The organism is Sphingomonas sp. GCM10030256 (assembly GCF_042666415.1).
GTDB lineage: Bacteria > Pseudomonadota > Alphaproteobacteria > Sphingomonadales > Sphingomonadaceae > Sphingomicrobium.
The window spans coordinates 166,656-392,080 of the sequence record NZ_JBHTDI010000002.1; the positions used below are offsets into that span (position 1 = coordinate 166,656).

Sequence of the window (225,425 nt, forward strand, 5' to 3'; positions counted from 1 at the left end):
GGGATGAGCATCGTCAACGGTCGTGGCCGGGGCGACCTCGTCACGCGCATCCTGGTCGAGACGCCGATCAAGCTGTCCAAGCAGCAGAAGGAGCTTCTCGCTCAGTTCCGCGAGACAGAGACCGGCGACGAATGCCCGGCGTCGAAGAGCTTCTTCAAGCGAATCAAGGAAATGTTGGGGTAACGTCACCCCAAACTTGACCCGGGGTCTGCTTGCCTCAGCTACTCCGAAGAAGAAGTCGGATCCCGGCTCAAGGCCGGGATGACAAAGTCGAGCCAAACACCCGATCGAAGATCGTATCCACCTGCTTCAGGTGGTAGCCGAGGTCGAAGCTTTGCTCGAGCTTGTCGGCCGGGATCGCGGCCGTGACCTCCGGGTCAGCCTTCAGCAGGTCCAGCAGCGACAGCTGGCCGTCCGACTCCCACACTTTCATCGCATTGCGCTGGACGAGGGCATAGGCGTCCTCGCGGCTGAGCCCGGCCTGGGTGAGGGCCAGCAGCACGCGCTGCGAATGGACCAGGCCGCCCATCCGGTCGAGGTTCTTCTGCATCCGCTCCGGGTAGACCAGCAGTTTGTCAATCACCCCGGTCAGCCGCGCCAGCGCGAAATCGAGCGTGATCGTCGCATCGGGACCGATGAAGCGTTCGACCGACGAATGGCTGATGTCCCGTTCGTGCCACAAAGCGACATTCTCCATCGCCGGGACAACGGCGCTGCGGACCATGCGGGCGAGGCCGGTGAGATTCTCGGTCAGCACCGGATTGCGCTTGTGCGGCATCGCCGAACTGCCTTTCTGGCCCGGCGAGAAATATTCCTCCGCTTCCAGCACCTCGGTACGCTGGAGGTGGCGAACCTCGACCGCCAGCCGCTCGATGGAGGAGGCGATGACGCCCAGCACAGCGAAGAACATGGCATGGCGGTCGCGGGGGATCACCTGCGTGGACGCGGGTTCCGGCGTCAGGCCCAGCCGCTCGGCGACATGCTCCTCCACCCGCGGGTCGATGTTGGCGAAGGTGCCGACGGCACCGGAAATGGCGCAGGTGGCGATTTCCGCCCGCGCATGCTCGAGGCGAGTCTTGCAGCGGGCAAATTCGGCGTACGCCTGGGCGAGCTTGAGGCCAAAGGTCACCGGCTCCGCGTGGATGCCGTGGCTGCGGCCGATGGTCGGGGTCAGCTTGTGCTCGAACGCGCGGCGCTTCAGCACGGCGAGCAGCTGGTCGAGATCGTCGAGCAGGATGTCTGCGGCCTGGCTAAGCTGTACCGAAAGCGCGGTGTCGAGCACGTCTGAGCTGGTCATGCCCTGATGAAGATAGCGCTTTTCCGGACCCATGCGCTCGCCGACCCAGGTGAGGAAGGCGATCACGTCATGCTTGGTCACAGCCTCAATCGCATCGATCGCCGGCACGTCCACCGGGTCGATCACGCCGCGCTGGTGCGCATCGACGATCTTCGCCGCATCGTCGGCCGGGATCATCCCGATCTCGCCCATCGCCTCGGCGGCATAGACTTCGATATCGAACCAGATGCGAAAGCGGTTCTCCGGCTCCCAGATGGCAGCCATGGCGGGACGAGAATAGCGGGGAATCATGGGCGCGCGGCTAGCAGGAGCGCGCGGAGGCTGCAACGAAGGGAGGCATATATCCGCACTGGTGGGCGCGGACTTTTGCGGAACCGCCGCTAAGTTGCTCCGATCAGCGGATCAAGCCCAGCGCCAGCCAAACAATCGCTACATTGATGGCTAGACCGACGGTCGCGAAGCAAAGCTGCCACCTCACTCTTGTGGCAAAAGGCAGCCTACCGTCATCGTCGGACTCGCCAAGCGGACGGGAGTTGATGGTCACCAACGTGAGAAGCTCCAGGTCGGTATGAGATTCCCAAGAGGCTCGTACTGCTGTGCTTGGCGGTGGAATGGTGCGGACGAGACCCATCACTGCTCTCCCATTTCTGGAAGAAGTTCTATACTCTAGTTTTACACTAGACAATGCGGCCACTCAGCGATTGTCGCGTGCTGGACACGGTTTGGCGCTTCGCAAAGCATCATGGCCGTAAAGAACATACGGTCACCTCAACTTCCTAGATCAACCCCTGCGCTCGCATGCTGGTCCGCCCGCTCGCGCCGACGACCACATGGTCGTGAACCTTGACCTTCATGTGCCGGCCGGCGTCGATCAGGTCGCGGGTCAGGCGGAGGTCGGCCTGGCTTGGGGAAGGGTCGCCGCTCGGGTGATTGTGGACGATGATGATCGCCGTGGCCGCAAGGGTGATGGCGCGGCTGATCACCTCCCGGACGTGCACCGCCGCCTCATCGACCGATCCGCGCCACATCGCCTCGTTGGCGATCAGGACATTGCGGGCATTGAGGAACAGCACCCGTACTTCCTCGACCGGCTGATTAGCCATGGTGGCGGTGAGGTAGTCGCGGAGCGAATCCCAGCTCGACAGGATCGGCCGCTCCTCAATCCGTGTCTCGAGCAGTCGTTCTGCGGTGGCGCGTGCGATCGCCAAGGCGCCGATCACCCCGTCGGTCAGACCTTCCCGGCGAAGCACCTCGGGCGGCTTCTGTAGCAAGGGTCCGATCCCCCCGGCTTCGGAAATCAGCCGCTTTGCCAAGGGCTTGGTGTCGCGGCGCGGGATTGCGAGAGTCAGCAGATATTCAACCAGTTCATGGTCGAGGAGGGCATTTCCGCCTCCGTCCAGCAGCCGTTGTCGCAGCCGCGCGCGGTGGCCGCCGGCATCGTTCGAGTTGTCGCCCATGGGCAACAGGCTAGGAACAAGCAGCGGATCGTGCAACGCGGTTCGTGCCGTGTGCGGAACGGCTGGAGAAAAGCGAGGTTTAGTTTCGCAGTGATGGCAGTGTGGCGTCGATGAACGGGGACTCGGGCGAGACCGCGACCGAGGGGCAGCTTGGCGTATCGCGCCGGCGCCGCTGGCCTCGTCTGTTCGGCTGGGCCCTGCTCGCGCTGCTCGGCCTGCTCGCCGCGGCACTGCTGCTGGTGTGGACCCAGCGCCGCCCGATCGCCGGTGACATCCTGGCCCGCGAGCTGGAAAAGCGTGGGGTGCAGGCGACGTACCGGCTAGACCGGATCGGCCTTCGCACCCAGCAGGTCAGCAACCTGGTCATCGGCGATCCGCAGAGTCCCGACCTGACCGCCCGGGTCGCCCAGGTGCAGATGCGGATCAAGTGGAACGGGTCGGTCGAGATCTTCCGGATCGTCGCCCGGGGCGTTAGGCTGAACGGCCGTTTCCAGAAGGGGCGGATCAGCTGGGGGCAGCTTGACCGACTGCTGCCGCCGCCGACCGGCAAGCCATTCACCCTGCCCGACGTGTCCGTCGACGTGGCGGACACCTCCATCTCTCTGGCGACGCCATTCGGCCCACTCGGAGTGGCGCTGGAGGGGAGCGGCAACCTGACCGGCGGCTTCCGCGGACGGCTCGCCGCGACGAGCCCGCGGCTCGCGCCGGGCCGCTGCGAGCTGGTCGACATGCGCGCGGCGGTCGGAATCGCCATCGCCGCGCGGAGGCCGCGGATCTCGGGCCCGTTGAGCGCGGACCGGTTCAGCTGCCCGTCCAGCCGTCTCGCTATCGCCGAACCGCGGTTCGACCTGGATGCGCGATTCAGCGAGGCGTTCGAGAGGTTCACCGGCCGTGGTCGGATGAGCGCAGGCTCGCTGGTGGCGGGGGTGAATGCGCTCACCGGGCTGAACGCCAACCTGACCTTTGGCGGACGGCCGACCTCGATCCTCGGGACCATCGACCTGTCGGCGCGAGACGCTCGGCTGGCGCAGATCACCGCCAACCGGACCCGGCTGGAGGGCAGCTATTCGCTCGACGCCGCCAAGGCGAACGTCGCGCTGGTCGCGGATTATGCCGCCAACCGCGTCAACATCGATCCGAGCATGACCGGGAATCTCACCGGCGCCTTGGCGGGCTTGGACGGCACGCCGCTGGAGCCGCTGGGCAAGGCGATGGAGCAGGCATTGCGCGGCGCGACCCAAAACGTCGATGTGGCCGGCGGGCTGCGGCTGGTGAACTTCCCCGGCGGCGGCGCGGTGCGGATCGAGCGCGCCAATGTCCGTAGTCCCTCTGGTGCCCGGGTGCAGATCGCGGGCGGGGACGGCGTCACTTACTACTGGCCCGGATCGCGGATCCGCATCGACACGCAAATCGCTGCGCAGGGCGGGGGGCTGCCGACCACCCGGATGGCGCTGAGCCAGCCGCGCAGCGGTGCACCGATGAGCGGGACGGTCCTGATCGCGCCCTATGCGGCCGGCGGGGCGCGGCTCGCGATGGCTCCGATCCGCTTTGCCGCCCAGCGCGACGGTTCAACGGCGATCAGCACGGTGGCGCTGCTCGATGGACCCTTGTCCAACGGCCGCATCGCGGGCCTGCGCGTGCCGCTGAATGGCCGCATCGGACCAGGGCAGTCGCTGGAGTTCGGCCGCGGCTGCCTCAACACGAGCTTCCAGTCGCTGCAGGTGGGCGCGTTGAACCTTGGCCGGACATCGTTGCCGGTGTGCGCAACCGGCCGGGCGATCGTGTTCCGCCAGCCGGGCGGAGGAGTTGCGTTCGGCGCAGGCACGCGCAACCTCGCCCTCGCGGGCCGGTTGGGCTCGTCGCCGTTCGACCTGCGCTCGGCGAGCGCCACTCTGACCGGCTCGCGCAATTTCCTGCTGAATGGGGTGAGGGCACGGCTGGGGCGGGCCGAGGCGCCGATCCTGCTCAATGCAGAGCGGCTGAACGGGACCTTCGAAGGCAGCGGCATCCGCGGCGCCTTTACCGGCGCCGATGGCGTGATTGGGCGGGTGCCCCTGTTGCTGAGCGAGGCCAACGGTGAATGGCTGTTCTATCGCGGCCGGCTGTCGGTCGAAAGCGACCTTACCGTCATCGACCGCAACCCCAACCCGCGCTTCTATCCGCTGCGCAGCGACGACATCCGCTTCACTCTGGCGGACAACCGAATCGCGGCGAACGGCAGCCTGCTCCATCCGCGCAGCGGCACGCGGGTTGCCGATGTCCGGATCGAGCACCGGCTCGGCACAGGTGTTGGCAGCGCGCTGCTCGATGTTCCCGGCATCCGCTTTGGCCCGGGCCTGCAGCCGGAGGAGCTGACCCGCCTGACGGAAGGAGTAGTCGCGCTGGTGAATGGGACGGTGTTCGGCCAGGGCCGCATCGCCTGGAATGGAACGGGCGGCGTAACCTCGACCGGCGAGTTCAGCACCGAAAACCTCGACCTCGCGGCCGCGTTCGGCCCGGTCACCGGGATCAAGGGCACCATCCGCTTCTCCGACCTGCTGGGTCTTGCGACCGCCCCGGGGCAGACCCTTCAGATCGCCTCGATCAACCCGGGTATCCTCGTCGAAGATGGGGTGATCACCTATCAGCTTCTGCCCGGACAGCTGGTCCGGGTGCAGGGCGGCCGCTGGCCGTTCATGGGCGGCGAGCTGATCCTGCGAGAGACGGTGCTAAACCTGGGCAAGCCATCGGCCAAGCGGCTGACGTTCGAGGTCGTGGGCTTCGATGCCGACCTGTTCGTCAAGAGCTTCAATTTCCCGGACATCCGCTTCACCGGCAAGTTCGACGGCGTTTTGCCGATGATCTTCGACGAGAGCGGCGGCCGGATCGTCGGCGGGCGGTTGGTGTCGCGCCAGCCGGGCGGAATGCTGAGCTATACCGGGGTGGTGAACCGGGCGAACCTGGGTTTCGCCGCCAATTTCGCCTTCGATGCGCTGCGGGAGCTTCGCTACCGGTCGATGATCATCCGGCTGGACGGCGACCTGGCGGGCGAGTTCGCGACCCGGCTGACCATCGACCAGGTTGCGCTGGGCGAGACCGGCAGTGCGCGCTTCCTGCGCTCGTTCACCCGCAAGCTGCCGCTCAAGTTCAACGTCACCATAAAGGGGCCCTTCCGTGCGCTGATCGCCACTGCCAAGGGCTTCCGTGATCCGACGGACCTGATCAGCCAGGCGATGGACGTGCCGCTGCGCGGTATTCCCGGCCTGGTGACGGAAACCCGGCGCATGAACGAGGCTTCCACCCAGACCCAGACCCCCGTCACGGTCGAGGAACAGATCGAGCCCGCTCCCCCTCCCGCTTCCCGCCCAAACGAAAGGTGATTGGATGAACGCGCGACACCTCGCGAGACTTGCCGTTGCGGCGGCGCTGACGCCGGCGCTGGCCGGGTGCATTTCGGTCAAGACGCCGGAAAAGCCGATCGAGATCAATCTGAACGTGACCATCCGACAGGAGGTGCTGGTGCGCCTGCAGCGCGATGTCGAGCAGTTGATCAACCAGAATCCGGACGCGTTCCCGACCACCACGCCGTCCGGGCAGACGCCATCAAATCAGACACCGGGCAATCGCAGATGAGGCACGTCCTGATGGTTGCGGCGGCAGTGGCTGCCGTCTTCGCCTGCTCGGCTGCGGCGCAGACATCCGCCGCCGTGGCTCGGGCGCAGGGCATGGTGGGAGAGCGGTTCGACGGTTATCTCGGCTATGCGAGAGTTCCATCCAGCAACCACGTCCGCTCGCAGACCGAAGCGATCAACATCCGCCGGCGCAAGCTCTACACCGACCTTGCCGCCAGCCGGGGGGTCAGTCCCCAGGAAGTCGGTGTCACCGCCGGCTGCACGCTGCTTGGGCGAGTCGCGGTGGGCGAAGCCTACATGCTGAGCGACGGCCTGTGGCGCCGGCGCGGGGCGGGGCAACGGGCGCCCGTGCCCGACTATTGCACCGGGGACTGAGCCTCGAACGAGGGGCGGTATTCAGGCTTGAGGCGGTAGATCATGGCGGCAGTGAGCGGCAGGGAGATCACATATTCTCCTTCCGCGTAGGGTCCGGCGACATAAGCATCCGCCGTCATCCGGGCATGATCGAAACGGCCGTTGCGATCCTTGTCCACCAAGGTCACGGTGAGTTCGTGAAGGGCGGGGCAGTCGCCGAACGGATCAGACCGCCGGACCATTTCACCCCGGCGCTTGCGCCGTTCGCGGTCCAGCAGCACGCAAAAGGGCCGGGTCAGCGCGGCGTTCCACCATCCGGCACGAAACAGAATGGCGTCCAGCCCGATCGGAGTGCCTAGGCGGCGATCCCACAACAGTGCCGTCGTTCCGCTGTTCGGGTGAGCGCCCCCGGTGTGGATCGACGTCTCGCCCTCCAGCGACAGCAGGCGAGGACTTTGGCCGGCCGTAGTCCAATTGCGGAAGAAGAAGTCGCCGCCGGGAGTTGCCGTGCCCATTTTCTGGCGGATGCCGCGATTTGCCGTTGCGGTCTGCAATGCCTGCGCCTTTTCCTTTGCGGCGTCGGCGCGAAAGCGGCGGTCGAGCCCTGGAACGGCGGCGGCTTCAGTTGACCAGCGGTAGCGAAAGTCGAGCAAATCGTCCTTGCTGGCGATGGTCACCGGAGCGGCGGCGAGGAGGATGGCGACAAGCATGGCCCAGCTTACCTTAAGGTCGGCCTGGCGCGCCAGCAGCACGGTTGACGGCTTGGCCGACGGTTCCTAAAGGGGCGGCGCCTTGGCGGGCTTTTCACGCCGCCATGTTCCTTGCCTTTCGCGGATGCGCGCCCATTCCCGGGCGTCGCCGCGCACATGAAGGAGTTCAAAGGGTCATGGTGGAAGAGGAGCCCGGGCAGGATCCGAAGCTTCCCCCCGATGCACGGCTCGACCGCTTGGAACAGCGGTTGGAACGCGCAAAGGCGGAGGAGGCGGTCAGGACCGGTCAGGCGCCGGCGGCCGATGCCAGTGAGCAACTCGGCAACCGCGTCCTGTCCTACCTGGTCGGCGGCCTGCTTGGCGGTGCCTTGATCGGCTGGCTGCTCGACGGCCTGTTCGACACGGGGCATCTGCTCCTGATCGTTGGCCTGGTGCTGGGCACCGTCGGCGGCTTCTGGAGCATCATCAAATTGTCGATGGCGAAGACGAAGAGGGACGCCTAAGTGGCCGCAGAATCGGGCAAGATCGATCCGATGCACCAGTTCCAGGTCGAACCTTTGTTCGGCCATGACTGGCAGATCGCGGGCAATTCGATCGCCTTTACCAACAGCTCGCTATGGATGCTGTTCACCCTTCTGGCGGTGTGGCTGTTCATGCTCGGCGGCATGAAGCGGCAGCTCGTGCCCGGCCGCTGGCAGATGGCGGTCGAGGGCGTCACCAGTTTCATCACCAACATGATGGACACCAACGTCGGCAAGCAGGGCCGCAAGTTCGTGCCCTACGTCTTCTCGCTGTTCATGTTCATCCTGTTCGCCAACATCCTCGGATTGCTGCCGCTTGGTGTGATCCCGGGGGTGCATCCGTTCACGGTCACCAGCCACCTGACGATCACTGCGGTGCTGGCGATCGTCTCCTTCTCGATCGTCCTGATCGTCGGCTTCGCCAAGCATGGCTTCCATTTCTTCAGCCTGTTCGTGCCGCACGGCGCGCCCTGGTGGATGCTGCCGATCCTGATCCCGGTCGAGTTCGTCTCCTTCATGGTGCGCCCGTTCAGCCTCGCGCTGCGACTGTTCGTGGCGATGACGGCGGGGCACATCTTGCTCAAGGTGCTGGCTGGGTTCGTCATCAACGGCGCCAATGCTCAGGCGCTGTGGGTCGCGCCGGTGGTGAGCCTTCCGTCCTTCATCCTGATGATCGGGATCAGCGCGCTCGAGCTGCTGGTGGCCGCCATCCAGGCCTATGTCTTCGCGCTGCTGACGTCCTTGTACCTCAACGACGCGATCAATCTTCACTAACCAACAACGAGATATAAGAGGGAGTTTTCACATGGACGCAGAAGCCGCAAAGCTGCTCGGAGCCGGTCTGGCCGCCATCGGTGTCGGCATGGCCGCACTGGGCGTTGGTAACGTGTTCGGTTCGTTCCTGGAGAGCGCGCTGCGCAACCCGGCCGCCGCCGACAGCCAGCAGGGCCGCCTGTTCATCGGCTTCGCCGCCGCCGAGCTTCTCGGCCTGCTGGCGTTCGTCGTGGCGATGATCCTGCTGTTCGTCGCGTAACACGTTTAACGAACACCGACTGCCCTGAGCCTGTCGAAGGGCTGTCCTTTTTCTCCAGAAGGACAGGGCTTCGACAAGCTCAGCCCATACGGGTTTAGGGATAAGCAATGCCTCAAATCGCGCAAATCGGCGAAATTTATGCATCCCAGCTGTTCTGGCTGGTGGTGACCTTTGGTGCGATCTTCCTGATCGTGGGTTTGGGCATGGTGCCCAAGATCCAGGGTACGGTGGACGCCCGTGATTCCCGGATTGCAGCCGACCTGGCGGAGGCGGCAAGTGCCCGCGACGCTGCGGACCGGCTGCAAGACGAGTATCGCTCGGCGATGGACAGGAGCCGTGCCGAAGCGGCGGCGCTTGCCTCCGATGCCAAGGCCGGCGCGGCCAAGGCGACTGAAGCGCGGGTCGCCGAGGCGGATCGCTTTGCAGCGGGCAAACTCGAGCTGGCGATGAACCGCATTGCGGACGCGCGTTCGTCGGCTCTGGCAGAGATCGAAACGGTTGCCGCCGAGGCTGCGCAAGCGATGGTGGAGCGAGTGTCGGGCGTCTCGGTCGATCCGGCCGCCGCTCGTGCCGCCGTGCAGCAGGAGCTGAACCGTGGCTGAGCCGATTCACGAAAAGACCAACACCGAAGTCCAGGCCGGGGTCGAGCATCACGTCGATCCCCAGGCCTTGGGATTCGATGCGACCATGCTGGTCGGCCTGTCCATGCTCATCGTGGTCCTGGCGATGATCTGGAAGAAGGTCCCGGCGGCGATCGGCAGGTCGCTCGACGGCAAGATCGCCGCAATTCGGGCGCAGCTCGATGAAGCGTCGGCCCTTCGCCAGGAAGCGGAGACGCTCAAGGCCGAATATCAGGCCAAGGCGGCCGCCGCTGAGGCGGAAGCGGCAGCCATGGTCGAGCGCGCCCGCCACGAGGCGGAGGGCATTCGCACCAAGGCGGAAGCCGATGCAGAGGCGCTGGTCGAGCGGCGCACCCGCATGGCGGAGGACAAGATCGCGGCCGAGGAGCGCGCCGCGGTTCAGCAGCTTCGCGCCACCGCCGCCGAAGCAGCTGCGTGCGCCGCCGCCCGGATCATCGCCGAGCGGCACGACGTGGCTGCCGACAAGGCGCTGATCGACCAAGCGATCGGCGGGCTTGGCCGAACCCACTGACCATCGGAACGGCGGGCTGACCGGCTCGCGGTTTTCATGCCCATCATTGCTGGCGTTCGCGGCCCGCCCGCACTAACTGGCTAGGCAATGTCCAAGCCACTTCCCGCACCGTTCGACAAGCAGAAGGTCGTCGCCGAGAACCGGCGCGCCCGCTACGATTATTTTGTCGAGGAGCGGCTGGAGGCCGGGATCGAGCTGCGCGGCACGGAGGTGAAGGCGCTTCGCGGCGGCGAGGGCTCGATCGCCGAAAGCTATGCTACCGTCGACGGGGAAGAGGTGTTCCTCGTCAACTCGTCCATTCCCCAATATGGCGCAGGCAGCTGGATGAACCATGAGCCGCGCCGCCGCCGCAAGCTCTTGCTCAAGGGGCGGGAGATCGCCAAGCTGCAGGGGGCGGTGACGCGCCAGGGACTGACCCTCGTTCCGCTGTCGATCTACTTCAACAGCAATGGTCGCGCGAAGGTCGAACTGGCGGTCGCGCGGGGCAAGAAGATGCACGACAAGCGCGAGACGACCAAGGAGCGCGATTGGAAGCGCGAGCAGGGACGGCTGCTCCGCAAGCATGGCTGATCGCGCATCGTTCCTGTCCCGCCTTGCAGCACGGCATACTCCGACCCGCGAGGAGGTGCTGGAAAGCCGCTGGCTGAAGCCTTTCGGGCACCGCATCCGTCACTCCGAGCTGTGGCGCTTTACACGCCGCTCGGTCCCGCGCGGCGTGTTTGCGGGCCTATTCATCGGCATCTTCCTGATGGTGCCGGGGCTGCAGATCGTCGGCGCGGCGCTGTTGTCGGTGCCATTGCGCGGCAATATCCCGATCGCCGCGGCAATGACCTTCCTCAGCAATCCGCTGACCACGCCTTTCTTCCTCGCGGTGTCCATCCCAGTGGGCAACCTGCTGGGCTTTCACGCCGATCTCGAGACGTTCAACGCCCTGTTCGCCCGCGGTGCCTCGATCGGGCGCTGGGCACAGTGGCTGGTCTCCGACGCGGCGCCGGCGATGATGTCCGGGCTGTTCATCATCGCGCTGGGCTGTGCGTTGGTCGGCTATGGCGTGTCGATTGTCGTTTGGCGCTGGTGGGTCAATCGCAAATGGCGCAGCCGTACGCATTCCAATGCCCTTCACGAATGATCTCAACTGGAGCAGTGTAACCTCATGAAGCGTATCCTGATTCTCCTCGCCACGACGACCGCAATTGCCGGCTGCGCGACCACGGCCCCGGTCGATACGACCGCCGTGGCTGCCGCCGAGCCTGCCCCGGTCGTGGCGGAGGCGCCCGCGGCCGCGAAGCCGCAGATCGGCACGTTCGGCTTCGACAAGGCGGGAATGGATATGTCGGTGGCGCCGGGCGACAATTTCTACCAGTTTGCCAACGGCACCTGGGCGCGGACGACCCAGATCCCAGCAGATAAATCGAACTACGGCATGTTCACCGTGCTCGACGACCTGTCGCGCCAGCGGACCCGCACCCTGATCGACGAGCAGGCCAAGGATCCGAACAGCCGGATCGGCGCCGCCTACGCGAGTTTCATGGATGAGGCCGCGCTGGAGGCGAAGGGCCTCGCGGCGTTCGACCCCTGGCTGAATCAGGTTCGCGGGCTGAACAGCCGCTCCAGCCTCCCGGAACTCTACGCCGAAGCGATGAAGCTCGGTATTGGCACGCCGTTCGGCGGGTACGTGGGCCAGGACGACAAGTCGCCCGACCAGTATATCCTGCAATTCTTCCAGTCGGGCCTCGGCATGCCTGACCGCGACTATTACCTGTCCAAGGATGCAAAGCTTGCCGACACCAAGGCCAAGTATCTCGCCCACCTGACCAACGTCCTGACCCTTGCCGGGGAGAAGAATGCGGCCGGGCGCGCCGCCGCGATTCTCGCTTTTGAGGACAGGATCGCTGCCGTCAGCTGGACCAAGGTCGAAAGCCGCGACGCAACCAAGACCTACAATAAGTATACGCTCGACCAGTTGGCGAAGAACTCCCCCGGCTTCGACTTTCGCGGCATGATCGCCGCCACCGGGGCGCAGAACGTCAGCAACCTGCTGGTCGCCCAGCCGAGCGCGATCACCAAGATCGCCGCGCTGGTCGGCAAGGCCCCGCTTGGGGTGCTGCGCGACCAGCTGCTGGTCCGCTCGCTCGATACCTACGCGCCCTACCTTCCCGCCGCCTTCGACAAGGAGCAGTTCGCTTTCTACGGCACGACCCTGTCCGGCACGCCGCAGCAGGAGGAGCGTTGGAAGCGCGCCGTGAACTTCACGGTCGGCGTGCTTCAGGACGACGTGTCGAAGCTCTATGTCGACCGCTATTTCCCGCCAGAAACCAAAGCCGCGGCCGACGCGCTGGTGAAGAACGTGGTTGACGCCATGGGCCGCAAGATCGACGGGCTCGCCTGGATGGCGCCGGAGACCAAGGCCCGCGCCCGCGCCAAGCTCGCCAACTTCACGACCAAGATCGGCTATCCAGATCGCTGGCGCGACATGTCGGCGCTGGAAGTCCGCCGCGACGACCTCATCGGCAATGCGATGCGCTCCAACCGCTTCGACTATGCCTACAATGTCGGTAAGCTCGGCCAACCGATCTATCGCTGGGAGTGGGGCATGACCCCGATGACGATCAATGCCTATGCCAACTTCGGCATGCAGGAGATCGTTTTCCCCGCCGCGATCCTGCAACCGCCGTTCTTCGACCCGAACGCCGATCCAGCGCTGAACTATGGTGGCATCGGTGCGGTGATCGGGCATGAGATCAGCCACCACTTCGACGACCAGGGCTCGAAATATGACGAGAACGGGCGTCTGCAGGATTGGTGGACCCCGGCGGACAAGGCTGCGTTCGAGGCCGCGACCAAGCAGCTGGTCGCTCAATATGACGCGTACGAGATCTTCCCCGGCGCCAGGATCAAGGGCGATTTCACGTTGGGCGAGAACATCGGCGACCTAGCCGGCCTGGCGATCGCGTATGACGCGTACAAGCAGTCGCTGAACGGCCAGGCCGCGCCGGAGCTGGACGGCACCACCGGCGACCAGCGCTTCTACCTCGGCTGGGCACAGGTGTGGCGGCGTAACTACCGCGAGGCCAATCTGCGCCAACGGCTGCTGACCGATCCGCACTCGCCGTCCGAGCAGCGGGTGTGGGTCGTGCGCAATCTCGATCCCTGGTACCAGGCGTACAACGTTCAGCCCGGCCAGAAGCTGTACCTGCCCCCGGCGCAGCGCGTGCGGGTCTGGTAAGCCGCTGGCCGATGCTCCACGCCAGGCTCGCCGCGATCGAAGCGGAGCCGCTTCCCCGCGGCGAGTCCTGGCTCGTTCCGGTGCTGGTCGCCGCCGGGCTCGGGAGCCTGGCGGTCCTGGCGCTGGTCGCCGGGCAGCCGCTTGCGGCGGCTTTGCTCGGCGCGGCGGCTCCGCTCGGGGCGCTGGTCGCGTGGGCGTTGTTTCGCCGTTCGCCAGCCCAGGCCGCTATGGCCGTGCCGGTTCAATCGGACTACTCGCTGGTGTCTTCGAGCCTGGCGCTGTGCCCCGACCCCGCCGCGCTGACTGCGAGCGATGGGCAGCTGATCGCTGCCAACACAGCATACCGCGAGCGCTTCCCGGGATCACCCGTGCCGCTGGCGGTCGGCGCCGATGACGACGCCGCTTTGTCGCTGGGCGCCGCCCAGGCGCTGGCGTGGCGTGACGGCACGAGCAGCGCGGATGGAATCGCGACCGCACAGGGACCGGCCAAGGTGGAGGTAGAGCGGGTCGGCGCCCGTGGCGACCAACTGTTGTGGCGCTTCCATCGCCCCGCCCGAGACATGATCGCGACCGTCACCGGCCGCATTCTCGGCGCGGAGGGCGAGGTGTTCGCCGCCAGCGGGATCCTGGCGGCTGTGACCGGCGAAGATGGCGTGCTGTGCGCCGTAAATGCACCGCTGGCCGATCGGGCGGGGATTGCTCGGGACGGCGGCGGGCTGCGCCTGTCGGACGTGGTGAGCGGCACTGACGACGGTCGTCTGCGGCTGAACGGCGAAGGGGAGGGGGCACGGCCGCTGCGGATGCTGCACGTGCCGGTCGACGCGGAGCGCGAAGGCAGCGGCGGGCTGACCCTGCTGTTTGACACGACCGAGAGCGCCAACCTCAATGCGTCCAGCAACCTCCAGGCGCTGCTCGACATGCTTCCTGTCGGGCTGGCACTGGTTGACCGCGACGGCCGTTTCCTGACAACCAACACGGCCTTTCGCGTGGCCGGCGGGATCGCCGAAGGAAGCCGACCGTCCTACCCCGGAGACCTGGTCGTCAAGGAGGACAAGGGCCCGGTAGCGGATGCGGTGCGGCGCAACGCTCGTGGGCCGGCGATGTCCGGCGATCTGGCCGTGCGCCTTGTTCACCGGCCAAGTGAGCCCGTCGCCCTGACCATCGCCGGGCTCCGCGAATTGGGCGATGCCGCGGTGCTGTTGCTGCTCAAGGACAATAGCGAAGAGGCCAAGCTCAAGCGGCAGATCGCACAGGCGACCAAGATGCAGGCGGTCGGTCAGCTAGCCGGCGGCGTGGCGCACGATTTCAACAACATCCTGACCGCGATCATCGGTCATTGCGACCTTATGCTGATGCGGCACACGCCTGGCGACAGCGACTATGACGACATTCAGCAGATCAAGTCCAACTCGAACCGCGCCGCGGGGCTGACGCGGCAGCTGCTCGCATTCTCCCGCCAGCAGACGCTTAGGCCGCAGGTGCTCCAGCTGCCGGACGTGGTGTCCGAAGTCTCGCACCTGCTGAAACGATTGCTGGGCGAGACGGTGCACCTCAACGTCAAGCATGGTCGGGATCTGGGCACGGTGCGCGCCGATCCCGGGCAGCTGGAACAGGTGATCGTCAACCTGGCGGTCAACGCGCGTGACGCAATGGCGTCCGAGGGCGGTGGCACGCTCACCATCCAGACCTATGCCGTCCGCGCCGACCAGGTGGCGGAGCTCGGCTCCGAGATCCTGCCGATCGCCGATTATGCCGCCTTGTCGATCAGCGACACCGGAATCGGCATCCCTGCGAACGTGCTGGGCAAGGTGTTCGAGCCATTCTTCACCACCAAGGAAGTGGGCAAGGGGACGGGCCTCGGTCTCTCGACGGTGTACGGCATCGTCAAGCAATCGGGCGGCTTCATCTTCGCGGACAGCAAGGTGGGCAAAGGGACGACCTTCGTCATCTACCTGCCGGTGCACCGCGACCTTTCACCCAAGAGCAAGGCGCCGGCTGCGGCTCCTCCCAAGGCCGAGGAATTGTGGGGTAGCGGGACTGTTCTGCTGGTGGAGGATGAGCCGATGGTCCGCACGGTGGCGGAGCGGGCTCTCACTCGGCAGGGCTATACCGTCCTGGTTGCGAACAATGGGGAGGAGGCGCTGGAGATCATCCACCGCGGAGAGCCGATCGACCTTCTGATCAGCGACGTGGTGATGCCGGTGATGGATGGTCCGACCATGGTCCGCGAAGCTCGCAAGAGCCGGCCCGAACTTCCGATCCTCTTCATGTCCGGCTATGCCGAAGAGCAACTCCGCAAGTCGATCGACATCGACCACGTGGCTTTCCTGCCGAAGCCGTTTTCTGTCCAGGAGCTTGCTGAAGCGGCTCGTAAGGTTTTGGCAGCGAAATAAAAAATTGTTGCGCGCCCCGGAACGATCCGTATTCAGGCGCGGTGAACCAGGGGCATACCATCCTCGTCGTCGAAGACGAACCGCTGATCGCCATGATGCTCGAGGACTTCCTCGAGACGCTCGGCCACACCATCAGCGCCAGTTGCGACAATGTCGCCGAAGCGCTCGGCAAGGCGGAGGAAGGTGGCTTCGACCTCGCCATCCTCGACGTGAACCTCAAGGGCGAAGCGGTCTGGCCGGTTGCCGAGCGGTTGCGTGACAAGGGGGTGCCGTTCGTGATCGCCTCGGGCGGCCATGTCGAGCCGCCGCCGGCACAGTTCGCGGACGTTCCGCTGCTGGAAAAGCCATATACGATCGACCGGATCCCGCCGGCGCTGGAGCAGGCGGTCGGTTGACATCCCGGCGGCTGGGCCGAAAAGGCGTGCCGCTTCCGAAATAGTGGTTTGTTTGTGCCCAGGGCTCGCTTATGCAGCGGGCGCTCGGACCACATCTGCCGGACGGCGAGCTCGTTCTGTTCTGCTCTTGTTCCTCAAGAACAAATCAGATACAACACCTCACGAAGGCGGCGTCGCCGCCCGACGAACGAGGAGAGTTGAAAGTCATGGCAGCGCAGCTGAAGGTCGTCGGATTGGGCGGGGAAGCAGGAAATATGGACAGGCAGAAGGCGCTGGAGGCTGCGTTGGCGCAGATCGACCGGGCGTTCGGCAAGGGCTCGGCGATGAAGCTGGGCAGCCGCGAGAAGATCGAGATCGAGGCCATCTCGACCGGCAGCCTGGGGCTGGACATCGCGCTTGGCATTGGTGGGCTGCCACGGGGCCGGGTAATCGAGATTTACGGCCCGGAAAGCTCGGGCAAGACGACGCTTGCGCTGCATGCGATTGCCGAAGCGCAGAAGACGGGCGGGACCGCTGCGTTTGTGGACGCCGAGCATGCCCTCGACCCGATTTATGCCAAGAAGCTTGGCGTCAACATCGACGAACTGATCGTCTCGCAGCCGGACACCGGCGAGCAGGCGCTGGAGATCGTCGACACCCTGGTGCGCTCCAATGCGATCGACGTGCTGGTAGTCGACTCGGTGGCGGCGCTGGTCCCGCGAGCCGAGATCGAGGGTGAGATGGGCGATAGTCACGTCGGCCTTCAGGCGCGGCTGATGAGTCAGGCGCTGCGCAAGCTGACCGGTTCGATCAGCCGCTCGCGCTGCACGGTGATCTTCATCAACCAGGTCCGGATGAAGATCGGCGTCATGTACGGCAATCCGGAAACGACGACCGGCGGCAATGCGCTGAAGTTCTACGCGTCGGTTCGCCTCGACATCCGCCGCACCGGGCAGATCAAGGATCGCGACGATATCGTCGGCAACACCACGCGGGTGAAGGTCGTCAAGAACAAGGTCGCCCCGCCGTTCAAACAGGTCGAATTCGACATCATGTACGGCGAAGGCGTGTCCAAGATCGGCGAGATCCTCGACCTTGGCGTCAAAGCGGGCCTGGTCGAGAAGTCCGGTGCCTGGTTCTCCTATGACTCGGTCCGCATCGGGCAGGGCCGTGAGAACGCCAAGACCTTCCTCAAGGAGCATCCGGAGATGGCGGACAAACTGGAAAGCGCGATCCGTGGCCGCACGGAGGAAGTCGCCGAAGCGTTGATGGTCGGGCCGGGCGACGACGCCTGACCTGCGGCCGCTAAGACATGAGGGTTCGCCGAGAAAAGGCGGCCCTCGTGGGCGGCCTGGCGCAAGTCGGGGTATGCGGCGGTCGTCGCGTGAGCCCAGTTTGCACGTATAAGGGGTCTACCCTCGATCTCTGACCTAGACTGATCCGCCAGTCCACGGCCAACCGGCTACTCTGCGGCCGCGAGAGATTCCGCCTCGGCTTCGCGTTGCGGCGATTCGCGTCGCTCGAAGAGCCGGCGGGGCTCGGTAAGGACGACCAGTGCGGCCCCGGCAAACCCGGCAAGCGCAAGCCCCCACAGGAAGGGGATCTGCGTCCCGTCAAAGCTCTGGCCGATGGCAAAGCCGATGATCGCGGCACCGATGCTGCCGATGAAGCCCTGGATCGAGGAGGCAATGCCCGCAATCGGCGCCATCTTCTCCAGCGCCAGCGTGTTGAGATTGGACGAGGTGAAGGCGAAGCTGGCCATCACCAGTCCCTGAATGATCGCAAATTCGACCAGCGTTTCGCTGAACAGGTCGGCAACCAGCGCGTGCCCGAAGGTGAGCGCCACGAACGCCACGACCCCCAGGTGCCCGACGCGGCGCAGGCCGTAGCGGCCGACCAGTCGGCTGTTGATCCAGCTCGCCAGCGCCATCGGCGCAGCCACTGCGGCGAACACCAGTCCGATGGCCCCCGGCTGGCGAAAGGCGTCGAACACGATCTGCTGGATGGAAGCGATGTAGGCGACCAGGCCCGCGAAGATCGCCGTCTGTGCAAGCGTGTAGCCGATCGACTGACGCTCTGTCATGACCATCCGCGACGCTTCCACCATCGGCTGGACTTCGAGCGGCCGGCGATACTCCGGATGCAACGTTTCCGGCAGGCGCAGCCATGACCAGGCGAGCATAAGAGCCCCGTAGCCCGCCAGAACCAGGAAGATGAGGCGCCACGGCCCCGCGAGCAGGATCAGCTGGCCAATGCTCGGCGCAAGCACCGGGACCAGCATGAAGACCATGAACACCAGGCTCATCACCCGCGCCATCGCCTCGCCTTCGAACAGGTCACGGACCATGGCGACCACGAGCACCCGGGTGACCGCGGCGCAGGCCCCTTGCAGCGCTCGCGCAGCGATCAGCATCTCGAAACTTGGCGCCCAGGCGCACAGAACGGCCAGAACGGTGTAGGCGGCGATCCCGATTGCGAGGATCGGCTTGCGCCCGAAGCGGTCGGCCAGCGGCCCCCACAACAACACCCCGAAACCGAAGCCGAATGTATAGGCCACGACAATCAGCTGTCGGCGGTTCTCGTCAGCGACCTCCAGGGCCCGGCCGATCGCCGGAAGCGCCGGGATCATCGCGTCAATGGCGAAGGCGTTCAGCGCCATCAGCCCCGCGAGCAGGGCGATGGTCTCGCGCGCTCCGGGGCGCGGCCCGGACCCGGGGACACTGGCGGCATCGATCTTCATGGAAGACAGGGTGAGCGCAGGAGGCCGGACAAGGTTCCCGCCGGTCTTGTTCCGAATACGAAAGCGCTGGTAATCCGTTCACCTGCGAGCAATGGTCGTCTCCTGCTCGCGTACCGGAATTTTCCTTAAGTTGCTGAAAGCACGATGACGATCATTGTCCACCATCTGGAAAACAGCCGCTCCCAACGGATCCTGTGGCTGCTGGAGGAACTGGACCTGCCGTATCGCGTGAAGCGCTATGCCCGCGATCCAAAGACGATGCTTGCCCCGCCCGAGCTGCGCCGGGTTCATCCGCTGGGCAAGTCGCCGGTGATCGAAGATGCCGGCCTGGTGGTGAGCGAGAGCGGGGCGATCGTCGAATATCTGGTGGAGAAAGCGGGCGGGCGGCTCGGAGCGCCTTCGGACAAGTGCAATCGCCTGCGCTACCGACAGTTCCTCCACTATGCCGAGGGATCGCTGATGCCGCCGCTGCTCGCCCTGCTGGTGGTTGGACGCCTTGGTATTCTCGGGCGGCCCGCGCGCAAACCGCTGCTTCAGATGTTCGGCCGCCACCTCGACTATCTCGACACGGAACTGAGCGGGCGGCCATGGTTCGCAGGGGAGGAGTTCACCGCCGCGGACGTGATGATGAGCTTTCCGCTTGAGGCTGCAAAGGCGCGGGCAGGGCTCGGCCCCAACCGGCGTCACCTGTGGGCGTGGCTGGAGCGGATCCATGAGCGTCCCGCTTATGGTCGGGCGCTGCATGCCGGTGGGAATTACGTTTATGCCTGAGCTCGACCGGCGGACACTCATCGGATCGGGGCTCGCCGCAGCCCTCCCGCTTCCGCTCGCAATGCCCGCCTTTGCCACGAACATGGCGATGCCGCCCGCGATCGGCCGGGCGGAGCGGGAAAGCCGCCTCCGCCGTGCCCAGCAGCGGATGCAGGCGGTTGGGATCGGCAGCATCCTGGTCGAACCCGGGGCGAGCCTGGATTATCTCACCGGAGTGCAGTGGCGCAGGAGCGAGCGGGTCACCGCCGCGGTGATCCCGGCGCGTGGCGCGCCGATCATCGTCACGCCTTTCTTCGAACGCCCGTCCGTCGCCGAGACGCTCGGCGTCGATGCCGAGATCCGGGTGTGGCAGGAGCATGAGGACCCTGCGGCGCTCGTGGCGGGCTTCCTTCGCGAACGGCGGCTTGCGGGCGAGCCGGTCGGTATGGAGGAAAGCGTACGCTGGTTCGTCAGCGATGGCCTTCGGCACCATCTGCCGCGCACCCGGCTGACCAGCGCGGACCCGGTGATCCGAGCCTTGCGGATGATCAAGTCGCCGGCCGAGCTCGCGCTGATGAACTATGCCGCCCACATCACCCAGCGGGCGCTTCGGTTGACCCATGGCAAGGTCAACGAGGGGATGAGCGCAGGCGAGATCGGGCGGCTGTTCCGCGAAGCGGTTGCGAAGGCCGGGGGCGAGGATGCCTGGGCGCTGGTCCTGATCGACGAGGCGTCCGCGCTGCCCCACGGGACCGGCAAGCCGCAGCAGGTGAAGCGTGGCAGCGTGGTCCTGATGGACTGCGGCTGCGGAGTGCACGGCTACCAGGCGGATATCAGCCGCACCTTCGTGTTCGACGCGGACCCCACGCGAGAGCAGCGTAAGGTGTGGGAACAGGTCCGCCGCGGGCAGGACATCGTCATGACCACCGCCCGGGTCGGCGTCCCGGCAGGCGCCGTCGATGATGCCGTGCGCCGGGCTTACGAGAGTTGGGGCTACGGACCGGACTATCGCTTGCCCGGTCTGTCGCATCGGACTGGACACGGGATCGGAATGGAGGGGCATGAGCCGGTGAACCTGGTGCGCGGCGAGACTACCCGACTGGCCCCCGGCATGTGCTTTTCCAACGAACCGGGGATTTACCGGCCGGGCGAGTTCGGGGTTCGGCTGGAGGATTGCTTCCACATGACAGCCGCGGGGCCGAAGTGGTTCACGACGCCGCCGCCTTCGATCGACCGACCGTTCGGTTAGAGCCTCTCGACCGCCAGGATCGGGCGCCACTCGGCCAGGCCATGGCGCTTCGCCCAATCGTGCGGGAACGGCTCGCCAGCATGGACGCCACCACTGACGAACACGGCGTCGATACCGAAGCGGCCGGCGCCGAGCATGTCGGTGGAGAGCCCGTCGCCCACTGCCAGTACCTCGTTCTTAGGCGGTGAGCCGGCCATCCAGAGCGCATGCTCGTACGTCGCTTCGTGCGGCTTGCCGTACCAGCATACGCGGCCGCCCATCTCCTCGTACGCGTCGGCCAGCGCTCCGGCGCAGACCATTCGCTCGGCGCCGTGGACCACCACCCGATCGGGATTGAGGCAGTGCAGCAGCACCTCGTCCGAGCGCCACTCGGCTAGCCGCTCGTCATAGTCGGCGACCGTTTCCCCCGGCGCCAGGCCGGCGCAGGCGAGTTCGTCGAAGCCGCGGTCGATAAAGCAAAGGCCGCGACTGCCCAGGTCGGCTCGGTCCGGCTCGGTCCCGCAAAAGCCGACCGTTCGCCCGCTAAGAGCGGTAATGCCCACTTCTCCGGCGCTGACAACGCCGGCGTAGAGGCTACTGGCAAGGCCGAGGCGGTCGAGCTGCTCCTCGATCGTCGCAGAGCTGCGCGGCGCGTTGGTGACGAACAGCACGGTTCGGCCTTCGTTCGCCCAGCGGCGCAGCCGGTTTTCGGCTCCCGGCAGTAGCCGGTAGCCATCGTGCACGCAGCCCCACAGGTCGCAGAGAATCAGGCGGTAGCGCTCGGGGAGCGCGTCGAGTTCGCTCACACCGGCTGGGGAGGGGCGGCCGGCCGGATGTCCTCGGGCTCACCCGTATGCGGCTCCCCGCGTGAAACGATGGTCGCCAGCGTCAGGTCTCCGGTCACGTTCAATGTTGTCCGGCACATGTCGAGGAAGCGGTCGACCCCGAGCACCAGCCCAATGCCCTCCGGCGGGACCCCGATCATGCCCAGGATGAGGGCAACCACCGGCAGTGATCCTGCGGGCACGCCGGCCGTTCCGATGCCGCCGAGGATGCAGATCATCAGGACCACGGCTTGCTGCCACAGGGTCAACTCGACGCCGAAGATCTGGGCCAGGAACAGGACGGTGACGCCTTCGAAGATGGCGGTTCCGTTCTGGTTGGCAGTGGCGCCAATAGTAAGCACGAAGCGGGCGACGCGCGGCGGCAGGTTCAGCTTGTCCTCGGCCACTCGCAGTGCTGTGGGCAGGGTAGCGTTGGAAGAGGCGGTGGAAAACGCCATCACCATCGCCTCCTGGCTCTGGCGGAAGAACCAGGCCGGGGACACGCCGCCGAACAGCTTGAGCAGCATTGGATAGACCACGAACATGTGCGTGCCGAGCGCCAGCAGGACCACCCCGACGTACATGGCCAGGCGGATCAGCAGGTCCCAGCCGAACACCGCGGCCAGGTTGAACATGAAGCATGCGACGGCGATTGGCGCGGCGCGAATGATGAGGCTGATCAGCCGCATCGTAACATGGAACACGCCTTCCACCAGGCGCTGGACCTGCTCGGCCGGGCCGCTGCGGGTGATCAGCAGGCCGATGCCGAAGACCAGTGCGAAGAACATCACCGCCAGGATGTCGTTCTCGCTCATCGCGGTGATAACATTGGACGGAATGATCGCCAGCACCGCGTCCACGCCGGATGGCCGGTCGGCCTGGGTCGACAGGATCGCGCCCGCCCGTTCCCGCGCGCCAGCCATCTGCTCCGCGACGAGAGACTGGTCGAACCCGACGCCGGGCTGCAGCAGGTTTGCGTAGGTCAGCGCGATCACCACGCCCAATGCGGACACCAGCACAGTGAAGAACAGAGTGCGCAGCCCCACCCGCTTGAGCGCGGTGATGTCGCCCATTTCCGCGATGCCGACCACCAGCGCCGAAAACAGCAGAGGGATGACCAGCATGAACAGCAGGCGAAGGAAGATCTGGCCGATCGGACCGGTGATGTAGGTGGTGACGAACTCGACCCACGGCGCGTCGCCGCCGCCCAGGAAGTGCGCGAGGAGGCCGGCGCCAAGGCCGACGACGAAGCCGATCAGCATCTGCCATTGGAGGCCGAGGCCCTTGGCTTGCGTTTCTTCCATCACTCGCGGCTCCCCCGTTTACGCCGGCTTGGCGTCGCGGCGGAGGCACGCGTTGTCAAGGCGAACTAGGCATGCTCCGGCTCGCGCTGCTTGATCACCTTGTCGGCGAGGGGGCCGTTTAGCTCGGCGAGATGATCGAACTCCGCCTCGTAGGTGGCGAGCCCCTGGCTGAGGGAGCGCAGCTCCGCCTCGAGTCCGGCCAGCTCGGCTTCGGGGATCAACACGTCGATGCGATCCCACCCGGGCCAGTCGTCGCGCGGGCCCATGCCGAGCATCTGCCCGCGGCGCGTCGCCACCGCCGAGCTGACCCGGCTGGTGGATGCGTTGGGGGTGACCACCGTCACCCGGTGGACCGGTTCCAGCAAGTGAGGGTGCGCCTGCGCCAGGGCGTCCTGCATCGCGATCCGCCCGGCAGTCCGAAAGGCGAGTTCGGATGAGTCCACGGTATGATAGCTGCCGTCGGTCAGGACCACGCTGACGTCCACCACGGGGAAGCCGAGCGGGCCTTTGACCAAGGCGTCGCGGATGCCCTGTTCGACCGCGGGAATATATTGACGTGGGATCGCGCCGCCGCTGATCTTCTCCGCAAAGCCGAAGCCCGCTCCTCGCTCGACCGGGCGCACGTCAATCACCACGTCGCCGAATTGCCCATGGCCGCCGGACTGCTTCTTGTGCCGGCCCCGCTGGCTGACCGGGCGGCGGATCGACTCGCGGTAGCCGATGGTCGGCTGGCGGTGCTTCACCTCCACCCCGTAGCGCCGCTTCAGCCGATCGATGATGGTGCGGAGCTGTTCCTCGTTGACCCCCTTCAGCCGCATTTCGTGGCTCGCCTCGTCCTGTTCCAGCCGCAGGGTTGGGTCCTCTTCGAGCAGGCGGGAGAGGGCGCCCGACAGCTTCACGTCATCCTTGCGGTCCGCAGGTTCGATCGCCAGTGCGCAGTTCAGGGCGGGGAGCGGCACGTCGGGCGGCAGTGGGAGGGTTCCAGTGCCGAGCCATTGCCCGGCCCGCACACCCTCGATCTTGGCAAGCGCCAGTATGTCACCGTTCCGGGCTTCGGACAGCTTGGCCATCTTCTCGCCTTGGACCGCGAACAACGATCCCAGGCGAATGTTGCGGCCCTCCGGATCGCGGACCTCCCGCCCTTCGGCCATGACGCCTCCGAACAGGCGGGCGAAGCTGATCCGTCCCACCGCCCCGGCATTGCTGACCTTGAACGCATAAAGCGCCGGGTCGCTGGCGCCCAGGCGTGCAGCCGTGCTGTCCGGACCAGGCGCTTCGTGGCGCAAGGCCTTCAGCAAGCGGCGTACGCCAAAGCTGTTGGCGGCCGACCCGAACAGCACCGGTACGCCCAGGTTCTCGCTCGTCTCGCGCGCCAAGTCCCTGAACACCAGCGTTGCTTCCGGAGTCTCGTCCATCAGCAACTGTTCCAGCAAGGCGTCGTCATGGTCGGCGAGCTGCTCGAGCAGGTGGGTGCGGGCTTCGGCTTCGCGATCGGCGACCTCGGCCGGAATCTCGATCAGCTCCGACGCCTTGCCCGGAACGTAATGGAAGGCCCGCTCCAGCGCGACATCGACGAAGCCGGTGACTTTTTCGCTCTCGCGAATGGGGATCTGGCGGGCGATCAGCGGCGACACGCTCATCGGCTGCAGCGCCTGCAGCAGCTCACGAATCGAGCCGCGCGCCTGGTCGATCCGGTTGACGAAGATGAGGTGCGGCACCCCGAGTTCATCGAGCATCCGCAATGCCGGAGCAGCGAGTGCCGCGCGCGCGGGGTCGGGATCGACCACGACGATCGCCAGGTCGGCGACCGCCACCGCACGCGCGCCGTCGGCCGCGAAGCCGATCGACCCGGGACAATCGATCAGCGCGAAATGCTCACCGAGATAATCGAAGTGCATGAGGTTGAGCTCGGTCGAACCGCCCCTTGCCCGAGCCTCGGGACTGAAATCCCCAACGCTGCTGCCGTTCGAGGTGGAGCCCTGCCGGTCAACGGCGCCGCTGGCGAACAGCATGGCTTCGGCAAGACTGGTCTTTCCCGCGCCGGCCGGTCCGACCAGCGCGATGGCTCGGGTGCCGTTGACAGCCTCATGCATGCGACCTCTCCTCTCGTCCGGGTCCCGGGCGCGAAGGTCGCCTCACGAAGCGCCTTGATGCGCCTTTGGTGGAAGCCGGGCAGGGTCCGCCTGTTTGCCTGTCTTGGCAAGAGCGGAACGGCTTCGCGCCAGCACGGTTGGACGACGCGAAGGAGTTCAAGCGTCCATGGTCACCGCTGCCCCCACCACCGACCACGGCCAGCAGGCCGACACGCCCGCCCAGGTTCCCGCCGCCGGCTGGAAGGAGATCGCGCTTCGGACCTGGAAAGAATCGTCGAAGGACAATGTTGGTATCGTCGCTGCTGGCGTAGCGTTCTATGGTTTCCTCGCGCTGGTGCCGCTCCTCGGGGCCATCGTCCTCACCTACGGCCTGTTCGCCAGTCCTGAGACGGTGGTCCGCCACGCTCAGTCACTCACCGCCATGCTGCCTGTCGACGCGGCCAAGCTGATCGGCGAGCAGCTGATGAACGTGACCCAGACCAGCGGTGGCAAGAAGGGGCTCGGGTTGCTGCTGGCGCTGGCGGTGGCCCTGTGGGGCGCGAAGAACGCCGCCGGATCGGTCATCACCGCGCTCAACATCGCCTATGAGGAGGAGGAGAAGCGCGGCTTCATCAAGGCGACGCTGCTGGCGCTGGCGATCACGGTTGCGGCGGTGGTGCTCGCGATCCTCGCGGGTGGCGCCACCGCCGTGCTGAGCGCGCTCCACCATCTGCTGCCCAACACGGGACCAGTCGGCCTGTTCATCTGGAAGCTGCTGACCTACGCTCTGCTTGCGGCAGCAGCGGCGGCCGCTGCTGCGACCCTCTATCGCTACGGACCTTCTCGCGACAAAGCCAAGTGGACGTGGCTGACCCCGGGCTCGATCTTCTTCGCGGTGACCTGGCTGCTGCTCACACTGGGCTTCGGCTATTACGTCTCCAACTTCGGAAATTACGGCGCGACCTACGGGTCGCTGAGTGCGGTCGTGGTGCTTCTCACCTGGCTGTACCTGTCCAGCTACGTCCTGCTGTTTGGGGCCGAATTCAATTCGGAGATTGAGCACCAGACGCTCAAGGACACGACCAGCGGTCCCAACAAGCCGCTCGGCGCGCGTGGAGCCTGGTCCGCCGACCACGTCGCGGCGGGCAGCGAGGACAGCCACGACAAGCCGCCGCAGCCGGGCGCGACGCCGGAGGAGAATGCGGGCGCGGCCGGCGGCTCCGCCTCAGTGCAAGCTGTGGCCCCAGCCACGCACCTGCGAGGTGAAGGAGAGGAGAAGGAGAACGAGCACCCCTATCTCACGTCGAGGGTGACCAGCCGCGCCGGGCGCCTCGCAGGCTCCGCCAAGATCGGCATGCTCGGATCGGCACTGGCGACGCTCGGCCTCGGCTTCCTGCGCAAGCGCGGCAAGGAGAAGACCGGGGCGGCGCTGCTCGCGACTGCGGCTGGCTTGGCGTTGTTGCGACGAAAAGATTGAGAACACCCACTCGTCCTGAGCAGATGCCCTTCGACTACGCGCTGGCGCGCTCCGCTCAGGACGAGCGGAGTAGAACTTCTCAGGTTGCGCTCACGCCGCGGGCAGCAGCCTCTGCTCGCCGGCCAGCTTCATCAGCGCCGCCTGCAGCTTCTCGAACGCCCGCACCTCGATCTGGCGGATGCGTTCGCGGCTCACGTTGTAGACCTGGCTTAGCTCTTCCAGCGTTTTGGGATCGTCCGCCAGCCGGCGTTCGGCGAGTATGTGCTTCTCGCGGTCGTTGAGCGAGGCCATCGCCTGCTGCAGCAGCTCATGGCGGACCTGGCGTTCCTCCTCTTCCGCGACAATCTCATCCTGCAACGGCCCGGAATCCATCAGGAAGTCCTGCCATTGGTTCTCGCCCTCGCTGTCCTTCAGCGGTGCGTTGAGGCTGGTGTCCCCGCCCATCGCCATGCGACGGTTCATGGAGATGACCTCTTCCTCGGTCACGCCGAGGTCCGTCGCGATCTTGGCAACGTCGGCCGGCTTCATGTCACCGTCCTCGAACGCATCGATCTGATTCTTCATCCGCCGCAGGTTGAAGAACAATTTCTTCTGCGCCGCGGTGGTGCCCATCTTCACCAGGCTCCACGAGCGCAGGATGAATTCCTGGATGGACGCGCGGATCCACCACATGGCGTACGTCGCCAGGCGGAAGCCCCGGTCGGGCTCGAACTTCTTGACGCCTTGCATCAGGCCGATGTTGCCCTCGGAGATCAGCTCGCTGACCGGCAGGCCGTAGCCGCGATAGCCCATGGCGATCTTGGCGACGAGGCGGAGGTGCGAGTTGACCAGCTTGGCGGCCGCGTCCGTGTCGCCATGCTCGCGCCAGCGCTTGGCCAGCATATATTCCTCTTCCGGAGCGAGGATCGGGAACTTCTTTATCTCGCCGAGGTAGCGGTTGAGCCCCGCTTCCCCGCCCGAAGCAGGTATGGAGATCGCCTTTGCCTGTGCCATTCGAGTTCGCGTCCTCTCTGGGGCCGGCCCGTCGTAATCGCGCGCCTAGCCTGTGAAATCTTATACACCAAGCGCCGTGAACAGTTCCTGCATATCGGCAGGAATCGGGCTCTGAAACGACATCCTGTGCTTGGTCACGGGATGAATGAAGCCAAGCTCCGCCGCATGCAGCGCCTGGCGGTGGAAGCGAAGCGAGTGGAGCAGCTCCCGCACCCGCTGGTGTGGCGCTCGGCCGTACACCGGGTCGCCGAGCAACGGGTGGCCGATCGAGGCCATGTGGACCCGCACCTGATGGGTGCGCCCGGTCTCCAGCCGGCACTCCACCAGCGCCGCGTCACGCCATGACTTGAGCTTGCGCCAATGGGTCACCGCCCGCTTGCCGCGCCCGTCCCTAACGATTGCCACCTTCTTGCGATCGCTGCTCGAGCGGGCAAGGGGCGCGTCCACGGCTCCTTCGGCCGAAGTCGGGACCCCGGACACGGCGGCGAGGTAAAGCCGGTGGATGCTGTGCGCCTCGAACTGCCTGGCCAGGCCTTCGTGCGCGACATCGGTCTTGGCGACGACCAGCAGCCCGGAGGTATCCTTGTCGATCCGGTGGACGATCCCCGGCCGGGCCACTCCGCCGATCCCGGACAGACTCCCGCCGCAATGGTGAAGCAGGGCGTTGACCAGGGTGCCGTCCCGGTTGCCCGCGGCGGGGTGGACGACCAGGCCCGCTGGCTTGTCGACCACCAGCAGATGCTCGTCCTCGAAGACGATGCGCAGCGGAATGTCCTGCGCCTCGTTGTGAGCCGGCTCCGGGTCAGGAACGGCAAGGCGAAATTGCTCGCTGCCCTGAACCTTGGCGGCGGGGTCGCGGACTGCCGAGCCAGCGCGCTCCAATGCGCCCGATCGAACCAGCGCCTTCAGCCGCTCACGCGAAAGGGTCGGCAGCGCATCAGCCAGCGCACGATCGAGCCGCCACCCGGCGTGCGCAGGCGTCAACGCGACATCGATGATCTGTTGCCCCCCGGCCATCGCTCGAGATGTGGGACGGGCCCGGACCGGATTCAACCCGGGTTGCGTTGCCCGAGGCAATCGACCAACACCTTGCGCCATGAACGCCATCGACCTTGCCAGCCTGCTTTGTTCGCGCCTCTGTCACGACCTCCTGTCCCCGGTCGGAGCGCTCAACAACGGGATCGAGCTGCTGGCCGATGAGCAGGATCCGGAAATGCGGGAGCGGTGCCTGGAACTGCTAGCGGAAAGCGCCAAGGCCAGCGCCAACAAGCTCAAGTTCTTCCGGCTGGCGTTCGGCGCGGCGGGCGGCTTTGGCGAGGAAGTGGATTCGCGCGAGGCCCAGCTGGCGCTGGAGGGGCTGTTCGGGGCTGAGCGGCGGATCGAGCTCGGCTGGATGGTCGCCGACGGACGATTGCCCAAGGATGCCACCAAGCTGCTGCTCAACCTGGCGCTGATCGCGGGCGATGCTTTGGTCCGCGGCGGCCGGCTCGACGTTGGCGGGGAGCGCTCCGAGCGCGGCCTAGAATTGGTAATCCGGGCCGAGGGGCCGCGGATCCTGCTTGACCCCGGCCTGCGTGAAACGCTGCAGCGCGGTTCGAGCGGGGGCAAGGTCGAGCCCCGCGCCGCTGGCGCCTGGCTGGCGCACAGCCTGGCGCAGGGCGCAGGTGGATCGATCAAGCTGTCCGATCCCGGATCCGAGGTGCTGCTGATCGGCGCCGACCTGCCGCGTCAGGGCTAACGCCCCTTTAACTTGTCGCCCGGTATACCGCATCCGATCACTCACGGATGCGAAACACCGATGGACGACCTGATTGCCGACTTCGTCGCCGAATGCCGGGAAATGCTGGAAAGCCTCGGCGGCGAGATCGTCGCCTGGGAGGCGCAGCCCAGCGATCGTGCCCGGCTCGATTCCATTTTTCGCTTCGTTCACACGGTCAAGGGCAATTGCGGCTTCTTCGACTTTCCGCGGCTCGAGGCTCTAAGCCACGCTGCGGAGGACGCGCTTGCTGACGTTCGCGCCAATCGCCGCCAGGCCGACGCGCCGCTGGTCAGCGCCGTGCTCGCGATCATTGATCGGATCGGGGAGATGATCGAGATCATCGGCGCCGGCGAGGCATTTCCCACCGGCGACGATGAGGCGCTGATTGCCGCGCTTGCGCCGGGCGCCGAGGCACCCGCGGTTCCAGCTGCCGCGCCCTCGGGCGAAACCCTCAAGGCCAGTGCCGCGCCGCGCACCATCCGCTTGTCGGTCGAACTGCTCGACCGGGTGATGAGCGGGGTCAGCGACATGGTGCTCGCCCGCAACGAGCTCGCCCGCCGGCTGCGCGACACGGACAATGACGTGGCGGTCGACGGGGCGTTCGAGCGGCTGTCCGGGATCATCGCGGAAATGCGCGACGCGATCACCCGCACCCGCATGCAGCGGATCGAGAACCTCTTCGTCGGGCTGCCGCGCATGGTTCGCGACCTTTCCGGCGAGCTCGGTAAGCAGGTGCTGGTCGACATCGACGGCGGCGACGTCGAGCTGGATCGCGAGATGATCGAGATGATCCGCGATCCGCTGACCCACATCGTCCGCAACGCGATAGATCATGGCCTGGAAAAGCCGGCCGAGCGATTGAAGGCGGGCAAGCGGGAGATCGGCCTGCTGTCTGTCTCCGCGCGCCAATCCGGCAACCAGATCCTCATCGACATTGCGGACGACGGACGAGGAATCGACGGCAAGTCCCTGGTCGACAAGGCGATCGCCAATGGACTCATCGACAAGGCGGCGGCTGCGATGCTGACAAAGGCAGAGCAGCTCGCGCTGATCTTCGAGGCTGGCCTGTCCACTGCGAAGGCGGTGACCAGCATCTCCGGGCGCGGGGTCGGGATGGACGTGGTCCGCTCCAACGTCGAGCGGATCGGCGGCGTGGTCGAAGTGGACAGCAGGCCGGGGCAGGGCACCCGCATGACGCTCCGGGTCCCGCTGACGCTGACCATCATCCCGGCGCTGACCGTCAGTATCGGCAGCCAGCATTTTGCCATCCCGCGCTCCGCGATCGAGGAGATTGTCCGCGCCAATGGCGAGAGTGTGTCGCTGTCGCGGATCGGCGGGGCGGGTGTTGCGACCATCCGCGGCCGCCGCGTGCCGGAAGTCGCGTTGGCCGATGTTCTCGGCCTGCCGAGCAACCGGACCGACGAGGAAAGAACGCTGATCGTGCTCAAGCCTGCCGGCGGCGACGTTTACGCGCTGGCGGTGGACAAGGTCCACGACCATGAGGAACTGGTGGTCAAGCCGGCCGCCCCTGCGGTGATGGCGACCGGCCTCTATGCCGGGACCACGCTGGCGGACGACGGCAGCCCGATTCTCCTGTTCGACGCGGCGGGCCTCGCCCGCGTCGGCGGAGTTCGGCTGGAAACACAGGAGCGCGCAGCGCGCGTGGTCGAAGACAATGCCGCCGCCGCCACGTCGGGGGCTCCAGTTTTGCTGTTTCGAAGCCTAAATGGCGCCCGCCGCGCGGTTCGCCTGGCGGTCGTCGATCGGATCGAGGAGGTGCCTGCCTCCGCCATCCAGATGGGTGCCGGCCAGCTGCGGGTACAGCTTGGTGAGGCGATCCTGCCGCTTGCCGGCATGGACCAGCCGCCGGATGGGGAGGGCAAGGTCCGGATCTTCCGCCTCAATGACGGCGCTACCGAGCTTGGCCTGGCCTTCCGCGAAGTGATCGATTTGCAGTCGGTCGAAGGGGAAGTGATCCCGGCCGAAGCGCCGGGCGTGGTGGCCGGCGTTACCTTGATCGACGGCGAGCCTGCCGAACTGATCGACGTGCATTGGTTGTTCGCCCGCCATGCTTCCGCCGGACTGCTCGGTCGGGAGGCGATCTGCCGTATTCCGGATGACGACAGCTGGATGCAGAACATGCTCCGCCCGATTGTGGAGGCCGCCGGCTATCGTGTTGTCGGCAGCGCGTATGACGGCAAGACCGACCTGACCATTGCCTCTGGAGCAGCGTCTGCCGACGCCGTGGCCGAGCGCACAATCTGGCTGCGCAGCGAACCCGAGCCCGACGCGGCCAACGACCGCAGCATCTACCGATATGATCGAGCAGGCCTGCTGATGGCCTTGAAGTCGGCCGGCCCGGGAGGCGCCAAATGAACGCACTGCTGTTGATCGTCACCATCGCCGGCCAGCGCGTCGCCCTTCCGGCCGAGGCGGTGGAAAGCGTCGTCGAGCTGGACACCCTGATCCCGGTCCCGCGCGCGGTGCCGCACGTCGCCGGCTTGTCTGCCCTGCGCAGCCGGGTACTAACCGTGATCGACTGCCGCCGCTCGCTCGAGCTTGGCGCGACCGATACCTCCGGGCCGATCCGCGAGGCGGCAGTGGTCGAGCTCGACGGGCACCACTACGCATTGATCGTCGACAGTGTCGAGGACGTGGTCGAGGCACTGTCCGATCCCGCGCCGGTACGCGCCGCGATGGGGCCGGGCTGGGAGCGCGCGTCCTGCGGCATGGTCGAAACCGAAGAGGGCGCCTTGCTACTGGTCGACGTCGCGGCCCTGATCGCGGGCACGGAAGCCAAGGCTGCCTGAGAACGCAGGCCGCTTAAGAGCTTCTCAAGACTTCACAACTACTTCTGCTGGCGCAAACGGGGATCAAGCGAAATCATGAAGACCTGCCTCATCGTCGACGACTCCAAGGTGATCCGCAAGGTCGCTCGTCATATCCTCGAAACCCTGGAATTCAACGTGGACGAGGCGGGTGACGGCCGCGAGGCGCTGGAGCGTTGCGAGGCGAACATGCCCGATGTGGTGCTGCTCGACTGGAACATGCCGGTGATGAGCGGCATGGAGTTCCTGAAGCTGCTTCGCCAGCGCGGCCATTCCGACCAGCCCAAGGTGGTTTTCTGCACCACCGAGAACGACATGGCGCACATTCGCGCCGCCCTGGAGGCCGGGGCTGACGAATATGTGATGAAACCGTTCGATCGCGAAACGCTGCACATCAAGCTTCAGCTCGTCGGCGTCGCGTAAGCCATTTCCGGTGGGGCAGGCGCTTTCCACAAAGCGGCGTCCCGCGGGAGCGGGGCTGCCAGTTCGGCTGATGATCGTCGACGATTCGATGGTTGCCCGCGCCGTCCTGTCGCGAATGATCGAGACGGACGGCGGCTTCGAGATTGCCGCCGCTGCCGGAACCGCAGAGGACGCAATCGCCGCTCTGTCCCACGTCCGCGTGGACGTCATCCTGCTCGACCTGGAAATGCCCGGGGCGGGTGGCCTGAAGATGCTTCCCGACATCCTCAAGGCGGCGCGTGGAGCACGGGTGATTGTCGTGTCCTCCTTCGCCGAGGAGGGCGCCGAAGTCACGGTCGCAGCGCTTGGACTGGGCGCGGCAGACACGCTGCCGAAGCCCGGCACCGGCCGCTTTAACGGCCGCTTTTCCGAAGTGCTGATCGAACGCTTGCGCGCGCTCGGCCGAGCCGAGCATCGGACCCCGCCGCCGGTCAAGTCACTCAACCCGATCACGACGCCATTGCGGGCGATGTCCGCTGCCCCGCTCGGGATCCTTGCGATTGGCGCGTCGACCGGCGGGATCCACTCGCTCGGCACCCTGTTCCAGAATTTGCCGGAGGCGCTTGGCGCTCCGATCCTCGTTACCCAGCATCTGCCACCCCCGTTCATGGACGTCTTCGCGCGCCAGATCGCGACCGCCGCCAAGCGTGGCGCGCTGATCGCCGCGGACGGCATGGTTGCCTTGCCCGACCAGATCCTGATTGCTCCGGGCGACGCTCACCTGACGCTGGAGCGGCGCGGCGGCCACCCGGTCGTGCGTCTCGATCGGCGCCGCTCGGCCAGCGGTTGTCTGCCCTCGCTTGACCCAATGCTGACGTCGGCCGGGGAGATGTACGGGGCCGCCGCGGTCGGCGTGATCCTGTCCGGCATGGGCCGCGACGGCACCACGGGCGCCACCCGCCTGGTCGCCTGCGGCGGCGCGATCATTGCCCAGGACGAGGCGAGCAGCGCGGTTTGGGGTATGCCGCGCTCCGTTGCCGAGGCCGGGTTGGCGTCGGCCATTCTTCCCCCCGACAAGATCGCCCGGCGAGTTGCGTCCCGTGCCGGAGAGCAGAATTGGAAATAAGCGACAGCTCCAGCCGCATCCTCGCGGGCCTGCTGGAGGCCCGGACCGGGCAGCAACTGACGATGAGCCGCCGCTGGCGCCTGGAGACTGCCCTGTCCGGGCTGCTGCGGGAGCGCGGCATCTCCAGCATCGACGAATTGATCACCATTCTCGTTATGGGACGGGAACCGGGCCTTGCGGCTCGCGTGGTGGAGGCCCTGTTGAACAACGAAACATATTTCTTCCGCGACCGCACTCCGTTCGACCTGCTGGCTCGCCAAGCTCTTCCAGCCCTCGCCCGGCGCCGCTCCGCGACCAGGCGGTTGCGCATCTGGTCGGCCGGCTGTTCGACCGGACAGGAAGCCTATTCGCTTGCCATGCTGTTCGCAGAGGAACCGGCGAAATGGGCCGGTTGGACGATCGACATCCTCGGGACCGACGTCAGCGACGCGGTGATCGACCGTGCCCGGTCCGGCACCTACAGCCAGTTCGAAGTCCAGCGCGGGCTCGGCATCCAGCAGATGGTGCGCTGGTTCGAGGAAGGCTCGGACGGCTGGCGCGCGGTCGAGCAACTGCGCCGGTCGGTGCGGTTCCAGGTCCACAACCTGCTGGAAACGCCGCCGCATCCGGCCCAGTTCGACATAATCCTGTGCCGCAATGTCCTGCTCTACCTCAATGAGAAGACGCGGGCCGCGGCGTTCGATCGGCTCGCCTCCGCGCTGGCAGCGGACGGCTGGCTGATGCTCGGCGCGGGCGAAACCGTGATCGGACAAACGGCGCGGCTGGAAGCCGACAAGGACGCACGGGGGCTCTACCGCCGAAGCGAGGCGGCCCCGGCGCGGAAGATCGCCTGACGCATCTACGCGGGCTTGACCGTGCCGCCTCTCCATGCGCGAGTTCACGCCCGTGGAGATGATCAACCGGCCCTCGCCGAATCACGACGAACGGGTGCTACCCGTGTCCATGATCGTGCTCCACTATACCGGCATGCCGGATTGCGGCGGAGCGCTGGACCGGATGACCTCGCCCGACGCCAAGGTCAGCGCCCATTATTGCATCGATGAAGACGGAACGATCTTTCAGCTGGTCGACGAGGACCGCCGCGCCTGGCACGCCGGCAAGTCGTTCTGGCGCGGGGTGCGCGACGTCAACAGCGCGTCCGTCGGCATCGAGATCGTCAATCCTGGCCACGAATTCGGCTACCGCCCGTTCCCGGACGAGCAGATCGCCGCGCTGATCCCGCTGGTCGCCGCAATCAAGGATCGTCACGGTATCGGCCGCGGCAACGTCGTCGCCCATTCTGACATCGCTCCGGCGCGCAAGGAAGACCCGGGCGAACTGTTCCCGTGGGAAGCACTGGCCAAGCGCCGCCTCGCCCTGCCGAGCCCGACCCGCAACCTGATCGACCCGTTCTGGCCGGACGCCGCCTTCCTGCTCGCGCTGGAGCGGTTCGGCTACGACGTGACCGACGGCACCAAGGCAGTGATAGCTTTCCAGCGGCGGTTCCGGCCGGACCGGATCGACGGCATCATCGACGGGGAGTGCCGTGCGAAACTGCTCGCGCTCCTGCTGCCGCGCCCAATGGGCGAACCTTGACAGCCATCATCGTCACTCGCGGGAAAGCAGGGATGACGAGCGATTGGGTATGTTCTATATCTCCGTCTGCCAGAGGGCCGGGCGGCCGCGGGTCCCGCAAGGGACGCGAGGAAAGTCCGGGCTCCACGGAACAACGGTGCCGGGTAACGCCCGGCCGTCCCGCGTGAGCGGGATGAGGGACAGTGCCACAGAAAGGACACCGCCTGCTTTCGGGCAGGTAAGGTCGAAAGGGTGCGGCAAGAGCGCACCGCGTCCCTGGCAACAGGGGCGGCACGGCAAACCCCACCGGGTGCAAGACCGAATAGGGGCGGCATATGGGCTGGTTCCGGCTCGTCGCCCGGGTTGGTCGCTTGAGCCCCTCCGCAAGGATGGGCCTAGAGGAATGGTCGCCCAGTTCCCGCAAGGGGATGGACAGAACCCGGCTTACAGGCCCTCTGGCAAATATCTCCATTCAGGGTCGCAACAGGCGGCGGGCCCTACTAGTTAGGCAGCAATGGCCAAGCAGAAGAGATCGGACGATTGGGGCTTTCCCCGCTGGCGCGACTATGGCGCCAAGTCGCGTGAAGCGGCGAACGTCCGGCCGTGCGACCGCCATGGCTGCGAACAACCCGGCGACCGGCCCGCGCCCAAGGCGCCGAACAGTGCCGACCGCTGGTATTTCTGCGAAGGCCACGCGGCCGAATACAACAAGAACTGGAATTATTTCGAAGGGCTGGACGCCTCCGCCGCCGAGGAACGGGAGCGCTCGGAGACTCGCGGCGCCAACGGCTTCAAGAGCTCGGCCCACTGGAGCTGGGGCGGCCCCGGAGACGGGACCCGCAGCCGCGACGAGATGCGGGCGCTCGACGCGCTGGACCTGGAGAGCGACGCCAGCTTCGCTGACGTGAAGGCTGCCTATCGCCGGCTGGCCAAGGCCAACCACCCCGACCTCAAGCCTGGCGACGAAGCCGCACACGCGACGTTCGTCAAGGTGCAGGCAGCCTATGAAGTGCTGCGCAGGGCGGAAGACCGGCGGGAAGCCTCTAGCTCGCCGGATCGGTGACCATGAACGTCGCCGCGCTATGGGCGATGGCACGGTCGGGATCGCCGCCGTGCGCGACTCCGCGCACGAACGCCACGCGCCGGGTCAGCTTGTAGCACTCGCAGCGGGCCACAACCGTCTCCCCCTTCGCCGCGGGCCGCAGGTAATCGAGCCTCAAGTCGACCGTGACGATTGGCTTGAAGCTGCCCATTCGCTTCCACACCGCGGTTCCGGAGCAGGTGTCGATCAGGCTGACGATTGCGCCGGTTGCCATCACGCCCGTGCCCGGCATGCTCACCAGCTCGGGGCGCCACGGCAGCGCAAGCTCGACCCAGCCATCGCCGCTGGCGTGATATTCGAGGCCGAGTGCGCGGCCGTGACCGACCCGCCGGGCAAGCTGGAAGAAGCGCTCGGGATCGAAGCCGTGCGTGCTGACAGGAGAATTCGTGGGGCTCACCCGAAGCGCCGCGCCGTGTCCTGGATCAGTGCGATCATGTTGGGGATGCCCTGGGTCCGGTTCGACGACAGCTGCCGCGACAGGTCGAATGGTCCGAGTTCCGCCGCAATGTCGGTCCCGGCAATCTCCTCCGCCCGCCGGTCCTGCACCGCGCTCAGCACCAGCGCCACGATCCCCTTGGTGATCGCCGCATTGCTGTCCGCCAGAAAGTGCAGCCGCCCGTCATCGAGGCGTGTCGGATAGACCCAGACGGAGGCCGAACAGCCGCGCACCTTGGTCGCATCGGTCTTGAGCGCGTCGGGCATCGGTTCCAGCGTCCGGCCGAGATCGATCAGCAGCCGGTAGCGCTCCTCGCTGTCAAGCAGGTCATAATCGTCCTGGATGGACTGAAGGGAGGGAAGGGCGGTCATTCTTGCTTTTCATGCCGGATTTGATCCGGCATCCGCCTTCCTTCTTTTCGTCGTCCGGATCAAGGAGGCGAACCCTGGATCAAATCCGGGCCGACGGGATGGGGCCAAGCTACGGCTTCTCCCGCAACTCCTCGATCTCGCGCGAGAGGCTGTTCTCCTTCTCGACCGTGATCCGCTCCAGCACCTGGATCCGCTCCTTGAGCTGCTGCACCTCGGAGCGCAGCCGCTGCGCCTCGCCATTGTCCGTCGCCGCCTCGTCAGGGAGTCGAGACCGCCGGTCCTGGCCGTAGCGTGCCCGGACGATCGACGCGATCATCACGATCGCGACGATCAGCACCACCATGAACTGCCCGCCGCTCATGACCGTGCGATCTCCTCAACGCGCGGCCGGTCGCGCAGCGCTTCGATCTGCGCGGCGGTGTCGAAGCCGCGGTCGGTGACGATCTGCTCCAGCACGCGCACCCGTTTCTCGAGTTCGGTTGTGTGGGACGCATATTGCGCCGCCTTTTCCGCTGCCATGGTGGATTGAGCGTCAATCTGCCGTTCCTTCGCCCGTAACCACATCTTGAACGGTGCAATGCCAATCGCGGCGAGGGGGATCAGCACCCAGATCCAGCTTGCGATATTGTCCATGCTGTCTTCTCTCCGGCGGCGCCGCGGCGCGTCAATTCCTGGTCAGCGTTAGGCCGTCGATCTCGCGCGCCAGCCGCGACGGTTCATCGGTAACGATCCGCTCAATGGTCGCCAGTCGATCCTTGACGGAGCCGATCTCCGCGCGAAGCTGGGCGTTCTCGCTGGTCAGCAGCTTGATCCGTTCCTGTGCTTCCTTGTCGCTGCTCGGGTGCAGCGGCTGGCCCCAGCTGGTTTCCAGCGGATAGCCATGCTTGATCCGCATCCAGGTGGTGACGACCCACCCGATCACACCGACAACGGCAATCAACGCAACCAATGGAAAGACGTCCTGCAAGAAGACGAGCTTGTCAGGGTTCATCGGCTATATCCTTTCGTCGCAGCGTCAACGCAGCTGTTCGATCTCGCGGTCGAGCGAGCGATTGTTGGTCAGCACGTAGCTTTCGACATCGGCCAGCCGCCGGTCGATCTCGCGGAAGCGGGAGCGGATGTCGCGGGCCGTGCGGGCAGGCGACTGGCGTACGCCCTGCCAGAAGCGCTGCTCCTCATCGTCGCGTGGCCTGAGCTCGCGTGGTTTGTCGTCGGCAACAAACCCGGCGATGATGTACACCGGAAGCAGCGAGAGCGAGCTGAGGATGATCAGCGACACCACCGCGATCCGCACCAAGGTAACATCCAGCCCGGTGTAGTCGGCGATCCCGGCGCACACGCCCATGAACTTGCCGCCCCGCTTGTCCTTGTAAAAGCGGGTGCGGCTTGGAGGTTGAACGGGCATCAGCGGTTCTCCCCGGTGAAGATGCGCTGCGTCCGATCGGCCGTGAGATCGTCGTCCAGTCGCATAGATTGATTGGGCAGGCACTGCTGCCGCCAGTTCGGGTTCTCTGCCGTCATGATCCGCTCGATCGAACACAGGCGGTCGTCCAACCGCCGGGCCATGTCGTGCAGTTCGTCCAGCAGCTTTTCGTCTGAACCAGTGAGCGTCGCGGCGGTCTTCCAGCGCGTGATGTAGTGGAAGATCAGCCACGGCAGCCCGATGAACAGGACCAGCATCGTGACCACGAGGCCAAAGAATTCAGGCGCATCCATTTACTTGTTCCCCCTGCCGGCGAGCTTCGCCTTCATTGCTTCCAGCTCCGCGTCAACCGACTCCTCGGCCTTCAGCTCGGCGATCTCTTCCTCCAGGCTCTTCGGCCCGGTCATTCCCAGCGCATCGGCGCGGCCTTCGGCAAAGTCCGCGCGCCGCTCCAGCAGCTCGAATTTGGAAAACGCATCGTCGGTCCGCGCGCCGTTGAGCAGCTCGCGCGCCTTGGCCCGAGTGACGGCGCTCTCGATCCGGGTGGCGATGCTGTTCTGCCGGGCCCGCGCCTCGCGCAGTTTGCCCTGGAGCTTGGCAATATCGGCCTCATAGCCTTTCAGCGTATCCTCGATCACGGCAATCTCCGCTTCCAGGCCCTTGGCCATGTCAGCGGCCTTTTGCCGTTCGATCAACGCGGCCTTGGCCAGATCCTCGCGCCCCTTGGAGAGCGCCAGTTCGGCTTTTTCGGTCCAGCTGTCCTTGAGGCCGTCAAGACGGATCATCGCCCGCCGCATTTCCTTGGCGTCGGCGATGGAGCGCGCGGCGGTGGCGCGGACCTCGACCAAAGTCTCCTCCATCTCCAGGATGATCATGCGGATCATCCGGGACGGATCTTCCGACCGGTCGAGCAGCTCGGTGAAATTGGCCGCCATGATATCCCGCGTACGGGAAAAGATGCTCATTCGAAAACCTCGCAAGCCGTTGCAGGGCCCTGTGTGGCAGAAACTATGCAGGGTCCGTGCCAGAATATCAAAAGCTTTGAAAAGCTCACAGAACCGGGGATTGTCGCTCGGGTGCGAGCTGAAAGATCTTGCCAAGCGATGGGAAAACGCACCAACTCTTGCCCGTGGAACGCACCCAATCCTTCGTCGGCTCGAGCTTGGCTTTCCTCGACGCGGTCGAGCGCGCCAGCCGCGCCGCGCCGCTCAATCGGCCGGTGCTGGTGATCGGCGAGCGCGGCACCGGCAAGGAACTGATCGCCGAGCGCCTCCATCACCTGTCCTCGCGCTGGGCCGGACCGCTGGTCACGATGAACTGCGCGGCTCTTCCCGAGAATCTGATCGAAGCGGAGCTGTTCGGGCATGAGGCGGGCAGTTTTACCGGAGCGGCGAAGACTCGTCACGGACGTTTCGAGGAGGCGGACGGCGGCACCCTGTTTCTCGACGAGCTGGCTACCCTGTCCTCGCCGGCGCAGGACCGTCTGCTTCGTGCGGTCGAATATGGCGAGATCACCCGCATCGGCGCGTCCAAGCCGATCAGCGTCGATGTTCGCATCGTTGCCGCGACAAACGAGAACCTGCCGCGGCTGGTGGATGAGGGCCGTTTCCGCGCCGACCTGCTCGACCGCCTGTCGTTCGAAGTCGTGACCCTGCCGCCGCTACGGCTGAGGCTGGGCGATGTCCCGCTATTGGCGGAGCATTTCGGGCGGCGAATGGCGGTGGAGCTCGACTGGCCGGGTTGGCCGGGATTTTCGACCCGGGCGATGGCCGAACTGGAAGCCTACCCTTGGCCAGGGAACGTGCGCGAACTCCGCAACGTGGTCGAGCGCGCGGTCTACCGCGCCGAGGATCCGGAACGGCCGGTGGACGCGATCCAGTTCGATCCGTTCGCTTCGCCCTGGGCGCCGGGCAACATGGCTGTCCCGGACAGCGCTCCAGTCCCTGCGCCGACGGTCGAAGATGCGGCAATCGTTGTACCGAGCGTGCCGCAGCCGCCGGCGACGACGACCGACTTCCGCGCCGCGGTCTCCGCTTACGAGCGCGCGCTGCTGGAGGACGCATTGTCGCGCAACCGCTTCAACCAGCGCGCCACCGCGTCGGCACTTGGCCTCAGCTACGATCAGCTCCGCCATGCGCTGAAGCGGCACAAGCTGCTGGAAGGCGAGGCGGCGGCCTGAGAACGTCGTGCTGTACTTGTTTCAGCATCCACGCTTCTACCTGACCGTTCGCCGCCGTGGAGGGATCGGCGCTGAGACGAGTTCACGGTGACGGTGCCGCTGCGTTGACTTGGGCCATCCTGCGAACCACATGGCCAGCAGCCCACAACAGGAGGATCTCGCCATGGCGTTCGAAGTCGCCCCGCTGCCCTATGACTATGCCGCGCTTGAGCCCACCATCGACGCCAAGACGATGCAGCTCCACCATGACAAGCATCACCAGACTTATGTCGACAACCTCAACAAGGCAGTGGAGAGCGACCCCAACCTTCAGGGCAAGAACCTGGAGGAGCTGATCGCGAACGCCTCGTCAGCCCCCAAGGTGCTCCGCAACAATGGCGGCGGACACTGGAATCACACCTTCTTCTGGGAAGCGATGGCACCGGGCGGCGGGCAGCCGACCGGCGAACTGGCCGACGCGATCAATAGCGCCTTCGGTTCGGTTGATGCGCTAAAGGAAAAGTTCAACGCCGCCGGCGCTGGGCAGTTCGGCTCGGGTTGGGTCTGGCTGGTCGCGGTGCCGGGCCAGGGCCTCGTCGTTTCGTCAACGCCGAACCAGGACAACCCGCTGATGGACGTGGCCGAAGTGAAGGGCACGCCCGTGCTCGGCAACGACGTTTGGGAACACGCTTATTACCTCACCTACAACAACCGTCGCGCCGACTACCTAAAGGCATGGTGGGACGTAGTGAACTGGGACAAGGCGAGCGAGCGGCTGTCAGCGGCGCGCTGACACTAGATCCGCTCATTCCGGGTAGCGACTGAGCGGAAGCTCAGTTGCGTATCGAAGCACTGTCCTGATCCTTCGATAGTGAACAGGTGAAGCATGCCCCCGGCATGTTCCAGGACCATCCGGGGGATGGTCCGACCTGTTCATGCCGCGCGGCTACTCAGGATGAGCGGTTTCGCTACGCCTTCAGCCGGTACCCGGTCCGGAAGATCCACCAGATCCCGGCCATGCAGGCCAGCGCGAAGGCAAAGGTCGCCGCCAACGCCATTCCAAAGCTCACGTCCGCGGTCCCAAAGAACGTCCAGCGAAAGCCGTTGATCAGATAGACTACTGGGTTGAACAGGGTAATCGACCGCCACGGCTCGGCCAGCATGTCGATCGAGTAAAACGCCCCGCCCAGGAACGTCAGCGGCGTGACGACCAGCAGCGGGATGACCTGCAGCTGCTCGAACCCCTTGGCCCACACCCCGATGATGAAGCCGAACATGCAGAAGGTCAGCGCCACGAGCAGCAGGTAGAGCAGCATCAGCATCGGATGGGCGATGCTCAGCGGCACGAACAGGTGCGCGGTCGCCAGGATCACGAGAGCCACGATCATCCCCTTGCTCGCCGCCGCACCGACATAGCCAAGCACCGTCTCGAACGCCGACAGGGGCGCGGAGAGGATCTCGTAGATGGTGCCGGTGAAGCGCGGCATGTGGATCCCGAAGCTGGCGTTGAAGATGCTTTCCGTGAACAGGCTGAGCATCATCAACCCGGGTACGATAAATGCGCCGTAGGGTACTCCGCCGATTTCGGTCATGCGGCTGCCGATCGCGGAGCCAAACACGATGAAATAGAGGCTGGTGGTGATCACCGGGACTGCCAGCCCGGTCCACAACGTGCGCCGGAAGCGATGCATCTCGAACTTGTAGATCGCCCAGATCCCGCGCCAGTTCACGACCGACCTCCTGCGACAGCTTCTCCGTTCGTCCCGAGCGAAGTCGAGGGACGTCGCCAAGGACGTACCTCGACTGCGGCCCTGCGGACCTCCGCTCCGCACGGACGGACCTGGTAGCCGTGGATCATGCCGCGGCCTCCCTTTTCTCGTTGATGAGCCCGACGAAGATGTCCTCCAGGCTCGACTGCTTGGTGTCCAGATCCTTGAATCCGATCCCCGCATCGCGCATCGCCGCGAGCAGCGACGGGATGCCGGTCCGGTCGGCCTTGGCGTCGAACTCGTAGGTCAGCGTGGTCCCATCCTCGCCCAGGCGAGGCCCCCACGGCGCCAGCGCCGCCGGAACCTCGGCGAGAGGGTCGGTCAGCTCCAGGTGCAGGGTCTTGCGGCCCAGCTTCTGCATCAGCGCGGTCTTTTCCTCGACCAGGATCAGTTCGCCCTGGCGAATCACTCCGACGCGGTCCGCCATCTCCTCGGCTTCCTCGATGTAGTGGGTGGTGAGGATGATGGTGGTGCCCCCCTCGCGAAGCCGCCGGACGAGATTCCACATGTCCTTGCGAAGCTCGACGTCGACCCCTGCAGTGGGCTCGTCGAGGAACAGGATGTCGGGCTCGTGCGCCAGCGCCTTGGCGATCATGACCCGCCGCTTCATTCCGCCGGACAGGTCCTTGAGGATGTTGTTGCGCTTGTCCCACAGCGACAGGTCTCGGAGGATCTGCTCGATCTTGGCCGGAGCGGGTGGCCTGCCGAACAGGCCGCGGCTGAACGTCACCGTGCCGATCATCGGCTCGAACACGTCCATGGTCAGTTCCTGCGGCACCAGGCCGATGCGTGTACGCGCTTCGCGGTAGTGTTTTCGCCAGTCCTTGCCGTCGATCAGGACTTGACCGTCGGTCGGAGTCACCAGCCCGCAGATGATCGAGATTAGCGTCGTCTTGCCCGCCCCGTTCGGTCCGAGCAGTGCAAAGATCTCGCCGCGATTGATGTCGAGATCGACGCTTTTCAGCGCCTCCGTCCCACTCGCATACGCCTTGCGGAGGCCTCGGATGGCCAGGATCGGCTGGTTCATCGTTTCGTTCATTCGACCGGCGCCGGTTCGGACACGTCCGCCGCTTCCTCGCGGGTCAGGCCGTGCTTCATCAGCATCGGCACGTTCAGTGCCGCGAACAGGAAGGTGAGGGGAATCGCGCCCCACAGCTTGAAGCCGATCCAGAAATCGGTGCTGCTGTTGCGCCACACGGCCTCGTTCAGCGCCGCCATGAACAGGAAGAACAGGGCCCAGTTCCGGGTCAGCTTGGCCCAGCCCTCGTCCGTCAGCCCCGGGTAGGCAGCGCCAAGCACCATTTTGAGCAGCGGCTTTCCGGTCCACAGCCCGAACCCGAGGAGGCCGGAGACGAGCAGATAGTAGATCGTCGGCTTGAGCTTGATGAAGGTCTCGTTGTGCAACCAGATCGTCAGCCCGCCGAGCACGACCACCATCACGCCGGAGAACCACAGCAGCGGCGAGATGTGGCGATACTTGATCGCGGAGAAGAGCATCGCCGCGACCATCGCCACCATGAAGGCGCCGGTCGCAACGAAGATCTTGGTCACCGGGGGCACGGGCGCCAGGTAATTGACGGCGAAGAATACGATCAGCGGCCCAAGGTCGATCAGCAGCCGCGCGCCGCCGGTGGGCTCTTGCTTCGCAGCGGTCATTCGTACAGCCCGGCTATGGCGCGGGCGACCGCGCGCGGATCGAACGGACGCAGGTCGTCGACGCCTTCGCCAACTCCGATGGCATGGATCGGCAGCCCGAACTTCTCGGCCGCCGCCACCAGCACGCCGCCGCGCGCGGTGCCGTCCAGCTTGGTCATCACCAGCCCCGTCACGCCTGCCATGTCCCTGAACACCTCGATCTGGTTGAGCGCGTTCTGCCCGGTGGTGGCATCCAGCACCAGGATAACGTCATGCGGTGCTTCCGGGTTCAGGCGGCCGAGCACCCGACGAACCTTGGACAGCTCGTCCATCAGGTGAGCCTTGTTCTGCAGCCGCCCGGCCGTATCGACGATCAACGCGTCGATCCCGGTCGCCGTCGCCTGCTTGACCCCGTCGAACACGATCCCCGCCGCGTCCCCGCCTTCCTTGCCGGTGATCACCGGAGCGCCGATCCGCTCGCCCCAGATGCGCAGCTGCTCGATCGCGGCCGCGCGGAACGTGTCGCCCGCCGCCAGCATCACGCCATAATCCTGCTCCTGCAGCAGATGGCCGAGCTTGCCGATGGTCGTTGTCTTGCCCGACCCGTTGACGCCGATCACCAGGATGACGTGCGGCCGCGGAAAGCCCCACACGTCGAGCGGCTTGGCTACCGGGGCCAGGATCGCTTCGATCTCCTCCGCGAGGATCGTCCGCAGCCCGCGCTCGTCGAGGTGCTCGAACCGCTTGGCGGCAATGGCATCGCGGATGCGCTTCGACGCTTCCGGGCCGAGGTCGGACGCGATCAGCGCTTCCTCGATGTCGTCCAGCGTCGCCCCGTCCAGCGCCGCGCGGCTGGTCAGCCCTGTCAGATTGTCGCCAAGCCGGTCGGCGGTCTTCTTGAAGCCGCCTGTCAGCCGTTCAAGCCAACTCATTCGAATGTCCCGATCAGTGTGTCGTTGTCCGCAGCGGCGATGCGCGCCGGCCCCATGTCGCCGCGGGCCGATCCGGCGATGAACACCGGCGCGAATGCGTCGGTGTGGCCCTTTTGCTTATTCTCGATCAGCACCGGCTGGACCGAGCCGACTAGGCTCTGCAGCCACCTCGTCCGCCGCTCCACCGCAGCTTGGCGCAACCGCGCCGCGCGGGCCTTGACTGTCTCCCGCTCGACCTGCGGCATCCGCGCCGCTGGCGTAGTTGGGCGAGGCGAGAAGGGGAACACATGCGCCGCGACGATGTCGCAATCGTCGAGCAGTCGCAACGTGTTGAGCGCGGCTTCCTCGCTTTCGGTTGGAAAGCCCGCGATCAGGTCCGCGCCGATCGTCGCTTCCGGTCGCACCGCCTTGATCCGGTCGACGAGCGCCACTGCATCGGCGCGGCTGTGCCTGCGCCTCATCCGCTTGAGGACCAGGTCGTCGCCGGCCTGGAGCGAAAGGTGGAAATGCGGCATCAGCCGGGGCTCCCCCGCAATCAGCGCGAACAGCGGTTCGTCCATCTCGACGCTGTCGAGACTCGACAGTCGCAACCGCTTCAGCTCCGGCAAATCGCTCAGCAGACGCTCGCACAAGCGGCCGAGACCTCCCTCCACGGACGTAATGTCCACGCCAGTCAGCACGATCTCCCTGGCGCCCGCGTCCACCTCCCGCATCACGGCATCCCGCACTGCCTCGAACGGCAGGGTCATGCTTGGCCCGCGCGCCTGCCAGATCGTGCAGAAAGTGCACCGATGATCGCACCCGGTCTGCACGGCGACGAAGCTGCGCACGCGCTGGCGGTATCCGGCGGCAACTGGGGGAATGTCGAACCCGAATGAATCAGCCGCGACCTTTACGCTCGTCCCGAGCGTAGGCTCAGCCGCAGTCGAGGAGCGCTTGGACCAACGCCCCTCGACTTCCCTCGGGAAGAGCGGGAGAGGGTGCGCCTTGCCTCCATTCCCCACCACCAGATCAACCTCTGGCATGGCCGCAAAGCTTTCCGGTTCCAACTGCGCTGCGCAGCCGGTGACGACGATCCGCGCTTCCGGCTTGTCCCGCCGCGCCCGCCGGATCGCCTGCCGGGTCTGGCGCACGGCTTCCCCCGTGACCGCGCACGAATTGAAGATGACGGTGCCGTCCGGAGCATCGGCCGCCATCGCCTCACTCTCGGCAAAGTTCAGGCGGCAACCGAGCGTGATCGTCTCCACGCTCACTCGAACACCTGCTCCAGGTCGCTCTCGCCGCGGAACACGTAAGTCGCGCTGCCGATCATCCGGACCTGTTCGCCCGGCAGCCAGGCGACCGTCAGCGAGCCACCTGGCATGCTCACCCGCACCGGCGAGGTCGCCCGGTTCGACCGGATCGCGGCAACGGCCGTCGCGCACGCGCCCGTTCCGCACGCCAGGGTCAATCCGGCGCCGCGCTCCCAGGTCCGCAGCTTCAGCGATCCGTCGCTCAGGACCTGCGCCACATTGACGTTGATCCGCTCAGGGAAAGCTGGGTCGTGCTCGATGCTCGGACCCAGCCCGACAAGATCGATCGCATCCGCATCCGACACGAAGAAGACGAGGTGCGGGTTACCGACGGACAGCGCCATCGGTTTCTCCAAGGGACCCCAGCCCATCGGCACCGCCATGGTATCCATGGGATAGGTCAGCGGCACCTCGTCCCACCCGAAGCGCGGCTCACCGATGTCGACCTCGACCTGGCCATTGTTGATCTCGCCGCAAACCAGCCCGCCGCCGGTTTCGATGCTGGTGGCGCCGGTCAGCGCAACGACGCACCGCGACGCATTACCGCAGCTCTGCACCTCGCCACCATCATGGTTGTAGATACGCATGCGAAGATCCGCGCTGACCGACGGCTCCAGCACGATCAGCTGGTCGCAACCGATGCCGGTTCGCCGGTCGGCGATCGCGCGTGCGAGCGGTTCCGTCATGCTCAGCGGTTCGGCGCGTGCATCGAAGATGACGAAGTCGTTGCCCAGCCCGTGCATTTTGTGGAATTGCCGCAGCATCGCTGGCGACTTAGGGGTGAGGACAAACCCTGTCCACCTGCGCCCGTCCTGCTGCACTTGTTTCAGCCTCCCTCGCCGAACCCGGGCAATCCTCCGACAGGGGGTGGCCCCTGAAACAAGTTCAGGGTGACAAGCGTAGTTAGATTTGAACGGAGAGATGGACCGAATGCCCAGAGCCGCCACCGATGTCATGCAGTCCGTCATCTTCTCCGCCGTGCTCGACGCGATCGCCGCGCTGAAGGCGAGCTCCAAGGGCCTGCCCAACAACCTCCTGCGCGATGTGCAGGCGATCCACCCCAACGTGACCCTCGCAGACCTGCCGAAGGAGCTTCAGGACGCCATCGCGGCCAGCACCCGCACCGCGTTCACCCAGCTACTGAAGGAGGGCTACTCGGTCGCCCCGCGCGATGCGGTGCCGGTCCGCTCGCAGCCACGCCACGGCGAGCTGATCGACCGCGGCGCGCGCAGCCCGCGGCCGCCGCGGCCGCAGGGCAGGGGGCCGCGCCCGGATGGTCCACCGCGTGGAGGGCGACCCGCCGGACCAGGCGGCAAGCCCCGCGGTCCGCGCAAGCCGCAGGGCTAGTATCTTGTGGGATGTTCGGGCGAGAGTTGAACTGATCGTTCGTCTCCGCTAAGCGCCGCCCGTCGTATTCGACACAGCATCGATCCGCGTCCCTCGGGACACGCTGGCCGGCGAGGTTTCGCCCGCCGGCGTTTCGCGCTTGGTGCCGTTCGAGACGCAGGGAGTTCTTGAATGTTCGACAGCCTGAGCGACCGCCTTGGCGGAGTGTTCGACAAGCTTCGCGGCCGTGGCGCACTGACGGAGGCGGACGTGCGCGCCGCGATGCGCGAAGTGCGTGTCGCCCTGCTCGAGGCCGACGTCGCACTGCCGGTCGCCCGCGATTTCGTCGACAAGGTGACGGAACAGGCGGTCGGACAGGAAGTGCTCCGCTCGATCACTCCAGGTCAGCAGGTCGTCAAGCTGGTCAACGACGCGCTGGTTGAGATGCTCGGCTCGGACGCTGCGGAGCTCAACGTCGCGGTCAGCCCGCCGGCGGTGATCATGATGGTCGGCCTCCAGGGCTCGGGCAAGACGACCACCACGGCCAAGCTCGCCAAGCGCTTGTCGGACAAGGACCGCAAGAAGGTCCTGATGGCCTCGCTCGACGTTGCCCGACCGGCGGCGCAGGAGCAGTTGGCGGTGCTCGGCCGACAAGCCAAGGTCGACACGCTGCCGATCGTCCCCGGACAGTCGCCGGTCGAGATTGCTGCCCGCGCGCTGCAGTCGGCAAAGCTGCAGGGCTACGACGTCGTGCTGCTCGACACCGCAGGCCGCCTCCACGTGGACGACGCGCTGATGGGCGAGATGAAGGCGGTCGCCACCGCCTCCCACCCGGCCGAAACCCTGCTGGTCGTCGACAGCCTCACCGGCCAGGATGCGGTCAATGTCGCAAAGGGCTTCTCGGCCGAGGTCGACCTTACCGGCGTGATCCTGACGCGGATGGACGGCGACGCCCGCGGGGGCGCGGCGCTGTCGATGCGCGCGGTCACCGGCAAGCCGATCAAGTTCGCCGGCACCGGCGAAGGACTAGATGCGATCGAGGCCTTCCACCCCAGCCGCGTCGCCGGCCGGATCCTCGGCATGGGCGACGTTGTCAGCCTGGTTGAGCGCGCCGCGGAAACCATCAAGGTCGAGGATGCCGAAGCGCTCGCGGCCAAGATGGCGAAGGGCAAGTTCGACCTCGACGATCTGCGCATGCAGATCGCGCAGATGCAGAAGATGGGCGGCCTCGGTGCACTGGCCGGCATGCTTCCGGGCATGAAGGGCATTAAGGGCGCGATGGACAAGGCGCAGGATGGCAAGACGCTGGTCCACCTCGAAGCGATGATGTCCTCGATGACCGCGAAGGAACGCGCCCGGCCCGACCTCATCAACGCCAAGCGCAAAATCCGCATCGCCAAGGGCAGCGGCACCACCGTCCAGGAAGTGAACAAGCTGCTCAAGATGCATCAGGAAATGGCGAACGCCATGAAGCGCCTGAAGAAGATGGGCGGCCTCGGCAAGCTCGCGGCCCTGTTCGGCAAGGGTGGGCTGGAAGGCGCGATGGGCGGGTTGATGGGACCGGGCGGCGGCATGCCTCCCGGCGGCCTCGGCGGGGGAGGGGGGCTCCCCGGCCTTCCCGGAGGCGGTGCCAGCCCGTTCGGGCTGCCGCCCGGCTTCGACAAGTTTGGCAAGAAATAACAAGAATCTGGAAGAAGGACCTAAGACATGGCAGTTGCAATTCGTCTCGCCCGCGGTGGCTCCAAGAAGCGCCCGTACTATCGCATCGTCGTCGCCGACTCGCGCAACTCGCGTGACGGCCGCTTCATTGAAAAGGTCGGCACCTACAACCCGCTGCTCGCCAAGGACTCTCCGGAGCGCGTCAAGCTCGACAACGACCGCATCTCGCACTGGCTGAGCGTCGGCGCCCAGCCGTCGGACCGCGTCGCCCGCTTCCTGGACGCCGCCGGCCTCAAGGAACGCCCGGCCCGCAACAATCCGAACAAGGGGCAGCCGGGCGACAAGGCCAAGGAGCGCGCCGAGGAGCGTGCAACCAAGGAAGCCGAAGCCGCCGAGGCCGCTGCCGCTGCCGCCGCGGAGCCGGAAGCTCCCGCCGCTGAGGAAGCTCCTGCGGCCGAGGAAGCCTCCGCTCCGACTCAGTCCGAGCCGGCCGAAGGTGCTTCTGACACCAGCGCCGACGAAGGCACGTCCGCCCCCACCCAGCCTGAGCCCGCCGAAGGCAGCGAAGAGGCCGCTCCGGCCGAAGGCGCCGAGAAGGCAGAAGGCTAAGGAACGTCCCTCGGCTTCGCTCGGCACGAACGGCGTTGAAGACTTCAACTCCCCGTTCGTGTCGAGCGTAGTCGAGACACGTGTCGCCCTGCATGACTGATCGCATCGCTCTTGCCGCCGTCGCCGGGGCCCACGGCATTGGGGGAGAGCTTCGCCTGAAGCTCTTTACCGATGGCGCAAGCAGCCTGGCACATCACTCGAGCGTGTCGATCGGCGGGCGCGACTACCGCCTCCTGTCGTGCAAAGATTCCGGCAAAACCGCCATCGCCCGCCTTGAAGGCGTCAATGACCGCTCCGCCGCCGAGGGCCTCCGTGGGAGCCTGGTCGAGGTCGAGCGAACCGCCCTCCCACCGCTTGAGGAGGGCGAATATTACCACGCCGACCTGATCGGTCTGCCCTGCACGGATCTTGCCGGAGCGCCGCTGGGGACGGTCGTGGCGGTAGAGAATTTCGGCGCGGGCGACCTGCTCGAGATCGAGGGCCCCGATGGCAAGCGCGCTCTGGTGCCATTCAGGCCGGGCATCGCCGAACTCGCGGAGGGTCGTATCTCCGTCGATCCGGAATTCCTCGCCTAGCTTCCCTCTTCCGCTCTCTCCAACTCCCCTTCCGACACCGGCGCGCGGTACAAGGGGGTTTGCTCGGCCAGGTCGTTGCGGATGGTGGTCGCCGCCACCCCGCCTTCGCCCATCGCGTGGCTGATCTGGTCGAGCCCATGCACCACGTCGCCGGCCGCATACAGGCCCGGCACGCTGGTCCGCTGATGGTCGTCGCAGCGAAAGCAGCCATCCGGGGCCAACTCGGCGCCGACCATTTCGCCCAGCTGCGTGTGCGTGTCCGACCCGAGCGCCGGGTAGACGCTGTCGAATGTCAGGTGCCCATCGGCGGTGTCGACCGTAATGCAGCCTTCGGTCACGCCGACCGCTTCCGCCGGACCATCGACGCATTTCACTCCCGCAGCCCCGAGCCGCTCGCGCTCCTCGGGCTTGAGGTCCAGGGCGTTGTCGGGCGCGATAAGGGTCACGTCGGCGGTGTAGCTTCGGAGGAAGAGGGCCTCCCCGACGCCGCCCTTGCCCGACCCGATCACCCCCACCTTCTTGTCGGTGACTTCGAACCCGTCGCAGATCGGGCAATAGCGGATCAGGCCCCGCGCCATGGCCTCGTCATGGAGTTCCGGATCCATCGGCGGCCTGCGATTGGTGAGGCCGGTCGCCAGCAGCACGCTTCGCGCCCGGTGCGATCCGGCACCCCATTCGGCGCTGAACAGGCCGTCCTCGCAGTGGTCGAGCCGGGTCACTCGCCCCGTCTCGATCTTGGCACCATATTTCTGCGCCTGCTCGCGCATCAGCCGCAGCAATTCCTTGCCGTTGATCCCATCGGGGTAGCCCGCGTGATTGTGGGTGCACGGAATCCAGCTCGCCCGGCTATTGCCACCGTCCACCACATGGATGTCGAGGTGAAAGCGCGCGAGGTAGATCGCCGCGGTCAGCCCCGCCGGCCCGCCGCCGATAATCAGGCAGTCGTAAGGTGCATCCGTTGCCATGTCGCGCCAATGGCTTGGCGGCACTGGAGTTCCACTTACCACGCGGAAGAAACGCTGTAGAAGACCGGCGCGATGCGGGATTTCGTCCTCTTCCTCCTTTTCGTGGCTGTGGTGGCTGCGCCTGCCTACGGAGCGACCGTGGTCCTTTCCCGAAGGTATCCCTACATTTCGCGCAGCAAGCTTCTCTCGCTGGCCCCACTTCCGCTTCCAGGGCTGCTTGTCGCGATGTCTGTCATTATGATCTTTGATGCATATTTTTCGACTGATGAAGAGTGCGGCGTTGATGCCTGTGCCATGGCCTTGGTGGGGGCGGTCTTTGTCACCGCGGCGGCGATCATAGCATACGCTGTCGGCGTTGCTGCGGCCGCCTTCGCCTACCGCTCCCGCTTTTTCAACCGGGGCGAGCGAGGGCGCAAATTGTGACCTTTCGTGCCTCCGTGCTGACCCTCTACCCGGACATGTTCCCCGGGCCGCTCGGGCTGAGTCTCGCCGGCCGCGCGCTGGCCGATGGTGTGTGGAGCCTCGACACTCGCAACATCCGCGACTTCGCCACCGACAGGCACCGCAGTGTCGACGATACTCCGGCAGGAGGGGGTGCGGGCATGGTGCTGAAGCCCGATGTGCTCGCCGCCGCTCTTGACAGCGTGGCGGACGGCCGCCCGATGCTCGCCATGACCCCGCGGGGCGCCCCGCTGATCCAAGGCAAAGTCCGCGAGCTTGCGGCGGGAGAGGGGGTTGTCATCCTTTGCGGCCGCTTTGAAGGTTTCGACGAGCGCATTTTCGAAGCCCGAGCGGTCGAACCGGTCAGCGTCGGCGACTATATTCTGTCCGGCGGCGAACTCCCCGCGATGGTGCTGCTCGACGCTTGCGTCCGGCTGCTTCCCGGAGTAATGGGCGCGGCCTCCAGCGGTGAGGAGGAGAGCTTCGAAACGGGGCTTCTCGAATATCCGCATTATACCCGACCCGTCGACTGGGAAGGACGCACGATCCCCGAAGTGCTGCGATCGGGGGATCATGCGAGGATCGCGGCGTGGCGACACGAACGCGCTCTGGAAGATACACGGCTACGGCGGCCGGACCTGATCGAGCGCCATGGGGGCGCATCGCAGGCACCGCCCTCTGGCGCGCGGCGGAAGAAGTAGGGCTGTTTGAACATGAACATCATCGAGACCATCGAGCGGGAGCAGATTGCCGAACTGACCGGCACCCGCGCCATTCCGGAATTCCGTCCCGGCGACACCCTGCGCGTCGGCGTCAAGGTCGTCGAAGGCGACCGCAGCCGCGTCCAGAACTTCGAAGGCGTGTGCATCGCGCGTGCCAACAAGGGCATCAACTCGAACTTCACCGTGCGCAAGATCAGCTTCGGCGAGGGCGTTGAGCGTGTCTTCCCGCTGTATTCGCCGGCGCTGGACTCGATCGAGGTCGTCCGCCGCGGTGCCGTCCGCCGCGCCAAGCTCTATTATCTGCGCGGCCGTACCGGCAAGTCGGCCCGTATCGCCGAGCGCCGCGACCCGCGCCTCAACACCAAGGCGCAGGCCGCCGCCGCTCCGGCCGCTGCCGAAGCTCCGCAGACCGAGACTGCCGAAGGCTGAGGCTTTCGCCGACACTGGCATTCACGCGGCCGGGTCTCCACATGGAGGTCCGGCCGTTGCCGTTCCACGGAGATTGATACACATGGGCTACCGGATCGCCGTCGTTGGAGCGACGGGCAATGTCGGCCGCGAGATCTTGCAAATTCTCGCCGAACGGCAGTTTCCGCTGGATGAGGTGGCCGCCGTCGCAAGCGCCCGCTCGACCGGCAACGTCATCGATTTCGGTGACAGCGGCGAAGAGCTCAAGGTCAAGAATCTCGAACATTTTGACTTTGCGGGCTGGGACATGGCGCTGTTTGCCGCCGGGTCGGAGACCAGCAAGCTCCACGTGCCCCGCGCTGCCCAGGCCGGCTGCATCGTGATCGACAACAGCTCACTGTACCGCATGGACCCCGACGTTCCGCTGGTCGTGCCGGAAGTGAATGGAGCGGTCCTGTCGACCCGGCCGCCCAAGAACATCATCGCCAACCCCAATTGCTCGACGGCGCAGATGGTCGTCGCCCTGAAGCCGCTGCACGATGCGGCGGGGATCAAGCGGGTGGTCGTCTCGACCTACCAGTCGGTGTCCGGTGCCGGAAAGGCGGGGATGGACGAATTGTTCGAGCAGAGCCGCAATATCTTCGTCGGCGACACGGCGGAGGCCAAGACCTTTACCAAGCAGATCGCCTTCAACGTCATCCCGCACATCGACAGCTTCCTCGACGACGGCTCGACCAAGGAAGAATGGAAGATGGTGGTCGAGACCAAGAAGATCCTCGATCCCAGGATCAAGGTCACCGCCACCTGCGTCCGGGTGCCGGTGTTCGTCGGTCATTCGGAAAGCGTGAACATCGAGTTCGAGCGCGAGATCGGCGCAGACGAGGCGCGCAGCATCCTCCGCGAGGCGCCCGGCATCATGCTGGTCGATAAGCAGGAGGACGGCGGCTATGTCACGCCCGTCGAGTGCGTCGGCGACTATGCCACCTTCGTCTCCCGCGTCCGCGAGGACCCGACCGTCGAGAACGGCCTCAACCTGTGGATCGTCAGCGACAACCTTCGCAAGGGGGCGGCGCTGAATGCGGTTCAGATCGCCGAACTGCTCGGCCGCAAGCACCTGCAAAAGGCGGCCTGACGCCGCAGCGGCTGACGCCTAGCCGCGCTCGCCGGCGGAAATGTAGGATGGCGGCGGAGGCGGTGCTGCGACAGGCGCCGGCGCAAGCGGCGCAACGGGCTGCGCAACCGGCGCGGGGGCCTGAGCCGGCTCGACGAGCGCGGGCCGCCGATCGGTGGCGGCCGCGCCGATGGCGGCAATACCGCCGGCTCCGACGGCGAGCGCGCCAGCCCCGCTGCCATTGCCTCCGCGGCTCCGCGCGGTGGATGCGGCAATCGCCTTCGAGCTCATGGTGGTGGACAGGAGGAAGGTCACCGCCGGTGGGGTCAGCACGGCAAACTTGCCGCACTTCTGGAGGAACTCGCGGCGGTCTTCCGCGCCGGTGGGTTCAGGCTCAAGGCTCATGGACGCGTCCCCTTACGAACAACACAGCTCCCTCCCGGGAAGCTTACGTTTAATGTTTAGTAAATGCAACGAGTTGCGATAACTTGAAGGTCTACACCCTGATTCATGGAAGCGGAGGAGCATGGCATGGCCGAGAGGATGGGCGGCGGTTGCGCCTGCGGGCGGGTCCGGTTCGAAGCCGATGTCGCCTCGTTCGACGCTTATCTTTGCCACTGCCGGATGTGCCAGCGGGCAAGCGGAAACGTGTCGCTGGCGTTCTTCAACCTTCCACAGACGGACGTACGCTGGGCCCGCGAGCCCGACTGGTATCCAAGCTCGCCGATCGCCGAGCGGCCGTTCTGCAGCGGCTGCGGAACGACCCTTGGTTTCCGCTTCAAGGACGGGTCGGAGAAGATGGACCTGACAGTCGCCAGCTTCGACGAGCCGGGCCGCTTCAAACCGACCGCGCACTTCGGGACCGAAAGCATGCACCGCGCCTGGCTGAACACCGAGGGCCTGCCCGAGCAGAGGTCGGATGAGTACCAGCTGTTGCAGGAGCGGTGGGCGAAGGCCGGAGCTGCGCCTCCCGCCAGCTGATTGCAATGAAGGGTTTCGCCTGCCATCGAACGGGCATGCCTTTGCTTTTATCATCGCCGCTCGTGCGCGCACCCGCGAACGCGGGCCGGCGCGCATTGAGACCTGAACTTCGTCAACTCCCGTCATGGTGACCGTTTACCGCTGGACCGTTTCGGACGGCGTCGAGCTGGCCTGGCATGAGGTGGGGGAGGGCCGCCCGGTCATCCTCCTCCACGGCCTGTTCTCCGACGCCAACATGAACTGGATCAAGTTCGGCCATGCCGCCCGGATCGCTGCGGACGGCTTTCGCGTGATCATGCCGGACCTCCGCGCCCACGGACTGTCGGGCAGGCCGCATGGCGAGGAGCATTATCCCAAGGGCATTCTGGCCCGTGATCTGCGCGAGCTGATTGCGCACCTCGGTCTCGCCGAATTCGACCTCGGCGGATTTTCGCTTGGCTCGCGGACCACGGTCGAGGCGGTCGGCGAAGGGCTTGCGCCACGGCGATCGATCCTGGGCGGTGCGGGCCTCGACGGCCTACGCAACTGGAAGCGCCGCAAGACCTTCTTCCTGGAAGCCATTGCAATGTTCGACAAGGCCGAGCGCGGCGATCCGCACTGGCTGTCCATCCAGTTCATGAAGAGCCAGGGGGTCGACCGGGTCGCGTCGGCGCTACTGCTGGAAAGCTTCGAGGACGCCTTCATGGATTGGCTGGCCAGGTTCACCATGCCGACCCTGGTCGTGTGCGGGCGCGAGGACCAGGACAACGGATCGGCCGAAGAGCTTGCCGCGGCGCTGCCCAACGCCCGTTTCGAGCAGGTGCCGGGGACCCACATGAGCTCCGTCACCAAGCCCGAGCTCGGCGAGGCGATCGCGCGCTTTCTGGTCTCTTGACGGGCGCGAAACGGTCGCGCACTCCCTGCTCACGCGAACACTTGCCAACGAGGCCCTAAGCTCATGAAATTCGCCGCTTCCGTTTCGCTTGCCGCTCTCGCTCTCGCCGGCTGCGCAACCGTTCCGCCGGCCGACATGGCTGCGCAGGCACCGGCCGCTGCAGCCCAGAACGAGGTTCCCCCGGCAATCGCCGCCGCATCTTCCACCGGGCAGTTTCCGGCTACCCCGGAAGGGGGACGCCAGTTCATTGCGGCGGTGGAAAAGGACCTGTTCGACCTCAGCGTGATCGGCGGCCGGGCGCAGTGGGTCAATTCCACTTACATCAACGATGATACGGACGCGCTCGCCGCTTACTTCGGCACCATCGGTACGGAAAAGGGCGTCAACTACGCCAAGGAGGCCGCCCGCTACGCCGCCGTGCAGGGGCTCGACCCGGACACGGCGCGCAAGCTCAACATCCTGCGTGGCGCCCTGGTCCTCGCCGCGCCGACCACGCCGGGCGCGGCCGCCGAGCTCAACACGATCAGCACGCGGCTGCAGTCGACCTACGGCAAGGGCCGGGCTTCGCTGAACGGTAAGGAGATTACCGGCGACGTCGCCGAGGAGCAGATGGGCGAGCTGCGCGATCCGGCCAAGCTGCAGGAGATCTGGACCAGCTGGCACAACAACGTCGGCCGGCCGATGCGCCCCGATTACACCCGCATGGTCGAGATCGCCAACCAGGGCGCAAAGGAACTTGGCTACGCCGATACCGGTGCGATGTGGCGGTCGAACTACGACATGAGCCCGGACGAATTCTCGGCCATGTACGACCGGCTGTGGTCGGAAGTGAAGCCGCTCTACGACCAGCTTCATTGCTATACCCGGACCAAGCTCAACCAGAAGTACGGCAATGCCATCCAGCCCGCGTCCGGCCCAATCCGTGCCGACCTGCTGGGCAACATGTGGGCGCAGGAATGGGGCAACATCTATGACGTGGTCGCGCCCAAGGGAGCCGGCGACATCGGCTACGACCTGACCGACCTGCTCGTCCGCAAGAAGACCAATCCTACAGAGATGGTCCGGATGGGCGAGCGCTTCTACACGTCGCTTGGCCTCGATCCGCTGCCGGCCAGCTTCTGGCAGCGCTCGCAGATCGTTCGTCCGGAAGGCCGCGAAGTGGTCTGCCACGCCTCGGCCTGGGACCTCGACAACAAGGACGACCTGCGCATCAAGATGTGCACCAAGGTCAACGCCGACGACTTCGTGACCATCCACCACGAGCTTGGCCACAATTATTACCAGCGCGCCTATAACCAGCAGCCGTACCTATACCTGAACGGCGCCAACGACGGCTTCCATGAGGCGATCGGCGATTTCGTAGCGTTGTCGGTGACGCCGGAGTATCTCGTCCAGATTGGCCTGCTCGACCGCAACAAGGTGCCCGACGCGAGCAAGGACACCGGCCTGCTGCTTCGCCAGGCGATGGACAAGGTGGCTTTCCTGCCGTTCGGCCTGATGGTCGACAAGTGGCGCTGGGGCGTGTTCGACGGCTCGATCCCGTCGAGCGGCTACGAAGCCGGCTGGAACCAGCTTCGTCAGCAATATCAGGGCATAACCCCGCCGGTGCAGCGCTCGGAGGCCGATTTCGACCCGGGCGCCAAGTTCCACATTCCGGGTAACACGCCGTACGCGCGCTACTTCCTGGCGCGGATCCTCCAGTTCCAGTTCTACAAGGCCGCTTGCGATATGAGCGGGTGGAAGGGCCCGCTTCATCGCTGCTCCTTCTACGGCAACAAGGAAGTGGGCGCGCGGCTGAACCAGATGCTGCAGTTGGGCGCGTCCAAGCCGTGGCCGGAGGCGCTGCAGGCGTTCACCGGCAGCCGCGAAATGTCCGCCAAGCCGATGCTGGAATATTTCGCTCCGCTGCAGGCGTGGCTGCAGGAGCAGAACCGCGGAAAGCAGTGCGGGTGGTGAGCCTGGAGCGCCGAGGCTGAGCCGAACGCGAAGCGAGGACGGCTTAGCCGCGAGACGCGGAAAGGCCGGCCAGCCTGCAGCGAAGCTGACAGGACTGACGTCATGGGGTTTATCCCCATAACGGCCTGCACCGCTGAGATCGCACCCTCGCCTTCACCCTTCCGCCACTTCGCGGCTCCCTCCCGCTCCCGCAAGCGGGAGAGGGGCTGCGCTACTCCGCCGCCATCCCGGCCGCCCGAAGCCTACGCTCCGCATCGCGGGTGCCGATATCGTGGCGGCGCTGGTTGAGCCAGGACACGCCGCCAATCGCTGCCGCGGCCCCGGCCAGGACCGCCAGTCCGCCGATCGTCGCTGCCGCCGCGAACGGGTGCATTTGCGCTTCCAGGAACAGCGAGGTCTGGCGAGTGATCGGCTGCTGGTTGCTTTCCGTCCGCCCGTCGGCTCGCGGCTCGAATAGATTGTCGTTGGTGCCAGGGGAGGGCGGAACGTCGCTGGTCTGGCTGAACTCGCCTCCGGCCACCTCCATCGCCTTGTCGGCAAGGCGCGGAAAAGCCGGCGCGAGTGTCGTGAGCGCGAGTCCGCCGCCACCGACGATCAGCTGGCGGCGGCGGTGTTCGGCGGCAAAGCAGATTGCCTTGGCGACCAGCTCCACGTCGTAGATCGGCTGCGGTAGCCGGGCGGGCTTCGACAGCTTGTTCCGGGCATGTTCGGGGTAGGGCGTGTCGATCGCGGACGGCTTGATCAGCGTGACCTGCATCGGCGAGCCGTCTTCCTCCAACTCCATCCGCAAGGCATCGGTGAAGTTCATGACCGCAGCCTTCATCGCGCAATAAGGCCCCTGCAGCGGAATCGAGCGGTTCGACAGCACTGAGCCGAGGTTGATCAGGGCTCCGGCACGGCCCTTCAGGTGCTTCACCGCCTCAAGGCTGCCTTGCACCAGTCCGAAGTAGCCAACGTCGAACACACGGCGATGCTCGGCCAAGGTGACCTCTTCGAGCGGCGCGTACAGCGCCACGGCGGCATCGTTCACCCAGGTATCGAACCCGCCGAACTCGGCGATCGCCTTGGCCGCGATCTCGGCCGCTGCCCCCTCGTCGGCCACGTCCAGCGCCACGGAGTAGGCCCGCCCGCCCTTGTTGCGGATGCTGACCACGGCTTCGTCCAGCGCCTGGTCGTTGCGGGCGGCCAGAAGCACCTCCGCTCCGGCCCCGGCGGCCCGGCGAGCGGTTGCGAGGCCGATACCGCTGGTGGCGCCGGTGATCACCATGCGCTGGTCGGACAAGGGTTTCAGCGGCTCGGCCATGTGTTCGCTCCCGATAAGACGAGGGGCGCCAACGGCGCCCCTCGGTTGTTCGTTCCAGTTGAGCTTACGCGCCGTATGAGATCGCGCCGCTCTTGGTCTGGTCCTTGGATGTCTGGTCGAGGCCCGTGCCGCCCGCGGATCCGGCGGTCGAGCCGCCGCTGCCGCTCCGGGTGCCGCCAGTTGCCGCGGAGCTGGTGCCGCTGGCCGGCTGGGTTGAGCCAGTGCTGCCGCTCGTGCCCGTGTTAGCGCTGCTGCTGCTCATCCCGCTGCTGCTGCTTCCAGCCTTGCTGCCGCTCGACCGGCTGCCACGGCCGCTGGTCCCGGTTGGCGAGGTGCCTGCGGCGGCGCTCGGTGTAGCGCTTGCAGTCTCCAAGGTGCGGCTCTCGCTGCTGGACTGCTCGTTGCTGTCCTGCTGGCCCCACTTCATGATCGGCTGCGAGCCGCTTCCGCTCCGCCGGGACCACAGATAGGCACCTGCAGCCGCCGCCGCCGTAGCAACCGCTGCCGCGGTAACCGGGCGAGAGCGCATTGTGTCCCTGATTCCGAGGCCGCTGTAGCTGCGCTCACTGCGGCGATTCCGATCGTTACGATCGGTGTCTCTGTCCTTGGCCACGTCTTGCTCCTTTTCACGCGAGTTCGAGGGGCCAACGCGCTTCTGGCGCCATCGTTGCGCCCCAACTCGACAGGGAGAAGGGGCGCTGCGACGGACAGAAAAACCGTTAGATTTGAGACAGCATCGTCTCGGCGCTCGATGCCTGATATTCGCCGGGGGCTTCCAGGTTCAGCTGCTCCACCACCCCATCGTTGACGACCATGGAATAACGCTGCGAGCGGACCGAGCCCATTCCGAACTTGCTTCCGTCCATCTCCAGGCCGAGCGCCTGCGCCAGCTGACCGTTGCCGTCGGCCAGCATGGTGATGTTCTCGCTGCCCTGCTCGCGGTTCCAGGCGCTCATCACGAACGCATCGTTGACGGAGGTGCAGGCGATCTCGTCGACGCCCTTGCTCTTCAACTCGTCGGCCTTTCCCACGAACGACGGCAGATGCTTGGCCGAGCAGGTCGGGGTGTAGGCACCGGGAACGGCGAACAAGGCCACTTTCTTGCCGGCGAAATATTCGGCGGTTGTGGTCGGCTGGGGACCCTCGCCAGTTGCGATGGTAAGCGGAACGTCGGGAAGGCGGTCGCCGACCTTGATGGCCATGTTGGAAGTCTCCTGTTTGCGGGTGGCCGGCAGATAAGCGGGGCGGCATGGCGCCACAAGTGCGGGGAGGGGGTTGCCCCAACCGAGCCGGACACGCATGCTTCGCGGCAATGGACCAAGCTCCTTTCCTCTCCGGCCAATTGCTACTGGCGATGCCGGGAATGGCCGATCCGCGCTTCGAACGGGCGGTAATCGCTGTCTGCGTCCATGACGAGAATGGCGCGGTCGGCATTGGCATCGGCCACAAGCGGGCCGGCTTGCGCTTCCGCGGGCTGCTCAAGCAGTTGGAGATCGATCCGGGTGAGGCGCCCGATTGTGCCATCCACCACGGCGGGCCGGTCGAGCCCGGGCGGGGTTTCGTGCTTCATTCCACCGACTGGGGCGGCGAGGACACGCTGCACGTGGTTGGAGCGGGGGGCGAGTTGTGCGCTCTGACCGGAACCATCGACGTGCTCAAGGCGATCGCCGAGGGCCGCGGGCCTTCGCAATGGCTGGCGGCGCTCGGCTATGCTGGATGGGCAGGCGGGCAGCTGGAAGAGGAGATGACCCGGCACGGCTGGTTCGTCTGCGCCGGCAAGCCGGCCCTGCTGTTCGACACTCCGACCGACGAGCGCTGGGGAACCGCCTTCCGCAGCGCCGGGGTGGACCCCCGCCTGCTCAGCAGCGAGACCGGCGCAGCCTGATGGCAGCGTCAGGAAAGCACATATAAAGCTTTCTTTATATGACTGGCTGGGCTAGGGGCGCGGGCGAACAACCGTGGCCCTGCCGCCGGCGGTCCTGTCCCCATTGGAGAAACAGCAACGTGGCTACCCAGACTCTTGAGCGCGACTATCTGGTCAAGGACCTCAGCCTCGCCGACTTCGGCCGCAAGGAGATCGAGATCGCCGAGACCGAAATGCCGGGTCTCATGGCTCTGCGGGAGGAATATGGCGCGTCAAAGCCGCTGAAGGGTGCTCGGATCACCGGTTCGCTGCACATGACCATCCAGACCGCCGTGCTGATCGAGACGCTGACCGCGCTCGGCGCCGACGTCCGCTGGGCGAGCTGCAACATCTATTCGACGCAGGACCACGCGGCCGCGGCCATCGCCAAGACCGGTGTTCCGGTGTTCGCCGTGAAGGGCGAAACCCTGGAGGAATATTGGGACTATGTCGTCCGCATCTTCGATTGGGGGCAGGACCAGACGTGCAACCTGATCCTCGACGATGGCGGCGACGCGACCATGTTCGCGCTGTGGGGTGCGCGGGTTGAGGCAGGCGAGAGCCTGTTCGATCCGACCAACGAGGAAGAGGAAGTGTTCGTCGCGACGCTGAACCGCTTCCTCAAGGAGCGTCCAGGATACCTCACCAGGACGGTTCAGGCCATTAAGGGCGTGTCTGAAGAGACCACCACCGGTGTTCACCGGCTGTACGAGCTGTCCAAGCAGGGCAAGCTCCCGTTCCCGGCGATCAACGTCAACGACAGCGTCACCAAGTCGAAGTTCGACAACCTTTACGGCTGCAAGGAATCGCTGGTGGACGCGATCCGCCGCGCGACGGACGTCATGCTGGCCGGCAAGGTCGCCGTGGTTGCCGGTTTCGGCGACGTCGGCAAGGGCTCGGCCGCCTCGCTCCGCAACGGCGGCGCGCGCGTGCTGGTGACCGAAGTCGATCCGATCTGCGCATTGCAGGCGGCGATGGAAGGCTATGAGGTCGTGACGATGGAGGAGGCTGCAGGTCGTGCCGACATCTTCGTTACCGCCACTGGCAACATGGACGTCATCACGCTCGACCATATGCGGGCGATGAAGAACATGGCGATCGTCTGCAACATCGGCCACTTTGACAGCGAGATCCAGATCGCCGGCCTGAACAACATGAAGTGGACGGAGATCAAGCCGCAGGTCGACGAGGTCGAGTTTGCCGACGGCAAGAAGATCATCGTGCTGGCCAAGGGCCGCCTGGTGAACCTGGGCTGCGCCACCGGTCACCCGAGCTTCGTCATGAGCAGCAGCTTCACCAACCAGGTGCTGGCGCAGATCGAGCTGTGGACCCGCTCCGAGCAGTACGGCAAGGACGTCTACGTCCTGCCGAAGCACCTCGACGAAAAGGTCGCGGCGCTGCACCTCGACAAGCTGGGCGTGAAGCTCACCACGCTGTCGGACAAGCAGGCGGCCTATATCGGCGTGAAGCCGCAGGGCCCGTTCAAGCCGGAACACTACCGCTACTAAGGGTGAGAGCTCAAAAGTCTGCACGGGGCCGAGAGCGGTGATCCGCTCCCGGCCTTATTGCCGCTAGAACGGTCGGCCGGGAGCCCCGGAGAGGTCCAGCGGCGCGACCCGAATCCACTTGGACAGAAGCAGCTTGCGTCCTTGCCGGACCGGCAGCCCAGCATGACGCGCAGCGGCGTACGGCTGCCCGTGTGAGTCGATATTGTGGAACAAGAGACCGTCCCCGCGCTCGCCGCGGTGAGTCAAGTTCGAGTCGGGAAACTGCGTCTCCCCGCCCGCATAGTCATCATTGAGGTAGACTAAAAAAGTCATCGCGCGCTGATTGTGCCCGGTCGGCAGGGCGTCGCTGTGCAATTTGTACTGCTGACCCGGCTCGTAGCTGAGCACTTGGATCGGTTCCCCCTGCTCGTAGGTAGTGCGGGTCACGGCTGCAATCCGCCGATTGATCGCATGCAAGACCGGATCCTCCCTAGTGAAAGGGAACACTGCTGCGCTCGAAGTCCGGACCGGATCGCGGATGATGGCACCCGTTTGATCGATTACCACCGAAGGACTTAACAGCGGGTTGGCTTGGTCGATAACAAAGGCTGCCTCGTCACCGCTGAGGAAACGGGGAAAACGAACAATGTCTGGATTGGATCGGAGTTGCTCGCTGGGGAAGTCGCGCGCAGGATTGCCAGCTTTGTCCAGCTTCATTGCGTTCAGCAGGGATAGTTGGCGGCGAGCCAACTGGTTTTGGCCGCCTCGGCGGTGAAGTCCTTCAAGCATTTCGTCCCAGTGGCGCTCAATCCCGCCGGCGCCGCTCGCGAGGAGGGCAAGGTAGACAGCCTCGGCTTCGTCAAGGCCCAGCTCGGCGGCGCGGCCGAACAGCGCCCGCGCCTCGCCAAGGTCGCGGCGAATAACCGCACCGGTCAGCCGCCAATCGGCAAGCGTTGCGGCTGCCAAGGCATCCCCGCGAGCGATCGCGTCATTAAGCAAATGGAACGCGTCTCTTACCTGGCCGCGATCGGCAAGGCTGTTAGCGTGGTCGACGACGGCGGTTGGCAAGTCGGGCATGCGTGTTCTTACAAGCAAAAAAGGGGGGCCGGAGCAATGTCCGACCCCCCAGCTTTTTCAGCTCTGATCGAGATCAGAACTTCGCAACAAAGCCCGTGTAGAAGTAGCGGCCACGATTGTCGTAGATGCCGGAGCCGCCGCCCACGCCAGTAAGGCCGTATGGCGGGAACTCGTTACCGACATTGTCGATGCCGAAGTAAGCGTTGATTTTCGAAGTGAAGTCATACGCGACTCGGACGTCGTGGTAGAATACGTCAGGGTACTTCACGATCGGAGCATAATCAGTGTTCTCCGGCGGAAGGTCGTTCACACCATTATAATCCTCGAACGTATTCAGATACATGCGGTCAATCCACCGCATCTGGTATCCAAGGGTCAGTTTGCCCCGCTTGGCATTGACGTTCACGTTAACCTGGTCGTCCGGATCGCCCAGCTCGCTCTTGAACACGTTCACGAAGTCAGGGTTCGCCGGATTCGTGTAGCTCTCGTTCTTGAGGACATGGGTCCAAATCGCGTTCACGTCGATTCGCGCAAAGTCAAACGTCCGACGATAGTTGATCTGGGTGTCGATGCCGCGAACCTTAAGCTTCGCAAAGTTGGCCGTGCTCTGCAGCAGCGAACCTTCGAGAATCCGGAACGGCTCCTCACCACGCGGACCGCCCGAGGCGCCCGCACGCTGGAAGAGGTTGCAGAACGGATTGCTGAGGCTTGGCGAGTCGTAGCAGAGGTTGGCAATCTGCTGCGCCGATCCGACGCTGGTGATCACGTCCTTCACCTTGATGTCGTAATAGTCAGCGGAGATCGACAGGCCGGGGATAAAGCGTGGCTGCACGTAACCGCCGATCGTGATCGAGTCGGACGTTTCCACCTGAAGGTCTGGGTTTCCGCCGCTGACAATTTCCAGCGAAGAGCTATAGACATAGTCATAGTTGGCCGGACGGCCTGCCGCGTTGCAGTTCGCAACACGATTGGCGCTGCCGTTCGCAAGATTCCGTGCAGAGCAGGGATCGCCGAACCCTGGAGCGAAGTTCTGACCTTGAGCCGAATAAAGCTCGGACAGGTTCGGAGCGCGAACGGAGCGGTTGTACGCACCGCGGAAGGTGATGTCCCGGATCGGGCTCCAGATGCCTTCGGCGCCATAGGTCTTCACCGTTCCGGCCGCGCCCTTGTAGTCCGAGATACGTCCCGAACCCTTAACCGTGAGCTCATGCGCAAGCGGCAAGTCCTTCACGAGCGGGAAGTTCAGCTCGGCGTAGGCTTCCTTCACTTTGAACGATGGCGCATCGAAGCTCGGGATTGCATTGTAGAACGCGTAACCGGCCTGCGTCAGGTCATCCAGGTCATACTTCAGCGTCTCTCGACGGTATTCGCCGCCGATCGAAAAGCCGACCGGGCCGCCCTGCAATTCGAACAACTGGCTCGAATCGCCCGACACATAGCCGAGGATGTCGAACTGGGTGATCTTCCCGTCGGCGCGTGAATCAACCGTCAGGTAATTCTGCGCTTCCGGGCTGATGTTCCCATCGCCAAGCGGATTCAAGGGTACGCAGGCCGCGATGTCGGCAGCCAGCTGAGCCGGATTGCCGCCACGGTCGGTGCCTGCAAACCGCGGGTCAACCTGCGAACGGCAGACAATCTGGCCGGACGCGTTGCGCACTGTGTCGACCGCCAGCAGGTAACGCTGACGGTTGATGTTGCCGGTGATGACGTTCTTTTCTTTGTGCTCGCCGTAGTTCGCGGAAAGCTCGTAGCTCCAATCGTCGTTGAAATCGCCGCGAACGCCTGCGACACCGCGATAAGTTTCACGCTTGAAATCTTCGTCGCGGATGCCGAGTTCAACGAAGTTGCGGCGAAGCGCGAAGCGGAACGAGCCTTCTTGCACTTGCTGTAGCGCACGGGCCTGATTGGCGAGTCCGGCGGCAGTGGTTCCGAACGCCGTCCCGGTATTCGGATTCACACCAGCATTGATAGCCGCCAGCGCTTGCGCCGCGATGGTCGCACGAGCGGAGGCTGAGAGATACGGGTTGTCGAGCCGGACACCTTCACGGTTTACCGGGCCATTCGCGCCGGTCAGAACAAACGAACGGTCATTGAAACCTGCTACCTGAACGCCGTCGCCAAGGGTCGTGCCCTGCGAGAAGAACGGACCGCTCTGCGAGCCGGCTGCGTCGGATCGAACATACTTGGCTTCGAAGAACGGCACAATCGCGGGGGTGATTTCATAATGCCCCAGCAAATTGAAGGAGTAGCGCTTCACATCCGGCGAAAGGGCCAGCAGCTTGCCTTCGCGGCCCGAGTAGCCGTTGCCGCCGATGAAGCTGCCATTCGGGCCAACGCCGATGCGGGTTCCGGTTACGCCCGTCAGTGTGCCGTCCGTGTTGAACTGGCTGACGCAGGTGAAGGCGCCGCCGAAGGCAGCGGTGCCGCAAGGCGCGGCGGCACCGTTGCGGATGGCAACCAGGCCACCCAGCGAAATGGTCGTCGAGCGGATGTCCTGGAAGAAGGTGCGGTCAAAGCCGCCGGCAGCGCCGTTGACGGAGCCTGGCGGGTCGTTCTCGACCACCACGAAAGCATCGTTCTGCGCAAGCGGGCGGACTTCCGAAGCATAGAAGTCGCCAGTGTGCGAGAACTCGAGTGCGCCGGTCAGGTTGGCGCGGCCGTCAAAGAGGTTCTTGCCGGCAAGGAGGGACACGAACTGATTGTCGGCGACCTCATACTTGTTGATGCCGGCCTGACCGCGAACCTGAATGCCTTCGTAGTCGCGGCGCAGCACGAAGTTGACCACGCCCGCGATTGCGTCCGACCCGTATACTGCCGAAGCGCCGCCGGTCACCACGTCGACGCGCTCGATCAGATCCGACGGGATGGTGTTGATGTCCACCGACACGCCGTTGCTGAGAACGTCCGATCCAACGTGGCGGCGGCCATTCACCAAAACCAGGGTGCGCTGCGAACCGAGACCGCGGAGGTCAAGCAGGTTCAGGCCGCGGGTGCCCAGAAACCGAGTTGAGTTTGCAGTGCTGAAGGTGCTGCGAAGCTGCGGGAGCTCATTGAGCTGGTCGCCGACCTGGACGCTGCCGGTTTGAAAAAGTTCTTCGCCGCGGAGGGTGGTCACCGGAGCGGCAGATTCAAGATTCGGCGTACGGATGCGCGAACCGGTCACGAGGATCTCGTCGCCGGTGGTTTCCTTGGCGTCGGCTATCGTTCCACCGGTATCCGCGGGAACCTGGGCCGGATCCTGGGTCGTGGTCTGCTGCGTCGCAGGATCCTGCGTCGTGACCGGTTGCGTCACAGTGTCCTGCGTTGTGGTCGGCTGCGCCACAGTCTCCTGCGCAAATGCGACGCCGGAAAAGCCGCACGCAACGCCGGCCATGGCGACAGTGCGGAGCGCAGTCGCGCCCAGGAACGTCCTCTTACTCATGCCTGTTTATTCCCTCGGTATGGATAGCTGTAATCCGGGGCGGCGTTCTTTCGTGAGTTGCGGACAAACACAAATACTCTGTTGGGTTTGCAGCGTTTCGTCGCTCGGCTGTCGCGGAAATGTCACAGGCCGGGCGGCGCGGCCGAAATCGTGACATGAAGCTCTTGGCCGACAGCCTTTGGGGTTGAACGTCAGCTTGCCCGGACTCCATAAGCCAGCGCGTAGGAACGCCCGACTATCGGGCTGAATCTTTGGGATGGAGGGGGAACTGACCGGCGCGATGCTGCTCTCCCTCGGCCTTGCCGCAGTCTGGATTGTCGTCGCCACAGCCTTGTCGATCGGCGCTGCCCGACGGCTGCGGCATGCGGCCGGGGTGCAGCGGTCCGCCAAGGCGCTTGCCGGTCTGCTGTCGGTGGCTCCCGCGAAGCCGCTGCTGGTCCGCCCCGACGGAGCGCTCGAAATGGACGAGCGGCTGGTGCGGGAGATCGGGCTCGACAGGGTCCCGGGGTCGCTTGCCCAGATGGCCCACGGAAAGCGCGGCATCGAGGCCGACGACCTTCGCGCCTTGCAGGACCATGTCCGCAGCACGGCCCTTGGCGGCGGCCGCTTCGAGTGCGCCTTGCGGGTGGCCGGATCAGATCGCGTTCTCGACGTGCGGGGCGGCCCGGCTCCGGCTGACAATCCGGCCGGCACCGTCTTGCTGTGGCTTTTCGACACCAGCACTGCGGAAGCGGAAAAGGCTGCGCTCGAACGCTCGCTTCACCAAACCGAAGCGGCGCTGGACTCCCTGACGCACCTCATTGAATCCGCGCCCTTCCCGATGTGGTACCGAGGGAAGGACCTGACGCTCGGCCTCGTCAACCGGGCGTTCGTCGCGGCGGTGGAGGGGCGCGATGCAGCCGAAGTGATCGCGCGCGGAAGCGAACTGATTGATTCGGTCGGCGAGCAGGGCGCCCGCGCCGGCGCCGCGGTCGCGCTCGAGACCGGGCGGCCCTATTCGCGTGCGCAGCCGGCGACGATCGGCGGCGAGCGGCGCATGCTGCGGATTGTCGACGTTCCGCTGGCCAGCGGGGCGGTGGCCGGTTTCGCCATGGACATCCAGGACCTGGAGGATGCCCGCTACGAGCTCGGCCGCTATGTCGAAAGCCAGCGGGAACTGGCGGACCGCATGACCGCCGGCGCGGTTCAGTTCGACGCGGATCGCAGCCTCTCCTTTTATAACCAGCCCTTCGCCATCATGGCGCAGCTCGAACCCGAGTGGCTCAACGAGCGGCCGGAGTTCGACCGCGTCCTGGAGCGGATGCGGGAGAATCATCGCCTGCCGGAAGTCCGCGACTTCCCGCAGTGGAAAGCGGAGCGCCGGGCTTGGTTCACCTCGCCTGACGAAGCGGTCGAGGAGGAATGGACGCTCGCCAACGGCGACCATCTCCGGGTGGTCGGCCAGCCGTTGCCGGACGGAAGCCTTCGGCTGATCTTCGAGGATCGCACCGAGCAGGTGCGGCTGGCATCCGCCCGCGACACCCTGCTGCGGGTCCGTACCGCCACGTTCGACAATCTGTTCGAAGGCATCAGCGTCTTCGCCAGCGACGGCCGGCTCTACCTCTGGAACCGGCGCTTCTGTAGTTTCTGGGACCTCGACGAGAGCTGGCTCGGCGAGCATCCGCGGGTCGACGAGTTGGTCCCCGCGATGGCGCGCCGACTGGTCAACCCGACCGCTGCGGCCCAGCTGCGCGAACTAGTCCGGGCGGCAACCACCGAGCGGCGGCAGGGCAGCGGGCGCCTGAGCATGGTCGACGGCCAGCATTTCGAGTTCGCGGCCGTTCCGCTGCCCGACGGAAATGCGCTGTTCACCATGGTGGACGTGACCGACTCCACGCGTATCGAAGCGGCGCTTCGCGAGCGCACCACGGCGCTGGAGGAAGCCGACCAGGTCCGGACCGATTTTGTCGCCAACATGAGTTATGAACTGCGCACTCCGCTGACGTCGATCGGCGGGTTCGCTGAAATGCTGGCCGCGGGCTATGCCGGCAAGCTGGCGCCGGCCGCTGCGGACTATGTCGCGGCGATCCTCGAATCGGTGGCCCGCCTGTCCAAGCTGATCGACGACGTGCTCGACCTCACGCAGGGAGCGCGGAGCGCGATGGTCCTCGATCGCGACCGGATCGACCTTGCGGGGCTCGCTCGCAGCGTGGTCGACAAGATGGAGCCGGCGGCGGCCGAGAAGGCGCTGCAGCTGGACAGCCGGATCGAGCCGTCGGCGGGCGTGGTGGTCGGCGACGCCAGGCGGATCCGCGAGGCGCTCGAGCATCTGTTGCGCAACGCCTTCGCGCATTCGGAGGCGCGGGGACAGGTCCTGGTCAGTGCGTCGGGCGACGACCGCCAGGCGCTAGTGTCGGTCCGCGACCATGGGCCCGGCATCGCTGCGGAAGACCAGCAGCGGGTGTTCGATCGCTTCACCCGGATCGGCAGCAGCCGGGGGGAGGCGGCGCTTGGTCTTGGTCTTCCGCTCACCCGGCAGTTTATCGAGGCGCACGGCGGAACGGTTGAGCTCAGATCGGAGCTGGGCAAGGGAACCGAGGTGATCCTGACCATTCCCCGGAAATCCGCATGATCCTGGGCGACGAGGGCGCGACGCGGCGCGTGGGACGGGCGCTCGCCAAGCGCTTGATGCCGGGCGACGTGGTGGCCCTGTCCGGTCCCCTGGGAGCAGGGAAGACTGCGTTGGCCCGCGCCATTCTTCGGGCGGCGGGACATGCCGGTGAGGTTCCGAGCCCCAGCTTCGCGATCGTCCAGCCGTACGACGATTTGCCGCTGCCGATCTGGCATGCCGACCTTTATCGGCTGGAGGATTCGTCGGAGCTGGCGGAGCTCGGCCTCGACGGCGTGCTCGAGGATGGCTGCCTGCTCGTTGAATGGCCGGAGCGCGCGGGCGCGGGTGCCTGGCCCGAGGCGCTTCGGCTCTTCATCGATTTCGCACCGGACGGCGCTCGCTCCTTGACAGCCGAGGTGCCCGCGGCATGGGAGGGACGATGGCCTCCACAATGACTCCTCCGCCGCACGCCGCCGACTTCCTTGCGGCCAACGGCTGGGCTGGCGCGGCGATCCTGCCCCTCGCGGGCGATGCCTCCTTCCGCCGCTACTTCCGGGTCGTGCACGGTGAGCGGCTCGCGGTGCTGATGGACGCGCCCCCGCCAAACGAGGATCCGCGCCCTTTCGTGGCGGTCGCCGAATGGCTCGGCAATGCCGGCTTGTCCGCGCCCGAGATCCTGGCGCGGGATATCGAAGGGGGCCTGCTGCTGCTCAGCGACCTGGGTAACGACCGGCTGCGAGAGGCGCTGGACGCCGCTCCTGGACGCGAGCGCGATTTGTACGAGGTCGCTACCGACGTCCTGGTCCACCTGCACCGCCATCCACCAATGGAGGGCCTGCCGCGGCATGGTTTGGACCAGTGGCTGGACGAGCTGATGCTGTTCCCCGACTGGTACTGCCGGGCGCTCGACCTGCAGGTCGATGTGGACGGCTACCGGGAGGCCTGGACGGAGGCGCTTGCCCCGGTGGCACGGGACGGGCTGGGACCGGTCACCGTGCTGCGCGACTATCATGCCGAGAATGTGATGCTGGTCGCCGGACGCCAGGGGGTGGCTCACTTCGGGCTGCTCGATTTCCAGGACGCGCTTGCCGGCCACCCGGCCTACGATCTGTGCTCCGTGCTGGAGGACGCGCGCCGCGACGTGTCGCCCGAGGTCGAACGAGCGATGATCGACCGCTACGTCGCCGCGACCGCGGCCCCTCCCGCCTTCGAGGCCGCCTATTGGGCGTTGGCGGCACAGCGCAACACACGCATCCTTGGCGTCTTCACGCGATTGTGGAAGCGCGACGGCAAGCCGCATTACCGCGCCTTTCAGCCCCGGATGTGGGGGCTACTGGAACGCGACCTCGAACGTCCGCACTTGGCCGGAGTGCGCGCCTGGTTCGACCGTAATGTCCCGCCGGACTGCCGCTCGGCTCCCTGGACCGAGGCGATCGCGGCGTGAGCAATGTCCGCCAGAGCCTGCGGCTTCGACCTGAGATCGAAGCACCGGTCCCGCGCACCGCGATGGTGATGGCCGCGGGGCTGGGCAAGCGGATGCGGCCCCTGACCGCAACCCGCCCCAAGCCGCTGGTGGAGGTGGCGGGCAAGGCGCTGCTCGACCATGTGCTCGACCGGTTGCGGGTGGCCGGGGTCGAGCGCGTGGTGGTCAACGTCCATTACCTTGCCGATGCTCTGGAAGCGCATCTCCGCAACCATGTTCAGGGCCTGGAGGTCGCCGTGTCCGATGAGCGCGACCTCCTGCTGGAGACCGGCGGCGGGCTGAAGCGGGCGCTTCCGCTGATCGATTGCGACCCGTTCCTGGCGGTGAACAGCGACAATTTCTGGGTCGACGGACCGACCGACACGCTCAAGCTGCTGGCGTCTCATTGGGACGCCGAGCGGATGGACGCATTGCTCCTGCTGGTTCCGCATGCCCGCGCCGGCAATCATTCGGGGCAGGGCGACTTCCACATGGACCGCGACGGCCGGCTTCGCCGCCGAACCCGCAGCAAGGTCGCGCCGTTCGTCTTCACCGGCATCCAGATCATGGCCAAGAGCATGCTGGACGGAGCGCCGGACGGGCCATTCTCGACCAACCTCCTGTGGGACCGCGCGATCGAGGGGGGCCGCTGCTTCGGCGTGGTCCATCAGGGGCTATGGTTCGATGTCGGCTCGCCTCCCGCGATCACTGCGACCGAACGGGCGCTCAACTTTGCCTGACGAGGCCGGCGGCACGGCCGTTCGCCCGCGGGTGTTCACAATCGGTGCGCATCGCAGCTTCGCCGATGCGCTCGCTGCCGGGCTGATCGCCCAGCATGGAGCCGATCCGTTGGCGCTCGCTCGCGGGCGGATCCTGCTGCCGAACAACCGCGCGGTGCGCACGGTGACGGAGGCGTTCGTCCGCGCGAGCGGTGGTGGGCTGCTCCTCCCCAGGCTGATCGCGATCGGCGACCCGGAACTCGACGATCGAATCGGCGGTGCGCTCGACCCGGCCGACGCGGAGCCGCTGCCTGCGTCGGTGGATCCGCTGGTACGGCTGGTCACTTTGGCACGGCTGGTGCGCGGACAGCCTGGCGAGTCGATGAGCGCCGCGGAAAGCTTCCGTCTGGCCGCGGACCTCGCCCGTACCCTCGACGCGTTGCTGATCGAGGAAGTGCCGCCCGCCAAGCTGGCCGAGGCCGCGCTCGACGCACCGGAGCTCGCGGGGCACTGGCAGTTGTCGCTCGCCCGGCTGCAGGCCTTGTTGAAGGCGTGGCCGGAGCAACTTGCCGCCATGGGGGGGATTGATCTGGCGGAGCGGCGCAATCGCCTGCTGCGCGGATTGGCGAAGCGCTGGGGCGACGCTCCGCCCGACGGGTTCACCATCGCCGCCGGCATTACCACCTCCGCCCCGGCGGTTGCCGCCTTGCTGGCCCAGGTCGCTCGCATGCCGGACGGCGCGGTGGTGCTGCCGGCGCTCAGCCCGGTCGCCGCGATGAGCGAGGAGGAATGGGACGCTCTCGACCCGGACGACGGCCACGCTGACGAAACCCATCCACAGTTCCACCTCAAGCGGCTGCTCGACCGGATCGGGGTTGGCCGCGAAGAGGCAGATGTATGGCCGCGCGCAGGCCGCGCATCGGCACCAGCGGTGCGCGGGCGGGCCATCGCCCATGCCATGACGGCCGCCCGCTTCACGGACAAGTGGAACGGCCTCGCCCCGCCCGAGCGGCGGCTGACGGGCGTGCGCTATGCCGAGCTTCCGGACCCAGCCTCGGAGGCACAGGCGATCGCGATCGGCCTGCGGGAAGCGCTCGAAACGCCGGGGCAAACCGCCGCGCTAGTCACGCCCGACCGCCTCCTTGCGGCGCGGGTCTCCGCCTTGCTTCAGCGCTGGGGAGTGCAGGCGGATGACAGCGCCGGCAAGCCCCTCTCGCAAACCCCCGCCGGGACCCTGTTGCTCGGGATCGCCGCCGCGGCCGCTGAGCGGCTCGCGCCGGTTGCGACCCTTGCGCTCATCAAGCACCCGTTGGCCGGGCAGGCTGATGACCGGCAGGCGTGGCTGGACGCCGCGCGCTTGCTCGACCTGGCGCTGCGCGGACCCCGCCCGCCGGAAGGGCTGGCCGGCATCGATGCGCATTGCGCCGAGAAGGACAAGGAACGCCAGAGCCGTGGCTGCGGCAAGGCCTGGCGCAACGTGCGGCCTTGCCTTGAACAGGTCGAGGCGGCGCTCGCCGGCCCAACCTCGCTCGCTGCTTTCGCCGCCCGCTTGCGGGAAATGGCGCATGCGATTGCCGGGGACCGGGCATGGAGCGGACCGGACGGCCGCGCCGCCGCCGAACTGCTGAGCGACCTGGAGGCAGGGGAGGGGACGGACTCGGTCCTGCTCGCGGCGGAAGATGCCGTGCCGCTGCTCCGCCAACTGCTCGACGAACGAGCGGTCCGCCCTCCGTTCGGCGGCCACCCGCGGATCGCCATCCTCGGCCTACTCGAAGCCCGGCTCCAGCAGGCCGACCTGATGATCCTGGGCGGCCTCAACGAAGGCACTTGGCCGGCCTTGCCGCAGCCCGACCCGTGGCTCGCGCCGAAGATCCGCGCCAACCTCCGCCTCCCGGGCCTGGAATATCGCATCGGCTTGTCGGCCCACGATTTCGCCAGCGCGCTCGGCGCCCCGAGAGTGCTGATCACTCGCGCGCGGCGGGACAGCCGCTCGCCCACGGTCGCGTCGCGCTTCCTGCTGCGCCTGATGGCAATGACGGGCGGGCTGGCCCGCGATGTCCGGCTGGAACGGCTCGCCGCGGCGATCGATGCGCCCGCGGAGTACCGGCCCGGGAGCCGCCCCGCGCCATGCCCGCCGGTTGCCGATCGGCCGACCCGGCTCGCGGTCACCGCAGTCGACCGGCTTCAGGCCGACCCGTTCGCGTTTTATGCGCAGGCCATGCTGAAACTGCGCAGCCTGGACCCGGTGGACGCCGACCACACCGCAGCGTGGAAGGGCAGCGCGGTCCACAAGGTGCTGGAACTGTGGCTGGCGGAGGACCAGTGCGACCCCGAAGCGCTGCTTCCGCGGGCCCGGGACTTGCTGCTGGACGAGGCGATCCACCCGCTGCTGCGGGCGCTGTGGCAGCCGCGCCTGCTGGAAGCGATCGACTGGCTGGCGGCGCAGGAGCGCAGCAACCGCGAGGCGGGTCGCCGCCCCCTTGCAGCCGAGGCCAAGGGCGAAGCGGAGATTGCCGGGGTGACGGTGCATGGCAAGGCGGACCGGATCGACCGTCTCGCCAACGGCCGCGTCGCGATCCTCGACTACAAGACCGGCAAACCGCCCTCGAAGACCGCGGTGCAGGAAGGGTTCGCGCTGCAGCTCGGCCTGCTTGGGCTCATCGCCTCGCGCGGTGGGTTCGAGGCGGTGGCCGGGGAGTCCGGGGCACACGAATATTGGTCGCTGGCCAAGAAGCCCGGCCGTCAGGCGTTCGGCTATGTTGAATCCCCCGATGACGGGGACGCCGTGGCCTTCCTCGAGCAAGCGGAGCGCCACTTTGCCGCCGCCGCGGCAAAGTGGCTGCGCGGCGAGGAGCCCTTCACCGCTAAGCTTCATCCAGCCTACGCGCCTTATGGTGATTACGACCAGCTGATGCGGCTGGAGGAATGGTACGGACGGGATTGATGCTCGTGAACAGCCCAGGGCATACGGCTCCTGACAGTGATATGGATCACTTCTTCTTCGGCTTGCCCGACCGCGCGTAGAGCAAGGCGGCGACGATCGCCGCCGAACCGATGCCCACCGCCATTCCGGCGCGGAACTGCTTGGCTTCCGGCTTGTCGGACTTCGCCTTGGCGGGCTTCTTGTCGGCGGCGTCGCTCATGCTGTTGTCTTCCCCTGATCTGCGGTCGGCCCAATAAACGCGCGAGAGGCGCATTGGGAAGCGCTGCACGCCTTGCTATGCGGTGACGCGATGCACGGCCGCTTCCAACCTCTCCATGCGCTCCAACCGGATCAGGCGCTCGCCGCCGACCCAGCCATCCACGCCGCTTTGTCGGCCAGCGCGGGGACGGGCAAGACGCAGGTCCTGACCGCACGGGTGCTGCGCCTGCTGCTTGGCGGCGTGCGGCCGGAAAGCATCCTCTGCCTCACCTTCACCAAGGCCGGCGCGGCCGAGATGGCGAACAGGATCGGAGCGCGCCTGGCGAGCTGGGTCCGGCTGCCCGACAAGATGCTCGAGCGCGAACTCTTCGCGCTCGACGAAACCCGCGACAAGTCGGCGTTGCAGCGGGCCCGGCGCCTGTTCGCCGAAGCCCTCGACGCCCCCGGTGGATTGCGCATCCAGACCATCCACAGCTTCGCGCAGACGTTGCTCGGTGCATTTCCGGCGGAAGCGGAGATCACTCCTGGCTTCCGGCCGATCGAGGGACGCCAGGAGCAACTGCTTGCCCGGCGGACCCTGGCGGCGCTGGTGTCGGACGCGGAAAATCGCGGCGACCATCAACTGACCCTCGACATCCAGGCGCTCAGCCTGCGGCTCGGCGAGCGGGACGCCGAGCGCTACCTCATGGCGTGCGCCCGGCAGCCGGAGGCGATGGCGGAACTGAGCGGGCTGGGCACGATCGAGGAGCGGCTGCGGACTGCCATGGGCCTCCCCGCCGGCAGCATCGCCGACCTGGTGTCGGAGCGCTGCGCCGACGACAGTTTCGACTGCGACCTGCTCCACGCGATCGGCAAGGCGCACCGCAGCTGGGGTGTGAAGTCGGCCTTGCCGATGGCCGAGCGGATCGAGCGCTGGCTGGCGCTACCGCCGGAGGAACGCTGCGGTGCGCTGGATGAACTTGCCCAGGTTGTTTTCACGCAGGCCGGGGAGCGACGCAAGGTCCAGTCGGGCCTGCTGAAGGCGTACCCGGATGCCGAGGACCATTGCGACCTGCTCGCCGAAGCGATCGGCGAACTCCTGCAGCTTCAGAAGGCGGCGGCGCTAGCCGCGGTGCAGGCCGCAGGCCTTCGCGCCGGAGCCGCCTTCTCCGAAGCCTACACCCGCGCCAAGCGGGCCGGCGGAGTGGCCGACTTCGACGACCTCATCCGCTGGACCCGGCGCCTCCTCGCCACTCCCGGCATGGGTGAGTGGGTCCGCTACAAGCTTGACCGCCGGACCGATCACATTCTGGTGGACGAGGCGCAGGACACGAATGCCGACCAGTGGGCGATCGTCGGCGCCTTGATCGAGGAATATTTCAGCGGCGCCGGAGCCGCAGGGACGCACCGCACCTTGTTCATGGTCGGCGATTTCAAGCAGGCCATCTTCGGCTTCCAGGGCACCAACCCGCGTGAGTTCGAGGCGATGCGGCAGACGGTCCGCGAGCGGGCGGACGCGGCCCGGGCAGCCGCCGAGGAGGCAGGCGAGGAACATCGGACGCGGGCCTTCCGCGACCTGTCGATCGACGCCAGCTTCCGCTCCGCGTCAGCCGTGCTGGAGGTCGTCGACGCGGTGATCGCGGAAGTCGGACCCGCCCAGATGGGCCTGCCCAACCAGCCCAATCTCCAACGCGCCTTTCATTCCGACCGGCCGGGCAGCGTTGAGCTGTGGCCCCCCTTCGCGCCGAACGAGGAAGAGCGCGCGGGCGAGGAGGGGGAGGAGGGTTGGATCGACGAGCCGGTACGGCGCTTCGCCTCGCACTTAGCGCGGGAGGTCCGCTCCTGGCTAGACGAGGCGCCGACGCTGGCCACGACTCGCCGGCCGCTCACCGCGGGCGATATCCTGATCCTGGTCCGCAGCCGGGGCGAGCTCGCCTCCCTGATCGTCGCCCGGCTTTTCGCGGAAGGCGTACCGGTCGCAGGCATCGACCGGCTGCACTTGTCCTCGCCGCTGGCGGTCAAGGACCTGATCGCGGCGGTCGCCTTTGCGGTCCAGCCGCTGGACGACCTCAACCTCGCCAACCTGCTGGTCTCGCCATTGTTCGGCTGGTCGCAGGACGAGCTTTACGCCCTGGCGTTCGGGCGCGAGCGGCCGCTGTGGGAAGAGCTTGGACGGCGCGCGGGCGAGGGTAGCCGCCTGGCCGACACCCGCGAGCAATTGGGGGCTCTGCTGGCGATGGCCGACTTCACCACGCCAGCACGCTACCTCGAGACGATCCTGTCGGGACCGCTGCAGGGGCGGCGGCGCCTGCTGGAACGGCTTGGCGCGGCGGCTCGCGACCCGATCGACGAGCTGGTCGCCTCCGCCTTCGAGTTCGAGCGGTCGGAGATCGCCTCGCTCGACCGCTTCCTGGCCTGGTTCTCCAAGGGCGACGTGGAGATCAAGCGCGACCCGTCGGCACCGTCCAATGCGGTGCGGGTGATGACTGTCCACGGCGCCAAGGGCCTCGAAGCGCCAGTTGTGATCCTGGCCGACGCCACTGCGGATCCCGCCAACCTGGGCGAGAAGAACTCGCCTCTGCCGCTGCCGCTGGGAGCCGCTGGCTTCGCGCCGGTGGTCCGCCCTCGCAAGGCGGAGATGGTCAGCCCCTTTGGCGAGCTGCTCGCAACGAGCAGGGAACGCGACCTGGAAGAGCATTGGCGCCTGCTGTACGTCGCGTTGACCCGCGCGTCCGAGCGGCTGGTTGTCGCCGGAGTGCTGCCCAGCCGCGGCATTCCGGGCGAGAGCTGGTATGCCCGGGTCAAGGCGGCACTGGAGGCCCGCGGTGCGGTTGCGCGGGAAGACGGGGCGCTGCTGTACCGCGGCAGCGTTCCAGCCGGAGCTTTGCGCACCCGCAAGCCCCGGAAGCCGTTACCCGACGCGACCATTCCCGACTGGCTTCGGCAGGCCGCGCCGGCCGAGACCCGCCCACCGCGCCCGCTCGCGCCCTCGCAGATCGTCGAGGACCTGGAGCCCTCGCCGCCGCCAACACCGGAGATGCGGGCCGCGGCGAGGCGCGGGACATTGCTTCACGCCTTGTTCGAACGTCTGCCGGCGGTTGCGCCCGCCGAGCGGCGAACTGCAGCCCTGCGCTGGCTCGAGCGGAGCGCGGGCGTGGACGAGCCTTCCATCCGCGAGGAGATCGCCGCCGCCGCCTGTGCGATCATCGGCGAGCCGGCCTTTGCCGACCTTTTCGCGGATGGATCGCTGGCAGAAGCGCCGATCGCCGCGACCCTGCCTGACGGCCGGGTGATCGCCGGCACGGTTGATCGGTTATTGGTCAACGATGAACGGGTGCGGGTGATCGACTTCAAGACCGGCCGCGCGGTTCCTGCCAACTTGGGCGCGGTTCCCCGCCAGCATGTCCAGCAGATGCAAGCCTATGCCGACGCGCTCCAGGTCATCTTTCCCGGCCGCCGTGTCGAAACGGCACTGCTCTACACTGCCGGCCCGTCGCTGATCGTGCTGGACGGTTGAGGAGTAGCGGCGTGCGCCCCATATCGCTTCCCAAGCGAATCAATGGAGTATCCTCATGCCGACCAAGACCGTAACCGACGAGAACTTCGCGTCCGACGTGCTCGGCTCCGACAAGCCGGTGCTGGTGGACTTCTGGGCGGAATGGTGCGGCCCCTGCCGGATGATCGCTCCGGCCTTGGATGAGATCTCGAACGAGCTCGGCGAGCGGGTCACCGTGGCTAAGCTCAACATCGACGAGAATCCCGACACCCCGGGCAAATATGGCGTGCGCGGAATCCCGACCATGCTGCTGTTCAAGAACGGCGAGCCGATCGCGCAAAAGGTCGGCGCCGCTCCCCGCGGCCAGATCCAGCAGTGGCTTGAGGGCAACCTCTAGTCCCCCGGCGGTTCCGTTCCGTCCAGCCCCCGGGTATCCGGGCGGAACCGCTCATGCTTGGGCAGGTCGTCGGACACCGTGAACCATGGGACCCGGCTAGCCCAGAAAATATGGTAACTCGGCACCACTGCCGCGGAATCATCGAGGGTGGCAACGCTGAAATCTACCGTTTCCGGCTGGTGATCGACCTTCATCAGCAGCGGCGTTCCACAACGGCCACAGCCCTCGCGGTGGCCGAAGCTCGATGACTTGACCTGCCGGACTGCCTCTGCGCCCTGCTCGACGATCCAGTCCCCGACCGGCACGCTGGCAAACGCCATCGCCGGAGAGCCGCTGTTGAGCTGGCACGTTCGGCAGTGACACCAACCGGCGTCGAACGGCTCGCTCGCGAGGCGGTAGCGGACGGCTCCGCACAGGCATCCACCTGTCTGCGTCATGGCTGCAATGCTAGGCTTCGGCCCGCCGCTCGGTCAATTGACTAGGCGCGGGGCCAATCCTACATCGCGCGTCAGAAAACGCCTGCGCGCGGGCGTCCTTTCGTCGTGTCTCGCGCGCTCATCCAGGCTCTAGGAAAACCGCATGTTTGCCGCACTGGCCAAGTCCGTCTTCGGCTCCTCCAACGATCGCTACGTCCGCTCGCTCGGCAAGATCGTCGATGCGATCAACGGCTTCGAGCCGACGATCGCCGCGCTGACCGACGATGAGCTGAAGAACCAGACAGCGATCTTTCGCCAGCGGCTGGACGGGGGCGCCAAGCTGGACGACCTCTTGCCCGAAGCGTTCGCTACCGTGCGGGAGGCGGCCAGACGAACTCTCGGCCAGCGGCATTATGACGTGCAGATGATCGGCGGCATTGCGCTTCACCGCGGCGAGATCGCCGAGATGCGAACCGGTGAGGGCAAGACCCTGGTCGCGACCCTTGCCACCTATCTGAACGCGCTGCCCGGCAAGGGCGTGCACGTGGTCACGGTGAACGACTATCTCGCCCGCCGCGACGCCGAGTGGATGGGGCAGGTGTACAACTTCCTCGGCCTGTCGGTCGGGGTGATCGTGCCCAACATGATCGAACATGAGCGGCGCGAGGCGTACAACGCCGACATTACCTACGCGACGAACAACGAGCTTGGCTTCGATTACCTGCGCGACAACATGAAATATTCGCGCGACCAGATGGTCCAGCGCGCTTTCCACTACGCCATCGTCGACGAGGTGGATTCGATCCTGATCGACGAAGCGCGGACCCCGCTGATCATCTCCGGGCCAACCGACGACAAGTCCGAACTGTACATGTCGGTGGACGCGATCGTGAAGGCGTTCGAGGAAGGCGACTATGACAAGGACGAGAAGCAGAAGAGCGTCGTCCTCACCGAAGACGGCACTGAAAAGGCGGAGCGCGCGCTGGAAGCGGCGGGGCTGATCGAAGGCCAGAACCTGTACGACATCGCGAATACGCAGGTGGTCCACCACCTCAACCAGGCGCTGAAGGCCAACGTCATGTTCCGCAAGGACATCGACTATATCGTCAAGGACGGAAAGGTCGTCATCATCGACGAATTCACCGGCCGGATGATGGACGGCCGCCGCTGGTCGGATGGTCTTCACCAGGCGGTGGAGGCCAAGGAAGGCGTCCAGATCGAGCCGGAGAACCAGACGCTCGCGTCCATTACCTTCCAGAACTATTTCCGCATGTACCCCAAGCTGTCGGGCATGACAGGAACCGCGCTGACCGAGGCGCCCGAGTTCTTCGACATCTACAAGATGAACGTCGTCTCGATCCCGACCAACGTCCCCGTTCAGCGGCAGGACGACGACGACGAATTCTACAAGAACATCACCGACAAGTTTGGCGCCATCGCCAAGGAGATCAAGAAACGGCAGGAGATTGGCCAGCCGGTGCTGGTCGGCACCGTGTCGATCGAAAAGTCGGAGATGCTGTCCGAATATCTCAATGCGGAGGGGATCACCCACTCGGTCCTGAACGCCCGCTTCCACGAGAGTGAAGCGCATATCGTGGCGCAGGCCGGACGGCTCGGAGCGGTGACCATCGCCACCAACATGGCCGGCCGCGGAACCGACATCAAATTGGGCGGCAACCTCGAATTCCGGATGGAGGACGAGCTGCGTGACCTCCCCGATGGTCCCGAGCGGGACGATGCGATCGAGCGCATCCGCGAGGAGATCGACGCGGAGCGACAGCAGGTGCTCGCCGCCGGCGGCCTGTTCGTGCTCGGCACCGAGCGCCATGAAAGCCGCCGCATCGACAATCAGCTGCGCGGCCGCTCCGGTCGCCAGGGCGACCCCGGACTGTCGCGCTTCTATCTGAGCCTCGACGACGACCTGCTGCGCATCTTCGGGCCGCAGACCGCCTTTGCCAGGCTGATGAACAAGAACCTCGAGGATGGCGAGGCGATCGTCAGCCCGTGGATCAGCAAGGCGATCGAGACCGCGCAGAAGAAGGTCGAGGCCCGCAACTACGACATCCGCAAGCAGGTCGTCGAATTCGACGATGTCATGAACGACCAGCGCAAGGTCATCTACGAACAGCGCGGCGAGATCATGGATTCGGACAATGTCAGCGACGTGATCGTTGACATGCGCGCCGAGACCATCGCCAGCCTCGTCGGTGTCAGCTGCCCACCCGGCACCTATCCGGAGCAATGGGATCTCGCCGGCCTGACCGAAAGCGTTCGCGAAGTTCTCAACCTCGACCCGCCGCTGGCCGACTGGCTGCAGGAAGAGGCGGTCGAGCAGGACATAATCATCGAGCGGCTGCAGGCGCTGGCGGACGAGGCGATGATTGCCAAGACCGCGGAGATCGAGCCGGAACGCTGGCAGGAAATCGAGAAGAGCTTCCTCATCCAGCAGCTCGACCACCATTGGAAGGAGCATCTGGCGACGCTGGACGCGCTTCGCCAGGTCATCCACCTGCGCTCCTACGCGCAGAAGAAGCCGATCGACGAGTATAAGCAGGAGGCGTTCCTGCTGTTCGAGCGGCTGCTCGTCGCCATTCGCGAGGATGTGACGCGTATGCTGAGCCGCGCGCAGATCCAGCTCGAGCCGCCGCCGCTGCCCGAACTGCCGGCCTTCCTGACCCAGCATCTCGACCCATTCTCGGGCGACGACGATACGTTCGACCTCGACGCGGCGGCGCGGGGCCTGATGTCGCCCGACCGGATGAGCGAAGCGATGACCATCCCGCGCCCTGAGCTGCCGACGCGGCCCGAGGGTAGCGTGGCGGAGCCTGCCAACCGCAACGCTCCCTGTCCGTGCGGCTCCGGCAAGAAGTACAAGCATTGTCACGGCCAGCTCGGCTGAGCGTCCCGCCGGAGGGCGTCGCATTGATCGACCGGAGCAAGGTACGGCGGGATTATCGCGCCGAGGAGGATGCGCTGGTCGAGCGCCGCCTGGCCCAGGCGCGTCTCGATCCGGCGCAGGCGGCCGAAGCCAAGGCGATCGCGCGCACCCTCGTTGAGGGGGTCCGCGGCCACAAGCCGGCTGGGCTCGACGCTTTCCTGCAAGCCTACGACCTTGGCAGCGACGAGGGGGTGGCGCTGATGTGCCTCGCCGAAGCACTGCTTCGCATTCCTGACGCGCACACGGCCGACGAATTGATCCACGACAAGTTGGCCGGACCGGACTGGTCCGACAAATTGGGCGACAGCAGCTCGCCGTTCGTCAATGCGGCAACCTTTTCCCTGCTGCTGACCGGCAAGGTGCTGGACGGCGCCAACGACAGCTCGGCAGGGTGGAAGGCGGCTCTCGGCCGCGCGGTCGGGCGGCTGGGGGAGCCGGTGATCCGCACCGCGGTCAGCCAGGCGATGAAGATCCTCGGCACGCAATTTGTGTTCGGCCGGACGATCGACGAGGCGCTCGAACGCGCCGCGCCGGAGCGCAAGCGCGGTCTCAGCCATAGCTTCGACATGCTCGGCGAGGCGGCGCGAACCCGCGAAGACGCAGCCCGTTACGCAGCCGCCTATCGCGGGGCGCTGAAGCGGATTGCACAGGAGGCGAACGGCGGCGTCGTTGGCTCGCCCGGCATTTCGGTGAAGCTGTCCGCGCTGCACCCGCGCTACGATTATCTGCGCGCCGATGAAGCGAAAGCGCACATTCTGCCGATCCTCCGCGAGCTGGCGGACACCGCGTCGGCTGCCGACATCCACCTGACGATCGACGCTGAAGAGGCGGACCGGCTCGAACTGCAGATGGATCTGATCGAGGCGCTGGTCGCAGACGACGCCCTGTTCGCGAACGGCTGGACCGGCCTTGGAATGGCGTTGCAGGCCTATGCCAAACGCGCGCTTCCGGTAACCGAATGGGTGATCGACCTGGCCCGCGCCCACCGCCGCAAGCTGATGGTCCGGCTGGTCAAGGGTGCGTATTGGGACAGCGAGATCAAGCTCAGCCAGGTCGGCGGCTTCGACGATTATCCGGTCTTCACGCGCAAGGTGGCGACCGACGTCTCCTATCTCGCCTGCGCCAAGCGCCTGCTGGCGGCAAGCGACTGCATCTACCCGGCTTTTGCCACCCACAATGCAACCACCATCGGTGCGATCAAGGCGCTCGCCAAGGGCACCCCGCTGGAGTTCCAGCGGCTGCACGGGATGGGTGAGGGGCTGTATGATGGTCTCGCCAGGTTGGAGCGGGAGCTTGGCGAACCGCAGACGCCCGTGCGAATCTACGCCCCGGTCGGCAGCCACAAGGAACTGCTTGCCTATCTGGTTCGCCGCTTGCTGGAGAATGGAGCCAATTCCAGCTTCGTCAACCGCATAGCGGACGAGCAGATCAGCCTCGATGAACTGGTCCGCGACCCGGTCGAGCAGCTTGCCGCCCTGACTCCACGCCGCAACCCCGCAATCTCACTCCCCGGCGAGATGTTCGGGACCAACCGGCGCAACTCTGCCGGCGTCGATCTCTCGGACGCAAGCGTCCGCCAGCCGCTGCTGGCCAAGCTGCAGGCGCTCGAGGGCAGGTCGTGGTCGGCTGGGCGGGGGACGGGCGCCAAGACCGTCATCCGCTCCCCGTTCGACCGCCGCATTGAGGTCGGCGTCGCCACCGAAGCGACCGAAGGCGATATCGACGCCGCCCTACGGCGCGCGTCCGCAGCCCAGCCTGCCTGGGACGCTCTTGGCGGCAGCGAGCGGGCACGCCTGCTCGACCGCACCGCCGACCTGTTCGAGCAACACAAGGCCGACTTCTACAGTCTGTGCATCCGCGAAGCCGGCAAGACCTTGCCCGACGCCGTCCTCGAAGTCCGCGAAGCGGTCGATTTCCTGCGCTTCTACGCATCCGAAGCCCGCACGAAGTTCGTCGCTCCCGTCCGGCTGCCCGGTCCGACTGGCGAGCTGAACGAACTGCGGCTCCATGGCCGCGGCGTGTGGACCTGCATCAGCCCGTGGAACTTCCCGCTGGCCATTTTCATCGGCCCGGTCGCGGCGGCGCTGGCCGCGGGCAACGCCGCCATCGCCAAGCCGGCTGAACAAACACCGCTGATCGGCGCGCTCGCAATCGAACTGATGCACCAGGCCGGCGTGCCCGCCGACGTGGCGCAGATGCTCGCGGGTGACGGCAGGGTCGGTGCGGGGCTGGTTGCCCACCCGCTCACCGCCGGCGTCGCCTTCACCGGCTCCACGGGCACTGCCAAGGCGATCAACCGCACGCTTGCCGAGCGGGACGGGCCAATCGTTCCGCTGATCGCCGAAACCGGCGGGCAGAATGCGATGATCGTCGACAGCTCCGCGCTGCCGGAGCAAGTCACCCGCGACGTCATCGCTTCGGCCTTCCAGTCGGCGGGCCAGCGCTGCTCCGCGTTGCGGGTTCTGTTCGTCCAGGACGACGTCGCGGACACGATGCTGACGATGATCGGCGGGGCGATGCAGGCGCTGAAGATCGGCGATCCGCGCGACCTTACCGTCGATGTCGGTCCAGTGATCGACGAGGAAGCCAGGGCCGCGCTCGACGCCCATGTCGCCGACCTGCGGACGCGGGCGAAGATCCTCGCTGAACTTCCGCTGCCCGCCGGTTGCGAGCAGGGCAGCTTCGTCACCCCGATCATGGCCGAGATCGGCAGCCTACGCGAACTTGACCGCGAGAATTTCGGCCCGGTGCTGCACGTGATCCGCTTCAAGTCGGGCGAGCTGGACAAGGTCATCGACCAGGTCAACGCCACCGGCTACGGCCTCACCCTTGGCCTGCAGAGCCGCATCAACACGGTCGCCGACTACGTCGAGCGCCACGCCCGCGTGGGCAACCTCTACGTCAATCGCAACCAGATCGGCGCGGTGGTGGAAAGCCAGCCGTTCGGCGGCGAGGGGCTATCGGGAACGGGGCCAAAGGCGGGCGGTCCGAATTATGTCGACCGCTTCGCCACCGAGCGGGTGACCTGCGTGGACACCACCGCTGCGGGCGGGAATGCGACTCTGATGGCGCAAGTCTGATCGCCGCAGCGCTGCTCGGGTGGAAAGCGGACACGCACCAAAGCAGAAAACAACCTTGCTTAGTTGCGGTCAGGAGTGAAGATATCGGCTATGGCGCGCTACTTCTTCAACATCGTCGAGGATGGCCACAAGGTCGACGTGATCGGGGCTGATTACCCGGACGCGCAGATGGCTCGCATGGAGGCTGTCCGCTTCGTGGGGCAGGTGCTCAAAGAGGAGCCGGAGCGTGTCTGGAACGGCGCTGAGATAAGAATCGAGGCGACCGACGTCTGGGACACAGTATTGTTTACCATCCTTATCGCGGGTGTGGACGCTGAGGCCCTAGAGCAACACAGATAGCGAACCTGGTCCCAAGCCCTTAGGCGAGCGAACGACTGCTTTGCGTCGGAAGCGGATGTCGCCGGCCAACTGCGAAGGTTCGCCGCGCGCAGGACTGAGAGTCTCAAGAAAATGGCTCCCCGGGCCTGATTCGAACAGGCGACCATTCGATTAACAGTCGAACGCTCTACCGCTGAGCTACCGGGGAGCAGCATCGCTTTCGCGGTGCGCGGGGGCGCCTATGGCTTAGCGGATGGTGGTTGGCAAGGGGCTCAGGGCCTTATTTCCCGCTCGCCCTAAGGAGGGGCTGAGCAGCTCCACAGGAGAGTATCGAAGACCAATCTCGAAGGGCTTCGATGCTTTGAGACGCGCCTTCGACTTTGCTCAGTCGCTCCTCAGCATGAGCGGCCTCTTCCTCACGTCGCGAACTGCTCCATCGCGATGCGCTCGTCCAGCGCATGCTCGGGATCGAACAGCAGGGTCAGCGAACGGCTGCGGTCAAGCGAGACTTCGACTTGCGCCACATCGCGCACTTCGAACTGGTCGGCTACCGCGCTGACCAGCCGATCCTCCGGGTCGTGGACCTTGAAGCAGATGCGCGTGTCGTCCGGCAGGATCGCGCCCGACCAGCGGCGCGGCCGGAACGCGGCGATGGGGGTCACCGCCAGCATCTTCGCGGCCAGCGGCAGGATCGGCCCGCCAGCCGAAAAATTATAGGCGGTCGAACCGGCCGGAGTTGCAACCAGGATTCCGTCCGCGACGAGTTCCGGCATTGCCACACGGCCGTTGACCAGAACCTCGATCTTGGCCGCCTGCCGGGTTTCCCGCAGCAGCGACACTTCGTTGATGGCGGCGTGGGTCCACTCGTCGCCGCGGATGGTGATTGCCTTCATGGTCAGCGGCGCGACCTTGATCGGCTTGGCCGCCGCGATCCGCTCGGCCAGCCGGTCGAGCCGCCAATCGTTCATCAGGAAGCCCACAGTGCCGCGGTTCATCCCGAACACGGGCCGTTCCTCACCGCCATCGAGCATCTGGTGTAGGGTGTGGAGCATGTAGCCGTCCCCGCCCAGCGCCACGAGCAGACTGGCGTCACGCTCGTCCGCCCAGCTGTAGCGGCGACGCAGCATCGCCTCCGCCGCCTGCGCGCTGCCGCCGTGCGATGCCAGCAGGCCGATCCCGCGCGCCGCCAGGTCGCGGACTGGAGCCAGCCTTGGTGCGGGAGATTCTGCGGTCAACTGGTTTCCTTCGGAACGCCGCGGCACGGCCGCCACCTTATGCAGGGATAAGCAATCCTGCCACTGTCCCGTTCCGGCGCAGCGCCGAAAATCCGCTCCCGAGTACCTCCCGGGGGGCGTACACATCATGGATGAAATCGCTCTGCAGCTGGCTTGCGCGGGGGCAGCGGGCGTCGGATCGAAGGATCCCGGCGCCCGCTCGTCCGCGGCCCGACCGCGCCCTTGCGGCCGCGATCGGCAGCGACTCCATCGTCCTCGCCTTCCAGCCGCAGTTCGAGGTGGCGACCGGGCAGATCGTCGGGGTCGAAGCCCTGTCCCGCTGGACTGGCTGCGGCTCGCCGGAGGAATTGTTCGCTCGGGCCGGCCGCGCCAACCTCGCCGAACGGCTGTCGCGCGCGGTGCAGCGCAAGGCGCTCCGCACGGTGGGCTCGTGGACCGGTCCGCTCGGCAAGTTGCGGGTGGCGATCAACCTCCTGGCCGAGGATCTCGCCCGGCCCGGCTACGGATGCTGGCTGCTGCGGGAGATCGCCGCTGCGGGCCTCAGCCCTGAGCGGGTCACGGCGGAGATCACCGAAGGCAGCCTGGTCGCGGACCGGGTTGGCGCTTCCGCCCAACTGGCGCAGCTCCGCTCCGCTGGAGTGCGCATCGCGGTGGACGACTTCGGCACCGGCTACACCAACCTTGCTTACCTGACCTCGCTCCCGCTCGACACGCTCAAGATCGACCGCAGCCTGATTGCCAACATCGGGGGCGAGGAGCGCGACCGGATCGTTGTCCGCGCCATGATCGGCCTGGCGCGCGAACTCGGCTTGCAGGTGGTGGTCGAAGGGGTGGAGGACTCCGCCCAGCTGGCGCTGCTCGCCGGCTGGGGCTGCGACCTGTATCAGGGCTTTCTGCAGTCGGCTCCGCTCAGGGAGCAGGAGCTGATCCGGTTCGTCGGGATCGAGCGAGCGGCGGCCTGACTTCCTAAGCGACCTCCTTGACCCGCTCATCCTTCTTCTCACCCGCTGCAACCACCCGGGCCAGCCCGCGCGACAGCTGCAGCGCGCCGTTGAGGCGGGCATGCGGGCTGGTCCAGTCGCGGCTGACGACCAGCTTGCTGTCCGGGCGAAGCTTTGCCGCCCCCTTCAGCCGGTCAACGTAGGCCAGCAGGCCCGGCAAGTCGGGAAAACCGTGGCTAGCGAAGGTCACCACCGCGCCGCGCTGGCCGACATCCAGCTTGGCGATGCACGCCTTGCGGCAGTTGATCTTCGTTTCCACGATCTGAAGCAGATTGCCGGTCTCCTCGGGCAGTGGGCCGAAGCGGTCGATCATCTCGGCGGCGAACTCCTCCACCCCGCGGCTGTCCTCCAGCTCGCCCAGGCGACGGTACAGGCCCATTCGCAAATCGAGGTCGGGAACATAGGCCTCGGGGATCATGATCGGGGCCTCGACATTGATCTGCGGCGAGAATTCCTCCTGCCGCTCGGCGCCGCCGCTCTTCACCGTCATGATCGCCTCTTCCAGCATCGACTGGTAGAGCTCGAACCCGACCTCCTTGATGTGACCGGACTGCTCGTCGCCGAGCAGGTTGCCGGCCCCGCGAATGTCGAGGTCGTGGCTCGCCAGCTGGAAACCCGCGCCAAGGCTGTCGAGATTGGCGAGCACCTGCAGCCTTTTCTGCGCCGTCTCCGTGATGATCCGGTCGGCCGGGGTCGTCAGATAGGCATAGGCCCGCGTCTTCGAACGGCCGACCCGCCCGCGGAGCTGATACAGCTGCGCCAGCCCGAACCGGTCGGCGCGGTGGACGATCAACGTATTTGCGGACGGAATGTCCAGCCCGCTCTCGACAATGGTGGTCGACAGCAGCACGTCATACTTGCGGTCGTAGAAAGCGCTCATCCTTTCCTCGACCTCGGTCGGAGACAGCTGGCCGTGGGCCACGATCGGCTTGACCTCGGGCACCTCCTCGCGGAGCCACTCCTCGATATCCGGCAGGTCGGCGACCCGCGGCACCACGAAATAGCTCTGCCCACCGCGATAATGTTCGCGCAGCAGCGCCTCGCGGATCACCACCGGGTCCCACGGCGTGACGTAGGTGCGCACCGCCAGCCGGTCGACCGGCGGGGTCTGGATCACCGACAGTTCGCGCAGACCCGACATCGCCATCTGCAACGTGCGCGGGATCGGCGTAGCGGTCAGCGTTAGCACATGCACATCGGTCTTGAGCGCCTTCAGCCTCTCCTTGTGGGTTACCCCGAACCGCTGCTCCTCGTCGACGATCACCAGTCCCAGTTTCTTGAACTTGACGCTCTTGGCCAAGATCGCATGGGTGCCGATGACGATGTCCATCTGACCCGCTTCCAGCAGGTCGCGGGTCCTCTTCGCTTCCGTCGAGGACACCAGGCGTGACAGCCGGCCAACCTCGATCGGGAAGCCTTTCAATCTCTCGACAAAATTGGTGAAATGCTGCCGCGCGAGCAGGGTGGTCGGACACACCAGCGCCACCTGATAACCGGACATTGCGGCCACGAACGCCGCGCGAAGCGCAACCTCCGTCTTGCCGAAACCGACGTCTCCGCACACCAGCCGGTCCATCGGCCGCCCGGCGCCAAGGTCATCCAGAACGTCGCCGATCGCCCTCTGCTGGTCGTCCGTCTCCTCATAGGGGAAGCGGTCGACCATCGCCGGGTATGCGCTGTCGGGCTCCGCGACGACGCCGGCGCGGGTCGCGCGCAGCGCGGCCGTTGCGATCAGCTCACCCGCAATCTCGCGGATGCGCTCCTTCATCCGCGCCTTGCGCCGCTGCCATGCCTCGCCGCCGAGCCGGTCGAGCGTCACGCCTTCCTCGCCGGAGCCGTAGCGGGACAGCACGTCGATATTCTCGACCGGCACGTACAGCTTATTGCCGCCGGCATATTCCAGCGCGACACAGTCGTGCGGCGCCTTGCCGACCTGGACCTTGGTCAGCCCCTCGTAGCGGCCGATGCCATGCTCCATGTGCACGACGAGGTCGCCGGGGGTCAGCGTCGCCAGTTCCGACAGGAAGGCGTCGGCGCTCTTCTTGCGCTTGCGCCTCCGCACCAGCCGGTCGCCGAGCATGTCCTGCTCGGTCAGCACCGCCACCTCCGGCGTCGTGAATCCGTGGTCCAGCGGCAGCACTAGCAGCGCGGCATCGGTGCGGGCGCCAAGCGCTTCCTGCCAGCTTGCCGCCAGCTTCAGGCCAGCCAACCCATGGTCCTTGAGAAGGCCGCCCAGCCGCTCGCGGGCGCCGCCGCTGTAGCTCGCCAGGACGACCTTGTGCCCCGATTTTCGCAGCTTGCGGGCATGATCGACGACGGCTTCGTAGATATTCTCGTTCTGCGCTCGCTCCGGGGCGAAGTCGCGCGCCGGGCTGACCCCGAAGTCGATCACCCGCTCGGAGGCGGGCTCGGGAAATTGCGAGGTCCGGTGCACCGGCCGGTCGGCGAGAAAGCCGTCCCATTCCTTGCGGCCGAGGTACAATGCCTTGGGTTCGAGCGGCCGGTAGCTGCCCGGCTCCGCGACCATCGCCCGTTCGCGATTCTGGTAATAATCGTGAATCGCCTCGTAACGGCTGTCGAGCGCGCCGTCCGAATGCTCGTCCCTGACCACGAGGTCGTGCTCGCCAAGGTGGTCGAACAGTGTGCCAAGCTTGTCCTCGAGCAGCGGGAGCCAATGCTCCATCCCGGCCAGCCGTCGGCCGTCGCTGATCGCCTGGTAGATCGGATCACCGGTGGCGTTGGCGCCGAAATGCTCACGATAGCGCGCACGAAACCGCTTGATGCTGTCCTCGTCGAGCAGCGCTTCGGACGCCGGCATCAGGGTAAAGGCACCGGCCGCGCCGGTGGTGCGCTGGTCGGCGGGATCGAACGCCCGCATCGTCTCGATCTCGTCGCCGAAGAAGTCGAGCCGAATGGCGGTCTTCTGCCCTGCGGGAAAGAGATCGATCAGGCTGCCGCGCACCGCATAGTCGCCCGCATCCGCGACCGCATCGGTGCGCTGGTAACCGTTGGCGGTGAGCAGGGCGATCAGCTTGTCGCGGTCGATCCGCTCGCCGGGCGCCAGGCGGCGGGTCAGCTGGCGAATGCGGAACGGCGTCAGCATGCGCTGGGTGGCGGCGTTCGCCGTCACCACCAACAACTGCGGTCCCTCGCGCCGCGCCTGGAGCGCCTGGAGCGCCGCGAGCCGCTCGGCCATCACCCGCAGCGAAGGCGAGGCGCGGTCGTAGGGCAGGCAGTCCCAGGCCGGCAGGGTGATGACCTGTAGTTCCGGCGCGAACACGGGCGAGGTCTCTGCCAGCGCGCGCATGGCGGCCTCGTCCGGCACCACCAGAACGGCGCGGCCGCCTTTACCCGCACCATCGGCGGCGCGTGCCAGGTCAGCCGCAAGCCACGGCAGGAAACCGGTCGGCGCACCGGCAAGGGTCAGCGGCTCGCCGGCTTGAAGAATGCGGTTCAGGTCGCTCACAAATATTCCGTATGCCCTGAGCTTGTCGAAGGGCAGTTCTTTCTTCGCCCTTCGACCAGTCGAAGGACCGGGCATCGACAAACTCAGCCCACGCGGATCGGGTTGAAGGTCACTTGGCAATCTGCATGTAATCGAGGCGCTTCAAGTCAGCCATCAGCTCGCCACGGAAGCGCTCGGGCGGCTCGGCGGTTCCGATCGCCCAGGCCATGATGTCGACGTCCTGCTCGTTGAGCATGTCGTCGAACAGCGCACGCTGGCTGGCATCCCAGCGTTCACCATGCCGGTCGAAGAAGCTGCCGATCATCATGTCCGCCTCGCGCGTGCCGCGATGGTGCGCGCGCCAGTGCAGGCGCTTCAGTTCGTCATCGGATTGCATCGCCGCGAGATAGGCACGTCGCGGCACACTGTCACCCCGCGCGCTTCAATGCCCCGCGTGCGCCGCCTTCGCATGCTTGCAGCTCACGTTCGGATTGAATTGCGCGAAAACTCCGCGCGGATTGTCGCGGAAAAGCCAGGCGTGGCGGTCGTAATGTTCCTCGAACATGTGCGCCTCGTCCAGCTTGGTGCTGGGATCGTCGATCATGTGGTCGTAGGCCTGGCCATGAAAGGTCGGCGGCTTGCTGTTGCCAGCGGCTCGCCACGCCTTCGCGAAGACGAGGTTTTCCACCGCGACCAGCTGCAGCGAACCGCCCGCCTGAGGCTCGTAGATGAGCACTCCGGGCTTCAAGTAATCGGTGTGGGTGCCGGTCCCATTCACCCGCGGGTTCGGGGGACCGCTGATGCCGAGCAGGTCTGGGCGGAAGTAGTGGATGCCCATCGCGCCCTGCGCCGCTGGACGCCCCATCATCTCGGCGGTCTCACAAACGCCCATCGGGTCCGCGATGTAGCCCTCGGCCAGCGCGACCTTGACGTCCCGAAAGCGCTCCGAGGCCGCACGCACTTCGGCCAGCGTCGGTTCGCGGGAAGGGGGCTGGTTCCGCGCAGCCGGAGCAGGTTGTGCAGGCGCAAGCGAAACGGCAGCGGCGATCAGCAGCTCGATCATTGGCGGACACCCCTCGTGAATGGGGAGCAAGGCCCTGAACCCCCGGCCGACGCCGCTCCGGGGTGCGTTGTTAACTTAAGGTAGCGAGTCGCTGCAAACACAGACGGACTGACAACCTTCAGCAAGCAGGCTAGCAATCGCCGGCATGCGGCCCGACCTGCTTAATCCCCTGTTCACCGAAGTGGAAGCGCTCAAAGGCGTTGGGCCGCAGGTCGCCAGGCAATTGCACAAGCTGGGCCTGACCCGCGCCGTCGACCTGCTATTTCATTTGCCCACCGGTGCGATCGACAGGATGCGCGCCACCGCCGCTTACCCGGCGATGCTTGGCCGCAACGTCATTCTCGACCTTACGCCGTTCGAGATGCGCTCGTCGCCTGGGCGCGGGCCCTTGCGCGTCTACACATCCGACGGCGACGGCAACGTCGTCACCCTGGCCTATTTCAACAATCCGGGGTGGGCCAAGAAGCAGCTACCCCTTGGACAGACGAAGATCGTCTCTGGCCGGCTCGATCAATATGGCGACCAATGGCAGATGGTCCATCCCGAGGTGCTGGAGCCCGACAAGGCGGCCGAGCTGCCTCTGCGTGAGCCGGTCTACCCGCTCACCGAAGGCATGACCAATCGCCGGCTCCGCGAGCTGGTGCTCGCAGCCTTGGAGCGGGCGCCGGACCTCGCGGAATGGGTCGAGCCAAGCCTCAAGGCACGTGAGGGGTGGAAGGCATGGCGGGCAGCGCTCGCCGCAGTGCATTCCGATCCCGCTGTGACTGAGGTTCGGCGGCGGCTCTCCTATGACGAGGTCTTCGCCAACCAGCTCGCATTGCTGCTGCTGCGGCAGGTCAGTCGCCGCAAGCGGGGCGTTGCGCTGCAAGGTGACGGTCGCCTGACGGCGAAGCTGAACCTGCCCTACAGCCTGACCGGAGCGCAGCGCCGAGTGGTGGAGGAAATCCGCGGCGACATGGCCCAGGCGGCGCCGATGCTGCGGCTGCTGCAGGGCGACGTCGGGTCGGGCAAGACGCTGGTGGCTTTGCTGGCGATGCTCAACGCCGTAGAGGCCGGTGCGCAGGCCGCGTTGCTGGCGCCGACCGAAATCCTCGCCCGCCAGCATCATGCGACCCTGCTCAAGCAACTCGATCCGATCGGCGTGCGGGTCGCGATCCTCACTGGCCGCGAAAAAGGACGCTCCCGCGACAGCGTGCTGATGGGATTGGCCTCGGGCGAGATCGACATCCTGATCGGCACTCACGCCATTTTCCAGGAAAAGGTCGGCTACCGGAACCTCGGCCTCGCCGTGATCGACGAACAGCACCGCTTCGGGGTCTCTCAGCGGCTGCTGCTCTCCGCCAAGGGCGAGCGGCCGCCGCACCTGCTGGTGATGACCGCGACCCCGATCCCGCGCACGCTGACCCTCACCCAATATGGCGAGATGGATGTCAGCCGGATCGACGAAATGCCGCCCGGCCGCACGCCGGTGGAAACGCGGGTGATCAGCGACGAGCGGCTGGCGGACGTGATCGACGGCCTCGGCCGTCACGTTGCCGCCGGTGGTCAGGCGTATTGGGTCTGCCCGCTGGTCGAGGAAAGCGAGAACAGCGACGCGGCTGCGGCCGAGGAGCGCGCCGCTATCCTCCGCGAGCGCTTCCCCGGCAAGGTCGGCCTCGTCCACGGCCGGATGAAGGGACCGGATAAGGACGCCGTCATGGCGTCATTCGCCGCCGGCGAGCTGGCTGTGCTAGTCGCCACCACCGTGATCGAGGTGGGCGTCGATGTGCCCAACTCCACCCTGATGATCATCGAGGGCGCCGAGCGCTTCGGTCTCGCCCAACTGCACCAACTCCGCGGGCGAGTCGGGCGAGGGGAGGGCAAGTCGACCTGCCTCCTCATCCGCGGCCAGACCCTCAGCGAGACCGGCCGCGCCCGGCTGGCGCTGATGCGCGAAACCAGCGACGGCTTCCGCATCGCCGAGGAGGACCTCCGCCTCCGCGGCCCCGGCGAGATCCTCGGCACCCGGCAGAGCGGCGAGGCGGCGTTCCGCCTGGCGTCGCCGGAGCAGGTGGCCGAACTGGCCCAGCTTGCCACTGACGACGCGCAGCTGCTGCTTGACCGCGACGGCGGGCTCGCAGGCGAGCGCGGGCAAGCGGCGCGGCTATGCCTATATCTCTTCGAGCGCGACCAGGCGGTGGATCTGCTGCGCAGCGGGTAGTTCGTCATTGCGAGCGCAGCGAAGCAATCCAGTTCACTTTGAAGAACACTGGATTGCTTCGCCGCTATGCGCCCTGCAATGACGTAAGCAAGCCGTGCTTCTTCTTGCCCAGGCTGATCTTCACCTCGTCGGCAACGATGATCATCAGCGCCGGGTCGCTCATCGCCACATCGTTCACCCGCACCGCACCCTCGGCAATCTTGCGCTTGGCCTCGCCATTGGACGCGCAGAAGCCAAGCCCGGTGAGCGCCGCAAGGATGTTCACTTCGCCATCCACCCGCAGCGTGGGCAAGGCCGCGCCTGAGCCGCCGCCCGCAAACGTCTGCCGCGCCGTCTCCGCTGCCGCTTCGGCAGCATCCCGCCCGTGCAGCAGCGCCGTGGCTTCGGTCGCCAGCACCGCCTTGGCGCTGTTGATCTCCGCATCGCGCAACGCTTCCAGCCGCGCGATCTCCTCCAGCGGCAGGTCGGTGAACAAGCGCAGGAATCGCCCGACATCCGCATCCGCCGTGTTCCGCCAGAACTGCCAATAGTCGTACGGGCTCAGCCTGTAGCCGTCCGGCCCCTCGGCGTTCAGCCACACCGCGCCGCTCTCTGTCTTGCCCATCTTGCGCCCGTCGGCGGTGGTGATCAGCGGCGTCGTCACCCCAAACACCTCCTGATGAGCGACCCGCCGGGTCAGCTCGATACCGTTGACAATATTGCCCCACTGGTCCGACCCGCCGAGCTGCAGCCGGCATCCGGTGCGGCGATAGAGCTCCAGAAAATCATAGCCCTGAAGGATCATGTAATTGAATTCGAGGAACGACAGCGACTGCTCGCGGTCCAGCCGCAGCTTCACACTGTCGAAGCCGAGCATCCGGTTGACCGAGAAATGTTGCCCGATCTCGCGCAGGAACGGAATATATTCCAGCCGGTCGAGCCACTCCGCATTGTCCAGCAGCACCGCATCGCTCGGCCCGTCCCCGAAGGTCAGGAACCGCTCGAACACCCGCCTGATCGAGGCGATGTTGCCGGCGATCTGCTCCACGCCCAGGAGCTTGCGCGCCTCATCCTTGAAGCTCGGATCGCCGATCTTGGACGTGCCGCCGCCCATCAGCACGATCGGCTTGTGTCCCGCCTGCTGCAACCGCCGCAACATCATGATCTGCACGAGCGAGCCGACGTGCAAACTCGGGGCCGTGGCATCGAACCCAATATAGCCGCTCACGATCTCCTTGCTTGCAAGGCCATCCAGCGCCGCGGCGTCCGTCGCCTGGTGGATATAGCCGCGGGTCTCGAGCAGGCGGAGGAGGGTGGAGCTGTATTCAGACATGCGCGCGTGCTTAGCTTCCGCTTATCACTCCGTCATCCCCGCGGAGGCGGGGACCCATCGCCGAAGGTTCTGGCGGGCCGCCCGTCAAGAGATGGATTCCCGCCTTCGCGAGAATGACGATAAGTGAGGCCATGCACCTGACCCTCCACGCCCACCCCGACAGCCCACCCGATCATCCGGACATGGCCCTCGAAGTCTGGCTCGACCGCTGGACGGACGGTCGCGCGGAGCTGAGCTATCACCTGCACGCGCCGACCGGCGGGATCGTGCTTCCGAAATCAACCCCAGCCAAGCGCACCGACGACCTCTGGAAAACCACCTGCTTCGAACTCTTCGTCGACACCGCCGACGGCTATCGCGAATATAACTTCGCCCCCTCCGCCGCCTGGGCCGCCTACGCCTTCGACGGCTACCGCTCCGGAATGCGCGAGCTCGACCTGGAACATCCTCCGGAGATCACGACCGACGACCTCGGCGACGAACTCATCGTCGATGCGGTGATCGACCTGGCCGGCGAGGTGCGTTTCGGCCTCTCCGCGGTGATCGAGGAAAGCTCCGGCACCAGAAGCTACTGGGCGCTTTGTCACCCTGATGGGCCGCCCGATTTCCACGCAGAGGCTTGCTTCGCCGCGACCCTGCCGCCAATCGAAGAGGCATGACCCTCTTCGGTATCGACCGCCTCCTCGCCGACGCTGAGCTTCGCCGCCCCCTCGAAGGCAAGCGCGTTGCCCTGCTCGCCCACCCGGCCAGCGTCACCCGCGACCTCACCCACAGCCTCGACGCGCTTGGCGCCGCGGGCCTGCGCCTGTCCTCCGCCTTCGGTCCGCAGCATGGGCTTAAGGGCGACAAGCAAGACAATATGATGGAGACCCCGGACGAGACCGACGCCCGCCTCGGCATCCCGGTGTTCAGCCTCTACGGCGAGGTCCGCCGCCCCAGCGGGCAGATGATGTCGACCTTCGACACCATCCTCATCGACCTGCAGGACCTCGGCTGCCGCATCTACACCTTCGTGACGACTTTGCTCTACGTGCTCGAAGCGGCCGCGGAGCACGGCAAGAGCGTGTGGGTCCTCGACCGCCCCAACCCGGCGGGGCGCCCGGTCGAAGGTAATCTCCTCCAGCCCGGCTGGGAGAGCTTCGTCGGCGCCGGGCCGATGGTCATGCGCCATGGCCTGACCATGGGCGAGATGGGCCACTGGTTCATCCGCCACTTCGATCTCGACGTCGACTATCGCGTAATCGCGATGGACGGCTGGCGTCCTGACGAGGGGCTCGGCTTCGGATGGCCGGAGGACCGCGTCTGGATCAACCCCAGCCCGAACGCCGCCAACCTGAACATGGCCCGCGCTTACGCCGGCACCGTGATGCTGGAAGGCGCAACGCTCAGCGAGGGCAGGGGCACGACCCGCCCGCTGGAGCTGTTCGGCGCTCCCGACCTCGATGCGCGCGCTGTCCTGACCGAAATGCAGCGCCTCGCGCCCGAATGGCTCCAAGGCTGCAAGTTGCGCGAGATCTTTTTCGAACCGACCTTCCACAAGCACGTCCACCAGCTTTGCGCAGGGCTGATGATCCACGCCGAAGGCCCGTTCTACGATCACCAGGCGTTCAGGCCGTGGCGGCTCCAGGCGCTCGCCTTCAAGGCCATTCGCCGTCTGACGCCCGACTACCCCCTGTGGCGCGACTTCCCCTACGAATATGAGTTCGCCAAGCTCGCGATCGACGTGATCAACGGCGGCCCGATGCTGCGCGAATGGGTTGACGACGCGACGGCGGAGCCGGGCGATCTGGAAGCGTTCGCCGCGCCGGACGAGAGTAAGTGGCGTCAAGAGATTGCCGACCTGCTGCTGTATTGATCGTCATTGCGAGGAGCGTAGCGAGCAAGCAATCCAGTGTTCTTGAAGTGGACTGGGTTGCTTCGCTCGGCTCGCAATGACGAAACCAGTCACCTGTCTGTGCCTTCTTGAGCCTCTGCAGCCACGTCCCACATCGTAGCCATGCTCAACCCCATCTTCCTCTCACACGGCTCCCCCATGCTCCCGTTCGAGGACCATGAGGCACGCGCGTTCCTCCGCTCGCTTGGGCAGGACAAGAACCCGCAAGCCATCCTGATGGTCTCCGCTCATTGGGAGACCGACATTCCCGCCGTGAACGCGGTGGCACGCAACAGCACCATTCACGATTTCCACGGCTTCCCGCCGGAGCTGTACCGCCTGCGCTACGATGCGCCGGGCAGCCTCGAACTGGCGGACTGGGTGCGCGAGCTGCTGGAGACCGCCGGCTTTCCGATTACCATCGATCGGGAGCGCGGCCTCGACCATGGCGCCTGGGCGCCCTTGCTCCTCGCCTGGCCGGAGGCTGACATTCCGGTAGTGCAGCTTTCGGTGCAGCCGGACGCCGGCCCGGAACACCACTTCCGCCTCGGCTGCGCGCTCCAGCCCTTAGTCAACGAAGGCGTGCTGATCATCGGCAGCGGCAGCTTCACCCACGACCTGTCGAGCTGGCGCACCCACCGCGGCCAGCCCGAACCCGACTGGGTCCGCGACTTCGCCGAATGGATGGACAAGACCATCGCCGAAGGCCGCACCCCCGATCTCCTCGCCTACCGCGAGAAGGCTCCGAACGCTGCCCGCAACCATCCGACGGAAGAGCATCTCCTGCCTTTGTTCGTCGCCCTGGGTGCAGCGGGAGAGGGGGCAAGCTCCAAGCGCCTCCACAGCAGCGTCGCGCACTCCGTGCTGCGGATGGATGCTTACGAGCTTGGCGGAAGTCTCGATCGCGAGCACTCTAGCTCCTCCCCCGTGGAGGAGGTGGCAGCGCGTCAGCGCTGACGACAGGCAAATTCGGTCACTGATCGGGACGTCTGCTTTCGACTGCCGTTTCAGTCGGTCATCGCAACACACGCTTCAAAACGCTCGGCTGGAGTTTCAAAGCCGAGCGTCTTGCGTGGGCGTCCATTAAGCTGCCGTGCCACTTCATCCAAGCGCTCCTGTGAGTGGACGCTGAGGTTGGTGCCCTTCGGGAAGTATTGCCGCAGCAGGCCGTTGGTGTTCTCGTTCGAGCCGCGCTGCCACGGGCTCTGTGGATCGCAGAAGTAGACCGCAGCGTCGGTCGCCAGCGTGAAGCGCTTGTGCTGCGCCATTTCCTTGCCGCGGTCCCACGTCAGCGATTTGATCAACTCGTCAGGTAAGCGGTGTGCCTGGTCGATCAGCGCGGTGATCACCGACTGGCTGTCGCGGTTCGGGACCCTGGCCAGCAGCACGTAGCGTGAGTGCCGCTCGACCAGCGTGACGATATAGCTGTTTGACGATCCGCACAGCAGGTCGCCTTCCCAATGACCTGGCACCGCGCGATCCTCGACGGAGGCCGGACGCTCGCGGATCGAGATCATGTCGGCAAGGCTGTCGCGAGCATCGCTCTTGCCGCTGGCTTGACGCGATCGCCGGATCACCCGGCCCGAGCGCAAATGCGCTTGAAGGTCCTTCTTCAGCACGCCGCGAGCCTGGACGAACAGGCTGCGATAGATCGTCTCGTGCGACACCTGGTGGGCCTCGTCGTCCGGATACGTATGCTTCAACCAGCCGGCAATCTGCTCGGGCGACCAGTTATCATGCAACTTGGCAGCGACCAGCTGCCTCAACTCTTCCAGCCGCGCCAGCTTGCACAGCTTGGGTCGCAAGGCGCGATCCCACGCACGCTTGTCCGCAGCTGCCGCACGATACCGGCGATAACCGCCGTTACGCCGCAGCTCGCGACTGACCGTCGATGGTGCTCGCCCAAGAGCGCTGGCGATCGAACGCAGCGACAATCCGCACGCCAGGCCTCTCGAGATCTCCTCGCGGTCATCGAGACTGAGCGTCCGTCGCGATCGGCGTCGCGGCAACGGACGGATCCCGCCATGCGGCTTGAGATGCTGGAAGATCGCTCCCGACGATCGGTCGAACACTCGGCCGATCAGCTTAAGCCCTTCGCCTCGCTGCCAGCGATCCCAAACCTCAGCGCTCTCCGCCGCAGTGAACATCCGCCGCCGTCTCTTCGCCATCGCATCACCTCACCTCGCATCGGGTTTAGTGTTGCGACGACCTCCTGAGACCACCACCCAAAGCGGACATCCAGGCTGAACGTCTGACTGCGCCCCATTGCGGACATTCGAGCCGAGATTCTTTTTTTGAGCGGCAGGAGAAATGGATCTTAGACCGTCTGGCCGGCTTAGCCGAGGTTGGCCTTGAGCACCTCGAGGCATTCGGCGTCGATTGCTGTGCCAACTGCCTCCGACATAATCCGGATCGCTTCGTTTATGGGCAAAGCCGCTCGGTAAGGACGCCCGGAAACGAGGGCGTCGTAGAAGTCGCAAACAGTGATGATGCGCGTGTCGCGACTAATCGCCGAACCGGAGAGGGCAAGCGGGTAACCCGTTCCGTCCAAGCGCTCGTGGTGCGCAGCAGCCACCTCCGCAAGATCAGCCAAGGCGCCAATCCGGCCAAGAATGGCCCGGGTGTGAACGGCGTGGCTCCGCATCTCAATCCATTCATGTTCGTCCAGGCTGGCGGGTTTCTCGAGAATCGCGCTGGAAACGCCCAGCTTGCCGACGTCGTGGAGCACGGCGGCACGGCGCAACCAGCGGGCCCGATCGTCGCTCATTCCGAACGCACTTGCCATGCACTCGCTCAACTGCCCGACCCGCTGGGAGTGACCAGCAGTGAAGGGGCTTTTAGCGTCGATAACCTGGCCGAAAGCGTCCGCGATAGCATCCAGGTATGACTCATCGAGTGGTTGTTCGCAGTCGCCTGGCGCGAGGCGAACGACCCGGCTCTCAATCGTCGGCGACGACAGCGCACCCCAAAAGGCAGGTGGGGAGCTGACGGACTCTAGCGCCTCCACGAGAGCAGGATCAAACCACAGCCCGCTGCGCCGCCTCGCCTCGTCCAGGGCGGCTGCTGGTCCCGCGTGAACGTGGAAGACGTCAACGACCTGTGCCAGCAGCGCAATGCGCGAGAACAGCGGAATGGCATCGCCGCTCAGTCGGCCCGGCCGACCCGATCCATTCCAGTGCTCGTCGAGATGGTAGATGCCATCACAAACCGCGTCCGAAAACCTCAGGGTCCGCGCGATGTCGGCACCGCGCGTGCAGCGGGACATGATCAACTCCTGGGCGATCGCATCACCGTTACGAAGGATGTTGCCGATGGCCGAAGCGCGTCTCGCGAGAGGACGACCTCGCGCGGTTTTGCGGAAGACGAAGTGGAGCGTTGCCGCGAGGCTGGTGCCTACGGTCTTGTAGCCCTGCTTGAACGCCCGATCATCCGCCTCGTAGAGCTCACAGATACGCGCCGCGTTGCTGCTGCAGCCAAGATCCTTGAGGAGCAGCGTGTAGTACAGCTCGCGAAGCTCAGTGTTCGATAAACCGATAGCGCGGCCGACCTCCATTCCAATCCAGCAAGAACGGATGGAATGGCCTGCGGGCTGACCTTCCGTCAGGTCGAGTGCATAGCTAAACGCAGCGATGACCTCTGCGCGACTGGTGGTGGGGACGGCGACGTATTGGTGCAGCATGGCGTCGCGTTAACGCGGTTACGCTTATTGTCGTCTTCATCGATGTGGTTAATCGCACGGGGCGAAGGGACGCGCCTCACTAAGCCACGGTTCAAGGAAGAAGGTTAGGGGGAGCCCGACTACCGGGCGCCTAAAACGCATCAGTCAGGTTCTAAACCCGATTGGTAGGTTGCTTCAACAAGCTAGTCTCGCTCTAATTTCGCAATGCCAAGCTCTTCGCTCCCGAAAGCGCTCTGCGCTGTGTCGCTGCCATTAGCCGCGCTCACTTTCCCGATTAGTGCCGCTGCCCAGACGAGGTTCGCTGCTTTCGGCGATATTGGAAAAAGCTCGAACGCTGCCGCTGTGGCTAGGCTAACCAGAGATCGAAGTGCCGAGTTCATTCTTATGCTTGGCGACCTTTGCTACGGCTCGACGCCGCTCGGCACCCAAATCGACACCAACTATGAAGCCGAGCGTGACAATGGCAAGCTCTGGCCGGCGCTCGGCAATCACGAGTTCAGCGATCCGTGCGGCGGCGGGAGCACCGCGTCTGCCTACCGCTCCTACTTCAACCTGCCAAACAACGAGCGCTATTACGACTTCAAGCGCGGCCCCGTTCATTTCTTCGCCATCAACAGCCACAAGGATGCGGATGGCGTAAGCGCCACGTCTGAGCAGGCGTTGTGGCTCAAGCGAAAGCTCGCCGCTTCGACTTCGCCGTGGCAGGTCGTGTTCTTCCACCATCCGCCGTTCAGCTCCGGCGAGCATGGCTCGACCTCCCGCATGCAATGGCCCTTTGAAGCTTGGGGCGCGGACGCCGTCCTGTCGGGTCACGACCACGATTACGAACGAATCATGAGGGACGTGAACGGCGACGGTCGCAAGATTCCCTACATGGTGAGCGGGCTTGGCGGGCAATCCCGCCGCGGCTTCGAGGCAACCGTCACTGGAAGCGTGAAGCGGTACAGCGGCGCCTTCGGCGCTCTGTTCGGCACTGCAACCTCGACTTCGCTCAAGTTCGAGTTCCGGAACGCGAGCGGAGTCCTGATTGACAGCTACTCGACAAGTAATTCTGGGAATACGAGCTCGGCGTTCGAGTTCAAGACGCCGCCGAATTAGCCGCCCGCCCACTGGCTTTCGCGCCCGCCAAGCCTTAGCCCCTTTTAATCGCTGCATAGGAGGCTCCTACAGCTGCAAGGTTCAAGAGATTGCCGCCTCCCGGAACGCCCACTTTTCCACCCTTTCGCGACATCGACGCCGAGGGTCTGAGTTGGACCCAAAGCCGACGTTGAGTGGGGCATGCCAGCTTGAGCGAGCCGCGTTGACTCACCTTCGGTCAGCGAACATGCTTCACTTCGGGGCTCCGGATGGGCGGGGAATATGAAACTCTATAGAATCAACAAGCTGAGCAAGCTTGGCGGAATCGTGCTCAAGAAAAAGGACGTTCTTGCGGCTTCGGACAAGGAAGCCGTCCAAAGAGCAGAGGACAGTTTAGACTGTCCTGTGTGCGAAGTTTTAAGAGACGGACAGCCAGTGGGATCAATCCTTTAACGCATCATCCTCTTCCCTCTCTTGACGGTGACGGCGCAGCATCTCGTCGGATTTCCGCACAAGTCGGTCGGTTTCTGCGATACTCTCGCGCAAGCGCCTTTGACTCTCTTCGACTTCGCGAGATTGCTGTTCCCGACGCTCGGCCCGAGTTTTCCTGTCGGTCATGACTCTTAAACGTGCCTAATTCAGATCAGTTCAGCGCCTAACGAACGTCCGCTTGCCACCCTTTCGCGGCATCCCAGGGTTGAGGGTTTGAGTTCGATCCATTCCGGCCATTGGAGATGATCACCGCGATCTTCCGCGACGAGGTGCGTCCGCTGAGTTGGCTGCCATCGCGGGGTGAATCAGCCTAAAAGCGTTCTGCCGAGCAAAGTGAATGAGGTGACCTGTGAATGAGGTGCAGCGCTTCAGGTCTTATGAGGGAAATGTAATCAGCCTCAGAACTGACGGGGTCTCTTGGCAGGTGGCGAACCTCACCGAGGAGGGTGAGGTTGTCTGGACGGAGACTTCAGTCAGCGGAGATCATCCATTTACCGAAGAAGAGGCGCGCGCCGAATTTGAGCGCTGGCGCGTCTGACGGATAGCTGTTTTGTCAGGAATCTCTTCCGCGACATCCCGGCTGAGCGTCTGAGATCGACCCATTGCAGACATTAGCCGGTTGACGCATCCAACAGCGATGAACCTTCCCATTCTGCCTTCCGCTATCGCAGTTCTGCTGTTGTCGGCTTGTGACCCGGGTGTCCATGTCGGATGGGAAAAGGACTTCGATGGACGGGTCGATGACGAGTGCGTGGAGCGGGCGCTAAAGACCGTCTCACCCGAAGTCACACGCACCACCTATGTAAGCGAGGGAAGTCGCGGTTTCCCGCGTGGAACTGTAGTCACGCAGTTCAACTATCCCGACCCAGTTACTCATAACGGCTATTCGCTCGACGTTGCGCTGCTTTCCAACGGCAAGACCCATTTGGTTCACGAATGGAGCAAAATCGGAACCGACATTCCAGCCGAGGAACAGGCCCAAATTCTGCCGTTACTGCACCGAGCTAACAAAGCGGTTGTGATGGCGTGCGGCCTGTCATTCATGGGTTCCCCGCCCGAAGTTGGTCCCGGCTAATGTCCGCTCTCCACCCATGGCGGACATCAGGACACCGCTTGAACAATAGGATTGCACCTGCTCCTGTGCTGGCACGGAACGCCGCGGCTCTTTGACATTGATGTTTCCTGTTCGCCCGGCGCGCAGGGCCAACCTTTGCCTCACCTTTGGCGGTTTCCAGCCCTCGTTACCGTGAACATTGTGAACATTGGCCGCCTACTTCTTTCGGCTGAGCTCCCGCATTGCGCTGTCCAGCCCCTCGACGGTGAGCGGATACATCCGGTCTTGCATCAGCTGCCTGACCATCCCTGTCGAGTGCGAGTGCCCCCAGTAAGCCTCCGGGGTCGGGTTGATCCACGCGGCGCTGGGATAGGTGTTGGTCAGCCGCTGCAGCCACACCGCGCCGGCTTCCTCGTTCATATGCTCGATCGAGCCGCCGGGATGGCTGATCTCGTACGGGCTCATCGCCGCGTCGCCGACGATCACCAGTTTATGGTCGTGCCCGAACTTGTGGAGGATGTCCCAGGTGGGGGTTCGGTCGGTGAAGCGGCGGCGGTTCTCCTTCCACACGCCCTCGTAGATGCAGTTGTGGAAGTAGAAATGCTCCAGATGCTTGAATTCGGTTCGGCAGGCGCTGAACAGCTCCTCGGCCTGGCGCACATGCCCGTCCATCGACCCGCCGATGTCGAGGAACAGCAATAGCTTGACCGCATTGTGCCGCTCCGGCCGCATGTGGATGTCCAGCCAGCCCTGCCTTGCCGTGCCGCGGATCGTCTCGTCCAGGTCCAGCTCGTCCGCCGCCCCTTCGCGGGCGAACCGCCGCAGCCGCCGCAGCGCGACCTTGATGTTGCGGGTGCCGAGTTCGCGGGTGTCGTCGAGATCCTGGAACTCGCGCTTTTCCCACACCTTGATCGCCCGGCCGTGCCGCCCCGGGCCGCCGATCCGCACGCCCTCCGGATTGTAGCCGCCGTGCCCGAACGGTGAGGTGCCGCCAGTGCCGATCCACTTGTTGCCCCCGGCGTGGCGTTCCTTCTGCTCCTCGAGCCTCTTCTTCAGCGTCTCCATGATCTCGTCCCACGAGCCCAAGGACTTGATCGCCTCCATCTCCTCCGGAGTGAGATATTTCTCGGCGACCAGTCGCAACCACTCCTCGGGAAGCTGCGCCGCTTCGTCTTCCCCGTCCGGGAAGATGCCCTTGAACACCTGGCCGAAGATCCGGTCGAACCGGTCCAGCTGGCTTTCGTCATGCACGAACACGGACCGGGCAAGATAATAGAATTGCTCGGGCTCTTGACCGATCACGTCTGCGTCCAGCGCTTCCAGCAGCAGCAGATGCTCCTTGAGGGAGGCGGGGATGCCGCCTTGCCGAAGCGCTTCGACGAAAGAGATGAACATGCTCCACCTTTGCCGTTCGTCCCGAGCGAAGTCGAGGGGCGTTCCTGGGCCCTGCGCCGGGGTAAGGCTCCGCGTAGTTAACGAAAGAGTAGGGGGTTGCTGCCATGACAGCGGCGAACAGGGTGGGGTGAAGGGTTCATGGCGACTGCGGGAATCGAGCAAGTCACGGAAAACGCGATCCGCGCAGTGGCGCGCGATTGCGGCAACCTGTCGATCGAGTGCAGTGACGTCGCCGGCTACGTCGAGGACGTCTCCGAACGCATCGGCGAGCACCTGAAGATGCTCGACGGGCTGGAGGAGGTGACGACCCGCCTGCTTGCCGACCAGGCGCGGGTCTCCGACTCCACCGACGAAGCGCGGCTCTTGTCGGAACAGGCCAAGGCCAAGCTGGATGCGGGCCGAAGCGCCATTGAAGGCACCATCGCCGGCTTCAAGGGGCTGACCGAACTCGTGGTCCAGCTGGGCGAGCGAATGGCCGGCTTCGCAACCGCCATGAACCAGGTCCAGAGCGTGTCCTCCACAATCGAGACGATCGCGCGCAAGACCAACATGCTGGCGCTCAATGCCACCATCGAGGCCGCCCGCGCCGGCGATGCGGGCCGCAGCTTCGCGGTGGTCGCCGCGGAAGTGAAGAAGCTCGCGCACGACACGCGCGCAGCGACCAGCCAGATCGGCCTCACCATCGGCGAGCTCACCCGTGAAGCGGGCGCGGTGACGACCGAGATCAAGACAGGCGTCGAGCGCAGCCGCGCGGCTCAGCTCGGTTTCGGGCAGATCAGCGAAACCGTCCGCGAAGTCAGCGAGATCGTCGGCATGGTCGACCGCCAGACCGAAGGCATCGCCCATTCGACCAGCCTCATCCAGACCAGCGTCGACCGGGTGAAGGCCAGCCTCACCGACTTCGCCGCCGACGCTCGCGACAATGGCGGTGCGCTGGTCAAGGCGCAGAAGCGGCTGTCTCACCTCGAGATGATGTCCAACACCATGCTCGACACGCTCGCCAACAGCGGTGCGGAGATTGACGACACGCCGATGATCGTCATGGCTCAGGACGCCATGCGCGCCATTGCCGAGGTCACCGAGCGTGCCATCTCGCGTGGCGAGCTCAGCATGGAGCAGGTATTCGATCGCAACTACGTGCCGATCCCCGGCCGCAACCCCGTGCAGTACGACAATGGCTTCTGCGACTTCGCCATGCAGCACATCCGGCCCATCCTGGACCGCTACAAATCAAGAGACGCGCGGATCATCGGCTCTGCCATCACCAACGTGGACGGCTTCCTCCCCACCCATCTGTCGGAGCGCTGCCAGACACCGGGCGACGATCCGGTGTGGAACGACGCCAATTGCCGCAACGGCCGGATCTTCATGGACGAGCAGACCCGCGCGGCCATTGCCAGCACCAAGCCGGCGATGCTGATGACCTACCGGATGGAGCTTGGAGACAAGGCCATTCCGGTAAAGAACGTCTTCGTCCCGCTGTTCATCAACGGCCGCCGCTGGGGCAATTTCGAATACGCCTACCGCGACGAATAAGGCTCAGCGAACAGCCGATTCCAGCGCCTGTTCCAGGTCGGCAATTAGGTCTGCCGGATCTTCCAGGCCGATGTTCAGGCGAACCAGCAACGGTCCGAGCTCGGGCGAGGGCCGCTTGAGGTCGCGATAGGTGAACGCCAGGCTGTTCGCTCCCCCCCAGCTGTAGCCGATGCCGAACAGCCGCAGCGAATCGACGAAGCGCACCACTTGCTCGCGGGTCCAACGACCCAGGATCACCGAAAAGACGCTCGCCGATCCGCTCCAATCGCGCTTCCAGGTCTCGTGACCCGGGCAGTCCGGGAACGCGGGATGCAACACCGCCGTCACTTCCTCGCGCAGGGCGAGCCATTTCGCCACCTGAATGGCTGACTCCCCGAGGTGGCGAAGCCGCAGGTCGAGGGTCTTGAGGCCGCGCAGCACCAGCGAGCAGTCGTCCGGCGATGCCGACAGCCCGAGCAGGCGCTGAGCCCTGGCCAGCTTCGCCCCCAGATCGGGCGAGCGCACCGCGACCGAGCCCATCAGCACATCGCTGTGCCCGCCCTGATATTTGGTCAGCGCCTGCACGCTGACGTCCGCTCCGGCGGCGAAGGCATCGAACAGCACGCCTGCGCCATAGGTATTGTCAATCGCCACGGGCACTGCGCGCGCCTTGGCGGCGGCCGCGATCGCAGGAATGTCCTGCACTTCCATGGTGATCGAGCCCGGACTTTCGCACCAGATGAGCTGCGTATCGGGCGTGATCAAATCCGCGATCCCGTGGCCGATCAGCGGATCGTAAGGGTCCATCGCCACGCCGAAGCGCGCGAGCAGGCCACCGAGAAGCGCTCCTGTCGGTCCATACGCGCTTTCCGGAAGAAGGACCCTTCCGCCGGCGCTGGTCAGCGCCAGAAGCGTGAGGGAGATTGCGGCAAGTCCGCTCGGCGCCAGGAACACCTGCTCCGCACCTTCGATCGCCGCCAGGCGCGCGGAGAGCTCCCGCGCCGTTGGCGTCCCGTCGATCCCGTAGCGGTACTGGCCCGGCAAAGGCTGCTCGGCCGCGTCCATGTTCGGGAACAGCACGGTCGATCCGCGATAGGTCGGGACCGCGAACGACTTGAAGTCCGTCGAAGCGTGACTGTCCGGGTGGATCAGCCGGGTCGCAAGCCGGCGCCGCTCCGCCTCGTCCGCCAACTCAGCCCTTGCGCCGCGCCATGAACGCCAGCCGCTCAAACAGCATCACATCCTGCTCGTTCTTGAGCAGCGCCCCATGCAGCGGGGGGATGGCCTTGGTCGGATCACGGTTCTGGAGCACGTCCAGCGGCATGTCCTCGTGCAGCAGCAGCTTGAGCCAATCCAGCAGTTCGCTGGTCGAAGGCTTTTTCTTGAGGCCAGGAACGTCGCGCACGTCGTAGAACAGGTCGAGCGCTCTGGAGACCAGCATCTTCTGGATGCCCGGGAAGTGGACATCGACGATCCGCTCCATCGTTCCGCGGTCCGGAAAGGCGATATAGTGGAAGAAGCAGCGCCGCAGGAACGCGTCGGGCAGTTCCTTCTCGTTGTTGGAGGTGATCACCACCACCGGCCGCTCGGCCGCCTTCACCGTCTCGCCGGTCTCGTAGACGTGGAATTCCATCCGATCGAGCTCCTGGAGGAGGTCGTTCGGAAACTCGATGTCGGCCTTGTCGATCTCGTCGATCAGCAGCACCGGCAGCTGCGGCGAGGTGAATGCGTCCCACAGCTTACCGCGACGGATGTAGTTGGAGATTTCGTGGACCCGTGGATCGCCGAGCTGTCCATCGCGGAGCCGCGCCACGGCATCATATTCGTACAGCCCCTGCGTCGCTTTGGTGGTACTCTTGATGTGCCACTCGATCAGCGGACCGCCGAGTGCTTCGGCGATCTCGTGAGCCAGCACCGTCTTGCCGGTGCCGGGCTCGCCCTTCACCAGAAGCGGGCGGCGGAGCTTCACCGCGGCATTGACCGCGACTTTGAGGTCGTCGGTCGCGACGTAATTGGTGGTGCCTTCGAAACGCATCCCGCGGCACTACGCGGGACGGGCGTCGCCCTCAATAGCCCTCGCGCGCCTCGCTGCGGGCTTCCAGCAGGTCGAACAGAGCCCGATGCTGCAGCAGCAATTGTTCCGACCCGAAGCGGATCGCCCGTTCGGTTGCCGGTCCGGTCGCGGCCTCGCTCAGGCTTTGCCGCACCGACGTGTCGTCAGGCAGTGCACAGGCAGGAGCTTCGACCCCGACGCGAACCGCCGCGCGATCGAGCAGCGGACGCACCGCCTGCCAGTCGCTGACCAACGCGGTGGCCGCCCCGAGCGCGCAGCCGCTCCGTTCCGATTGAGCCAGGGTCTCCAAAGCATGCCGCTGGGCAAGCAGCGCGGCCTCGGTCTCTGCATTGCCGGGCGTGCTCGGAAGCGGTCCGACCGCGGCGGCAAGGCGCACCAGGTACAACCGCTCACGCTCGAATGCATTGGCGGCGTCGGTCAGCCAGGCTTGCGTCGGACCGGCAGGGCAGCGGTAAACGGCCAGGTCGAACAATCCGGGATGGCGTCCGTAGAGGCTGCACAGCAGGTGAACCATGTCGTCGAAGTCGCGGGCCGTCGTCGGGCCCGCCGCGCACGCCAAGTACGCAACATAAGGGTGAGACGCGCTGCCGGCGGCGGCGATCCGCGCGACATGCGCGTCGGCCGACGCCGGCATGTGCCGCTCCGCTAGCCCGTTCACCGCCATGCTGCCTCCAATCTCGTCGTGTGTCGGTTGATCGACACTCGTCTAAGTGAGTTGACCTAACCGGAGCGCGTAAAGACAGGGTTGATGCAGGCTTAATCTTTCATTCGGAGAGATTACGATCCGTTCCGGAACGGGACAAGGCTGCGCGGCTCGGGAAGCTGCGGCCGAGCCATTCGGAGCTGAATAGGGAAGGGCCCGCGCCGGCGCCGGTTCTTTCCGACCGCCGTTCAACGCAGATGACGGCCAAGGAAGGCCAACGTCCGCTGCCACGCCAGCTCCGCAGCAGCCTTGTTGTAGCGCTCGGCGGACGTGTCGTTGTTGAAGGCGTGGTTTACCCCTTCATAGACGAAGCTTGCGACTGGCTTGCCTGCCTTTTGCAGCGCGGCGGCCCAAGGCCGGCCGGTTGCGTTCACCCGCTCGTCGAGACCGGCATAATGGAGCAGGAGCGGAGCCTGGACCTTGGCCGCCTCAGCCGGGTTGGGCGCAGGTCCGTAGTAAGCAACCCCGGCGTCCAGTGCCGCTCCGGCGGCCACCGCCAAGCGGTTGACGTATGCGCCGCCCCAGCAGAATCCCACCGCGCCCGCCTTGCCGGCGCGGCTGGATTTGGCGAGCTCGTTGAGCATCGCAACGCCCGCGGCGGTCGCCTTGGCAAGATCGAGCTTGCCGATCATCTCGCGCGCGGTCTCCTCATTGGCGGGTGTTCCGCCGGCCGGGGAGAGGAAGTCGGGCGCGACCGCGCGGTAGCCGGCAAGCGCAAGACGGCGGGCGACATCGCGGACATGCTCATTCAAGCCACGGTTTTCATGGATCACGATCACCGTCGCCTTCAGCGATCGCGTTCGCGGTTCGGCGAGGTAGGCACGGTAGCCCGTCGGGCTGGCAAAGGTCAGGGTGCGGGTGGTCAGGCGCTTGTCGTTGGCCGGCACGATCGCCGCGGCCGCCGAACTGGCGGCGATGCCGGCGATCAGCGCTTCGGCGGCTGCCGCGCTTCCGGCGATGGCGACCATTCGGGCCATGAACTCGCGCCGCTCCAGCCCATCATGAGTGAAGCGGTCGTACAGGTCGATGGCCTGCCTGCGGGTCTGCTCGTCCATGCGAAGGCTCCTTATTGCGCAGCGCTCTGCTTCATCTCCTCGGCCGCTTGCGCGTCCAGTTCCTTTGCTCGGCGGTACGGGTCGCGGTCCGTCACCCTTGCGACATAGTCGTTGAACACCGGCCGCGGCTCCAGCATCCCGAACATCAGCATGAAGCCGAGCTGGCTGCCGACATACAGGTCGGCCGCGGTGAACCGGTCTCCGCAGATATAGGTGCGCCCCTCCAGCATCTTGGCCATGGTCGCAATCGCCAGGTCGAAGTTGCCGTAGCCGAACATCCGCTGCCGCTCCGGAGTGGGTTCCCAGCCCGCCGCGCGATTGCTGAACGCCGCTTCAATCGGGCCCGATGCGAAGAAGATGAAGCGATAATAGTCCGCGCGATCGCTTGGCTCCGGCGCGAGGCCAGCTTCGGGAAAGGCGTCGGCGAGGTAGCAGCAGATCGCGGCCACCTCGGTCACTACCTTGCCCCGGTGCTGGATGGCCGGAACCTTGCCCATCGGGTTGATGGACAAGTACGGCTCTTCCTTCAGCGTGCTCGCATAATCGAGGATGCGCGTCTCGTACGGCGCACCGACCTCCTCCAGCATCCAGCGGACGATCTGACCGCGCGATTGCGGGTTGGTGTAGAAGAGGAGGTCCGGCACAGCATTTCCCCTGCTGAAGAACAAACGACGAACCTACACCTCTTCCAAAGCTTCCTCAAGCATCTCCAGAAGCACGCCGAGCGCCTTGATCCGCACCGGCCCGCGGCCGATCGGGCCGAAGTGCTCCGCGCGCAGCATGGTTGTTTGCTCGCGACGGGCACAGCCGAAATGGACCAAGCCCTCCTCCTTGCCGGGTCCCGCAGGTCCGGCGAACCCCGTTACGGAGAGAGCAATGTTGGCCTGACTGTTCTGCAGCGCGCCCTCGGCCATTGCCTTGGCAACCTGGCTGGTCACGGCATCATTGCGCTCGGTCAGTTCCTCCGGAAGACCGAGCATCTGCTGCTTGGCGTTTCCTTCATACGTCACGAAGCCGCGATCGAAGCCGTGCCCGGCACCATCGATGTCGGTCAGCAGCGAGGCGAGCAGGCCGCCGGTGCAGCTTTCCGCTGTCGCGACCAAGATCTCCGCCTCGCAGACCCGCCGCATCAAGAGTTCCGCCTTCCGGTCGAGTTCGTCCGGAAGGATCGGCTGCAGCGTTTCGCTCACCCGCGCTCGCCGCTTTGCGGCTGTTCTGCCGGAAGCGGCTGGGCAGCCGGTGCAGGGCCACTGCCCATGCGTTCGGCCGCGCTCTGATCGCGAGCGGCGCGGAATTCGCTATCCTGGCTCCAGTTCGGCCAGTCATTGCCGTTGGCCAGCCGTAGGCCGACTGCGTGCAGCAAGGCGGCGTCTTCGGCCATTCCGCTGAAGTCCCAGCTCGGCTGATATTCGTCGTCCGGCTGGTGATAGCGCTTCTCGGTATATTCCTTGGAAATCGCCTCTCCGCGCGCAATGCCGCCGTTCACCAGGTTAAGGCCCGGCTTGAAGGAGATTGCGGGGATTCCGACCTTGGCCATGGTGAAGTGGTCGGACCGGTAGAAGCCGCCGCTTTCGGGATGCGGATCGGCCGTGAAGGTGCGGCCCTGCCGCCGCCCTTCGGCGATCAGCAGGTCGAGCAGGTCGAGCTTGGCGGTGCCCGAGATGGAAAAATCTCGCTCACGCCCGAACACGCCCATCGAATCTGTGTTCAGCACACCCACCGTCTTGGCCGCCGGGTAGAGCGGATTGCGGGCGTAATATTCGGAGCCGAGCAGGCCCTTCTCCTCCGCAGTGACCGCCAGGAACACGATCGACCGATCGGGCCGTGGGCCACGGGCGAAAGCGCGGGCCTGCTCCAGGATATGGCTGATGCCCGTCGCATTATCGAGCGCGCCGTTATAGATCCGGTCGCCATCCGCCTGGGGCAGTCCGATGCCGAGATGGTCCCAATGGCCGGAGTAGATGACCGTCTCATCGGGTCGCGTCTTGCCGGGAAGCAATCCGACCACGTTCTGAGAGTTGATCACTTCCGTCTTGGCCCCGTAATGGGCGGTGAAGGTCGACTTCATGTCCATTGGCCGGAAGTCGCGGCGCTTGGCGGCCTGCTTGGCAGCCTCGAAATCAATGCCAGCATCGCGGAGCAGGTTGGCGGCAACGTCGCGCTGGATCCAACCTTCCAGCGGAGCGTGTGACGCCCTTGGGTTCTGCCGGACGATGTCGAACATGGTGTTCGTGTTCGAATTCTTGACCGTGTTCCAGCCGTAGGACGCCGGCTCGGTCTCGTGAACAACCAGCACGCCGGCGGCGCCGCGGCGCGCCGCTTCCTCATATTTGTAGGTCCAACGGCCGTAATAGGTCATCGCCTTGCCGCCGAAATTGCCTTCCCCGCCCTCGAAGTCGGGGTCGTTGACGAGCACGACGATCACCTTGCCGCGAACGTCGACGTCCTTGAAGTCGTCCCACTGCCGCTCAGGGGCGGTGACGCCATAGCCGGCGAACACCATTGGGACGGCGTTCAGCGCCACTTCCCGTTGCCCGTTGAGGGGCGCGCGAACCGCGATCTGCTGGCCTTGGTTGAGCGCGACCGCGCCCGTCGGCGTGCGGAATTCCAGATGCTGGGTGCCGACGATGTCGCTCTTCAACAGCGGCACTTTCTGGGTCCACTGGCGCTTTCCGTTGACGATGTCGCCGCCCGGCTGAACGCCCGCCGCCTTGAACTGGCTGATCAGATAATCGACCGTCTTGGTCTCCGCCCGCGTGGCCACGCCGCGGCCTTCGTACGCGTCCGAGCCGAGGGTTTGGACATGCTGTTTCAACCGCTCCGTACTGAACTGCGCCTGCTGCGCGACGGCTGCGGCGGGAAACACGAGGGCGGTGGCGGCGAGAAGGAAAGCCGGGCGAATCACGTGGCTGCGCTCCATGATGAAGATCAATTGTGAGCGCTCCATGCGCCCAAGCGGCGGCAGAGGAAAGGGGCGGCGTTAGCGCGGCTTGACGAACTTCAGGGTCATCCGGTCGCTTTCGCCAATCGCCAGGTAGCGCTCCCGGTCCTTGTCCTTGAGCGCAAGCGTCGGGGGCAGCGTCCATACGCCGTCCGGCCAGTCAGCCGTGTCCCGCGGGTTGGCGTTGATCTCGGACGACGCCTCAAGCCGAAACCCGGCCTGCTCGGCAAGACGGCGCACGGTCGAGGTCTTGATGTAGCCGCTGGTCCGCTCCCGCTCGGCGCTCGCGCTTTCCGGCAGGCGATGATCGACGATCCCGAGAACTCCGCCGGGCTTCAGCATCACATGGATCTGGCGGAATGCCTCCAGGCTGTAGTCCTGCTTGTCCGGCCGCCGGTAGCCCATCCGCCAGTTGTGGACGTTGCGGAAGGTCAGCACCACGTCCGCGCTGCCGTTCGGCACTTCCGTAGGCTTGCCGTCAAACACCGGGAAGTCGGCCACTCGCACGGCCCCGAACAGGGCGGCGTTGCTATTCCGAAGCTTGGTGATGCCCGACCGGCCCCAGTCGGGTGCTGCGGCGACATAGGTTCCACCGCCGCTTGCCAGGTAGGGGGCCAGAATCTCCGTGTACCAGCCGCCGCCGGGCCAGATCTCAACCACGGTGTCGTCGGGCTGCACGCCGAAAAATGCGAGGGTGTCGGCCGGGTTCCGGTAACGATCGCGCGCCACATTGGCCGGTGTCCGCGCGGGAGAGGCAATCGCCGATGCCAGTGCGGTCCGCTGCTGCACGCTGAGGCCGGCCGGGCTGCTCGCGCAAGCGGCCAGCGGGAATGTCGCTGCGAGGAGGAGTGCGAAGCGGCGGTTCATGTTGGCGGGACTCCCTTGTTGCGGGAGTGGAATGGCTGACGCGCGAAGCCGGAACAAGGGGGAGGGCTGGAAAATACAGCGCTTGTTCGCGACGCTACAGGCAGGCCTCCAGATACGGCTGGTCGAACCCGAACTGCTTGGCCTTGTCGAGCGTGTACGGGCGGAGGCCCATCGAGCGATACTCGCCAATGATCTTCCCGTCCGCCGTCTCGTCGAGATATTCGAACTTGAACAGCTCCTGGGTGACGATCACCTCGCCCTCCATGCCGATGACTTCGGTGACGTTGGTGGTCCGGCGCGAACCGTCGCGGAGGCGTTTCACCTGGACGATCAGGTCGACCGAGTCCGCGATCTGGCGGCTGATTGCCTCCTTCGGGATCTTGATGTCGCCCATCATCACCATGTTCTCCATACGCGCCAGGCATTCGCGTGGGGAGTTGGAGTGGAGCGTCGCCATGGAGCCGTCGTGACCGGTGTTCATGGCGGCGAGGAGGTCGAAACACTCCTGGCCACGAATTTCGCCCAGGATGATGCGGTCGGGACGCATACGCAGAGCGTTGATGACGAGGTCGCGGATGGTGATCGCGCCCTGGCCTTCCAGGTTCGGCGGCCTTGTTTCCAGCGGCAGCCAGTGCGGCTGCTGGAGCCGAAGCTCGGCCGCGTCTTCGATGGTGATCACGCGCTCGCCCGGGTCGATCATCTTCGACAGGGCGTTGAGCATGGTCGTCTTGCCCGAGCCAGTGCCGCCCGAGATGACGATGTTCATCCGCGCCGCTCCGGCGATCTTCAGCACCGTCGCCATTTTCTCAGACATCGACCCGAAGCCGCGCATCATGTCGAGCGTGATCGGCTTCTCGGAGAACTTACGGATCGAGATGGCGGTGCCGCGGAGCGACAGCGGCGGGATGATGACGTTGACGCGGCTGCCGTCCTGAAGGCGTGCGTCGGCGAGCGGCGTGGTCTGGTCGACGCGCCGGCCGACCTTGTTGACGATCCGCTGAGCGATCTGGAACAGATGCTCCTCGTCGCGGAACTGGATCTGCGCCAGCTCCAGCTTGCCCTTACGCTCGACGAACGTCTGGTCCGGACCGTTGACCATGATGTCGCTGACCGCCGGGTCGGCCAGCAGCTCCTCAAGGGGGCCAAGGCCGAGCAGTTCGTCGACCAGCACCTTCTCCAGTGCGAACTGCTCGCGGCGGTTGAGGTTGATCTTCAGCTCGGTCAGCACCTCGCCGATGATCGGGCGGAATTCCTCTGCCAGTTCGTCCTTGCCGAGCGTCGCCGCGGCTTCCGGGTCGACCCGCTCTAGAAGGCGGGGGAGGACCTGTTCCTTGATCCGGTGGACGCTGGCTTCGAAGCCCTCCTGCTTGGACGACGCGGCGTCGCCGCTGGCGTTCATGCGGCTGTTCAGCCGGTCCATCGCACCAGCGTTACCCAGCGGCGAGTCCGGTGCGGGGAAGTTCTCCGGGACGTCGGAGAACGCCTCGTCGAGCGGCGGAAACTGCTCGCCCCCGCCGGGCTCCCGAGCCGCCCCGGCACCGCCGCCCTTCATCGGGCGCGCTACTCCGAAACTCGGGCGCTGCCCCCCGGCACCGCCGCGCTTGCCGAATGCGTTCATTCTCGTCTCGATCCTGTTCAGCCCACTCGGGATGCGATGGTGAATAACCGCCAAACTTTTACGAAAGGCTAACCGGGATCAGTCTGCCGCAGCGGCGCGCGCCGACGCGCTTATTGCTCCGGTAACCAAGCCTGCATTAGCTTGGCCGCAAGGGGGAAGGCATGCAGACGGCGGCAATCATTGGTTCTGAAGAAAAAGGGACGCGGGGGACTGCGGCTGCCGTGCGAGCGCATTGGCCGCTGGGCGTGTTCGCTGGCGCCCTGCTGCTCGGCTGGATGGCCCGGGTCATGGCGGGCTGGTCGCTGCCCTTATGGTTTGACGAAGCCTTCACCGGCACCATCGCCGGGCAGCCGAACTTGTCCAGCCTGCTCCGCTGGTGCCTGACCGAACTCACCGGGCCAGCCTTCTACATGCCGATGTGGGCGTGGGCGCAGCTGGCTGGAACCAGCGATGCCGCTCTCCGGGCGCCGGCCCTGCTGCTGTCCCTCGCGGCTCCATTGGTGATCGCATGGCGGGGACACCGCAGCCGGGACGTGCGCCTGTTCTGGGCGGCGCTGCTGCTGTTGTGGCTCCCGGCACTGCCGACGGCGACCGAAGCCCGGCCGTACCCCCAGATCATCTTCCTTGCATGTCTGCAGGCTATGACCTTCCTGCGCGCTGCCCGGCTGGGCGAACACAAGTGGGTCGCAGCCTGGGCGGCGATCACCGCGCTCGCGGCCCTGACCCATTATTATTCGCTGCCGCTGGTCGGCTGCCAGGGACTGGTCCTCCTCTTCGTTCATCGCCGCTCGCTGCTGCGCTTGTGGCCGGCGGCGCTGCCGTTCCTGCTGATGGCGGCGTGGATGGCGTTCCACCTGCCGTTCGTGATCGGCTTCACCGCAACCCGCGCCAGCGTCTACTCCGGCTTGACGCCCGACGCGCTGCTGACGCTTCCGATGTGGCTGTTCGGGGTGGGAATGCAGGGCTACCTCGTCGCTGCGCTGGTGGCCCTGACCCTGCCGCACTGGCTCCGCGCCGCTGCCCCGCGCTCCCCCGAAGCATTGCTGGTCTGGACGGGCATCGCGGGAGTGGTCTTGCTGGTCGCGGCCGGCCTTGCCGGAGCCAGCATGATGCCGCGCTACATCGCATCGTGCGTTCCGGCGCTGCTGTTCGGGGTCGCCTGCTGGGCGCAGATCATGCGCAGCCGCTTGCCACTGCTGCCGGTGTTCGCCTTCGCCGCCCTGATTGCTGCGATGGGATGGGAAGTGCTCGCAGGCCCCTCGGACCCGCGGTTCCGAGAGCGGCGCTGGTTCGAGTTCGAGACCGCGTCCGCCTGGATGGCCGAGAGATCACCTCAGCGAATGGTTTTCCTGTGGTCCACGCCCACCGGCGCGCAATCGGCCAAGGACAACCTTGCCGACGTCGCAGGCTTCTTCCTGCGCAGGAGCGGCAAGCCGGTCAGCGTCACGGTTATCGACGGCGGACGGAGCCCATCCCTTGCCGCACTGAATGCGGCGCAAGGAGACCCTGGGACCGCCATCCTGTGGGTGTCCGACGACCCGGTGAAGGCCGGGATGCAGCCGCGGATCGTGGAGATGGACGCCAGCTGGCAATGCCGCGACTTCGGTGGCGAGAGGATCCTGGTGCACGCTTGCCGCCGCCCTTGAGCGGGCGACGCGGAAGAAGGGTCAGGCGTCAGCCGCCCCGGCGCTCTCCGCCAGTACGGTCAGGCCCTTGTCGCCAACTTCGGCAAAGCCGCCGCTCACCGGGATGCGCTCCGGCTGCGCGCCGGCGGTGCGATAGACGGCCAGCTCGCCGTCCCGCAGCGTGGTCATGAAGGGGGCATGGCCGGCCATCACCCCGAACTCGCCTTCGCTGCCGGGCACGACAACCATGTGAACGTCGGCCGCCATCACCTGGCGTTCCGGGGTCACGAGTTCAAAGCGGAGGTCGGGCATTTGCTATCTCTTCCCCCCTCCCGCTTTCGGGAGGGGCAGGGGGTGGGCCTGGAGGAGTGGTACATCAGCCCCACTCCTTCGCCGCTTGCGCGGCTCTTCCCCTCCCGCAAGCGGGAGGGGACTTATGCTTACGCTTCGTGCGCCAGCTTCTCGGCCTTGGCGACCGCTTCGTCGATGTCGCCGACCATGTAGAAGGCGTTCTCCGGGAGGTGGTCGTACTCGCCGTTCACCACCGCCTTGAACGACCGAACGGTGTCTTCGACCTGGACGAACTTGCCCGGGATGCCGGTGAACACTTCGGCGACGTGGAACGGCTGGCTGAGGAACCGCTGGATCTTGCGGGCGCGGCTCACGGTGAGCTTATCCTCTTCCGACAGCTCGTCCATGCCGAGGATGGCGATGATGTCCTGCAGTGACTTGTACTTCTGCAGGATCTCCTGGACCTGCCGCGCCACCTCGTAATGCTCCTGGCCGACAACCGCCGGGGTCAGGACGCGGCTGACCGAGTCGAGCGGATCGACCGCCGGGTAGATGCCCAGCTCCGAAATCGCGCGGCTCAGCGTGGTGGTAGCGTCGAGGTGGGCGAAGGACGTCGCCGGAGCCGGGTCGGTCAAGTCGTCGGCCGGCACGTAGATGGCCTGCACCGAGGTGATCGAGCCCTTGTTGGTCGACGTGATCCGCTCCTGCAGCTGGCCCATGTCGGTCGACAGCGTCGGCTGGTAGCCCACCGCCGAGGGAATACGGCCGAGCAGCGCCGACACTTCCGAACCCGCCTGGGTGAAGCGGAAGATGTTGTCGACGAAGAAGAGCACGTCCTGGCCCTCCTGGTCGCGGAAATATTCGGCCTGCGTGAGGCCCGACAGCGCCACGCGTGCGCGCGCTCCCGGCGGCTCGTTCATCTGGCCGAACACGAGCGCGACCTTGGAGCCTTCGGGAGTCGGGTTGCCGTCGGCGTCCTTGGCGATAACGCCCGCGTCGAGGAACTCGTGGTACAGGTCGTTGCCCTCGCGGGTGCGCTCGCCGACGCCGGCGAACACGGACACGCCGCCATGACCCTTGGCGATATTGTTGATCAGCTCCTGGATGAGCACGGTCTTGCCGACTCCGGCGCCGCCGAACAGGCCGATCTTGCCGCCCTTGGCGTAGGGGGCGAGGAGGTCGATGACCTTGATGCCGGTGACCAGAATGGCCGCTTCGGTCGACTGGTCGGTGAACAGCGGCGCATCGGCGTGGATCGAGGCCGACATGTCGCTGCCGATCGGACCGCGCTCGTCGATCGGCTCACCGATCACGTTCATGATCCGGCCGAGAGTCATCGGCCCGACCGGCACGCGGATCTGCGAGCCTGTGGCGCGCACCGCATGGCCGCGGGTCAGGCCGTCAGTCGAGTCCATGGCGATGGTGCGGACCACGTTCTCGCCGAGGTGTTGGGCGACCTCCAGGACCAGGCGGTTGCCGCCATTGTCGGTCTCCAGCGCCGCGAGGATGGGCGGCAGCTCGCCGTCGAAAGCGACGTCGACGACGGCGCCGATGACTTGCGCGACGCGGCCGGTCAGGTTGCTCGAGGTGCCCTCGGTCGGGCGGGCGATGGTGTCGGCGGCGGTGGCCATGGTCTGCTTCCTTGCCTTGCGGGTACGTTAGAGCGCTTCGGCGCCCGAGATGATTTCGACGAGTTCGGTGGTGATCGCGGCCTGGCGCTGCCGATTGTACTGGATGCTCAGGCGGTTGATCATGTCGCCGGCATTGCGGGTCGCATTGTCCATCGCGGTCATCTGCGAGCCATAGAAGCCGGCCTGGTTCTCCAGCAGAGCCCGATAGATCTGCACCGCCACGTTGCGCGGCAGGAGCGCCGCGAGGATGTCTTCCTCGTCGGGCTCATACTCGACCGCGGCGGAAGCCACGGGGGCGCTGTCGTTGGCAGCGGTCGGGACGACCGGGATGATCTGGTCGACCGTCGGTTCCTGCGCCAGCACCGATTTGAAGTTGGAATAAGCCAGGTGAGCGACGTCGAACTGCCCGTTTTCGAACCGCTCCATCACTTCTGCGGCAACGGCCTGGGCATCGGCGTAGGTCGGGTTCTTCATCTCCGACGTGTCGTGCTGGCCGACAATCGAGCGCGGGTAGAAGCGCTGCAGCACCGGGCGCGCCTTGCGGCCGACGAGGAAGAATTCGACCGTCTTGCCCTGGGCGATCAGCTCGTCCGCCTTGCGGCGGGCAGCCCGGACGATGTTTGTGTTGAACGCGCCGGCAAGGCCACGGTCACCGGATGCGACGACGATCAGGTGCTTCTGGTCACTTCCGGTGCCGGCGATCAGCTTCGGGCTCTGCGGGCCGACCGTGATGCGGCTCGCAAGGCTGCTCACCACGCCCGAGAGGCGCTGCGAATAGGGCCGGCCGGACTCGGCGTTCGACTGCGCCCGGCGCAGCTTCGCGGCGGCGACCATCTTCATCGCCTTGGTGATCTTCTGCGTCGACTTCACCGAGCCGATGCGAAGCTTGAGGGCCTTCAGACTTGCCATCTGTTTCCTTGTTCCCCTGCGAAGGCAGGGGCCCAGTACCTAAAACAAGAACAACTGGGCTCCCGCCTTCGCGGGAGCTCACCAGTCTTTAAGCGAACTGCTTGCCGAACGCCGTAAGCGCATCCTTGAGCGCGTTGGACGTCTCGTCGTCGAGCGCCTTGGTGTCGCGGATCTTGGCGAGCACTTCCGGCTTCTCCGAACGCAGGTAGCTCAGCATGCCCGCCTCGTAACGCGTCACGTCGCGGGTCTCGACCGTGTCGATGAAACCCTGCGTGCCGGCGAAGATGGACGCGACCTGCTCCTCGATGGGCATCGGCTCGAACTGACCCTGCTTCAGCAGCTCGGTCAGGCGGGCACCGCGGGCCAGCAGCTTCTGCGTCGAAGCGTCGAGGTCGGAGCCGAACTGAGCGAACGCCGCCATCTCGCGGTACTGAGCGAGCTCCAGCTTGATCGAGCCGGCGACCTTCTTCATCGCCTTGGTCTGCGCGGCGGAGCCGACGCGGCTCACCGAAAGGCCAACGTTGATCGCCGGACGAATGCCCTGGTAGAACAGGTCGGTCTCGAGGAAGATCTGGCCGTCGGTGATCGAGATCACGTTGGTCGGAATGTAGGCCGACACGTCGCCCGCCTGCGTCTCGATGATCGGAAGCGCGGTCAGCGAGCCGTTGCCATTGGCGTCGTTCATCTTCGCGGCGCGTTCAAGCAGCCGGCTGTGGAGATAGAAGACGTCGCCCGGATAGGCTTCGCGGCCCGGCGGACGGCGCAGCAGCAGCGACATCTGACGGTAGGCGACGGCCTGCTTGGAGAGGTCGTCGTACACGATCACGGCGTGCATGCCGTTGTCGCGGAAATACTCACCCATCGCGCAGCCGGTATAGGGCGCGAGGAACTGCAGCGGGGCCGGCTCCGAAGCGGTCGCAGCGACGACGATGCTATATTCCATCGCGCCATTCTCTTCGAGCGCCCGGACGATCTGTGCGACGGTGGAGCGCTTCTGCCCGACCGCGACGTAGATGCAGTAGAGCTTCTGGCTCTCGTCGTCGCCCTGGTTGGCGGCCTTCTGGTTGATGAAGGTGTCGAGCGCGACGGCGGTCTTGCCGGTCTGGCGGTCGCCGATGATCAGCTCACGCTGGCCGCGGCCGACGGGGACGAGCGCGTCCAATGCCTTGAGACCTGTCTGCACCGGCTCGTGCACCGACTTCCTCGGGATGATGCCGGGCGCCTTCACCTCGACGCGGCTGCGCTTCTCAGCGACAATCGGACCCTTGCCGTCGATAGGATTGCCGAGCGCGTCGACCACGCGGCCGAGCAAGCCCTTGCCGACGGGCACGTCGACGATGGTGCCGGTCCGCTTGGCGGTGGACCCTTCCTTGATCTCGGCGTCCGAGCCGAAGATCACGACGCCGACGTTGTCGGACTCAAGGTTCAGCGCCATGCCCTTCACGCCGCCGTCGAACTCGACCATCTCGCCGGCCTGGACGTTGTCGAGGCCGTGGATGCGGGCGATGCCGTCGCCGACCGACAGCACGCTGCCGACTTCGGAGACCTGCGCATCGGCGTCAAAGTTCGCGATCTGGTCGCGGATGACGCGGGAGATTTCAGCGGCGCGAATGTCCATGTTCAGCCTTTCATCGCAGTCGCGAGAGTGTTCAGTTTGGTGCGGATCGACGCGTCGATCATCTGGCTTCCGAGCCGGACGACGATGCCGCCGAGAATGGAGGGGTCGACGCGGGCGTCTAGAGTGACGTCCCGGCCGACGCGGGTACGCAGCTGTGCCTTCAGCGCCGCGACCTGCTCATCGTCGAGCGGCCGGGCGGAAGTCACTTCGGCAGTGGTCTCGCCGCGATGCTCGGCGGCCAGGCGGCCGAACAGGCGCACGATGTCCGGCAGCTGCCGCAGCCGGCCGTTGCGGGCGAGCACGCCGAGGAAGTTGGCGGTGGTCTGGTCCAGCCCCAGTGAGCCCGCGGTTGCCGCCATGCCCTTTGCCGCGGAGTCGCGGCCGACCAGCGGCGACGTGGTCAGCGCCTTGAGGTCCGCGGACTCGGCGAGCGCGCTCTTCAGCGTGTCGAGGCTGCGCGACACGGAGTCGATCTGCCGTTCGTCGCGGGCAAGGTCGAACAGCGCCGACGCATAGCGCCCCGCTAAGCTTGCCCGAATGCCGCCGGAAGTCTCCACGCGCCCAAAGCTCCAATAAGATATGCAAAGCGGGGCGCCGCGATCGGAAAATCGCCCGCCCCAGCCGGGTTGCCGGGCCACTAGCAGGGGGTTTTCGGGTATGCAAGGCGGCCCTTCTCGTCATGCCGAACTTGTTTCAGCATCCGAGTTCGGCATGAGGTCCTGCTGCCGCCGCAACTTTGACCGCAAGATGCGGGATGCAGAGCGGCCCGACACGGCGTATCTCCCGCCAATGCTCACCGACCGACAAGCATGGGCCGCCTTTGAAGCTCGCGACCGTTCCTTCGACGGGCGGCTGTTCGTGGCCGTCAGCACCACGCGAATCTACTGCCGTCCGTCCTGCCCCGCGCGCCGTCCAAAACGGGAGAACGTCGCCTTCTTCGGGCAGGAGAGCGATGCGCGGGAGGCAGGCTATCGGCCGTGTCTGCGCTGCCGCCCGGACGCCGTGGCGCGTGACGCGGAGGCGGTCCGCAAGGCGGTCGCGCTGCTCGAGGCGGCGGCCGAGCCGCTGAGCCTGACGACCCTCGCCGCGGCCGTGGGCTATGCCCCACACCATTTCCAGCGCCTGTTCACGCGTGACCTGGGCGTATCGCCGGCCGCTTATGCCCGCGCGCTCCGGGCCAGGCGAACCGAACAAACGCTCGAGGAGGAGGCCAGTGTGACCGAGGCGATCTACGAAGCCGGCTATGCGGCTCCGAGCCGATTCTATTCGGACGCCGGCGAGCGGCTGGGCATGACTCCGTCGGCCTGGCGCGACGGCGGGCGGGGAGTGACGATCCGCTGGGCTGTCGTGCCGAGCAGCCTTGGCCCGTTGCTGGTGGCGGCGACCGACAAGGGCATCTGCCGGTTGACCTTCGACGAGGATGAGGGTGCGCTGCGACGGCGCTTCCCCAATGCCGATCTCCGGCCGGCCGATGCCGCCATGACGTCGCTCATCGGCGACGTCCTCCGGGCGGTCGAGGCTCCAGCGGCCATGCCGGACCTCCCGCTCGACGTGGTCGGAACGGCGTTCCAGCAGGCGGTCTGGGCGGAGCTTCGCAAGATTCCGCCGGGCGAGACGCGAAGCTACGCACAGATCGCGGCAGCGGTGGGGCAGCCTGGAGCAGTGCGGGCAGTCGGCACCGCGAACGGCTCCAACCCGGTGGCGGTGCTGGTACCATGCCACCGGGTGATCCGCTCCGACGGCTCGCTTGGCGGCTACGCCGGCGGACTGGATCGCAAGCGCAAATTGCTGGATGCGGAAACCACGGGCGGGCAGGGGACGTTGAACCTCCCGATTTGACCGGCCGCCCCCCACTCAACCCACTGCCCGCCGTTTCGGCGCTCAACCGCTCGCTTGCATTCCTGTGGGCGCGCGGGTGGTGGCAGGAGCCGCGCCTCGATCTCCGTGACCTCGAAGCGGAGGCGCTCCGGCTTGAGGGGGCGGCCGAGATTTCGCCCGGCGAGTGGCGGGAGCGGCTGGCGCTGCTACTCGACGACCTGCGGGACCAGGCCGAGCTCAATCCGCTCGGCCGGGCCATGGCTCACGGGCAGCTTGTCGGACTTCTGAGGGCGCGCATCCGTGCCGAGCGGCTGCTCGCGCGCAATCCGGAGATCCACCGGCGCGCGATCCCGGCGCCAGTGGTGATCGTCGGCCCCATGCGCTCGGGGACCACTCGCCTGCACCGGCTGCTGGCCTGCGATTCCGCCTTTGCCCATACCCGGCTGTTCGAGAGTCTGGAGCCGGTCCCCCGACGGGGACGCCTGCTGCCACGGCGCCTGCTGCGCACCGCGGCGGTAACGACCTTCCTCCGCGCCATTAATCCGGACAGCCACACCATTCATCCGAGCGGCCCCATGCAGCCGGAGGAAGAGTTCGGCTTGGCCGCTTTCTCCTTCCATGGGACGCAGCTCGAGGCGCAGTGGAGGGTGCCGCGCTTTGCTCACTTCTGCGAAACGCGCTGCCCTGCCGAAGCCTACGGAGAATTCGCGACCTTGCTGCGGATCATCGGCTGGAGCCGCGGTGATCCCGACCAGCGCACCTGGCTGCTCAAGTCCCCCCAGTTCATGGCCGACCTCGACACGTTGCTCGACGTGCTGCCCGGCGCCCGGCTGCTGTGCCTTGAGCGCGATCCGGCCGCGGTGGTCGGGTCGTCAGCCTCCCTGGTGTGGAATCAGCAGCGGGTGCAGAGCGACGCGGCCGACCCACGCTGGATCGGCCGGGAATGGCTTCGCAAGAGCGTCGACCGCGCCCGCCGCACCGCAGTCGTCCGGGCGGAGCGGCCCGACGTGCCGCAACTCGACGTGCGGTTCGATGCTGTATCGGCGGATTGGGAAGGAGAAATCCGCCGCATCTACGCCTTTCTCGACCGTCCGCTCGCTCCAGCGGTGCTGGCGCGCATGCGGCGCTATATGCGCGGAGCGTCCGCGCATCGTGGCCACCGCTACGCCCTGGACGAGTTCGGCCTGTCCGCCGAGCAGGTGCGCCAGGCGTTTCAGACGGTCTCCGCCTCGGGAGAGGGCCAAGTGCACGCACCGGGCACGATCCCGTCTTCCTGGTTGCCCGCCTGCCGTCGGGCACGTCGACTGGGCTGATCCGGCCTTGCTGCGATGTCCCGCTGCTACGACTTCTTCTTCTTCTTCTTGCCCGGCTGCTCGGAGGAGACTTCTTCATCTTCCTCCAACAGCTTGCCCGCTGTTCCGCCATCCATTGCGTCCAGCGCAGCCATGATCTTGCGAAAGCGTCCTTGGCTCTCCCCTGCGTGCGGATCGTAGGCGAGAGGGCCTAGCGCGACCTTTGGGCACTCCGTGAAAAGAGGTGGTCAGACGAAGCTGTACGGGTCCACATCCACCGCGACCCGAACCTTGGAGCCCCATTCCACCTTGCCGAGCCAGTCACGAATGACGTCCTGCACGTCCAGGCTGCGTGCGGCGTGGACCAGCAGCCTCTGCCGGTGCCGTCCACGCAGCATGGCGAGCGGGGCGGGGGCGGGGCCGAACACCGCCATGCCGTCCACCTCAGGCGCCGCATGGCCGATCCGCCGGGCGACGCCTTCCGCCTCCTCCTTGTCCTCGCTGCTGACGATGATCGCCGCCAGCCGTCCGAACGGCGGCATGGCCGCCTCCCGCCGCGCCTCGGTTTCGGCCTCGTAGAAACTCGGCGCGTCGCCGCTGACCAGCGCGGCGATGACCGGCGCTTCGGGATCGTGGGTCTGGACCAGCACCCGTCCCGGCTTGTCGCCGCGTCCCGCTCGTCCGGCGACCTGGGCGATCTGCTGGAAGCTGCGTTCGGCCGCCCGCAGGTCGCCGCCTTGAAGCCCGAGGTCGGCGTCTACGACCCCCACCAGCGTCAAATTGGGGAAATGGTAGCCCTTGGTCACCAGCTGAGTGCCGACCACGATGTCGATCGCGCCGGCCTCCATCTGCTCGACGAAGTCAGCGGCCCGGGCCGGGGACCAGATCGTGTCGCTGGTGACAATGGCGGTGCGCGCCTCCGGGAAAAGAGCCTGCACTTCGTCGGCGATCCGCTCCACCCCGGGTCCGCAGGCGACCAGGCTGTCTTCCTCGCCGCAATCCGGGCACAAGCGCGGGGGCGGCATGACGTGGCCGCAATGGTGGCAGGCAAGCCGGTGCATCAGGCGGTGCTCGATCATCCACGCGGTGCAGTTCGGGCACTGGAACCGGTGTCCGCACGACCGGCACAGGGTCAATGGCGCAAACCCTCGGCGGTTAAGGAACAGCAGGCTCTGCTCGCCCGCCTCAAGGTTGGCCTGCAACTCGCTGACAAGGCTCGGCGCGAGCCAGCGACCGCGCGGCGGCGGGTCCCGGGTGAGGTCGACCGTGTGCATCGCTGGCAGCCGGGCGCCGGCGAACCGGCTGTGGAGCCGAAGCTCGCGATAGCGGCCGATCTCGACCATGTGCCGGGTCTCGATCGCCGGAGTGGCGGAGGAGAGAATCACCGGAATGTCCTCGAACTTACCCCGCATCACCGCCACATCGCGGGCGTGGTACTGGACCCCGTCCTCCTGCTTGAAGCTGGGCTCGTGCGCCTCGTCGACCACGATCAGGCCGAGATTGCGGTACGGCAGGAACAGTGCCGAGCGTGCGCCGACCACCACCGCTGCTTCGCCGCTGGCTATGCCCCGCCAGCTTCGGCGGCGCTGGGAGGAACGCAGGTCGGAGTGCCAGGGGACGGGGGCACAGCCGAAGCGGGCGGCAAAGCGCTTCAGGAACGGCTCGGTCAGTGCGATCTCGGGCAGGAGCACCAGCGCCTGCTTGCCCTGCCGCAGGCATTCGGCGATCGCCTCGAAATAGACCTCCGTCTTGCCAGAGCCGGTCACGCCGTCGAGCAACACCGGATCGAAGCCCCTGCCGACGGCTCCCGTCAGGCTTGCCGCCGCCGCCTGCTGCTCTCCGTTGAGCGCGGGTGAGGCAAAGTCGGGGTTGGGACAGTCGAGCCGCTTGTCGGCGTCCACCGCCACCGCTTCCAGCGCACCGGCGTTGACCAGCCCCCGCAGCACCGTGTCGCTGACCCCGGCATGGTCCGCCAGCTCGCGAATCGCGCCCTGCCGACCCTCAAGTCGCTCGAGTGCCTGCCGCCGCTGCGGGGTCAGCCGCTCCGGCTCGGCGCCCGTCAGCCGATACTCGGTCAGCTGGCGCGAACCTTCCAGCGCGGAGGAGGACGGCAGCACCATCCGCAGCACGGCCGGTAGTGGGCTGAGGTAATAGTCGGCGGTCCACTCGCACAGCCGCCGGAGCGGCGCAGGGACGGGCGGAACATCGATCAGCCCCGCCAACGGCCGCAGCCGATTGTCGCCGACTTCCTCCGTCGGTAGCCGCTCGGCCTCCCACGCCACCCCGATCAGCTGGCGCGGCCCAAGCGGCGCCACAACGATCGAGCCATGCTCGACCGCCATGCCCTCGGGAACGCGATAATCGAGCGGACCCAAGGCGGCGTTGAGGGTAGCTACTCTGACACGTGGCAGTCCCAAGAACCGTACGCCCTGCGCTTGTCGAAGGGCTGTCCTTCACCTGCAATCCGTGGGGGAGCAGGGCTCACAGGCTCAGCCCGAACGGGTTGAAGGAAGGGGGCGGTCTTACTTGCCCCGCTTCTTGCGGTGGCTGTCGAGGTCGAGCACGGCGAATTCCTCGTCGCGCAGCAGGCCCAGGCGGCGGGCGACCTCCTGATAGGCCTCGGCTTCGCCGCCCAGTCCCTGGCGGAAGCGATCCTTGTCGAGCTTCTCGTTCGACTTCATGTCCCACAGGCGGCAGCCGTCGGGGCTGATCTCGTCGGCCAGGATGATGCGGGCATAGTCGTTCTCGTAGACCCGGCCGAATTCCAGCTTGAAATCGATCAGGCGGATTCCGATCGCCGCGAACAGCCCGCACATGAAGTCGTTCACGCGGATCGCCATGTCGGCGATGTCGTTCATCTCTTCCTGGCTGGCCCAGCCGAAGCAGGCGATATGCTCGTCCGCGATCAACGGGTCGCCGAGCGCATCGTCCTTGTAGTAATATTCGATGATCGTGCGCGGGAGCTGGGTGCCTTCCTCGATCCCCAGCCGCTTGGACAGGGACCCCGCGGCGACGTTGCGGACGACGACTTCGATCGGCACGATCTCCACCTGCCGAATGAGTTGTTCGCGCATGTTGAGACGGCGTATGAAGTGCGTTGGCACCCCGATGGTCTGCAGCGAAGTGAAGATATACTCGCTGATCCGGTTGTTGATGACGCCCTTGCCGCTGATGGTGCCGCGTTTCTGGGCGTTGAACGCGGTGGCGTCGTCCTTGAAGTACTGGATCAGCGTGCCCGGCTCGGGACCCTCGTAGAGGATCTTGGCCTTGCCTTCGTAGATCTGGCGGCGACGAGCCATAAGCGGACGCAGTTCCTGCTCTAAAAACGGCGCCCCGGCCGCTGGAGTCGCAAACGCGACACAAGTGACCGGGGCTGGTGCGTCAGCGCTATAGGCTAGGCGCCCGGCTCACGCAATTCGCCGGATTGCTCCGCATCGGTCCGATAGGATGTGGTGCGGACTGTCCGGAACAGTCCGAGGCGTCGTGCCAGCAGCCACGCCAGGCCGATCAGCAGCAGCCACGGCAGCAGGGTCGCCGCTGCCACGATCAGGAAACCGACCGCGGCCTTGAAGTTGTACCCGGCGCGGTCGAGGGCATCGGCTAACGGGGTCGGCTCCTCGAAGCCCGGGACGATCCTGCCAGACCCGTAGTAGAAGGCCATCGGAGTGGTCGCCAGGCTCTCCTCGTCCGTGCGCTTCTGCTCCCCCAGGGCGCGGATCTGGGCTCGGAGCGACTGGGCTTCGGACAGCAAGCGGTCGCGAACAACGCTGCTCAGGCCGGAGCGCGACAGCTCGCGATTAACCCGGTCGAGCTCGTCTTGGAGCTCGGCGCGACTGCGGTTGGCGCGTTCGATGCTCGATCCGGCGTCGATGCCGGTGATCTGCTGGTCGACCAGCATCCCCTGCGCGTCGACGACGGTCTTGCTGGCCTGCCGCCCGAATTCACGCGCGATCGCTGGGTCGAGCTTCATCTCGAGTGAGGCCGAGATGTCCCGCTCGTTGACCAGGCTGTAGCGCATTCCGTTGATCCGGCAGCGGGTTATGCCGAGCTTCTCGCACATGGCCGCATGCGCTTCCTGGATGGGCTGGATGCGGGCGTTGGGCAGGCGGAAGGCGTATCGGTAGTTGAAGGCGACGCCCGGTGCCGCGGTGACGCTGATCTCGGGTCCGCCAGCCAAGTCCGCGCTCATTGCCCGGTCTGAGGCGGAGGCGTTGCTGCTGACGAGCGGCGGCGGAGACACCGGGGGCGGGGGTGGAGGCGGAGGCGCGCCTGGGACGGGCGAGGATCCGGGATAGGCAGGCGGCGCTGACTGGACATCCATCGTGCGGAGGTCTTCCGCCGCCTGCTTGGGCTCCTGCTGCTGGCAACCGGCGGCAAGAAGCGCGCCTAAAACGATCAATTTACGCATCGCACTCTCCTCCACGCCGCCGATGTTACACTGTCACATCTGCGGCGCAAGAGGGGTCAGGCGATGCCGGCGCAATCCTGCTTTGAGTCCTGCTTCCAAGGGGCCGACCATTCGACCCGGTGAATGGCGGCAAAGGTCAGCCGTACAGCATCGGCGATCCTCCCGAAGAGCTGGTCCAGGCCTTCGTTCAGCGCCTCGCGGCCCGCCTGGTAATCGCGATCGAACAGTTGGTCCCGCATGATCTTGTCCTTTCCGGTCAGGGGGTATGAAGCGCCGCTTCGACCGCCGTCAGCCGCCGTTCGCGGCTGAGAGCGAGCCAGCTCCGGCTGGTGGAGCCGACGGGGGAGCGGCGGTAGACCGCCGCGGTAGCCTGGTTCACGGGTCCGTTCTCGACAAACAAACGCGGGCTCAGTCCATAAGCCATTGCAAGGTTCCTTCCGTTGTTATGGCGCCGGCCGAGGCGTGCTGGGGAAGGGGGTTGGTCCGCCGCGCTAAGGAGGAATTAATCCGCGCAGGTGATCAGCGCCAATCGAGAGCTGGACAGCAGCTATAAGGCTGCCTTATGTCCAGCGGAAGCTTGGAAGGCCAATCTCAGACAAGGGCCAGTGCCAAGGGTCTGAAGGGAAAAGGATTCATGCGCAGGCTGCCGCCGTTAAGCGCAGTGCGGGTGTTCGAGGCTGCCGCCCGGCTGGAAAATTTCACCGCCGCCGCCGCCGAGCTGGGGATGACCCAGGCTGCGGTGTCCTATCAGGTGCGCGCGCTGGAGGACCGGGTCGGCGCGCCCCTGTTTACTCGGGAGAAGGGGCGCGCGAGGCTGACGCCATTGGGAATGCGGCTGCTGGTGCCGCTCAGTCAGGCGCTCGACACCATCGCGGCCGCCTTCGCGACCACGCGGGCGGAGGACGAAGGCCTGTTGACGGTGGCTACCACCAACACCTTCGCCAATGCCTGGCTGGCTTGGCGGCTCGGGGCTTTCCAGGTCGACCATCCGGATCTGGCCGTTCGAGTCACCAGCGGCAATCGGCGCGCCGACCTGGCGGCCGGGGAAGCCGACGTCGCGATCCGCTCCGGCTTTGGCGAGTGGCCGGGACTTGAGACGCACTTGCTGATGCCGATCGACTTCACTCCGATGGCCAGCCCGCGCTTCATCCAACAGGTGACGGAACGGCTCGGCCGCTCCCTGGTGCCGGAAGATCTGCCCTCGCTGCCGCTGATCAGCCCCGACGACCATTGGTGGGAATGCTGGCTCGGCGAGGCGGGGGTCCGCTACGAGGCGGCGCCGGCGCGGGGCGGCATTCGCCTCGACTATCAGGCGGACATCGGTCACGCCGCCATGGCGGGCCAAGGCCTGGCCCTGTTGAGCCCGCTGATGTGGCGCAACGACCTTGCCGAAGGGCGTCTGGTCCGCCTGTTCGAGCAGGTGTCAGACGAAGGGCAGGGCTATTGGCTGGCTTACCCCGCCGAGCGGCGCAGCGTTCCCAAGATCAAACGTTTTCGCGAGTGGCTGTTGGGCGAACTGGCTGGCTAGATGCGAAAAACCCGCTCATCATGAGTAGCCCCGTCAAGCGGCGTACCGAAGGACTGTGGTGCTTCGACACGGCCTTCGCCTGGCCCATTCCTACGCAGCATGAGCGGATCTAACCGTCACTTCCGCAACGCCGCCGCTACTCCCGGAGCGAACTCGGCGCCGTGAAGGACCTGCGCGGTGGACTTGCCGAGCGTGTCGCCGATCGGTTCCGCGCGCCCCCCAAGGCAGCGGCTGAGGAAGTTCTCGGCGACTGCGTTGAACGCGATATTGTTCACCGGCCGGGCAAAGCCATGCCCCTCATCGGGGAACAGGACATAGGTCACCGGGATGCCCTTGGCCTTCATCGCGTTGACGATCTGGTCGGACTCGGCCTGCTTCACCCTCGGGTCGTTGGCACCCTGTCCGATCAGCAGCGGCTTCTTGATCTTGTCGGCGGCGTACAGCGGCGAGCGCTCTTTGAGCAGTGCCAGTCCCTCGGCCGTGGTCGGGTCGCCCATCCGCTTGTAGAACTGGACCTTGCCCGCCTCCCAGTAGGGCGGGATGGTCTTCAGCAGCGTTTCCAGGTTCGACGGCCCGACGATGTCCACGCCGCAGGCAAAGCGATCGGGCGTAAAGGCCAGGCCCGCGAGGGTCGCATAGCCGCCATAGCTGCCGCCCATGATCGCCACCTTGTCGGCGGTCGTGACCCCGCTCTTCACCGCCCAGTCGACCGCGTCCAGCAAGTCGTCGTGCATCGTCCGGCCCCATTGCAGGTTGCCGGCGGTGACGAAGTCCTTGCCGAAACCGGTGGACGCGCGGAAGTTGGTCGACAGCACGGCATAACCGCGGTTGGCCAGCCACTGATGGGTCCCGTTGAAGCCATAAGCATCGCGGCCCCACGGCCCCCCGTGGACCAGGAGCACCATCGGGACCGGCGCATTTGGGCGGCCGTCCGCATCCGGGTCGCTGCCGGCCGGCAAGGTCAGGTAGCTGACAAGGGTCTTGCCGTCGCGCGACCTGATCTCCAGCGGCCGCATTTCGCTGAGCGGCGCACCCGCAAGCACCGGCCGGCTGTCGAACAGCTTGGTCACCGTCTTCGCCTTGCGGTCGTACAGGTAGGTGGATGCGGGCTGCGTCGCGGACGAGACCGCGACCGTCCACTTGTCGTCAGCCAGGGTCCGCGACGTGACGGCGATGTCGCCCTTCAGTCGTCCCTGCAGGAATGCCAGGTCGCTCTTCACCGCATTGCCGAGCGGCGTCCATTCATTGCGCAGATAGTTGACCGCATAGGCCTCGACCTCGCCGGTGCGCGGATTCGCCAGCGCCCCACCGATGTCGGCCCGACCGTCCTCCGCCATCACCCGCTTGGCGCCCGAGGCGACGTCCTGCGCCACCAGCGCGGCAGTGTTCCGGCCTCGGCTATCGATCCAGTACAAGGTTCGCCCGTCGGTGGTGTAGCCGGCCGGGGTGGTCGTCAGGCTGTCGTCCAGCCCGATCTGCTCCAGCGGCTTTGCCTCGACCTTGCCGTCGACCACGCGGAAGTAATCGCTGCCCCCATCGTCCCGACTCTTGGTGGCCCCACGGACGACCAGCTTGGCGTCGGTCAGGAAACCCGCATAGCCGCCGGTGTTCATCATCAGCGGCGTCAGCTTGCCGGACTTCAGGTCCAGGCTATGGATGTCGTGCCATTTGGCGTCGCGATTGTTGACGCCCACCAGGATGCGATCGCGGACCAGCGGCGACACCCCGACGATCTGCACCCGGGTCTTCTCGAACGGCGTCAGCAGCCGTTCCTGCCCACCAACCGGGCTGACGCCATAGAGCAGGAAATTCTCGTCGCCGCCCTTGTCGTTGACATAAAGCAGCATCGAACTGTCCGGCGCCCAGAAATACTGGCGGATCGGGCGGCTCTTCTCAGCCGTGACCGCCTGGGCTGCCGCGGGATTGGCGGCGGGCGCGACCCACAGGTTCAGGACGCCGTCGCGGGGCGCGATCCAGCTCAACCATTTGCCATCCGGCGAGATGCGGCCGGCCGTCTTCTCGGGATTGCCGAACAGCGCTTCACGCGCGATCAGCGGCGTGTTGGCCGGCGTCTGGGCGGTGGCCGCGGCGGCCAGGCCAACGGCAGCGGCGGCGGCAAGCAGAAGGGCGGTGCGCGTCATGATCCGAAAACTCCCCCGGGCCGCCGAGTCGCGGCGGCTATCACGGGAAATTAGCGTGTTACTCGCATAAGACACAAGTATCATTTCAGAACTTGTTATCGCGCGGGAAACCCACCGGCGCCATCCGCCCGCCCGCGCCACGAATCGCCCGCCACGGCGTCAGGTCCACCTCTGTCCTGGTCCGCTTGCTCTCGCCGCCCATCGACCAACTGAGCCCGTCCGCCATGCGCAAGGCGATGGCGTCCGCCAGTCCACCGTCGCGATAGCGCTGCAGCTGCACGCCCGACCCGCGGCCCATCTCCGGCAGCTCGGCGATGTTGAACAGCAGCATCTTGCGATTGTCGCCGATCACCGCGACCGCGTCGGCCTCCGCCGGCACCACCCGCAGGATCGCCAGCTTGGCGCCGGGCCGCAGGTTCAGCAGTTGCTTGCCCTTGCGCGTCTCCGCCAGCACTGCTTCCCCGGTGGTGATGAACCCGCGTCCGTCGGAGCTTGCAACCAGCAGCTTCACCTCCGGCCGAACCACGAACAGGTCGGCGATCTCGACATCAGCGGGGAGGTCGATCGACAGCCGCACCGGCTCGCCGAACCCGCGCCCGCCCGGCAGCTTGTCGCCGCCGAGCGTGTACACTCGCCCATTCTCCGCCGCGAGCAGCAGCTTGTCGGTGGTCTGAGCATGGAAGATGCGCGCCAGCCCATCACCTTCGCGAAACTTCAGCGTCTCCGCATCGTCCAGCGCCACGTGCCCCTTCATCGCCCGGATCCAGCCGCGCTGCGACAGGATGACGGTAATCGGCTCCTTCTCGATCATTGCCGACCAGTCGATCTCGGCTCGCCCGGTCGGACCTTCCTCGATCCGCGTCCGCCGCTCGTCGCCGAACTTGCCGCGCACCGAGGCCAGGTCCTTCTTCAGCCGGGTTCGCTGCCGCGCCGGGCTTTCAACCAGCTTGACCAGCTCCTCGCGTTCTCTCGCAAGGGCAGTGCGCTCCTTGGCAATCTCCATCTCTTCGAGCCGCCGCAAGGATCGAAGCCGCATGTTGAGGACCGCCTCCGCCTGCCGGTCAGTGAGCGCGAATTCAGCGATCATCACCGCCTTCGGTTCATCCTCCGTGCGGATGATTTCGATCACCCGGTCGAGGTTGAGGAAAGCGACAAGAAAGCCGTCGAGCAGCTCCAGCCGGTCGTCGATCTTGCCGATCCGCGTCGTCGCGCGGTTCAGCATCACCTCTATCTGGAACTGCAGCCAGGCGGTGAGGCACTGCTTCAGGCTCATCACCCCCGGGGTGCGGTTCGCGTCCAGCACGTTGAGGTTCAGCGGAAAGCGGATCTCCAGGTCGGTCAGCCGGTAGAGGCTTTCCAGCAGCAGCTGCGGATCGACCGTGCGGCTGCGCGGCTCCAGCACCACCCGGATGTCCTCGGCGCTTTCGTCCCGCACATCGTCGAGAATCGGAAGCTTCTTGTTGGCGATCAGCTCGGCAATCTGCTCGATCAGCTTGCCCTTCTGCACGCCATACGGGATCTCGCTGACCAGCAGGTGCCAGCCGCCGCCTTTCTCCTTCTCGACCGTGACCGATGCCCGCACCCGGAAGCTGCCGCGCCCGGTTTCGTAGGCCAGCGCGATCGCCTCCTTGCTGTCGACGATCACACCCCCGGTCGGGAAGTCCGGCCCGGACACGAAGTCCATCAGGTCGCGGCTTTCGGCGTGGGGATTGTCGATCAGGTGCGCGGCGGCGTCGATCAGCTCGGACACGTTGTGGGGCGGGATGCTGGTCGCCATGCCGACCGCGATCCCCGAGGAGCCGTTGGCAAGCAGGTTTGGGAACAGCCCGGGGAACACCTCCGGCTCTTCTTCCTCGCCATTGTAGGTGGGGCGAAAGCCGACCGTGCCCTCGTCCAGCCCGGCCATCAGCTGCGTCGCAATCGCGGTCAGCTTGGCCTCGGTGTAGCGATAGGCCGCGGCATTATCGCCGTCGATATTACCGAAGTTCCCCTGGCCGTCGACCAGCGGGTAGCGAAGGGCGAAACTCTGCGCGAGCCGCACCATCGCGTCATAAACGGACTGGTCGCCGTGCGGATGGTATTTGCCGATCACGTCGCCGACCACGCGGGCCGACTTCTTGTAAGCCCCAGCCGGATCGAGCCGAAGCAGCCGCATCGCCCACAGCAGCCGGCGATGCACCGGCTTCAACCCGTCACGCACATCTGGCAGCGAGCGCGCGGTGATCGTGGACAGCGCATAAACGAGATAGCGCTCGGACAGAGCGGCATCGAACGGCGTGTCGATGGTGGTGGAGGCGGCGTCGTCAGCAGCAGTGGGCATGGGGCTTGTCTAGCATGCGGATTGGCGCTGCCAATGTGCAAGCAATGGAGTGGCGGCAGTCGTCCAAGCAACGAAGTTCCGAGTGGCGATAAGCTTGTCGACCGAACTTCGGCTGCTTGGCGCCCGACTATGACCTTCGCGCCGGATGGACCCGGAGCTGAAGGTCATCGTTCAGAGGAGATCCAGTCCGTCGCGTTGCGCCCGTTCGCCGGCCGGGCCGCGATCCGCTACCCGCCGCCTGGTGCCTTGGATCCCTTAGGCGCAGCTTCCGGTTCATCGGGCTGCGACTGCCCCCGTTTCCAGTCGATGCGATAAAGGTCGAAGCGACGGTCTGCCAAGTTGCGGACAGTGCCTTCGGCACGCGCCCAAGTGAGGTCCGCAAGGTTCACGTCGGCAATGGTCAGCGTCTCGATGTTTTCGCTCGCTTCCGCTGCGATGCCGTCACGCGCGAATGGAAAGTCGCACGGGGTAAGGATGCAGGATTGGGCATATTGCACGTCCATATTATCGACGCCGGGAAGGTTGCCAACGTTTCCGGACAGGACAACGAAGCACTGGTTTTCGATCGCCCGCGCCTGGGCGCAATAGCGGACGCGCATATATCCCTGGCGATTGTCCGTGCAGAAGGGCACGAAGATAATTCGCGCGCCTTCATCGACGAGGCGACGGGCGAGCTCCGGGAATTCGCTGTCGTAGCAGATGAGCACGCCGATTGGGCCAATGTCTGTCTGGATGACATCGACGGAGCTTCCGCCCTTGATCTTCCACCAATAGGCCTCGTTTGGCGTGGGATGGATCTTTTCCTGCGCATGGACCGAGCCATCGCGCAGGCAGACGTACGCGACGTTCTTGACCGTTCCATCATCGGTGCGGGTGGGGTGCGAACCACCAACGATGTTGATGTTATAGCGCAATGCCATTCGCGCCAGTTCCGAGACGATCGGCGCACGATGCTCGGTCATACGGTCGATCGCCTCCATCGGCGAAAGCTCGGCTTTCTCGGCCGAGAGCAGGGACATCGTGAACAGTTCCGGGAAGACGACGAAGTCGGAACGATAGTCCGCCGCCACATCCACGAAATATTCGACGTTCTTGATGAACTCAGCGAAGTCCTTCACGGCACGTGCCTGGAGCTGGACCGTCGCGAGGCGCACGCTTTCGACCCCGCGCGGGACGCGAAAAGCCGGCGGCTCGTTTGGATCGACGTAGGGATTGCGCCACACCATGTGCGCCGCGAACCCGCCGGACGCCTTGTCGAAGGGCAGGTATTTGGGAAGGATGCCGATCGGCGTGAAGCCGTTTGCGATCTGAAAGCCGATCACCGGATCGCGGAGCTTTCCTTCGCTCACCTGGGTCAGATAATCTTCCGGTCCATTCACCTTCGCCTTGAGGCGCGCATAGTTGGGAATGCGCCCGCCGAAGACGATACCGCGAAGCTCCAGTCGCTCGGCCAGCATCCGGCGTGCGTCGTACAGGCGCTTGCCGATCCGCAGCCCCCGCCGTCTTTCGTCCACAGCCATCTCAATTCCGTAAAGCCAGTCCCCGGTCGGGTCATGGCGGCTTCCGAACCCGTTGCCAGTGATCGTCGCCCAGTCATGCGGAGCAAGAGCGATAGCTTCATCGATGCGGGAAGAGGCGCAATAGCCGACTATTTCCCCATCCAGCACAGCCACGAACTGTCCGTCCGGAAAGTTGTTGATCTGACCCAGGATTTGCCCCGCGCTGTAGTTCGCGATGCCGGGGTAGGCTCGGCTGATAAGCTCCAGGATGCCGCTGATGTCGGCGGGAGTGGGCGTTCGTATTTGGAGAGTGGCTGGACTTCTGCTGGACATGACCTTGCCCTAGCCGACCGCCGGCTCGCGGGTAACGAAATTCTGTCTTATGCAGCGTTCTCAGGCTGAGAGGCCCAAGCGACCATTAGGGGCGCCGCAATGTATGCAGTCCTTCGCGACCGAAGGCCGCGTTCGAGTGTTTCTCACTTGCGAGCGTCACCGGCCAGCACACCGTTCTGGTGAACTGGCACGTGAGGGCCCCCTAAGAGGGCCTGGATGCTTCGCGCCGGCATCAGCTCCAGCGGCTTTCAAGCGAAAACGGGCGTCTGTTGAGCAGGAGCCGTGTCCTCGGCGCGATCTACTTTTTCCCCTTCCGTGCCTGTCGCGCTGCATAGCGAGCATCGCGGGCAGCCTTCATCTCTTCGGCGGTGGCCGGCTTGAGTCGGGCGGCCTTGAGTTCGGCCGCGGCCTTGGATTGCGCCACTTCCGCTGCTTTCAAACTGGCCTTTTCAGCCTTGGCCTCTGCACTGGCCTTCGCCTTGGCCGCCCTCTCCTCAGCCAGAAGCTGCTGCTGTGCGTCCCATGCGTCCCGCAGCGCCGCCATCTCGACGGGGTCCGCAGCCGGCTTGGCTTTGAGTTGGTCAAGCGCGGTTTGCTTCGCCTTCCTGGCGGCAGCTGTTCGATCTTGAAAGGTTGGTTGCTTGAACGAAGCCACTAGTTATCCCTGATGCATGAAGTGTCTGCGCCCTATGCCACGTTGCTCGGTTCAGGGCAGCCAAAATCGCCGTGATGCCTCTCATTGCTGATCTGGAACGTCCCGCTTTCCCCGTCCTGAGCGCAAGAGCCGCCATTCGGCATCCGGGCAGTCGAAGGTGACCAGGTCCCGTGAGTCTGTTGCGTTAAGCGAAGAAGAAGTCGCCAAGGTTGATCTCGAACAGACGTCCGTCATTGACCTGGTCGGCTCCATAGTCCGCCACATAGAGGCTGAGCTTGTCCGGACTATCGAAAGGATCGCTGCTCGGTGCCAGTTCGAGGTCGGTGACCTTGGCGCGGGAGCCGCCCGGCCGCGGAAAATTGCTGAGGAGCGTGATCGTATCCAGGATCGCGCCGTTGCGATCGAGCATCCAGATGTTGGCGCTGAACTTCCCTCCGACGAAGAAGACGTTGTGGACGTCGTCCCACACCAGCGCCTCTGGGTCCTTGATGATCGTGGGCAGCGCAATAGTCCGGACGAGCGTTCCGTTAAGGGTCACTTCCCGGATGTTCGCGTTGACTCCGTTGGCGATGTACAAGTGGCCGTCGTGCCCGCCGGCATCGCCGTCGAACCCGTCATAGGCGACATCCTCCGCATCCGTCGGGCCGCTCAGCGCCGTCCTGAATTCGCCGAGCTTCGTCTGCGGATTGTCGGGATCGACCCAGTACATCCGGTCGGCGTCGTCATCGGAGATGAACAGCAGGTCGGACGACGGCACATAGGCAAGGCCCGTCGGCTCGATGGTGAAACCGGTGAGCTTGTATCCGGCAAGGCGGGTAAGGACGCCGCCGTCGTTGGTTTGCACCAGGAACATGTTGGTCGTGCTGTTGAACGGCGACTCGTTGACCTCGGAGTCGCAGAGGAACAGGCCCTTGCCGGGGACATAGGCCAGGCCCGACGGGTCCGGACTGCCAAGCGCCGTGGTGCTCCACACGTTCCGAACGGTCGGCTGGGACGCGGCTGTGTCATCGTCGACGATCGTGCCCATGCCGCTACCGTCGACGATGACGGCGCCGGGTCCGACGGCATTGCTGAGGTTGACGAAGAAGGTCTCGTTGCCCTCCGCCGTCGTGTCGCCCCTGATCGAGACCGAGACGATCTTTGTCGTCTCGCCCGCCGCGAAGTTGAGCGTGGTCAGCGGAATCGCCGTATAGTCGGTGCCCGCTGCGGCCGACCCATTAGCGGTAGCATAATCGACCGAGAACGCTGCCGTGCCGGTCCTGCTCACGTTGAAGGTCGCCAGCTTGGTACCGGAATTGCCCTCCGTCACCGACACGTCGGAGATCGACACGTTGCCCGCACCCGTACCCGTCCCAGGCGACGTGTACTCGATGTGCAGGAGAGGCGCCTTCGCGGCGCCGCCCTCAAAGGCTTCGGCGGTGCGCCTGCCGCTTCCGGTGATCAGCAGGACGATGTCGTTCAGCGCTGCCCAATCCGACCGGCTGACGATCTCGCTCACGATGGCGCTGATGTCCGGCGTGCGCTGGGCAAGGCTGGCCTCGCCGACCGTGCTCCACGCGCTGGGAGTCCAACTGATCGACGCATCGGTCCTCACGCGCGAAGACGCATTGAAGGCCGTACTGGAGAAGGGCGCCGCGTCTCCCACGTCCTGGCCACGGATCGTCAGTGACGCAGCGCCCGTCGAGACCTCGTCGGTCTGGAATTGCAGGTAAGCGCTTGTGACCACGGCGCCCTGCGGGATGTTGAGCCCCAGAAAGCGGAGACCGACCGTTTGCACCGCACTGCCATCGGTCACCAACTCAAGGTCCGAGCTGCTCAGGCCCATCGAGCCTGAGGCCCGCTCCTCGACATCGTCGGCGCCGCTCGCGATCCGGACCTCTATCGTCGACATGGCTTGACCCCCTTGAAAGGTCATTCCTGTTGTTGATCGATAATGAACTTCACGGCCGGCAAAGGCGATATCCTGTTCGGATTACTCCATAAAAAGGTTCTGGAGAGCGGCAGTTTCTGCCGCCGCTGGAACAAGGAACTAGATACTCAGCTTCCGCTCCCGCTGCGCCGCGATCTGCAGGCGGAGGGCGTTCAGCTTGATGAAGCCGGCCGCGTCGCGCTGGTCATAGCTGGAGCTGCCTTCCTCGAAGGTGACGAGGTCCTGGTCGTAGAGCGAATGGTCGCTCTCACGGCCGATCACGGTCACGTTGCCCTTGTACAGCTTCACCCGCACCCGTCCGGTGACATGCTCCTGGCTCGCATCGATTGCCGCCTGCAGCATCCGCCGTTCCGGCGCGAACCAGAAGCCGTTGTAGATGAGGCTTGCATAGCGCGGCATCAGCTCGTCCTTGAGGTGCATCGCGCCGCCGTCCAGCGTGATGCTCTCCATCCCTCGGTGCCCGGCCAGCAGGATGGTGCCGCCGGGCGTCTCGTACACCCCCCGCGACTTCATGCCGACGAAGCGGTTCTCGACCAGGTCCAGTCGGCCGATGCCATTGTCCCGGCCAAGGTCGTTGAGCTTCGCCAGAAGGCTCGCCGGCGAGAGGGGCTGCCCGTCGATCGCAACGGGATCGCCGCGCTCGAAATCGATTGTGATGACGGTCGGCCTGTCCGGAGCATCCTCCGGCGAGATGGTCCGTTGATGGACATACTCCGGCGCCTCGACCGAGGGATCCTCGAGCACCTTCCCCTCGGAGGAGCTGTGCAGCAGGTTGGCATCGATGGAGAAAGGCGATTCCCCGCGCTTGTCCTTGGCGATCGGGATCTGGTTCTGCTCGGCGAAATGGATCAGTTGCTCACGGCTGGCGAAGTCCCACTCGCGCCACGGAGCGATGACCTTGATCCCCGGATCGAGCGCGAGATAGCCTAGCTCGAACCGGACCTGGTCGTTGCCCTTGCCCGTCGCGCCGTGACAGACGGCGGTGGCTCCGACTGCACGCGCAATCTCGATCTGGCGCTTGGCGATCAGCGGGCGCGCAATTGAGGTGCCAAGCAAATACTGGCCCTCGTAAACCGTGTTCGCGCGGAACATCGGAAAGACGTAGTCGCGGACGAACTCCTCCTGGCAGTCCTCGATGAAGATGTTCTCGGGCCGGACGCCGAGCATCTCCGCCTTGCGCCGCGCCGGCTCGACCTCCTCGCCCTGGCCGAGGTCCGCGGTGAAGGTGACGACCTCCGCATCATACTCGGTCTGCAGCCACTTGAGGATGATGGAGGTATCCAGCCCGCCCGAATAAGCGAGCACGACCTTGGGCTTGTCAGTCATTCTTGTCAGTCCTTGAGAAGCCATTGCAACGCGCCGCGGGCGCTGTGCATGCGGTTTTCGGCCTGCTGCCAGATGACGGAGCGCGGGCCGTCGATCACCTCGGCGGTCACTTCCTCGCCGCGCCGCGCGGGAAGGCAGTGGAGGAAGAAGGCGTCGGGCGCGTGGGCCATCAGCGCGGCATCGACCTGGTACGCCGAGCAGGCCGCCCGGCGCCTTTCCGCCTCCCGGTCCTGCCCCATCGAAACCCACACGTCGGTGTAGACGATGTCGGCTCCTGCAACCGCTTCGACCGGGTCGGCAAGCTGGCGGACTCCGGCGGGTGGGTCCTGAAGTTCGTATCCCGCCGGCGAAGCGGTGATCAGCTCCGCACCGAGCAGCGTACAACCCTCGGCCAGCGACCGCGCGACATTGTTGTTGGCATCGCCGACGAAGGCGACCTTCACGCCCTCGATCCGGCCGCACAGCTGACGAATGGTAAGCAGGTCCGCGAGCGCCTGCAGCGGGTGATCGGTGTCCGACAGCATGTTGAGCACCGGCAGTGCGTTCACTGCCGCCATTGCTGTGAGCAGGCGATGATCCTTCACCCGACCGGCGGCGATCGCGTGGAAGCAGGCGAGGGTGCGCGTAACGTCCTCGACGCTCTCACGTAGGCCGATGCCGAGTTCGTCCTTCTGCAGGTAGACGGGGTGCCCGCCAAGCTGCGCGACGGCCATTTCCATGGAGTTGCGGGTCCGTGCGCTCGGCTTCTCGAAGTAGAGCGCGACACCCTTGTCAGCGAACGGCTTAGCGGCGCTCTCTTCGGACATGGCAAGGATGTCCTCGAGGTCGGCGGGCGAGAGGTCCCGGATGGCGAGCAGGTGCTTCACGCGGCGATTTCCCGCTTGACCATCGTCCCGATACCCTGGTCTGTGAGCAGCTCGATCAGAAGAGCGTGTGGCACCCGGCCGTCGATGATGTGCGCGGTGCCGACCCCGCCATCGACGGCGTCGGCGCAAGCCTTTAGCTTCGGGATCATGCCGGCGCTGATGCTGTCGTCGCCCATGCGCTGGCGCAGCTCCGCGGAGGACAGACGCGGGACTAGCGAGCTTTCGTCGTGGACGTCCTCGAGCAGCCCCGGAGCAGCGGTCAGATAGATGATCTTTTCTGCCTTCATGGCCACCGCGATCGCCCGCGCCGCTTCGTCGGCGTTGACGTTGTGCGGCTGGCCGGAAGAATCGGCGCCGATGGTCGAGACAACCGGGATCAGCCCATCTTCCAGCAACCGATCGATCAAGGAGGCGCGAACCTGCGCGACATTGCCGACAAAGCCGAGGTTGCCGGGCGCTGGGTCGACCACCAGCAGACCCGCATCCTCGCCGGACACGCCGACCGCGACCGGCTCCTCACCAGCCTGACCGTTAATGGTAGTCACGAGATCTCGGTTGATCTTGCCGCCCAGCACCATGCGGACGATCTCCAACGTCTCTGCATCCGTCACGCGAAGGCCGCCGCGGAACTCCGGTTCCTTGCCAACGCGGCGGAGCATGGCGTCGACCTGCGGGCCGCCGCCGTGCACGACGACGCAGTTCACTCCGACGCTGCGCAGAAGCATGACGTCCTGGGCCAAAGCAACGTCGCTTTCCTCATCGATGGCGGCTCCGCCGAGCTTTACGACGATCGACTTGCCCGTGAATTGGCGGATGTAGGGGAGGGCCTCGACAAGGACCCGCGCTGTGTCCACTGGCGTCATGACGTCTTGCTATTCTCTTTGATGTAGCCGGGGCCAAGGTCGATGCCGATCACCTGCGCCGCGCCGCCGCCGGTGCCGAGATTGACTTCGATCTGGATGGTGTCACCCATCATGTGCTCGGTCAGCGTCTGCGCGTCATGGTCGATGCCCGTGCCGCCTTCCGCGACCCGCACACCCCCGTAGCAGACGAAACTCCTGGCGACGTCCATTTCGACATCGCACGAGCCCGCGGCGGCGAGCAGGCGGCCCCAATACGGATCGCCGCCGTACCAGCTGCACTTGACGAGATTGTTCTCGGCGATCGCCTTGGCGGCGATTCTTGCCTCCCTGTCGCTCCGGGCGCCGGTGACCTTGAGCAAGGCGATTCGCGTCATGCCCTCGGCGTCGCGGGCCATCTTGAAGGTCAGTTCCTCGCAGGCGACCTGCACCGCATTGGCGAACTCCTCGAGGTTGCACCTGCCCCGCTTACCGGACGCGAACAGCATCGCGGTGTCGTTGGTGGAGGTCGCCCCATCGACGTTTAGCGTGTTGAAGGTGCGGTCGGACGCCTCTGCCAGAATGCGTTGCATCGCCTCGCGCGGCACGTCGGCATCGGTGGTCAGGAAGGCGAGCATTGTCCCCATGTTGGGCGCGATCATGCCGCACCCCTTGGCCATGCCGCCCAAGGTGAACGTTGAGCCCTGGATCACCACCTGCTTGGTCACGTGGTCGGTCGTCAGGATTCCGCGAGCCGCGTCGTCGGCACCATGCCGCGACAATTTCTTGGCGAGGCGTGGCGTGGCGTGGACAATCGGATCCATCGGCAGCGGCGTGCCGATGATCCCGGTCGAGCAGACGAGCACCGCGCCAGCCGGCACGCCGAGCGCGCCGGCCGCACATTCGCCCATGGCCTCGGCATCCGCGCGACCCTTGGCGCCGGTACCAGCGTTGGCATTGCCGCTGTTGACGATCACGCCCGCCGCGAGTCCGCCGTTCGCGGCCAGCAGCGCGCGGTCCAGCTCCACCGGCGGTGCGGCAAACTTGTTGCGCGTGAAAACTGCCGCGCACGGAACTGGCTGGCGGTCCTCGGTCGCGAGCAGCGCCATGTCGAACCGCTTGCGCTTGATCCCCGCATGGCAACCCGCGGCAACGAAGCCCTCGGCCGCAGTAACGCTCATGGATAGACTCCGCAGGTGGAAAGGCCGGCCGTCTCCTCGAGGCCAAGCATCAGGTTGGCGCATTGGATCATCTGCCCGGCCGCGCCCTTGCCGAGATTGTCGAGCGCCGATAGCGCCAGTACCCGGCGGGTACGCTCGTCATAGCGCGCGGTTACCTGCACGGCGTTGGAGCCGGTGGTCCATTTGGTCTCGGGCAGCGCCTCCGTCACATGCACGAACGGCTCGTTCGCATAAGCGCTCCGCAGCGCGTCCAGGGGTGCGGCCGGCTGCATTGCACCGGCGGCGGGCGCATAGCAGGTCGCGAGAATGCCGCGGTTCATCGGCAGCAGGTGCGGTGTGAAAAGGACGGTGCCGCCGAGTGCCGACTCCATCTCCGCCGTGTGGCGGTGATTGAGCAAGCCGTATGCGGAGAAGTTTTCGGAGACCCGGCCGAACCCGCTCGCTTCCTTCGCAGGCCGGCCGGCGCCGCTGACTCCCGACGCTGCATCGACCAGGATATTCGCGCGGTCGATCAGCCCCGCATCAACCAGCGGCTTGAGCGCAAGGATCGCAGCGGTCGGATAGCAGCCTGCCGCGGCAACGGCCCTCGCGCCCCGGATGCGTTCGCGATTGAGTTCGGGAATGCCGTAGACGAACTCGCCCAGCAGTTCGGGCGCCTGGTGCGCCGCGCCATACCAGCGCTCGTAAGTTGCTGCGTCGTCCAGTCGAAAATCCGCGCCCAGGTCGACGAAGGGGAGGCCGCGCTTCAGGATGGCGGGCGCGATCGCCTGCGAGTGACCATGCGGCAGGGCGGCGAACACCAGGTCGATGCCGTCCAGAGCGACTTCCTCGAACCGCTCAACCAACGTGTCCGGATACGCGGGCGCAACGTGCGGATGCACCTCGGCAAGTGACCTGCCCGCAGCGCTGCCGCCGAACAGCTTCGCCGCTCGCAGGGCGGGGTGGCCGGCGCAAAGGCGAAGAAGCTCGCCGCCGACGTAGCCGGAGGCACCAAGAATAGCGGTTCGAATCACGATGAGGTGCCCTATTCACTTTTCCGCATGAGTATGCAAGTGAGTGCATATCTTGCCACCGCCAGAGAGTTTCCGATGACTGACACCCGCGCCCGCCGCCAGCGCGCGATCACGCATCTCGTTCGCTCCAACACTCTCGGCAGCCAGGAGGAATTGGCCGACCGTCTCGCGGAGATGGGAATCGCCGCGACCCAGGCGACCATCTCCCGCGACCTCGATCACCTTGGGGCGATGAAGGTGCGGCGCAACGGCACCGTTCATTATGCGATGCCGGATCAGATCGGAACGGCGGACTGGTCTGCTCGGCGCCTTGAGGCGATCCTGCGCGAATGGGTGCGTTCAGCGGAGGCGGCCGGCAATCTCGTCGTGCTGCGTACCCCGCCTGGCTCCGCCCACATGGTCGGTGTAGCGCTGGATCAGGCCGCACTGCCGGAGATCGCCGGCACTATTTGCGGCGACGACACTATTTTCCTCGCGGTGCGCCCGCCCGCCAGCGCGGACGATGTCGTGCGGAGGCTATCGGTCTAGATCGCGCGGGCAATCAGCTCCTTCATGATTTCCGACGTTCCGCCGTAGATCCGGGTCACGCGGGCATCGCGCCACAGGCGCGCGATCGGATATTCATTCATGTAGCCCGCGCCGCCATGCAGCTGCAGCGCAATGTCCGCCAAGGCGAACTGCTCTTCCGAATGCCACAGCTTGGCGGCGCTGGCCTCGGCCGGGGTCAGCTTGCCCGCGACGTGCCGAGCAATCGCCCAGTCTAGGTGCGCCCAGCCGACCTGCAGCCGAGCCTTCATGTCGGCGAGCGTGAAGCGGGTATTCTGGAACTCGAACACGGTTCGCCCGAATGCCCTGCGCTCGCGCGTGAACTCCACCGCCAGGTCGAATGCCCGCTGCGCCGCCGCCTGCGCCTGCACCGCAATAGATAGCCGCTCCTGCGGCAACTGGTTCATCAGCATCATGAACCCGGCATTCTCCTGGCCGAGCAAACGGTCGGCGGGCAGGGCCACCTCGTCAAAGAACAGCTCGGACGTGTCGTTGCCGTGAAGCCCGATCTTGTCGAGGTTCCGGCCGCGGCTGAATCCCTCGTCGCCGGCTTCGACCAGCAACAGGCTGATGCCCCTTGCGCCCCCTTCTTCCGTCGTCCGCGCACAGACGATCACCAGGTCGGCGCTCTGACCATTGGTGATGTAGGTCTTCGAACCGCTCAGCAGCCAGCCGTTGCCATCCCGCCGTGCGATCGTCTTCATGCCCTGCAGGTCGGACCCGGCGCCGGGCTCGGTCATGGCAATGGCGCTGACCACCTCGCCCGAGACCATGCCCGGCAGCCACCGTCGCTTCTGCTCCTCGCTGCCGTAGGCGATCAGATAATCGGCCACGATGTCGCTCTGCAGCGTGAAGCCGGCAGCCGCGCCGGCGTAGCTGATCTCCTCGCCGACGATCGCGTTGAAAGTGAAGGGCAGGCCTGGTCCGCCATACTCCTCCGGTACTCCGGGGCAGAGCATGCCCGCCGATCCCGCCTGCAGCCAGGCCTCGCGTTCGACGATCCCCTCGCGCTCGTGCCGGTCGACGTCGAGGCTGGCGACCACCCGGCGCACGGTGTCGCGAAAGGCTTCGTGGCTGTCATCGAAGATGGTTCGGCCTGCAGTGTCGAGCATGCTTCCTCCTTGTCGGGCGAAGCCTAGGCTCTACAGGGCAGGGGAGGAAAGGGGAGGCGCGTGGCCGGACCGCTCAGCGGATTGACGATCGTGGAAATGGCGGGTCTCGGGCCGGGTCCGTTCGCGGCGATGATGCTGGCCGATCATGGCGCGCGGGTGATCCGGATCGAGCGCCCGGGCAGTCTCGCGGTGCCCAACGATCCCCTGACCCGCAGCCGGGAGAGCATCGCGCTCGACCTCCGGCAGGAGGAAGCGCGGGAGATCGTCCGCAAGCTGGCAGAGAGCGCGGATGGCTTGATCGAAGGCTACCGGCCTGGCGTGATGGAGCGCCTGAACCTCGGCCCCGACGAACTGCTCAAGAGCAATCCGAACTTGATCTACGGGCGGGTCACCGGCTGGGGGCAGACGGGACCTCTGGCGCGGGAAGCCGGGCACGACATCAACTATCTGGCGCTCACGGGCTTGCTCTCCACGATCGGGGAAGCGGACCGCCCGCCGGTGCCGCCGCTCAACCTGGTGGCCGACTATGGCGGCGGCGGGCTGATGCTGGCGTTCGGCATGGTCAGCGCGCTGTTGCACGTACAGCGCGGCGGCCAGGGGCAGGTGATCGACGCTGCCATGGCCGACGGAGCGGCGCTGTGCGGCGCACTCATCTACGGCCTTCGCGCCGCCGGAGCCTGGCAGGACCTGCGCGGAGCGAACCTGCTTGACGGGGGCGAACCGCTTTACGCCTGCTACCGCTCCGCCGACGGCAAGGAGCTTGCGCTGGGTGCGATCGAGCCCCAGTTCCGGGCCGCCTTGCTGAACGGGCTGGGCCTCTCCGGCTCGCCGACCAAGGCCCAGGTTGCCGAGGCCATTGCGCAGCGCACGCGCAACGAATGGGTTGAGCTGTTCCGCGGCACGGATGCCTGCGTTGCGCCCGTTCTCAGTTTGGCAGAGGCGCCTTCGTATCCGCACAATCGGGAGCGCGGCACCTTCGTCGACATCGGCGGAGTGGTGCAGCCTGCGCCGGCGCCACGCTACTCGGAAACGCCCTCCGGCCGACCACGTCCCCCACGCCCGGCGGGTGAGGACGGCGCGGCAATCCTTGAGGAATTCGGCTACGAGGCGGACGCGATTGCCGAACTGCGAGGCAAGGGAGTGTTGCTGTGAACCCGCTCTACCAGGCCATGCCGACCAGCGTGTTCGAGCGCATGTCGCTGGCCGCTGCCGAGCATAAGGCGATCAACCTCGGGCAGGGTTTCCCCGACTTCGGCTGGCCGGAGGCAATCGTCGAGGCCGCGGCTGGGTTCCTGCGCGAGAGCAGCAACCAATATGCGCCCTCTCGCGGCCTCCCGGTTCTGCGGGAGTCGGTCGCCGCCCACTACTATCGCCACCATGGTTCGCAGCTAAGCCCGGAGCAGGTGGTCGTGACCAGCGGCGCCACCGAAGCACTGGCCGCCGCGATCCTGGCGCTGGTCCGCGACGGAGACGAGGTGATCGTCTTCACCCCGGCCTACGACGCTTATGCCCCCTTGATCCGGCGCGCGGGCGGGATCGTTCGGGAGGTCGCGCTCCGTCCTCCGGAATGGCGGATCGATGCCGAAGCGCTGGATGCAGCCATCGGCGAGCGCACTCGAGCAATCGTCTTCAACAATCCGCACAACCCGACCGGCCGTCTGTTCGGCCCGGACGAGTTGCAGATCGTCGCCGACGCGGCTCAGCGCCGCAACCTGTTGGTGATCAGCGATGAGGTATGGGAGCACATCCTGCTCGACGGGCAGCCGTTCACGCCCGTCGCCTCCTTACCCGGCATGGCCGAGCGCACGCTGAAGTGCGGCTCGGCCGGCAAGATCTTCTCCCTGACCGGGTGGAAGGTCGGCTGGCTGGTGGCGCCGGCCGAGCTTGCCTCGCTGGCGGCGAAAGCGCACCAGTTCCTGACGTTCGCGACACCGCCCAACCTGCAGGCGGCAGTCGCATTTGGCCTGAGCGAAGGCGACGCCTGGCTGGACCCGATGCGGGATCGCTTCACTCGCGCTCGCGATCGCATGAGCGCAGGGCTGGCCGCCGCGGGCTATCGCGTGCTGCCCAGCGCCTCGACCTACTTCCAGTGCGTGGACCTTGCCGCGTCCGGCATCGCTCTCGATGACGAGTCCTTCGCCCTGCTGGCCGTCGAGCAGGCCGGCGTCGCCGTCATTCCGCTCTCCGCCTTTTCCGAACAGGAGCCCGTCAGCCACATGATCCGCCTGTGCTTCGCCAAGCGCGACGACACCATCGACGCCGGCATCGCCGCGCTCACCAGGGGCAGGGAGCTTGCGCGATGAGCCCGGCGGAAGAAGCGGCCACGATCCTGCAGCACTTCGGCGTCTCCTCCTCCGGCGAGATGCAAAGCCGCTCGCCAATCGACGGCAGGGTGATCGGCCATGTCGCGGAGGCCGACGCCGCAGCAATCAATGACGCCTGTGCCGCTGCGCAGTCAGCGTTCCGTGCCTGGCGCACCGTGCCCGCCCCGCGCCGCGGCGAGCTGGTGCGGCTGTTGGGGGAGGAATTGCGAGCGGCGAAGGAGCCGCTCGCCCGCCTGGTCACCCTGGAGGCCGGCAAGATCGTCCAGGAGAGCCTGGGCGAAGTGCAGGAGATGATCGACATCTGCGACTTCGCGGTCGGCCTGTCGCGCCAGCTTTATGGCCTGACCATCGCCAGCGAACGCCCAAGCCACCGGATGATGGAGCAATGGCATCCGCTCGGGCCGGTGGTGGTGATCAGCGCCTTCAACTTCCCGGTCGCGGTATGGGCCTGGAATGCGGCACTGGCACTGGTCTGCGGTAACCCGGTCATCTGGAAGCCGAGCGAGAAGACGCCGCTCACTGCGGCAGCGGTGACGGCGCTGGCTCGTCGTGCCGTGGAACGGTTCGGCGACGCTCCGGGTGGCCTGCTGCAACTGCTTCAGGGCGGGCGTGAGGTGGGCGAGCGGCTGGTCGACGATCCCCGGATCGCGCTTGTTTCCGCGACCGGCTCGACCGCGATGGGGCGCGCGGTGGGTCCGCGTGTGGCGCAGCGCTTCGGCCGCGTCCTGCTGGAACTCGGCGGCAACAACGCCATGATTGTGACGCCCTCCGCCGATCTCACGCTTGCCGAGCGGGCGATCCTCTTCTCGGCCGTCGGCACGGCCGGCCAGCGCTGCACCACGCTCCGCCGCTTGCTCGTCCATGAGAGCGTCGCCGACCAACCCATTGCGCGGCTCAGGCAATCGTTCGGATCGGTGAAGATCGGCGACCCCCGCCAGCCCGACACGCTGGTCGGTCCGCTGATCGACGAAGGCGCCTATCGCGCGATGCAAGCGGTGCTCGGCAGTCAACTCGACCGCGTCGAGCCAGTCGCCGGCGGCTTCTACGTCCGCCCGGCGCTGATTGAAATGGATGCGCAGGACGGCACCATGCTGTGCGAGACCTTCGCGCCGATCCTCTACGTCCTGCGCTATCGCGATCTCGACGAGGCGATCGCGCTCAACAATGCGGTCGCACAGGGCCTCAGTTCGTCCATCTTCACCAACGACCTGCGCGAAGCCGAGCGTTTCCTGTCCGCTGCGGGAAGCGATTGCGGCATCGCCAATGTCAACATCGGCCCCTCGGGGGCGGAGATCGGCGGCGCGTTCGGCGGCGAGAAGGAGACCGGCGGCGGGCGGGAAAGCGGCTCCGACAGCTGGAAGGCTTACATGCGCAGGCAGACCAACACGGTGAACTACGGAACCGACCTGCCGTTAGCGCAGGGCATTCGTTTCGACGTGGCGCCGTAGCCGTGGCTCCTCGGACGGATTGACGAGCATCTTCCAGCGGCGGCGATGACGCGGCGCCCAGGCGACCAGCTCGCTCGGCTCGAGCGGAGGGGAGATGAGGTAGCCTTGCGCCACGTCGCAGCTCAGTTCGCGCAGCAAGGCGAGCTGCTCCAGCGTCTCGACACCCTCCGCCGTTGCGCTGAGACCCAGGCCGTGCGCCAGCTCGATCATCGCCTTCACGATCACCCGGCTGTCGTTGTTGCGGGGAGCATCGCTGACGAAGAAACGGTCGATCTTGACCTCGGTGAACGGCAACTGGCGAAGCTGCATCAGCGACGAGTAGCCGGTGCCGAAATCGTCCATCGCCAGGCCGATGCCCTTGATCCGGAACCGGGTCAGCGTGTCCATCAGGGTGACCAGCGGCTGGGTCGCACCCTCCGTCAGCTCCAGTACCAGCCGATCGCTGGGGACTTCCAGGCCACGGCACATCCGTTCCACCAGGTCCGGGAAATCAAGGTGCTGCAGCGACAGGGCCGAGATATTGAAGGCGATGCAGGTGTCGAGCCCCTGCCGCTGCCATTCCAGCCACTGCCGCAAGGTCGTCCGAAGGCCCCATTGGGTCAGGGGATCGATCAGCCCGTGCCGCTCGGCCAGTGGAACGAACCGGGATGGGGCAACCGAGCCAAGCTTGGGGTCGTCCCACCGGACCAGCGCCTCGACCCGGATCAGCCGGCCGTCGTCCAGCGAGACCTTCGGCTGATAGACCATGTGCAGGCGGTGATTGAGGAGCGCCCGCTCGAAACCGTCGAGAAGGGCAACCTCGCCGGGGGTCATCATCCCGCCAGCGTAGGCTTCAAGCCGTTCAGGATGGCCTCAAGCTCTTCCAGGCGAGCAGGTTTCTCCAGCGGACCGGCCATGGTCAGGCCCAGCGCCTCTCCCAGCCGGAAAGCGCTTTCCAGCACCCGGCGATCGAACCCAGAAATGATCAGCACCGGGCAGCGGTAGTTCTCCTCCGCCAGGAAGCGGAGCAACTCCACGCCGTCCATTCCGGGCATGCCGAGATCAAGCGCCACCATGTCCGGAGCCTGCGCGTGAAACTGGCGCCGGAATTCCTCTTCGGCGCTGGTAACCACCGGATCGAAGTCGCACCCCCGCGCGGCGACAGCGACGAACTCTGCCAGCCTTGGTTCGTCGTCAATCAACAGCAGGCGCGGTCGGCGCATTCAAATACTCACTTTCGGCACTGGGGAGCGTTCCTGCGCGTGTTTGGCGGTTCGGTCAAACGGAGCCTGCGCGCAAACGCATTCTTAACCGGTTTCGTGGCACAGCTTGCCGCTGGAACGGATCATGTCGTGGGGACACGCGATGTTTGGCGCACTCATTCGCCGCAAGCCGGGCCGGTCGCCCGACGCGGACCATGCAGCCTTTGAATCGACAGTCTTTTCGCTCACGACCGCAGTCCCTCGACCAGCCGAGCGGCGCGGTGACGATCGTGTGCTTCCGACCTACCGAGTCGCCAAGCTCAGGTCGGACGTCGGCGAACAGCTGATCCGGGTCCGCAACCTGTCGGCCGGCGGGCTGATGGCCGAGGTCGGGCAGCCTTGCACCGTCGGCGACCGGGTTGCCGTCGAGTTTTCCGGCCAGAACATCCCGTCGACCATTGTCTGGACGCGCGAGGGCACCGTCGGGATCAAGTTCGACGGCAATGTGGATCTGGGCGAGCTGCTCGCCGGCCGCAAGCCGCGCCATGGTTTCCGCCCGCGCCCGCCACGGCTGGAAGTGCAGTGCAAGGCCTCAATCCGCGTGGGCAAGGTCTACTACACCGTCGACGTCCACGATATCTCGCTCGGCGGCCTCAAGGTCGAGCCGATCGAGGAATATTGTGTCGGCAAGGATGTCGTAGTGGTGGTCGAAAGCCTTCGCCCGGTGAAGGGCCAGGTCCGCTGGTTCGCAGACCGCCGCGCGGGGATCGTCTTCAACCAGCCGCTCAGCTTCGACGAGCTTGCGGAGTGGGTCGGCAAGCGGCTGGAGCTTGCGAGCCTCAAGGCCTCCTACAAAGTCGACTGAGGCGCCCAGCCTCGCCCTGCGCTCGCAATGCGCCCACCCAACTCCTATTTCCGCTCCAATCAAGAAGGAGCGTGACGATGGCGGATCAGGTGGCTGTGCTTGCAGGCGGATGTTTCTGGTGCACGGAAGCCGTGTTTGGCGATGTGGTCGGGGTGAAGTCAGTGGAAAGCGGCTACACCGGCGGCAACCTCATCAACCCGACTTACAAGCAGGTCTGCAATGGCGACACCGGCCATGCTGAGGCGATCCGGATCACCTTCGATCCTGACCAGATCAGCTATTCGGACCTCCTCGACATTTTCTTCGCAACCCATGACCCAACCCAGCTGAACCGCCAGGGCAATGACATCGGCACCCAATATCGCTCGGCGATCTTCCCGCAGGACGAGCAGCAGGAGCGGCAGGCCCGCGCTGGAATCGAGCGTGCCAATGCCGACCACGGCGGGCGGATCGTCACAACGATCGAGCCCCGAGGCGAGTGGTACCCAGCGGAAAACTATCACCAGGACTATTGGGCGTCCGAGGGCCAGCGCAATCCATATTGCCTCGCAACCATACCTCCCAAGCTCCAGAAGCTGCGCAAGAGTTTCCAGGCGAGGGTTAAGGCGCCGGTGTCGCCAGAAGTCTGAAGTCGATGGACGGCCGTCAGCTTCGAGCAGCGGCCGCCCGTCTCAACCGGTCGTTGATCGCTATGCCGAGTCCGACGTCCGCGATCGGAGCCACCGAAATCGAGCCGGCGCTTTGCTTATCGGCCTGGTGAAGCGCCGCGAACAGATTGGACGCTGCTTCGATCAGGTCTCCTGAAGCGCTCAGCGTCGCGTCGCCCTTCACTTCACCGAAGCCGATCAGCCATTCGCCGGCCCGGCGCTCGACGGCGTCGAGCCTGACCGGCTTGGTCGGGGCGTAGTGGCTGGCCAGCATACCGGGCGCCTCCACCGAGCCGGTTGCTACTGGCTGGGCACCCTCGACCAACAACGGACCTGGTCGCAGCAGGCGCAGCCGTCCGCCCCCGGCGGCAATGATCGTGCTCTCGATCCCGCGCTCGGTCGACCCGCCGTCGAGCACCAGCGCGATCCTGCCATCCAGGCTGGCCAGCACATGCTCGGCCCGGGTCGGGCTGATCCGGCCGCTGGCATTGGCGCTTGGTGCCGCCAGGGGCCGCCCGCATTTCCGCAGCAGGGCCTGCATCGTCGGGTGAGCAGGGACTCGAAGGGCTATCGTCGGCAAGCCGGCAGTCACCAGCGATGCGATGCCGGTGCCTTCCTTCAGCGGCACAATCAGGGTCAGAGGGCCTGGCCAATGCTGTTCGGCCAATTTCAGGGCTTCGTCCTCGAAGTCGCCGATGTCTCGCGCTGCGGAGAGGTCGGGAACGTGGACGATCAGCGGATTGAAGCTCGGCCGTCCCTTTGCAGCGTACACCCGGGCCACGGCCTCGCCATTCGTCGCGTCAGCGGCGAGCCCGTAGACGGTCTCGGTCGGCACCGCGACCGGCTGCCCGGCCAGCACGAGTCGAGCGGCCTCGGCGAGACTCTCCTCGTTGACAGGCAATGTCCGTGTGGCTGGAACGCTCATCTCCTCGCCGCTATGGCATCAACCCTCTCGCTTCAAGGATGCCGCCAATGCCGTTCCACTGTCCGGTCCGCGAACAACGCTTTGTCCTCGACCATGTGGTGCGCATCGGCGAGCTGACCAACGACGCCGACCTGGTCGATGCGGTGCTGGAAGGGGCGGCCGCCTTTGCCGAGGGCGAGATCGAGCCGTTGAACCGGGTCGGGGACACGGTTGGTGCGAAATGGACCGACGGCAAGGTAACCATGCCGGAAGGGTTCCATGCTGCCTACCGCGGCTTCGTCGAAGGCGGCTGGGGCACCATCTCCGCTCCGGAAGACGCGGGCGGGCAGGGGCTCGCGCTCGCGCTCGGCGCCGCGGTGATGGAGGATCTCAACGCGGCCAATCTTGCCTTAGCGCTGTGCCCGATGCTCAGCATGGGTGCGATCGAGGCACTGGAAGTGCACGGCTCGCCTGAACAGAAACGCGACTACCTGCCGAAGATTGTCAGCGGCGAATGGCCCGCAACCATGAACCTGACCGAGCCGCAGGCGGGGTCCGACGTCGGCGCGCTCAAGACCCGGGCCGAGCCGAACGGCAACGGGTCGTGGCGGATCACCGGCAACAAGATCTTCATCACCTACGGCGAGCACGACCTGGCCGACAACATCATTCACCTGGTGCTTGCCCGCACGCCTGGCGCACCCGCCGGAACCCGCGGCATTTCGCTTTTCCTGGTGCCCAAGGTCCTGCCGGACGGCAGCCACAACGACCTGCGCTGCGCGTCGATCGAGCACAAGCTTGGCATCCACGCGTCCCCGACTTGCGTCATGGCCTATGGCGACAACGGCGGCGCTACCGGCTGGCTGATCGGGCCGGAGCATGGCGGCATGCGATCCATGTTCACCATGATGAACAACGCCCGCCTCAACGTTGGCCTGCAGGGCGTCGGCATCGCCGAGCGCGCCACCCAGCGTGCCGTGGACTATGCGCTTGGCCGGGTACAGTCAGCCCGGGCCGGTGCGCCGAGCCGCGATGCGGTGGCAATCGCCGATCACCCGGACGTCCGGCGGATGCTGCTCCGAATGCGGGCACTGACGATGGGGGCTCGCGCGCTGACCTATTACGCGTTCGGCCAGGTTGATCGCGGGCGACTGGGTGACGGGCAGGCAGCGCTGCGGGCCGATGTGCTGACGCCCATGGTCAAGGCGTGGGGCACCGACGTCGGCTGCGAGGTCGCCAACCTGGGAGTGCAGGTCCATGGCGGCATGGGCTATGTCGAAGAGACCGGCGCTGCGCAGCATCTGCGCGACGCCCGCATCGCACCGATTTACGAGGGCACCAACGGGATCCAGGCCGCCGATCTGGTCGGCCGCAAACTTGGACTAGACGACGGTCTCGCCTTTGACGGCCTGATTGCCGATGCCCGGGCAGAGATCGCGGACCCTGCGCTTGTCGCCCTGGCCGATGCGGTGGAGGTCGTCGCCGCCACCCTGCGCCAGGCGGACGCCGACGACCGGCTGGCGGGCAGCTATCCGTTCCTCACCATGTGCTCGGTCCTGGTGGCCGGCTGGTTGCTTGAGCGTCAGGCGCGTGCAGCGAAGGGCGAGGAGTCGTTCTTGGCCGTGACGCGAGCTGCGTCGGACTATTTCAACAGCACCGTCGTTCCCGAGGCGCTGGGCCTCGCAGCAGCCGCGGAGGCTGGGGCGAACCTGCTGTATGCGGTGCCGGCGGAAGCCCTCGGCTGAACCCGGCTAATTTCAGACCCGCTCGTTGAGCAGATCAACCGGGTCGATCCCCAACCGGTCCATGCGGGCCCTAATCGCCGGCCATTCCTGCTTGATAAACGCTGCACGCTCCGCCTCGCGCAGACGCGCACCGGCGCCCAGCGCGACGAACATCCCGACACCTCGCTTGACCACGACGAGCCCCTCGTCCTGGAAGCCCTGATACGCCTTTGCCACCGTCAGTGGGTTTGCCCCCTGCTCCGCCGCGAAGGCGCGAACGGAGGGCAGGGGATCGCCGTCCTTGAACCGCCCGGACAAGATCGAATCCGCGATGGTATCGCGCAGGCGAACGTAGACCGGCTTGTCGGGTGCGGCGCGAAGCGTCATGCTGTCGTAATACAGCGTGGCGCGATCGATTGCAACTCCGAACGGGCTCAGACCGGCGCCTGCCAGTGGCGGACGATCGTTGCCAGGTCCGGCCTCGGCCGCTCCAGCAGCGGCGCTCCCGGCGAGCCGAAGAAGAAGAAACCTGCGATGCGCTCGGGTCCGACGCAGAATGCCTCCCGTACCATCGGATCGTAGGCTGCCCATCCGGTCAGCCAGCTGCCGACAAACCCAAGCGCATGTGCCGCATGGAGCAGGTTCATGCCGACTGCACCGCAGGACAGCTCCTGCTCCCACAAGGGAATCTTGTGGTTCTCGGCGGGGGCGAACAGCAGCACCACCAGCGCTTCGCCGCCCCGCGCGAACTCATCCGCCTTCTGGTGATGGGCGGGGCCGGCGCACGGATCATTGGCGGCGAGCGCCCGGCGCAGCAGGACGGCGAACTCCTCGCGCTGATTCCGATCAACGATCACGAACCGCCAGGGCGCGAGCTTGCCATGATCGGGCGTCCGCGCCGCGGCAGCCAGGATGCGGTCCATCTCTTTCGACGTCGGTCCCGGCCCGACCATTTCCCGGACCCGGCCTGATCGTCTCGTCTCGAGGAACTGCAGGGGCGTGGACAGGTCGTTCAGCATCGCGCTGCCCGCCTACCAGCGCCGCCAGGCTGTAACAATCGGCTTGGCATTGCCGATTTGCCCGCTAGGGTGCCCGCCATTTCCGGCGCTTTGCGTCTGCAGAACGGGAACACAGTATGAAGTCCATCGGATTGTGGCAGGAAGGCGATTGGATCGCCGCCATTGCCGTCCTTGTCCTCGCCATCTTCCTGACTGTGGGCGCCAAGGTCGCCATTCAGAAGGAGCCAGAGTTCGCTGGACACCCGAAGGGCCTATACATGCTCTTCTTCGCCGAGATGTGGGAGCGTTTCTCCTATTACGGCATGCGGGCGCTGCTGATCTTCTACCTGACCAAGCACTGGCTGTTCGCGGACGACAAAGCGAACCTGATTTACGGCGCCTACACCAGCCTCGTGTACATCACCCCGGTACTCGGCGGCTACATTGCCGACCGTTACCTCGGTCAGCGCAAGGCGGTGCTGTTCGGCGGCCTCCTGCTCGCGGTTGGGCATAGCCTGATGGCGGTCGAAGGCACGGGCGGTCAGCAGGATGCGACGATCAACGTCTTCTGGGCGGCGCTGGCCTTCATCATCGTTGGCTCGGGCTTCCTCAAGGCCAACATCTCGGTGATGGTCGGTCAGCTCTACAAGCTCACCGATATCCGTCGCGACGGCGCTTACACCGTCTTCTACATGGGCATCAACGTCGGCGCCGCGATCGGCACCATCCTCGTCGGCTATCTCGGCGAAACCATCGGGTGGGGCTACGGCTTCGGCCTGGCCGGCATCGGTATGCTCGCAGGCCTTGTCGTCTTCGTGCTCGGCAAGCGCGTCCTCAACGGCGCAGGCGAGGCACCTCGTCCGCTCAGCCGCAATAAGGAAATGACGCTCTATGCTGTCGGCCTGGCCGCGGTGGCGGTCTGCTGGGCGCTGGTTCAGTACCAGGATGTCATCCAGGGCCTGCTGATCGTCTCGGGCGTGTCGCTGCTCGGCTACGTGCTCTACGAAAGCTTCAAGCTGGAGAAGGAACCGCGCGAGCGCATGTTCGCCATCCTCTTCCTGATCAGCCTCAATCCGCTGTTCTGGGGGCTGTTCGAGCAGGCGGGCGGCTCCATGAACCTGTTCACCGACCGCTTCGTAGATCGGGCCGGCGTCCCGGCGTCGATCTTCCAGTCCATCAACCCGATCCTCATCATGATCCTCGCGCCGCTGTTCGCCGGCCTGTGGGTGACGCTCGGCAGGCGCCGGGCCGAACCCTCGGCGCCGGCCAAGTTCGGCCTCGCACTGGCGCAAATGGGACTCGCCAACCTCGTCCTGGTGTGGGGCGCGGAGGCTTACGGCGTAGCGGCGATGACCCCGGTCATCATGGTCTTCGCATATTACCTTTTCGCCACCACGGCCGAGCTCTGCCTGTCTCCGGTCGGCCTCAGCGCGATGAACCGGCTTGCGCCCAAGTTCCTGGCAAGCCTCATCATGGGGGCCTGGTTCTACATGACCGCGGTGGGCAATTTCGTCGCCGGCAAGATCGGCGAGGCCACCGGTGGACATGACGGCGAGATGAGCAAGCAGGGGCTGCTCGACGTCTACGAGCTGTTCGGCTGGATATCCATCGGGGTCGCGGTGGTCGTGCTTGCGCTGTCGCCGATCGTGAAGCGCTGGATGCATCTCGACACGCTTGGCCAGGACGAGGATCTCGCCGGACGCGCCGAGCTTGCCGAAAACCAGGGGCCGGGCATGTTCCCGCAGGCCGAGACGGTGCCGAGCGGACCGCGAAAGGGCTGAGATGACGAACAGGGGGTTCACGGGAGCGACGCTCGTCGCGGTTCTCGCCGCAACTTCTCTCGCCGGATGTGCGACGATGGGCGGCAAGAAGGAGCCGGGGCAGCGGATCAACGACGATCCATTCCCCTCCACCTACCAGCGCTATGGGGGCGCGCCGACGCTGATCCGCGGCGTCACCATCCTCGACGGTGAGGGCGGGCGGATCGAAGGTGGCGCGATCCTTCTGGCGGACGGCAAGGTGCAGGCGGTGGGAACCGGCCTCGCCGCGCCGGCAGGTGCGGCGGTGATCGACGGAGGCGGCAAATATGTTACCCCCGGCATCATCGACGTGCATAGCCACCTAGGCAATTATCCCAGCCCGGCGGTTCCGGCGCACAGCGACGGCAACGAAGCCACAGCTGCTGCGCGCCCCGAGGTTTGGGCGGAACATAGCGTGTGGCCGCAGGATCCCGGCTTCTCCCGCGCGCTCGCCAACGGCGGCGTGACCGCGCTGCAGATCCTGCCGGGCTCCGCCAACCTGTTCGGCGGTCGCTCCGTCACCCTCAAGAACGTGCCGGCGCGCACGGTGCAGGGGATGAAGTTCCCCGGCGCACCCTACGGCCTCAAGATGGCCTGCGGTGAGAATCCCAAGCGCGTCTACGGCGGCAAGGGTCAGATCCCGTCAACCCGCATGGGCAACATCGCCGTCACCCGGCAAACCTGGATCGACGCCAAGGCCTACGACCGCGAATGGGACGCCTATGAAGCGGACGGCGGCAAGATGCCGGAGCGGGACCTTGCGAAGGACACGCTCCGCGGCGTGCTGGACGGCAAGATCATCGTCCATAACCACTGCTACCGGGCCGACGAGATGGCCATCATGATCGACCTTTCGAAGGAGGCCGGATACAAGATCGGCACCTTCCATCATGCGGTGGAGGCCTACAAGATTGCCGACCTGCTGGCGGCGAACGGTACTTGCGCGGCGCTGTGGGCCGATTGGTACGGCTTCAAGATGGAAAGCTACGACGGCATCCGGGAAAACATCCCGCTGGTGGACCGCGCTGGCGGCTGCGCCATTGTCCATTCGGACGATCCGAACGGAATCCAGCGCCTCAACCAGGAAGCGGCAAAGGCGATGGCCGCGGGCCGGCGGATGGGCATGGAGATTTCTGAAGCCCATGCCTGGACCTGGCTGTCGGCCAACCCGGCCAAGGCGCTCGGCATCTTCAATCAGACCGGCAGCCTCAAACCGGGCAAGAACGCTGACGTTATCCTGTGGAACGGCAATCCGTTCAGCAATTATTCGCGCCCTGAACGGGTGTGGATCGACGGTGCGCTGATGTACGATGCCGCCAACCCGCGCCTGCGGCCCGTCAGCGACTTCGAACTCGGCCAGACCGGCGAGGGAGACACGAAATGATCCGCTCGGCGCTTGCAGTCTTGCTGCTCACCGCGACTGCCCCGGTTGCCGCACAGACCATCGCCATCACCGGCGGAACAGTAGCGCTGGGCGACGGTTCGGAGCCGATCCAGGGCGGCACCGTCGTGATCCGCGACGGACGGGTCGTTGCCGCTGGAGCAGCGGTCGCCGTGCCCGGCGGCGCGCAGGTTGTTGATGCCACCGGCAAGTGGGTGACCCCGGGCATGGTCGCGGGCTTTTCCCGCTTGGGCCTGGTCGACGTGGACGCCGTCGACGCAACCGTCGACGTCTCGGCCGACAGCAGCCCGTTCAGCGCCGCGCTCGACATCGCCCCGGCGGTGAACCCGCGCAGCGTCGCGGTGGAGGTCAACCGGGCCGACGGTGTGACCCGTGCGATCGTGGCCCCGGCCGCGTCGAAGAGCATCTTCGCCGGGCAGGGCGCGCTGATCGACACAGGCGCCGATCTCGACGCAGTGACCCGGCCGCGGCTGTTCCAGTTCATCGAACTCGGGGAAGAAGGCGCGCAGCAAGCTGGTGGCTCCCGCACCTCGGCGCATGTGCTGCTGCGAAGCGCGCTCCGTGAGGCGCGTGAGCTCGGCCGTTTTGCCCAGCCGATCCGCGGCGGTGGTGAGCGTCAGGTGCCCGCTGTACCGGAAAACCCCAACGATCCCAAGCTGCTGACCAGCGACGCCCGGCGCAGTGATGACGTTCTCCTGACCCGCTTCGATGCGGCGGCGTTGGTGCCCGTGCTGCGTGGGCAGCAGATCCTGCTGGTCCATGCCAATCGCGCCGCCGACCTCATCCAGGTAATCGCGCTGAAGCGTGAGTTTCCGACGCTGCGCCTGGTGATCGTCGGTGCCAACGAAGGCTGGACGGTCGCCGAGCGCCTTGCCGCGTCCGGTATTCCGGTAATCGCCTCGGCGCTGCAGGACCTTCCGTCCGAATTCGAATCGCTCGCTTCGACCCAGAGCAATATCGGCCGCATGCGCGCGGCCGGCGTTAGGGTCTCGATCGGCACGGTCAACGACGACGATCCCCGCATGGCGTTTCGCGGGCGCTACTATGCCGGCAACCTGGTCGGCCTGCAGCGGGTGGCGGGAGCGACCGGCCTGACCTGGGGACAGGCGCTGGCTGCGGTAACGTCGGGTCCGGCCGAAGCATTCGGGCTGGCGGGGGACATCGGCAGCCTGCTTCCCGGACGCCGGGCAGATGTGGTAATCTGGACCGGCGATCCACTTGAGAACAGCAGCGCACCGGAAATGGTGATGATCGACGGCGTCCAGCAGCCCCTCGCCACGCGACAGACAAAGCTCCGCGACCGATATCGCGATCTCAGCCGCCGCGAACTGCCGGAGGCTTATCGGCGGTGAGCCCGTTGGCGGCGCTTGCCTTCTGGGCCGCTGCCTTTGTCGGAACGCACTTGCTGATGTCCCATCCGCTTCGCGCCCCGCTTGTCGGGCGCCTCGGCGAGCGCGGGTTCAGCTTGCTTTATATTGCGGTGTCGCTGGGCACGTTCGCAATGATGGTGCGCAGTGCGGGCGCCGCCGGTCCGCAGACTCCGCTGTGGCAGGCCTCGCTTCCGCTCTGGGTGCTGGCGTCCATTGCGATGTGGTTCGGGGCAATCCTGTTCGTTGGGTCGCTTCGTCGAAATCCGGCGTTCCCGACCGGCGGAAAGCCCGTCACCCACATCGGCGAAGCGCGAGGTGTCTACGCGATTACCCGCCATCCGATGATGTGGGGCTTTGCCTTGTGGGCCATGGTGCACATCGCCGTCTGGCCGACCGGCAGCGGTCTAATCATCGCCACCGCGATCCTGATCCTCGCCTTAGCCGGCTCCGCAGGCCAAGACGCCAAGAAGGAAAAGTTGATCGGCGAGCCGTGGACCGAGTGGAAGCGGCGCACCAGCTTCCTCCCGTTCGGGCGAGGGGCCGGGCGCCCGGACCGTTTTGCCTTCGCCGGTGGAACCATCCTGTTCGTGCTTGCGACGTGGGGGCATGGCGCACTTGGAACGATGGCTGCGGGGCCGTGGCGCTGGCTGGTTTGAGCGAACAAGGCTAGGGCGCGGCCATGACACGCAAATTCTTCGGCACGGACGGAATCCGCGGCCTGACCAACACCCCGCCAATGACGGCCGAAACTGCACTGAAGGTCGGTCAGGCCGCAGGGGCGCATTTCCTGCGCGGGGATCATCGTCACCGCGTGGTGATCGGCAAGGACACGCGCCTGTCGGGCTACATGATAGAGTCGGCTTTGGTCGCGGGGTTCACCAGCGTGGGCATGGACGTGGTGCTGCTTGGGCCGATGCCGACGCCCGCCGTGGCAATGCTGACCCGCTCGATGCGCGCCGATCTCGGCGTGATGATCTCGGCCAGCCACAATCCGTTCGCCGATAACGGCATCAAACTGTTCGGACCGGACGGCTACAAGCTTAGCGATGAGGACGAGCTGGCGATCGAGGCAAGGCTCGAGCGCCGCCCTGACCTGTCGCAGCCGGAGAAGATCGGCCGCGCAAAGCGGATCGATGACGCGCGGGGCCGCTATGTTCATTTCGCCAAGTCGACCTTTCCCGAGCGGCTCCGCCTCGACGGGCTGAAGATCGTGATCGATTGCGCCAACGGTGCTGCCTACCACGTCGCCCCCGACGCATTGTGGGAGCTTGGCGCCGACGTGGTTGCGCTGGCAACCAATCCTAACGGCGTGAACATCAACGACGCCTGCGGCTCGACTCATCCGGAAGGCTTGCAGGAGCGCGTTGTTGCGGAGGGCGCGGACATCGGTCTCGCGCTAGACGGGGATGCCGATCGCCTCATCGTCGTCGACGAGACCGGCCGGGTGATCGACGGCGACCAGTTGATGGCCTTGATCGCGCTCGACCAGCAGCGCAAGGGCGAGCTCCGCGGCGAAGCGGTGGTGGCTACCGTCATGTCCAACCTCGGCCTCGAGCGCAGGCTCGACTCCGCAGGGCTTCGGCTCGAGCGGACCAAAGTTGGCGACCGCTACGTCTTGGAAGCGATGCGCAGTCTTGGCTGCAATGTCGGCGGGGAACAGTCGGGGCACATCATCCTGACCGATTATTCCACCACCGGTGATGGCTTGGTCGCCGGCCTCCAGATCCTTGCGGCGATGGTGGACCAGGGCAAGCCGGCGAGCGAACTGCTTCGCCAGTTCGATCCCGTGCCGCAGTTGCTCAAAAACGTCCGCTTCGCTGGCGGCGCTCCGCTCGAAACCGACTCGGTGAGGCGTTGCATCGCGGACGCGGAAGCCGAGCTTGGCAGCAAGGGCCGGCTAGTGATCCGCAAGTCAGGGACGGAACCGCTCATCCGGGTGATGGCAGAGGGCGACGACGAGGCGCAGGTCCACGACGTGGTCGACCGCATCTGCGCCGCAGTGGAAGCTGCTTAACTTCTCCGGACTAAGGACCATTTGCCCTGAGTCAGTCGAAGGGCTCCGCCTCCTCCGGGGCGGCGGATGGCAGGTTTCGACGAGCTCAGCCCATACGGATTTCTGTGAATGGCAGCCTTGATCCCCCGAATCCTGATCATCGCCGGCTCCGACAGCGGTGGCGGCGCGGGGATTCAGGCTGACATCCGCACCGTTACGATGGTGGGTGGGCACGCGATGACCGCGATCACTGCGATCACCGCCCAGAACACGTTGGGCGTCACTGCGGTGCATCCCGTGCCGGCAGAGATCGTGCTCGCCCAGATTGATGCCGTAATCGATGACATCGGCGTCGACGCGATCAAGATCGGCATGATCGGCAGCGCCTTCACCGCCGCTCAGGTCGCGGGCCGGTTGGAGAAGCTGGATGGCATTCCGATCGTGTTCGACCCGGTGATGATCGCCACCAGCGGGGCGGCCCTGGCCGACGATTCCACGATTGCCGCCTTCGCCAGGCTGATGGATCTTGCCACTATCGCCACGCCGAACCTGCCCGAACTTCAGCGCCTGACCGACAAGGATGATCCGGTTGAAGCGGCACTCAGCCTCGTATCGGCTCATCGTTGCGCCGTCCTGATCAAGGGTGGCCATGAGGAGGGGGAGGCGCTCGCCGATGCGCTGATTGAAGAAGACAATATGACCAGTTGGCAAGGGCAGCGGATCGCCACCTCCAGCACCCACGGAACCGGATGCACGCTGGCCAGCGGAATCGCGGTCGGCTTGGCGCAGGGGCTGAGCCTGCCGCGCGCTGTCGGCCGCGCCCGCGAGTTCGTCCGAATGGCGCTGCGGGAAGCACCGGGGCTTGGCGCGGGGGCCGGACCAATGGGCCATGCGCAGGTTCGCCTGGACGTCGGATCGGGGCCGCGGCTGAACCAGGTCACGGTCACCGGCAAGGATTATGGCAAGTCCGTCGCCTTCTACCGCGCGCTTGGCCTGACACAGATCGTGGACAACCCGCCCGACTATGCCCGGTTCGAAGCCTGGGGCGGAACGACCTTCTCCATCCAGGTCGATCCCGACGAGACCATCGGAGCCAGCACGGCGGTCTACTTCGAGTGCGACGATCTCGACGAACGGGTCGAACAGCTCGCGCGGGCCGGCATTCCGTTCGAACATGGCCCGCGCAATCAACCCTGGATGTGGCGCGAGGCCCGCCTGCGCGATCCCGCCGGCAACATCGTCTTCCTCTACAAGGCGGGCGAAGCCCGGCGATTTCCGCCGTGGCGGGTGACGGATCGTGCTCCTGCATAGGCAGGAGCCCAGTTTGTTCTTGCGAGCACAAAAGGTTACTGGACCGCTGCACACGCAGGGGTACAAAGCGAGTCCATGCCACGCCCATGCTTCAAGCTTGAACGCGATCACCCCATGCCGCTTGCCGGTGTCGACGAGGCGGGGTGCGCACCCCTGGCCGGGCCGGTGGTTGCGGCGGCCGTGGTGCTCGACCGTGACAAGTTCCCTCGGGGAATCGATGACAGCAAGAAGCTGGACCTCCAAACCCGTGAGGCGCTCTACGCCCGATTGCAGAAGCAGGCCCGCTGCGGCGTCGGCATCTGCACCGTCGAGGAGATCGACACGCTCAACATCTATTGGGCGCGCATGCTTGCCATGATCCGGGCGGTCGAGGCGCTCGGGTTCGAGCCGGCAATGGTGCTGGTCGACGGCAATCGCTGTCCCAAGTGGGAGCGGCCCTCCGTTGCGATCGTGGCCGGCGACGCCAAGTGCCGCTCGATCGCGGCTGCTTCGATTGTCGCCAAGGTGACCCGCGACCGCATCATGGCCGCCTATGCGGAGGAACATCCGGGCTACGGCTGGGAGACTAACCGCGGTTATCCGACGCCCGATCATCGGCGCGCCCTGCTCGAACGCGGGCCGACACCGCTGCACCGGCGGAGCTTCGGCCTGGTCCGCGAGGTGCTCGCCGCCGCGGCGCAGCCGGACATGTTTGCCGCAGGGCGAGTCCTTTGAGTCACACCACCAGCGATTGAGTCTCCTCGGTCCAGCCAGACTCAACATGTTGTGCCGCGGAGCCGCCGGACTCTCTCTGTTCCGCCGCTTCCCGGAGGCGTGTTAATCCTTCTTCTGTTGACCGCGAGTCCCGCCTGACTCAGCTTGGCTCCAACAGGGGGCGACACGCACATGAACCTAGTCGTGAAGGTCAAGGAGGATATCGGCCGCGTTGAGCCGGCGGCGAACCGGCTGCCGGTGGCGCCGCCGCTCGACAGCATCCTGACGGGGGACTGCATCGAAGAGATGGCGAAGCTGCCGGCCAAGTCGGTCGACATGATCTTCGCCGACCCGCCTTACAATCTGCAGCTTGGCGGCGACCTGTTCCGGCCCGAGGGCGGGCGGGTGGACGCGGTCGACGATCATTGGGACAAGTTCGATAGCCTGGCCGTGTACGATGACTTCACCCGCGCCTGGTTGGCGCAGGCCCGCCGCATCCTCAAGGACGACGGCACGATCTGGGTGATCGGCAGCTACCACAACATCTACCGCGTCGGCTCGCTGTTGCAGGACGCCGACTTCTGGATCCTCAACGACATCGTCTGGCGCAAGGCCAATCCGATGCCGAACTTCCGCGGCACGCGCTTCACCAACGCGCATGAGACGCTGATCTGGTGCGCCAAGGACGAAAAGGCGCGCTACACCTTTAATTATCGCGCGATGAAGGCCCTCAACGACGATCTTCAGATGCGGTCCGACTGGGTACTGCCGATCTGCGGCGGCGCCGAGCGGTTGAAGGGCGACGACGGTCACAAGGCTCATCCTACGCAAAAGCCGGAAAGCCTCCTTTACCGGATCCTGCTCGCCTGTACCAAGCCGGGCGACGTCGTGCTGGACCCATTCTTCGGCACCGGGACGACGGGCGCTGTGGCCAAGCGCCTTGGCCGCAAATGGATCGGGATCGAGCGCGAGGAAGCCTATGTGAAGGTCGCGCTGGAACGCATCGCTTCGACCTTACCGCTGGACGAGAGCGCGATGCAGGTCGTGCCCGACAAGCGCAGCCAGCCGCGGGTGGCGTTCGGCGTCCTCGTCGAGAGCGGCCTGGTGAAGCCCGGCACGCTGCTGATGGATTCGAAGCGCCGCTGGAAGGCAAGGGTTCGAGCCGACGGATCGATCCATTGCGGTCCCAACGAAGGGTCGATCCACAAGGTCGGTGCTGCGCTGCAGAACGCTCCATCCTGCAACGGCTGGACCTTCTGGCATGTCGAAGGCGACAAGCGGTTGGTCACGCTGGACGTGTTCCGGCAGGACTATCTGGCGAGTCTCAGCTAGCGCCGATCGCGAGGAGCGCAGCGACGAAGCAATCCGGTCTTCTTCGTTGGCCAAGGAGAACTAGATTGCTGCGCTTCGCTCGCAATGACGGACAAAGATGACCAGGACCCTCATCCGCCCCACAGCCTTCGTCGACTCTCCCTTCGGTCACGACGGCAAGGTCGCGCGGCTCGCCGGCGGGCTCAATTGGTTCGCCAGTGTCGAACTGATCCGCGTTGGCGAGCGCATCCAAACCGAACTGCTGCCCGTCGAAGGCATCGAGAATAAGCTCGACGACGACGCGTGCGCACAGTGGACTCGCCTGACCTCGGCCCGCTCACCGTTGCAGCTCGGCGAACGCATGATCCGCCTGGATCAGCCGCAGGTGATGGGCATCGTCAACGCCACTCCCGACAGCTTCTCGGACGGCGGCCAACTCGCCACTGCGGGGGCGGCGGCCGACGCTGGAGCAGCGATGGCGGCCGATGGTGCCGCGATCATCGATGTTGGAGGCGAGAGCACGCGGCCCGGAGCCAAGCCGGTGTGGGAAGGGGACGAAATCGAACGGGTGTTGCCGATCGTCCGTCAGCTCGCCGCCGGGGGCACGGCCGTGTCGATCGACTCCCGCAAGGCCCTAGTGATGGAAGCCGCACTCGCCGCGGGTGCGCGCCTGGTCAACGACGTTTCGGCACTTACCTGGGATGACCGCGCCGCCGAAGTGGTCTCCGCGGCCGGCGTGCCGGTCATCCTGATGCACCATCAGGGCAGGCCGGACACGATGCAGGACAGCCCGAACTATCCGCGCGGCGTCCTGATTGAAGTTTACCTGTGGCTGGAGCAGCGGATCGCGGCGGCGGTTTCGGCGGGTGTTCCGCGCGACCGGATCCTGATCGACCCGGGTATCGGTTTCGGCAAGACGGTTGCGCACAACCTCGAGCTGATGAACGGCCTTGCCCTGTTCCACTCGCTCGGCTGTCCGCTCGTCGTGGGAGCCAGCCGCAAGCGCACGATCGGTGCACTTCACAACGAAGCCCCCGCTGACCGCCGGTTGGGAGGGAGCCTGGCCTTGGCGCTCAAGGCGGCGGAGCAAGGCGCGCAACTTCTGCGCGTCCACGACGCCTACGAAACCGTGCAGGCGCTGAAAGTCTGGCGCGGGCTGCGGGATCAAGCCCTGACACCCCGGATTGCGTAGGGGCTATCCGCCCCTCTGGCCGCCGGAGCTTGCTGGGTTCTGCTCTACCGCCACGATCATGGGGCCCAACGGCGCAAAGCTGTCCATGCGGTTGTTCGCCGGGTCCCATAGTGAGCTGACCGACCCATCGAAGTAAAGGGCATCGACCGAGTTGAACTCGTCGCGCAGCACTCGAGCCAGCTTGCCGAACGACACGGCGTCGTCGCTGATCACGAATACCGGCGTTCCGCCGCGGTCGACCCCTACGCCGTTGCGGGCATACCGAGACTCGCCATCCGCCTCAAAGCGCGGGTGCAGCTTGCCGTTGATCAGCAGGAGGGGTCCGGACTGGCTTGCAAGGACCACGTCTTCGCCCCGATAATCCGAGGTCGGCACCACGGCTGCCGACCCGTCGCCCCGGACCAGGAACACTCCGTTGGGCATCAGGTGGAAATTGCCGGTCCCCCGGCGACGATTGATCCGATGCACCTCCTTGCCCGAAGAGACGGCAAGTCCGATCGGTCGTCCTTCCTCATCGAACATCCCGGCATTCATCGCGAACTGCACGTCTTCGGCCCGCCCGCCGAGGGCTGCGCCCAGGGCCGCAAAGCTGCGAAGCGGCGGATCGTCCGCACCGGCCGCATACAGTTCAAGCCGTGCGTTTGCCGGCTTACAGGCGGTGAACCGGCTTTCCTCGAACATGATGGAACGGCAGACGCCCTCAGCTGCCGATAGCTCGCCGGAAGGCTCGACTTCGCCCTGCCGGCAGGATGAAAGGAGAAGCAGAAGCAGCACAACCACGAGACGCATGATCTCGACGTGGCGGCTTCAACCGTGATTGTCGATGCCGAGTTCGCTCAGCTTGCGGTAGAGCGTCGAGCGGCCGATCCCCAGCCGGCGGGCGACTTCCGTCATCTTGCCGCGATAGTGGCCGATCGCCAGGCGGATGACGTCCGCTTCGATCTCTTCCAGGGCGCGCAGGTGACCGTCGCCCTTGAACAGGTTCACGGACGGGCCCCCACCAATCGCCTGATCACTGGCCGCCTTGCCGATGTCGGGTGAGGTATCGCTAGAGCGATTGCTGAACCGCGATTGCATGACAATGTGCGGGAAGTCGTCGGCGGTCAGTGCGGCTCCGGTGCTTTGGAGTGCGGCGCGGAACAGGACGTTGGACAATTGCCGGACATTGCCGGGCCAGCCGTATCGCATCAGCACCGCCAGCGCCTCATCGTTGAGCGACAACGGACGAATTCCAGGCTGTCCCGTGATCCGGGCCAGCAGGTGACGGGCCAGAGAGGGGATGTCGCCGCTTCTATCGCGAAGGGGTGGGACGACAACCGAGGTGGACGACAGTCGCTCGCGGAGGCCCGGATGAAAGGAGTCGGGCAGCGCGGCGGAGCTTGTCGCGATCAGCCTGACGTCCACCGAGTGGCTGCCATTGCACCCAACCGGACGGACCTCGCCAGTGGCGAGAACGCGATCGAGCGCCTCCTGGGTCTCAACTGGCAGGTTTCCGACCTCGTCGATCAGCAGGGTGCCGCCATGCGCCTCGACCAGCTTGCCGACCCGCTCCGCGAACGCGCCGGGGAACGCCCCGGCAACATGGCCGAACAACTCGCTGTCGATGATGTTGGCCGCGACAGCACGGCAGTCGATCTGCAGCAGCGGGCCGCGGGCGCGATGTGACATGGCATGGATCGCCCGGGCGATGGTCTCCTTGCCGGTTCCCGGTTCGCCGACGATCAGCACTGGCAACCGGCTGCGCGCCGTCTTGGCGGCGACCGCGAGCGCGGTCCGGAATTCGGCCGAGCCGCCGACCATTTCTTCCAGTGCCAGCGCCGGCGCAAGCTTCTCGGAGAGTGGAGCGAGTTCGCCCGCGGCCCGCCGGCGGTCCGAATTGACCGCAAGCGCCTCAACCAGCCGTTCGGGTGCGACCGGGCGAGCGAGGAAGTCGGACGCCCCGGCTCGCATTGCCTCGACGGCCTGAGCAATCGATCCGCCGTCGGAAAGCACGATGATCGGCAGTCCCGGGCGGTCGGCGCGGAGCGCTCGGACCAGAGCGGGGCTCTTGATCGTGTCCCAGGCGCCGATCAGCACTGCCCGGACCTCATGCCCGTGCTGCCCGCTCAGCATCTCCATCGCCTCGGCGGCGCTCGGCGCGCCGATGGTGTTCCACCCGGCGCGGGACGCGGTTGCGGATACCAGCCGCCGTTCGGCAGCGTCCGCATCGACGAGCAGCAGGAATCGAATGGTGTCAGCGCGCATCGGGCACTCCTTTGCGCCTTCCGCTTTAGGCTCCAACCGGTAAAGCTCGTCTTAAAGGGCTTGGGAGCGCCCGGCGCCATTGTTATGAGGCGCGCAACGACACGGTTCAGGGGACATCACATGGCCGAACATCAAATCAACCAGAACGAGGCCGGACAGGTAGACTTCGACGTCCACGCCCGCGACTACACGCGCATGATCAAGCTTCTGAAATATGGCGCGATTGCATCGGTGATCCTCGCCTTCCTAGTTCTTCTGATCATCGCGAACTGACGCGCCGCGTGAAGATCGCGGTCCTGAAGGAAACGGCAGCGGGCGAAACCCGCGTGGCGGCCACGCCTGAAACGGCCAAGAAGTTCATCGCCTTGGGGGCGGAGGTCGCCGTTGAGCAGGGGGCGGGGGCCACCGCCTCCATTTCCGATGACGATTACCGCAGTGCCGGCGCGGCGGTGGCCTCGCGGGCCGATGTCCTCGCCGGCGCCGGGGTGATCCTGTGCGTCACCGGGCCCGATCCTTCATCGCTCGCTGGCACCTCGGCGGGAACGCTGTTGGTCGGCTCGCTCGACCCGTTCCGCCGCCGCGAGGCGATCGACGGCTACGCAGCCGCTAACCTTCAGGCGCTGGCAATGGAGTGGATGCCACGCATCACCCGTGCTCAATCGATGGACGTGCTCTCCTCCCAGTCCAACCTCGCCGGCTACAAGGCGGTCCTGGAAGCCGCCGCCGCCTACGGTCGTGCCTTCCCGATGATGATGACCGCGGCCGGAACGATCAGCGCCGCACGGGTGTTCGTCATGGGCGTCGGGGTCGCCGGCCTGCAGGCGATCGCCACCGCCCGCCGACTCGGCGCGCAGGTCAGCGCCACCGATGTCCGCTCCGCGACGCGCGAGCAGATCCTGTCGCTCGGCGCCAAGCCTGTGTTCGTCGAAAATGTCGCCGGCATCGAAGGGGAGGGAGCGGGCGGCTATGCGACCGAAACCTCGGCGGAATATCGGGCCGCTCAGGCGGAGCTCGTTTCCAGCCACATCGCCAAGCAGGACATCGTGATCACCACCGCGCTGATCCCCGGCAAGCCGGCGCCGCGCCTCATCTCCGATGCGCAACTGGCGACCATGCGGGCGGGCAGCGTGGTCATGGACCTTGCCGCCGAAGCGGGTGGCAATGTCGAGGGCACCGTCGCGGGTGAGTCCGTCCAGCGCCACGGCGTCACGGTCATCGGGGCGACCAACCTGGCGCGCTCACTGCCCGCCGACTCCTCCGCGCTTTACGCGCGCAACCTGTTCAACTTCCTCAGCGCCTTCTGGGACAAGGTGCAGGGTGGGCTGGTCCTTCCCGACGATGACGAGATCGTAAAGGGCGTCCGGCTGACCAAGGATGGCGCGGTCGTTGCGGAACGCCTGACCGCCTGATCAGCCGGGCAGCACGCAGACGTCGACCCACCGGGCCCGCGTGGTGCGAGCCAATTCGTCAGGCTGCATCTCGACCGACGAAGTTCGTGTTCCAGCGGCGGGGAACACCGTGGCAAAGGCCCGCAGGCTCATGTCGCAACAGACGGGCAGGGCGGTCTTCAGCCCGAAGGGGCACACGCCACCAACCGGATGGCCCGTCAGCGCAAGCGCCTCTTCGGGGCCAAGCATCCGCGGTCTTCCACCGAACACGGCCTTGCGCTTGGCATTGTCGAGCCTCGCGTCGCCGCGGGTAACCAGCAGCAGCACTTCGCCCGACACCCGGATGCATAACGTCTTGGCGATCCGTCCCGGCTCGACGCCCAAGGCAGCGGCGGCATCCGCCACCGTCGCAGTGCTCGCGTGTCCGTCGACCGCGCGCACCTGGGGCGCGTGGGCGGCAAGCCAGGCGCTGACGGATGGCGAACTCACTTAATCTCCAACCAGATGGAGCACAATTTCCCGAGCGGAGGGCTGCCGGCGGTGCTCGAACAGGTAGATGCCCTGCCAAGTCCCAAGCAACATTCGGCCGTCCGCAACCGGAATCGCCAGGTGGGTCTGCGTCAGGGCAGCGCGGAGGTGCGCCGGCATGTCATCGGGGCCCTCATCGTCATGTTCGTACGCGCCGTCTTCCGGAGCAATGCGCGCGAAAAATCGCTCCACATCGCGGCGGGCGGCCGATGCCGCATTCTCTTGGATCAGCAGGGAAGCCGATGTGTGGCGGCAGAAGAGGGTGAGCAGTCCGGCACCGATTGACGCGCGACGAACGAAACCAGCCACACGATCGGTGAACTCGAACAGCCCCGGGGAGGGCGCGGAGACCTCAAGTGATTCTCGGACTTGGCGCATCCCGCGCAGCTAATCTCCCAAAAGAAAACGCGCCAGCACAAGACTGACGCGTTGCTCTTGTTTGCCGACAAACTCGCCGGACAACAATGGGTTAAGCGTTAGCCGCGCGAACCCGTGTTGCCGGTGCCACCGCCGAGAAGCCAATCCCAAAAGTTCATCACACATCCCCTTTGTACGCACAGCAACTCGCGCTGTCCGGGGGACGTTAACCTTAATCATTATGGTTAGCAAATGAGTAAGTAGTTCAGGCCACTCTCCTGCCGTTCTGCAGACGCAGCCGTTGCACCAACTCGCGAACGCCCATCGGCCGTCCGACCGCGAAACCTTGGGCAACGTCGCAGTCCAGCGCGCGAAGATCCTCGAGGGATTGCCGATCCTCGACGCCCTCCGCGACCACTGTGCGTCCCAGGGAATGAGCAAGCGCAATTGTTGATTGCACCATCAGCCTGTCGCTGCGGTTGACGCGCATCGCCTTGACGAAACTCTGATCGATCTTGATCTCGTTGGCTGGCACCTTCTTGAGGTAATCGAGGGTCGAGAGCCCTGTGCCATAATCGTCTATGGCGATGCGAACGCCCCGGTTGCGCAGGGCGTCCAGTATGATCAGTCCATCACCCGCATTATGAAGGGCGGCTGTCTCGGTCAGTTCCAATGTCAGCTTGTGCGGCTCGAGCTGGTGAACTCGGAGCAGCTCGACCACCCGGTCCACAAGCTTACGCTCCGAAAGCAGCCGCGCCGACAAGTTGACCGCGATCGTAAACGGTATGCCGCGGCGGTTGATCGTGGCTGCGCTCGAAATTGCACGCTCCAGGACGAAGTCGGTGAGTTTTCCGATGCGGCCATGAGCTTCGGCAACGGTGACGAACTCGGTCGGACTGATTGGTCCCTTGCTGGGGTGGGTCCATCGCGCAAGGGCCTCGGCGCCAGTGATCGTTCCGGATCGCAGGTCGACCTGCGGCTGAAATGCGAGCCAGACCTCGCCGTTGTCGATCGCCGTGTCCAATTCCCCGAGCAGCGAAAGTCGCCAGCTGACTTCCTCCTGTCGCTCCGGGTCGAAATATTTCCATTTAAGCCCGTCACTCCATGCTTCATCCGCGGCCATCAAGGCACTGCCTAAGCGGTTGCCGAGAGATCGCGCGCTCCCTGCTTCGACGCCGAAGGTTATTGCCACGTCCACTGAATGGTCGCCCGTTCCGATTGGAGCCCGAAACAATGCGTGCAGGGCTTCCAAGTGGTTGCCAACGGCGGCTTCTGCGCCTGCGAAGAAGGCAAATACGCCTTCGTCGCCATGGAAGATTTGCTCGACCTTATCGGCGACTTGGAGTCGATCCACGATCTGACGGACGAAATCTCTCTCGTTTCCGCTCGCGAGGGTGGAGGCGATTTGCGCGAAGTTGTGAATGCGGGCCGCCACCAGGATCCGGTCAGACCCTGACTTGTGAAGCCGCAGAGCCTCAAGGTTGGGCAGTTCCGTGGAGTGATTCACGAGTCCCTTTTGCCGCCAGCGTTGAATATTCAACCGGCAAGCCCACAGAGTGATCGCGAACAGTCCAGGAACAATGTCCATGAAGATCAACAGTGTTTCGGAAATAAACTGTCCAATGACGAGGCCAATAGCTAGGCAGGCGAGAGCGGCATTTCGTGACTGCATGCTACGAAGGCGGAAGATTCCGACAATCGCGACCAAGATAAAGACTGTGGTCCCCAGCCAGCCCATGTCAACGGGGTGTCCCTGACGGAGTGTTTCGGCGCCAACGATCTGGACAACCGATCCTGACATGCGGCCGAGCCCCGGTATCCAATACTGGTCGCCGATTTGTTCCGAAAAGGAGGCGATCACAGCTGTCTTGCCTGCTAGGTCGCCTCGATTTATCCTTCCTCTAAGGAGGTCGGCGGCAGCAATGGTGGGGATGGTGTCTGCCCTGATTGAGTAGTCGATCTTGAAATCACCGGACTGTTCTACTCCAGCTATCTTTGCCCCGAATGAGGGAACCACTTCTCCGTTCAAGTTTGCTGAATAGGGCAGCTTCCAGACCGCATGCTGGTAATTGTAGGTAACGCCGATGTGCGCGATTTCGGCATGTTTTGCGAACATCGGCATCGGGGTGCCGACCCGGCCAGTCACCTGCTTCATCGTCGCAGTGGCCGCTCGCACCGGCAGCACCACCTTGCCCGAGTTCGCGATCGCCTTCGCCAGGGCTTGGTCGTCCGCCGCGTTGGTCGGGGCGTCGTAGGATAGATCGATGAAGATCTTCTTCGCTCCGCTGACCGTGGCCCGGTCGATCAACTTCGCCTGGGTTGCCCGCGGCCATGGCCATTCTCCCACCTCGCTGAGCGAACGGTCGTCGATCGCGATGAGGATGATATCCCCGCTGGCCCGCTGCTTGTGGAGGGCGTTGCGCGCGACGCGCATCGAGTTTTCGATTATGCTGCCCAATCCAAACGTCCCGAACAGCAGCGACAGCACGGCTGTCCATAGCAGAAGTTTAACGGTCTGCTGGCTCTTTGCCTCTGGAGCGTTGAGTGGGTCCGAGCGCATCTCGCCGTACCGTGTCCGCGAAAAAGGTTAGGAAATCGGAAACCTACTGCCGCAGCCGGAGGGACATCGGTTCAGATCGGACCCGATCCTTGCCTCGCGAAAAGAGCTCTGTCCTACCGCCGCGCACCTGTGCCATGCTGGCGGGAAATGGCGGGAGCATTCTTATTCCAATCGCCTTTACAACGGACTTGCGACCCGGTGCGGCTCCCTCGCGCGCAGGTGTGTGCGTCCGCGTTGAGGCCTAAACTTACTCAACTTCCACGTGTCTAAAGGGAGGCCTGATGGACTTCGTTACAATCGTGTCGATCTTCGTCCTGGCCTGTTTCGTCGGCTATTTCGTGGTCTGGTCAGTCACCCCCGCCCTTCACACGCCGCTGATGGCGGTGACGAACGCCATCTCATCCGTGATCATAGTTGGCGCGCTGATTGCAGCCGCAGCTGCGGGTGGTCCCGGTGCCAAGTGGCTCGGGCTGATCGCCGTGACGCTTGCCAGCGTGAATATATTCGGCGGCTTCGCAGTCACCCAGCGTATGCTCGCGATGTACAAGAAGAAGGAACGCCGCGATGCATGAGGTCGCGGCACAGCCCGCGTGGGTGATGATCGCCTACCTGGTTGCGGGAGTGTGCTTCATTCTCGCGCTTCGCGGCCTGTCCAGCCCCGAAAGCAGCCAGCGCGGCAACCGCCTCGGCATGGTCGGCATGGCGATCGCGGTCGGGACAACGCTCGCCATCCACGAGCTTGCGAGCCTGCCGGAGGTTCTGGCCGCCATCGCCATCGGCGCAGTCATCGGACTGGTCACCGCCCGCCGCATCCAGATGACGGCAATGCCGCAGCTGGTCGCCGCCTTCCACAGCCTCGTCGGCATGGCGGCCGTACTGGTCGGGGCCGCGGCGTTCCTTAACCCGGATGCCTTCGGCATCGCCGCCCGCATCACCCCCATCGCGTCCCCAAGCTTCCTCAGCATCCTTCCGGTCAGCCGGGTCGAACTCGGCCTGGGGGTCGCGATCGGCGCCATCACCTTTTCAGGTTCGGTGATCGCCTTCCTCAAGCTCAACGGCAACATGTCGGGCGCCCCGATCCTGCTGCCCGGCCGGCACGTCATTAACCTGACCGTCCTTGCCGCCATCCTGCTACTGATCGCTTACTTCACCCGTGATCAGAGCCCGTGGGTATTCTTCACCGTAATGACGCTCAGCTTCGTCATCGGCTTCCTGCTGATCATCCCGATCGGCGGCGCGGATATGCCGGTCGTGGTGTCGATGCTGAACAGCTACTCCGGCTGGGCTGCCGCGGCGATGGGCTTTACGCTGTCCAACACGGCGCTGATCATCACCGGCGCGCTGGTTGGAAGCTCGGGCGCAATCCTCAGCTACATCATGTGCCGGGCAATGAATCGCAGCTTCATTTCCGTCATCGCGGGGGGCTTCGGAGCGGTCGCTTCCTCTGGCAGCGCCGAATTGATCGACCGGCCGTACAAGCGCGGTTCGGCCGAGGATGCCGCCTTCCTGATGAAGCAGGCCGACCAGGTGATCATCGTTCCCGGCTACGGCATGGCGGTCGCGCAGGCGCAGCACGTCCTTCGCGAAATGGGCGACCTGCTCAAGAAGGAGGGCGTACGGGTGAAGTACGCCATTCACCCCGTGGCGGGCCGGATGCCGGGGCATATGAACGTGCTGCTGGCCGAAGCGAACGTGCCTTATGACGAGGTGTTCGAGCTTGAGGACATCAACTCGGAATTCGCGCAGACCGACGTTGCCTTCGTGATCGGCGCTAACGACGTCACCAACCCGGCGGCGAAGACCGACAAGAGCTCGCCGATCTACGGAATGCCCGTCCTCGACGTGGAAAAAGCCCGCACCGTGCTATTCATCAAGCGGTCGATGGGCGGCGCCGGATATGCGGGTGTCGACAACGAACTTTTCTACCGCGACAACACCATGATGTTGCTTGCCGACGCCAAGAAGATGGTGGAAGAGATCGTCAAGGCGCTTGGGTAAGCGCCCGAATCGGACATCTGCATCTGGGTTGAAGCCCCCAGCCGGTTACTGCGGTTGGGGTGCCGGCGCGAGGGAACATCTGGTGCGTAAACTGGGCATTATCGGTGGCCTCACCTGGGCCTCTACCGCGCTCTACTATGAGGCAATCAACAAGTTCGTCGCGGCCCGGCTCGGCGGGCTGCACAGCGCGCTGCTGGCCATCGAAAGCCTCGACATGGCGCCGATCGCCCGAATGCAGCAGGCCGAGGAATGGCTGACCGTCGGCCACATGGCCGGCGACGCCGCCCGGCGCTTGGCGGCAAGCGGGGCCGAGGGCCTCATCATGACCTCCAACACCATGCACCGTGTCCACGACGACGTTGCATCCGCGGCTGGCCTTCCCGTGATCCACATTGGCGATGCCGTCGCCGAACGGGTGGCCGCGGATGGGGTCAAGCGCGTCGCCCTGTTGGGGACCCGCTTCACCATGACCCAGCCATTCGTCCGGGAACGGCTGGAAAGCCGCGGGCTGGAGTTGGCAGCGATCGACGGACCTTGGATGACCGAGGTCGATCGGATCATCTACGAGGAACTTGCCGCTGGCCGCGTTGTCCGGGACAGTCAGCGCAAGCTCAAGACGCTGCTCACCGAGCTGTCCAAGAAGAAGGTCCAGGCTGTGGTCCTGGGTTGCACCGAACTGGTGCTTGCGGTGGAAACCCGCGCCAACGTGCTGCCTGTCTACGACAGCACCGCCATTCACGCCCGCGCCGCAGCGGAGTGGATGCTCGCGGAGGGACAGGAGGCGAGGGCGGCTGCCTGATCCCGGGCGGGTTGCGCCCGGCCTGCCGCGACCTAAGTACGAAGCATGAACCGAACGCCCGCCGACCGACCTCATCATCCGCGGGCGACTGAGCGCTTCAACGAGGATCAGGCGACCCACACGGTCCGCGGCAGCGACGCTCCTGACCTGGAAGCGGGCATCGCCGCGATCCGCAATGTGCTGAAAACGCTTCCGCCGCGCCCTGGCGTGTATCGGATGCAGGATGCCAAGGGGGACGTGCTCTACGTCGGCAAGGCTCGGGCCCTCAAGCAGCGGGTGACTAACTACACCCAGGTTGGGCGACTTTCGAAGCGGCTGCAACGGATGGTTTCGCAGACGCGGTCGATGACCATCGTTACGACCCGTACGGAAGCCGAAGCGCTGTTGCTCGAGGCGCAGCTGATCAAGCGCTTTCGCCCGCCCTACAACGTGCTCCTGCGCGACGACAAAAGCTTTCCCTTCATCCTCCTGCGGGAAGACCACCCGTTCCCTCGGGTGCAGAAGCATCGCGGCGCACGTCGGGCAAAAGGCCAGTATTTCGGGCCGTTCGCCAGTGCCGGTTCAGTTACTAGGACGTTGAACGCGCTGCAGAAGCTGTTCCTGCTGCGCAGCTGTTCCGACAGCTTCTTCGCCAATCGTTCGCGGCCGTGCCTGCTGTACCAGATCCGTCGCTGCTCGGCGCCCTGCGTCGAACGAATCGATACCGCTGCCTATGCCGATCTGGTCGAGGATGCGAAGAACTTCCTCGCCGGCAAGTCGACCGGGGTGCAGCAGCGGCTCAGCAAGCTCATGGCCGAAGCGGCGGATAAGCAGGATTTCGAGCTTGCAGCCGTCTACCGTGACCGGCTGCGCGCGCTGACCTACATTCAGGGCAGCCAGACGGTGCACGCTGAAGGTCTCGGCGACGCGGACATCTTTGCGCTGGCCTGCAAGGGCGGGCACACGTGCATCCAGGCCTTCTTCATTCGCGGCGGGCAGAACTGGGGCCATCGTTCCTTCTTCCCCGCGCACACCAACGACGTCCCGGAAGAGGAGGTGCTCGCCAGCTTTCTGGTCCAGTTCTACGAGGACATGCCGCCGCCCCGGCGAGTGCTGGTCGATCGCGACCTGCCGGAGGTTGACCTGCTGAACGAAGCACTGTCCGAGCGAGCAGAGCGCAAGGTGACGCTGGAACGTCCGCAACGCGGCGACCGCCGCAAGCTGATGGAACAGGCACGCCGCAACGCGGAGGAAGCACTCGACCGGCGCCTGGCCGAGAGTACCACCCAAGGCAAGCTGCTGCGCGAATTGGCCGAAACCTTTGAGCTGACGGACGTGCCGAAGCGCATCGAGGTCTACGACAACAGCCACATCATGGGCACGAATGCGACTGGAGCGATGATCGTCGCGGGGCCGGAAGGCTTCCGCAAGAACGGCTACCGCAAGTTCAACATCAAGTCGGAGATCACGCCGGGCGACGATTTCGGCATGATGAAGGAAGTGCTCCAGCGCCGTTTCGCGCGGTTGGAGAAGGACGATCCCGACCGGCAGAGCGGCGAATGGCCGGACCTGCTGTTGATCGACGGCGGCAAGGGCCAGCTATCCGCCGTGTGCGAGATCATGGAAGACGCCGGCGTTCACGACGTCCCTGTCGTCGGAGTTGCCAAGGGACCCGATCGCAATGCCGGGAGGGAGGTGTTCCATCTGCCGGGTGGCCGGGAGATCACGTTTCCGCCGAACCACGCCTTGCTGTTCTATCTCCAGCGGCTCCGCGACGAGGCTCACCGGTTCGCGATCGGCACGCATCGGGCTAAGCGTGCCAAGAGCCTGACGACCTCAACGCTGGACGAGGTGCCGGGCATCGGCCCGAACCGCAAGCGAGCGCTGCTGATGCACTTCGGGACCGCAAAGGCAGTCAAGGGTGCGGCGTTGGAGGATCTCGAGCGCGCCCCGGGCATCAGCAAGGCAATGGCACGGCAGCTGCACGATTACTTTCACCCCAACGGCTGACGTGCGGATCGACACGCCTGCCATCGTTGTTGCGCTGCGCAGCCATGGCGAACATGGCGCGGTGGTCCGCCTGATGACTCCGGCGGACGGATTGCAGCCCGCTTATGTCCGCGGGGCCCGGGGGCGGCGGATGCGGCCGGTGCTGATGGCCGGCAACCTGGTCCAGGCGCAACTGGCGGCGAGGACAGACACGCAATTGCCGCAAGCCACAGTCGAGCTGACCCACAGTCGCGGGCCGTTGCTCGGTGAGCCGCTGCCGGCGGCCGCGATCGAATGGTGCTGCGCCCTCGTCGCGGTGGCCTTGCCGGAGGGGCAGCCCTATCCCCGGCTGTTCGAAGCACTGGACGGGCTCCTTGCAGCGATCGAGGCGGCTCCATCGGCGAGCGGGTGGGGCGCGGCGCTGGTCCGGTTTGAACTGCTGCTCCTTGCAGAACTCGGCTTTGGCCTTGACCTGCAGCAATGCGCGGTGACGGGGGCAACGGAACGGCTGGTGGCAGTCAGCCCGCGCTCCGGACGGGCCATCAGCGCTGCGGAGGCTGAGCCTTACGGCGTGCGACTGCTACCCTTACCCGCCTTCCTGCTGCACGGCGGTCAAGCCGCATGGGCGGAGATCATGGACGGACTCGCGCTCACCGGTCACTTCCTGCAACGCGACATCCTGACCGACCGCACCGCGCCGCTGGCGGAGGCGCGCAGCCGACTGGTGGAACGCTTGCACCGTGCCGCCGGACTCGCCTAGCCTTCGCCACATGACCAGGACGCCCGGCTTCGACACCATGGCGGTGCTCTTTCCCCACGAGGCTATGACTCGGGACATCACCGTCCGGGTTGCCGTCAGCTACCTAGCGGAGCAATCCTCGCCGGCGAGCGGCCGCTGGTTCTGGTCCTACCATATCCGAGTCGAGAATAACGGTGAGCGCAGCGTCCAGCTGTTGTCGCGCCACTGGCAGATCACCGACGGGCGCGGCGTTCTCCACGAAGTCCGCGGGGAGGGAGTGGTCGGGGAGATGCCGTTGATCGCTCCGGGGGGCAGTTTCGACTACGTATCGGGCTGTCCGCTGGCGACGCCAACCGGGAGCATGGTGGGCAGCTACCGGATGGTGGATGAAGGCGGCGACGCGTTCGAGGTTGCCATCCCCAAGTTCCCGCTGATCGGCCCGGCCTGAGCGGTGCACATCTTCACCATCGGCTATGAGGCCACCACTGTCGGCGACTTCCTCGAAGCGCTGCGAGCGGCAGGAGTAAAGCAGGTGATCGACGTCCGCGCCTTGCCGCTCTCCCGCCGACCGGGTTTCTCCAAGAGCCCGCTGCGGCAATCCTTGGCGGAGGCGGGGATCGGCTACGTCCACCTGAAGGCGCTGGGCACGCCGCCCGCGGGGCGTGAAGCTGCGCGGAAGGGCCGGCACGAAGAGCTTGAGCACATCTATGCCGGACAGTTGGAACTGCCGGAGGCGGCGGCGCAGGGAGCCCAGATGCTGGCCCTGGTCGAGGAGCAGCCAAGCGCGCTTCTCTGCTACGAGCGGGAACCCTCGGGCTGCCACCGCTCATTACTGCTGAAGTGGATCGCACCGGCGGCGAAAGTGACGCACCTGTTCGCCTGAGGCTCGGCGAGCGGCCGAACCTCAGGCATGTTGAAGGACTAAACTTCGGACGGTTCGGCAGTCTTGGTTTCGCTGATGATCAGCGCCTCGATGTCAGGGATTGGACGACCGCTCATTTCCTTGTTGACGGTGCACACCACCCGCCGCTCGACCTCCTTGTGGAGCTCCTTGCGAAGGACGCCCAGAGCCTTGGGCGGAGCAACAATGCAGAGGTGCTCGAAGTCGTTGCGGAGCACGCGCTTGCGAAGCTCGTCGGCCGCTTCCTTCACCCAGTTATCCTCTTCCTGCTGCTTGAAATTCGTTTCTTCCATGGCCGGCCGGTGAGTGTCGCCGCGGGCGCCTCCCGCCGCAGCGGTGCCCGGCGCATCGGTCTTCAAATCCCGATCGTGGTGGGCGTCGTCACGTTCGTCATGCGCTTCGGTTCTAAGGTCGATCTGGTTTTCATCGCCCTGATTGCGGAAGAACAGCATCTTCCGTCCATCAAGGACGAGCACGAGCGCATTGTTGGGAATCGGCATTCCGGTCTCCTTCTGTGTCGGCAGAAGAACGACACGCCCAGTGCCCGCGTTCCCCTATTCGCCGTCCGTTTCCGCGGTATCCGGCGCATCGGGGACCAGGTCGACCGGCTTGTCGAGCTCCTGCTCGCTGGTGGACGCACCGTCGTCGGGCGCCAGCTCGTCGGTGATCGGCTCGATTTCCGCTTCTTCGCTTTCGTCGATCCGCGCGACCCCGACGACATGCTCGTTGTCGGACACGCGGAAGATCATCACGCCCATGGTGTTGCGGCCGGCAATACGGATGTCGCCGACAGTGGTGCGAATGATCTTGGCTTGATCTGTCACCAGCATCAGCTGCTCGCCGGGCTTGACCGGGAAGCTTGCCACCACCCGGCCGTTGCGGGCCGAGGTGTCGATGTTCGTGATGCCCTGGCCGCCGCGGTTGGTGCGGCGATATTCGTAGGCGGAGGTCCGCTTGCCGAAGCCGTTCTCCGTCACGGTAAGGATGAATTGCTCCTTCTCCGCCATCTCGGCGATGCGCTCCGGCGACAGGCCGCAGTCCACGGCCTCGCGCTCGCGCCATGGCGGGCACCGGAGATAGGCTTCGCGCTCCTCCTGCGTAGTTCCGGCCCGACGCAGGATCGACATGGAGATGACCTCGTCGTCGCCCAGCAGGCGCATGCCCCGGACGCCGGTCGAGGTGCGGCTCTGGAATTCGCGCACGTCAGTCGACTTGAAGCGTATCGCCTTGCCGTTGCGGGTGGCGAGTAGGACATCGTCCTCCTCGCTCAGCAGTGCCACCCCGATCATTCGATCGGTCACATCTTCCCCGTCGCCGTCCTCGGTCGAGCCGAAGCGCATCGCGATCTTGCCAGCGGTAGGGATGTTGCGGAACGAATCCATGCTATTGCGCCGCACTGTGCCGTGCGCAGTCGCGAACATGATGTGCAGGTCGCTCCAGCTGTCCTCATCCTCGGGCAGGGGTAGGACGGTGGTGATGACCTCGCCTTCCGAAAGGGGAAGCAGGTTGACCATGGGCCGGCCACGCGCCGTCGGCCCGCCCTCGGGCAAGCGCCATACCTTCATCCGGTACACCCGGCCGAGGTTCGAGAAGAACAGCACTGGGTTGTGGGTTGAGGTCACGAACAGGCTGGTGACCGCATCCTCGTCCTTGGTGCTCATCCCCGAGCGGCCCTTGCCGCCGCGCTTCTGCTCGCGGAACAGGGTGAGTGGGGTGCGCTTGATGTAGCCGGTCATGGTCACCGTCACGACCATGTCCTCGCGCTCGATCAGGTCCTCGTCCTCGATCCCGTCGGCGGCCGCGGCAAGCTCGGTCACGCGTGGTGTCGCGAACTCTGCCTCGACCTGGTCGAACTCCTCGCGCATCACCTCGTACAGGCGAGCCCGATTGCCCAGAATCTCAAGCAGTTCGGCGATCGTCTTCGCAAGCCCTGCAAGCTCGTTGCCGATCTCGTCGCGGCCGAGCGCCGTAAGCCGATGGAGCCGCAGCTCCAGGATCGCCTTCACCTGCAGTTCGGACAGGCGGTAGGTCTCGCCCGCCGCCTGCGGCTCGACCGCTTCGACCAGCGCGATGTACGGCCGGATCTGGTCGCCGGACCATTCGCGATCGAGCAATTTTTCCCGCGCCTCGGCGGGGCTGGACGAGCCGCGGATCAAGCGGACCACTTCGTCGAGATTGGTGACGGCAACGACGAGGCCAAGCAGGATATGCGCGCGCTCGCGAGCCTTGAGCAACTCGTACTTCGAGCGGCGGGTGATCACCTCTTCGCGAAACTTGACGAAGCTCTCGATGATGTCGCGCAACGCCAGCGTTTCCGGGCGGCCGCCGCGAATGGCCAGCATGTTGGCCGGAAAGGAGGATTGCGCAGGGGTGTGGCGCCACAGCTGGTTGAGCACGACCTCGGGCGTTGCGTCGCGCTTCAGCTCGATGACGATCCGCACGCCTTCGCGATTGGACTCGTCGCGGATGTCGCTGACACCCTCGATCCTCTTGTCCTTGGCCGCTTCGGCGATCTTCTCGACGAGGCCGTTCTTGCCGACTTGATAAGGCGTTTCGGTCAGTACGATCGCGCGCTTGTCGCCGCGGTTTTCCTCCACATGCGCGCGGCTGCGCATCATGATCGAGCCACGGCCGGTGGTGTAGGCGCTACGGATACCGGCCTGACCGAGGATGATCGCTCCGGTGGGAAAATCCGGCCCCTTGATGTGGTCCATCAGCCCTTCGGACGTGATCGCAGGATCGTCCAGGAAGGCCCTGCATGCGCTCAGCACTTCACCCAGGTTATGCGGCGGGATGTTGGTCGCCATTCCGACTGCGATCCCGCCGGCACCATTGACCAGCAGGTTGGGGAAGCGCGCCGGCAGCACCTGCGGCTCGCGCTCGGAGGCGTCATAGTTGGGCTGGAAGTTGACAGTGTCCTTGTCGATGTCGCCGAGAAGGAAGTTTGATACCTTGGCGAGCCGTGCCTCGGTGTAACGCATGGCCGCGGGCGGATCTGGATCCATCGATCCGAAATTACCCTGGCCGTCGATCAGCGGAACCCGCATCGACCAGCTCTGGGTCATTCGCGCCAGTGCGTCGTAGATCGCCTGGTCGCCGTGCGGGTGATACTTACCCATGACGTCGCCGACGATGCGGCTCGATTTGCGGTACGGCCGGCCCGCGACATAGCCCGCTTCTTGGCAGGCGTGGAGAATGCGGCGATGCACCGGCTTCAGGCCATCGCGCACGTCCGGCAGCGCGCGGCTGACGATCACCGACATGGCATAATCGAGGTAGCTGGTCTTCATCTCCTCGACGATGGAGATGGGGGCGATGTCGCTGCGGTCTTCCGCCGGCGGTTGGGTGGCCAAGAGTTTTCCTGTCTGAAACGGCTATGCGAACGGGTGCAGCAACACCGCGCTACCCCCTGGAAAGCTGCCTAGCCGATCGGGTGCCTCCGCGCCACCCCCGCGCCCGTACGCGCGCGTACGCGAGAAGCCACCATGCGACGCGGCTCAGGCCGACCGAACGAATAAAGGTCGGTCGTCGGTTGAGCCCTCGGGCTGGTGCCTCCAGCCACCCACGTCAAAACTAGGGAGGGCCGAGGGCTCGGCAATCCGCTCCTCGCATACCCACCGCGCCATCGTTCCCCTCGCCACTTTCGCGACGAAGCTCTGGAATTGCATGCCCTTGGCGGTCCGGACCCGGAAATCGGGCGCGATCACCCGAATCCCACGCTTGGGCAGGTGAGGGCCGACCGCCGCGAAATATTCGTTGCTGGCGAGATTCAGGAGCGTGCCGGACCCGTCTTCGCGCAAATCCGACAGCACGGCTCGGGCAACCTTGGTGCCCCAAAAGTCGGTCAGGCTGTCGTCCTTCGGGGACCAGCGCGTCCCCATCTCGAGCCGATAGGGCCGAATGCCGTCGAAGGGGCGGAGTACGCCATACAGTCCCGACAGGATGCGCAGGTGAGCCTGGGCATATTCCAGCGTTGCTTCGTCTGCGGAAGCCGCATCGAAGCCGCGATAGACGTCGCCAGCGAAAGTGCGGATCGCGGGCCGCTCCTCGGCGGCCGCAAACGTCTTGAACCGGGCGGCATTCAGCTCGGCAAGTTGCGGCGAGATGTGCATCAGCTCGCCAAGCCGAGCGGCGCCCAGCTTGGCGGCCGCCCGGGCAAGCCGGTTCGCTTCGGCAGCAAAGCGGGGCGCGCGCGGCTGCTCCTGGAACGGGGTGGACAGGTCGAGGCTTTTGGCCGGCGATACGAGAATGATCACGGCATGTCGGCTAGCGGCTTGCCGTCCTTGCGTCCACCTGCCGAGATTTAGCCAACCTTTTCAGGTGGTTCAAACAACATTCAGGGGCGTTGCGCGAGGAATGGTGGAAGCGGGGGCGGAACCGCTATAGAGCCGCCTTCATCAACATGTCCCGCCGGCTGTTGGCCGGCTCAACAGGAGATTGGCATGACCTTCACCCGGACTGCGCTCGCCGCCGTTCTCGCGCTTGGAGTTGCTGGGATCGGCATTCCCGCCAGCGCGCAACAGCAGCCTGCCGTCAAGGTCAAGATTTCGGCCGGTGCGAGCAAGGCGATCCTAGCGCTCGAGAGCGCCGTACGGGCCAAGGATTACGCCAACGTGCCGGCGCGACTTGCTGCTGCCCACGCGGCGGCCAAGACCAACGACGATCGTTACGCGATTGCGTCGCTTCAGTATCAGGCTGCGGTCGGATCGAACGACAACGCCGGAAAGCTTGCCGGTATCGACGGCATGTTGAACTCGGGCGTGACGCCGGCCAACCTCGTCCCGCAGCTGCGCTACAACCAGGCACAGATCAAGTACGCCGCGAAGGACTATGCGGGCGCTTCGATCGCGGCCGAGGCCCTTCTCGCCACCGATCCGAACAATATTGACGCAAATCTGCTGCTGGCCGAAACGCGCAATGCCCAGGGCCGGACCGCGGAGGCCGTTCCTCTTCTGCAGAGGGTGATTTCTGCCCAGAAGGCCTCTGGCCAGAAGGTTCGCGAGGATATTCTGAAGCGTGCAACCGGCTTCGCATTTCAACAGAAGCTGCCGGCTGCGGGTGCCATCGCGCTGGAATGGGCCAGCCAATATCCGACCGCGAGCAATTGGCGGGACGCGATCCGCGTCTATGAGGTGTCCACCGGCATCACCGACGAAGACCGCGTCGACACCATGCGGTTGGCGCGCGCGGCAGGTGCGCTGACGACCGAGAATGACTTCCAGCGCTATGCCGCCATCATGTCCAACAGCGGCTATCCGGGCGAGGTGAAGGCAGTGCTGGACGAAGGCGTTGCGGCCGGCAAGATCGACCGCAGCAAGCCGATGTTCCGCGACCTGTATGCGTCCGCGTCAGGCAAGGTCGTCGCTGACCGGGCCTTGCTGCTCGTATCCGAGAAGACTGCCACGGCGGGGTCAAGCGCACGGCCATTGACCGCCGCCGCCGACCGCTACCTGAGCTATGGGGACAATGCCAAAGCCGCGGCGCTGTACCGTGCTGCGCTGGGCAAGAGCGGTGCCGATACGAACCTCGTCAACCTCCGGTTGGGGATCGCTTTGGCGCGGTCGGGCGACAAGGCAGGAGCCGCCGCGGCCTTGAACGCCGTGACAGGTCCGCGGGCCAACGTGGCCAAGCTGTGGACGACCTGGCTCAACAGCCGCGGCTGACACCTGCGGGTTGAATGGCGGAAGGGCAAGGCATTGCGCTCAGTCCTTCCGCCGATCCTGTCTCGAAGCAGGACAGTTAACGGCCGAACTCTTTCCCCGACCTGATTTGCTTTCGTAAGGCGCTGTAGCGGCAGATTAAATTGTCGTTATGAGGCTGGCTTGCGATTCGATGACCGCCTGATCACCGTGCTTCGTCACTCCCCGGCGCATTCTCGCGACCGGGTGGTTCAATGGCGCCAGATCGTGGAGCTGCTTGCGCGTGGAGCCTGCCAGGGCAACCCAGCCGTTCGCGCCGAAGCGCTCCAGCGGTTGGAACAGCTCGCGCCGGATGTGCCGGTTGAGGTCCGCTCGGCGGCGGTCCGGGCGATCGCGGGTGCCCCCGTTGCGCCGGACCTGATGATGCTGGTGGTCGCCGACCGTCCCGAGGTGGCGGCGCCGCTGCTCCATGCGATTCCCGCGGATGAGGACGTGTGGACACGTCTGCGCGCCGCTGCTTCGGCCGAGGTGGGCGACATGATGGACGCCCTGCGGCCAGCCCGGGCGAAGCCTGCCGAAGTTGCCCCGCCGCCGCAGGACCTGATCGCGCGGGCCCCGGCATCGCCTCCGCCAGTCGCGAGCGATCCCGTGGTCGACCGCCTTTCCGCAGCAGCCCCTGCTTACATCGACAGCCGACCTGCTCAGCGGCAAGGGACGGGGCGGCTGTTCCGCTGGGAATGCGGCCCGACTGGTGAAATCGACTGGGTCGAGGGTGCTCCCCGCGCCGCGCTGATCGGTCGCTCGATCGCCGACGACCTCGACCGCCGCTTCGCCGCCCGGCTGCCGTTCGAGGACGAGGCACTGGTTCTCGCCGACGACGGGTTGCTGGCCGGGGCGTGGCGGTGGAGCGGATCGCCGGCCTTCTTTCCCGACACCGGCCGCTTTGCCGGCTATCGGGGAGTTGCCCGGCGGGAGGGCGCTTCGGTCGAGGCAGCGCCCGTTGGGCACGCGCTGCCGCCGCTCGACGCCGATCAGTTGCGGGAATTGGTGCATGAGCTGCGCACGCCGCTGAATGCGATCATCGGGTTCGGCGAAATCATCGACGGCCAATATCTCGGCCCCGCGCATCGGGCTTACCGCGAACGCGCATCGGAAATCGTCGGGCATGCCCGGCGGCTGCTCGGGGCGGTAGAGGATCTCGATCTCGCAGCGAAGTTGCAGGCCGGACGACAGGATTCGGCCGAGGGCGCCAGCGTGGACGAGGTGTTTCCCGCGCTCCGCTCGGCACTGCTCGAGCAGGCAACGGGGCAGGGGGTTGCCTTGGGGATCACGGTTCGGCGCCATGGCCAGCGCTGCGCTGTTCCGCCCGACCTGCTGATGCGGTTGTCGCGACGGTTTCTGGATGCCGTGCTGGGAGTTGCCCAGCCGGGCGAACGACTGGACCTGACCATGGATCGCGCCGGGCAACATCTTGCCATTGCCGTGGATCGGCCGCGCGCAACCCTGGGAGTGGGCGAAGACCAGTTGCTCGATCCCGCGTTCGATCCGACGGAGGACGCAGCTCTCGGCATCGGCTTCGCCCTGCGCCTCGTCCGCGGCCTGACCGGGATCGCCGGAGGCCGCCTGGATGTCTCGACGGACCGGCTCACGCTCCTGCTTCCCGCCGCGGACGGGTGAGTGGTGGGCCCGGAGGGATTCGAACCCCCAACCTGGCCGTTATGAGCGGCTGGCTCTACCATTGAGCTACAGGCCCACTCGCGAGGAGGCACAGCGCTTCGGCTTCGCCTTCGCGATCATCGCCGGCCAGGCATCCCCGGATGCCTCAACTCCTCCGCGATGATGGTCGGGGAGACAGGATTCGAACCTGCGACCCTCTGCTCCCAAAGCAGACGCGCTACCAGGCTGCGCCACTCCCCGACGGGCGCGCTCCTAACAGGGGTTGGCGCGCAGGGCTAGCGTTTGTCCGGCTCATTCGCGTTGCGGACGCTCACATCGACGTCGACCCGCTCGACCGCATCTTCGGCTTTGGCCCCGACACGTTCGGCGCGCTCGCCAACCGTCTCCGCGGCATTTTCGATTGCTGGCCCGGCGTTTTGGAGAGCTTCGCCCGCTTCATCCGCCGCGCGGCCGGCGAGATTGCCGACGTCCTCGGCGGTGTTCGCCACCCGATCCTCATCGACGCTCAGCGTGGTGGTATCGTTCGTCGCATCGCGTGAAACGTCGCACGCGCCCAGCAGCAGTATCGATGTGACGGCGAGCAGCAGACTTTTCCTGGTCATCGGGCTTCTCCCTGGTTTGGACTGGCGGCGTTCTGGTCAGCGAGTCGGTCCTGCGCATTGTCGGCCGCCCGCTCGGCTTCCGCCATCAAGTTGGCGGCGCTTGCGGCCGACGGCTCAGGAACTGCGTCGATTGTCTCGTCGGTCGCGCTGCGGTTGCAGCCGGTAAGGGCGAGCAGCGCTGCAGCGGCCAACCACGCCTTCACCGCCGTTTGCCCCTGGGCTGTTCGATCCCGCCGGACAGCACCGCGAGCATGGTCGTCCACGCCGCGACGTTCTGGCGAAGCTGCGCCTTATCGATCTTGTCGAGCGTGTCGTCGGGCGTGTGATGGAGGTCGAAGTAGCGCGTCCCGTCCTGGCTGAGCCCGATACCAGGCAGCCCATCCGCCAACATCGGCCCGATGTCGGAGCCATTAGCCTCATTGAGCGAGCCCGGCGCGATGCCGAGCGGTTCCAGCGCCTTTTGCAGCAGCCGCGCCTCGACAGCACGGTCGGCACCCAGGCGGCTGTCCACCTTCCAGATGCGATCGGCCCCGAAATCGCTCTCGGCGATCGCATAATGCGGGGTTTTGCCCCACTTGGCCCGGTAGTCGAGACCGCCGAACAGGCCGACCTCCTCGGCCCCGAAGAAGACGATCCGGATCGGGCGGAGCGGGCGCCCTGCGTCCATGATCCGCTTGGCAGCGGCGGTGACGATGCCGCAGCCGGCCGCGTCGTCGATCGCTCCCGTTCCCTGGTCCCAGCTGTCGAGATGGCAGCTGACCAGGATCGGCGGCGCGGCGCGGTCGCGGCCCGGCACTTCGGCGATGACATTGCCGGACGCTTGGTTCGGCAAGGTCCGGGACAGCAGGGTGAGCCGCATCCGTACCGGCTGGCGCGAGCGCTGGAGAATGCGATCGAGCTGGTCCGCATCGGGATTGGCAAGGGCTGCCGCGGGGATCGGCTGCGCGCCTTCGCCGAAGGTCTGCACGCCGGTGTGTGGATTGCGATGCCAATCGGTCCCGATCGACCGGATCACGATCGCGGCCGCGCCCTTCTGGCTGGCGACCGTTGGGCCCTGGCGCCGAGCCGCACCGAACGCGCCGTAGCCGGAGCCGTCCTGTGTCCGCGGCATGGCATGGGTGATGTAGACGATCTTGCCCCGAACCTGCCCGGCGGGCGCGGCGCGGAGAGCTTCGACGCTCGCAAAACCGACCACTTCGGCCTCCAGGCCCTGTGGAGCGGTCGACGCGCTATTGCCGAGCGCGGCGAGGACCAGCGGCTGCGGATAGGGTGCGGTGATGCTGGCGGATTCCGCCCCGCGGACCCAGACCGGCATAGTGAAGGGCTCCACCCGGACGTTGGCGAAGTCCATGGCGCGCAGCCGCCGCACCGCCCAATCGCGACCGCGGGCCTCGGCTGCAGTGCCGGCCGGCCGCGGCCCCACTTCAGTGGTGAGATCCTCCGTGAAGTCCCAGGCATAATCGTCGGTCAGCGCGGCCTCTCGCAGCGGCCGCACCCGTTCGAGAGCAGCCAGGTCGACCGGCGCTGGGGCAGCGGCGGTCTGGGCAAGGGCGGGAAGGGCGACGGCAGCCAGAAACGCGGCGGCGAGGAATTTGGTCATGGGCAGGGGACTAGCCGGGCTGTGGGGGCGAAGTCGAGGGGGCGCTGCGGGCGCGAATGTTCACAATGTTCGCGGTAACGCAGGCCTTCGGCGAGTGGAAGTTGAGGAAGTTCAGCCCCCCAACGCGCGCGGAGGTGAGCGCGCGATGCGGGCCGGAGCTGAGCTGCGAAGGGGAAGCGCACGTCATGCCGGCGGCTTGGCAGGCGAAATCCTACTTTGGAAGGAGCGAACTGTGGGCCCGCCGCGGCGGGCGCGTGATCGCTCTTCTGGTGGTTGCGCCACGGTCCTTATGCGCTGGATCGAGCATCGATATCTCGCAGCCTCTTGCCTCGTCTTCATGAAGGCGCTTCACACGGGCACATGCATTCGGGCGACGACATCCTCGGCTTCGACAGGTTCGTCCTCGATCCGGCCAACCGCCAGCTTCGCGAGGACGGGCGAGCGGTGGAACTGAACGGCCGCTATCTCGACGCACTGCTGCTGATGGTTCGGGAGGCGGGGCGGCTCGTGTCCAAGGACCGCTTCATGGATGAGGTGTGGCGCGGCATTCCCGTAACCGACGAGGCGCTGACTCAGTGCATCCGCACGCTTCGGCGCCAGCTTGGCGACAGTGCGGCGGCTCCGCGATTCATCGAGACGGTGCCGAAGCACGGCTATCGGTTCATCGGCGAGGTGCAGCCGGTGGTTGGTGACGAACCTGCTCAGAGGGCCGCAACACTGGCGGAGAATCCGGTTGGCTCTGGTGGCGGAAGTCCCATCCGGCGGGTGCTGCTGCTGACTGGCGCGGGTGTGATCGGGGGCGGAACAGCAGGGCTGATCGGCGGGCTGGTCTACGGCTTTGCCGGCGCATCGCAGCCACTGCAGCCGGGGCTTGGCGCGGTGTCGGTGCTGCTGGTGCTGATGTGCCTAACGATCGCGGTTGCGATCCTTGGCGCCGCTGGGGTGAGCTTTGGGGTCGCCGTGGCTTCGCTCGCCGCGGACCGGCGGTGGATGGTTCCGGGTGGCGCGATTGGCGGACTTGTCGTTGGCGCTTTGGTTAAGCTGCTCGGGCTCGACGCGTTCAGCCTGCTCCTGGGGCAATCGCCGGGGGATATCACGGGTGCGGGCGAGGGGGTAGCAATCGGCGCAGCGGTGGGGCTGGCCGCGTGGCTTGGGTGGGTCAGGAGCGACTGGCCTCGGCCACGCAGAATTGCACTGGCATCCCTGTGCGGCGCCATAGCGGGAGTGCTCGTCGCGCTGCTCGGGGGAACTCTCATGGGTGGCAGCCTCGATCTTCTGGCGCAGCATATCCCGTCTTCGCGGCTGCAAATCGATGCGATCGGGGCCTGGTTCGGGGAAACCGGGTTCGGGCCCGTAACCCGGGTGGTGACGGGCGCACTGGAGGGTGGATTGTTCGCGGCGGGCGTCACGGGGGCGATCCTGGCGGCCCGCCGGGATGTATTGCGCTCCGGCTAACCATCAAGCTCAGGACAAGCGAGGACGTTCAAGTGCCTAGAACAATCTCATCTGAACCCCATCCGGCGGTCGGAACAGGTCTCTTCGCAGCACCGTCTTGTTGTGCCCGAGACCAAAGCGCTTGGCGGCCTTTTCGAACCGGGTCCGGAGCAGGTCCGCCCACGGTCCGCTGCCCCGCATCCGGCTAAAGAAATCCGGATCATTGTCGCGACCGCCGCGCATCGAGCGGATCGTCGCCATCACCTTCGCCGCGCGCTCCGGGTAATGCTCGTCCAGCCAGGCCCGGAATAGCGGTGCGACCTCGTATGGGAGGCGGACCGGCAGGTAGAAGCCAGCCCGTGCCCCTGCCTTTGCGCCCCCCTCGACGATGCTCTCCATCTCATGATCGGTAATCTGCGGCACGATCGGCGCTACGGCCAGGAGAGTCGGCACGCCCGCCTCGTTCAGCCTGCGGATCGCCTCGATCCGCTTGCGGCCGGCTGGAGCACGCGGTTCCAGGGTGCGACTGACGGCAGGATCAAGCGAGGTGACGGACAGGGCAACGGCCGCGAGGCCTTGATGCGCGGCGGGAGCGATCAGGTCCAAGTCCCTGAGAACGCGGTCAGACTTCGTCGTGATCGTGAACGGGTGCCTGGTTTCCACCAGCACTTCCAGGATCGACCGGGTAATTTTCCAGCGTTCCTCGATCGGCTGATACGGGTCGGTATTGGTGCCAAGGGCGATTGGCGCGCAATCGTAACCGGGGCGGGAGAGGGCCGCGTGGAGCAGCTTCGCGGCGTCGGGCTTCACGAACAGCCGGCTTTCGAAATCCACTCCCGGCGACAGGTCGTGAAAGGCGTGAGTCGGTCGGGCGAAGCAGTAGATGCAGCCATGCTCGCAGCCACGATACGGATTGATCGAGCGATCAAAGCCGATGTCGGGCGACCGGTTGCGAGTCAGGATGGACTTGGGCTTCTCGATCGTGACGCTGGTGCGACGCTTCGCCACCCCGTCGAGCGCTTCGACCTCGTCGAGCCAATCTCCCTCGACCAGCCGCTCCTGGAGATTGAAGCGGGTGGGGGTGGCATTGAGCGTCGCTCCACGCCCGTGTGTCGACTCGACCGGCATAGCCCCGTTGTACGCCGGCCGCTAGAACAGAACAAGAACGTGCCTGCGGCCTACCTCCGCGCAACCGGGAAAGCCGGCCACCTGTGTTGCGCCATGCTTGTCAGGGTCGGCGTCTGTGCTCCGGACAGGCTCTCATAGATCCACAGGTTCCGGAGCACCGTTGGGACATAATAGCGCGTCTCCCAATAGGGGATGCTCTCGATCCACAGCAGCGGGTCCCCCTTGTCGTTGACCTGCCACCGCCCGACCGGGATCGAGCCGGCGTTATAGCTCGCGATCACCTTGGGGAGCTGGCCGCCGGTCGCAGGGTGACCGCGCATCATCTCGATCCAGGCTTGGCCAAACTCCATGTTGACCGCGGGATCCTTGAGGTTCCCGGCCGGAATGCCACGGAGGCGCGACAGGGTCGTCATGGTTCCGGGCATGATCTGCATCAGGCCGACTGCTCCGGCCGGACTGACGGCCTCGGAGCGGAAGCTCGTCTCCTGGAGGGCGTGCGCGAGTGGCAAGGCCGGATCGATGCGCCATCCGCTGCGTGGAGCCCAGCTGGGTTGCGGGTAGCGCGCCGCGCTCGGCACCCGGGCACCGGGCCGGCCGAAGTGCGCCAGCCAGTGCTGGGTGGCGGGAAGCTCGAGCCGCCTGGCCACGGCGACGAGAGCCGTTTGATCGGCCGGGTTCCCGATCCGCGCCTGGTGGCGGAGATATTGCCCGGCAAGATCGCGCTCGCCGATTCGCACGAGCTCGGCGGCGCGGCGAACGTTGGGGAGGGTGTCGAGATGCGTCGCCGCCGCCGCCGGAAGCGGGGCGACCGAGACGCCCATGCCGAGTGTCCGCCGGGCAAGCAGGCCGTAGAAGGTTTCGGGATTGCGGGCCGCGGCGCGCATCAGGTTCGCCACACCCGCCGGGCGCCGGCACGCCATCTCGCTGCGTGCTGCCCAATAATAACCGCCGGCGGCAAGCGACGGTTCGGTTGCACGCTGGCCGACTTCGAGGAACAGGCGGGAGGCGAATTCGCAGTCGTTCTGACGCCATGACGCCATTGCCGACACCCACGCGCCCTGCACGGCCCATTCACCGAGCGCTCCGGTACGGCCGGTCTCGGACACCCGGCGGGCGTGGGCGTCCTGGCCGGTGACGTAGTAGATCCACGCCACTCGCTGGGCGGCCTCTGCGCGAGCTTCGGCGGACAGGAGGGGCATACGCTCCATCAGCAGATATTCCGCACCGACCGCGTCGTCTGCCTTGACGAACGGCTCGAGGTCGGCGCGCAAGCGGTCCGCTTCAGGTTCGCCCGTCACCGGCCGGGCGCGCTGTCGGCGGGGCGACGCGCCGATCTGAACGACAGGATAGGCGGGCGCGATCCGCGGAAGGTCAAGCGCGCCACGCGATTCGGCGAGCCTGCGCAGCTGGGCAGCCTCCGGAAGCTCGGGCGCCTCGGCCAGCAGGTTCAGCAGCGGGCCGAGCTCAACCGGCGGCGAACCCTTGGCCGTATATAGCTCCGCCCTGGCGACCGCCGCCAGCGGGCTGGCCGGCAAGGCGGCGATTCCGGCCTGGGCTGCGGCCCACTGGCCCGCGCGGATGGCGTCGAACACGCCTCGCCAGTCTCTCGGGACTTGCATGACCACAGGCTGCCCCAGCGGCGGGGCAGGCTGCTGTTCGACCGGTTCGGAGGCCACGACGTCCTCGGGCACGGGTGCCAGCGGATCGTTCGCTGGTTGAGACGCTAGGCTCGCAATGGCTGACAAGCCAAGGATTATGCTCATGAAACCTCTTCACTCATCAACAGCAGCAGGTCCCGCCAGGCATGGGCCTTGTCGCTCGGCCGGCCGAGCAGCATGCGGGGGTGGAAGGTGACGACTGCCGGCACTCCGGCCACCCGATGGACGCGGCCTCGGGCCTGCACCAGCGACTGGCCGGTCAGCGCCTTGGCCGGGCCTTCGCCGAGCAGAAGCAGGCGCTTGGGCCGAACCAGCGCGATGTGGTGGCGCATCGTCTCGGCGCAGTGCTCGGCGTCGGCCTCGGCCATGCGAGTCCCCGGAGCGGGGAAGCAGGACAAGGACGCGACGTAGGCCTGATCTGCGGAGATGGCGATGGCGGAGAGCATCCGCTCGGCCAGCGCCCATGCTTCGCCGGCGATAGGGCGGCCTTCGCCGATGTCCTCGCGCTCGGGCACTCCGGCGACGAGCATGATTTCGGCCTCGGCCGGGCCGTGGGGCAGTGCGCGGGCCGCACCTGCGCGGAACAGGGGCAGCTCGCTGCTCTCCCGCAGCCAGGAGTGGAACGCCTCGAGTGTGTCGGCGGGCTTGGTTGCCGGTGGCGCGATGGGCGGAAGCGATGCCCGGACAGGCTCGACCCCGGCAGCGGCTTGTGGGACGTCTCCAGTGGGCGCCGGCGATGCTGGCTTCAGCCACTGGCGAGGTTGCTCGCCAACCGCCGTGTCGACGCCCGCCTCCAGCCACCAGCCGAGCAGGCTTGCGGCGTCGCGCATGTCCAGGCTGTGCACGTCCCCACCCATGGGCGCAACATAGCGCCCCGAACCATTGACGCCACCGCTTAGTCGAGGGAAGGGACGGCGACGAGACGAAGAAGGGCGACCCGTGAGCGAACGCGAATCCATGGACTATGATGTCGTGATCGTCGGTGCGGGGCCTGCCGGCCTGTCGGCGGCGATCCGGCTGAAGCAGCTGGCGAACCAGGCCGGGCGCGAGCTGACCGTTTGCATTTTGGAAAAAGGGTCGGAGGTCGGCGCTCACATCCTGTCGGGGGCGGTGATCGACCCCAAGTCGCTTGACGAACTGCTGCCCGACTGGCGCGAGGATAAGAGCTGCCTGCTCAACCGCGTGCCGGTGACGTCCAACCACCATTGGGTGCTGACCAGGAAGGGCAGCTTCAATTTCCCGCACCTGATGATGCCGAGCTTCCTGGACAACAAGGGCATGTTCACCGGCAGCCTGGGCAATCTGTGCCGCTGGCTGGCGGGCAAGGCCGAGGAACTCGGTGTCGAGATCTTCCCCGGCTTTCCCGCGGCGGAAGTCCTGTTCCACGATGACGGCTCGGTGAAGGGCGTCGCGACGGGCGACATGGGCATCGCTCGCGACGGCACCCGCCGTGCCGACTATCAGCCGGGGATGGAGATCCACGCCCGCTACACCTTCTTCGCGGAAGGGGCGCGGGGCAGCCTGACCAAGCAGGTGAAGCGCACCTTCGAGCTTGAAAAGGATTGCCAGCCGCAAGTCTACGGCATCGGGATCAAGGAGTTGTGGGACATCGATCCCACGAAGCACGAGCCCGGCAAGGTGATCCACACCCAAGGCTGGCCGCTGGACGATGCGTGGGGCGGCGGGTGGATCTACCACCAGGCGAACAATCAGCTGTCGATCGGTTTTGTCGTGGCGCTCAGCTACAAGAATCCACATCTGTCCCCGTTCGACGAGATGCAGCGCTGGAAGCAGCACCCCGCTATTCGCCAGATGCTGGAGGGTGGCCGGCGGGTGTCCTACGGCGCGCGTGCGATCAACGAAGGCGGTTGGCAGTCCGTGCCTCGGCTGGCCTTTGCGGGTGGAGCGCTGATCGGCTGTTCGGCGGGGTTCGTGAACGTCCCGCGGATCAAGGGCACGCATACGGCGATGAAGAGCGGCATGCTGGCCGCCGAAGCCGCATTCGAAGCAGTCGCGGCCAACCGCCGCTCCGATGTGCTCGACACCTATGAACCGGCGGTCCGCTCGGGCTGGATCGCCGAAGAACTCACCAAGGTCCGCAATGTCGAGCCGGCGGTGGCGAAGCTCGGGGCGACCATCGGAACGTTGGTGGCGGGTGCCGACATGTGGATGCGACAGCTGAAGATCGGCCTGCCATTCACGATGAAGCACCATCCCGATCACACCACCCTGTGGCGCCGCGATCTTGCGCCGAAAATCAACTATCCGAAGCCCGACGGGGTGATCAGCTTCGACAAGCTTTCCTCGGTGTTCATCTCCAACACCAACCATGAGGAAGACCAGCCGATCCACCTGACGCTGAAGGACCCGACCATTCCGACGCAGGTGAACCTGCCGGAGTATGACGGACCCGAGCAGCGTTACTGCCCGGCTGGCGTCTACGAATATGTGCTGGAAGGCGGGGCTCCGCGGTTGCAGATCAACGCGCAGAACTGCGTCCATTGCAAGACCTGCGACATCAAGGACCCGTGCCAGAACATCAACTGGGTGACCCCGGAGGGCGGCGGTGGCCCAAATTACCCGAACATGTAGCCTGGCAGGTCTGGCCGCGATGCTGGTGGCGGCTCCGGCTCTGGCGCGGGTGGCGCCCCCCAAATCCAGCGACCTGTCCGTGTTCGTGGGTGCGCGAGCAGCGGAGCTGGCGGGCGATGCGGGGCGCTCATCGCTCCTCTATGCGTCGCTGGCCCAAGCCGACCCCGACAGCACCATCGTCGCCAATCGGGCGATTGCACAGGCGATCGCCGCCGGGAACATGGAGCTGGCGCTCGGACTGTTGCGGCGCGGTCCGGCCACCAGCGCCATCGATTCGACGCTGCTCCTGACCGCCGATCATCTGGTCCGCGGACGGGACAAGGAAGCGCTGGCCGTCCTCGACCGCGACAGTGGCGAAGGGAGCCTCGGTTTCCTTCGACCGTTCGTCGCGGCCTGGATCGCAGCGGAACGGCGTAGCGCATCGGCGCTCGATCATCTCGGCCAGGTTCCGCGGGGAAGCGGGATCGCGCCCTATCTCACCCAGAATCATGCACTGATCCTGCTCCGGCTGAAGCGCATCGAGGAGGCTGAGCCCGTCGTCCGTGCAGCGCTCGGCAGCGCAGCCGGGCGGGAAAGCTGGCTGCGAACCGCCTTTGCTGACGCTTACCTGCGTTCCGGCGACCGGGCCCGAGCCTTGCGGCTACTGGGAGGGCGGGACATCGTGCTGGCTGATGCGCGGGAGCAGATCGAGCGCGGCCAGCCGACTGGGGCCGGCATCGCCACTGCCGCGGAGGCCCTTTCCGGTCTGCTGGTTTCGCTTGGGATCGACCTTGCGCGCGGGGAATCCCGGGAATTGCCGCTGGCGATGGCGCAGATTGCCCGCCACGCCGACCCGAACAATGCGCAGGCGGCAATACTCATCGGCCTGCTGCTCGGTGAGAGCGGGCGGACGGATGAGGCTCTGGCAGCCTTTCGATCGATCCCGCGCGACGCGGTCTTCGCGTCCTCGGCACAGGATGCGGAAATTCGTGCCCTGCTTCGCGCGGAACGCAAGGCCGAGGCGCTCGCGCGTGCGCAACTGTTCGCGAGCGGGAACGACGTCAGCGCCGACGATTTCTCCCGCCTGGGAGATGTCTACTCCGAGCTGGCCCGGCACGCGGAGGCCGCGGCTGCCTTCCGGCGTGCGGTCACGCTGGTGGAGGCTGGTGCGCCCGGAGGCGAACCTTGGGCGCTGCACCTGCTGGAAGGCGGGGCGCTGGAGCAGGCCGACCGCTGGCCCGAAGCCAAGGCGGCGCTGCAGCGCGCCCGCCACTTGGCGCCGGACAATCCCCTGGTCCTCAACTATCTTGGCTATGCCAAGCTGGAGCGTGGCGAGGAGTTGGACCAGGCCGAGGCGATGATTGCTCGGGCGAGTCAGCTGGCGCCTCGCGACCCTTCGATCACCGACTCGCTCGGCTGGGCGCAGTTCAAGCGCGGCCGGGTGGACGAGGCGATCGCCACCCTGCAGCGCGCCGCCGCAGCCGATCCGGGGCAGGCCGAGATCCATGAGCATCTCGGCGACGCGCTCTATACCGCGGGCCGCAGGTTCGAGGCGCGCTTTGCCTGGGCGGCCGCGCTGGTGACGGCGGACGACGACGTCAGGTCGCGCATCGAGTCCAAGGTGCGCAACGGCCTCGCGCCGGCCACCGCCGCGCCCTGATGAACGGCGCTGCCGGTCGCTGGAGCGAGCTTGCTCCGGCCAAGATCAACCTCGCGCTCCACGTCCGCGGGCGGTTGCCGGACGGGCGGCATGCGATCGAGACCCTGTTCGCGTTCTGCACCGACGGCGACCGGGTCGAAGGCTGGTTCGTGCCGGACGGGAACGGCATGTCGCTGGAACTGGCTGGCCCATTCGCCAGCAATCTGGGCGAGGGGACGAACCTAATCGAACGCGCATGGGACGCGATGAGAGCAAGGGTCGGCGTTCCAGGCGAGGGCAGCTGCACCGCTTTCAGGCTGACCAAGACCCTTCCGGTCGCATCCGGCGTCGGCGGAGGCTCCGCGGATGCAGCTGCTGCGCTTCGGCTGATGACCGCGATGTGGGGCGTCGATCCGTCCCATGCGGCAGCGGTCGCGCCGAGCTTGGGAGCGGACGTGCCGGCCTGTTTGCTCAGCATGACCGCACGCGGGGAAGGGGCGGGCGATGCGCTCCGGCTGATCGACGATCCGTCGATTCCGGGCACCCCCATCCTGCTGGTCAACCCGCGCGAGCCACTGTCCACCCGCGAGGTGTTCGCCCGCTGGGAGGGAGCGGATCGCGGGGCGCTCGGTCACGACTGGCGAGGCGGGCGAAACGACCTTGAGGCACCTGCTCGCCTGCTGGTGCCCGCAATAGGCGAGGTCCTCGACTGGCTGGCAGCTCGGGATGGAGTGCAGATAGCGCGGATGTCGGGCTCCGGCGCGACGTGCTTTGCGCTGTTGGCCACGGACGAGCAGCGCGACGCCGCCGCTTCTGCGTGTCCGGAGCGCTGGTGGCACCTTTCGACCAGCCTGCGCTAGGAAGGCGTATGGCCTCGTCTCGCCCGATCCTGACTGCCGACCAAATGCGTGCCGCCGAGCAGGCGGTCATTGCCTCCGGGACGCCGGTCGTGCAGCTGATGGAACGCGCCGGGGCAAGTCTGGCCGAAGCGGGCTATCGGTTCGCGGGGCCAATGGAGACATTGGTGATCTGCGGCCCCGGCAACAATGGAGGGGACGGCTATGTCGCCGCACGTCACCTCGCCGCGCGCGGCGTGCCGGTGCGGGTCGCGGCCCTGGCCGACCCAGCCACCGAGGCAGCGCGCTGGGCTCGAGAGGGCTGGACGGGAGCGGTTGAGCCGCTGCCGTCGGCCAGGCCCGCTCCCTTGCTGATCGACTGTCTCTTCGGAACCGGCCTCAAGCGAGGCCTGGACGATGCTGTTTGTGCGAAGCTTTTCTCTCTCAGAGGACGGGCGCACCTCGCCATCGCCTGCGACCTCCCTAGCGGGGCCGACAGTGACTCCGGAGCGCTGCTGTCGCCAGTCCCCGATTTCGACCTGACGGTGGCGCTCGGCGCCTTGAAGCCGTCGCACCGTCTGCTTCCGGCGATGCCCTTGATGGGCCGGGTGGTGCTTGCTCACATCGGGGTCGAGCCTGCGGGCGAGTGGCATGAGATCGGGCGACCCCAGCTTCCGCCGCTGCAGCCCGGCGGACACAAGTTCACGCGTGGGCTGGTCCATGCGCTGGCCGGCAAGATGCCTGGGGCAATCGCCCTCGCGGCTACCGCAGCGGCGAGGGCGGGTGCGGGCTATGTGCGGGTGAGCACGTCGCGGCGCCTCGACAATCTCCCCGCTGCGGTGGTGCAGACCGACACCGCCGACTTGTCCGACCCGCGCATCGGCTGTGTCCTGGTCGGTCCCGGAATGGGCAATGTACCGCAGCTGCTGACACTCGCGCTGACGTCGCCGGCGCCCAAAGTGATCGACGCCGATGCAATCGGCCTCCTCGGCGATCCCGAGCGACTGCGCGGGCAGGACGCGATCGTCACGCCCCACGATGGCGAATTCGTCCGGCTGTTCGGGCAGCTTTCGAGCAGCAAGCCGGAGCGGGGGCTGGAAGCGGCGCGGCGGAGTGGCGCTGTGGTGGTGTACAAGGGTGCGGATACGCTTGTGGCCGCGCCGGACGGGCGACTCGGCTTTGCCCCGCCGACACCGGCCTGGCTGGCGAGTGCGGGAACCGGCGACGTTCTGGCCGGGATGATCGCGGCGATGCGGGCGCGCGGGCTGCCGGCGTTCGAGGCGGCTTGTTCCGGGGTGTGGCTCCACGGCCGGGTCGCGGAAGTGTCGGGTCCGGCGATGATCGCCGATGATCTCGCCGAGGCCATTCCACGCGCGCTGGCGATGCTGGCATGAGCGAGCCGATCGTCAGGATTGCGGCACGCGGGGATGGGGTGACCGCAACGGGCCGTCATGCCACGCTGGCGGCACCGGGCGACTTGCTGCTCGCGGACGGTACGGTCGAGCCGGGATCCCACCACCAGGTGCCGCCTTGCCGTCATTTTCCCGAGTGCGGCGGCTGCCAGCTCCAGCATGTCGATGACGTGGCCTATCGCGTCTATTTGGTCGACCGGGTGGCGGGCGCGCTGGCGCAGCATGGGCTGGAAGCGGACATCCGCACACCGCACCTTTCTCCCCCAAGGACACGACGGCGGGCCTCTTTGCGGGCGGTGCGCGCGGGAAAGGCGGTGGCACTCGGCTTCAACGCCGAGCGGTCGCACCAGATCGTCGACATGCACGAATGCCACGTGCTTCGCCCGGAGCTCTTTGCCTTGGTCGCGCCTCTGCGCAAACTGCTGCCGAGCCTGTTGGTAGGGCGGGGTGCAGCCGGCGTTCGGCTGGTCTTGTGCGACCAGGGCGTCGATGTCGCACTGGAGGGTGTGCGGGCCGAGGGGCTGGCGGCGGCCGAGGCGCTGATCGACTTCGCAGAGCGCCACCGGCTGGCCCGGCTTGCGCTCGACCAAGGCTATGGGCTGGAAACCCGGTTTGAGCCGGTGCCAGCGACCGTGACCCTGTCCGGGGTGCCGGTGGATCTCCCTGCCGGAGCATTCCTGCAGGCAACGGAAGATGGCGAGGCGGCGCTGGTTCAGGCGGTCCGCGAGGCGGCAGAGGGTGCGACCCGCACTGCCGACCTGTTTGCGGGTTTGGGGACATTCGCGCTTGCGCTGCCCGGTCAGCTGCTTGCTGCCGAGGCGGGACGGGACACGATCTTGTCCTTGCTGTCCGCAGCGCGGCGGAGCGATCGTCCGATCCAGACCCAGCACCGCGACCTCTACCGCCGCCCGCTGGATGCCGGAGAACTGGCCGGCTTCGATGGCGTGGTGCTGGACCCGCCCCGCGCTGGAGCGGTGGAGCAGGTGGCTCAGCTAGCCGGCTCGGCCGTGCCGCGCATCGCTTACGTCAGCTGCAACCCCGCGACCTTCGCCCGCGATGCGCGGGTGCTGGTGGATGGGGGGTATCGGATCGCCTGGGTGCAGCCGGTGGGCCAGTTCCGCTGGTCGACGCACATCGAACTGGCGGCTGCCTTCGCGCGCTAGTGCCACAGCCGCAGCGCCGCGTGCACCGTCAGGCTGATCAGGCACAGGGATGAAAGCAGGAACAGCCCGAAGCGAAGTGCGACAATGTTGACACTCACCTGCACGAGGCTGTGCAGGATGCGAAGGCCAACGTAGCCCCAGGCGAGCCACACGTTGATCTGGTGATCGAACCCCATCACGATCAGCGCGAAAACGATCGCATAGAAGATCGTCGGCTGTTCCATCAGGTGCGCGTAATTGTGGGCCTTCCAGTTTACCTCGTCCGGGATGACGCCCTCGAGATTTTGCCCGCGGCCGCCGCGACGGTTGAGGCCGATGCCCGCCTTCCGCATGGCCGGGAGGCGCGTCGCTGCCATCAGCAGCATGATGACCAGGCTCCACGCGATGAGCGCGACGACCGGGCCGAGCAACGGACTTGGCGACATGAGAAACCCTCCCCCTGTTGTATAGGGGGAGGGTTATCGTCTTCTACTCAAATGCCAAGCGAAGCTTAGTCGAACAGCTTGGCGAAGCGGCGCTTCTCTCGGTTCTTCCACTCGCCCTTGTGCCAGGCGGCGGACGCGAGGAGCGGTAGGACGGAGGTCGCTTCGGCGAACACCATCTGCTCCAGCGCGGTGGACACCTTGCCCCAGCTAGCCGCTTCCTGAAGCGTTGACGACGAGCAGGCGCCGTCACGCACGTCCGCCACCGTGATCTGGATGGCGTACTTGTGCACCTCGACATCGTCGTGGCCGAGGATCTCCGCGCAGACGACGGTGTCCTGCGTGAAGTTCTTCGGAACGCCGCCGCCGATCATCAGCAGGCCGGTGGTGCCGGCCTTGATCTTGATGTCCGTCAGCTCACGGAAGTCAGCAATCGAGTCCATCGTCATGTAGCGGCGGCCGGCCTTCATCGCGTCGACCTGGTGCTTGACGAGGCCAAAGCCCGCCGAGCTGTCGGTGAACGCCGGGCAGAAGATCGGCACGTCATGCTCATAGGCCAGCTTGACCAGGCTGTTGTCCTTCTTGCCGTTGCCGTCGGCCAGCCACTTGCCCATCTCCTTGATGAACTCGCGGCTCGAGTACGGGCGTGGCTCCAAGCTGTCGGCGATCTTGCCGATGGTGTAGTCGCAGTCCTGAAGCTGCTCTTCGTCGATGTAGGTGTCGTAGATCCGGTCGATGTAGAGCGAGCGCAGCGTGTCATCGTCCGGGATTTCAAGCGCTTGGTAGTGCTTGTGGCCAAGCGCTTCGAAGAAATCCATGTCGACGATGGTCGCGCCGGTGGCGACGATCGCGTCGACCATGTTGGACTTCACCAGTTCGGAATACAGATCCATGCAGCCGCCGGCCGACGTCGATCCGGCGACCACCAGGATCACCGAGCAATCCTTGTCCTCGAGCATCTGGTTGTAGATGTCCGTGGCGCGGGCAAGGTCGCGGCTGGTGAAGCTCATCTTGCCCATCGCCTCGACCAGCGGACGGGCGTCGAACTTGGTGATGTCGATATGCTCGACGGTGGACGACAGCAGCTCCGCCTTGCGGGTGTCGTTGATCTTGCCCTGGTCCTGAACCTTGATGAGGGTGTCGGTGGTCATGTCAAACTCCGATGAGTCCCCGCCCGGCTAGCGGGCGAGGAGCACAAAATGGGCGTGTCATTGCGTTCGGAGGGGACAGCCTCACCCTCCTGGTACGCCCCGCACATAGGCGAAGCGGTAGTCGTTTACAGCGTGACCACGTTGGAACGGGCCTGGGGCACGACGGCTCCGTAGAGGCTGGCCATCGGTTCGTCTTCCACGACGATCCGCGCCTCGGTGCCGAAGCCGTTGAAGCCGGTCCGCATCGCGCAGCCGTATGCGCCGAGCATGCCAACCTCGATATAGTCGCCAGGCTGCACGTCCGCCGGAAGGTTGAACGGACCAGCCATATGGTCGAGGTCGTCGCAGGTCGGCCCGTAGAAGCTGAACGCCGTCGGACGGACATGGCTCTCCGGCTCACGGACGAGCGACACCGGGTAACGCCAGCCGATGTGCGCCGCATCGAACAGCGCGCCGTAGGCTCCGTCGTTGATGTACAGCTCGTCGCCGCGGCGCTTTTCGACGCGGACCAGCACGCTGGCATATTCCGCGCACAGCGCCCGGCCCGGCTCGCACCATAATTCGGCCGAGTAGCTGATCGGAAGCTTCTCGAACGCTTCGTGGATGACCGTGAAATAGGTCTCGAGCGGTGGCGGCTCCATACCGGGGTAGGAAGAGGGAAAGCCTCCACCCACATCGACGATGTCCACGGTCACCGCCGCTTCGACGATGGCGTCGCGAACGCGGGTCATCGCCTCCGCGTAGGCCGCCGGCGTCATCGCCTGGCTGCCGACGTGGAAACAGATGCCGAGCGCATCGGCCGCCTGGCGGGCGGCGAACAGCAATTGCTTCACCTCGTTCGGCGCAGCGCCGAACTTGGCTGCAAGGCTGAGCTTGGCATGCTCCGAGCTGACGCGCAGGCGGACGAGCAGGTTGAGATCGCTCGCCGCGACTCCGTCGGAGGAGGTCGCATCGACGATCTTGTCCAGCTCCTCAAGCGTATCCAGGCTGAACGTGCGCACCCCATGCTCGAAGTAAGCCTCGGCGATCGCCTCCGTGGCCTTGACCGGGTGCATGAAGCACAAGGTCGCCCCCGGCAGCGTTTCCGCGACCAGGCGCACCTCGCCGATCGAGGCCACGTCGTAATGGGTCACTCCGCCGTCCCACAGCACCTTCAGCAGGTCGGGCGAAGGGTTCGCCTTCACCGCATAGAGCGAGCGGCCCGGGAACTTCTCGACGAAGAAACGTGCAGCCCGTCGCGCGGCGTGCGGACGAAGCAGCGTGACCGGCTGGACCGGCTTCAGCTTGGCGATTTCCGCGGCACCGGACGTAGCGGCGACGTGGGCAGGGGAGGCAGCTAGCCCCAGCGCGCGATGATGCTTGTGCAATTCAAGGGACCTCCAAGTGCCTGACGGCAAACATTGACGAAAGCTGCCTTGCGGTTGGAAGTCCCATGGGGCAGCGGAGGCGCATATATGAACGACGGTCCAGGGACGCAACTCTTTTTGGACCCTGCCCGCGGGCAGGCCAACGTTCCGGCGCGCTCGCAGCTCCGATTGGCTAAGTCGTTTGGAAAGAAAGGAATGCTGTTCAGTGCTGATGCCTGACAGGAACGATGTCCTCGCCGCCGCGGAGCGTATTTCGGGACAGGTGCTGAAGACACCGCTGCTGCAAGCGCAAATCCGTGGCGCCCGAGTCTGGTTGAAAGCGGAATGCCTCCAGACCGGCGGTGCGTTCAAGCTGCGCGGCGCAAGCAACCGGCTGCTGAAACTGGCGCCGGGAGAGCGGCGCCGCGGAGTGGTGGCTTTTTCGTCGGGCAATCACGCGCAAGGCGTGGCGATCGCCGCGAAGAGGCTCGGCGTTCGCGCGACCATCGTCATGCCGTCCGATGCTCCCGCGCTGAAGATCGAAGCAACGCGTGCCGAAGGGGCCACGATCGTCTTGTACGACCGCCGCACCGAAGACCGTGTCGCGATCGCGCGCAGTCTGGCGGACGAGGAGGGGGCAACCCTGGTTCCCAGCTTCGACGATCCGGACATCGTTGCTGGGCAGGGCACCGCCGGGCTGGAGATCGCGGAGCAGTTGGGCCGTGAGCCCCGGCAGATCGTGGTCCCAACCGGCGGCGGCGGGCTCGCGGCCGGGATCGCCTTGGCGTGTCCAGCCGCCCGCCTAATCTGCGTCGAGCCGGAGGGTTGGGACGACATGCGGCGGTCGTTAGAGCAAGGCGAGATCGTTCCGGTCGACGGTGGTGCTCCGCCGACCTTGTGCGACGCCCTGCAAACCCCGCGCGTCTCGCCGATCACATTTGGCATCCTTCAGGAGCGGAGCGCACTTGGCGTGTCCGTCACCGAGGATCAGGTCAGGCAAGCGGTGCGATTTGCCTGGCGCGAACTGAAGCTGGTAGTCGAGCCAGGCGGCGCGGTGGCGCTGGCCGCGCTGCTGAGCGGGAAGCTCGCGCCGGAGGAGGACACTGTCGCGGTGCTGTCCGGGGGCAACATCGACCTTGACCTTCATTCTCGCATCCTGGCGGAGGCTTAGGCCGCGGCGATCCGATACTCACCTGGCCCGAGTTGTGCCGGCGAGGAGCGCTCTACCGTGCGGGTCAGCTCTTCCAGTTCGGCGGCAAGGATCTGCAATTCGGCCGCGAGCGCCTTCGGATCGACGTCGGCCAGCGACGCCGAGGCATCGAGCAACGTGTCGAGCATCATGGCGATGCACGGAAGGATCGTCTCCTCGATGCGCTCGAACGCGTCAACGAGCTTTTGCTGTTGTTCCGGACCGATCATGCGCGCCATGATGAGCCCAGCCGGTTAAGTTTGTCTGAAAGCCGGCAGTAAGGAGACGAAGGGACACAATGCCCGCGCTTGCCGCAGCCACTCTCTCCCTCGCGATGATCGCGTCGATGGTCCTGCTGTTTTTCGGCGCCCGTGTCACAATGAAGGGCGAGCACCGGAAGCAGGGCGTGCTGATGATCGTCGCCGGACTGGTGATCCTGGCCAACGTCTTGATCTGGACGGTATAGCGCCTAGCGCTTCAGGTCCTTCGCCAGGCGCATGTCGAGGTAGCCGTTCACGCTCTTCATCAACAGGTCCAGCTCGTTGGCGAAGAAGTGGTTCGCTCCCGGGATGGTGTCGTGATGGATGGTGATGTGCCGCTGGGTCCGCAGCTTGTCGACCAGCTTCTGCACCGCGGGCGGGGTCACGACTTCGTCGGCTTCGCCCTGGATGATGATCCCCGATGACGGGCACGGAGCCAGGAAGCTGAAGTCGTACATGTTGGCCGGCGGCGCGATCGAGATGAAGCCCTTGATCTCCGGCCGGCGCATCAGAAGCTGCATTCCGATCCACGCACCGAAGCTGACGCCCGCGACCCAGGTCGTCTCCGCCTCGGGATGGATTTGCTGCACCCAGTCAAGCGCGCTGGCAGCATCGGACAGCTCGCCGATGCCGTTGTCGAACGTGCCTTGGCTCTTGCCAACGCCGCGAAAGTTGAACCGCAGCGTTGCAAAGCCGCGCTTGACGAAGGTCTGATAGAGCAGCTGGACGATCTTGTTGTTCATCGTCCCGCCTGCCTGCGGGTGCGAATGCAGGATCAGCGCCACCGGCGCGCGCGGCCGCAGCCCCGGATGGAAACGGCCTTCAAGGCGGCCTTCTGGACCGGGGAAAATCACTTCGGGCATGATGGCTCGCGCAAATGGAAATGGTGGCGGGTAAGGCGCGGACCTATATAGGCCGGCATCATTGCAGCGCAATCAATTCGAGAAAGCCGCAGGTTCCAACATGACGCACCCCCGGATCTACCTCGACCATGCGGCAACCACGCCGGTGCTGGCTGAGGCGCGAGTGGCAATGGTCGAGGCGCTGGACCATTGGGCCAACCCCAGCTCGCCCCATGCCGAGGGGCGGGCGGCTCGCGCCGTGCTGGAGGAGGCGCGCAGCGACATTGCCGAAGCGCTCGGCTGGCGCCATGACGTCATCTTCACATCCGGCGCGAGCGAGGCGGTGGAGATGGTCGCGGCTCGGGCTCGGGTTGCCGGACGGGTGGTGGGCGCGTCGGAGCATGCGATCGTGCCGCATGCGATGGGTCCGGAGGCGACGGTGCTGCCGGTCGATACCCACGGTCTGATCCGCCTTGATGCGCTTGACGAAGCACTTGCTGCGGGACCGGCGCTGGCCGCGATCCAGCAGGTCAACAACGAGACAGGCGTGGTCCAGCCGCTTGAGGAGATTGCCGCGCGGGTGCGTGCGGCGGGGTCGCTGCTGCTTGCCGACTGCGCCCAGAGCGCGGGCAAGATGCCGCTCCCGGATGCAGACTTCATCGCGGTCTCGGCGCACAAGCTGGGCGGACCGCCGGGCATTGGCGCACTGCTGGTACGCGATCTCGGCACTCTGGAGCCGAGCGGCGGCCAGGAAAAGGGGTACCGCCGCGGCACACAGGACGCTCCGGCTGCGGCGGGCTTTGCGGCGGCGCTTGCCGGCGGGGCGTTCCGGAATGCCATGCCGCGCCTGGCGGAGCTGCGGAGGCGGCTCGACGAGGGCGTCGGCGCTACCGGCAGCGTGGTGATCGCCGAGGAGGCACCGCGGATCGCCAACATCGGCGCCATTGCCATGCCGGGTGCCGACCAGGCGAGCCTGCTTGTGCAGTTCGACCTCGCCGGCTTCGCGGTCAGTGCGGGCAGCGCCTGTTCCAGCGGCAAGATGAAGGAAAGTGCCGTTCTCAGGGCCATGGGAGCCGACCCTGCGATCGCATCGTCGTTTCTGCGGGTCAGCTTCGGGCCGGACACGAGCGAGGCTGACGTCGACGCATTCCTCGCGCAATGGACCCGCATCGCAGGGCGGCGGGCCACCCGCGCGGCATGATCTACCTCGACTACCAGGCCACGACGCCGCTCGCTCCCGAGGTGAAGGAGGCGATGGCTCCGTGGTTCGACAAGTTCGCCAACCCGCACAGCCCCAGTCGCTGGGGCCGCGAGGCAGCGGCAGCGATCGAGGTGGCGCGTGACCAGGTCGCCGCGTGCTTGCCGCCCGCTGGAGAAGTGGTGTTCACCGGCGGCGCAACGGAGGCGCTCAATTGGGCGCTGCGCTCCGCGGTCCGCATTTCCGATCGCCGCCGGGTCGTCACGGTGCTCACCGAGCATGCGGCCGTGCTGGACACCTGCGACTGGCTCGAGACCCAAGGGTGCGAGGTCGTCCGGCTACCGGTCGGCCCTGACGGACTTGTCGCCCTTCCGAGGGTCTCGGCGGCGGTCGACGAGCGCACTGCGGTCGTCGCGGTCATGCTGGTCAACAATGAGATTGGCGTCCTGCAGCCCGTCGCCGAGATTGCCGCCCTTGCCCACGATGCGGGGGCGCTGGTGCTGTGCGACGCGGTGCAGGGCTTCGGGCGCATGGCCATCCCGGAGGGTCCCGACCTGATCGCACTGTCCGCGCACAAGATCCACGGGCCCAAGGGCGTGGGAGCTCTGTGGGCGGGCGAGGGTGTCAAGCTCGCCCCGATGCTTCACGGCGGCGGGCAGGAGAAAGGGCTGCGCTCCGGAACCCTGTCGCCAATGCTGGTCGCAGGCTTCGGCGCGGCGGCGAAACTGGCGCTGGGCCGCCGCGAACAGGACCATGCATGGGTCGAGCACCTCTGGTCGTGCGCTCTTGCGGCCCTCGGCCCGGCATGGGACGTCAACGGCAGCCTGGAGCATCGCTACCGGGGCAATCTCAACCTGTTTCGCGAAGGTCTTGATGCGGCGCGGCTGCTCGCGGACCTGCGCGACATCGCCTTTTCCCTGGGATCGGCCTGCGCTAGCGGCTCGGGACGGCCCAGCCATGTCTTGCGGGCAGTGGGGCTGGCCGATCGCGAGGCGCGATCCTGCATCCGTCTCGGCTTCGGGCGCTATACGACGGAGGAGGAGCTGGTGGCCGCGTGTCGCCGGATCGATCAGACGGCCTCGGCCCAGCGGAGCTTCGCATGACCCTTGTGCACTTCCTAAGGCCAGACGGGTCTCTCGATTGCGAGGTGGAGGCGCCCGTCGGCTCGATCCTGCTGGACGTTGCCCAGGCTGCGGGTCAGCCGCTGGAAGGAACCTGCGGGGGCCAGATGAGCTGCTCCACCTGCCACGTCATCGTCGCTGCCGAGGACTTCGCCAAGCTGCCGCGGGCCAGTGAGGAAGAGGATGATCTGCTGGACCTTGCCGCCCATGTCACGCGAACCAGCCGGCTCGCCTGTCAGATCGTGCTCAGCGCGGACTGTGGGGAGCTGACGGTGCGGATCCCCGGCGGGGCGGTGGACTGGTCGGGCAGCTGATTGGGTGGGAGCCGGAACGACCCGGGACGAAATCGTTGTGGCTGCTTCCTTCCGGACCTGACCAGGTTGGCGACAGCCCCGTCCGCCCGACTCCCGACGCGCATATGGCGGGGGCATGCGCGGTGCGCAAGACTCTGCGGCCGCATGACAGCCGCCCGGCCACCTCCTACAACCCTCCGCGATGACCGACGACGAATCGCCCAAAAAAGAACCCACTCTCGGCCTCGACCTACCCGCGCAGCCGCTGGAGAAGAGCGCCGCCGCGTCGCCGTACCGGGTGCTTGCGCGCAAATATCGCCCGCAGAGCTTCGCCGAGCTGATCGGCCAGGACGCGATGGTCCAGACCCTTGGCAACGCCATCGCCCAGAACCGCATCGCCCACGCTTTCCTGCTGACCGGGGTCCGCGGGGTCGGCAAGACCTCTACAGCCCGGCTGGTTGCAAAGGCGCTCAACTGCATCGGCCCGGACGGGCAGGGCGGGCCGACGATCGATCCATGCGGCGTCTGCGAACCCTGCCGGGCGATCGCCGAGGGCCGCCATATCGACGTGATCGAGATGGATGCCGCTAGCAACCGCGGGATCGACGATGCGCGTGAGGTGATCGGCGCGGTGCGCTACTCGGCGGTTTCGGCGCGGTACAAGATCTACATCATCGACGAAGTCCACATGCTGACCAAGGAAGCATGGAACGCGCTCCTCAAGACACTCGAGGAGCCCCCGGCGCACGTGAAGTTCCTGTTCGCCACCACCGAGGTGGCCAAGGTCCCGGTGACGGTGCTTTCGCGCTGCCAGCGGTTCGATCTCAAGCGCATCCCGGCCGAGACCCTGACTGCCCATTTTGCCCGCGTGGCGGAAGCGGAGGAGGTCGAGGTCGAGGAGGAGGCGCTGGCGGTGATCGCACGGGCCGCGGAGGGCTCGGCCCGTGATGGCCTGTCGATCCTGGATCAGGCGATCGCTCATGGGCATGGCCGGGTTGAGGCCGCCGAGGTGCGCGCGATGCTTGGGCTCGCCGACCGCGGCCGCATCCGCAAGCTGCTGGGGACCGTGCTGGATGGCGAGGCGGCGGCCGCACTGGCCCAGCTCGACGATGCACACATGCTCGGCATCGATCCCTCCGCCCTGCTCCGCGGACTGATGGACAGCGTCCATGCGATCACCCGCGCCAAGGCCGGCGCACGCGGCGACGTGCTATCGTCCGCCGAAGAACGGGAAGCAGCGCAGGAGCTTGCGGGCAAGCTTGGATGGGCCACGCTCCACCGCCTTTGGCAGATGCTGCTCAAGGGTCTTGCCGACGTCCAGATCGCGCCGGATCCCAATGAAGCTGCGGCGATGGCGGTGCTGCGGGTGATCCACGCGGCCGACCTGCCCGACCCGGCCACCGTGCTGGCGCGACTGCAGAATGGCGGAGCGGCGAGCGTCCGGCCTGCTGCGGCCATCGCGTCGCCCGCCAGCGCTCCGATCGCGCAGGCGCCTGCCGGTGGCGGGATGCCGGCCGACTTCGCCGGGCTGATCAAGCGGCTGGAGGATGGCGGCAAGGCGCTGCTCGCCCAGCAGTTGCACGATCAGGTCAGCCTGGTGCGGTTCGCCCCCGGCGAGCTGGCGATCAAGCCACTGCGCCCGCTTGGCCCCGACTTTCTGCGCCTTCTTGGCGACGCCTTGCGGCAGGTCACGGACACCAAGTGGACGGTCAGCCTTTCGGACGAGGACGGAGAGGCTTCGCTTCTCCAGCAGGAACAGATGGCGAAGGAGCGCGCTGAAGCTGCGATTCTCGCCGATCCCAGTGTTGCCGCGGTGCTTGCGGCTTTTCCCGGCGCAGAGCTCGAATCCGTGACCATGAAAGGTGCCTGACATGCCCAGCCTCGATGAAATCATGCAGATGGCGCAGAACGCGCAAGCCGAGCTACAGAAAGCTCAGGACAATCTCGACAAGATCGAGGTCGAAGGCGCGTCGGGCGGCGGGCTGGTGAAGATCCGTGCATCCGCCAAGGGTCGGATCATTGCCGTGACGCTCGACGAGAGCCTGCTGCAACCCTCCGAAAAGACCATGGCCGAGGATCTGATCGCTGCCGCGATCAACGATGCCCGCGCCAAGGCGGATCAGGCCGCCGCGGGCGAGATGCAGAAAATGAGCGCCGGACTGCAGCTGCCTCCGGGTTTCCAGATGCCGTTCTGACGGGTTGCGCAGGGCTGTGATGCCCGGCACTCTCCAGTGGATAGAGGAGGGATGCCATGAAGCTCGGCGCGATGCAGGATTGGCCGCTCCGGCTGATGCGGCTGGTGGACCATGCCGAGCGGGAGCATGGCGGGCGGGAGATCGTAACCGCCTGGGCGGATGGGTCGATCACTCGCACCAACTGGCGCGAGGTCGCGGCCAATGCCCGACGCATGGCGAGCGCGCTCGCTGCAGTTGGTCTTCGCAAGGGCGATCGCGTCGCCACGCTGGCGATGAACCATGCCAGCCACCTGACCGCCTGGTATGGCGCGTGCGGGATGGGCGGCGTCCTCCACACCATCAACCCGCGCCTCTTCGCCGAGCAGCTCGTCTATATCGCCAATCACGCCGAGGACCGGATCCTCTTCTACGACCGCGCCTTCACTCCACTCGTCAACGCACTGAAGGACAAGTGGAACACGATTGAGCATTACGTCTGCTTCGAGGATGAGTTCGACTCCTTCCTCGGCACTGGCGAACCTGCTTTCCAATGGGTCGAAGGCGATGAGCGCGACCCTTGCGGGCTGTGCTACACCAGCGGAACCACCGGCAATCCGAAAGGCGTGCTCTACGAGCACCGCTCCACCATTCTCCATGCGATGGCGGAGGTTGCGCCCGACGTGTTCGACCTGTCGGCGCGATCGGTGGTGCTGCCGATCGTCCCGATGTTCCATGCCAACGCCTGGGGAGTGCCTTGGGCGGCGCCTCTGACCGGGTGCAAGCTGGTCCTGTCGGCCGACTACCGCCCGGCGCAGATGTGCGACCTGTTCCGTGATGAAAAGGTGACCCACTCGGCCGGCGTCCCGACCATCTGGCTTGGCATGATCGAGCATATCGAGAAGACCGGCGCGGACCTGGGTTCGCTGAAATCCGTGACGATCGGCGGATCCGCGGCGCCGCGGGCGATGATCAAGTGGTTTCGGGACCGCGGCATCAATGTCGGCCACGCCTGGGGCATGACGGAAACCTCGCCGATCGGCTCGCTCGGTGCGCCCCCGGCCGAGTGGGACTCGATGAGCGACGCGGAGCAGATGGACTATACCGCGCGGCAGGGGCGGGTGCCGTTCGGGATCGAGATGCGGATCGTGGACGATGGCGGCGTCGAACTCCCCCGCGACGGCGTCGCCAGCGGCCGGTTGCAAGTGCGCGGGCCTTGGGTGGTGAAGCGCTACTTCAAGGAAGACCAGGACGCTGCCGCGAATGATAATTGGTTCGACACCGGCGACGTTGCGGCGCTCCATCCCGATGGCACCATGCAGATCACCGACCGGGCCAAGGACGTGATCAAGTCGGGCGGGGAGTGGATCAGTTCAATCGAGCTGGAGAATTGCGCGGTCGGTTGCCCGGGCGTAGCCGAAGCGGCGGCCATCGGCATCCCGCACCCCAAGTGGGATGAGCGGCCCTTGCTGCTGGTGGTTCGTTCGGACGGGGCAAACGTCGACGAAGCCAGCGTTCGCAGCCATTTGGCCCGGCACATCGCCAAATGGTGGCAACCGGATGCGATCGAGTTCGTCAACGAGCTCCCGCACACCGCGACCGGCAAGCTTTCGAAGAAGACCCTGCGGGAGCAGTTCAAGGATTTTCGCTTCGCCGATGCGGAGGCGATGGTCGGGCGCGATTAGCGCGCATCTGGATTCTGCCGCCGCCATCCCCTAAGTGCGCGGCAAATCCCGAACTCGAAATCAAGGACTCGCGACCCGATGGCCGCCCAATATTCGTATGTCATGAAGGGCCTGACCAAGACCTTTCCCGGCGCTCCCAAGCCGGTGCTCAACGGCATCCACCTGCAATTTTACCCGGATGCGAGATCGGCATCGTCGGTCCCAACGGCACCGGCAAGTCGACCTTGATGAAGATCATGGCCGGCCGCGATACGGAGTTCGTCGGTGAGGCGTGGGCCGGCGAGCACATCACCGTCGGCTACCTTGAGCAGGAGCCGCAGCTCGACTCGACCAAAACCGTCATGGAGAACGTCCGTGACGGCGTGAAAGAGGTCGCGGGCATGATGGACCGCTTCAATGAAATCAGCATGGTGATGGGCGATCCTCCGGAAGATGCCGACTTCGACGCGCTGATGGCGGAGATGGGCGAACTCCAGGAAAAGATCGACGCGGTCGACGGGTGGACGCTCGACAACCAGCTCGAGATCGCCATGGATGCGCTACGCTGCCCGCCGGGGGACGCCTCGGTCGAGAACCTTTCGGGCGGGGAGAAGCGCCGGGTCGCGCTGACCAAACTGCTCCTGCAGAAACCCAACATCCTGCTGCTCGACGAGCCGACCAACCACCTCGACGCCGAAAGCGTCCAGTGGTTGGAGAAGCATCTGGTCGATTATCCGGGCAACGTCATCCTCGTTACCCACGACCGTTACTTCCTCGACAATGTGGTCAACTGGATTCTCGAGCTCGATCGCGGAAAATACTTCGTCTACGAAGGCAACTATTCGACCTACCTCGACAAGAAGGCCAAGCGGCTCGAGCAGGAAAGCCGCGAGGACGAGGGGCGCCAAAAGGCGATCAAGGAAGAGCTGGAGTGGATCCGGCAGTCGCCCAAGGCCCGGCAGACCAAGTCAAAGGCGCGCATCAAGGCGTTCGACGCCCTGGTCGAGGCGTCCGAGAAGCGCAGCGTCGGCAAGGCCCAGATCGTCATCCAGACACCCGAGCGGCTTGGCGGCAACGTCATTGAGGCCAACGGGCTGACCAAGGCCTACGGCGACAAATTGCTGTTCGAGGACCTGTCTTTCAACCTGCCGCCGGGCGGGATCGTGGGAGTGATCGGCGCCAACGGCGCGGGCAAGTCGACCCTGTTCAAGTTGATCACCGGCCAGGAGAAGCCGGACGGCGGCGAAATCAAGATCGGCGAGACGGTCCGCCTGGGCTTCGTCGACCAGAGCCGTGACGATCTCGATCCGGGCAAGAACGTCTGGGAGGAAGTGTCCGGCGGCCATGAGCTGATGACCGTCGGCAAGCAGGAGATGCAGACCCGCGCCTACGTCGGCGCGTTCAACTTCAAGGGCTCCGACCAGCAGAAGAAGGTCGGCCAGCTGTCCGGCGGAGAGCGCAACCGCGTTCACCTGGCCAAGATGCTCAAGGCCGGCGGCAACGTCCTGCTGCTCGACGAGCCGACCAACGACCTCGACGTCGAGACCCTACGGGCGCTGGAAGACGCGCTGGAAAACTTCCCCGGTTGCGCGGTGGTCATCAGCCACGACCGCTTCTTCCTCGACCGACTGGCGACCCACATCCTGGCGTTCGAAGGCAACAGCCACGTCGAATGGTTCGAGGGCAACTTCGAAGCCTACGAAGAAGACAAGCGCCGCCGCATGGGCCCGGAGGCGGACCGGCCCCACCGGATGACGTACAAGAAGCTGACGCGGTAGGCTTCTGCCAATTGACGGTTTGGAGGAGAGTCCTACGTCAGGGGATCAATCGCGCAAAACTGCTCGTTTTTGAACACCCGCTTGCGGCGCTCTACTCCGCCGGCTCCCGATCGCTGCGCACCCCACCATGGTGCACGCCTTCGTAATAGCTGTCCGGCCCTGCGGCTTTGCGGCGATCACCGATTTTGCAGTCGACGCTCCACGGGCCAGGCCCGGCGAAGACAATGTAGAGGAAGATGAAGCAGAACAGGATCGCTGCTTCGCCGCCGTTCAGCGCTGGGAAGAAATTGTCCGGAGCGTGGACCATCCAGTAAGCGATCGCCATTTCGCCCGCGAGGAGGAGGGCGACGGGCCGGCTGAACAGCCCGATTAGCAGCAATGCTCCGCCGATCAGTTCCATCATCCCGGCTACCCAGAATTGCGTCCAAGGCGGCGGGAAGCTCGCCGTGCTCATGGGAAAGCCGAGGATCTTGCTGGTCCCATGCTGCAGGAACAGCAGGGCAGTTATGATGCGCAGGATGGACAGGAATTGCGGGCGCCATCGATCCGCCCAGCCACCTTCGACGAAAATCGGGTCTTCCATTGATCCGCCTCCTCCGTGCCGACGCAGGACTCAGGGACGCTCCTCTTTTACCATGATCCGCCCCATCGACCCAGCCCTGCGGCTCTTCCGCAGCGCAGCATGGCCGTGATAGAGGCGCGCACCATGACTTCCACGAACGACATTCGCCGCGGCTTCCTCGACTATTTCGAAGGGCAGGGGCATTCGCGCCAGGCATCGGCGCCGCTGGTGCCGCAGAATGATCCGACGCTGATGTTCGTTAACGCCGGCATGGTGCCGTTCAAGAATGTCTTCACCGGACTGGAAACGCGGCCGTTCACGACCGCCGCCTCCTCGCAGAAGTGCGTTCGGGCCGGTGGCAAGCACAACGACCTCGACAATGTCGGCTATACGGCGCGGCACCACACCTTCTTCGAAATGCTCGGAAATTTCTCGTTCGGGGATTATTTCAAGGATCGCGCGATCGAGTTGGCGTGGAACCTGCTCACCAAGGAGTGGGGGCTTGCGGCGGACCGGCTGACGGTCACGGTCTATCACACCGACGATCAGGCGTTCGACCTGTGGAAGCAGATCGCCGGCCTGCCCGACAGCCGTATCATCCGCATCGCGACCAAAGACAATTTCTGGGCGATGGGGCCGGATGGCCCAAGCGGCCCATGCTCGGAGATCTTCTACGATCACGGCGACCACATCCCCGGGGGGCCCCCGGGGTCGGCGGATGAAGACGGCGACCGCTTCGTCGAGATCTGGAACCTCGTCTTCATGCAGCACCTGCAGGAAAACGACGTGATCGTTTCCGATCTTCCCAAGCCGTCGATTGATACCGGCATGGGTCTGGAGCGCATCGCCGCGGTGATGCAGGGCGTGCACGACAATTACGACACCGACACGTTCAAGGCGCTGATCCACGCCTCCGAGGAGCTGACGGGGACGCGGGCGGAGGGCGAGAGTCAGGCGAGCCACCGCGTGATCGCCGATCACCTGCGCACGTCGGGCTTCCTCGTGGCGGACGGGGTTCTACCGGCCAACGAGGGGCGGGGCTATGTGCTGCGCCGGATCATGCGGCGGGCAATGCGTCACGCTCATCTGCTGGGCGCGAAGGAGCCGTTGATGCACCGGCTTGTTCCGGCGCTGGTCGCGGAGATGGGCTCGGCTTACCCTGAACTCGTGCGGGCCCAGCCGCTGATCGAGGCGACGCTGCAGCAGGAAGAGACGCGCTTCCGGCGAACGCTGGCAAATGGTCTCAAGCTGCTCGACGAAGCCACCCAAGACATGGGGGAAAACGGCACGCTGCCCGGCGCAACGGCCTTCAAGCTCTACGACACCTACGGCTTCCCCTACGACCTGACCGAAGACGCGCTGAGAGCGCGCGGCATGGCCGTCGACCGTGCCGGATTCGACGAGGCGATGGCGCAGCAGAAGGCCGCTGCGCGAGCCGCCTGGAAGGGCTCGGGCGAGAAGGCGTCGGACGAATTGTGGTTCGACCTGGCCGAGGAGTATGGCTCGACCGAGTTCACCGGCTATTCGGGCCATGAGGGCGAAGGTGTGGTGCTGGCGATCGTACAAGACGGTGAGCGGGCGGAGCGTGCGGCCACCGGCGAGGTCCAGATCCTGCTTAACCAGACGCCGTTCTACGCTGAAAGCGGCGGACAGGTCGGCGATGCTGGCAAACTGACCAGTCTCAAGAACTTTGAAGGCGATGTTCTCGAAACATCAAAGCCCCTCGGCCGGCTTCATGTCCTGCGAACGAGGGTTGAAAAGGGTGAGGTCGCAGTCGGCGAGACGCTCCACCAGACCGTGGACGAGGAACGTCGCCGGGCCATTCGCGCCAATCATTCGGCAACGCACCTGCTCCATGCCGCGCTCCGGCATCGGCTGGGCACGCATGTGACACAGAAGGGCAGCCTGGTCGCGCCTGACAGGCTGCGGTTCGACTTCTCCCACAATGCGGCGTTGAGCGCGGACGACATCGCCGCGATCGAGTCGGAGGTGAACTCCCAGATTCGCCACAACCAGCCGGTCTCGACTCGGCTGATGAGCCCGGACGAGGCGATTTCCGCCGGGGCGATGGCGCTGTTCGGCGAGAAATACGGCGACGAGGTGCGCGTCCTGTCGATGGGTGTGGCGGACGCGTCCGACTATTCGGTTGAGCTGTGCGGCGGTACTCACGTCAACGCGCTGGGCGACATCGCCCTGTTCAAGATCGTCTCGGAAAGCGCGGTGAGTTCTGGCGTCCGGCGCATCGAGGCGCTGACCGGCGAAGCGGCGCGCCAGTGGCTGCTTGGGCGCGACCAGCGGCTGCGGGAAATCGCGGCCAGCCTCAAGGCTGCTCCCGACGAGGTGCCGGCCCGGGTGGCCGCTCTGGTGGAGAATGCCCGCCGATTGGAGCGGGAACTGGCCGAAGTCAGGAAACAGCTGGCCATGGGCGGCGGCGGCCAGGCGGAGGTTGCGGGCCCGGAACAGGTTGCCGGTTTCGCCTTCCTCGGGCAGGCAGTCGAGGGGCTCGATCCCAAGTCGCTGCGCAGTGAGGTTGACGCGATGAAAAGCCAGCTCGGCTCCGGGATCGCCGCTCTGGTGGCTGTAAACGAGGGCCGGGCGAGCGTGGCGGTTGGAGTCACCAGCGACCTGACCGGCCAGGTCAGCGCCGTCGATCTCGTGAAGGCCGCGGTGACCGCCCTTGGCGGGCAAGGTGGCGGCGGGCGGCCCGACATGGCGCAGGGAGGCGGGCCGCACGGCGACAAGGCGCAGGAAGCGCTGGCCGCACTGAAGGAGCAGCTGGCGCGGGTAAACGCCTGAACCGAACGTCTAGGTTCGGTCCCGCACCCGCCGACGTCCGAGCGCCGGCTCCTCGGCCAGCTCGCCCTGCTCGCGGATTTCGGCGCGCAGTTCCGACCGTTTCTCGTGGATGGAAGCGATGACCGGGCCCATCGCCACGCCGATGTCGACCAGCACCGCTTCGGACATCTGCAGCGATCCTTCCATGGTTTCCGGGACAGCATCGGTTGCGCCGGCCTTGTAGAGCTGGGCAGCATGCGCGGCATCGCGGGCCCGGGCGATGATCGACAGGGTCGGGCACTCGCCGCGGATACCTCGTGCCAGCCGGACGGTCAGCACCGGATCGTCCATGGTCAGGACCACGGCCGCCGCGCGCTGCAGGCCGAAGCGGCTGACGATGTCGCCTCGCGCCACGTCGCCAAAGATGACGCGGTAACCCGCTGCCCGCGCCTCCGCGACATTGTCGATGTCGCCGTCCACGCCGAGATACGGTCGCCCGTGGCTGATCATCATGTCGGCGACAATCCTGCCGACCCGGCCGAACCCCGCGATCAGCGTCACCCCTTCCGTCCCGAGCCCGTCGGTCTCCAGCACCTGCGGGTCGACCCGGCGCGAGAGACGGCGGCCGACGAGCGCCAGCAATGGGGTGAGGGTCAGCCCGATGGCCGTGACCAGCGTCCAGAAGGCCGCCTGCTCGGTCGTAATCAGCGCGGCGGCGGCTGCGCTTGCCAGCACGATCAGGGTGAGCTCCGACGGGCTGGCGAGCAGCAGGCCGGTTTCCAGTGAGACGCTTCGCCGGTGCCCGCGCACCCGCAGGAGGAGGAACACGAGCAGACTCTTGGCGGCAAGGATCGCGAGCGTGGCGCCGATCACGTCCGGCCACCGTCCGATCAGCGAGCCGGCATCAAGCCGCATGCCGATGGTGATGAGGAAGATGCCGAGCGCCAGGCCGCGAAGAGGGGCGGTGATGACCTCGACCTCGGCCCGATAGTCGGTTTCGGCGATCAGGAGACCAGCGATCAGCGCCCCCATCGCGGCTCCAAGTCCGATCGCTCCGGTGGCGAGGCTGGCCAGCATGACCACGAGCAGGCTGGTGGCGAAAAAGGTTTCCGGATTCTTGGTGCGCGCTGCCTGGGCGAACAGCGACGGCAGCAGGAAACGTCCGGCAATCAGCAGGGCCGTAACCACCGCCACTCCGGACGCCACCACCACCCCGAGGTTGTCCGCGGATCCCTTGGCGTCCAGCGTGAAGAGGATCGGCACCAAGGCGAGGTCTTGGAACAACAGCATCGCGAACGCAGCCCTGCCGACCGGGCTGGTGGTCCCGGCAATCGGCATGACCAGAGCGGTGGACGACATGGCGAGCGCAAGGCCCAGGATTGCCGCGCTTGAGGGACGGGCGCCGGAACTCATCAAGGCCGCGGCAATGATGAGCGCGGTTCCGGCCATCTGCGCTCCGCCAAGCCCGAACACCGCCTTGCGCATGGAGAACAGCCGGCGAAAACTGAGCTCGAGGCCAATGGCGAACAGCAGGAGAAGGATCCCGAACTCCGCGAAAGGATCGATTCTCTCCCGCTGGGTGATGGTCAGCGGTTCGAGCCAGGGATGCTGTGCGGCGAGAGCGCCCAGCCCGGCCGGACCGACTGCGATCCCCACTAGGATGAACCCGATCACCGGCGAGATCTTGAGCCGCGCGAAGGCGGGGATGACCACGCCCGCGGCACCCAGGATCACCAATGCATCATGCAGCCCGTGGCCGCCGAGTTCACCCGCCATGCGGTCATTAAGCAGGCGTTACGCCCGGAGCCAAGCGCACCACGGCTCGTTTGTGCGGGCGAAGCAGGAGACCCGGTGATGGCGGACAAGACGTTCCAGAAGGGCGACAAGGTCAAATGGGCGTCGAGCGGCGGCAAGTCGGTCGGTCGCGTCGAACGCAAGCTGACGAGCCCGATGGAGATCAAGGGTCATCACGTCGCCGCGTCCAAGGACAATCCGGAGTATTTGGTGAAGAGCGACAAGAGCGGCAAGGAAGCCGCGCACAAGCCGGAGTCGCTGAAGAAAGTTTGATCGAGCCGCCGGCTTCTGCCGGCGCCGGCAATCTGTCATTCTCGGGCATGACCGACGGTCTCATCGTTGTCGGAGGTGGTCCCGCGGGCGTCATGGCCGGCCTGCTGTTCGCGCGCGCAGGGTGCCAAGTACGGGTGTTGGAGAAGCATGCCGACTTCTTCCGGGACTTTCGCGGGGACACGGTTCACCCCTCGACCATGGAGGTATTGCACCAACTGGGCATGCTGGAGCGTTTTCTGCAGCGACCCCACCACCGGCTTGACAAGGCCCAACTCAAGATCGCGGGTCGACTGTTCACGATAGGCGACCTTACCCATCTCCGCACGCCCGCACCGTTCATCGCGATGATGCCGCAATGGGATTTCCTGGACTTCCTTCGCGAAGAGGCGAGCGCTTTTCCCGGGTTCCAGCTGGAGATGAAGGCTTCGGTCGACGCCTTCATCGAGGAAGGCGGGCGGGTCGCGGGCGTCCGCTTGAGCGATGGGACCGGGCGGCGGGGAACTCTGACGCTCGCTGCCGATGGCCGATCATCGATCGTGCGGCGGGAAGGAATGCTGCCCGTAGAGGTCCTCGGAGCACCGATGGACGTGTTCTGGTTCCGGTTAGCAAAGCGCGATGATGGCGGCCAGGCTTTGCGCGGAAGCTTCGACCGCGGCCGCATCCTCGTCCTGATTGATCGTGGCAATTATTGGCAATGCGCCTTCCTGATCCCCAAGGGAAAGGCGGACGAGCTTACCGCCAGGGGGATCGGCCATATTCGGTCGGAGGTGGCGAAGGCTGCCGACGATCTGGATCTCACCGAACTGGACGAGCTGTCCGACCTTCACCTGCTCAGCGTTGCGCTGGACCGGCTGACCCGCTGGTGGCGTCCCGGATTGCTGGCGATCGGCGATGCGGCGCATGCCATGTCGCCGATCGGCGGCATCGGCATCAACCTGGCGATCCAGGATGCGGTGGCTGCTGCCAATATCCTTGCTGCTCCGCTAGCAGAGGGGCGAGCGGTCGACCCGCTGCTCGGCAAGGTTCAGGAGCGTCGCCTGCTGCCCACTCGCCTTGTGCAGAGCGCGCAGAAACTGGCGCAGGACCAGATCATTGGTCAGTTGCTCGAAAGCGGTGATCCGATCCGTGAAGCGCCCGCGGTCGTGCGGCTTTTGGACGCAGTCCCGCTGCTCCGCCGCATTCCCGGGCGACTGATCGGCCTGGGAGTGCGGCGGGAGCGGGTGCGTAGTCCGGACGCTTACGCGGCCTGACCGATGCCCTCGGCCGTCATGGCCTTTTCGAGATTGGAGCGGATCGCCTCGAAGAATTGCTCGGTGGTCATCCACGGCTGGTCCGGGCCGACCAGGATGGCGAGGTCCTTGGTCATCTGGCCGCTTTCCACTGTTTCGACGCAGACGCGCTCCAGCGTTTCGGCGAACTTCACCACCTCGGGCGTGTCGTCGAACTTGCCACGATACTTGAGGCCGCCGGTCCACGCGAAGATGGACGCGATCGGGTTGGTCGAGGTCGCCTTGCCCTGCTGGTGCATCCGGTAGTGGCGGGTGACGGTGCCGTGAGCGGCTTCGGCCTCGACCGTCTTGCCGTCGGGCGTGGTCAGGACCGAGGTCATCAGGCCCAGTGACCCGAAGCCCTGCGCCACCTGGTCGGACTGAACGTCACCGTCGTAATTCTTGCAGGCCCAAACGAACTTGCCGCTCCACTTCAGCGCGGACGCCACCATGTCGTCGATCAGGCGGTGCTGATATTCGATGCCGGCCTTGTCGAAGGCGTCCTTGAACTCGGCGTCGAACACCTCCTGAAAGATGTCCTTGAAGCGCCCGTCATAAGCCTTGAGGATGGTGTTCTTGGTCGACAGGTACACCGGCCAGCCGCGGTTCAGGCCGTAGTTGAGGCAGGCGCGGGCAAAGTCGCGGATGCTTTCGTCCAGATTGTACATGCCCATGGCAACGCCGGCGGCGGGGAACTCGAACACTTCATGCTCGATGGTCTCGCCGTTCTCGCCCTGCCACTTCATGGTCAGCTTGCCGGCGCCAGGGACCTTGAAATCGGTCGCCTTGTACTGATCGCCGAACGCATGACGGCCGACGACGATGGGGTCGGTCCAGCCGGGGATCAGCCGGGGCACGTTGGCGATGACGATCGGCTCGCGGAAGACGACGCCGCCGAGGATGTTGCGGATGGTGCCGTTGGGCGACTTCCACATCTTCTTGAGGCTGAATTCCTCGACCCGCTGCTCGTCGGGCGTGATGGTGGCGCATTTCACGCCGACGCCGTGTTGCTTGATCGCGTTGGCAGCCTCGACCGTAACCTTGTCCTCGGTCGCGTCGCGGTTCTCGACCGACAGGTCGTAGTAGAGCAGGTCAATGTCGAGATAAGGCTGGATCAGCCGTTCGCGGATCCATTGCCAGATGATGCGGGTCATCTCGTCGCCGTCGAGCTCGACGACCGGGTTCTTCACCTTGATCTTGGCCATGTGCCTGTCCTGTTGTCTGGAATTTGAGCGGCGCCTTATCGGCGGCGCGGCGCTCTGGCAACGGCGGCGGTTGTTCGCGCGACTTCCGCCGGGTAGGGGAGGCACATGCCTCAGATCGCCAATCCCGACAGCCAGCTTACCGCCGTGAAGTGGCGCTTTCCTTCCGTTCACCCGGAAGGCCGCAAATATGTAGTGATCGCCGCCGGGATCGCGCTTGCGGTCTACTGGCTCTTGTCGCCGTTCTTCGGGTGGCTGCTGATCGGCGTCACTATCTGGGTCGCGGCTTTCTTCCGCGATCCGGTCCGCACCACGCCGGTGAAGCCTTCGCTTATCGTCTCGCCTGCCGATGGGCTGGTCACCATGATCACCCAGGTGCCTGCACCGGCCGAGCTGCGGACCGACCTTGGGGACCGGCAGTTCACGCGTGTGTCGATTTTCATGAGCGTGTTCGACGTTCACATCAATCGCTCGCCGATCGCCGGGACCGTCCGCCGCATCGCCTATGTTCCGGGCAAGTTCCTCAACGCCGACCTGGACAAAGCAAGCGAGGACAATGAGCGGCAGCACTTCCTCGTGGAATCCGCTGACGGCGTGAAGATCGGTTTCACCCAGATAGCCGGGTTGGTCGCCCGCCGGATCCTGGCGTTCGTCAGCGAAGGAGACCGGGTCACGGCGGGCGAGCGGATCGGGCTGATCCGGTTCGGCAGCCGCGTCGATGTATATCTTCCAGCCGGAACCGGCTCGCGGCTTCTCCTGGGACAACGTGCGATTGCCGGAGAAACGGTGATCGCCGAATTGGGCGTCGATCCGGGACTGACCGGGGCGAGCCAGTGAACGAAGCCCCGGCCGCAGCCACCCGAGGGCTCCCCTTTCGGGCAATGGTGCCGAATGCCGTCACCGCCCTTGTACTCTGCTTCGGGCTTTCGGGCGTCCGGTTCGCCATCGGAGAACGGTGGGAGCTGGCGCTGGCGT

206 protein-coding genes, 3 tRNA genes, 2 other RNA genes and 1 pseudogene (2 of these 212 cut by a window edge) are annotated in these 225,425 nt (G+C 65.9%); 112 read left to right on the forward strand and 100 right to left on the reverse strand.

Features of this window, described 5'->3' with window-relative positions:
• On the forward strand, positions 1-183 hold the 3' portion of the coding sequence (gene dnaJ / locus ACFQPG_RS08595; protein WP_380812055.1) for a molecular chaperone DnaJ. The gene continues 933 nt to the left of window position 1, outside the view; 183 of the gene's 1,116 nt are visible here — the last part of the coding sequence; its start codon lies off the left edge, out of view; the stop codon is at positions 181-183.
• A gap of 67 nt (positions 184-250) precedes the next feature.
• On the opposite strand, the gene purB is transcribed toward dnaJ, so the two are convergent.
• Positions 251-1,588: an adenylosuccinate lyase gene (gene purB / locus ACFQPG_RS08600; protein ID WP_380812057.1), complete on the reverse strand. Its 1,338-nt coding sequence runs from the start codon at positions 1,586-1,588 to the stop codon at positions 251-253.
• A 485-nt stretch (positions 1,589-2,073) separates the two neighbouring features.
• Positions 2,074-2,754 carry a DNA repair protein RadC gene (gene radC / locus ACFQPG_RS08605; RefSeq protein ID WP_380812059.1) on the reverse strand — a complete coding sequence of 227 codons (681 nt, stop codon included), beginning with the start codon at positions 2,752-2,754 and terminating at the stop codon, positions 2,074-2,076.
• A gap of 110 nt (positions 2,755-2,864) precedes the next feature.
• Between radC and ACFQPG_RS08610 the strand changes: the two genes are divergently transcribed.
• The 3 genes from ACFQPG_RS08610 to ACFQPG_RS08620 are packed head-to-tail and all read left to right on the forward strand — an operon-like array spanning position 2,865 to position 6,740.
• Positions 2,865-6,113, forward strand: coding sequence for a YdbH domain-containing protein (locus ACFQPG_RS08610; RefSeq protein ID WP_380812061.1), 3,249 nt, complete (start codon positions 2,865-2,867; stop codon positions 6,111-6,113).
• Between the two features lie 4 nt (positions 6,114-6,117).
• A complete protein-coding gene (locus ACFQPG_RS08615) occupies positions 6,118-6,366 on the forward strand; it encodes a YnbE family lipoprotein (RefSeq protein ID WP_380812063.1) in 249 nt (82 codons plus the stop codon).
• On the forward strand, positions 6,363-6,740 hold the full coding sequence (locus ACFQPG_RS08620; protein WP_380812065.1) for a YdbL family protein: 378 nt from the start codon (positions 6,363-6,365) through the stop codon (positions 6,738-6,740). The genes ACFQPG_RS08615 and ACFQPG_RS08620 overlap by 4 nt, the downstream gene beginning before the upstream one ends.
• Here ACFQPG_RS08620 and ACFQPG_RS08625 read toward each other — a convergent pair.
• Positions 6,722-7,429, reverse strand: a complete 708-nt coding sequence (locus tag ACFQPG_RS08625) for a hypothetical protein (protein ID WP_380812067.1) — start codon at positions 7,427-7,429, stop codon at positions 6,722-6,724. The genes ACFQPG_RS08620 and ACFQPG_RS08625 overlap by 19 nt on opposite strands.
• Before the next feature lie 176 nt (positions 7,430-7,605).
• Here ACFQPG_RS08625 and ACFQPG_RS08630 point away from each other — a divergent pair, with 176 nt between their 5' ends.
• The 11 genes from ACFQPG_RS08630 (at position 7,606) to recA (ending at position 17,423) form a co-directional block, all read left to right on the forward strand.
• Positions 7,606-7,932 carry an AtpZ/AtpI family protein gene (locus tag ACFQPG_RS08630; RefSeq protein WP_380812069.1) on the forward strand — a complete coding sequence of 109 codons (327 nt, stop codon included), beginning with the start codon at positions 7,606-7,608 and terminating at the stop codon, positions 7,930-7,932.
• Entirely contained in the window at positions 7,933-8,724 is a 792-nt protein-coding gene (locus tag ACFQPG_RS08635) for a F0F1 ATP synthase subunit A (RefSeq protein WP_380812071.1), read from the forward strand.
• 31 nt (positions 8,725-8,755) lie between these two features.
• A complete protein-coding gene (locus ACFQPG_RS08640) occupies positions 8,756-8,983 on the forward strand; it encodes a F0F1 ATP synthase subunit C (protein ID WP_129383163.1) in 228 nt (75 codons plus the stop codon).
• A gap of 107 nt (positions 8,984-9,090) precedes the next feature.
• Positions 9,091-9,585, forward strand: a complete 495-nt coding sequence (locus ACFQPG_RS08645) for an ATPase (RefSeq protein WP_380812074.1) — start codon at positions 9,091-9,093, stop codon at positions 9,583-9,585.
• On the forward strand, positions 9,578-10,135 hold the full coding sequence (locus tag ACFQPG_RS08650; protein ID WP_380812076.1) for a hypothetical protein: 558 nt from the start codon (positions 9,578-9,580) through the stop codon (positions 10,133-10,135). The genes ACFQPG_RS08645 and ACFQPG_RS08650 overlap by 8 nt, the downstream gene beginning before the upstream one ends.
• A gap of 87 nt (positions 10,136-10,222) precedes the next feature.
• Positions 10,223-10,705, forward strand: a complete 483-nt coding sequence (smpB, locus tag ACFQPG_RS08655) for an SsrA-binding protein SmpB (protein ID WP_380812078.1) — start codon at positions 10,223-10,225, stop codon at positions 10,703-10,705.
• The gene (locus tag ACFQPG_RS08660; RefSeq protein WP_380812080.1) at positions 10,698-11,264 is read left to right on the forward strand and encodes a DUF2062 domain-containing protein; all 567 of its coding nucleotides are present in this window, start codon (positions 10,698-10,700) and stop codon (positions 11,262-11,264) included. The genes smpB and ACFQPG_RS08660 overlap by 8 nt, the downstream gene beginning before the upstream one ends.
• Before the next feature lie 24 nt (positions 11,265-11,288).
• Positions 11,289-13,361 carry a M13 family metallopeptidase gene (locus ACFQPG_RS08665; protein WP_380812082.1) on the forward strand — a complete coding sequence of 691 codons (2,073 nt, stop codon included), beginning with the start codon at positions 11,289-11,291 and terminating at the stop codon, positions 13,359-13,361.
• An 11-nt stretch (positions 13,362-13,372) separates the two neighbouring features.
• Entirely contained in the window at positions 13,373-15,754 is a 2,382-nt protein-coding gene (locus ACFQPG_RS08670; RefSeq protein WP_380812084.1) for a response regulator, read from the forward strand.
• 41 nt (positions 15,755-15,795) lie between these two features.
• Positions 15,796-16,149, forward strand: a complete 354-nt coding sequence (locus ACFQPG_RS08675; RefSeq protein WP_380812086.1) for a response regulator — start codon at positions 15,796-15,798, stop codon at positions 16,147-16,149.
• 206 nt (positions 16,150-16,355) lie between these two features.
• Positions 16,356-17,423: a recombinase RecA gene (gene recA / locus ACFQPG_RS08680; RefSeq protein ID WP_380812088.1), complete on the forward strand. Its 1,068-nt coding sequence runs from the start codon at positions 16,356-16,358 to the stop codon at positions 17,421-17,423.
• 167 nt (positions 17,424-17,590) lie between these two features.
• Here the strand turns inward: recA and ACFQPG_RS08685 are convergent, their stop codons facing one another.
• Complete coding sequence (locus ACFQPG_RS08685) at positions 17,591-18,868, reverse strand: multidrug effflux MFS transporter (protein ID WP_380812090.1); 1,278 nt, start codon at positions 18,866-18,868, stop codon at positions 17,591-17,593.
• Positions 18,869-19,012: 144 nt separating this feature from the next.
• Between ACFQPG_RS08685 and ACFQPG_RS08690 the strand changes: the two genes are divergently transcribed.
• Both ACFQPG_RS08690 and ACFQPG_RS08695 read left to right on the forward strand, forming a co-directional pair.
• A complete protein-coding gene (locus tag ACFQPG_RS08690) occupies positions 19,013-19,639 on the forward strand; it encodes a glutathione S-transferase family protein (RefSeq protein WP_380812092.1) in 627 nt (208 codons plus the stop codon).
• Positions 19,632-20,867, forward strand: a complete 1,236-nt coding sequence (locus ACFQPG_RS08695) for a M24 family metallopeptidase (protein ID WP_380812094.1) — start codon at positions 19,632-19,634, stop codon at positions 20,865-20,867. The genes ACFQPG_RS08690 and ACFQPG_RS08695 overlap by 8 nt, the downstream gene beginning before the upstream one ends.
• Here the strand turns inward: ACFQPG_RS08695 and ACFQPG_RS08700 are convergent.
• From ACFQPG_RS08700 to ACFQPG_RS08710, 3 genes are all read right to left on the reverse strand, one after another.
• Positions 20,864-21,652: an HAD hydrolase-like protein gene (locus ACFQPG_RS08700; RefSeq protein WP_380812096.1), complete on the reverse strand. Its 789-nt coding sequence runs from the start codon at positions 21,650-21,652 to the stop codon at positions 20,864-20,866. The genes ACFQPG_RS08695 and ACFQPG_RS08700 overlap by 4 nt on opposite strands.
• The gene (locus ACFQPG_RS08705) at positions 21,649-22,974 is read right to left on the reverse strand and encodes a dicarboxylate/amino acid:cation symporter (RefSeq protein ID WP_380812098.1); all 1,326 of its coding nucleotides are present in this window, start codon (positions 22,972-22,974) and stop codon (positions 21,649-21,651) included. Before ACFQPG_RS08705 ends, ACFQPG_RS08700 begins: the two co-directional genes overlap by 4 nt.
• 65 nt (positions 22,975-23,039) lie before the next feature.
• Positions 23,040-25,067, reverse strand: a complete 2,028-nt coding sequence (locus ACFQPG_RS08710) for an elongation factor G (protein ID WP_380812100.1) — start codon at positions 25,065-25,067, stop codon at positions 23,040-23,042.
• 166 nt (positions 25,068-25,233) lie between these two features.
• Between ACFQPG_RS08710 and ACFQPG_RS08715 the strand changes: the two genes are divergently transcribed.
• Positions 25,234-26,523 (forward strand): YihY/virulence factor BrkB family protein, encoded by a 1,290-nt coding sequence (locus ACFQPG_RS08715; RefSeq protein ID WP_380812102.1) that lies wholly within the window; start codon positions 25,234-25,236, stop codon positions 26,521-26,523.
• A 90-nt stretch (positions 26,524-26,613) separates the two neighbouring features.
• Here the strand turns inward: ACFQPG_RS08715 and rpoH are convergent, their stop codons facing one another.
• Both rpoH and ACFQPG_RS08725 read right to left on the reverse strand, forming a co-directional pair.
• Complete coding sequence (gene rpoH / locus ACFQPG_RS08720) at positions 26,614-27,516, reverse strand: RNA polymerase sigma factor RpoH (RefSeq protein WP_380812104.1); 903 nt, start codon at positions 27,514-27,516, stop codon at positions 26,614-26,616.
• Positions 27,517-27,576: 60 nt separating this feature from the next.
• The gene (locus ACFQPG_RS08725; RefSeq protein WP_380812106.1) at positions 27,577-28,533 is read right to left on the reverse strand and encodes an RluA family pseudouridine synthase; all 957 of its coding nucleotides are present in this window, start codon (positions 28,531-28,533) and stop codon (positions 27,577-27,579) included.
• Positions 28,534-28,612: 79 nt separating this feature from the next.
• On the opposite strand from ACFQPG_RS08725, the gene ACFQPG_RS08730 reads away from it, so the two are divergent.
• The 9 genes from ACFQPG_RS08730 to ACFQPG_RS08770 all read left to right on the forward strand — a co-directional run bounded on the left by ACFQPG_RS08730 (position 28,613) and on the right by ACFQPG_RS08770 (position 36,248).
• Entirely contained in the window at positions 28,613-29,254 is a 642-nt protein-coding gene (locus tag ACFQPG_RS08730) for a histidine phosphotransferase family protein (protein WP_380812108.1), read from the forward strand.
• 60 nt (positions 29,255-29,314) lie between these two features.
• Complete coding sequence (locus tag ACFQPG_RS08735) at positions 29,315-31,651, forward strand: chemotaxis protein CheA (protein ID WP_380812110.1); 2,337 nt, start codon at positions 29,315-29,317, stop codon at positions 31,649-31,651.
• Positions 31,648-32,085, forward strand: a complete 438-nt coding sequence (locus ACFQPG_RS08740; RefSeq protein WP_380812112.1) for a chemotaxis protein CheW — start codon at positions 31,648-31,650, stop codon at positions 32,083-32,085. Before ACFQPG_RS08735 ends, ACFQPG_RS08740 begins: the two co-directional genes overlap by 4 nt.
• Positions 32,086-32,160: 75 nt before the next feature.
• The gene (locus tag ACFQPG_RS08745; protein ID WP_380812114.1) at positions 32,161-32,526 is read left to right on the forward strand and encodes a PleD family two-component system response regulator; all 366 of its coding nucleotides are present in this window, start codon (positions 32,161-32,163) and stop codon (positions 32,524-32,526) included.
• A 70-nt stretch (positions 32,527-32,596) separates the two neighbouring features.
• On the forward strand, positions 32,597-33,631 hold the full coding sequence (cheB, locus tag ACFQPG_RS08750) for a chemotaxis-specific protein-glutamate methyltransferase CheB (protein WP_380812116.1): 1,035 nt from the start codon (positions 32,597-32,599) through the stop codon (positions 33,629-33,631).
• Positions 33,622-34,464, forward strand: coding sequence for a CheR family methyltransferase (locus ACFQPG_RS08755; protein WP_380812118.1), 843 nt, complete (start codon positions 33,622-33,624; stop codon positions 34,462-34,464). The genes cheB and ACFQPG_RS08755 overlap by 10 nt, the downstream gene beginning before the upstream one ends.
• Before the next feature lie 34 nt (positions 34,465-34,498).
• The gene (locus ACFQPG_RS08760) at positions 34,499-35,206 is read left to right on the forward strand and encodes an N-acetylmuramoyl-L-alanine amidase (RefSeq protein WP_380812120.1); all 708 of its coding nucleotides are present in this window, start codon (positions 34,499-34,501) and stop codon (positions 35,204-35,206) included.
• A gap of 69 nt (positions 35,207-35,275) precedes the next feature.
• Positions 35,276-35,648: RNase P RNA component class A (gene rnpB, locus ACFQPG_RS08765), an RNA gene on the forward strand.
• Between the two features lie 51 nt (positions 35,649-35,699).
• Positions 35,700-36,248 carry a J domain-containing protein gene (locus tag ACFQPG_RS08770; RefSeq protein ID WP_380812122.1) on the forward strand — a complete coding sequence of 183 codons (549 nt, stop codon included), beginning with the start codon at positions 35,700-35,702 and terminating at the stop codon, positions 36,246-36,248.
• On the opposite strand, the gene ACFQPG_RS08775 is transcribed toward ACFQPG_RS08770, so the two are convergent.
• The 8 genes from ACFQPG_RS08775 to pspA form a co-directional block, all read right to left on the reverse strand.
• Positions 36,229-36,684 (reverse strand): PaaI family thioesterase, encoded by a 456-nt coding sequence (locus ACFQPG_RS08775; protein WP_380812124.1) that lies wholly within the window; start codon positions 36,682-36,684, stop codon positions 36,229-36,231. The two genes, ACFQPG_RS08770 and ACFQPG_RS08775, sit on opposite strands and share 20 nt — an antisense overlap.
• The gene (locus tag ACFQPG_RS08780; protein WP_380812126.1) at positions 36,681-37,094 is read right to left on the reverse strand and encodes a SufE family protein; all 414 of its coding nucleotides are present in this window, start codon (positions 37,092-37,094) and stop codon (positions 36,681-36,683) included. Before ACFQPG_RS08780 ends, ACFQPG_RS08775 begins: the two co-directional genes overlap by 4 nt.
• A gap of 109 nt (positions 37,095-37,203) precedes the next feature.
• Positions 37,204-37,455: a hypothetical protein gene (locus ACFQPG_RS08785; RefSeq protein WP_380812128.1), complete on the reverse strand. Its 252-nt coding sequence runs from the start codon at positions 37,453-37,455 to the stop codon at positions 37,204-37,206.
• Positions 37,452-37,727: a hypothetical protein gene (locus tag ACFQPG_RS08790; RefSeq protein WP_380812130.1), complete on the reverse strand. Its 276-nt coding sequence runs from the start codon at positions 37,725-37,727 to the stop codon at positions 37,452-37,454. Before ACFQPG_RS08790 ends, ACFQPG_RS08785 begins: the two co-directional genes overlap by 4 nt.
• Before the next feature lie 31 nt (positions 37,728-37,758).
• Positions 37,759-38,085, reverse strand: a complete 327-nt coding sequence (locus ACFQPG_RS08795; protein WP_380812132.1) for a hypothetical protein — start codon at positions 38,083-38,085, stop codon at positions 37,759-37,761.
• A gap of 24 nt (positions 38,086-38,109) precedes the next feature.
• Positions 38,110-38,499, reverse strand: a complete 390-nt coding sequence (gene pspC / locus ACFQPG_RS08800; protein ID WP_380812134.1) for an envelope stress response membrane protein PspC — start codon at positions 38,497-38,499, stop codon at positions 38,110-38,112.
• On the reverse strand, positions 38,499-38,810 hold the full coding sequence (pspB, locus tag ACFQPG_RS08805) for an envelope stress response membrane protein PspB (RefSeq protein ID WP_380812137.1): 312 nt from the start codon (positions 38,808-38,810) through the stop codon (positions 38,499-38,501). The genes pspC and pspB overlap by 1 nt, the downstream gene beginning before the upstream one ends.
• Entirely contained in the window at positions 38,811-39,482 is a 672-nt protein-coding gene (pspA, locus tag ACFQPG_RS08810) for a phage shock protein PspA (RefSeq protein WP_380812139.1), read from the reverse strand.
• Positions 39,483-39,646: 164 nt separating this feature from the next.
• Between pspA and pspF the strand changes: the two genes are divergently transcribed.
• Positions 39,647-40,696, forward strand: a complete 1,050-nt coding sequence (gene pspF / locus ACFQPG_RS08815; protein WP_380812141.1) for a phage shock protein operon transcriptional activator — start codon at positions 39,647-39,649, stop codon at positions 40,694-40,696.
• Positions 40,697-40,859: 163 nt separating this feature from the next.
• A complete protein-coding gene (locus tag ACFQPG_RS08820; RefSeq protein ID WP_380813100.1) occupies positions 40,860-41,468 on the forward strand; it encodes a superoxide dismutase in 609 nt (202 codons plus the stop codon).
• Positions 41,469-41,643: 175 nt separating this feature from the next.
• Here the strand turns inward: ACFQPG_RS08820 and ACFQPG_RS08825 are convergent, their stop codons facing one another.
• The 6 genes from ACFQPG_RS08825 to dapF form a co-directional block, all read right to left on the reverse strand.
• Positions 41,644-42,405 carry an ABC transporter permease gene (locus tag ACFQPG_RS08825; protein WP_380812143.1) on the reverse strand — a complete coding sequence of 254 codons (762 nt, stop codon included), beginning with the start codon at positions 42,403-42,405 and terminating at the stop codon, positions 41,644-41,646.
• 124 nt (positions 42,406-42,529) lie between these two features.
• A complete protein-coding gene (locus ACFQPG_RS08830; protein ID WP_380812145.1) occupies positions 42,530-43,483 on the reverse strand; it encodes an ABC transporter ATP-binding protein in 954 nt (317 codons plus the stop codon).
• Positions 43,480-44,100, reverse strand: coding sequence for a septation protein A (locus ACFQPG_RS08835; protein WP_380812147.1), 621 nt, complete (start codon positions 44,098-44,100; stop codon positions 43,480-43,482). Before ACFQPG_RS08835 ends, ACFQPG_RS08830 begins: the two co-directional genes overlap by 4 nt.
• Entirely contained in the window at positions 44,097-45,011 is a 915-nt protein-coding gene (gene ftsY / locus ACFQPG_RS08840; protein ID WP_380812149.1) for a signal recognition particle-docking protein FtsY, read from the reverse strand. The genes ACFQPG_RS08835 and ftsY overlap by 4 nt, the downstream gene beginning before the upstream one ends.
• Positions 45,008-46,264, reverse strand: a complete 1,257-nt coding sequence (locus tag ACFQPG_RS08845; protein ID WP_380812151.1) for a MiaB/RimO family radical SAM methylthiotransferase — start codon at positions 46,262-46,264, stop codon at positions 45,008-45,010. The genes ftsY and ACFQPG_RS08845 overlap by 4 nt, the downstream gene beginning before the upstream one ends.
• On the reverse strand, positions 46,261-47,067 hold the full coding sequence (dapF, locus tag ACFQPG_RS08850; protein WP_380812153.1) for a diaminopimelate epimerase: 807 nt from the start codon (positions 47,065-47,067) through the stop codon (positions 46,261-46,263). Before dapF ends, ACFQPG_RS08845 begins: the two co-directional genes overlap by 4 nt.
• A 166-nt stretch (positions 47,068-47,233) precedes the next feature.
• Between dapF and ACFQPG_RS08855 the strand changes: the two genes are divergently transcribed.
• From ACFQPG_RS08855 to rimM, 4 genes are all read left to right on the forward strand, one after another.
• On the forward strand, positions 47,234-47,650 hold the full coding sequence (locus ACFQPG_RS08855) for a hypothetical protein (protein WP_380812155.1): 417 nt from the start codon (positions 47,234-47,236) through the stop codon (positions 47,648-47,650).
• Between the two features lie 171 nt (positions 47,651-47,821).
• A complete protein-coding gene (gene ffh, locus ACFQPG_RS08860) occupies positions 47,822-49,309 on the forward strand; it encodes a signal recognition particle protein (RefSeq protein ID WP_380812157.1) in 1,488 nt (495 codons plus the stop codon).
• 27 nt (positions 49,310-49,336) lie between these two features.
• Positions 49,337-49,897: a 30S ribosomal protein S16 gene (gene rpsP / locus ACFQPG_RS08865; protein ID WP_380812159.1), complete on the forward strand. Its 561-nt coding sequence runs from the start codon at positions 49,337-49,339 to the stop codon at positions 49,895-49,897.
• Positions 49,898-49,989: 92 nt separating this feature from the next.
• Entirely contained in the window at positions 49,990-50,472 is a 483-nt protein-coding gene (gene rimM / locus ACFQPG_RS08870) for a ribosome maturation factor RimM (RefSeq protein ID WP_380812161.1), read from the forward strand.
• Here the strand turns inward: rimM and ACFQPG_RS08875 are convergent.
• Entirely contained in the window at positions 50,469-51,437 is a 969-nt protein-coding gene (locus ACFQPG_RS08875) for an NAD(P)/FAD-dependent oxidoreductase (protein WP_380812163.1), read from the reverse strand. The two genes, rimM and ACFQPG_RS08875, sit on opposite strands and share 4 nt — an antisense overlap.
• A gap of 72 nt (positions 51,438-51,509) precedes the next feature.
• On the opposite strand from ACFQPG_RS08875, the gene ACFQPG_RS08880 reads away from it, so the two are divergent.
• The 4 genes from ACFQPG_RS08880 to ACFQPG_RS08895 all read left to right on the forward strand — a co-directional run bounded on the left by ACFQPG_RS08880 (position 51,510) and on the right by ACFQPG_RS08895 (position 54,140).
• A complete protein-coding gene (locus ACFQPG_RS08880) occupies positions 51,510-51,860 on the forward strand; it encodes a hypothetical protein (RefSeq protein WP_380812165.1) in 351 nt (116 codons plus the stop codon).
• Positions 51,857-52,579, forward strand: a complete 723-nt coding sequence (trmD, locus tag ACFQPG_RS08885; protein ID WP_380812167.1) for a tRNA (guanosine(37)-N1)-methyltransferase TrmD — start codon at positions 51,857-51,859, stop codon at positions 52,577-52,579. Before ACFQPG_RS08880 ends, trmD begins: the two co-directional genes overlap by 4 nt.
• Positions 52,580-52,591: 12 nt before the next feature.
• On the forward strand, positions 52,592-53,029 hold the full coding sequence (gene rplS, locus ACFQPG_RS08890) for a 50S ribosomal protein L19 (RefSeq protein ID WP_380812169.1): 438 nt from the start codon (positions 52,592-52,594) through the stop codon (positions 53,027-53,029).
• An 82-nt stretch (positions 53,030-53,111) separates the two neighbouring features.
• Entirely contained in the window at positions 53,112-54,140 is a 1,029-nt protein-coding gene (locus ACFQPG_RS08895) for an aspartate-semialdehyde dehydrogenase (RefSeq protein ID WP_380812171.1), read from the forward strand.
• Positions 54,141-54,158: 18 nt separating this feature from the next.
• Here ACFQPG_RS08895 and ACFQPG_RS08900 read toward each other — a convergent pair whose 3' ends face one another.
• Entirely contained in the window at positions 54,159-54,524 is a 366-nt protein-coding gene (locus tag ACFQPG_RS08900; protein WP_380812173.1) for a hypothetical protein, read from the reverse strand.
• 126 nt (positions 54,525-54,650) lie between these two features.
• On the opposite strand from ACFQPG_RS08900, the gene ACFQPG_RS08905 reads away from it, so the two are divergent.
• The 3 genes from ACFQPG_RS08905 (at position 54,651) to ACFQPG_RS08915 (ending at position 57,930) form a co-directional block, all read left to right on the forward strand.
• Positions 54,651-55,100: a GFA family protein gene (locus tag ACFQPG_RS08905; RefSeq protein WP_380812175.1), complete on the forward strand. Its 450-nt coding sequence runs from the start codon at positions 54,651-54,653 to the stop codon at positions 55,098-55,100.
• A gap of 124 nt (positions 55,101-55,224) precedes the next feature.
• On the forward strand, positions 55,225-55,974 hold the full coding sequence (locus ACFQPG_RS08910) for an alpha/beta fold hydrolase (protein WP_380812177.1): 750 nt from the start codon (positions 55,225-55,227) through the stop codon (positions 55,972-55,974).
• A 63-nt stretch (positions 55,975-56,037) separates the two neighbouring features.
• Positions 56,038-57,930, forward strand: coding sequence for a M2 family metallopeptidase (locus tag ACFQPG_RS08915; RefSeq protein ID WP_380812179.1), 1,893 nt, complete (start codon positions 56,038-56,040; stop codon positions 57,928-57,930).
• 211 nt (positions 57,931-58,141) lie between these two features.
• On the opposite strand, the gene ACFQPG_RS08920 is transcribed toward ACFQPG_RS08915, so the two are convergent.
• A complete protein-coding gene (locus ACFQPG_RS08920) occupies positions 58,142-59,233 on the reverse strand; it encodes an SDR family oxidoreductase (protein ID WP_380812181.1) in 1,092 nt (363 codons plus the stop codon).
• A 92-nt stretch (positions 59,234-59,325) separates the two neighbouring features.
• Here ACFQPG_RS08920 and ACFQPG_RS08925 point away from each other — a divergent pair, with 92 nt between their 5' ends.
• Entirely contained in the window at positions 59,326-59,703 is a 378-nt protein-coding gene (locus tag ACFQPG_RS08925; RefSeq protein WP_380812183.1) for a hypothetical protein, read from the forward strand.
• Between the two features lie 249 nt (positions 59,704-59,952).
• Here ACFQPG_RS08925 and ACFQPG_RS08930 read toward each other — a convergent pair whose 3' ends face one another.
• Entirely contained in the window at positions 59,953-60,435 is a 483-nt protein-coding gene (locus tag ACFQPG_RS08930; protein WP_380812184.1) for a peroxiredoxin, read from the reverse strand.
• Between the two features lie 110 nt (positions 60,436-60,545).
• On the opposite strand from ACFQPG_RS08930, the gene ACFQPG_RS08935 reads away from it, so the two are divergent.
• Positions 60,546-61,118 carry a YqgE/AlgH family protein gene (locus tag ACFQPG_RS08935; RefSeq protein WP_380812186.1) on the forward strand — a complete coding sequence of 191 codons (573 nt, stop codon included), beginning with the start codon at positions 60,546-60,548 and terminating at the stop codon, positions 61,116-61,118.
• A gap of 119 nt (positions 61,119-61,237) precedes the next feature.
• Positions 61,238-62,644, forward strand: coding sequence for an adenosylhomocysteinase (gene ahcY, locus ACFQPG_RS08940; RefSeq protein ID WP_380812188.1), 1,407 nt, complete (start codon positions 61,238-61,240; stop codon positions 62,642-62,644).
• 63 nt (positions 62,645-62,707) lie between these two features.
• On the opposite strand, the gene ACFQPG_RS08945 is transcribed toward ahcY, so the two are convergent.
• Positions 62,708-63,700: a 2OG-Fe(II) oxygenase gene (locus ACFQPG_RS08945; RefSeq protein ID WP_380812190.1), complete on the reverse strand. Its 993-nt coding sequence runs from the start codon at positions 63,698-63,700 to the stop codon at positions 62,708-62,710.
• Between the two features lie 73 nt (positions 63,701-63,773).
• On the reverse strand, positions 63,774-67,022 hold the full coding sequence (locus ACFQPG_RS08950) for a TonB-dependent receptor domain-containing protein (RefSeq protein WP_380812192.1): 3,249 nt from the start codon (positions 67,020-67,022) through the stop codon (positions 63,774-63,776).
• 355 nt (positions 67,023-67,377) lie between these two features.
• Here ACFQPG_RS08950 and ACFQPG_RS08955 point away from each other — a divergent pair, with 355 nt between their 5' ends.
• From ACFQPG_RS08955 to addB, 5 genes are read left to right on the forward strand one after another with little or no spacing between them, the layout of a single operon-like run.
• Positions 67,378-69,732, forward strand: coding sequence for an ATP-binding protein (locus ACFQPG_RS08955; protein ID WP_380812194.1), 2,355 nt, complete (start codon positions 67,378-67,380; stop codon positions 69,730-69,732).
• Positions 69,729-70,166: a tRNA (adenosine(37)-N6)-threonylcarbamoyltransferase complex ATPase subunit type 1 TsaE gene (tsaE, locus tag ACFQPG_RS08960; protein WP_380812196.1), complete on the forward strand. Its 438-nt coding sequence runs from the start codon at positions 69,729-69,731 to the stop codon at positions 70,164-70,166. The genes ACFQPG_RS08955 and tsaE overlap by 4 nt, the downstream gene beginning before the upstream one ends.
• The gene (locus ACFQPG_RS08965) at positions 70,151-71,155 is read left to right on the forward strand and encodes an aminoglycoside phosphotransferase family protein (protein ID WP_380812198.1); all 1,005 of its coding nucleotides are present in this window, start codon (positions 70,151-70,153) and stop codon (positions 71,153-71,155) included. The genes tsaE and ACFQPG_RS08965 overlap by 16 nt, the downstream gene beginning before the upstream one ends.
• Positions 71,152-71,913, forward strand: a complete 762-nt coding sequence (locus ACFQPG_RS08970) for a nucleotidyltransferase family protein (protein ID WP_380812200.1) — start codon at positions 71,152-71,154, stop codon at positions 71,911-71,913. The genes ACFQPG_RS08965 and ACFQPG_RS08970 overlap by 4 nt, the downstream gene beginning before the upstream one ends.
• Positions 71,906-74,836, forward strand: coding sequence for a double-strand break repair protein AddB (addB, locus tag ACFQPG_RS08975; RefSeq protein WP_380812202.1), 2,931 nt, complete (start codon positions 71,906-71,908; stop codon positions 74,834-74,836). Before ACFQPG_RS08970 ends, addB begins: the two co-directional genes overlap by 8 nt.
• A gap of 46 nt (positions 74,837-74,882) precedes the next feature.
• Here addB and ACFQPG_RS08980 read toward each other — a convergent pair whose 3' ends face one another.
• Positions 74,883-75,035 (reverse strand): hypothetical protein, encoded by a 153-nt coding sequence (locus tag ACFQPG_RS08980; protein WP_380812204.1) that lies wholly within the window; start codon positions 75,033-75,035, stop codon positions 74,883-74,885.
• Positions 75,036-75,125: 90 nt separating this feature from the next.
• Here ACFQPG_RS08980 and addA point away from each other — a divergent pair, with 90 nt between their 5' ends.
• Complete coding sequence (gene addA / locus ACFQPG_RS08985; RefSeq protein ID WP_380812206.1) at positions 75,126-78,530, forward strand: double-strand break repair helicase AddA; 3,405 nt, start codon at positions 75,126-75,128, stop codon at positions 78,528-78,530.
• 55 nt (positions 78,531-78,585) lie between these two features.
• Positions 78,586-78,906, forward strand: a complete 321-nt coding sequence (trxA, locus tag ACFQPG_RS08990) for a thioredoxin TrxA (protein WP_380812208.1) — start codon at positions 78,586-78,588, stop codon at positions 78,904-78,906.
• Here trxA and ACFQPG_RS08995 read toward each other — a convergent pair.
• A complete protein-coding gene (locus ACFQPG_RS08995) occupies positions 78,903-79,343 on the reverse strand; it encodes a GFA family protein (RefSeq protein WP_380812210.1) in 441 nt (146 codons plus the stop codon). The genes trxA and ACFQPG_RS08995 overlap by 4 nt on opposite strands.
• Before the next feature lie 142 nt (positions 79,344-79,485).
• Here ACFQPG_RS08995 and secA point away from each other — a divergent pair, with 142 nt between their 5' ends.
• The 3 genes from secA (at position 79,486) to ACFQPG_RS09010 (ending at position 85,679) form a co-directional block, all read left to right on the forward strand.
• Entirely contained in the window at positions 79,486-82,221 is a 2,736-nt protein-coding gene (secA, locus tag ACFQPG_RS09000) for a preprotein translocase subunit SecA (protein ID WP_380812212.1), read from the forward strand.
• A complete protein-coding gene (putA, locus tag ACFQPG_RS09005; protein WP_380812214.1) occupies positions 82,200-85,340 on the forward strand; it encodes a bifunctional proline dehydrogenase/L-glutamate gamma-semialdehyde dehydrogenase PutA in 3,141 nt (1,046 codons plus the stop codon). The genes secA and putA overlap by 22 nt, the downstream gene beginning before the upstream one ends.
• Before the next feature lie 90 nt (positions 85,341-85,430).
• On the forward strand, positions 85,431-85,679 hold the full coding sequence (locus ACFQPG_RS09010) for a DUF6894 family protein (protein WP_380812216.1): 249 nt from the start codon (positions 85,431-85,433) through the stop codon (positions 85,677-85,679).
• 112 nt (positions 85,680-85,791) lie between these two features.
• Here the strand turns inward: ACFQPG_RS09010 and ACFQPG_RS09015 are convergent.
• Positions 85,792-85,866: transfer RNA gene (locus ACFQPG_RS09015), tRNA-Asn, on the reverse strand.
• A gap of 208 nt (positions 85,867-86,074) precedes the next feature.
• Positions 86,075-86,866: an NAD kinase gene (locus ACFQPG_RS09020; RefSeq protein ID WP_380813103.1), complete on the reverse strand. Its 792-nt coding sequence runs from the start codon at positions 86,864-86,866 to the stop codon at positions 86,075-86,077.
• Positions 86,867-87,024: 158 nt separating this feature from the next.
• Between ACFQPG_RS09020 and ACFQPG_RS09025 the strand changes: the two genes are divergently transcribed.
• On the forward strand, positions 87,025-87,855 hold the full coding sequence (locus ACFQPG_RS09025; RefSeq protein ID WP_380812218.1) for an EAL domain-containing protein: 831 nt from the start codon (positions 87,025-87,027) through the stop codon (positions 87,853-87,855).
• A 4-nt stretch (positions 87,856-87,859) separates the two neighbouring features.
• Here ACFQPG_RS09025 and mfd read toward each other — a convergent pair whose 3' ends face one another.
• The 3 genes from mfd to ACFQPG_RS09040 all read right to left on the reverse strand — a co-directional run bounded on the left by mfd (position 87,860) and on the right by ACFQPG_RS09040 (position 92,402).
• Positions 87,860-91,360, reverse strand: coding sequence for a transcription-repair coupling factor (gene mfd / locus ACFQPG_RS09030; protein WP_380812220.1), 3,501 nt, complete (start codon positions 91,358-91,360; stop codon positions 87,860-87,862).
• 109 nt (positions 91,361-91,469) lie between these two features.
• Positions 91,470-91,763, reverse strand: a complete 294-nt coding sequence (locus ACFQPG_RS09035) for a succinate dehydrogenase assembly factor 2 (protein WP_380812222.1) — start codon at positions 91,761-91,763, stop codon at positions 91,470-91,472.
• Between the two features lie 18 nt (positions 91,764-91,781).
• A complete protein-coding gene (locus ACFQPG_RS09040) occupies positions 91,782-92,402 on the reverse strand; it encodes a hypothetical protein (RefSeq protein ID WP_380812224.1) in 621 nt (206 codons plus the stop codon).
• Positions 92,403-92,547: 145 nt separating this feature from the next.
• Here ACFQPG_RS09040 and recG point away from each other — a divergent pair, with 145 nt between their 5' ends.
• Positions 92,548-94,602: an ATP-dependent DNA helicase RecG gene (gene recG, locus ACFQPG_RS09045; protein ID WP_380812226.1), complete on the forward strand. Its 2,055-nt coding sequence runs from the start codon at positions 92,548-92,550 to the stop codon at positions 94,600-94,602.
• A gap of 64 nt (positions 94,603-94,666) precedes the next feature.
• Here the strand turns inward: recG and tyrS are convergent, their stop codons facing one another.
• A complete protein-coding gene (gene tyrS / locus ACFQPG_RS09050; protein WP_380812228.1) occupies positions 94,667-95,914 on the reverse strand; it encodes a tyrosine--tRNA ligase in 1,248 nt (415 codons plus the stop codon).
• Positions 95,915-96,027: 113 nt separating this feature from the next.
• Between tyrS and ACFQPG_RS09055 the strand changes: the two genes are divergently transcribed.
• The 3 genes from ACFQPG_RS09055 (at position 96,028) to ACFQPG_RS09065 (ending at position 98,744) form a co-directional block, all read left to right on the forward strand.
• Entirely contained in the window at positions 96,028-96,573 is a 546-nt protein-coding gene (locus ACFQPG_RS09055; RefSeq protein ID WP_380812230.1) for a DOMON-like domain-containing protein, read from the forward strand.
• Positions 96,570-97,769, forward strand: coding sequence for an exo-beta-N-acetylmuramidase NamZ domain-containing protein (locus ACFQPG_RS09060; RefSeq protein ID WP_380812232.1), 1,200 nt, complete (start codon positions 96,570-96,572; stop codon positions 97,767-97,769). The genes ACFQPG_RS09055 and ACFQPG_RS09060 overlap by 4 nt, the downstream gene beginning before the upstream one ends.
• A 141-nt stretch (positions 97,770-97,910) precedes the next feature.
• The gene (locus ACFQPG_RS09065) at positions 97,911-98,744 is read left to right on the forward strand and encodes a DODA-type extradiol aromatic ring-opening family dioxygenase (RefSeq protein WP_380812234.1); all 834 of its coding nucleotides are present in this window, start codon (positions 97,911-97,913) and stop codon (positions 98,742-98,744) included.
• 50 nt (positions 98,745-98,794) lie between these two features.
• Here ACFQPG_RS09065 and ACFQPG_RS09070 read toward each other — a convergent pair whose 3' ends face one another.
• Positions 98,795-99,955, reverse strand: a complete 1,161-nt coding sequence (locus ACFQPG_RS09070; RefSeq protein ID WP_380812236.1) for an IS30 family transposase — start codon at positions 99,953-99,955, stop codon at positions 98,795-98,797.
• A 167-nt stretch (positions 99,956-100,122) separates the two neighbouring features.
• Entirely contained in the window at positions 100,123-101,466 is a 1,344-nt protein-coding gene (locus tag ACFQPG_RS09075) for an HD-GYP domain-containing protein (protein ID WP_380812238.1), read from the reverse strand.
• 204 nt (positions 101,467-101,670) lie between these two features.
• Here ACFQPG_RS09075 and ACFQPG_RS09080 point away from each other — a divergent pair, with 204 nt between their 5' ends.
• Both ACFQPG_RS09080 and ACFQPG_RS09085 read left to right on the forward strand, forming a co-directional pair.
• Positions 101,671-102,564: a metallophosphoesterase family protein gene (locus ACFQPG_RS09080; RefSeq protein WP_380812240.1), complete on the forward strand. Its 894-nt coding sequence runs from the start codon at positions 101,671-101,673 to the stop codon at positions 102,562-102,564.
• A 1,108-nt stretch (positions 102,565-103,672) separates the two neighbouring features.
• The gene (locus ACFQPG_RS09085) at positions 103,673-104,110 is read left to right on the forward strand and encodes a hypothetical protein (protein WP_380812242.1); all 438 of its coding nucleotides are present in this window, start codon (positions 103,673-103,675) and stop codon (positions 104,108-104,110) included.
• A gap of 195 nt (positions 104,111-104,305) precedes the next feature.
• Here the strand turns inward: ACFQPG_RS09085 and ACFQPG_RS09090 are convergent, their stop codons facing one another.
• Positions 104,306-105,484, reverse strand: a complete 1,179-nt coding sequence (locus tag ACFQPG_RS09090; protein WP_380812244.1) for a VWA domain-containing protein — start codon at positions 105,482-105,484, stop codon at positions 104,306-104,308.
• Between the two features lie 138 nt (positions 105,485-105,622).
• Between ACFQPG_RS09090 and ACFQPG_RS09095 the strand changes: the two genes are divergently transcribed.
• Entirely contained in the window at positions 105,623-107,020 is a 1,398-nt protein-coding gene (locus tag ACFQPG_RS09095) for a methyl-accepting chemotaxis protein (protein ID WP_380812246.1), read from the forward strand.
• 3 nt (positions 107,021-107,023) lie between these two features.
• On the opposite strand, the gene ACFQPG_RS09100 is transcribed toward ACFQPG_RS09095, so the two are convergent.
• The 9 genes from ACFQPG_RS09100 to ACFQPG_RS09140 form a co-directional block, all read right to left on the reverse strand.
• Entirely contained in the window at positions 107,024-108,190 is a 1,167-nt protein-coding gene (locus ACFQPG_RS09100; RefSeq protein ID WP_380812248.1) for a cystathionine beta-lyase, read from the reverse strand.
• 1 nt (position 108,191) lies between these two features.
• Positions 108,192-109,034 carry an AAA family ATPase gene (locus ACFQPG_RS09105; protein WP_380812250.1) on the reverse strand — a complete coding sequence of 281 codons (843 nt, stop codon included), beginning with the start codon at positions 109,032-109,034 and terminating at the stop codon, positions 108,192-108,194.
• 31 nt (positions 109,035-109,065) lie between these two features.
• Positions 109,066-109,737, reverse strand: a complete 672-nt coding sequence (locus ACFQPG_RS09110) for a DUF6975 family protein (RefSeq protein WP_380812252.1) — start codon at positions 109,735-109,737, stop codon at positions 109,066-109,068.
• A gap of 227 nt (positions 109,738-109,964) precedes the next feature.
• Complete coding sequence (locus ACFQPG_RS09115) at positions 109,965-110,831, reverse strand: dienelactone hydrolase family protein (protein WP_380812254.1); 867 nt, start codon at positions 110,829-110,831, stop codon at positions 109,965-109,967.
• A gap of 11 nt (positions 110,832-110,842) precedes the next feature.
• Positions 110,843-111,475 (reverse strand): glutathione S-transferase family protein, encoded by a 633-nt coding sequence (locus tag ACFQPG_RS09120; protein ID WP_380812256.1) that lies wholly within the window; start codon positions 111,473-111,475, stop codon positions 110,843-110,845.
• A gap of 33 nt (positions 111,476-111,508) precedes the next feature.
• Entirely contained in the window at positions 111,509-112,021 is a 513-nt protein-coding gene (locus ACFQPG_RS09125; RefSeq protein WP_380812258.1) for a CinA family protein, read from the reverse strand.
• Positions 112,018-113,763 carry a M28 family metallopeptidase gene (locus ACFQPG_RS09130; protein WP_380812260.1) on the reverse strand — a complete coding sequence of 582 codons (1,746 nt, stop codon included), beginning with the start codon at positions 113,761-113,763 and terminating at the stop codon, positions 112,018-112,020. The genes ACFQPG_RS09125 and ACFQPG_RS09130 overlap by 4 nt, the downstream gene beginning before the upstream one ends.
• 48 nt (positions 113,764-113,811) lie before the next feature.
• A complete protein-coding gene (locus ACFQPG_RS09135) occupies positions 113,812-114,639 on the reverse strand; it encodes a class I SAM-dependent methyltransferase (protein ID WP_380812262.1) in 828 nt (275 codons plus the stop codon).
• 94 nt (positions 114,640-114,733) lie between these two features.
• Entirely contained in the window at positions 114,734-116,257 is a 1,524-nt protein-coding gene (locus tag ACFQPG_RS09140; RefSeq protein WP_380812264.1) for a CpaF family protein, read from the reverse strand.
• A 161-nt stretch (positions 116,258-116,418) separates the two neighbouring features.
• Between ACFQPG_RS09140 and ACFQPG_RS09145 the strand changes: the two genes are divergently transcribed.
• Positions 116,419-117,903: a hypothetical protein gene (locus ACFQPG_RS09145; RefSeq protein ID WP_380812266.1), complete on the forward strand. Its 1,485-nt coding sequence runs from the start codon at positions 116,419-116,421 to the stop codon at positions 117,901-117,903.
• A 21-nt stretch (positions 117,904-117,924) separates the two neighbouring features.
• Here ACFQPG_RS09145 and ACFQPG_RS09150 read toward each other — a convergent pair whose 3' ends face one another.
• The 5 genes from ACFQPG_RS09150 to ACFQPG_RS09170 all read right to left on the reverse strand — a co-directional run bounded on the left by ACFQPG_RS09150 (position 117,925) and on the right by ACFQPG_RS09170 (position 122,888).
• On the reverse strand, positions 117,925-118,194 hold the full coding sequence (locus ACFQPG_RS09150; RefSeq protein ID WP_380812268.1) for an ATP synthase F1 subunit epsilon: 270 nt from the start codon (positions 118,192-118,194) through the stop codon (positions 117,925-117,927).
• A gap of 128 nt (positions 118,195-118,322) precedes the next feature.
• Complete coding sequence (gene atpD / locus ACFQPG_RS09155; RefSeq protein ID WP_380812270.1) at positions 118,323-119,804, reverse strand: F0F1 ATP synthase subunit beta; 1,482 nt, start codon at positions 119,802-119,804, stop codon at positions 118,323-118,325.
• Between the two features lie 27 nt (positions 119,805-119,831).
• Positions 119,832-120,713, reverse strand: coding sequence for a F0F1 ATP synthase subunit gamma (locus ACFQPG_RS09160; RefSeq protein ID WP_380812272.1), 882 nt, complete (start codon positions 120,711-120,713; stop codon positions 119,832-119,834).
• Between the two features lie 88 nt (positions 120,714-120,801).
• The gene (gene atpA, locus ACFQPG_RS09165; protein WP_380812274.1) at positions 120,802-122,331 is read right to left on the reverse strand and encodes a F0F1 ATP synthase subunit alpha; all 1,530 of its coding nucleotides are present in this window, start codon (positions 122,329-122,331) and stop codon (positions 120,802-120,804) included.
• Between the two features lie 2 nt (positions 122,332-122,333).
• The gene (locus ACFQPG_RS09170) at positions 122,334-122,888 is read right to left on the reverse strand and encodes a F0F1 ATP synthase subunit delta (protein ID WP_380812276.1); all 555 of its coding nucleotides are present in this window, start codon (positions 122,886-122,888) and stop codon (positions 122,334-122,336) included.
• A 190-nt stretch (positions 122,889-123,078) separates the two neighbouring features.
• On the opposite strand from ACFQPG_RS09170, the gene ada reads away from it, so the two are divergent.
• Together ada and ACFQPG_RS09180 are read left to right on the forward strand one after the other, a co-directional pair.
• The gene (ada, locus tag ACFQPG_RS09175) at positions 123,079-124,170 is read left to right on the forward strand and encodes a bifunctional DNA-binding transcriptional regulator/O6-methylguanine-DNA methyltransferase Ada (RefSeq protein WP_380812278.1); all 1,092 of its coding nucleotides are present in this window, start codon (positions 123,079-123,081) and stop codon (positions 124,168-124,170) included.
• Positions 124,167-125,462 (forward strand): sulfotransferase family protein, encoded by a 1,296-nt coding sequence (locus tag ACFQPG_RS09180; protein WP_380812280.1) that lies wholly within the window; start codon positions 124,167-124,169, stop codon positions 125,460-125,462. The genes ada and ACFQPG_RS09180 overlap by 4 nt, the downstream gene beginning before the upstream one ends.
• A 227-nt stretch (positions 125,463-125,689) precedes the next feature.
• Here ACFQPG_RS09180 and ACFQPG_RS09185 read toward each other — a convergent pair whose 3' ends face one another.
• The 5 genes from ACFQPG_RS09185 to ACFQPG_RS09205 all read right to left on the reverse strand — a co-directional run bounded on the left by ACFQPG_RS09185 (position 125,690) and on the right by ACFQPG_RS09205 (position 130,273).
• Positions 125,690-127,852, reverse strand: a complete 2,163-nt coding sequence (locus ACFQPG_RS09185; protein WP_380813106.1) for a primosomal protein N' — start codon at positions 127,850-127,852, stop codon at positions 125,690-125,692.
• A gap of 111 nt (positions 127,853-127,963) precedes the next feature.
• The gene (gene purC, locus ACFQPG_RS09190) at positions 127,964-128,740 is read right to left on the reverse strand and encodes a phosphoribosylaminoimidazolesuccinocarboxamide synthase (protein ID WP_380812282.1); all 777 of its coding nucleotides are present in this window, start codon (positions 128,738-128,740) and stop codon (positions 127,964-127,966) included.
• A 95-nt stretch (positions 128,741-128,835) separates the two neighbouring features.
• Entirely contained in the window at positions 128,836-129,849 is a 1,014-nt protein-coding gene (locus ACFQPG_RS09195) for a hypothetical protein (protein ID WP_380812284.1), read from the reverse strand.
• Positions 129,850-129,905: 56 nt separating this feature from the next.
• Positions 129,906-130,088 (reverse strand): hypothetical protein, encoded by a 183-nt coding sequence (locus ACFQPG_RS09200; RefSeq protein ID WP_380812286.1) that lies wholly within the window; start codon positions 130,086-130,088, stop codon positions 129,906-129,908.
• Positions 130,089-130,105: 17 nt separating this feature from the next.
• Positions 130,106-130,273 carry a hypothetical protein gene (locus ACFQPG_RS09205; protein ID WP_380812288.1) on the reverse strand — a complete coding sequence of 56 codons (168 nt, stop codon included), beginning with the start codon at positions 130,271-130,273 and terminating at the stop codon, positions 130,106-130,108.
• Between the two features lie 210 nt (positions 130,274-130,483).
• Here ACFQPG_RS09205 and ACFQPG_RS09210 point away from each other — a divergent pair, with 210 nt between their 5' ends.
• On the forward strand, positions 130,484-131,377 hold the full coding sequence (locus ACFQPG_RS09210; RefSeq protein WP_380812290.1) for a LysR substrate-binding domain-containing protein: 894 nt from the start codon (positions 130,484-130,486) through the stop codon (positions 131,375-131,377).
• Positions 131,378-131,493: 116 nt separating this feature from the next.
• Here the strand turns inward: ACFQPG_RS09210 and ACFQPG_RS09215 are convergent, their stop codons facing one another.
• From ACFQPG_RS09215 to argC, 10 genes are all read right to left on the reverse strand, one after another.
• On the reverse strand, positions 131,494-133,518 hold the full coding sequence (locus ACFQPG_RS09215) for a S9 family peptidase (RefSeq protein WP_380812292.1): 2,025 nt from the start codon (positions 133,516-133,518) through the stop codon (positions 131,494-131,496).
• Positions 133,519-133,603: 85 nt separating this feature from the next.
• Positions 133,604-135,838: a DNA topoisomerase IV subunit A gene (gene parC / locus ACFQPG_RS09220; protein WP_380812294.1), complete on the reverse strand. Its 2,235-nt coding sequence runs from the start codon at positions 135,836-135,838 to the stop codon at positions 133,604-133,606.
• A 227-nt stretch (positions 135,839-136,065) separates the two neighbouring features.
• Positions 136,066-137,670, reverse strand: coding sequence for a GNAT family N-acetyltransferase (locus tag ACFQPG_RS09225; RefSeq protein WP_380812296.1), 1,605 nt, complete (start codon positions 137,668-137,670; stop codon positions 136,066-136,068).
• Between the two features lie 298 nt (positions 137,671-137,968).
• Positions 137,969-138,325, reverse strand: a complete 357-nt coding sequence (locus ACFQPG_RS09230; protein ID WP_380812298.1) for a DUF6481 family protein — start codon at positions 138,323-138,325, stop codon at positions 137,969-137,971.
• Positions 138,326-138,509: 184 nt separating this feature from the next.
• Complete coding sequence (locus ACFQPG_RS09235; RefSeq protein ID WP_380812300.1) at positions 138,510-140,216, reverse strand: Calx-beta domain-containing protein; 1,707 nt, start codon at positions 140,214-140,216, stop codon at positions 138,510-138,512.
• A 138-nt stretch (positions 140,217-140,354) separates the two neighbouring features.
• Positions 140,355-141,581 (reverse strand): argininosuccinate synthase, encoded by a 1,227-nt coding sequence (locus ACFQPG_RS09240; RefSeq protein ID WP_380812302.1) that lies wholly within the window; start codon positions 141,579-141,581, stop codon positions 140,355-140,357.
• A 5-nt stretch (positions 141,582-141,586) separates the two neighbouring features.
• Entirely contained in the window at positions 141,587-142,447 is an 861-nt protein-coding gene (argF, locus tag ACFQPG_RS09245; RefSeq protein ID WP_380812304.1) for an ornithine carbamoyltransferase, read from the reverse strand.
• Complete coding sequence (gene argB / locus ACFQPG_RS09250) at positions 142,444-143,310, reverse strand: acetylglutamate kinase (RefSeq protein WP_380812306.1); 867 nt, start codon at positions 143,308-143,310, stop codon at positions 142,444-142,446. The genes argF and argB overlap by 4 nt, the downstream gene beginning before the upstream one ends.
• Positions 143,307-144,467, reverse strand: a complete 1,161-nt coding sequence (gene argJ, locus ACFQPG_RS09255; RefSeq protein WP_380812308.1) for a bifunctional glutamate N-acetyltransferase/amino-acid acetyltransferase ArgJ — start codon at positions 144,465-144,467, stop codon at positions 143,307-143,309. Before argJ ends, argB begins: the two co-directional genes overlap by 4 nt.
• Entirely contained in the window at positions 144,464-145,480 is a 1,017-nt protein-coding gene (gene argC, locus ACFQPG_RS09260) for an N-acetyl-gamma-glutamyl-phosphate reductase (protein ID WP_380812310.1), read from the reverse strand. Before argC ends, argJ begins: the two co-directional genes overlap by 4 nt.
• A gap of 75 nt (positions 145,481-145,555) precedes the next feature.
• On the opposite strand from argC, the gene argR reads away from it, so the two are divergent.
• Positions 145,556-146,008 (forward strand): arginine repressor, encoded by a 453-nt coding sequence (gene argR / locus ACFQPG_RS09265; RefSeq protein ID WP_380812312.1) that lies wholly within the window; start codon positions 145,556-145,558, stop codon positions 146,006-146,008.
• Here the strand turns inward: argR and ACFQPG_RS09270 are convergent.
• Positions 146,005-147,138 (reverse strand): acyl-CoA dehydrogenase family protein, encoded by a 1,134-nt coding sequence (locus ACFQPG_RS09270; protein WP_380812314.1) that lies wholly within the window; start codon positions 147,136-147,138, stop codon positions 146,005-146,007. The genes argR and ACFQPG_RS09270 overlap by 4 nt on opposite strands.
• Before the next feature lie 60 nt (positions 147,139-147,198).
• On the opposite strand from ACFQPG_RS09270, the gene ACFQPG_RS09275 reads away from it, so the two are divergent.
• The 3 genes from ACFQPG_RS09275 to ACFQPG_RS09285 are packed head-to-tail and all read left to right on the forward strand — an operon-like array spanning position 147,199 to position 150,910.
• Positions 147,199-148,290 carry a CaiB/BaiF CoA transferase family protein gene (locus tag ACFQPG_RS09275; protein ID WP_380812316.1) on the forward strand — a complete coding sequence of 364 codons (1,092 nt, stop codon included), beginning with the start codon at positions 147,199-147,201 and terminating at the stop codon, positions 148,288-148,290.
• Positions 148,287-149,441 carry an aminotransferase gene (locus ACFQPG_RS09280; RefSeq protein ID WP_380812318.1) on the forward strand — a complete coding sequence of 385 codons (1,155 nt, stop codon included), beginning with the start codon at positions 148,287-148,289 and terminating at the stop codon, positions 149,439-149,441. Before ACFQPG_RS09275 ends, ACFQPG_RS09280 begins: the two co-directional genes overlap by 4 nt.
• The gene (locus ACFQPG_RS09285) at positions 149,438-150,910 is read left to right on the forward strand and encodes an aldehyde dehydrogenase family protein (protein ID WP_380812320.1); all 1,473 of its coding nucleotides are present in this window, start codon (positions 149,438-149,440) and stop codon (positions 150,908-150,910) included. The genes ACFQPG_RS09280 and ACFQPG_RS09285 overlap by 4 nt, the downstream gene beginning before the upstream one ends.
• Here the strand turns inward: ACFQPG_RS09285 and ACFQPG_RS09290 are convergent.
• Together ACFQPG_RS09290 and ACFQPG_RS09295 are read right to left on the reverse strand one after the other, a co-directional pair.
• On the reverse strand, positions 150,875-151,726 hold the full coding sequence (locus tag ACFQPG_RS09290) for an EAL domain-containing protein (protein WP_380812322.1): 852 nt from the start codon (positions 151,724-151,726) through the stop codon (positions 150,875-150,877). The genes ACFQPG_RS09285 and ACFQPG_RS09290 overlap by 36 nt on opposite strands.
• Positions 151,723-152,112 carry a response regulator gene (locus ACFQPG_RS09295; protein ID WP_380812324.1) on the reverse strand — a complete coding sequence of 130 codons (390 nt, stop codon included), beginning with the start codon at positions 152,110-152,112 and terminating at the stop codon, positions 151,723-151,725. Before ACFQPG_RS09295 ends, ACFQPG_RS09290 begins: the two co-directional genes overlap by 4 nt.
• A gap of 142 nt (positions 152,113-152,254) precedes the next feature.
• On the opposite strand from ACFQPG_RS09295, the gene ACFQPG_RS09300 reads away from it, so the two are divergent.
• Positions 152,255-152,956, forward strand: coding sequence for a PilZ domain-containing protein (locus tag ACFQPG_RS09300; RefSeq protein ID WP_380812326.1), 702 nt, complete (start codon positions 152,255-152,257; stop codon positions 152,954-152,956).
• A 77-nt stretch (positions 152,957-153,033) separates the two neighbouring features.
• A complete protein-coding gene (gene msrA / locus ACFQPG_RS09305) occupies positions 153,034-153,585 on the forward strand; it encodes a peptide-methionine (S)-S-oxide reductase MsrA (RefSeq protein ID WP_380812328.1) in 552 nt (183 codons plus the stop codon).
• Positions 153,586-153,601: 16 nt separating this feature from the next.
• On the opposite strand, the gene ACFQPG_RS09310 is transcribed toward msrA, so the two are convergent.
• Positions 153,602-154,528, reverse strand: coding sequence for an L-threonylcarbamoyladenylate synthase (locus ACFQPG_RS09310; protein WP_380812330.1), 927 nt, complete (start codon positions 154,526-154,528; stop codon positions 153,602-153,604).
• A gap of 47 nt (positions 154,529-154,575) precedes the next feature.
• On the opposite strand from ACFQPG_RS09310, the gene ACFQPG_RS09315 reads away from it, so the two are divergent.
• Positions 154,576-156,252: an acyl-CoA dehydrogenase gene (locus ACFQPG_RS09315; protein WP_380812332.1), complete on the forward strand. Its 1,677-nt coding sequence runs from the start codon at positions 154,576-154,578 to the stop codon at positions 156,250-156,252.
• A gap of 12 nt (positions 156,253-156,264) precedes the next feature.
• Here the strand turns inward: ACFQPG_RS09315 and ACFQPG_RS09320 are convergent, their stop codons facing one another.
• On the reverse strand, positions 156,265-156,618 hold the full coding sequence (locus ACFQPG_RS09320) for a GntR family transcriptional regulator (protein WP_380812334.1): 354 nt from the start codon (positions 156,616-156,618) through the stop codon (positions 156,265-156,267).
• A 47-nt stretch (positions 156,619-156,665) separates the two neighbouring features.
• On the reverse strand, positions 156,666-157,250 hold the full coding sequence (locus ACFQPG_RS09325; protein ID WP_380812336.1) for a nitroreductase: 585 nt from the start codon (positions 157,248-157,250) through the stop codon (positions 156,666-156,668).
• A 116-nt stretch (positions 157,251-157,366) separates the two neighbouring features.
• Here ACFQPG_RS09325 and ACFQPG_RS09330 point away from each other — a divergent pair, with 116 nt between their 5' ends.
• From ACFQPG_RS09330 to folP, 9 genes are all read left to right on the forward strand, one after another.
• The gene (locus ACFQPG_RS09330; RefSeq protein ID WP_380812338.1) at positions 157,367-159,010 is read left to right on the forward strand and encodes a peptide MFS transporter; all 1,644 of its coding nucleotides are present in this window, start codon (positions 157,367-157,369) and stop codon (positions 159,008-159,010) included.
• Position 159,011: 1 nt separating this feature from the next.
• Entirely contained in the window at positions 159,012-160,412 is a 1,401-nt protein-coding gene (locus ACFQPG_RS09335) for an amidohydrolase (protein ID WP_380812340.1), read from the forward strand.
• Positions 160,409-161,782 carry an amidohydrolase family protein gene (locus ACFQPG_RS09340; protein WP_380812342.1) on the forward strand — a complete coding sequence of 458 codons (1,374 nt, stop codon included), beginning with the start codon at positions 160,409-160,411 and terminating at the stop codon, positions 161,780-161,782. The genes ACFQPG_RS09335 and ACFQPG_RS09340 overlap by 4 nt, the downstream gene beginning before the upstream one ends.
• On the forward strand, positions 161,779-162,456 hold the full coding sequence (locus ACFQPG_RS09345) for an NnrU family protein (RefSeq protein WP_380812344.1): 678 nt from the start codon (positions 161,779-161,781) through the stop codon (positions 162,454-162,456). The genes ACFQPG_RS09340 and ACFQPG_RS09345 overlap by 4 nt, the downstream gene beginning before the upstream one ends.
• Positions 162,457-162,479: 23 nt before the next feature.
• Positions 162,480-163,814 (forward strand): phosphoglucosamine mutase, encoded by a 1,335-nt coding sequence (glmM, locus tag ACFQPG_RS09350; protein WP_380812346.1) that lies wholly within the window; start codon positions 162,480-162,482, stop codon positions 163,812-163,814.
• A 117-nt stretch (positions 163,815-163,931) separates the two neighbouring features.
• The gene (gene thiD, locus ACFQPG_RS09355; RefSeq protein WP_380813109.1) at positions 163,932-165,104 is read left to right on the forward strand and encodes a bifunctional hydroxymethylpyrimidine kinase/phosphomethylpyrimidine kinase; all 1,173 of its coding nucleotides are present in this window, start codon (positions 163,932-163,934) and stop codon (positions 165,102-165,104) included.
• 75 nt (positions 165,105-165,179) lie between these two features.
• A complete protein-coding gene (locus tag ACFQPG_RS09360) occupies positions 165,180-165,818 on the forward strand; it encodes a ribonuclease HII (RefSeq protein WP_380812348.1) in 639 nt (212 codons plus the stop codon).
• A gap of 171 nt (positions 165,819-165,989) precedes the next feature.
• Entirely contained in the window at positions 165,990-167,129 is a 1,140-nt protein-coding gene (locus ACFQPG_RS09365; RefSeq protein ID WP_380812350.1) for a site-specific DNA-methyltransferase, read from the forward strand.
• Between the two features lie 97 nt (positions 167,130-167,226).
• Positions 167,227-168,300, forward strand: a complete 1,074-nt coding sequence (gene folP / locus ACFQPG_RS09370; protein ID WP_380812352.1) for a dihydropteroate synthase — start codon at positions 167,227-167,229, stop codon at positions 168,298-168,300.
• A 3-nt stretch (positions 168,301-168,303) separates the two neighbouring features.
• On the opposite strand, the gene ACFQPG_RS09375 is transcribed toward folP, so the two are convergent.
• Together ACFQPG_RS09375 and ACFQPG_RS09380 are read right to left on the reverse strand one after the other, a co-directional pair.
• Positions 168,304-169,089: a phosphodiester glycosidase family protein gene (locus ACFQPG_RS09375; RefSeq protein WP_380812354.1), complete on the reverse strand. Its 786-nt coding sequence runs from the start codon at positions 169,087-169,089 to the stop codon at positions 168,304-168,306.
• 18 nt (positions 169,090-169,107) lie between these two features.
• Positions 169,108-170,544 (reverse strand): sigma-54-dependent transcriptional regulator, encoded by a 1,437-nt coding sequence (locus ACFQPG_RS09380; protein ID WP_380812356.1) that lies wholly within the window; start codon positions 170,542-170,544, stop codon positions 169,108-169,110.
• A gap of 120 nt (positions 170,545-170,664) precedes the next feature.
• Between ACFQPG_RS09380 and ACFQPG_RS09385 the strand changes: the two genes are divergently transcribed.
• Both ACFQPG_RS09385 and ACFQPG_RS09390 read left to right on the forward strand, forming a co-directional pair.
• A complete protein-coding gene (locus ACFQPG_RS09385) occupies positions 170,665-170,817 on the forward strand; it encodes an aa3-type cytochrome c oxidase subunit IV (RefSeq protein WP_380812360.1) in 153 nt (50 codons plus the stop codon).
• A gap of 8 nt (positions 170,818-170,825) precedes the next feature.
• On the forward strand, positions 170,826-171,953 hold the full coding sequence (locus ACFQPG_RS09390) for a Re/Si-specific NAD(P)(+) transhydrogenase subunit alpha (protein WP_380812362.1): 1,128 nt from the start codon (positions 170,826-170,828) through the stop codon (positions 171,951-171,953).
• On the opposite strand, the gene ACFQPG_RS09395 is transcribed toward ACFQPG_RS09390, so the two are convergent.
• From ACFQPG_RS09395 to ACFQPG_RS09405, 3 genes are all read right to left on the reverse strand, one after another.
• The gene (locus ACFQPG_RS09395) at positions 171,954-172,421 is read right to left on the reverse strand and encodes a YbaK/EbsC family protein (protein WP_380812364.1); all 468 of its coding nucleotides are present in this window, start codon (positions 172,419-172,421) and stop codon (positions 171,954-171,956) included.
• Complete coding sequence (locus ACFQPG_RS09400; protein ID WP_380812366.1) at positions 172,422-172,838, reverse strand: secondary thiamine-phosphate synthase enzyme YjbQ; 417 nt, start codon at positions 172,836-172,838, stop codon at positions 172,422-172,424.
• A 244-nt stretch (positions 172,839-173,082) separates the two neighbouring features.
• On the reverse strand, positions 173,083-175,377 hold the full coding sequence (locus tag ACFQPG_RS09405) for an EAL domain-containing protein (protein WP_380812368.1): 2,295 nt from the start codon (positions 175,375-175,377) through the stop codon (positions 173,083-173,085).
• A gap of 281 nt (positions 175,378-175,658) precedes the next feature.
• Here ACFQPG_RS09405 and ACFQPG_RS09410 point away from each other — a divergent pair, with 281 nt between their 5' ends.
• The 7 genes from ACFQPG_RS09410 to ACFQPG_RS09440 all read left to right on the forward strand — a co-directional run bounded on the left by ACFQPG_RS09410 (position 175,659) and on the right by ACFQPG_RS09440 (position 181,764).
• A complete protein-coding gene (locus tag ACFQPG_RS09410; protein WP_380812370.1) occupies positions 175,659-175,949 on the forward strand; it encodes an NAD(P) transhydrogenase subunit alpha in 291 nt (96 codons plus the stop codon).
• On the forward strand, positions 175,942-177,375 hold the full coding sequence (locus ACFQPG_RS09415) for an NAD(P)(+) transhydrogenase (Re/Si-specific) subunit beta (RefSeq protein ID WP_380812371.1): 1,434 nt from the start codon (positions 175,942-175,944) through the stop codon (positions 177,373-177,375). Before ACFQPG_RS09410 ends, ACFQPG_RS09415 begins: the two co-directional genes overlap by 8 nt.
• An 82-nt stretch (positions 177,376-177,457) precedes the next feature.
• Positions 177,458-178,174 carry an aspartate/glutamate racemase family protein gene (locus tag ACFQPG_RS09420; RefSeq protein WP_380812373.1) on the forward strand — a complete coding sequence of 239 codons (717 nt, stop codon included), beginning with the start codon at positions 177,458-177,460 and terminating at the stop codon, positions 178,172-178,174.
• 45 nt (positions 178,175-178,219) lie between these two features.
• Positions 178,220-180,163: an excinuclease ABC subunit UvrC gene (gene uvrC / locus ACFQPG_RS09425; protein ID WP_380812375.1), complete on the forward strand. Its 1,944-nt coding sequence runs from the start codon at positions 178,220-178,222 to the stop codon at positions 180,161-180,163.
• A 1-nt stretch (position 180,164) separates the two neighbouring features.
• A complete protein-coding gene (recO, locus tag ACFQPG_RS09430) occupies positions 180,165-180,902 on the forward strand; it encodes a DNA repair protein RecO (protein WP_380812377.1) in 738 nt (245 codons plus the stop codon).
• A gap of 37 nt (positions 180,903-180,939) precedes the next feature.
• On the forward strand, positions 180,940-181,329 hold the full coding sequence (gene apaG, locus ACFQPG_RS09435) for a Co2+/Mg2+ efflux protein ApaG (protein WP_380813112.1): 390 nt from the start codon (positions 180,940-180,942) through the stop codon (positions 181,327-181,329).
• Between the two features lie 3 nt (positions 181,330-181,332).
• The gene (locus tag ACFQPG_RS09440) at positions 181,333-181,764 is read left to right on the forward strand and encodes a DUF488 family protein (protein ID WP_380812379.1); all 432 of its coding nucleotides are present in this window, start codon (positions 181,333-181,335) and stop codon (positions 181,762-181,764) included.
• A gap of 38 nt (positions 181,765-181,802) precedes the next feature.
• Here the strand turns inward: ACFQPG_RS09440 and ACFQPG_RS09445 are convergent, their stop codons facing one another.
• From ACFQPG_RS09445 to ACFQPG_RS09455, 3 genes are all read right to left on the reverse strand, one after another.
• On the reverse strand, positions 181,803-182,282 hold the full coding sequence (locus ACFQPG_RS09445) for a host attachment family protein (protein ID WP_380812380.1): 480 nt from the start codon (positions 182,280-182,282) through the stop codon (positions 181,803-181,805).
• Positions 182,283-182,336: 54 nt separating this feature from the next.
• Positions 182,337-185,135 (reverse strand): DNA gyrase subunit A, encoded by a 2,799-nt coding sequence (gene gyrA, locus ACFQPG_RS09450; protein WP_380812381.1) that lies wholly within the window; start codon positions 185,133-185,135, stop codon positions 182,337-182,339.
• Positions 185,136-185,279: 144 nt separating this feature from the next.
• Entirely contained in the window at positions 185,280-186,038 is a 759-nt protein-coding gene (locus tag ACFQPG_RS09455; RefSeq protein WP_380812382.1) for a YaaA family protein, read from the reverse strand.
• Positions 186,039-186,224: 186 nt separating this feature from the next.
• Here ACFQPG_RS09455 and ACFQPG_RS09460 point away from each other — a divergent pair, with 186 nt between their 5' ends.
• Together ACFQPG_RS09460 and ACFQPG_RS09465 are read left to right on the forward strand one after the other, a co-directional pair.
• Positions 186,225-187,445, forward strand: a complete 1,221-nt coding sequence (locus tag ACFQPG_RS09460) for a tetratricopeptide repeat protein (protein ID WP_380812384.1) — start codon at positions 186,225-186,227, stop codon at positions 187,443-187,445.
• Positions 187,446-187,604: 159 nt separating this feature from the next.
• Complete coding sequence (locus tag ACFQPG_RS09465) at positions 187,605-189,098, forward strand: histidine kinase dimerization/phospho-acceptor domain-containing protein (RefSeq protein WP_380812386.1); 1,494 nt, start codon at positions 187,605-187,607, stop codon at positions 189,096-189,098.
• A 1-nt stretch (position 189,099) separates the two neighbouring features.
• Here ACFQPG_RS09465 and ACFQPG_RS09470 read toward each other — a convergent pair.
• From ACFQPG_RS09470 to ACFQPG_RS09490, 5 genes are all read right to left on the reverse strand, one after another.
• Positions 189,100-189,174: transfer RNA gene (locus ACFQPG_RS09470), tRNA-Ile, on the reverse strand.
• Between the two features lie 87 nt (positions 189,175-189,261).
• Positions 189,262-189,338, reverse strand: a tRNA-Pro gene (locus ACFQPG_RS09475).
• A gap of 35 nt (positions 189,339-189,373) precedes the next feature.
• A complete protein-coding gene (locus tag ACFQPG_RS09480; protein ID WP_380812388.1) occupies positions 189,374-189,700 on the reverse strand; it encodes a hypothetical protein in 327 nt (108 codons plus the stop codon).
• Positions 189,697-189,903: a hypothetical protein gene (locus ACFQPG_RS09485; RefSeq protein WP_380812390.1), complete on the reverse strand. Its 207-nt coding sequence runs from the start codon at positions 189,901-189,903 to the stop codon at positions 189,697-189,699. Before ACFQPG_RS09485 ends, ACFQPG_RS09480 begins: the two co-directional genes overlap by 4 nt.
• Positions 189,900-191,300, reverse strand: a complete 1,401-nt coding sequence (locus ACFQPG_RS09490; RefSeq protein ID WP_380812392.1) for a M28 family peptidase — start codon at positions 191,298-191,300, stop codon at positions 189,900-189,902. The genes ACFQPG_RS09485 and ACFQPG_RS09490 overlap by 4 nt, the downstream gene beginning before the upstream one ends.
• A 360-nt stretch (positions 191,301-191,660) precedes the next feature.
• On the opposite strand from ACFQPG_RS09490, the gene ACFQPG_RS09495 reads away from it, so the two are divergent.
• Positions 191,661-192,755, forward strand: coding sequence for a transcriptional regulator (locus tag ACFQPG_RS09495; RefSeq protein ID WP_380812394.1), 1,095 nt, complete (start codon positions 191,661-191,663; stop codon positions 192,753-192,755).
• Positions 192,756-192,791: 36 nt separating this feature from the next.
• On the opposite strand, the gene ACFQPG_RS09500 is transcribed toward ACFQPG_RS09495, so the two are convergent.
• The 3 genes from ACFQPG_RS09500 to ACFQPG_RS09510 are packed head-to-tail and all read right to left on the reverse strand — an operon-like array spanning position 192,792 to position 196,350.
• Positions 192,792-193,862 carry a PA0069 family radical SAM protein gene (locus ACFQPG_RS09500; protein ID WP_380812396.1) on the reverse strand — a complete coding sequence of 357 codons (1,071 nt, stop codon included), beginning with the start codon at positions 193,860-193,862 and terminating at the stop codon, positions 192,792-192,794.
• 50 nt (positions 193,863-193,912) lie between these two features.
• On the reverse strand, positions 193,913-195,625 hold the full coding sequence (locus ACFQPG_RS09505) for a transglycosylase SLT domain-containing protein (protein WP_380812398.1): 1,713 nt from the start codon (positions 195,623-195,625) through the stop codon (positions 193,913-193,915).
• The gene (locus ACFQPG_RS09510; RefSeq protein WP_380812400.1) at positions 195,622-196,350 is read right to left on the reverse strand and encodes a uracil-DNA glycosylase; all 729 of its coding nucleotides are present in this window, start codon (positions 196,348-196,350) and stop codon (positions 195,622-195,624) included. The genes ACFQPG_RS09505 and ACFQPG_RS09510 overlap by 4 nt, the downstream gene beginning before the upstream one ends.
• 109 nt (positions 196,351-196,459) lie before the next feature.
• Here ACFQPG_RS09510 and ACFQPG_RS09515 point away from each other — a divergent pair, with 109 nt between their 5' ends.
• Genes ACFQPG_RS09515 through ACFQPG_RS09535 form a run of 5 tightly spaced genes read left to right on the forward strand, consistent with a single transcriptional unit; the run spans position 196,460 to position 203,141 of the window.
• Positions 196,460-198,112: an electron transfer flavoprotein-ubiquinone oxidoreductase gene (locus tag ACFQPG_RS09515; protein WP_380812402.1), complete on the forward strand. Its 1,653-nt coding sequence runs from the start codon at positions 196,460-196,462 to the stop codon at positions 198,110-198,112.
• Complete coding sequence (locus tag ACFQPG_RS09520; protein WP_380812404.1) at positions 198,087-199,751, forward strand: tetratricopeptide repeat protein; 1,665 nt, start codon at positions 198,087-198,089, stop codon at positions 199,749-199,751. The genes ACFQPG_RS09515 and ACFQPG_RS09520 overlap by 26 nt, the downstream gene beginning before the upstream one ends.
• A complete protein-coding gene (locus ACFQPG_RS09525) occupies positions 199,751-200,590 on the forward strand; it encodes a 4-(cytidine 5'-diphospho)-2-C-methyl-D-erythritol kinase (RefSeq protein WP_380812406.1) in 840 nt (279 codons plus the stop codon). The genes ACFQPG_RS09520 and ACFQPG_RS09525 overlap by 1 nt, the downstream gene beginning before the upstream one ends.
• Positions 200,591-200,598: 8 nt before the next feature.
• Positions 200,599-201,960 carry an NAD(P)H-hydrate dehydratase gene (locus tag ACFQPG_RS09530; RefSeq protein WP_380812408.1) on the forward strand — a complete coding sequence of 454 codons (1,362 nt, stop codon included), beginning with the start codon at positions 200,599-200,601 and terminating at the stop codon, positions 201,958-201,960.
• The gene (locus tag ACFQPG_RS09535; protein ID WP_380812410.1) at positions 201,957-203,141 is read left to right on the forward strand and encodes a class I SAM-dependent RNA methyltransferase; all 1,185 of its coding nucleotides are present in this window, start codon (positions 201,957-201,959) and stop codon (positions 203,139-203,141) included. The genes ACFQPG_RS09530 and ACFQPG_RS09535 overlap by 4 nt, the downstream gene beginning before the upstream one ends.
• On the opposite strand, the gene ACFQPG_RS09540 is transcribed toward ACFQPG_RS09535, so the two are convergent.
• The 3 genes from ACFQPG_RS09540 to ACFQPG_RS09550 form a co-directional block, all read right to left on the reverse strand.
• On the reverse strand, positions 203,138-203,566 hold the full coding sequence (locus tag ACFQPG_RS09540) for an MAPEG family protein (protein ID WP_380812412.1): 429 nt from the start codon (positions 203,564-203,566) through the stop codon (positions 203,138-203,140). The genes ACFQPG_RS09535 and ACFQPG_RS09540 overlap by 4 nt on opposite strands.
• 65 nt (positions 203,567-203,631) lie before the next feature.
• On the reverse strand, positions 203,632-204,714 hold the full coding sequence (locus ACFQPG_RS09545) for a deoxyhypusine synthase (RefSeq protein ID WP_380812414.1): 1,083 nt from the start codon (positions 204,712-204,714) through the stop codon (positions 203,632-203,634).
• 125 nt (positions 204,715-204,839) lie between these two features.
• Positions 204,840-206,081 (reverse strand): type III PLP-dependent enzyme, encoded by a 1,242-nt coding sequence (locus ACFQPG_RS09550; RefSeq protein ID WP_380812416.1) that lies wholly within the window; start codon positions 206,079-206,081, stop codon positions 204,840-204,842.
• Between the two features lie 211 nt (positions 206,082-206,292).
• On the opposite strand from ACFQPG_RS09550, the gene ACFQPG_RS09555 reads away from it, so the two are divergent.
• Positions 206,293-207,231 carry a threonine/serine dehydratase gene (locus ACFQPG_RS09555; protein ID WP_380813115.1) on the forward strand — a complete coding sequence of 313 codons (939 nt, stop codon included), beginning with the start codon at positions 206,293-206,295 and terminating at the stop codon, positions 207,229-207,231.
• On the opposite strand, the gene ACFQPG_RS09560 is transcribed toward ACFQPG_RS09555, so the two are convergent.
• Entirely contained in the window at positions 207,228-207,488 is a 261-nt protein-coding gene (locus ACFQPG_RS09560) for a hypothetical protein (RefSeq protein WP_380812418.1), read from the reverse strand. The two genes, ACFQPG_RS09555 and ACFQPG_RS09560, sit on opposite strands and share 4 nt — an antisense overlap.
• 59 nt (positions 207,489-207,547) lie before the next feature.
• Between ACFQPG_RS09560 and ACFQPG_RS09565 the strand changes: the two genes are divergently transcribed.
• The gene (locus tag ACFQPG_RS09565) at positions 207,548-207,715 is read left to right on the forward strand and encodes a hypothetical protein (protein WP_380812420.1); all 168 of its coding nucleotides are present in this window, start codon (positions 207,548-207,550) and stop codon (positions 207,713-207,715) included.
• 3 nt (positions 207,716-207,718) lie between these two features.
• Here ACFQPG_RS09565 and ACFQPG_RS09570 read toward each other — a convergent pair whose 3' ends face one another.
• Complete coding sequence (locus tag ACFQPG_RS09570; RefSeq protein WP_380812422.1) at positions 207,719-208,372, reverse strand: alpha/beta hydrolase; 654 nt, start codon at positions 208,370-208,372, stop codon at positions 207,719-207,721.
• A 100-nt stretch (positions 208,373-208,472) separates the two neighbouring features.
• Here ACFQPG_RS09570 and ACFQPG_RS09575 point away from each other — a divergent pair, with 100 nt between their 5' ends.
• Genes ACFQPG_RS09575 through ACFQPG_RS09585 form a run of 3 tightly spaced genes read left to right on the forward strand, consistent with a single transcriptional unit; the run spans position 208,473 to position 210,984 of the window.
• Positions 208,473-209,552, forward strand: a complete 1,080-nt coding sequence (locus ACFQPG_RS09575) for a cysteine desulfurase family protein (protein WP_380812424.1) — start codon at positions 208,473-208,475, stop codon at positions 209,550-209,552.
• Positions 209,549-210,652 carry a cysteine desulfurase family protein gene (locus tag ACFQPG_RS09580; RefSeq protein WP_380813117.1) on the forward strand — a complete coding sequence of 368 codons (1,104 nt, stop codon included), beginning with the start codon at positions 209,549-209,551 and terminating at the stop codon, positions 210,650-210,652. Before ACFQPG_RS09575 ends, ACFQPG_RS09580 begins: the two co-directional genes overlap by 4 nt.
• Entirely contained in the window at positions 210,649-210,984 is a 336-nt protein-coding gene (locus ACFQPG_RS09585) for a 2Fe-2S iron-sulfur cluster-binding protein (RefSeq protein ID WP_380812426.1), read from the forward strand. The genes ACFQPG_RS09580 and ACFQPG_RS09585 overlap by 4 nt, the downstream gene beginning before the upstream one ends.
• Here ACFQPG_RS09585 and ffs read toward each other — a convergent pair.
• Positions 210,985-211,082, reverse strand: an RNA gene (gene ffs / locus ACFQPG_RS09590) — signal recognition particle sRNA small type.
• A gap of 83 nt (positions 211,083-211,165) precedes the next feature.
• On the opposite strand from ffs, the gene ACFQPG_RS09595 reads away from it, so the two are divergent.
• The 4 genes and pseudogenes from ACFQPG_RS09595 to ettA all read left to right on the forward strand — a co-directional run bounded on the left by ACFQPG_RS09595 (position 211,166) and on the right by ettA (position 216,576).
• A complete protein-coding gene (locus ACFQPG_RS09595) occupies positions 211,166-212,833 on the forward strand; it encodes a DNA polymerase III subunit gamma/tau (RefSeq protein WP_380812428.1) in 1,668 nt (555 codons plus the stop codon).
• Position 212,834: 1 nt separating this feature from the next.
• On the forward strand, positions 212,835-213,158 hold the full coding sequence (locus tag ACFQPG_RS09600) for a YbaB/EbfC family nucleoid-associated protein (protein ID WP_380812430.1): 324 nt from the start codon (positions 212,835-212,837) through the stop codon (positions 213,156-213,158).
• 56 nt (positions 213,159-213,214) lie between these two features.
• On the forward strand, positions 213,215-214,819 hold the full coding sequence (locus ACFQPG_RS09605) for a long-chain fatty acid--CoA ligase (RefSeq protein ID WP_380812432.1): 1,605 nt from the start codon (positions 213,215-213,217) through the stop codon (positions 214,817-214,819).
• A 78-nt stretch (positions 214,820-214,897) separates the two neighbouring features.
• Positions 214,898-216,576: pseudogene (gene ettA, locus ACFQPG_RS09610) on the forward strand (energy-dependent translational throttle protein EttA).
• Positions 216,577-216,667: 91 nt separating this feature from the next.
• Here ettA and ACFQPG_RS09615 read toward each other — a convergent pair.
• Complete coding sequence (locus ACFQPG_RS09615; protein ID WP_380812434.1) at positions 216,668-217,159, reverse strand: DoxX family protein; 492 nt, start codon at positions 217,157-217,159, stop codon at positions 216,668-216,670.
• 123 nt (positions 217,160-217,282) lie between these two features.
• Between ACFQPG_RS09615 and alaS the strand changes: the two genes are divergently transcribed.
• Positions 217,283-219,934, forward strand: a complete 2,652-nt coding sequence (alaS, locus tag ACFQPG_RS09620) for an alanine--tRNA ligase (protein ID WP_380812436.1) — start codon at positions 217,283-217,285, stop codon at positions 219,932-219,934.
• Positions 219,935-219,943: 9 nt separating this feature from the next.
• Here the strand turns inward: alaS and ACFQPG_RS09625 are convergent, their stop codons facing one another.
• A complete protein-coding gene (locus ACFQPG_RS09625) occupies positions 219,944-221,689 on the reverse strand; it encodes a cation:proton antiporter (RefSeq protein WP_380812437.1) in 1,746 nt (581 codons plus the stop codon).
• A gap of 78 nt (positions 221,690-221,767) precedes the next feature.
• Here ACFQPG_RS09625 and ACFQPG_RS09630 point away from each other — a divergent pair, with 78 nt between their 5' ends.
• Positions 221,768-221,980, forward strand: coding sequence for a DUF2945 domain-containing protein (locus ACFQPG_RS09630; protein ID WP_380812439.1), 213 nt, complete (start codon positions 221,768-221,770; stop codon positions 221,978-221,980).
• A 47-nt stretch (positions 221,981-222,027) separates the two neighbouring features.
• Entirely contained in the window at positions 222,028-223,230 is a 1,203-nt protein-coding gene (locus ACFQPG_RS09635) for an FAD-dependent oxidoreductase (protein ID WP_380812441.1), read from the forward strand.
• Here the strand turns inward: ACFQPG_RS09635 and ACFQPG_RS09640 are convergent.
• The gene (locus ACFQPG_RS09640; RefSeq protein WP_380812443.1) at positions 223,218-224,453 is read right to left on the reverse strand and encodes an NADP-dependent isocitrate dehydrogenase; all 1,236 of its coding nucleotides are present in this window, start codon (positions 224,451-224,453) and stop codon (positions 223,218-223,220) included. The genes ACFQPG_RS09635 and ACFQPG_RS09640 overlap by 13 nt on opposite strands.
• Before the next feature lie 105 nt (positions 224,454-224,558).
• Between ACFQPG_RS09640 and ACFQPG_RS09645 the strand changes: the two genes are divergently transcribed.
• Together ACFQPG_RS09645 and ACFQPG_RS09650 are read left to right on the forward strand one after the other, a co-directional pair.
• Positions 224,559-225,287 (forward strand): phosphatidylserine decarboxylase, encoded by a 729-nt coding sequence (locus tag ACFQPG_RS09645; protein ID WP_380812445.1) that lies wholly within the window; start codon positions 224,559-224,561, stop codon positions 225,285-225,287.
• Positions 225,288-225,331: 44 nt separating this feature from the next.
• Positions 225,332-225,425: the 5' portion of a CDP-alcohol phosphatidyltransferase family protein gene (locus ACFQPG_RS09650; protein WP_380813120.1), read on the forward strand. The gene runs 632 nt beyond the window's last position; 94 of the gene's 726 nt are visible here — the first part of the coding sequence; its start codon is at positions 225,332-225,334; the stop codon falls past the right edge of the window.

What these genes read in the sequence shown, in the direction of transcription:
- purB (WP_380812057.1), bottom strand. Translation starts at nt 1,588, where the DNA reads ATGATTCCCCGCTATTCTCGTCCCGCCATGGCTGCCATCTGGGAGCCG.
- radC (WP_380812059.1), bottom strand. Translation starts at nt 2,754, where the DNA reads ATGGGCGACAACTCGAACGATGCCGGCGGCCACCGCGCGCGGCTGCGA.
- ACFQPG_RS08610 (WP_380812061.1), top strand. Translation starts at nt 2,865, where the DNA reads ATGAACGGGGACTCGGGCGAGACCGCGACCGAGGGGCAGCTTGGCGTA.
- ACFQPG_RS08615 (WP_380812063.1), top strand. Translation starts at nt 6,118, where the DNA reads ATGAACGCGCGACACCTCGCGAGACTTGCCGTTGCGGCGGCGCTGACG.
- ACFQPG_RS08620 (WP_380812065.1), top strand. Translation starts at nt 6,363, where the DNA reads ATGAGGCACGTCCTGATGGTTGCGGCGGCAGTGGCTGCCGTCTTCGCC.
- ACFQPG_RS08625 (WP_380812067.1), bottom strand. Translation starts at nt 7,429, where the DNA reads ATGCTTGTCGCCATCCTCCTCGCCGCCGCTCCGGTGACCATCGCCAGC.
- ACFQPG_RS08630 (WP_380812069.1), top strand. Translation starts at nt 7,606, where the DNA reads ATGGTGGAAGAGGAGCCCGGGCAGGATCCGAAGCTTCCCCCCGATGCA.
- ACFQPG_RS08640 (WP_129383163.1), top strand. Translation starts at nt 8,756, where the DNA reads ATGGACGCAGAAGCCGCAAAGCTGCTCGGAGCCGGTCTGGCCGCCATC.
- ACFQPG_RS08645 (WP_380812074.1), top strand. Translation starts at nt 9,091, where the DNA reads ATGCCTCAAATCGCGCAAATCGGCGAAATTTATGCATCCCAGCTGTTC.
- smpB (WP_380812078.1), top strand. Translation starts at nt 10,223, where the DNA reads ATGTCCAAGCCACTTCCCGCACCGTTCGACAAGCAGAAGGTCGTCGCC.
- ACFQPG_RS08660 (WP_380812080.1), top strand. Translation starts at nt 10,698, where the DNA reads ATGGCTGATCGCGCATCGTTCCTGTCCCGCCTTGCAGCACGGCATACT.
- ACFQPG_RS08665 (WP_380812082.1), top strand. Translation starts at nt 11,289, where the DNA reads ATGAAGCGTATCCTGATTCTCCTCGCCACGACGACCGCAATTGCCGGC.
- ACFQPG_RS08670 (WP_380812084.1), top strand. Translation starts at nt 13,373, where the DNA reads ATGCTCCACGCCAGGCTCGCCGCGATCGAAGCGGAGCCGCTTCCCCGC.
- recA (WP_380812088.1), top strand. Translation starts at nt 16,356, where the DNA reads ATGGCAGCGCAGCTGAAGGTCGTCGGATTGGGCGGGGAAGCAGGAAAT.
- ACFQPG_RS08685 (WP_380812090.1), bottom strand. Translation starts at nt 18,868, where the DNA reads ATGAAGATCGATGCCGCCAGTGTCCCCGGGTCCGGGCCGCGCCCCGGA.
- ACFQPG_RS08690 (WP_380812092.1), top strand. Translation starts at nt 19,013, where the DNA reads ATGACGATCATTGTCCACCATCTGGAAAACAGCCGCTCCCAACGGATC.
- ACFQPG_RS08695 (WP_380812094.1), top strand. Translation starts at nt 19,632, where the DNA reads ATGCCTGAGCTCGACCGGCGGACACTCATCGGATCGGGGCTCGCCGCA.
- ACFQPG_RS08705 (WP_380812098.1), bottom strand. Translation starts at nt 22,974, where the DNA reads ATGGAAGAAACGCAAGCCAAGGGCCTCGGCCTCCAATGGCAGATGCTG.
- ACFQPG_RS08710 (WP_380812100.1), bottom strand. Translation starts at nt 25,067, where the DNA reads ATGCATGAGGCTGTCAACGGCACCCGAGCCATCGCGCTGGTCGGACCG.
- ACFQPG_RS08715 (WP_380812102.1), top strand. Translation starts at nt 25,234, where the DNA reads ATGGTCACCGCTGCCCCCACCACCGACCACGGCCAGCAGGCCGACACG.
- rpoH (WP_380812104.1), bottom strand. Translation starts at nt 27,516, where the DNA reads ATGGCACAGGCAAAGGCGATCTCCATACCTGCTTCGGGCGGGGAAGCG.
- ACFQPG_RS08725 (WP_380812106.1), bottom strand. Translation starts at nt 28,533, where the DNA reads ATGGCCGGGGGGCAACAGATCATCGATGTCGCGTTGACGCCTGCGCAC.
- ACFQPG_RS08730 (WP_380812108.1), top strand. Translation starts at nt 28,613, where the DNA reads ATGAACGCCATCGACCTTGCCAGCCTGCTTTGTTCGCGCCTCTGTCAC.
- ACFQPG_RS08735 (WP_380812110.1), top strand. Translation starts at nt 29,315, where the DNA reads ATGGACGACCTGATTGCCGACTTCGTCGCCGAATGCCGGGAAATGCTG.
- ACFQPG_RS08740 (WP_380812112.1), top strand. Translation starts at nt 31,648, where the DNA reads ATGAACGCACTGCTGTTGATCGTCACCATCGCCGGCCAGCGCGTCGCC.
- ACFQPG_RS08745 (WP_380812114.1), top strand. Translation starts at nt 32,161, where the DNA reads ATGAAGACCTGCCTCATCGTCGACGACTCCAAGGTGATCCGCAAGGTC.
- cheB (WP_380812116.1), top strand. Translation starts at nt 32,597, where the DNA reads ATGATCGTCGACGATTCGATGGTTGCCCGCGCCGTCCTGTCGCGAATG.
- ACFQPG_RS08760 (WP_380812120.1), top strand. Translation starts at nt 34,499, where the DNA reads ATGCGCGAGTTCACGCCCGTGGAGATGATCAACCGGCCCTCGCCGAAT.
- ACFQPG_RS08770 (WP_380812122.1), top strand. Translation starts at nt 35,700, where the DNA reads ATGGCCAAGCAGAAGAGATCGGACGATTGGGGCTTTCCCCGCTGGCGC.
- ACFQPG_RS08780 (WP_380812126.1), bottom strand. Translation starts at nt 37,094, where the DNA reads ATGACCGCCCTTCCCTCCCTTCAGTCCATCCAGGACGATTATGACCTG.
- ACFQPG_RS08785 (WP_380812128.1), bottom strand. Translation starts at nt 37,455, where the DNA reads ATGAGCGGCGGGCAGTTCATGGTGGTGCTGATCGTCGCGATCGTGATG.
- ACFQPG_RS08790 (WP_380812130.1), bottom strand. Translation starts at nt 37,727, where the DNA reads ATGGACAATATCGCAAGCTGGATCTGGGTGCTGATCCCCCTCGCCGCG.
- ACFQPG_RS08795 (WP_380812132.1), bottom strand. Translation starts at nt 38,085, where the DNA reads ATGAACCCTGACAAGCTCGTCTTCTTGCAGGACGTCTTTCCATTGGTT.
- pspC (WP_380812134.1), bottom strand. Translation starts at nt 38,499, where the DNA reads ATGCCCGTTCAACCTCCAAGCCGCACCCGCTTTTACAAGGACAAGCGG.
- pspB (WP_380812137.1), bottom strand. Translation starts at nt 38,810, where the DNA reads ATGGATGCGCCTGAATTCTTTGGCCTCGTGGTCACGATGCTGGTCCTG.
- pspA (WP_380812139.1), bottom strand. Translation starts at nt 39,482, where the DNA reads ATGAGCATCTTTTCCCGTACGCGGGATATCATGGCGGCCAATTTCACC.
- ACFQPG_RS08820 (WP_380813100.1), top strand. Translation starts at nt 40,860, where the DNA reads ATGGCGTTCGAAGTCGCCCCGCTGCCCTATGACTATGCCGCGCTTGAG.
- ACFQPG_RS08830 (WP_380812145.1), bottom strand. Translation starts at nt 43,483, where the DNA reads ATGAACGAAACGATGAACCAGCCGATCCTGGCCATCCGAGGCCTCCGC.
- ACFQPG_RS08835 (WP_380812147.1), bottom strand. Translation starts at nt 44,100, where the DNA reads ATGACCGCTGCGAAGCAAGAGCCCACCGGCGGCGCGCGGCTGCTGATC.
- ftsY (WP_380812149.1), bottom strand. Translation starts at nt 45,011, where the DNA reads ATGAGTTGGCTTGAACGGCTGACAGGCGGCTTCAAGAAGACCGCCGAC.
- dapF (WP_380812153.1), bottom strand. Translation starts at nt 47,067, where the DNA reads ATGCTGCGGCAATTCCACAAAATGCACGGGCTGGGCAACGACTTCGTC.
- ACFQPG_RS08855 (WP_380812155.1), top strand. Translation starts at nt 47,234, where the DNA reads ATGCCCAGAGCCGCCACCGATGTCATGCAGTCCGTCATCTTCTCCGCC.
- ffh (WP_380812157.1), top strand. Translation starts at nt 47,822, where the DNA reads ATGTTCGACAGCCTGAGCGACCGCCTTGGCGGAGTGTTCGACAAGCTT.
- rpsP (WP_380812159.1), top strand. Translation starts at nt 49,337, where the DNA reads ATGGCAGTTGCAATTCGTCTCGCCCGCGGTGGCTCCAAGAAGCGCCCG.
- rimM (WP_380812161.1), top strand. Translation starts at nt 49,990, where the DNA reads ATGACTGATCGCATCGCTCTTGCCGCCGTCGCCGGGGCCCACGGCATT.
- ACFQPG_RS08875 (WP_380812163.1), bottom strand. Translation starts at nt 51,437, where the DNA reads ATGGCAACGGATGCACCTTACGACTGCCTGATTATCGGCGGCGGGCCG.
- ACFQPG_RS08880 (WP_380812165.1), top strand. Translation starts at nt 51,510, where the DNA reads ATGCGGGATTTCGTCCTCTTCCTCCTTTTCGTGGCTGTGGTGGCTGCG.
- rplS (WP_380812169.1), top strand. Translation starts at nt 52,592, where the DNA reads ATGAACATCATCGAGACCATCGAGCGGGAGCAGATTGCCGAACTGACC.
- ACFQPG_RS08895 (WP_380812171.1), top strand. Translation starts at nt 53,112, where the DNA reads ATGGGCTACCGGATCGCCGTCGTTGGAGCGACGGGCAATGTCGGCCGC.
- ACFQPG_RS08900 (WP_380812173.1), bottom strand. Translation starts at nt 54,524, where the DNA reads ATGAGCCTTGAGCCTGAACCCACCGGCGCGGAAGACCGCCGCGAGTTC.
- ACFQPG_RS08905 (WP_380812175.1), top strand. Translation starts at nt 54,651, where the DNA reads ATGGCCGAGAGGATGGGCGGCGGTTGCGCCTGCGGGCGGGTCCGGTTC.
- ACFQPG_RS08910 (WP_380812177.1), top strand. Translation starts at nt 55,225, where the DNA reads ATGGTGACCGTTTACCGCTGGACCGTTTCGGACGGCGTCGAGCTGGCC.
- ACFQPG_RS08915 (WP_380812179.1), top strand. Translation starts at nt 56,038, where the DNA reads ATGAAATTCGCCGCTTCCGTTTCGCTTGCCGCTCTCGCTCTCGCCGGC.
- ACFQPG_RS08920 (WP_380812181.1), bottom strand. Translation starts at nt 59,233, where the DNA reads ATGGCCGAGCCGCTGAAACCCTTGTCCGACCAGCGCATGGTGATCACC.
- ACFQPG_RS08930 (WP_380812184.1), bottom strand. Translation starts at nt 60,435, where the DNA reads ATGGCCATCAAGGTCGGCGACCGCCTTCCCGACGTTCCGCTTACCATC.
- ACFQPG_RS08935 (WP_380812186.1), top strand. Translation starts at nt 60,546, where the DNA reads ATGGACCAAGCTCCTTTCCTCTCCGGCCAATTGCTACTGGCGATGCCG.
- ACFQPG_RS08945 (WP_380812190.1), bottom strand. Translation starts at nt 63,700, where the DNA reads ATGCCCGACTTGCCAACCGCCGTCGTCGACCACGCTAACAGCCTTGCC.
- ACFQPG_RS08955 (WP_380812194.1), top strand. Translation starts at nt 67,378, where the DNA reads ATGGAGGGGGAACTGACCGGCGCGATGCTGCTCTCCCTCGGCCTTGCC.
- tsaE (WP_380812196.1), top strand. Translation starts at nt 69,729, where the DNA reads ATGATCCTGGGCGACGAGGGCGCGACGCGGCGCGTGGGACGGGCGCTC.
- ACFQPG_RS08965 (WP_380812198.1), top strand. Translation starts at nt 70,151, where the DNA reads ATGGCCTCCACAATGACTCCTCCGCCGCACGCCGCCGACTTCCTTGCG.
- ACFQPG_RS08980 (WP_380812204.1), bottom strand. Translation starts at nt 75,035, where the DNA reads ATGAGCGACGCCGCCGACAAGAAGCCCGCCAAGGCGAAGTCCGACAAG.
- addA (WP_380812206.1), top strand. Translation starts at nt 75,126, where the DNA reads ATGCACGGCCGCTTCCAACCTCTCCATGCGCTCCAACCGGATCAGGCG.
- trxA (WP_380812208.1), top strand. Translation starts at nt 78,586, where the DNA reads ATGCCGACCAAGACCGTAACCGACGAGAACTTCGCGTCCGACGTGCTC.
- ACFQPG_RS08995 (WP_380812210.1), bottom strand. Translation starts at nt 79,343, where the DNA reads ATGACGCAGACAGGTGGATGCCTGTGCGGAGCCGTCCGCTACCGCCTC.
- secA (WP_380812212.1), top strand. Translation starts at nt 79,486, where the DNA reads ATGTTTGCCGCACTGGCCAAGTCCGTCTTCGGCTCCTCCAACGATCGC.
- ACFQPG_RS09010 (WP_380812216.1), top strand. Translation starts at nt 85,431, where the DNA reads ATGGCGCGCTACTTCTTCAACATCGTCGAGGATGGCCACAAGGTCGAC.
- ACFQPG_RS09025 (WP_380812218.1), top strand. Translation starts at nt 87,025, where the DNA reads ATGAAATCGCTCTGCAGCTGGCTTGCGCGGGGGCAGCGGGCGTCGGAT.
- ACFQPG_RS09040 (WP_380812224.1), bottom strand. Translation starts at nt 92,402, where the DNA reads ATGATCGAGCTGCTGATCGCCGCTGCCGTTTCGCTTGCGCCTGCACAA.
- recG (WP_380812226.1), top strand. Translation starts at nt 92,548, where the DNA reads ATGCGGCCCGACCTGCTTAATCCCCTGTTCACCGAAGTGGAAGCGCTC.
- tyrS (WP_380812228.1), bottom strand. Translation starts at nt 95,914, where the DNA reads ATGTCTGAATACAGCTCCACCCTCCTCCGCCTGCTCGAGACCCGCGGC.
- ACFQPG_RS09055 (WP_380812230.1), top strand. Translation starts at nt 96,028, where the DNA reads ATGACGATAAGTGAGGCCATGCACCTGACCCTCCACGCCCACCCCGAC.
- ACFQPG_RS09060 (WP_380812232.1), top strand. Translation starts at nt 96,570, where the DNA reads ATGACCCTCTTCGGTATCGACCGCCTCCTCGCCGACGCTGAGCTTCGC.
- ACFQPG_RS09065 (WP_380812234.1), top strand. Translation starts at nt 97,911, where the DNA reads ATGCTCAACCCCATCTTCCTCTCACACGGCTCCCCCATGCTCCCGTTC.
- ACFQPG_RS09070 (WP_380812236.1), bottom strand. Translation starts at nt 99,955, where the DNA reads ATGGCGAAGAGACGGCGGCGGATGTTCACTGCGGCGGAGAGCGCTGAG.
- ACFQPG_RS09075 (WP_380812238.1), bottom strand. Translation starts at nt 101,466, where the DNA reads ATGCTGCACCAATACGTCGCCGTCCCCACCACCAGTCGCGCAGAGGTC.
- ACFQPG_RS09080 (WP_380812240.1), top strand. Translation starts at nt 101,671, where the DNA reads ATGCCAAGCTCTTCGCTCCCGAAAGCGCTCTGCGCTGTGTCGCTGCCA.
- ACFQPG_RS09085 (WP_380812242.1), top strand. Translation starts at nt 103,673, where the DNA reads ATGAACCTTCCCATTCTGCCTTCCGCTATCGCAGTTCTGCTGTTGTCG.
- ACFQPG_RS09090 (WP_380812244.1), bottom strand. Translation starts at nt 105,484, where the DNA reads ATGTTCATCTCTTTCGTCGAAGCGCTTCGGCAAGGCGGCATCCCCGCC.
- ACFQPG_RS09095 (WP_380812246.1), top strand. Translation starts at nt 105,623, where the DNA reads ATGGCGACTGCGGGAATCGAGCAAGTCACGGAAAACGCGATCCGCGCA.
- ACFQPG_RS09105 (WP_380812250.1), bottom strand. Translation starts at nt 109,034, where the DNA reads ATGCGTTTCGAAGGCACCACCAATTACGTCGCGACCGACGACCTCAAA.
- ACFQPG_RS09110 (WP_380812252.1), bottom strand. Translation starts at nt 109,737, where the DNA reads ATGGCGGTGAACGGGCTAGCGGAGCGGCACATGCCGGCGTCGGCCGAC.
- ACFQPG_RS09115 (WP_380812254.1), bottom strand. Translation starts at nt 110,831, where the DNA reads ATGGACGAGCAGACCCGCAGGCAGGCCATCGACCTGTACGACCGCTTC.
- ACFQPG_RS09135 (WP_380812262.1), bottom strand. Translation starts at nt 114,639, where the DNA reads ATGAACCGCCGCTTCGCACTCCTCCTCGCAGCGACATTCCCGCTGGCC.
- ACFQPG_RS09140 (WP_380812264.1), bottom strand. Translation starts at nt 116,257, where the DNA reads ATGAACGCATTCGGCAAGCGCGGCGGTGCCGGGGGGCAGCGCCCGAGT.
- ACFQPG_RS09145 (WP_380812266.1), top strand. Translation starts at nt 116,419, where the DNA reads ATGCAGACGGCGGCAATCATTGGTTCTGAAGAAAAAGGGACGCGGGGG.
- ACFQPG_RS09150 (WP_380812268.1), bottom strand. Translation starts at nt 118,194, where the DNA reads ATGCCCGACCTCCGCTTTGAACTCGTGACCCCGGAACGCCAGGTGATG.
- atpD (WP_380812270.1), bottom strand. Translation starts at nt 119,804, where the DNA reads ATGGCCACCGCCGCCGACACCATCGCCCGCCCGACCGAGGGCACCTCG.
- ACFQPG_RS09160 (WP_380812272.1), bottom strand. Translation starts at nt 120,713, where the DNA reads ATGGCAAGTCTGAAGGCCCTCAAGCTTCGCATCGGCTCGGTGAAGTCG.
- atpA (WP_380812274.1), bottom strand. Translation starts at nt 122,331, where the DNA reads ATGGACATTCGCGCCGCTGAAATCTCCCGCGTCATCCGCGACCAGATC.
- ada (WP_380812278.1), top strand. Translation starts at nt 123,079, where the DNA reads ATGCGGGATGCAGAGCGGCCCGACACGGCGTATCTCCCGCCAATGCTC.
- purC (WP_380812282.1), bottom strand. Translation starts at nt 128,740, where the DNA reads ATGGCTCGTCGCCGCCAGATCTACGAAGGCAAGGCCAAGATCCTCTAC.
- ACFQPG_RS09195 (WP_380812284.1), bottom strand. Translation starts at nt 129,849, where the DNA reads ATGCGTAAATTGATCGTTTTAGGCGCGCTTCTTGCCGCCGGTTGCCAG.
- ACFQPG_RS09200 (WP_380812286.1), bottom strand. Translation starts at nt 130,088, where the DNA reads ATGCGGGACCAACTGTTCGATCGCGATTACCAGGCGGGCCGCGAGGCG.
- ACFQPG_RS09205 (WP_380812288.1), bottom strand. Translation starts at nt 130,273, where the DNA reads ATGGCTTATGGACTGAGCCCGCGTTTGTTTGTCGAGAACGGACCCGTG.
- ACFQPG_RS09210 (WP_380812290.1), top strand. Translation starts at nt 130,484, where the DNA reads ATGCGCAGGCTGCCGCCGTTAAGCGCAGTGCGGGTGTTCGAGGCTGCC.
- ACFQPG_RS09215 (WP_380812292.1), bottom strand. Translation starts at nt 133,518, where the DNA reads ATGACGCGCACCGCCCTTCTGCTTGCCGCCGCCGCTGCCGTTGGCCTG.
- parC (WP_380812294.1), bottom strand. Translation starts at nt 135,838, where the DNA reads ATGCCCACTGCTGCTGACGACGCCGCCTCCACCACCATCGACACGCCG.
- ACFQPG_RS09225 (WP_380812296.1), bottom strand. Translation starts at nt 137,670, where the DNA reads ATGTCCAGCAGAAGTCCAGCCACTCTCCAAATACGAACGCCCACTCCC.
- ACFQPG_RS09235 (WP_380812300.1), bottom strand. Translation starts at nt 140,216, where the DNA reads ATGTCGACGATAGAGGTCCGGATCGCGAGCGGCGCCGACGATGTCGAG.
- ACFQPG_RS09240 (WP_380812302.1), bottom strand. Translation starts at nt 141,581, where the DNA reads ATGACTGACAAGCCCAAGGTCGTGCTCGCTTATTCGGGCGGGCTGGAT.
- argB (WP_380812306.1), bottom strand. Translation starts at nt 143,310, where the DNA reads ATGACGCCAGTGGACACAGCGCGGGTCCTTGTCGAGGCCCTCCCCTAC.
- argJ (WP_380812308.1), bottom strand. Translation starts at nt 144,467, where the DNA reads ATGAGCGTTACTGCGGCCGAGGGCTTCGTTGCCGCGGGTTGCCATGCG.
- argR (WP_380812312.1), top strand. Translation starts at nt 145,556, where the DNA reads ATGACTGACACCCGCGCCCGCCGCCAGCGCGCGATCACGCATCTCGTT.
- ACFQPG_RS09270 (WP_380812314.1), bottom strand. Translation starts at nt 147,138, where the DNA reads ATGCTCGACACTGCAGGCCGAACCATCTTCGATGACAGCCACGAAGCC.
- ACFQPG_RS09285 (WP_380812320.1), top strand. Translation starts at nt 149,438, where the DNA reads ATGAGCCCGGCGGAAGAAGCGGCCACGATCCTGCAGCACTTCGGCGTC.
- ACFQPG_RS09290 (WP_380812322.1), bottom strand. Translation starts at nt 151,726, where the DNA reads ATGATGACCCCCGGCGAGGTTGCCCTTCTCGACGGTTTCGAGCGGGCG.
- ACFQPG_RS09295 (WP_380812324.1), bottom strand. Translation starts at nt 152,112, where the DNA reads ATGCGCCGACCGCGCCTGCTGTTGATTGACGACGAACCAAGGCTGGCA.
- ACFQPG_RS09300 (WP_380812326.1), top strand. Translation starts at nt 152,255, where the DNA reads ATGTTTGGCGCACTCATTCGCCGCAAGCCGGGCCGGTCGCCCGACGCG.
- msrA (WP_380812328.1), top strand. Translation starts at nt 153,034, where the DNA reads ATGGCGGATCAGGTGGCTGTGCTTGCAGGCGGATGTTTCTGGTGCACG.
- ACFQPG_RS09310 (WP_380812330.1), bottom strand. Translation starts at nt 154,528, where the DNA reads ATGAGCGTTCCAGCCACACGGACATTGCCTGTCAACGAGGAGAGTCTC.
- ACFQPG_RS09315 (WP_380812332.1), top strand. Translation starts at nt 154,576, where the DNA reads ATGCCGTTCCACTGTCCGGTCCGCGAACAACGCTTTGTCCTCGACCAT.
- ACFQPG_RS09320 (WP_380812334.1), bottom strand. Translation starts at nt 156,618, where the DNA reads ATGACGCTTCGCGCCGCACCCGACAAGCCGGTCTACGTTCGCCTGCGC.
- ACFQPG_RS09325 (WP_380812336.1), bottom strand. Translation starts at nt 157,250, where the DNA reads ATGCTGAACGACCTGTCCACGCCCCTGCAGTTCCTCGAGACGAGACGA.
- ACFQPG_RS09330 (WP_380812338.1), top strand. Translation starts at nt 157,367, where the DNA reads ATGAAGTCCATCGGATTGTGGCAGGAAGGCGATTGGATCGCCGCCATT.
- ACFQPG_RS09335 (WP_380812340.1), top strand. Translation starts at nt 159,012, where the DNA reads ATGACGAACAGGGGGTTCACGGGAGCGACGCTCGTCGCGGTTCTCGCC.
- ACFQPG_RS09340 (WP_380812342.1), top strand. Translation starts at nt 160,409, where the DNA reads ATGATCCGCTCGGCGCTTGCAGTCTTGCTGCTCACCGCGACTGCCCCG.
- glmM (WP_380812346.1), top strand. Translation starts at nt 162,480, where the DNA reads ATGACACGCAAATTCTTCGGCACGGACGGAATCCGCGGCCTGACCAAC.
- ACFQPG_RS09360 (WP_380812348.1), top strand. Translation starts at nt 165,180, where the DNA reads ATGCCACGCCCATGCTTCAAGCTTGAACGCGATCACCCCATGCCGCTT.
- ACFQPG_RS09365 (WP_380812350.1), top strand. Translation starts at nt 165,990, where the DNA reads ATGAACCTAGTCGTGAAGGTCAAGGAGGATATCGGCCGCGTTGAGCCG.
- folP (WP_380812352.1), top strand. Translation starts at nt 167,227, where the DNA reads ATGACCAGGACCCTCATCCGCCCCACAGCCTTCGTCGACTCTCCCTTC.
- ACFQPG_RS09375 (WP_380812354.1), bottom strand. Translation starts at nt 169,089, where the DNA reads ATGCGTCTCGTGGTTGTGCTGCTTCTGCTTCTCCTTTCATCCTGCCGG.
- ACFQPG_RS09380 (WP_380812356.1), bottom strand. Translation starts at nt 170,544, where the DNA reads ATGCGCGCTGACACCATTCGATTCCTGCTGCTCGTCGATGCGGACGCT.
- ACFQPG_RS09385 (WP_380812360.1), top strand. Translation starts at nt 170,665, where the DNA reads ATGGCCGAACATCAAATCAACCAGAACGAGGCCGGACAGGTAGACTTC.
- ACFQPG_RS09400 (WP_380812366.1), bottom strand. Translation starts at nt 172,838, where the DNA reads ATGCGCCAAGTCCGAGAATCACTTGAGGTCTCCGCGCCCTCCCCGGGG.
- ACFQPG_RS09405 (WP_380812368.1), bottom strand. Translation starts at nt 175,377, where the DNA reads ATGCGCTCGGACCCACTCAACGCTCCAGAGGCAAAGAGCCAGCAGACC.
- ACFQPG_RS09410 (WP_380812370.1), top strand. Translation starts at nt 175,659, where the DNA reads ATGGACTTCGTTACAATCGTGTCGATCTTCGTCCTGGCCTGTTTCGTC.
- ACFQPG_RS09415 (WP_380812371.1), top strand. Translation starts at nt 175,942, where the DNA reads ATGCATGAGGTCGCGGCACAGCCCGCGTGGGTGATGATCGCCTACCTG.
- uvrC (WP_380812375.1), top strand. Translation starts at nt 178,220, where the DNA reads ATGAACCGAACGCCCGCCGACCGACCTCATCATCCGCGGGCGACTGAG.
- apaG (WP_380813112.1), top strand. Translation starts at nt 180,940, where the DNA reads ATGGCGGTGCTCTTTCCCCACGAGGCTATGACTCGGGACATCACCGTC.
- ACFQPG_RS09445 (WP_380812380.1), bottom strand. Translation starts at nt 182,282, where the DNA reads ATGCCGATTCCCAACAATGCGCTCGTGCTCGTCCTTGATGGACGGAAG.
- ACFQPG_RS09460 (WP_380812384.1), top strand. Translation starts at nt 186,225, where the DNA reads ATGACCTTCACCCGGACTGCGCTCGCCGCCGTTCTCGCGCTTGGAGTT.
- ACFQPG_RS09480 (WP_380812388.1), bottom strand. Translation starts at nt 189,700, where the DNA reads ATGACCAGGAAAAGTCTGCTGCTCGCCGTCACATCGATACTGCTGCTG.
- ACFQPG_RS09490 (WP_380812392.1), bottom strand. Translation starts at nt 191,300, where the DNA reads ATGACCAAATTCCTCGCCGCCGCGTTTCTGGCTGCCGTCGCCCTTCCC.
- ACFQPG_RS09495 (WP_380812394.1), top strand. Translation starts at nt 191,661, where the DNA reads ATGCATTCGGGCGACGACATCCTCGGCTTCGACAGGTTCGTCCTCGAT.
- ACFQPG_RS09500 (WP_380812396.1), bottom strand. Translation starts at nt 193,862, where the DNA reads ATGCCGGTCGAGTCGACACACGGGCGTGGAGCGACGCTCAATGCCACC.
- ACFQPG_RS09505 (WP_380812398.1), bottom strand. Translation starts at nt 195,625, where the DNA reads ATGAGCATAATCCTTGGCTTGTCAGCCATTGCGAGCCTAGCGTCTCAA.
- ACFQPG_RS09510 (WP_380812400.1), bottom strand. Translation starts at nt 196,350, where the DNA reads ATGCGCGACGCCGCAAGCCTGCTCGGCTGGTGGCTGGAGGCGGGCGTC.
- ACFQPG_RS09525 (WP_380812406.1), top strand. Translation starts at nt 199,751, where the DNA reads ATGAACGGCGCTGCCGGTCGCTGGAGCGAGCTTGCTCCGGCCAAGATC.
- ACFQPG_RS09530 (WP_380812408.1), top strand. Translation starts at nt 200,599, where the DNA reads ATGGCCTCGTCTCGCCCGATCCTGACTGCCGACCAAATGCGTGCCGCC.
- ACFQPG_RS09535 (WP_380812410.1), top strand. Translation starts at nt 201,957, where the DNA reads ATGAGCGAGCCGATCGTCAGGATTGCGGCACGCGGGGATGGGGTGACC.
- ACFQPG_RS09540 (WP_380812412.1), bottom strand. Translation starts at nt 203,566, where the DNA reads ATGTCGCCAAGTCCGTTGCTCGGCCCGGTCGTCGCGCTCATCGCGTGG.
- ACFQPG_RS09545 (WP_380812414.1), bottom strand. Translation starts at nt 204,714, where the DNA reads ATGACCACCGACACCCTCATCAAGGTTCAGGACCAGGGCAAGATCAAC.
- ACFQPG_RS09555 (WP_380813115.1), top strand. Translation starts at nt 206,293, where the DNA reads ATGCCTGACAGGAACGATGTCCTCGCCGCCGCGGAGCGTATTTCGGGA.
- ACFQPG_RS09560 (WP_380812418.1), bottom strand. Translation starts at nt 207,488, where the DNA reads ATGGCGCGCATGATCGGTCCGGAACAACAGCAAAAGCTCGTTGACGCG.
- ACFQPG_RS09565 (WP_380812420.1), top strand. Translation starts at nt 207,548, where the DNA reads ATGCCCGCGCTTGCCGCAGCCACTCTCTCCCTCGCGATGATCGCGTCG.
- ACFQPG_RS09570 (WP_380812422.1), bottom strand. Translation starts at nt 208,372, where the DNA reads ATGCCCGAAGTGATTTTCCCCGGTCCAGAAGGCCGCCTTGAAGGCCGT.
- ACFQPG_RS09575 (WP_380812424.1), top strand. Translation starts at nt 208,473, where the DNA reads ATGACGCACCCCCGGATCTACCTCGACCATGCGGCAACCACGCCGGTG.
- ACFQPG_RS09580 (WP_380813117.1), top strand. Translation starts at nt 209,549, where the DNA reads ATGATCTACCTCGACTACCAGGCCACGACGCCGCTCGCTCCCGAGGTG.
- ACFQPG_RS09585 (WP_380812426.1), top strand. Translation starts at nt 210,649, where the DNA reads ATGACCCTTGTGCACTTCCTAAGGCCAGACGGGTCTCTCGATTGCGAG.
- ACFQPG_RS09595 (WP_380812428.1), top strand. Translation starts at nt 211,166, where the DNA reads ATGACCGACGACGAATCGCCCAAAAAAGAACCCACTCTCGGCCTCGAC.
- ACFQPG_RS09600 (WP_380812430.1), top strand. Translation starts at nt 212,835, where the DNA reads ATGCCCAGCCTCGATGAAATCATGCAGATGGCGCAGAACGCGCAAGCC.
- ACFQPG_RS09605 (WP_380812432.1), top strand. Translation starts at nt 213,215, where the DNA reads ATGAAGCTCGGCGCGATGCAGGATTGGCCGCTCCGGCTGATGCGGCTG.
- ACFQPG_RS09615 (WP_380812434.1), bottom strand. Translation starts at nt 217,159, where the DNA reads ATGGAAGACCCGATTTTCGTCGAAGGTGGCTGGGCGGATCGATGGCGC.
- alaS (WP_380812436.1), top strand. Translation starts at nt 217,283, where the DNA reads ATGACTTCCACGAACGACATTCGCCGCGGCTTCCTCGACTATTTCGAA.
- ACFQPG_RS09625 (WP_380812437.1), bottom strand. Translation starts at nt 221,689, where the DNA reads ATGGCGGGTGAACTCGGCGGCCACGGGCTGCATGATGCATTGGTGATC.
- ACFQPG_RS09630 (WP_380812439.1), top strand. Translation starts at nt 221,768, where the DNA reads ATGGCGGACAAGACGTTCCAGAAGGGCGACAAGGTCAAATGGGCGTCG.
- ACFQPG_RS09635 (WP_380812441.1), top strand. Translation starts at nt 222,028, where the DNA reads ATGACCGACGGTCTCATCGTTGTCGGAGGTGGTCCCGCGGGCGTCATG.
- ACFQPG_RS09640 (WP_380812443.1), bottom strand. Translation starts at nt 224,453, where the DNA reads ATGGCCAAGATCAAGGTGAAGAACCCGGTCGTCGAGCTCGACGGCGAC.
- ACFQPG_RS09645 (WP_380812445.1), top strand. Translation starts at nt 224,559, where the DNA reads ATGCCTCAGATCGCCAATCCCGACAGCCAGCTTACCGCCGTGAAGTGG.